Source organism: Ensifer sp. R1-3, from assembly GCF_056739175.1.
In genome coordinates this window covers 1,312,655-1,536,225 of record NZ_CP096516.1, presented here as the reverse complement: position 1 = coordinate 1,536,225, position 223,571 = coordinate 1,312,655, and the positions used below count along the sequence as shown (strand labels likewise).

The 223,571-nt window shown below is 63.5% G+C and carries 215 protein-coding genes and 5 pseudogenes (1 of these 220 cut by a window edge); 128 read left to right on the top strand and 92 right to left on the bottom strand.

The window, feature by feature from the left end; translation table 11 throughout:
• The 3 genes from M1D43_RS24415 to M1D43_RS24405 all read right to left on the bottom strand — a co-directional run.
• On the bottom strand, positions 1–285 hold the 5' portion of the coding sequence (locus M1D43_RS24415; protein ID WP_003529449.1) for a cupredoxin domain-containing protein. Its footprint begins 33 nt before the window's first position; the window shows 285 of its 318 coding nt (coding positions 1–285); its start codon is at positions 283–285; its stop codon lies off the left edge, out of view.
• An 8-nt stretch (positions 286–293) separates the two neighbouring features.
• On the bottom strand, positions 294–818 hold the full coding sequence (locus M1D43_RS24410) for a DUF4142 domain-containing protein (protein WP_014527733.1): 525 nt from the start codon (positions 816–818) through the stop codon (positions 294–296).
• Positions 819–896: 78 nt separating this feature from the next.
• Positions 897–1,580, bottom strand: a complete 684-nt coding sequence (locus M1D43_RS24405; protein WP_014527734.1) for an RNA polymerase sigma factor — start codon at positions 1,578–1,580, stop codon at positions 897–899.
• Between the two features lie 419 nt (positions 1,581–1,999).
• On the opposite strand from M1D43_RS24405, the gene M1D43_RS24400 reads away from it, so the two are divergent.
• Positions 2,000–2,284, top strand: coding sequence for an acylphosphatase (locus M1D43_RS24400; RefSeq protein WP_014527735.1), 285 nt, complete (start codon positions 2,000–2,002; stop codon positions 2,282–2,284).
• Positions 2,285–2,485: 201 nt separating this feature from the next.
• Here M1D43_RS24400 and pcaF read toward each other — a convergent pair whose 3' ends face one another.
• The 3 genes from pcaF to M1D43_RS24385 are packed head-to-tail and all read right to left on the bottom strand — an operon-like array spanning position 2,486 to position 5,347.
• Positions 2,486–3,688 carry a 3-oxoadipyl-CoA thiolase gene (gene pcaF, locus M1D43_RS24395; RefSeq protein ID WP_026031331.1) on the bottom strand — a complete coding sequence of 401 codons (1,203 nt, stop codon included), beginning with the start codon at positions 3,686–3,688 and terminating at the stop codon, positions 2,486–2,488.
• Entirely contained in the window at positions 3,688–4,473 is a 786-nt protein-coding gene (locus tag M1D43_RS24390; RefSeq protein WP_014527737.1) for a CoA-transferase subunit beta, read from the bottom strand. The genes pcaF and M1D43_RS24390 overlap by 1 nt, the downstream gene beginning before the upstream one ends.
• 13 nt (positions 4,474–4,486) lie before the next feature.
• Positions 4,487–5,347 carry a CoA transferase subunit A gene (locus M1D43_RS24385; RefSeq protein ID WP_013850296.1) on the bottom strand — a complete coding sequence of 287 codons (861 nt, stop codon included), beginning with the start codon at positions 5,345–5,347 and terminating at the stop codon, positions 4,487–4,489.
• Positions 5,348–5,477: 130 nt separating this feature from the next.
• Between M1D43_RS24385 and M1D43_RS24380 the strand changes: the two genes are divergently transcribed.
• Positions 5,478–6,233 (top strand): IclR family transcriptional regulator, encoded by a 756-nt coding sequence (locus M1D43_RS24380; RefSeq protein WP_014527738.1) that lies wholly within the window; start codon positions 5,478–5,480, stop codon positions 6,231–6,233.
• Positions 6,234–6,355: 122 nt separating this feature from the next.
• Here M1D43_RS24380 and ggt read toward each other — a convergent pair whose 3' ends face one another.
• Both ggt and M1D43_RS24370 read right to left on the bottom strand, forming a co-directional pair.
• Positions 6,356–8,101 (bottom strand): gamma-glutamyltransferase, encoded by a 1,746-nt coding sequence (ggt, locus tag M1D43_RS24375; protein WP_127603253.1) that lies wholly within the window; start codon positions 8,099–8,101, stop codon positions 6,356–6,358.
• A 209-nt stretch (positions 8,102–8,310) separates the two neighbouring features.
• Positions 8,311–8,991, bottom strand: a complete 681-nt coding sequence (locus M1D43_RS24370; protein ID WP_153314072.1) for a sulfite oxidase-like oxidoreductase — start codon at positions 8,989–8,991, stop codon at positions 8,311–8,313.
• Between the two features lie 154 nt (positions 8,992–9,145).
• On the opposite strand from M1D43_RS24370, the gene pobA reads away from it, so the two are divergent.
• The 3 genes from pobA to M1D43_RS24355 all read left to right on the top strand — a co-directional run bounded on the left by pobA (position 9,146) and on the right by M1D43_RS24355 (position 13,364).
• Positions 9,146–10,318, top strand: coding sequence for a 4-hydroxybenzoate 3-monooxygenase (gene pobA, locus M1D43_RS24365; RefSeq protein WP_010976283.1), 1,173 nt, complete (start codon positions 9,146–9,148; stop codon positions 10,316–10,318).
• 91 nt (positions 10,319–10,409) lie between these two features.
• Positions 10,410–11,330, top strand: a complete 921-nt coding sequence (locus M1D43_RS24360; protein WP_014527741.1) for a LysR family transcriptional regulator — start codon at positions 10,410–10,412, stop codon at positions 11,328–11,330.
• Positions 11,331–11,474: 144 nt separating this feature from the next.
• Positions 11,475–13,364, top strand: coding sequence for a bifunctional sugar phosphate isomerase/epimerase/4-hydroxyphenylpyruvate dioxygenase family protein (locus M1D43_RS24355; RefSeq protein ID WP_088202634.1), 1,890 nt, complete (start codon positions 11,475–11,477; stop codon positions 13,362–13,364).
• Between the two features lie 73 nt (positions 13,365–13,437).
• Here the strand turns inward: M1D43_RS24355 and pcaQ are convergent, their stop codons facing one another.
• Positions 13,438–14,379 carry a pca operon transcription factor PcaQ gene (gene pcaQ / locus M1D43_RS24350; RefSeq protein WP_003529482.1) on the bottom strand — a complete coding sequence of 314 codons (942 nt, stop codon included), beginning with the start codon at positions 14,377–14,379 and terminating at the stop codon, positions 13,438–13,440.
• A gap of 94 nt (positions 14,380–14,473) precedes the next feature.
• Here pcaQ and pcaD point away from each other — a divergent pair, with 94 nt between their 5' ends.
• From pcaD to M1D43_RS24325, 5 genes are all read left to right on the top strand, one after another.
• Positions 14,474–15,280 carry a 3-oxoadipate enol-lactonase gene (gene pcaD, locus M1D43_RS24345; RefSeq protein WP_003529484.1) on the top strand — a complete coding sequence of 269 codons (807 nt, stop codon included), beginning with the start codon at positions 14,474–14,476 and terminating at the stop codon, positions 15,278–15,280.
• Positions 15,277–15,684 carry a 4-carboxymuconolactone decarboxylase gene (gene pcaC, locus M1D43_RS24340; protein ID WP_010976278.1) on the top strand — a complete coding sequence of 136 codons (408 nt, stop codon included), beginning with the start codon at positions 15,277–15,279 and terminating at the stop codon, positions 15,682–15,684. Before pcaD ends, pcaC begins: the two co-directional genes overlap by 4 nt.
• Positions 15,685–15,700: 16 nt before the next feature.
• Positions 15,701–16,462, top strand: coding sequence for a protocatechuate 3,4-dioxygenase subunit beta (gene pcaH / locus M1D43_RS24335; protein ID WP_003529486.1), 762 nt, complete (start codon positions 15,701–15,703; stop codon positions 16,460–16,462).
• Positions 16,463–16,472: 10 nt separating this feature from the next.
• Positions 16,473–17,087, top strand: coding sequence for a protocatechuate 3,4-dioxygenase subunit alpha (gene pcaG, locus M1D43_RS24330; protein ID WP_003529487.1), 615 nt, complete (start codon positions 16,473–16,475; stop codon positions 17,085–17,087).
• Between the two features lie 82 nt (positions 17,088–17,169).
• Positions 17,170–18,225, top strand: a complete 1,056-nt coding sequence (locus M1D43_RS24325; protein ID WP_010976276.1) for a 3-carboxy-cis,cis-muconate cycloisomerase — start codon at positions 17,170–17,172, stop codon at positions 18,223–18,225.
• Positions 18,226–18,238: 13 nt separating this feature from the next.
• Here the strand turns inward: M1D43_RS24325 and M1D43_RS24320 are convergent, their stop codons facing one another.
• Positions 18,239–20,866: a malto-oligosyltrehalose synthase gene (locus M1D43_RS24320; protein ID WP_014527743.1), complete on the bottom strand. Its 2,628-nt coding sequence runs from the start codon at positions 20,864–20,866 to the stop codon at positions 18,239–18,241.
• A gap of 180 nt (positions 20,867–21,046) precedes the next feature.
• Between M1D43_RS24320 and msuE the strand changes: the two genes are divergently transcribed.
• From msuE to M1D43_RS24270, 10 genes are all read left to right on the top strand, one after another.
• Positions 21,047–21,604 carry an FMN reductase gene (msuE, locus tag M1D43_RS24315; RefSeq protein ID WP_003529492.1) on the top strand — a complete coding sequence of 186 codons (558 nt, stop codon included), beginning with the start codon at positions 21,047–21,049 and terminating at the stop codon, positions 21,602–21,604.
• 88 nt (positions 21,605–21,692) lie between these two features.
• The gene (locus M1D43_RS24310; protein WP_003529494.1) at positions 21,693–23,042 is read left to right on the top strand and encodes an LLM class flavin-dependent oxidoreductase; all 1,350 of its coding nucleotides are present in this window, start codon (positions 21,693–21,695) and stop codon (positions 23,040–23,042) included.
• Positions 23,043–23,057: 15 nt separating this feature from the next.
• Positions 23,058–23,903, top strand: a complete 846-nt coding sequence (locus M1D43_RS24305) for an ABC transporter permease (RefSeq protein WP_010976274.1) — start codon at positions 23,058–23,060, stop codon at positions 23,901–23,903.
• 96 nt (positions 23,904–23,999) lie between these two features.
• Positions 24,000–24,992: an ABC transporter substrate-binding protein gene (locus tag M1D43_RS24300; RefSeq protein WP_014527744.1), complete on the top strand. Its 993-nt coding sequence runs from the start codon at positions 24,000–24,002 to the stop codon at positions 24,990–24,992.
• Between the two features lie 10 nt (positions 24,993–25,002).
• Positions 25,003–25,773, top strand: a complete 771-nt coding sequence (locus M1D43_RS24295) for an ABC transporter ATP-binding protein (RefSeq protein WP_014527745.1) — start codon at positions 25,003–25,005, stop codon at positions 25,771–25,773.
• Between the two features lie 179 nt (positions 25,774–25,952).
• Positions 25,953–27,125, top strand: coding sequence for an ABC transporter substrate-binding protein (locus M1D43_RS24290; RefSeq protein WP_014527746.1), 1,173 nt, complete (start codon positions 25,953–25,955; stop codon positions 27,123–27,125).
• Positions 27,126–27,226: 101 nt separating this feature from the next.
• On the top strand, positions 27,227–28,090 hold the full coding sequence (locus tag M1D43_RS24285; protein WP_014527747.1) for a branched-chain amino acid ABC transporter permease: 864 nt from the start codon (positions 27,227–27,229) through the stop codon (positions 28,088–28,090).
• 6 nt (positions 28,091–28,096) lie between these two features.
• Entirely contained in the window at positions 28,097–29,098 is a 1,002-nt protein-coding gene (locus tag M1D43_RS24280; RefSeq protein ID WP_014527748.1) for a branched-chain amino acid ABC transporter permease, read from the top strand.
• Positions 29,095–29,859, top strand: a complete 765-nt coding sequence (locus M1D43_RS24275) for an ABC transporter ATP-binding protein (protein ID WP_014527749.1) — start codon at positions 29,095–29,097, stop codon at positions 29,857–29,859. The genes M1D43_RS24280 and M1D43_RS24275 overlap by 4 nt, the downstream gene beginning before the upstream one ends.
• Positions 29,840–30,556 carry an ABC transporter ATP-binding protein gene (locus M1D43_RS24270; RefSeq protein ID WP_014527750.1) on the top strand — a complete coding sequence of 239 codons (717 nt, stop codon included), beginning with the start codon at positions 29,840–29,842 and terminating at the stop codon, positions 30,554–30,556. Before M1D43_RS24275 ends, M1D43_RS24270 begins: the two co-directional genes overlap by 20 nt.
• A 144-nt stretch (positions 30,557–30,700) precedes the next feature.
• Here the strand turns inward: M1D43_RS24270 and cyaK are convergent, their stop codons facing one another.
• Positions 30,701–32,650 (bottom strand): adenylate cyclase CyaK, encoded by a 1,950-nt coding sequence (cyaK, locus tag M1D43_RS24265; protein ID WP_014527751.1) that lies wholly within the window; start codon positions 32,648–32,650, stop codon positions 30,701–30,703.
• The gene (locus tag M1D43_RS24260) at positions 32,650–36,258 is read right to left on the bottom strand and encodes a FecR domain-containing protein (protein ID WP_014527752.1); all 3,609 of its coding nucleotides are present in this window, start codon (positions 36,256–36,258) and stop codon (positions 32,650–32,652) included. Before M1D43_RS24260 ends, cyaK begins: the two co-directional genes overlap by 1 nt.
• A 130-nt stretch (positions 36,259–36,388) precedes the next feature.
• Here M1D43_RS24260 and M1D43_RS24255 point away from each other — a divergent pair, with 130 nt between their 5' ends.
• Complete coding sequence (locus M1D43_RS24255; protein ID WP_003536889.1) at positions 36,389–36,934, top strand: Pycsar system effector family protein; 546 nt, start codon at positions 36,389–36,391, stop codon at positions 36,932–36,934.
• Positions 36,935–36,998: 64 nt separating this feature from the next.
• Here the strand turns inward: M1D43_RS24255 and M1D43_RS24250 are convergent, their stop codons facing one another.
• On the bottom strand, positions 36,999–37,685 hold the full coding sequence (locus M1D43_RS24250; RefSeq protein WP_013850321.1) for a GntR family transcriptional regulator: 687 nt from the start codon (positions 37,683–37,685) through the stop codon (positions 36,999–37,001).
• A 197-nt stretch (positions 37,686–37,882) separates the two neighbouring features.
• Between M1D43_RS24250 and M1D43_RS24245 the strand changes: the two genes are divergently transcribed.
• The 6 genes from M1D43_RS24245 to M1D43_RS24220 all read left to right on the top strand — a co-directional run bounded on the left by M1D43_RS24245 (position 37,883) and on the right by M1D43_RS24220 (position 44,900).
• Positions 37,883–38,929 (top strand): 4-hydroxythreonine-4-phosphate dehydrogenase PdxA, encoded by a 1,047-nt coding sequence (locus M1D43_RS24245; RefSeq protein ID WP_010976261.1) that lies wholly within the window; start codon positions 37,883–37,885, stop codon positions 38,927–38,929.
• A 75-nt stretch (positions 38,930–39,004) separates the two neighbouring features.
• Positions 39,005–39,991: a tripartite tricarboxylate transporter substrate binding protein gene (locus tag M1D43_RS24240; RefSeq protein ID WP_003536886.1), complete on the top strand. Its 987-nt coding sequence runs from the start codon at positions 39,005–39,007 to the stop codon at positions 39,989–39,991.
• Between the two features lie 18 nt (positions 39,992–40,009).
• Positions 40,010–40,597 carry a tripartite tricarboxylate transporter TctB family protein gene (locus M1D43_RS24235; protein WP_003536885.1) on the top strand — a complete coding sequence of 196 codons (588 nt, stop codon included), beginning with the start codon at positions 40,010–40,012 and terminating at the stop codon, positions 40,595–40,597.
• A 34-nt stretch (positions 40,598–40,631) separates the two neighbouring features.
• The gene (locus M1D43_RS24230; RefSeq protein ID WP_003536884.1) at positions 40,632–42,170 is read left to right on the top strand and encodes a tripartite tricarboxylate transporter permease; all 1,539 of its coding nucleotides are present in this window, start codon (positions 40,632–40,634) and stop codon (positions 42,168–42,170) included.
• Positions 42,171–42,223: 53 nt separating this feature from the next.
• Positions 42,224–43,165 (top strand): sugar phosphate isomerase/epimerase family protein, encoded by a 942-nt coding sequence (locus tag M1D43_RS24225; protein ID WP_014527753.1) that lies wholly within the window; start codon positions 42,224–42,226, stop codon positions 43,163–43,165.
• 16 nt (positions 43,166–43,181) lie between these two features.
• Positions 43,182–44,900, top strand: coding sequence for a dihydroxyacetone kinase family protein (locus tag M1D43_RS24220; protein WP_003536882.1), 1,719 nt, complete (start codon positions 43,182–43,184; stop codon positions 44,898–44,900).
• Positions 44,901–45,050: 150 nt separating this feature from the next.
• Here M1D43_RS24220 and M1D43_RS24215 read toward each other — a convergent pair whose 3' ends face one another.
• The 7 genes from M1D43_RS24215 to phnG are packed head-to-tail and all read right to left on the bottom strand — an operon-like array spanning position 45,051 to position 50,246.
• Complete coding sequence (locus M1D43_RS24215; RefSeq protein WP_014527754.1) at positions 45,051–45,665, bottom strand: DapH/DapD/GlmU-related protein; 615 nt, start codon at positions 45,663–45,665, stop codon at positions 45,051–45,053.
• Positions 45,662–46,369: a phosphonate C-P lyase system protein PhnL gene (gene phnL, locus M1D43_RS24210; protein ID WP_003530635.1), complete on the bottom strand. Its 708-nt coding sequence runs from the start codon at positions 46,367–46,369 to the stop codon at positions 45,662–45,664. The genes M1D43_RS24215 and phnL overlap by 4 nt, the downstream gene beginning before the upstream one ends.
• A 33-nt stretch (positions 46,370–46,402) precedes the next feature.
• Positions 46,403–47,179, bottom strand: coding sequence for a phosphonate C-P lyase system protein PhnK (phnK, locus tag M1D43_RS24205; protein WP_010976255.1), 777 nt, complete (start codon positions 47,177–47,179; stop codon positions 46,403–46,405).
• Positions 47,176–48,069 carry an alpha-D-ribose 1-methylphosphonate 5-phosphate C-P-lyase PhnJ gene (locus tag M1D43_RS24200; RefSeq protein WP_003530631.1) on the bottom strand — a complete coding sequence of 298 codons (894 nt, stop codon included), beginning with the start codon at positions 48,067–48,069 and terminating at the stop codon, positions 47,176–47,178. Before M1D43_RS24200 ends, phnK begins: the two co-directional genes overlap by 4 nt.
• Complete coding sequence (locus M1D43_RS24195) at positions 48,066–49,172, bottom strand: carbon-phosphorus lyase complex subunit (protein ID WP_003530629.1); 1,107 nt, start codon at positions 49,170–49,172, stop codon at positions 48,066–48,068. The genes M1D43_RS24200 and M1D43_RS24195 overlap by 4 nt, the downstream gene beginning before the upstream one ends.
• 4 nt (positions 49,173–49,176) lie before the next feature.
• Entirely contained in the window at positions 49,177–49,779 is a 603-nt protein-coding gene (phnH, locus tag M1D43_RS24190; RefSeq protein WP_014527755.1) for a phosphonate C-P lyase system protein PhnH, read from the bottom strand.
• The gene (gene phnG, locus M1D43_RS24185; RefSeq protein WP_003530625.1) at positions 49,779–50,246 is read right to left on the bottom strand and encodes a phosphonate C-P lyase system protein PhnG; all 468 of its coding nucleotides are present in this window, start codon (positions 50,244–50,246) and stop codon (positions 49,779–49,781) included. The genes phnH and phnG overlap by 1 nt, the downstream gene beginning before the upstream one ends.
• Before the next feature lie 125 nt (positions 50,247–50,371).
• Between phnG and phnF the strand changes: the two genes are divergently transcribed.
• Entirely contained in the window at positions 50,372–51,106 is a 735-nt protein-coding gene (gene phnF / locus M1D43_RS24180) for a phosphonate metabolism transcriptional regulator PhnF (protein WP_003530623.1), read from the top strand.
• Between the two features lie 11 nt (positions 51,107–51,117).
• On the opposite strand, the gene scpA is transcribed toward phnF, so the two are convergent.
• From scpA to M1D43_RS24165, 3 genes are all read right to left on the bottom strand, one after another.
• Positions 51,118–53,256 carry a methylmalonyl-CoA mutase gene (gene scpA, locus M1D43_RS24175; protein WP_014527756.1) on the bottom strand — a complete coding sequence of 713 codons (2,139 nt, stop codon included), beginning with the start codon at positions 53,254–53,256 and terminating at the stop codon, positions 51,118–51,120.
• 225 nt (positions 53,257–53,481) lie between these two features.
• Positions 53,482–55,494, bottom strand: coding sequence for an acetyl-CoA carboxylase biotin carboxylase subunit (locus tag M1D43_RS24170; RefSeq protein WP_014527757.1), 2,013 nt, complete (start codon positions 55,492–55,494; stop codon positions 53,482–53,484).
• Between the two features lie 12 nt (positions 55,495–55,506).
• Complete coding sequence (locus tag M1D43_RS24165; protein ID WP_014527758.1) at positions 55,507–57,039, bottom strand: acyl-CoA carboxylase subunit beta; 1,533 nt, start codon at positions 57,037–57,039, stop codon at positions 55,507–55,509.
• A gap of 153 nt (positions 57,040–57,192) precedes the next feature.
• Here M1D43_RS24165 and M1D43_RS24160 point away from each other — a divergent pair, with 153 nt between their 5' ends.
• The 4 genes from M1D43_RS24160 to mmsB all read left to right on the top strand — a co-directional run bounded on the left by M1D43_RS24160 (position 57,193) and on the right by mmsB (position 61,896).
• Positions 57,193–58,611 carry a helix-turn-helix domain-containing protein gene (locus M1D43_RS24160; RefSeq protein WP_014527759.1) on the top strand — a complete coding sequence of 473 codons (1,419 nt, stop codon included), beginning with the start codon at positions 57,193–57,195 and terminating at the stop codon, positions 58,609–58,611.
• Positions 58,612–58,727: 116 nt separating this feature from the next.
• Positions 58,728–59,870, top strand: coding sequence for an isobutyryl-CoA dehydrogenase (locus M1D43_RS24155; RefSeq protein WP_010976247.1), 1,143 nt, complete (start codon positions 58,728–58,730; stop codon positions 59,868–59,870).
• A gap of 12 nt (positions 59,871–59,882) precedes the next feature.
• Positions 59,883–60,953, top strand: coding sequence for an enoyl-CoA hydratase/isomerase family protein (locus tag M1D43_RS24150; protein ID WP_014527760.1), 1,071 nt, complete (start codon positions 59,883–59,885; stop codon positions 60,951–60,953).
• A gap of 46 nt (positions 60,954–60,999) precedes the next feature.
• A complete protein-coding gene (gene mmsB, locus M1D43_RS24145) occupies positions 61,000–61,896 on the top strand; it encodes a 3-hydroxyisobutyrate dehydrogenase (RefSeq protein WP_010976245.1) in 897 nt (298 codons plus the stop codon).
• 30 nt (positions 61,897–61,926) lie between these two features.
• Here mmsB and M1D43_RS24140 read toward each other — a convergent pair whose 3' ends face one another.
• Both M1D43_RS24140 and M1D43_RS24135 read right to left on the bottom strand, forming a co-directional pair.
• Complete coding sequence (locus tag M1D43_RS24140) at positions 61,927–62,676, bottom strand: SDR family oxidoreductase (protein ID WP_014527761.1); 750 nt, start codon at positions 62,674–62,676, stop codon at positions 61,927–61,929.
• A gap of 19 nt (positions 62,677–62,695) precedes the next feature.
• Entirely contained in the window at positions 62,696–64,171 is a 1,476-nt protein-coding gene (locus tag M1D43_RS24135) for a mannitol dehydrogenase family protein (RefSeq protein ID WP_014527762.1), read from the bottom strand.
• Between the two features lie 479 nt (positions 64,172–64,650).
• Between M1D43_RS24135 and M1D43_RS24130 the strand changes: the two genes are divergently transcribed.
• Complete coding sequence (locus M1D43_RS24130) at positions 64,651–65,715, top strand: glycosyltransferase family 2 protein (RefSeq protein ID WP_010976242.1); 1,065 nt, start codon at positions 64,651–64,653, stop codon at positions 65,713–65,715.
• 152 nt (positions 65,716–65,867) lie between these two features.
• Complete coding sequence (locus M1D43_RS24125; protein ID WP_010976241.1) at positions 65,868–66,542, top strand: HAD family hydrolase; 675 nt, start codon at positions 65,868–65,870, stop codon at positions 66,540–66,542.
• 19 nt (positions 66,543–66,561) lie between these two features.
• On the opposite strand, the gene M1D43_RS24120 is transcribed toward M1D43_RS24125, so the two are convergent.
• Positions 66,562–66,747, bottom strand: coding sequence for a DUF2735 domain-containing protein (locus M1D43_RS24120; RefSeq protein ID WP_010976240.1), 186 nt, complete (start codon positions 66,745–66,747; stop codon positions 66,562–66,564).
• Between the two features lie 563 nt (positions 66,748–67,310).
• Here M1D43_RS24120 and M1D43_RS24115 point away from each other — a divergent pair.
• The 5 genes and pseudogenes from M1D43_RS24115 (at position 67,311) to M1D43_RS24095 (ending at position 69,536) form a co-directional block, all read left to right on the top strand.
• A complete protein-coding gene (locus M1D43_RS24115) occupies positions 67,311–68,345 on the top strand; it encodes a glutamine synthetase beta-grasp domain-containing protein (protein ID WP_003530581.1) in 1,035 nt (344 codons plus the stop codon).
• Between the two features lie 53 nt (positions 68,346–68,398).
• On the top strand, positions 68,399–68,833 hold the full coding sequence (locus M1D43_RS24110) for an autotransporter domain-containing protein (protein ID WP_017269304.1): 435 nt from the start codon (positions 68,399–68,401) through the stop codon (positions 68,831–68,833).
• A pseudogene (locus tag M1D43_RS24105) lies at positions 68,806–68,934 on the top strand (DUF6065 family protein); the annotation flags it as partial. The gene M1D43_RS24110 and the pseudogene M1D43_RS24105, both read left to right, overlap by 28 nt.
• Positions 68,935–68,962: 28 nt before the next feature.
• A pseudogene (locus M1D43_RS24100) lies at positions 68,963–69,246 on the top strand (DUF6065 family protein).
• Entirely contained in the window at positions 69,192–69,536 is a 345-nt protein-coding gene (locus tag M1D43_RS24095; protein WP_267899160.1) for a DUF6065 family protein, read from the top strand. The pseudogene M1D43_RS24100 and the gene M1D43_RS24095 overlap by 55 nt, the downstream one beginning before the upstream one ends.
• Before the next feature lie 82 nt (positions 69,537–69,618).
• Here M1D43_RS24095 and M1D43_RS24090 read toward each other — a convergent pair whose 3' ends face one another.
• The 5 genes from M1D43_RS24090 to M1D43_RS24070 form a co-directional block, all read right to left on the bottom strand.
• Positions 69,619–69,783, bottom strand: a complete 165-nt coding sequence (locus tag M1D43_RS24090) for a hypothetical protein (RefSeq protein WP_003530575.1) — start codon at positions 69,781–69,783, stop codon at positions 69,619–69,621.
• A 144-nt stretch (positions 69,784–69,927) separates the two neighbouring features.
• Positions 69,928–71,445, bottom strand: a complete 1,518-nt coding sequence (locus M1D43_RS24085; RefSeq protein ID WP_003530573.1) for a tripartite tricarboxylate transporter permease — start codon at positions 71,443–71,445, stop codon at positions 69,928–69,930.
• A gap of 119 nt (positions 71,446–71,564) precedes the next feature.
• Positions 71,565–72,056 carry a tripartite tricarboxylate transporter TctB family protein gene (locus M1D43_RS24080; protein ID WP_003530571.1) on the bottom strand — a complete coding sequence of 164 codons (492 nt, stop codon included), beginning with the start codon at positions 72,054–72,056 and terminating at the stop codon, positions 71,565–71,567.
• Complete coding sequence (locus M1D43_RS24075; RefSeq protein WP_003530569.1) at positions 72,053–72,997, bottom strand: Bug family tripartite tricarboxylate transporter substrate binding protein; 945 nt, start codon at positions 72,995–72,997, stop codon at positions 72,053–72,055. The genes M1D43_RS24080 and M1D43_RS24075 overlap by 4 nt, the downstream gene beginning before the upstream one ends.
• A 234-nt stretch (positions 72,998–73,231) precedes the next feature.
• On the bottom strand, positions 73,232–74,299 hold the full coding sequence (locus tag M1D43_RS24070) for an ABC transporter substrate-binding protein (protein WP_122103583.1): 1,068 nt from the start codon (positions 74,297–74,299) through the stop codon (positions 73,232–73,234).
• A gap of 77 nt (positions 74,300–74,376) precedes the next feature.
• On the opposite strand from M1D43_RS24070, the gene M1D43_RS24065 reads away from it, so the two are divergent.
• Both M1D43_RS24065 and M1D43_RS24060 read left to right on the top strand, forming a co-directional pair.
• Entirely contained in the window at positions 74,377–75,054 is a 678-nt protein-coding gene (locus M1D43_RS24065; RefSeq protein WP_003530564.1) for a response regulator, read from the top strand.
• Positions 75,051–76,448: a sensor histidine kinase gene (locus tag M1D43_RS24060; RefSeq protein ID WP_010976235.1), complete on the top strand. Its 1,398-nt coding sequence runs from the start codon at positions 75,051–75,053 to the stop codon at positions 76,446–76,448. Before M1D43_RS24065 ends, M1D43_RS24060 begins: the two co-directional genes overlap by 4 nt.
• An 87-nt stretch (positions 76,449–76,535) precedes the next feature.
• Here the strand turns inward: M1D43_RS24060 and M1D43_RS24055 are convergent, their stop codons facing one another.
• The 4 genes from M1D43_RS24055 to M1D43_RS24040 form a co-directional block, all read right to left on the bottom strand.
• Positions 76,536–77,612, bottom strand: coding sequence for an ISAs1-like element ISRm21 family transposase (locus tag M1D43_RS24055; protein WP_498814513.1), 1,077 nt, complete (start codon positions 77,610–77,612; stop codon positions 76,536–76,538).
• Between the two features lie 324 nt (positions 77,613–77,936).
• Positions 77,937–78,887: a substrate-binding domain-containing protein gene (locus M1D43_RS24050; protein ID WP_010976234.1), complete on the bottom strand. Its 951-nt coding sequence runs from the start codon at positions 78,885–78,887 to the stop codon at positions 77,937–77,939.
• A 65-nt stretch (positions 78,888–78,952) separates the two neighbouring features.
• The gene (locus M1D43_RS24045) at positions 78,953–79,963 is read right to left on the bottom strand and encodes an ABC transporter permease (RefSeq protein ID WP_003530558.1); all 1,011 of its coding nucleotides are present in this window, start codon (positions 79,961–79,963) and stop codon (positions 78,953–78,955) included.
• Positions 79,964–80,040: 77 nt separating this feature from the next.
• Positions 80,041–81,567, bottom strand: coding sequence for a sugar ABC transporter ATP-binding protein (locus M1D43_RS24040; RefSeq protein WP_010976233.1), 1,527 nt, complete (start codon positions 81,565–81,567; stop codon positions 80,041–80,043).
• A gap of 266 nt (positions 81,568–81,833) precedes the next feature.
• Between M1D43_RS24040 and M1D43_RS24035 the strand changes: the two genes are divergently transcribed.
• Entirely contained in the window at positions 81,834–82,859 is a 1,026-nt protein-coding gene (locus M1D43_RS24035) for a LacI family DNA-binding transcriptional regulator (RefSeq protein ID WP_010976232.1), read from the top strand.
• Positions 82,860–82,947: 88 nt separating this feature from the next.
• On the opposite strand, the gene M1D43_RS24030 is transcribed toward M1D43_RS24035, so the two are convergent.
• Positions 82,948–83,847, bottom strand: a complete 900-nt coding sequence (locus M1D43_RS24030; RefSeq protein WP_122103581.1) for a DMT family transporter — start codon at positions 83,845–83,847, stop codon at positions 82,948–82,950.
• A 169-nt stretch (positions 83,848–84,016) separates the two neighbouring features.
• On the opposite strand from M1D43_RS24030, the gene M1D43_RS24025 reads away from it, so the two are divergent.
• Positions 84,017–84,907 carry a LysR family transcriptional regulator gene (locus tag M1D43_RS24025; protein ID WP_013850347.1) on the top strand — a complete coding sequence of 297 codons (891 nt, stop codon included), beginning with the start codon at positions 84,017–84,019 and terminating at the stop codon, positions 84,905–84,907.
• A 387-nt stretch (positions 84,908–85,294) separates the two neighbouring features.
• On the opposite strand, the gene M1D43_RS24020 is transcribed toward M1D43_RS24025, so the two are convergent.
• The 5 genes from M1D43_RS24020 to M1D43_RS24000 all read right to left on the bottom strand — a co-directional run bounded on the left by M1D43_RS24020 (position 85,295) and on the right by M1D43_RS24000 (position 91,216).
• Complete coding sequence (locus M1D43_RS24020; protein WP_003530546.1) at positions 85,295–86,320, bottom strand: ABC transporter permease; 1,026 nt, start codon at positions 86,318–86,320, stop codon at positions 85,295–85,297.
• A 96-nt stretch (positions 86,321–86,416) separates the two neighbouring features.
• Entirely contained in the window at positions 86,417–87,958 is a 1,542-nt protein-coding gene (locus M1D43_RS24015; RefSeq protein ID WP_498814296.1) for a sugar ABC transporter ATP-binding protein, read from the bottom strand.
• Between the two features lie 186 nt (positions 87,959–88,144).
• Positions 88,145–89,074, bottom strand: a complete 930-nt coding sequence (locus M1D43_RS24010) for a sugar ABC transporter substrate-binding protein (protein WP_014527767.1) — start codon at positions 89,072–89,074, stop codon at positions 88,145–88,147.
• A gap of 239 nt (positions 89,075–89,313) precedes the next feature.
• Positions 89,314–90,126: a TIM barrel protein gene (locus tag M1D43_RS24005; protein WP_014527768.1), complete on the bottom strand. Its 813-nt coding sequence runs from the start codon at positions 90,124–90,126 to the stop codon at positions 89,314–89,316.
• A 202-nt stretch (positions 90,127–90,328) separates the two neighbouring features.
• On the bottom strand, positions 90,329–91,216 hold the full coding sequence (locus tag M1D43_RS24000; protein WP_003530537.1) for an NAD(P)-dependent oxidoreductase: 888 nt from the start codon (positions 91,214–91,216) through the stop codon (positions 90,329–90,331).
• A 180-nt stretch (positions 91,217–91,396) separates the two neighbouring features.
• Between M1D43_RS24000 and M1D43_RS23995 the strand changes: the two genes are divergently transcribed.
• Positions 91,397–91,522 (top strand): hypothetical protein, encoded by a 126-nt coding sequence (locus tag M1D43_RS23995; RefSeq protein WP_017264137.1) that lies wholly within the window; start codon positions 91,397–91,399, stop codon positions 91,520–91,522.
• A 190-nt stretch (positions 91,523–91,712) separates the two neighbouring features.
• Here M1D43_RS23995 and M1D43_RS23990 read toward each other — a convergent pair whose 3' ends face one another.
• Positions 91,713–92,270, bottom strand: a complete 558-nt coding sequence (locus M1D43_RS23990) for a DNA-3-methyladenine glycosylase (RefSeq protein WP_014527769.1) — start codon at positions 92,268–92,270, stop codon at positions 91,713–91,715.
• Positions 92,271–92,481: 211 nt separating this feature from the next.
• Here M1D43_RS23990 and M1D43_RS23985 point away from each other — a divergent pair, with 211 nt between their 5' ends.
• Positions 92,482–93,033: a methylated-DNA--[protein]-cysteine S-methyltransferase gene (locus M1D43_RS23985; protein WP_003530530.1), complete on the top strand. Its 552-nt coding sequence runs from the start codon at positions 92,482–92,484 to the stop codon at positions 93,031–93,033.
• A 1-nt stretch (position 93,034) separates the two neighbouring features.
• On the top strand, positions 93,035–94,300 hold the full coding sequence (locus M1D43_RS23980) for an adenylate/guanylate cyclase domain-containing protein (RefSeq protein ID WP_003530528.1): 1,266 nt from the start codon (positions 93,035–93,037) through the stop codon (positions 94,298–94,300).
• Between the two features lie 51 nt (positions 94,301–94,351).
• On the opposite strand, the gene M1D43_RS23975 is transcribed toward M1D43_RS23980, so the two are convergent.
• The 3 genes from M1D43_RS23975 to glgA form a co-directional block, all read right to left on the bottom strand.
• Positions 94,352–95,128, bottom strand: coding sequence for an ABC transporter substrate-binding protein (locus tag M1D43_RS23975; RefSeq protein WP_003530526.1), 777 nt, complete (start codon positions 95,126–95,128; stop codon positions 94,352–94,354).
• A gap of 133 nt (positions 95,129–95,261) precedes the next feature.
• Entirely contained in the window at positions 95,262–96,173 is a 912-nt protein-coding gene (locus tag M1D43_RS23970; protein ID WP_003530524.1) for a DMT family transporter, read from the bottom strand.
• A gap of 314 nt (positions 96,174–96,487) precedes the next feature.
• A complete protein-coding gene (glgA, locus tag M1D43_RS23965; protein ID WP_014527771.1) occupies positions 96,488–97,948 on the bottom strand; it encodes a glycogen synthase GlgA in 1,461 nt (486 codons plus the stop codon).
• Positions 97,949–98,272: 324 nt separating this feature from the next.
• Here glgA and M1D43_RS23960 point away from each other — a divergent pair, with 324 nt between their 5' ends.
• Positions 98,273–98,734: a YbhB/YbcL family Raf kinase inhibitor-like protein gene (locus M1D43_RS23960; RefSeq protein ID WP_003530520.1), complete on the top strand. Its 462-nt coding sequence runs from the start codon at positions 98,273–98,275 to the stop codon at positions 98,732–98,734.
• A 51-nt stretch (positions 98,735–98,785) separates the two neighbouring features.
• On the opposite strand, the gene M1D43_RS23955 is transcribed toward M1D43_RS23960, so the two are convergent.
• The gene (locus M1D43_RS23955) at positions 98,786–100,381 is read right to left on the bottom strand and encodes a winged helix-turn-helix domain-containing tetratricopeptide repeat protein (RefSeq protein WP_013850352.1); all 1,596 of its coding nucleotides are present in this window, start codon (positions 100,379–100,381) and stop codon (positions 98,786–98,788) included.
• A 251-nt stretch (positions 100,382–100,632) separates the two neighbouring features.
• Between M1D43_RS23955 and M1D43_RS23950 the strand changes: the two genes are divergently transcribed.
• The 7 genes and pseudogenes from M1D43_RS23950 to M1D43_RS23920 all read left to right on the top strand — a co-directional run bounded on the left by M1D43_RS23950 (position 100,633) and on the right by M1D43_RS23920 (position 107,643).
• Positions 100,633–101,385, top strand: coding sequence for an SDR family oxidoreductase (locus tag M1D43_RS23950; RefSeq protein WP_013850353.1), 753 nt, complete (start codon positions 100,633–100,635; stop codon positions 101,383–101,385).
• Positions 101,386–101,461: 76 nt separating this feature from the next.
• Positions 101,462–101,875 carry a cupin domain-containing protein gene (locus M1D43_RS23945; RefSeq protein ID WP_003530515.1) on the top strand — a complete coding sequence of 138 codons (414 nt, stop codon included), beginning with the start codon at positions 101,462–101,464 and terminating at the stop codon, positions 101,873–101,875.
• Between the two features lie 86 nt (positions 101,876–101,961).
• Positions 101,962–103,059: an HlyD family secretion protein gene (locus M1D43_RS23940; RefSeq protein WP_013850354.1), complete on the top strand. Its 1,098-nt coding sequence runs from the start codon at positions 101,962–101,964 to the stop codon at positions 103,057–103,059.
• A complete protein-coding gene (locus M1D43_RS23935; RefSeq protein WP_014527772.1) occupies positions 103,056–104,708 on the top strand; it encodes a DHA2 family efflux MFS transporter permease subunit in 1,653 nt (550 codons plus the stop codon). Before M1D43_RS23940 ends, M1D43_RS23935 begins: the two co-directional genes overlap by 4 nt.
• Before the next feature lie 150 nt (positions 104,709–104,858).
• Positions 104,859–106,553 (top strand): M20 family metallopeptidase, encoded by a 1,695-nt coding sequence (locus M1D43_RS23930; RefSeq protein ID WP_010976219.1) that lies wholly within the window; start codon positions 104,859–104,861, stop codon positions 106,551–106,553.
• Positions 106,554–106,655: 102 nt separating this feature from the next.
• Complete coding sequence (locus M1D43_RS23925; RefSeq protein ID WP_014527774.1) at positions 106,656–107,141, top strand: DUF2384 domain-containing protein; 486 nt, start codon at positions 106,656–106,658, stop codon at positions 107,139–107,141.
• Positions 107,138–107,643: pseudogene (locus tag M1D43_RS23920) on the top strand (RES family NAD+ phosphorylase). The gene M1D43_RS23925 and the pseudogene M1D43_RS23920 overlap by 4 nt, the downstream one beginning before the upstream one ends.
• Positions 107,644–107,723: 80 nt before the next feature.
• Here M1D43_RS23920 and M1D43_RS23915 read toward each other — a convergent pair.
• A complete protein-coding gene (locus M1D43_RS23915) occupies positions 107,724–107,933 on the bottom strand; it encodes a GMC oxidoreductase (RefSeq protein ID WP_017263920.1) in 210 nt (69 codons plus the stop codon).
• Between the two features lie 113 nt (positions 107,934–108,046).
• Between M1D43_RS23915 and M1D43_RS23910 the strand changes: the two genes are divergently transcribed.
• From M1D43_RS23910 to M1D43_RS23895, 4 genes are all read left to right on the top strand, one after another.
• Complete coding sequence (locus M1D43_RS23910; protein WP_015242789.1) at positions 108,047–108,346, top strand: SDR family oxidoreductase; 300 nt, start codon at positions 108,047–108,049, stop codon at positions 108,344–108,346.
• Between the two features lie 130 nt (positions 108,347–108,476).
• Positions 108,477–109,283 (top strand): glucose 1-dehydrogenase, encoded by an 807-nt coding sequence (locus tag M1D43_RS23905; protein WP_014527775.1) that lies wholly within the window; start codon positions 108,477–108,479, stop codon positions 109,281–109,283.
• A 187-nt stretch (positions 109,284–109,470) separates the two neighbouring features.
• On the top strand, positions 109,471–109,815 hold the full coding sequence (locus M1D43_RS23900) for a PepSY-associated TM helix domain-containing protein (RefSeq protein ID WP_015242790.1): 345 nt from the start codon (positions 109,471–109,473) through the stop codon (positions 109,813–109,815).
• A 59-nt stretch (positions 109,816–109,874) separates the two neighbouring features.
• Positions 109,875–110,192, top strand: a complete 318-nt coding sequence (locus M1D43_RS23895) for a PepSY domain-containing protein (RefSeq protein ID WP_017267686.1) — start codon at positions 109,875–109,877, stop codon at positions 110,190–110,192.
• On the opposite strand, the gene xth is transcribed toward M1D43_RS23895, so the two are convergent.
• The 6 genes from xth to M1D43_RS23865 form a co-directional block, all read right to left on the bottom strand.
• Positions 110,189–110,962, bottom strand: coding sequence for an exodeoxyribonuclease III (gene xth, locus M1D43_RS23890; RefSeq protein ID WP_014527776.1), 774 nt, complete (start codon positions 110,960–110,962; stop codon positions 110,189–110,191). The genes M1D43_RS23895 and xth overlap by 4 nt on opposite strands.
• 7 nt (positions 110,963–110,969) lie before the next feature.
• A complete protein-coding gene (locus M1D43_RS23885; RefSeq protein WP_014527777.1) occupies positions 110,970–111,611 on the bottom strand; it encodes an alpha/beta hydrolase family protein in 642 nt (213 codons plus the stop codon).
• Between the two features lies 1 nt (position 111,612).
• Positions 111,613–112,698: a tetratricopeptide repeat protein gene (locus M1D43_RS23880; protein ID WP_014527778.1), complete on the bottom strand. Its 1,086-nt coding sequence runs from the start codon at positions 112,696–112,698 to the stop codon at positions 111,613–111,615.
• Positions 112,698–113,582, bottom strand: a complete 885-nt coding sequence (gene ku, locus M1D43_RS23875) for a non-homologous end joining protein Ku (protein ID WP_003526412.1) — start codon at positions 113,580–113,582, stop codon at positions 112,698–112,700. Before ku ends, M1D43_RS23880 begins: the two co-directional genes overlap by 1 nt.
• A gap of 92 nt (positions 113,583–113,674) precedes the next feature.
• Positions 113,675–116,131 (bottom strand): DNA ligase D, encoded by a 2,457-nt coding sequence (gene ligD / locus M1D43_RS23870; RefSeq protein WP_014527779.1) that lies wholly within the window; start codon positions 116,129–116,131, stop codon positions 113,675–113,677.
• Between the two features lie 37 nt (positions 116,132–116,168).
• Positions 116,169–117,005: a bifunctional allantoicase/(S)-ureidoglycine aminohydrolase gene (locus M1D43_RS23865; RefSeq protein WP_127603866.1), complete on the bottom strand. Its 837-nt coding sequence runs from the start codon at positions 117,003–117,005 to the stop codon at positions 116,169–116,171.
• 134 nt (positions 117,006–117,139) lie between these two features.
• On the opposite strand from M1D43_RS23865, the gene M1D43_RS23860 reads away from it, so the two are divergent.
• Complete coding sequence (locus M1D43_RS23860; RefSeq protein ID WP_010976207.1) at positions 117,140–118,039, top strand: LysR family transcriptional regulator; 900 nt, start codon at positions 117,140–117,142, stop codon at positions 118,037–118,039.
• Between the two features lie 126 nt (positions 118,040–118,165).
• Here the strand turns inward: M1D43_RS23860 and M1D43_RS23855 are convergent, their stop codons facing one another.
• On the bottom strand, positions 118,166–118,987 hold the full coding sequence (locus M1D43_RS23855; protein ID WP_013850362.1) for an IclR family transcriptional regulator: 822 nt from the start codon (positions 118,985–118,987) through the stop codon (positions 118,166–118,168).
• A gap of 169 nt (positions 118,988–119,156) precedes the next feature.
• Here M1D43_RS23855 and gcl point away from each other — a divergent pair, with 169 nt between their 5' ends.
• From gcl to M1D43_RS23820, 7 genes are all read left to right on the top strand, one after another.
• Complete coding sequence (gene gcl, locus M1D43_RS23850) at positions 119,157–120,941, top strand: glyoxylate carboligase (RefSeq protein ID WP_014527781.1); 1,785 nt, start codon at positions 119,157–119,159, stop codon at positions 120,939–120,941.
• 54 nt (positions 120,942–120,995) lie between these two features.
• Positions 120,996–121,811, top strand: coding sequence for a hydroxypyruvate isomerase (hyi, locus tag M1D43_RS23845; protein WP_014527782.1), 816 nt, complete (start codon positions 120,996–120,998; stop codon positions 121,809–121,811).
• 5 nt (positions 121,812–121,816) lie between these two features.
• Positions 121,817–122,701, top strand: a complete 885-nt coding sequence (locus tag M1D43_RS23840; protein ID WP_010976203.1) for a 2-hydroxy-3-oxopropionate reductase — start codon at positions 121,817–121,819, stop codon at positions 122,699–122,701.
• Between the two features lie 114 nt (positions 122,702–122,815).
• Entirely contained in the window at positions 122,816–124,084 is a 1,269-nt protein-coding gene (locus M1D43_RS23835; protein WP_014527783.1) for a glycerate kinase type-2 family protein, read from the top strand.
• A gap of 47 nt (positions 124,085–124,131) precedes the next feature.
• Positions 124,132–124,623: an ureidoglycolate lyase gene (locus tag M1D43_RS23830; protein WP_010976201.1), complete on the top strand. Its 492-nt coding sequence runs from the start codon at positions 124,132–124,134 to the stop codon at positions 124,621–124,623.
• A 98-nt stretch (positions 124,624–124,721) separates the two neighbouring features.
• Positions 124,722–125,642, top strand: coding sequence for a DUF930 domain-containing protein (locus M1D43_RS23825; protein WP_014527784.1), 921 nt, complete (start codon positions 124,722–124,724; stop codon positions 125,640–125,642).
• A gap of 25 nt (positions 125,643–125,667) precedes the next feature.
• Positions 125,668–126,243: a DUF1349 domain-containing protein gene (locus M1D43_RS23820; protein ID WP_010976199.1), complete on the top strand. Its 576-nt coding sequence runs from the start codon at positions 125,668–125,670 to the stop codon at positions 126,241–126,243.
• Positions 126,244–126,275: 32 nt separating this feature from the next.
• Here M1D43_RS23820 and M1D43_RS23815 read toward each other — a convergent pair whose 3' ends face one another.
• On the bottom strand, positions 126,276–127,295 hold the full coding sequence (locus M1D43_RS23815) for a LacI family DNA-binding transcriptional regulator (protein WP_010976198.1): 1,020 nt from the start codon (positions 127,293–127,295) through the stop codon (positions 126,276–126,278).
• A gap of 211 nt (positions 127,296–127,506) precedes the next feature.
• On the opposite strand from M1D43_RS23815, the gene M1D43_RS23810 reads away from it, so the two are divergent.
• The 3 genes from M1D43_RS23810 to M1D43_RS23800 are packed head-to-tail and all read left to right on the top strand — an operon-like array spanning position 127,507 to position 131,371.
• Positions 127,507–129,087: a sugar ABC transporter ATP-binding protein gene (locus M1D43_RS23810; protein WP_014527785.1), complete on the top strand. Its 1,581-nt coding sequence runs from the start codon at positions 127,507–127,509 to the stop codon at positions 129,085–129,087.
• Positions 129,084–130,406, top strand: coding sequence for an ABC transporter permease (locus M1D43_RS23805; RefSeq protein WP_014527786.1), 1,323 nt, complete (start codon positions 129,084–129,086; stop codon positions 130,404–130,406). The genes M1D43_RS23810 and M1D43_RS23805 overlap by 4 nt, the downstream gene beginning before the upstream one ends.
• A complete protein-coding gene (locus M1D43_RS23800; protein WP_010976195.1) occupies positions 130,403–131,371 on the top strand; it encodes a substrate-binding domain-containing protein in 969 nt (322 codons plus the stop codon). The genes M1D43_RS23805 and M1D43_RS23800 overlap by 4 nt, the downstream gene beginning before the upstream one ends.
• A 116-nt stretch (positions 131,372–131,487) precedes the next feature.
• Here M1D43_RS23800 and otnK read toward each other — a convergent pair whose 3' ends face one another.
• Genes otnK through ltnD form a run of 3 tightly spaced genes read right to left on the bottom strand, consistent with a single transcriptional unit; the run spans position 131,488 to position 134,462 of the window.
• Positions 131,488–132,765: a 3-oxo-tetronate kinase gene (otnK, locus tag M1D43_RS23795; protein WP_014527787.1), complete on the bottom strand. Its 1,278-nt coding sequence runs from the start codon at positions 132,763–132,765 to the stop codon at positions 131,488–131,490.
• A gap of 3 nt (positions 132,766–132,768) precedes the next feature.
• On the bottom strand, positions 132,769–133,545 hold the full coding sequence (otnI, locus tag M1D43_RS23790; RefSeq protein WP_010976193.1) for a 2-oxo-tetronate isomerase: 777 nt from the start codon (positions 133,543–133,545) through the stop codon (positions 132,769–132,771).
• Between the two features lie 11 nt (positions 133,546–133,556).
• Positions 133,557–134,462, bottom strand: coding sequence for an L-threonate dehydrogenase (gene ltnD / locus M1D43_RS23785; protein WP_014527788.1), 906 nt, complete (start codon positions 134,460–134,462; stop codon positions 133,557–133,559).
• 143 nt (positions 134,463–134,605) lie between these two features.
• Between ltnD and M1D43_RS23780 the strand changes: the two genes are divergently transcribed.
• The 10 genes from M1D43_RS23780 (at position 134,606) to M1D43_RS23735 (ending at position 145,409) form a co-directional block, all read left to right on the top strand.
• Positions 134,606–135,610, top strand: coding sequence for a LacI family DNA-binding transcriptional regulator (locus M1D43_RS23780; protein ID WP_010976191.1), 1,005 nt, complete (start codon positions 134,606–134,608; stop codon positions 135,608–135,610).
• 16 nt (positions 135,611–135,626) lie between these two features.
• Positions 135,627–136,304 carry a 3-oxo-tetronate 4-phosphate decarboxylase gene (gene otnC / locus M1D43_RS23775; RefSeq protein WP_014527789.1) on the top strand — a complete coding sequence of 226 codons (678 nt, stop codon included), beginning with the start codon at positions 135,627–135,629 and terminating at the stop codon, positions 136,302–136,304.
• 435 nt (positions 136,305–136,739) lie between these two features.
• A complete protein-coding gene (locus M1D43_RS23770) occupies positions 136,740–137,936 on the top strand; it encodes an IS256-like element ISRm5 family transposase (protein ID WP_015242539.1) in 1,197 nt (398 codons plus the stop codon).
• Between the two features lie 272 nt (positions 137,937–138,208).
• Entirely contained in the window at positions 138,209–138,973 is a 765-nt protein-coding gene (locus M1D43_RS23765; RefSeq protein WP_014527790.1) for a FadR/GntR family transcriptional regulator, read from the top strand.
• Between the two features lie 44 nt (positions 138,974–139,017).
• Positions 139,018–140,001 (top strand): D-erythronate dehydrogenase, encoded by a 984-nt coding sequence (gene denD / locus M1D43_RS23760; RefSeq protein ID WP_498814289.1) that lies wholly within the window; start codon positions 139,018–139,020, stop codon positions 139,999–140,001.
• 1 nt (position 140,002) lies between these two features.
• On the top strand, positions 140,003–140,779 hold the full coding sequence (locus M1D43_RS23755; RefSeq protein ID WP_010976186.1) for an SDR family oxidoreductase: 777 nt from the start codon (positions 140,003–140,005) through the stop codon (positions 140,777–140,779).
• An 84-nt stretch (positions 140,780–140,863) separates the two neighbouring features.
• Complete coding sequence (locus tag M1D43_RS23750; RefSeq protein WP_010976185.1) at positions 140,864–141,931, top strand: ABC transporter ATP-binding protein; 1,068 nt, start codon at positions 140,864–140,866, stop codon at positions 141,929–141,931.
• A 134-nt stretch (positions 141,932–142,065) separates the two neighbouring features.
• A complete protein-coding gene (locus M1D43_RS23745; RefSeq protein WP_010976184.1) occupies positions 142,066–143,370 on the top strand; it encodes an ABC transporter substrate-binding protein in 1,305 nt (434 codons plus the stop codon).
• Positions 143,371–143,562: 192 nt separating this feature from the next.
• Positions 143,563–144,495, top strand: a complete 933-nt coding sequence (locus M1D43_RS23740) for a carbohydrate ABC transporter permease (RefSeq protein WP_010976183.1) — start codon at positions 143,563–143,565, stop codon at positions 144,493–144,495.
• Positions 144,496–144,509: 14 nt separating this feature from the next.
• Complete coding sequence (locus M1D43_RS23735; RefSeq protein ID WP_003526374.1) at positions 144,510–145,409, top strand: carbohydrate ABC transporter permease; 900 nt, start codon at positions 144,510–144,512, stop codon at positions 145,407–145,409.
• A 7-nt stretch (positions 145,410–145,416) separates the two neighbouring features.
• Here the strand turns inward: M1D43_RS23735 and M1D43_RS23730 are convergent, their stop codons facing one another.
• From M1D43_RS23730 to M1D43_RS23710, 5 genes are all read right to left on the bottom strand, one after another.
• Complete coding sequence (locus M1D43_RS23730) at positions 145,417–146,073, bottom strand: DUF6064 family protein (RefSeq protein ID WP_014527792.1); 657 nt, start codon at positions 146,071–146,073, stop codon at positions 145,417–145,419.
• Between the two features lie 38 nt (positions 146,074–146,111).
• The gene (locus M1D43_RS23725) at positions 146,112–147,026 is read right to left on the bottom strand and encodes an aldo/keto reductase (protein WP_014527793.1); all 915 of its coding nucleotides are present in this window, start codon (positions 147,024–147,026) and stop codon (positions 146,112–146,114) included.
• A 225-nt stretch (positions 147,027–147,251) separates the two neighbouring features.
• Entirely contained in the window at positions 147,252–147,728 is a 477-nt protein-coding gene (locus M1D43_RS23720) for a VOC family protein (protein ID WP_014527794.1), read from the bottom strand.
• Between the two features lie 192 nt (positions 147,729–147,920).
• Entirely contained in the window at positions 147,921–148,097 is a 177-nt protein-coding gene (locus tag M1D43_RS23715) for a hypothetical protein (RefSeq protein WP_015008144.1), read from the bottom strand.
• A gap of 342 nt (positions 148,098–148,439) precedes the next feature.
• Positions 148,440–148,562 (bottom strand): hypothetical protein, encoded by a 123-nt coding sequence (locus M1D43_RS23710; RefSeq protein WP_013850378.1) that lies wholly within the window; start codon positions 148,560–148,562, stop codon positions 148,440–148,442.
• A 355-nt stretch (positions 148,563–148,917) separates the two neighbouring features.
• Here M1D43_RS23710 and asnB point away from each other — a divergent pair, with 355 nt between their 5' ends.
• The 4 genes from asnB to nadE are packed head-to-tail and all read left to right on the top strand — an operon-like array spanning position 148,918 to position 153,724.
• Entirely contained in the window at positions 148,918–150,855 is a 1,938-nt protein-coding gene (gene asnB / locus M1D43_RS23705; RefSeq protein ID WP_013850379.1) for an asparagine synthase (glutamine-hydrolyzing), read from the top strand.
• A gap of 26 nt (positions 150,856–150,881) precedes the next feature.
• Positions 150,882–151,148, top strand: a complete 267-nt coding sequence (locus M1D43_RS23700) for an acyl carrier protein (protein ID WP_014527796.1) — start codon at positions 150,882–150,884, stop codon at positions 151,146–151,148.
• A gap of 27 nt (positions 151,149–151,175) precedes the next feature.
• A complete protein-coding gene (locus M1D43_RS23695) occupies positions 151,176–152,723 on the top strand; it encodes a class I adenylate-forming enzyme family protein (protein ID WP_014527797.1) in 1,548 nt (515 codons plus the stop codon).
• A complete protein-coding gene (nadE, locus tag M1D43_RS23690; RefSeq protein ID WP_010976175.1) occupies positions 152,720–153,724 on the top strand; it encodes an NAD(+) synthase in 1,005 nt (334 codons plus the stop codon). The genes M1D43_RS23695 and nadE overlap by 4 nt, the downstream gene beginning before the upstream one ends.
• 50 nt (positions 153,725–153,774) lie before the next feature.
• Here nadE and M1D43_RS23685 read toward each other — a convergent pair whose 3' ends face one another.
• Positions 153,775–154,170 (bottom strand): hypothetical protein, encoded by a 396-nt coding sequence (locus M1D43_RS23685; protein ID WP_162145506.1) that lies wholly within the window; start codon positions 154,168–154,170, stop codon positions 153,775–153,777.
• A gap of 74 nt (positions 154,171–154,244) precedes the next feature.
• Between M1D43_RS23685 and M1D43_RS23680 the strand changes: the two genes are divergently transcribed.
• The 6 genes from M1D43_RS23680 (at position 154,245) to M1D43_RS23655 (ending at position 159,031) form a co-directional block, all read left to right on the top strand.
• Positions 154,245–155,288 (top strand): aldo/keto reductase, encoded by a 1,044-nt coding sequence (locus tag M1D43_RS23680; RefSeq protein ID WP_014527799.1) that lies wholly within the window; start codon positions 154,245–154,247, stop codon positions 155,286–155,288.
• Between the two features lie 439 nt (positions 155,289–155,727).
• Positions 155,728–155,979: a YjiS-like domain-containing protein gene (locus M1D43_RS23675; protein ID WP_013850383.1), complete on the top strand. Its 252-nt coding sequence runs from the start codon at positions 155,728–155,730 to the stop codon at positions 155,977–155,979.
• 296 nt (positions 155,980–156,275) lie between these two features.
• Positions 156,276–157,025, top strand: a complete 750-nt coding sequence (minC, locus tag M1D43_RS23670; RefSeq protein WP_014527800.1) for a septum site-determining protein MinC — start codon at positions 156,276–156,278, stop codon at positions 157,023–157,025.
• 97 nt (positions 157,026–157,122) lie between these two features.
• Positions 157,123–157,938, top strand: coding sequence for a septum site-determining protein MinD (gene minD / locus M1D43_RS23665; RefSeq protein WP_010976171.1), 816 nt, complete (start codon positions 157,123–157,125; stop codon positions 157,936–157,938).
• Positions 157,935–158,198, top strand: a complete 264-nt coding sequence (gene minE / locus M1D43_RS23660; protein WP_003526351.1) for a cell division topological specificity factor MinE — start codon at positions 157,935–157,937, stop codon at positions 158,196–158,198. The genes minD and minE overlap by 4 nt, the downstream gene beginning before the upstream one ends.
• 392 nt (positions 158,199–158,590) lie before the next feature.
• A complete protein-coding gene (locus M1D43_RS23655) occupies positions 158,591–159,031 on the top strand; it encodes a hypothetical protein (protein WP_014527801.1) in 441 nt (146 codons plus the stop codon).
• Here the strand turns inward: M1D43_RS23655 and M1D43_RS23650 are convergent.
• Both M1D43_RS23650 and M1D43_RS23645 read right to left on the bottom strand, forming a co-directional pair.
• Complete coding sequence (locus M1D43_RS23650) at positions 159,021–159,680, bottom strand: LuxR C-terminal-related transcriptional regulator (RefSeq protein ID WP_010976169.1); 660 nt, start codon at positions 159,678–159,680, stop codon at positions 159,021–159,023. The two genes, M1D43_RS23655 and M1D43_RS23650, sit on opposite strands and share 11 nt — an antisense overlap.
• A complete protein-coding gene (locus M1D43_RS23645; RefSeq protein ID WP_014527802.1) occupies positions 159,677–161,089 on the bottom strand; it encodes a sensor histidine kinase in 1,413 nt (470 codons plus the stop codon). Before M1D43_RS23645 ends, M1D43_RS23650 begins: the two co-directional genes overlap by 4 nt.
• Positions 161,090–161,364: 275 nt before the next feature.
• Here M1D43_RS23645 and M1D43_RS23640 point away from each other — a divergent pair, with 275 nt between their 5' ends.
• The 3 genes from M1D43_RS23640 to M1D43_RS23630 all read left to right on the top strand — a co-directional run bounded on the left by M1D43_RS23640 (position 161,365) and on the right by M1D43_RS23630 (position 163,877).
• The gene (locus M1D43_RS23640) at positions 161,365–162,099 is read left to right on the top strand and encodes a hypothetical protein (protein WP_014527803.1); all 735 of its coding nucleotides are present in this window, start codon (positions 161,365–161,367) and stop codon (positions 162,097–162,099) included.
• Between the two features lie 21 nt (positions 162,100–162,120).
• On the top strand, positions 162,121–162,936 hold the full coding sequence (locus M1D43_RS23635; RefSeq protein ID WP_010976166.1) for an EAL domain-containing protein: 816 nt from the start codon (positions 162,121–162,123) through the stop codon (positions 162,934–162,936).
• Between the two features lie 209 nt (positions 162,937–163,145).
• A complete protein-coding gene (locus tag M1D43_RS23630; RefSeq protein WP_122103570.1) occupies positions 163,146–163,877 on the top strand; it encodes a L,D-transpeptidase in 732 nt (243 codons plus the stop codon).
• A 253-nt stretch (positions 163,878–164,130) separates the two neighbouring features.
• Here the strand turns inward: M1D43_RS23630 and M1D43_RS23625 are convergent, their stop codons facing one another.
• Positions 164,131–165,252, bottom strand: a complete 1,122-nt coding sequence (locus M1D43_RS23625) for a GNAT family protein (protein ID WP_014527804.1) — start codon at positions 165,250–165,252, stop codon at positions 164,131–164,133.
• Positions 165,249–166,076: a N5-glutamine methyltransferase family protein gene (locus tag M1D43_RS23620; protein ID WP_013850388.1), complete on the bottom strand. Its 828-nt coding sequence runs from the start codon at positions 166,074–166,076 to the stop codon at positions 165,249–165,251. Before M1D43_RS23620 ends, M1D43_RS23625 begins: the two co-directional genes overlap by 4 nt.
• Before the next feature lie 123 nt (positions 166,077–166,199).
• On the opposite strand from M1D43_RS23620, the gene M1D43_RS23615 reads away from it, so the two are divergent.
• Both M1D43_RS23615 and M1D43_RS23610 read left to right on the top strand, forming a co-directional pair.
• Positions 166,200–167,510, top strand: a complete 1,311-nt coding sequence (locus M1D43_RS23615) for a lipopolysaccharide biosynthesis protein (RefSeq protein ID WP_122103569.1) — start codon at positions 166,200–166,202, stop codon at positions 167,508–167,510.
• Positions 167,507–168,655, top strand: a complete 1,149-nt coding sequence (locus M1D43_RS23610) for a hypothetical protein (protein WP_014527806.1) — start codon at positions 167,507–167,509, stop codon at positions 168,653–168,655. Before M1D43_RS23615 ends, M1D43_RS23610 begins: the two co-directional genes overlap by 4 nt.
• 16 nt (positions 168,656–168,671) lie before the next feature.
• Here M1D43_RS23610 and M1D43_RS23605 read toward each other — a convergent pair.
• Both M1D43_RS23605 and M1D43_RS23600 read right to left on the bottom strand, forming a co-directional pair.
• Positions 168,672–169,100 (bottom strand): annotated as a pseudogene (locus M1D43_RS23605) (type II toxin-antitoxin system VapC family toxin).
• Positions 169,097–169,345, bottom strand: coding sequence for a FitA-like ribbon-helix-helix domain-containing protein (locus M1D43_RS23600; protein ID WP_020479387.1), 249 nt, complete (start codon positions 169,343–169,345; stop codon positions 169,097–169,099). Before M1D43_RS23600 ends, M1D43_RS23605 begins: the two are co-directional and overlap by 4 nt.
• A gap of 175 nt (positions 169,346–169,520) precedes the next feature.
• Here M1D43_RS23600 and M1D43_RS23595 point away from each other — a divergent pair, with 175 nt between their 5' ends.
• Entirely contained in the window at positions 169,521–170,435 is a 915-nt protein-coding gene (locus M1D43_RS23595; protein WP_014527807.1) for a dihydrodipicolinate synthase family protein, read from the top strand.
• A 40-nt stretch (positions 170,436–170,475) separates the two neighbouring features.
• Here M1D43_RS23595 and M1D43_RS23590 read toward each other — a convergent pair whose 3' ends face one another.
• Positions 170,476–171,132: a LysE family translocator gene (locus tag M1D43_RS23590; RefSeq protein ID WP_014527808.1), complete on the bottom strand. Its 657-nt coding sequence runs from the start codon at positions 171,130–171,132 to the stop codon at positions 170,476–170,478.
• A 202-nt stretch (positions 171,133–171,334) separates the two neighbouring features.
• Between M1D43_RS23590 and M1D43_RS23585 the strand changes: the two genes are divergently transcribed.
• The 8 genes from M1D43_RS23585 (at position 171,335) to M1D43_RS23550 (ending at position 181,413) form a co-directional block, all read left to right on the top strand.
• Positions 171,335–172,951 carry a GumC family protein gene (locus M1D43_RS23585; protein ID WP_033052978.1) on the top strand — a complete coding sequence of 539 codons (1,617 nt, stop codon included), beginning with the start codon at positions 171,335–171,337 and terminating at the stop codon, positions 172,949–172,951.
• A 12-nt stretch (positions 172,952–172,963) separates the two neighbouring features.
• Entirely contained in the window at positions 172,964–174,295 is a 1,332-nt protein-coding gene (locus M1D43_RS23580) for an O-antigen ligase family protein (protein WP_498814284.1), read from the top strand.
• Complete coding sequence (locus M1D43_RS23575) at positions 174,288–175,043, top strand: polysaccharide deacetylase family protein (protein ID WP_014527811.1); 756 nt, start codon at positions 174,288–174,290, stop codon at positions 175,041–175,043. Before M1D43_RS23580 ends, M1D43_RS23575 begins: the two co-directional genes overlap by 8 nt.
• 10 nt (positions 175,044–175,053) lie before the next feature.
• On the top strand, positions 175,054–176,283 hold the full coding sequence (locus M1D43_RS23570; protein WP_014527812.1) for a glycosyltransferase family 4 protein: 1,230 nt from the start codon (positions 175,054–175,056) through the stop codon (positions 176,281–176,283).
• A 346-nt stretch (positions 176,284–176,629) separates the two neighbouring features.
• Complete coding sequence (locus M1D43_RS23565) at positions 176,630–177,799, top strand: glycosyltransferase family 4 protein (protein WP_027990513.1); 1,170 nt, start codon at positions 176,630–176,632, stop codon at positions 177,797–177,799.
• On the top strand, positions 177,796–178,158 hold the full coding sequence (locus M1D43_RS23560) for a hypothetical protein (RefSeq protein WP_014527814.1): 363 nt from the start codon (positions 177,796–177,798) through the stop codon (positions 178,156–178,158). Before M1D43_RS23565 ends, M1D43_RS23560 begins: the two co-directional genes overlap by 4 nt.
• 55 nt (positions 178,159–178,213) lie before the next feature.
• A complete protein-coding gene (locus tag M1D43_RS23555) occupies positions 178,214–179,257 on the top strand; it encodes a glycosyltransferase family 2 protein (RefSeq protein WP_014527815.1) in 1,044 nt (347 codons plus the stop codon).
• Positions 179,254–181,413 carry a hypothetical protein gene (locus M1D43_RS23550; RefSeq protein ID WP_014527816.1) on the top strand — a complete coding sequence of 720 codons (2,160 nt, stop codon included), beginning with the start codon at positions 179,254–179,256 and terminating at the stop codon, positions 181,411–181,413. The genes M1D43_RS23555 and M1D43_RS23550 overlap by 4 nt, the downstream gene beginning before the upstream one ends.
• A 23-nt stretch (positions 181,414–181,436) precedes the next feature.
• Here the strand turns inward: M1D43_RS23550 and M1D43_RS23545 are convergent, their stop codons facing one another.
• The 3 genes and pseudogenes from M1D43_RS23545 to M1D43_RS23535 all read right to left on the bottom strand — a co-directional run bounded on the left by M1D43_RS23545 (position 181,437) and on the right by M1D43_RS23535 (position 187,574).
• On the bottom strand, positions 181,437–184,649 hold the full coding sequence (locus M1D43_RS23545) for an efflux RND transporter permease subunit (RefSeq protein WP_014527817.1): 3,213 nt from the start codon (positions 184,647–184,649) through the stop codon (positions 181,437–181,439).
• Between the two features lie 4 nt (positions 184,650–184,653).
• Positions 184,654–185,775, bottom strand: a complete 1,122-nt coding sequence (locus tag M1D43_RS23540; RefSeq protein WP_017273174.1) for an efflux RND transporter periplasmic adaptor subunit — start codon at positions 185,773–185,775, stop codon at positions 184,654–184,656.
• A 258-nt stretch (positions 185,776–186,033) separates the two neighbouring features.
• Positions 186,034–187,574, bottom strand: a pseudogene (locus M1D43_RS23535) (M10 family metallopeptidase C-terminal domain-containing protein).
• Between the two features lie 192 nt (positions 187,575–187,766).
• Between M1D43_RS23535 and M1D43_RS23530 the strand changes: the two are divergent.
• Complete coding sequence (locus M1D43_RS23530; protein WP_013850401.1) at positions 187,767–187,928, top strand: hypothetical protein; 162 nt, start codon at positions 187,767–187,769, stop codon at positions 187,926–187,928.
• A gap of 34 nt (positions 187,929–187,962) precedes the next feature.
• Here M1D43_RS23530 and ocd read toward each other — a convergent pair whose 3' ends face one another.
• On the bottom strand, positions 187,963–189,030 hold the full coding sequence (gene ocd, locus M1D43_RS23525; RefSeq protein WP_014527819.1) for an ornithine cyclodeaminase: 1,068 nt from the start codon (positions 189,028–189,030) through the stop codon (positions 187,963–187,965).
• Positions 189,031–189,156: 126 nt separating this feature from the next.
• Here ocd and M1D43_RS23520 point away from each other — a divergent pair, with 126 nt between their 5' ends.
• From M1D43_RS23520 to M1D43_RS23510, 3 genes are all read left to right on the top strand, one after another.
• Positions 189,157–189,618 carry an Lrp/AsnC family transcriptional regulator gene (locus M1D43_RS23520; RefSeq protein ID WP_010976141.1) on the top strand — a complete coding sequence of 154 codons (462 nt, stop codon included), beginning with the start codon at positions 189,157–189,159 and terminating at the stop codon, positions 189,616–189,618.
• A gap of 76 nt (positions 189,619–189,694) precedes the next feature.
• A complete protein-coding gene (locus tag M1D43_RS23515; protein ID WP_013850403.1) occupies positions 189,695–190,315 on the top strand; it encodes a DUF922 domain-containing Zn-dependent protease in 621 nt (206 codons plus the stop codon).
• Between the two features lie 242 nt (positions 190,316–190,557).
• Positions 190,558–191,088, top strand: a complete 531-nt coding sequence (locus M1D43_RS23510; protein ID WP_010976139.1) for a DUF992 domain-containing protein — start codon at positions 190,558–190,560, stop codon at positions 191,086–191,088.
• On the opposite strand, the gene M1D43_RS23505 is transcribed toward M1D43_RS23510, so the two are convergent.
• The 5 genes from M1D43_RS23505 to cyoA form a co-directional block, all read right to left on the bottom strand.
• Entirely contained in the window at positions 191,072–191,863 is a 792-nt protein-coding gene (locus tag M1D43_RS23505; protein WP_014527820.1) for an SURF1 family protein, read from the bottom strand. The two genes, M1D43_RS23510 and M1D43_RS23505, sit on opposite strands and share 17 nt — an antisense overlap.
• Positions 191,864–191,998: 135 nt before the next feature.
• A complete protein-coding gene (gene cyoD, locus M1D43_RS23500; protein ID WP_014527821.1) occupies positions 191,999–192,400 on the bottom strand; it encodes a cytochrome o ubiquinol oxidase subunit IV in 402 nt (133 codons plus the stop codon).
• Positions 192,397–193,029: a cytochrome o ubiquinol oxidase subunit III gene (gene cyoC, locus M1D43_RS23495; protein ID WP_014527822.1), complete on the bottom strand. Its 633-nt coding sequence runs from the start codon at positions 193,027–193,029 to the stop codon at positions 192,397–192,399. The genes cyoD and cyoC overlap by 4 nt, the downstream gene beginning before the upstream one ends.
• A complete protein-coding gene (gene cyoB / locus M1D43_RS23490; protein WP_014527823.1) occupies positions 193,026–195,035 on the bottom strand; it encodes a cytochrome o ubiquinol oxidase subunit I in 2,010 nt (669 codons plus the stop codon). Before cyoB ends, cyoC begins: the two co-directional genes overlap by 4 nt.
• A 37-nt stretch (positions 195,036–195,072) precedes the next feature.
• On the bottom strand, positions 195,073–196,233 hold the full coding sequence (cyoA, locus tag M1D43_RS23485; protein ID WP_010976134.1) for a ubiquinol oxidase subunit II: 1,161 nt from the start codon (positions 196,231–196,233) through the stop codon (positions 195,073–195,075).
• A 299-nt stretch (positions 196,234–196,532) separates the two neighbouring features.
• On the opposite strand from cyoA, the gene M1D43_RS23480 reads away from it, so the two are divergent.
• The 3 genes from M1D43_RS23480 to M1D43_RS23470 all read left to right on the top strand — a co-directional run bounded on the left by M1D43_RS23480 (position 196,533) and on the right by M1D43_RS23470 (position 198,646).
• Positions 196,533–197,873, top strand: coding sequence for an MFS transporter (locus M1D43_RS23480; protein ID WP_498814281.1), 1,341 nt, complete (start codon positions 196,533–196,535; stop codon positions 197,871–197,873).
• A gap of 212 nt (positions 197,874–198,085) precedes the next feature.
• Positions 198,086–198,274 carry a DUF3008 family protein gene (locus tag M1D43_RS23475; RefSeq protein ID WP_013850407.1) on the top strand — a complete coding sequence of 63 codons (189 nt, stop codon included), beginning with the start codon at positions 198,086–198,088 and terminating at the stop codon, positions 198,272–198,274.
• A 213-nt stretch (positions 198,275–198,487) separates the two neighbouring features.
• Entirely contained in the window at positions 198,488–198,646 is a 159-nt protein-coding gene (locus tag M1D43_RS23470) for a hypothetical protein (protein ID WP_015456716.1), read from the top strand.
• A gap of 38 nt (positions 198,647–198,684) precedes the next feature.
• Here M1D43_RS23470 and M1D43_RS23465 read toward each other — a convergent pair whose 3' ends face one another.
• Entirely contained in the window at positions 198,685–199,206 is a 522-nt protein-coding gene (locus M1D43_RS23465; protein WP_010976130.1) for a sigma-70 family RNA polymerase sigma factor, read from the bottom strand.
• A gap of 240 nt (positions 199,207–199,446) precedes the next feature.
• Between M1D43_RS23465 and M1D43_RS23460 the strand changes: the two genes are divergently transcribed.
• From M1D43_RS23460 to M1D43_RS23445, 4 genes are all read left to right on the top strand, one after another.
• Entirely contained in the window at positions 199,447–199,728 is a 282-nt protein-coding gene (locus M1D43_RS23460) for a DUF1236 domain-containing protein (RefSeq protein ID WP_010976128.1), read from the top strand.
• Between the two features lie 131 nt (positions 199,729–199,859).
• The gene (locus M1D43_RS23455) at positions 199,860–200,123 is read left to right on the top strand and encodes a hypothetical protein (RefSeq protein WP_498814279.1); all 264 of its coding nucleotides are present in this window, start codon (positions 199,860–199,862) and stop codon (positions 200,121–200,123) included.
• Between the two features lie 296 nt (positions 200,124–200,419).
• Entirely contained in the window at positions 200,420–200,896 is a 477-nt protein-coding gene (locus M1D43_RS23450) for a CBS domain-containing protein (RefSeq protein ID WP_013850411.1), read from the top strand.
• Complete coding sequence (locus M1D43_RS23445) at positions 200,890–201,150, top strand: DUF982 domain-containing protein (protein ID WP_010976125.1); 261 nt, start codon at positions 200,890–200,892, stop codon at positions 201,148–201,150. Before M1D43_RS23450 ends, M1D43_RS23445 begins: the two co-directional genes overlap by 7 nt.
• Before the next feature lie 43 nt (positions 201,151–201,193).
• Here the strand turns inward: M1D43_RS23445 and M1D43_RS23440 are convergent, their stop codons facing one another.
• Positions 201,194–201,496, bottom strand: coding sequence for a DUF6074 family protein (locus M1D43_RS23440; protein WP_013850412.1), 303 nt, complete (start codon positions 201,494–201,496; stop codon positions 201,194–201,196).
• 776 nt (positions 201,497–202,272) lie between these two features.
• Between M1D43_RS23440 and ltrA the strand changes: the two genes are divergently transcribed.
• Complete coding sequence (gene ltrA, locus M1D43_RS23435) at positions 202,273–203,634, top strand: group II intron reverse transcriptase/maturase (protein ID WP_122103568.1); 1,362 nt, start codon at positions 202,273–202,275, stop codon at positions 203,632–203,634.
• Positions 203,635–203,933: 299 nt separating this feature from the next.
• On the opposite strand, the gene M1D43_RS23430 is transcribed toward ltrA, so the two are convergent.
• The 8 genes from M1D43_RS23430 to M1D43_RS23395 all read right to left on the bottom strand — a co-directional run bounded on the left by M1D43_RS23430 (position 203,934) and on the right by M1D43_RS23395 (position 207,161).
• Positions 203,934–204,137, bottom strand: coding sequence for a type II toxin-antitoxin system PemK/MazF family toxin (locus M1D43_RS23430; RefSeq protein ID WP_017267414.1), 204 nt, complete (start codon positions 204,135–204,137; stop codon positions 203,934–203,936).
• A complete protein-coding gene (locus M1D43_RS23425; protein ID WP_153320140.1) occupies positions 204,134–204,298 on the bottom strand; it encodes an antitoxin MazE-like protein in 165 nt (54 codons plus the stop codon). Before M1D43_RS23425 ends, M1D43_RS23430 begins: the two co-directional genes overlap by 4 nt.
• Positions 204,299–204,455: 157 nt before the next feature.
• Entirely contained in the window at positions 204,456–205,238 is a 783-nt protein-coding gene (locus tag M1D43_RS23420) for an SDR family oxidoreductase (protein WP_010976119.1), read from the bottom strand.
• Positions 205,235–205,606, bottom strand: coding sequence for a hypothetical protein (locus tag M1D43_RS23415; RefSeq protein ID WP_164777829.1), 372 nt, complete (start codon positions 205,604–205,606; stop codon positions 205,235–205,237). The genes M1D43_RS23420 and M1D43_RS23415 overlap by 4 nt, the downstream gene beginning before the upstream one ends.
• 103 nt (positions 205,607–205,709) lie before the next feature.
• Entirely contained in the window at positions 205,710–206,132 is a 423-nt protein-coding gene (locus tag M1D43_RS23410; RefSeq protein ID WP_026029654.1) for a low affinity iron permease family protein, read from the bottom strand.
• A gap of 160 nt (positions 206,133–206,292) precedes the next feature.
• Complete coding sequence (locus M1D43_RS23405) at positions 206,293–206,541, bottom strand: DUF982 domain-containing protein (RefSeq protein ID WP_010976116.1); 249 nt, start codon at positions 206,539–206,541, stop codon at positions 206,293–206,295.
• Complete coding sequence (locus M1D43_RS23400) at positions 206,519–206,800, bottom strand: DUF982 domain-containing protein (protein ID WP_010976115.1); 282 nt, start codon at positions 206,798–206,800, stop codon at positions 206,519–206,521. Before M1D43_RS23400 ends, M1D43_RS23405 begins: the two co-directional genes overlap by 23 nt.
• Before the next feature lie 109 nt (positions 206,801–206,909).
• A complete protein-coding gene (locus M1D43_RS23395; protein ID WP_013850417.1) occupies positions 206,910–207,161 on the bottom strand; it encodes a DUF982 domain-containing protein in 252 nt (83 codons plus the stop codon).
• Positions 207,162–207,515: 354 nt separating this feature from the next.
• On the opposite strand from M1D43_RS23395, the gene M1D43_RS23390 reads away from it, so the two are divergent.
• From M1D43_RS23390 to M1D43_RS23375, 4 genes are all read left to right on the top strand, one after another.
• Positions 207,516–208,613, top strand: a complete 1,098-nt coding sequence (locus tag M1D43_RS23390; protein WP_014527829.1) for a DUF475 domain-containing protein — start codon at positions 207,516–207,518, stop codon at positions 208,611–208,613.
• 207 nt (positions 208,614–208,820) lie between these two features.
• On the top strand, positions 208,821–209,165 hold the full coding sequence (locus M1D43_RS23385; RefSeq protein WP_017264966.1) for a hypothetical protein: 345 nt from the start codon (positions 208,821–208,823) through the stop codon (positions 209,163–209,165).
• Between the two features lie 257 nt (positions 209,166–209,422).
• A complete protein-coding gene (locus M1D43_RS23380) occupies positions 209,423–211,171 on the top strand; it encodes a type I secretion system permease/ATPase (RefSeq protein ID WP_014527831.1) in 1,749 nt (582 codons plus the stop codon).
• Positions 211,168–212,487 (top strand): HlyD family type I secretion periplasmic adaptor subunit, encoded by a 1,320-nt coding sequence (locus M1D43_RS23375; protein WP_014527832.1) that lies wholly within the window; start codon positions 211,168–211,170, stop codon positions 212,485–212,487. Before M1D43_RS23380 ends, M1D43_RS23375 begins: the two co-directional genes overlap by 4 nt.
• 100 nt (positions 212,488–212,587) lie before the next feature.
• On the opposite strand, the gene M1D43_RS23370 is transcribed toward M1D43_RS23375, so the two are convergent.
• Complete coding sequence (locus M1D43_RS23370) at positions 212,588–213,361, bottom strand: GntR family transcriptional regulator (RefSeq protein ID WP_010976109.1); 774 nt, start codon at positions 213,359–213,361, stop codon at positions 212,588–212,590.
• A 212-nt stretch (positions 213,362–213,573) separates the two neighbouring features.
• Between M1D43_RS23370 and M1D43_RS23365 the strand changes: the two genes are divergently transcribed.
• The 9 genes from M1D43_RS23365 to M1D43_RS23325 all read left to right on the top strand — a co-directional run bounded on the left by M1D43_RS23365 (position 213,574) and on the right by M1D43_RS23325 (position 222,716).
• A complete protein-coding gene (locus tag M1D43_RS23365; protein ID WP_127603451.1) occupies positions 213,574–214,959 on the top strand; it encodes a 6-phospho-beta-glucosidase in 1,386 nt (461 codons plus the stop codon).
• Entirely contained in the window at positions 214,950–215,885 is a 936-nt protein-coding gene (locus M1D43_RS23360) for a carbohydrate kinase family protein (RefSeq protein WP_014527834.1), read from the top strand. Before M1D43_RS23365 ends, M1D43_RS23360 begins: the two co-directional genes overlap by 10 nt.
• Before the next feature lie 35 nt (positions 215,886–215,920).
• Entirely contained in the window at positions 215,921–217,183 is a 1,263-nt protein-coding gene (locus M1D43_RS23355) for an ABC transporter substrate-binding protein (protein WP_014527835.1), read from the top strand.
• 89 nt (positions 217,184–217,272) lie between these two features.
• Positions 217,273–218,385: an ABC transporter ATP-binding protein gene (locus tag M1D43_RS23350; protein ID WP_088196489.1), complete on the top strand. Its 1,113-nt coding sequence runs from the start codon at positions 217,273–217,275 to the stop codon at positions 218,383–218,385.
• Positions 218,382–219,275, top strand: coding sequence for a carbohydrate ABC transporter permease (locus tag M1D43_RS23345; RefSeq protein ID WP_014527837.1), 894 nt, complete (start codon positions 218,382–218,384; stop codon positions 219,273–219,275). Before M1D43_RS23350 ends, M1D43_RS23345 begins: the two co-directional genes overlap by 4 nt.
• An 11-nt stretch (positions 219,276–219,286) precedes the next feature.
• Positions 219,287–220,162, top strand: a complete 876-nt coding sequence (locus M1D43_RS23340) for a carbohydrate ABC transporter permease (RefSeq protein ID WP_014527838.1) — start codon at positions 219,287–219,289, stop codon at positions 220,160–220,162.
• A gap of 144 nt (positions 220,163–220,306) precedes the next feature.
• Positions 220,307–220,744, top strand: a complete 438-nt coding sequence (locus tag M1D43_RS23335) for a hypothetical protein (protein ID WP_003526251.1) — start codon at positions 220,307–220,309, stop codon at positions 220,742–220,744.
• Positions 220,745–221,045: 301 nt separating this feature from the next.
• Positions 221,046–222,323 carry a DUF763 domain-containing protein gene (locus M1D43_RS23330; protein ID WP_014527839.1) on the top strand — a complete coding sequence of 426 codons (1,278 nt, stop codon included), beginning with the start codon at positions 221,046–221,048 and terminating at the stop codon, positions 222,321–222,323.
• Positions 222,324–222,446: 123 nt separating this feature from the next.
• On the top strand, positions 222,447–222,716 hold the full coding sequence (locus M1D43_RS23325) for a hypothetical protein (protein ID WP_013850427.1): 270 nt from the start codon (positions 222,447–222,449) through the stop codon (positions 222,714–222,716).
• A gap of 378 nt (positions 222,717–223,094) precedes the next feature.
• On the opposite strand, the gene M1D43_RS23320 is transcribed toward M1D43_RS23325, so the two are convergent.
• The gene (locus M1D43_RS23320) at positions 223,095–223,430 is read right to left on the bottom strand and encodes a hypothetical protein (RefSeq protein WP_014527841.1); all 336 of its coding nucleotides are present in this window, start codon (positions 223,428–223,430) and stop codon (positions 223,095–223,097) included.
• Positions 223,431–223,571 lie beyond the last annotated feature (141 nt).

Genomic DNA, 223,571 nt, shown 5'->3' with positions numbered 1-223,571 from the left:
CGGGTGGTAGCGGCAGATATAATCGAAGCTGCCCGCTTCCTGAAGCACCAGCCGGCCGGATTTGTTCGCCGGCAGAAGCACGTCCGCGCCGCCTTCGACGGTCGCCGTGTGGACGAGCGCATCCCTGTTGATCCACTCGACCTCGTCGCCCACCTTCGCCTCGATCTCCGCGGGCAGGTAGACGAGGCGATCGATCGCCACCTGGATGGTTTCCGCCTGCGAAGGAGCGGCGGCGGCCGCCGCTCCCACCGACAATAAGACAATTGCCGCTCGCGTTATGAACATCGCCGCGCTCACTTCAATTCGGCCGCGACGTGCTCGGCATGCTGCTGATGTCCCTGGAACAGCTTCAGTCCGGTCTCGAGCAGCGATTTGAGTTCGGCATTCTGAGCCGACGGGATCAGCAGCGTTTCCAGCGCGCCGTTGACCTCCTTGTGGTAGGCGACCTCGTGTTCGATATAGGCCTTGTCGAATTCCCCGCCCTTGAGCTTCGCCAGCTCCTGGCGTTTCGCCTCGGCCGCTTGCGAGAGGGATTTGCTCGTGTCGTTGTCTTCGGGCGTGACGTTGAGCTTCTTGACGAGATCGAGGGCTTGCTTGTTCACCGACTCGTGGTCGCGCAGCATGCTTTCGGCGAATTCGACGACGGTCTTGTTCTTCGACGTCGCGATTGCCTGTTTGGCGGCTTCGACGTCGAGCACGCCGGCAGTGTAGGCGATGTGGGCGATTTGCGGGTCGGTCGGCTTGTCGTTGCCGAGTGCCCCGCCGGTGCTGAAGAGGAGGGCGATTGCGGCCGCTGCGCTCGTCAGTTTGATAGTCATGGGATGTTCCTTTCCTCGAAGATCAAAGCCTGGTTTGAACGACATGCTTTGGATGCTTCGCGGCTGGAAACGTTCCCGCTATTTTCCGTCCGGTTCCGGGGGCCGAGGCGAGATGCGGGCAAGAACCGCCTCGGTCAGACGCTCGCAACGCTTTCCCGCGAAAGGAAAGGCATCGAGCAGAACCGGGCCGATCTGCCGCTCCAGCTGCTCTTTCAGGATGCGGCGCGCCCGGTGCAGCCTTGTGCGTGCCGTTTCCGGTTTGAGGCCAAGCAGGGCGGCCGCCTCTTCGTTGTCGAGCCCTTCGATGACGCGCAGCACGAATACGGTGCGGTAGGTGTCCGGGAGATCGTCCGTCAGCCTTTCGACGAGGTCGAGGATTTGTCGCTGTGCCATCGTCTTTTCCGGATCGCTGATGCCTGAATTGAGGGGAAAGGCGATGATCTCCGCCTCTTGCGACTGCCGCATGTACTTGGCCAGTCTCATCTGTCGCCGTCTTTTCCGCAGGCGGCCGAGCGCCTCGTTGATGACGATGCGGGCGAGCCAGGTCGTGATCGCCGCATCGCCGCGAAAATCCTCAAAGCGCGTGAAGGCCCGGACATATGCCTCCTGCAGCACGTCTTCCGCATCGCTGTCGTTGCGCAGGATGCTGCGGGCGATCCGGTAGAGCTTGCGGTTGTGCGCCTGCATGATCGCGCGGAAACGGGCGAGGTCCTGCGCAGGTGGCGGCGCATTCAGGCAAAGGTCGGTTTCAGCGGTAGGCATGGTCGGGCTCCTTCTCGGATATTGGATGCCCTAGCTCCGGAAATGTTCCCAGCTATGTGCCGGCCAAGTTTCGGATCTTACCGCGGTGTTGTCTTGTAAGGATAACGGAATTCGGGATCGCCGCCGGCTCAATGCCTCGGCTGAAAGAGAAAACCCGGCGCGGGAGGAGGTGCGCCGGGCTTTCGATCCTGACCGGCAACTGGGAGGAGGAGGGTTGCCGATCCCGCGATGGAACTGGGAGGAGGAGTGTTCCATCGACAGTTATATAATAATGCTGCAGTGCAGCATCTTCAAGACCGAAAATGAAATTTTTTCCGGCTGATAAAGAAATGCCCGAGGTCGGGCATCGGCAGCGTCAGGAAGACGCTTGCCTTAGCCGCCATATGCGCCAGATTCGAAAGGGAAAGGAGGGCAACGTCATGACGAAGGACCGCAGGGCCGCTCTGGTCAGGATTACCGGACGGGTACAGGGCGTGTGCTTTCGCGACTGGACACGCGAGGAGGCCGAAAGGCTCGGCCTTGACGGCTGGGTTCGCAACGAGAACGACGGCTCGGTGACCGCCCTCATCGCCGGGCCGGACGGGGCCGTCAGCAGAATGCTTGACCATTTCTGGAAAGGACCGCCCGGCGCTTCCGTCGCCGATGTCGCGAGCGAGGAGGCTTCTTCCGTCGAAGCGCTGGCGGGATTTCGCATTACACGGTAGCGGATGATCTCGGGCACTGCAGAACTCCTCCCCAACCCCTCCCACAAGGGCGAGGGGCTCGGTGCCCGCGGCAATGGCCTGCCAGTTTCGACGTTTCGCCTCGGGAGACCTCGACGCAGAGCCGGAAACGGTGCCGCACGTAAGCCCCTCCCCGTTGTGGCCGTTGTGGCGAGGGGTTGGGGAGGGGAAAGCATCGCCGCCTTACACCCGCTCCAGCGCCACCGCGATGCCCTGGCCGACGCCGATGCACATGGTGGAGAGCGAGGTGCGGCCACCCGTTTCGGCAAGCTCCAGCGCTGCCGTTCCGGTGATGCGCGCACCCGACATGCCGAGCGGATGGCCGAGCGCGATGGCGCCGCCGTTCCGGTTGACGCGGGGATCGTCGTCGGCGATTCCCAGCGCGCGCAGGACCGCAAGCCCCTGGCTGGCAAAAGCCTCGTTGAGCTCGATGACGTCGAACCGATCTTGCGTCGCGCCGATCCGCGTCATGAGCCTCTGCGAGGCGGGCACCGGTCCCATGCCCATGATGCGCGGCGGCACGCCGGCCGAAGCGCCCCCGAGGATGCGGGCCATGGGTCGCAGCCCATGCTTTCTGGCAACCTCCTCGGAGGCGATGATGAGCGCCGCAGCGCCGTCGTTGACGCCCGAAGCGTTGCCGGCGGTGACGGTGCCGCCCTCCCGGAAGGGTGTCTTGAGCCCGGCGAGCGCCTCGATCGTCGTGGCGCGCGGATGCTCGTCGCGGTCGATGACGACCGGGCCACCCTTCCTTTGGGCGATGGTGACGGCGACGATCTCGCTCGCAAGGCGGCCGTTCGCCTGGGCGGCCGCGGCCTTTGCCTGGCTGCGCAGGGCGAAGGCGTCCTGGTCCTCGCGCGAGACCTTGTAGTCTTCGGCGACGTTCTCGCCGGTCTCCGGCATCGAGTCGACGCCATATTGCGCCTTCATCAGCGGATTGACGAAGCGCCAGCCGATCGTCGTGTCGTAAATTTCGGCGTTGCGCGAAAAGGCGCTCTCGGCCTTCGGCAGCACGAAAGGCGCCCGCGACATGGATTCGACGCCGCCGGCTATCATCAGCTCGGCCTCGCCGCATTTGATCGCCCGCGCGGCCGCAATCACCGCGTCCATTCCGGATCCGCAGAGCCGGTTGATCGTCGTGCCGGGAACGGCGACGGGCAGCCCCGCAAGCAGCAGCGACATGCGTGCGACGTTGCGGTTGTCCTCGCCCGCCTGGTTGGCGCAGCCGAAGATCACGTCATCGACCGCTTCCCAGTCGACCGACCTGTTGCGGTCTATCAGCGCCTTCAGCGGTATGGCGCCGAGGTCGTCGGCGCGCACCGAAGCGAGCGAGCCGCCGAAGCGGCCGATCGGGGTGCGGATATAGTCGCAGATATAGGCTTCGCGCATCATGCTGCCTCCTTTCCCGCGGCCTTATGGGCTTTTTTGGTGCGGGCGTTGATGTCGCGCAGAACGACCAGCTCGGTCTCGGTCGGTGCCGGTGTTTCGATGACGGTCTCCGCGAATTTGATCGGCCAGCCGCAATTTCCGGCGATCTGATCCCGAGCGACGCCGGGGTGCGTGGAAACGACGGTCAGTTCCTTCGTCTCCGGATCCGGCTCCAGAATGCAGAGATCCGTGATGACCCGGGTCGGGCCGCTGGTCGTCAGTCCGAGCCGCTCCCGATGATTGCCGCCTTCGCCGTGTCCCATGGAGGTGACGAAGGGCAGCCTCTGCACGAAGCCGCGCTTCGTCAGCGCCATGGTGATGAAGATGCGGCCGCAATTGGAGGCGATTTCCGGCGCACCGCCGCCTCCCGGCAGGCGCACCTTGGGATGGTCATAGGGGCCAACGACGGTCGTATTGAGATTGGCGAAACGATCGATCTGCGCGCCGCCGAGGAAGCCCGTGGTTATCCGGCCTCCCTGGAGCCAGTAGCGGAACATTTCCGGCACCGAGACGGTGAAGAGCGCGGTATCGCAGAGCTCTCCGTCGCCGATCGAGAGCGGCAGCACGTCGGGCTTGGTGCCGACGGTTCCGCTCTCATAGATCAGCGTGATATCCGGCGCATTCGTCAGCCGCGCCACATTGCAGGCTGCTGACGGCGCGCCGATGCCGACGAAGCAGACGTCGTCGTTGGAAAGCGCGCGCGCCGCGGCGACCGTCATCATCTCGGTGGGGGTGAAATGAGTCATTTTCGTCTTCCCCTCAAGCAACCTTGGCCGCGGTCTTCGCGGCGTGGCGGGCGAAGTCCTCGGGTTTTGCGGCAAGGACGTTCTCCCTGATCCATGCGGTGAACGTCTCCCGGTCGCGGGCAATCTCGTCCCAACGGATGTAGAAGGCGTTGGAGCGGGGATAGTAACCATGCGCATAGGACGGGAAGGCGCCCCCCGGCACATGCGCGACGGCAGTCACCGCCCAGCCCGGCAGCACCACCGAATTGGGCGAGGGCGGTGAGAGTTCGTCGACGATCTCCTCGACCGTCACGATCGAGCGCCTGGCGGCGAGCACCGCTTCCTTCTGCACGCCGACGATCCCCTCGATCAGGACGTTGCCGTTGCGGTCGGCACGCTGGGCATGGATGATCGTCACGTCCGGGCGGATTGCAGGCACCGCGGCGAGCACCTCGCCGGTGAAGGGACAGGTCACGCTTCTGATATTGAGGTTCACCTTAGGCAGGTCGGCGCCGATATAGCCGCGGAAGGCCGCAAAAGGCAGGTTCGCGGCACCCGCCTCATAGGCATTGGCCATGGCGGCATGCGAATGCTCCTCGATCTCGAGCGGTCGCGGCCATTGGTTCTCGACCGCATCGCGAAAGCGGTGCAGCGAGCCGACGCCGGGATTGCCACCCCAGGAGAACTTCATGCCCCGTGCCGCACCGACTCCGATCAGCTGGTCGTAGAGGATGTCGGGCGTCATGCGCACGAGGAACAGGTCCTTCCGGCCCTGGCGAATCACCTCGTGCCCCGCGGCGTAGGGGATCAGGTGCGTGAAGCCTTCCATCGCAACCGTATCGCCGTCTCTGACATTCTCCTCTACCGCCTCGGCGAGAGACATTATCCGCGCCATCGTTTTCCTCCGGTGATGTTCGAGCCGAATAAGCGCCTGTTCTTCGCAAGCGTCAATTTACTTCGTGCGGTATTTGACATTTGTTCGTATAACGCACAAAAACGATGGCCAGAGACCGGCAGGAGGCACAATGCGTGAAACGGATTTCGTCAGCGGTTTTGCACGCGGTTTGAAGGTGATCGAAGCCTTCGGCGAGGCGCAGCCGCGGCTTTCGATTGCCGATGCCGCGAAGATCACCGGGCTCGACCGGGCGACCGTCAGGCGATCTCTGCTGACGCTTTCGCAGCTTGGTTACGCCGATTACGACGGCAAGTTCTTCACGCTCTCACCGAAGACCCTGAGGCTCGGCCATGCCTATCTTTCGGCGACGCCGCTGCCGACTATCGTCCAGCCTTACCTGGACCAGCTCGCGGAAAAGGCCGGGCAGAGCGCCTCCGCCTCGGTGCTCGACGGCACCGAGATCGTCTATGTGGCACGCGCGTCGCAGCGGCGGGTGATGTCGATCAACCTGACGCCCGGCTCGCGTCTTCCCGCCTACTGCGCCTCGATGGGGCGGGTGTTGCTTGCCGCACTGCCCGAGGCCGAGGCACGCGACATTCTCGGACGTTCCGAATTGAAGGCGAACACACCGCTGACGCGAACCGATCCGGAAGAGCTTTTGACGGAATTGCGGCGGGTTCGCGACGAGGGCTATGCGATCATCGACCAGGAACTGGAGCTCGGCCTCTGCTCGATCGCGGTACCGGTCGCCAATGATCGCGGGCAGGTGCTCGCGGCCCTGAACATCGGCGCATCTGCCGCCCACGTGCCGGCCCGCGAGATGGCCGAGCGCTTTCTGCCGCTGCTCAGGGAAACACAAGCCGCGTTGCGGCTTGTGTTTCGCTAGATCACGATGATTCTGGCTCGAGTCGGCCTAGAATCATGAACGTGATGGATTCAATGGGTTAGCGCCGGATGCGGGCGGAAAACCGCACGCACTTTTCCTCATCCCGCTCTAGCCATCGCCCGTCAATATCCGCGCGCAGCACCTGCGCCGATGCGGCTGTCGACGGCGCCGTTGTAGCGGGCGCCGCCGCCAGCCTCGATCTCGGCGACGTTCTCGCCGCCGACGAGGATGCCCGCTGCCTGGCCCCAGATCATCCAGTTCTCGTCGACCTGAACGTCATGGCCCATGGCGGAAAGCAGTTTGCGCGTATCGGGCGAAAGAGCATAGGGCTCCATGAAGACCTTGTCCGGAAGCCACTGATGGTGGACTCGCGGCGCGTCGACGGCCTCCTGAATGTTCATGCCGTGGTCGATCACGTTGATGATCGCTTCCAGCGTGATGGTGATGATGCGGGCGCCGCCGGGGCTGCCGATCACCATGAACGGCTTGCCGTCCCTGGAGATGATCGTCGGGCTCATCGATGAAAGCGGCGTCTTGCCGGGCTCGATCGCATTCGCCTCGCCCTGCACGAGTCCATAGAGATTGGGGGTTCCCGGCTTGGCGGTGAAATCGTCCATCTCGTTGTTGAGGAGAATACCCGTGCCGGGCGCGACGACGCCCGCGCCGAAGGAGCCGTTCAGCGTGTAGGTCACCGCGACCGCATTCCCCTCGTCGTCGATGATGGAATAATGGGTCGTCTCCTTGCTTTCGGTAAAGCCCGCCGGCATCAGCTCCTGGGAAACGCCGGCCTTGAAGGGGTCGATCTTGGCGCGGATTTCTTTCGCGTAGCTCTTGTCGACGAGCTTTGCGACCGGGTTCTCGACGAAGGCCGGATCGCCGAGCGCGGTGTTGCGATCCACATAGGCGTGGCGCATCGCCTCGATCATCGCATGCACCGTCTCGGCAGAGCCATAACCGAGATAGGAGAGCGGATAGCCTTCGAGGATGTTGAGGATCTCGCAGATGATCAATCCGCCTGACGATGGCGGCGGCGAGGAGACGATGTCATAGCCGCGGTAGTTGCACTTGACCGGCTCGTGCTCGCGGACCTGATAGCGTTCGAAATCCTCCTTGGCGAGAATGCCGCCCTTATCCGCGCTCGCCTTGACGATCGCGTCGGCGATCGCACCCTTGTAGAAGGCGTCCGTGCCTTTTTCGGCGATGCTCGAAAGCGAAGCGGCAAGATCGGTCTGGACCAGCCGTTCACCGGCTGCAAAAGGCTTGCCGTCCGGCTTCAGGAAGATCGCGGCGGCAGCCGGATCCCTGGCGAGCCGCTCGGTCTCGCCGTCGAAAGACTCGATATCGCCCTGTTGGAGCACGAAGCCTTCTCGCGCGAGCTCGATCGCCGGATCGATCAGTTCCTTCAGCGGCTTGGTGCCGTAACGGCTGCGCGCGAACTCGAAACCCATGACCGGTCCGGGCACGCCGACGGCGAGATAGCCTTCGGTGCTCAATCCCTCGACGAGATCGCCCTTGTCGTCGAGATACATGGTCTTGGTGGCGGCGAGAGGCGCGCGCTCGCGAAAATCGAGGAAGGTCGTCTTGCCGTCCTTGAAGCGGATGGTCATGAAGCCGCCGCCGCCGATGTTGCCGGCGGTAGGGTAGACGACGGCGAGGGCATAGCCGACCGCAACCGCCGCATCGATCGCATTGCCGCCCTTCTTCAGGACCTCGACGCCGATGTCGGATGCAAGATGCTGGGCGGTCACGACCATGCCGTGCTCTGCCTTGACCGGCTCCGGCGAGGCCGCCAGGCCCTGCCGCGGTGCGAACGTACTAAGCGCGACGATCAGGGTAATGGATAGGGATTTCAGGCAGGGACTGCGCATGCTTTCCTCCCGGACAGGAATGTTGGCTTCAAGTTCGGCGCGGGGCGTTACCGTCCCCTCAACCGGGGACTGTAGCATCAAAAATTACGAGTTACAGTCGAAGACGGAGCGTTAGAGCATTTCCGCTTTTCTCCGAATCGCGGAAACTCTCTTCTTTCCGAAATTCCGGGCGGAAAACCGCACACACTTTTCCTCATCCCGCTCCAGCGTCAATCGCCGGAATAGCGCTCCTCCAGCCACGGGTCGCCGCGCATGTGGTAGCCGTTCCGCTCCCAGAAGCCTGCCGAATCGGCCGCGCGGAAATCGATGCGCTGCAGCCATTTGGCGCTTTTCCAGAAATAGAGATGCGGGACCACCAGGCGCATCGGCCCACCATGGGCCCGCGTGATCGGCGCGCCTTCCCAGGCAGTCGCGAGGATCGCGTCCTCGGCGGCAAAATCGGCGAGCGGCAGGTTGGTGGTGTAGCCGTCAAAGCTCGTCAGCATGACATAGGCGGCCTCGGGCTTCGGCATGACGCGATCGAGGAGGTCGCGCGTGGATACACCACGCCAATTGTTGTCGTAGCGCGACCAGGTCGTCACGCAGTGGATGTCCGACAGGCTGTCGCTCTGAGGCAGCGCCTGGAAGGCGTTCCAGTCGAGCGAGAGCGGGTTCTCGACGAGGCCGGTGACGTCGAGCCGCCACGTCTCGTGGGTCAGGTGCGGCTGCTGCCCGAGATCGAGAACCGGCCAGTCCCTGACGAGATGCTGACCGGGCGGCAGGCGGTCCGTCTCAGGACGGGCAATGCGGCCGGTGAGAAACTTGCCGTCGGCCGCCCAGCGGCGCTTCGTGGAAGTCAGCTTGGTTTCCGGCGCCTGTGTTTCGTCGGCCACGACTGCTCTCTCCTGCATGTTTTCTTTGATCGTATCGCGATTGACGGAAAAAAGCATGCAGCAGATCAAAGCGCTACAGCCGAGCCGCCAGCGATGTACGATATCTGTAAGAATTCGCGTGCCGATTCCGGCGGGACAGCTGCAATTTCCTGGGGGAAGTGGGAGGACAATCATGCGCACTCAGGTCGTCATCATCGGCTCCGGGCCTTCGGGGCTCCTGCTCGGGCAATTGCTGACGGAAGCGGGGATCGCCAATGTTATCCTCGATCGCGCGACCAAAGCTCACATTCTCGGCCGTGTGCGCGCCGGCGTTCTGGAGCAAGGCACGGTGCGGCTGATGGAGGAGGCGGGCTGCGGCGCCCGCATGCATGCCGAGGGCCTGCCGCATGACGGCTTCTCGCTCGCCTTCGACGGGCGCGACCATCGCATCGACCTCTTTGGCCTGACCGGCGGAAGGCGGGTGATGATCTACGGGCAGACGGAACTCACCCGCGACCTGATGGACCATCGCGAACGGGTCGGGGCGCTCTCGATTTACGAAGCGGCGAACGTGATGCCGCGGGATTTCGACGGGCGGACGCCGCATGTCGCCTATGAGAAGGACGGGATCGCGCAGCGCATCGACTGCGACTTCATTGCCGGCTGCGACGGCTTTCACGGTGTCAGCCGACGTTCCCTGCCGGAAAAGGCCATCCGCAATTTCGAGAAGATCTACCCCTTCGGCTGGCTCGGCATCCTTGCCGACGTGCCGCCGGTCGACCACGAACTGGTCTATGCCAACCACCCGCGCGGCTTCGCGCTCTGCTCGATGCGCTCGCACACGCGCAGCCGCTATTACATCCAGTGTCCGCTCGAGGAGAAGATCGAGGACTGGGACGATCAGCGCTTCTGGGACGAATTGCGCCGCCGCCTGCCCGCCCATCACGCCGAGCGCGTGGTCACGGGGCCCTCCTTCGAGAAGTCCATCGCGCCGCTCCGCTCCTTCGTCGCCGAGCCGATGCGGTTCAATCGGCTGTTCCTGGCGGGTGACGCCGCCCATATCGTTCCGCCGACCGGCGCCAAGGGCCTGAACCTCGCGGCGAGCGACGTGCACTATCTGTTCGAGGGATTGCTCGAACACTATCAGGACCGCTCGAATGCCGGCATCGACGCCTATTCGGCCCGCGCGCTCGCCCGTGTCTGGAAGGCGGTGCGCTTCTCGTGGTGGATGACGACAATGCTGCACCGCTTTCCGGAGACCAGCGACTTCGACCAGAGAATCCAGGAGGCGGAACTCGACTATCTCACCCATTCGCGCGCGGCGGCGACCGCGCTCGCGGAGAATTACGTGGGGTTGCCGTTTTGAGGCCGCGCGCAAACCTTCCTGGACGCTACTTGCGCGGGGATACCGGCTCTGCTCGACTGTCGCCGGTGAGGCAGCTGCCAGGGAGGGTGCGATGGGGCTTACGCTACGCCAGATCGAAGTGATCCGGGCGGTGATGATCGCCGGCACCATCGCCGGCGCGGCGCGTCTGATGAATGTCGCCCAGCCGGGCGTCAGCCGGACTATGAAGCATATCGAAAGCGCGCTGGGGATAAAGCTCTTCGTCAAGAGGGCCGGCCGTTACGTGCCGACCGACGAAGCGCGCGACATTTTCGCCCAGCTCCAGGAAGTTCATCGCAAGGTCGACGACCTGCAATCCTCCATCGGCCAACTGGAGCGCGGACGAGGTGTGGAACTCGCGCTCGGCTCGGTGCCGAGCATTGCGAATGCGATGATGCCGCAAGCCATCGCCGGGCTCATGCGGCGTTATCCGGACATCCGCATCAATTTCGATATTCTGAGGATAGAGGAGGCGATCGATTACCTGTTGCTCGGCAAGGGAGAGCTGGTCGCGATGAGCTATCATCTCACCCATCCTTCGATCACTTTCGAGCCCCTGTCCAAAGGGCACCTCGTCTGCATCGCCGCCAGGGAGCATCCGATTGCCGGGCGGTCCAGGATTTCCGCCCGCGAGATCGCCGAGCATCCGCTCATCGGTATCGACCCGCGCGATCCCTACGGGGCGATAATGGCGGGCATATTCGAGAGGGAGAAGCTCGAATATCGTACCCCGATCAGGGCGCGTTTCGGCACGACGGTTTGTGCGCTGGTCAAGCGGAATCTGGGCATCGCGGTCATCGACGCCTTCACCGTGGGCGGTATGGCCGACCAGGGACTGGCCGTCATTCCGATCAGCGAGGACACGGAGTTCCAGACCTATGTCGCCTATCGCGCCGACGCCGCGCTGTCCAGCTATGCCGAGCGGTTGGTGACGACGCTGCGCCGCGTCATGGACGACTCGACCGGCCGTTCGCGTGGCGGCCGAGATGCATAACAAAACGGTATGGAGGACGGAAAAAACGGTATTTGCGGTATAGGTAAGAAGTGACCATTATCGAGCCTTCGACGCTACGCCTTTTCCGGAAGCAAGCCGGCCCTAACACCCGGCAAAGGACGAGGCCAGCGAGAGGAGATCGGCATGAAGACCTCGATCGCGACCGTTTCGATCAGCGGCACTCTTTCGGAGAAGCTCGCCGCCGTCGCTGCGTCAGGCTGCGATGGCGTGGAGATATTCGAGAACGATTTCCTGACCTTCGACGGTTCGCCGGCGGAGGTCGGCCGCATGGTCCGCGATCACGGGCTGGAGGTGACGCTTTTTCAGCCGTTCCGCGATTTCGAAGGTCTGCCGGAACCGCACCGGTCGCGTGCTTTCGACCGGGCGGAGCGCAAGTTCGACGTGATGCAGGAGCTTGGAACGGAACTGATGCTCGTCTGTTCCAGCGTTTCCCCGCTCGCATTGGGCGGCATCGACCGCGCTGCCGACGATCTGCGGGAGCTGGGCGAGAGGGCGGCCAGGCGCGGCTTGCGCGTCGGCTACGAGGCGCTTGCCTGGGGCCGACATGTCAACGATCATCGGGATGCTTGGGAAATCGTGCGGCGGGCGGACCACCCGAATATCGGGCTGATCCTCGACAGTTTCCACACCCTGTCGCGCAATATCGACCTGCGGTCGATCCGCTCCATTCCGGGGGACCGCATCTTCATCGTTCAGCTCGCGGACGCGCCGCGGATCGAGATGGATCTGCTTTATCTCAGCCGCCATTTCCGCAACATGCCCGGCGAAGGCGATCTTCCCGTCGTCGATTTCATGCAGGCTGTCGCCGCGACCGGCTATGACGGCGCCCTGTCGCTCGAAATCTTCAACGACCAGTTCCGGGGCGGATCACCCAGGGCGATCGCCGAGGACGGGCATCGTTCGCTGGTCTATCTGATGGATCGGGTCAGGCGGCGCGAGCCGGTGGCGAAGGGCGCGCTGGCGATGCCCGACCGGGTGGAGGTGCTGGGCGTCGAATTCGTGGAATTCACCGCCGATCGGGCGGAGGCGGAGACGCTCGGCTCGCTTCTGGGAACCATGGGTTTTCACGCCGTCGCCTCTCATCGCGAGAAATCGGTGACGCTATGGCGCCAGGGTCGCGATCATGGAGGCGTAAACATTGTCATCAACACCGAGCAGCAGGGCTTCGCTCATTCGAGCTACCTGGTGCACGGGGCATCGGCCTATGCGGTCGGCCTGAAAGTACCCGATGCCTCCGCCGCCATCGAACGCTCTCGCGCGCTCGGCGCCGAAATATTTCTGCCCGAGGCGAACGAAGGCGAGGGGGCGATGGCCGCAATCCGCGGCATTGGCGGCGGGTTGATCTATTTCCTGGACGAGGCCGACGACGTCTGGTCGCGCGAGTTCGTCTGGTCGGGGGCGACGCCCCAAGGCGCATCGCCGCTCCTCGCCATCGACCATGTGGCGCAATCCATGCAGGCGGAGGAGCTCCCGAGCTGGCTGCTCTTCTACACGTCTATCCTCGATGCCGACAAATTGGCAGAGGTCGATATCGTCGATCCCGCCGGTCTGATCCGCAGCCAGGTCGTTGAGAATGCGAGCGGGACGCTTCGGCTGACGTTGAACGGAGCGGACAACCACCGCACGCTGGCAGGCCACTTCATCGCAGAGAGCTTTGGCTCGGGTGTCCAGCATGTGGCCTTCCGCACCGACGATATCTTTGCAGCCGCCGACCATATGCTCCGCAGCGGCTTTCGCCCATTGGCAATCTCGCGCAACTATTACGACGACATCGAGGTGCGGTTCGGGCTCGAACCTGACTTCGTCGACCGGCTCAGGGATGAGAGCATCCTCTATGACCGCGATGAGGATGGCGAGTATTTCCAGATCTACGGCCCGACCTATGGAGAAGGCTTCTTCTTCGAAATTGTCGAGCGGCGCGCCGGTTATCGCGGCTACGGCGCAGCCAACGCGCCCTTCCGCATCGCCGCCCAGAAACGCTCGCTTAGGCCCGCCGGGATGCCGGCCCTTTAGGTTCTTCCCGCGAGTCGTCTCCCCTTGTGGGGGAGATGCCCGGCAGGCCAGAGGGGGTTCGATAACCCCAGTGCTAGGCCGTCCTCTTTGCTTCCGCAGCCATCGCCGTCCCCGCCGCTTCACGCAGCGTCTGCATCAGGATCGAGAGCGGCAGCGACGGGATCGCGTCGGTGCGCATGGTAAGCCCGACGGGTCCCCTCGTCTCGCTCGTGTCGACCGGCAGCGCCGCCAATACGCCATCCGCGATATCCGTGGCGACGACGCCCGCCGATATGATCCAGATGGCGTCGCTGGAGCGTACGAAGGCCCGGCCGAAGGAGTCGGAAACGGTCTCGATCTGGTTCGGCAGGCCGGCAATGCCGTTGGCGATCAGGAAATGCTCGACGAAGGGGCGGATGATCGAGGCGCGGGTAGGCATCAGCACCGGATAGTCGCTCAGATGCGCGAATAAAGACTGCCTGCCGGAGATGAGCGGATGCCCGGCCCGCACCGCGAAGACCACCTGTTCCGAGTAGAGATGCTCGAACGAAAATCCGGTCATCTTGTCCGGAGCGGCGAGCCTGCCGACGACGAGGTCGAGATCGCCGATGCGCAATTGTTCGAGAAGCACTGCGTTTTCACCGGTGACGATCTTGATGCGTGCGCCGGTCTTCTCTTTCAGGAAGAGCGCGATGGCGCGCGGCATGATGCGGGTCGAAACGGTCGGAAGCGCACCGACGCGGATCGGCGGGCCTTCGCCGGACCGCTCCTGCGAGACGGAATCGAGGCCTTGGCGCAGCGCCGTCAGCGCGGCGCCAGCATGGCGCAGAAAGACCTCGCCGTAGCGCGTGATCTTGATGCCACGCCCCTCGCGCTCGAAAACCGCGACGCCCAGAACCTCTTCGAGTTCCCGGATCGTCTTGGTGACCGCCGGTTGCGTGACATGCAGGAGTTCGGCCGCCTTCACCACGCTCTTCTGGCGTGCGACCTCGACAAATGTCTGCAGATGGCGAAACTTAACGCGAGCGTCGATCACGGATCGTATAACCTCCTGGTTAAGGGAAAGCCACGAAATATCATTTTACCTAACCGGATGAAACATCCAATTCTGACGACGGAGGAGAACTGCCGTGCAATTCACCCGCATCAACGACGTCACGATTCACTATCGCGTGGTTGGCGCGGTCACGGAAAAGCCCGCGCTCGTCTTCATCAACTCGCTCGGCACGGATTTCCGTATCTGGCGCGATGTCGTCCTCCGGCTGGCCGGCGATTTTGCCATCGTGCTCTATGACAAGCGTGGCCATGGGCTGTCCGATATCGGCCAGGTTCCCTATTCCATCGAGGACCATGCGACCGATCTCGCCGGACTCCTCGATCGCCTCGCCGTGAAACAGGCGATTGTTTGCGGACTTTCGGTGGGCGGTCTCATCGCGCAATCGCTCTACGGCCGCCGCCCCGACCTCGTGCGCGCGCTCGTGCTTTCCGGCACCGCCCACAAGATCGGCACCGTCGAGTTCTGGGACGCCCGCATCACGGCGATCGAGGCGCACGGCATCGAGGCGGTCGCCGATGGCGTGCTCGAACGCTGGTTCACCCCGGCCTTTCGGCGGCCCGAAAACCTCGCCTTCACCGGCTACCGCAACATGCTGGTCCGCCAGCCGGTGCCGGGCTACGTCGGCACCTGCGCCGCCATCCGCGACGCCGATTTCACGGAAGCCGCAGGCAGGATCGCGGTTCCGGTGCTCTGCGTCGTCGGCGACCAGGACGGTTCGACGCCGCCCGATCTGGTCCGCTCGACGGCCGATCTCATACCGGGCGCGCGCTTCGAAGTGATCCGCGGGGCGGGACATATACCCTGCGTCGAGCAGCCGGAAGCCTTGTCGTCGGTGCTGAGACGCTTCTTCCGATCCGTGTTGTCTGGAGGCAAACCATGAGCGATGCCCTCGCGCCTTCCGGGCGCTACCGACAGGGAATGGCGACGCGCCGCGCCGTTCTAGGCGACAATCACGTCGACCGGGCGGAGGCGGCGTCGACCGATTTCGACCGTCCTTTCCAGGAGCTGATCACCGAGGCGGCATGGGGGCATGTCTGGTCGCGTGCCGGCTGGACGAAGCGGGAGCGGTCGATCGTCACCATCGCCCTGCTTGCCGCCCTCGGACAGGACGAGGAGGTGGCCATGCATGTCCGCGCCACGGCCAATACCGGGGCGACGCGCGAGGATATTTGCGAGGCACTGCTGCATGTCGCCATCTATGCAGGCGTTCCGGCGGCCAATCACGCGATCAAGATCGTCAAGCAGGTGTTCGCGGAAATGGATGCCGGCACGGTTGCTCGATAGGCGAGGGAGAAGGACGATGCCCGACAATCAAAATGGCAGACGGAACGGCAAGCCCGAAACGGGCGCCTTTTTTGCCCGCGACCGCGCCTGGCACCCGCCGGCCTTCGCGCCCGGCTACAAGACCTCCGTGCTGCGTTCGCCGCAGAAGGCGCTGCTGTCGCTCGACGGCACGATATCGGAGATCACCGGACCGGTCTTCGGCCATTCGATGTTGGGCGAGCTCGACAACGACCTGATCCATAACTTCGCCAGTCCCGGTGAAAGTGCGATCGGCGAACGCATCATCGTCCATGGCCGCGTCCTCGACGAACGCGGCCATCCGGTTCATGGCGTGCTCGTCGAGTTCTGGCAGGCGAATGCCGGCGGACGCTACCGTCACAAGAAGGAAAGCTATCTCGCGCCGCTGGACCCGAATTTCGGCGGTTGCGGCAGAACGATCACCGACGAGGAAGGCCGTTACTGGTTCCGTACGGTCAGGCCCGGCGCCTATCCATGGCCGAACGGGGTCAACGACTGGCGGCCCGCCCATATCCATTTCTCGGTCTTCGGCCACGGTTTCGCCCAGCGCCTGATCACGCAGATGTATTTCGAAGGCGATCCGATGATCTGGAAATGTCCGATCGTCGGCACGGTCCCTGACCGCCGGGCGATCGAGCAGCTGATCGCGGCTCTCGACTGGGGCAACACCGTGCCGATGGATGCGCGCGCCTACAGGTTCGACATCGTGCTGCGTGGCCGCCGCTCGACCTTCTTCGAAAACCGGCCGGAAGGGAATTGAGGACGCACCGATGGTTCAGGATCTCAGCACCCTCAAGGAAACCGCGTCGCAGACGGCCGGACCCTATGTCCATATCGGCTTGACGCCGAATTTCTGCGGCATCGGCGGCGTATATGAGGGCGACCTCGGCGCTTCGATGGTCAACGACAAGACGCTCGGTCAGCGCATCACCGTGACCGGTCGCGTCATCGACGGCGCCGGAATGCCCCTCAGGGACGCACTTCTCGAAATCTGGCAGGCGGACGCAGCCGGGCTCTACAATTCCCCGTCGGAGCTGCGCGGTACGGCGGACCCGAACTTTACCGGCTGGGGACGCTCGCCGACGAGCGACGAGGGCGGCGTCTTCACTTTCGAGACGGTGAAGCCGGGCCGCGTTCCATTCCGCGACGGCCGGCTGATGGCCCCGCATATCAGCATCTGGATCGTCGCGCGCGGCATCAATATCGGCCTCCACACGCGCATGTATTTCCCAGACGAGGCGGCGGCGAACGCCGAAGATCCGCTGCTTGCCCGCATCGAGCACCGCCACCGGGCCGAGACGCTTGTCGCGGCGGGTCAGGCGCCTAATTATGTCTTCGACATTCATCTCCAGGGCGAGAAGGAAACGGTCTTCCTGGATATTTGATCGTTCGGCAGCCCGCCCCCGCGTTGCCGCATGCGTGTGAGGCTCCCTTCGAACCGAAGGGAGCGAGAGCTGGAGATGCGGCATGACCTATTCGGCCTTCGATCACCCCTATCTTTCCGGCCTTCTCGGAGACGAGGCGGTGGCGGCGGAATTCTCCGTCGTCGCCGATGTTCGCGCCATGCTGGCCTTCGAGGCGGCGCTTGCGCGTGCCGAGGCGCGCCACGGCGTCATCCCCGAAGCGGCCGCCAATCGCATTGCCGAGGCATGCCGTGGCTTCTCTCCGGACGTCGGCGCCATGCGCCGGGCAACTGCCATCGACGGTGTCGTCGTTCCCGAGCTCGTGCGGCAATTGCGCCGGGCGGTCGGCGAAGAGGCGGCGGAACATGTCCATTTCGGAGCCACCAGCCAGGACGTGGTCGATACCAGCCTCATGCTGAGGCTGAAGGCGATCGCGGAACTTTTCTCCGGCCGGGTCGGCGACGTCGTGACGGCGCTCGAAGCTTGCGGGCGGCACTGGGGCGAGCGTGCGCTGACCGCCCATACGCGAATGCAGCCGGCGATCGCGATTACGGTGGCCGACCGCCTGCGGAGCTGGATCGAGCCGCTGCTCGACCATCAGGACAGGCTGGATACCACGGGCACGGACATTTTCGCGGTGCAGTTCGGAGGAGCCGCCGGCACGCTCGAAAAGCTCAAGGGCAAGGCCGACATCGTCCGTGCGACGCTGGCGGAGGAACTCGCGCTGGTCGACTGCCCGCAATGGCACAGCCAGCGCCTGCCGATCGCCGATTTCGCCCACCTCCTGTCGCTCGTCACCGGCAGCCTCGGCAAGTTCGGTCAGGACGTGGCGCTGATGGCGCAGGCGGGAGACGAGATCGTGCTTGCCGGCGGCGGCGGCTCCTCGGCCATGCCGCACAAGCAGAACCCGGTCGCCGCGGAGGTGCTGGTGACACTCGCCCGCTTCAACGCGACGCAGGTTTCCGCCATCCACCAGTCGCTGGTGCACGAGCAGGAGCGCTCGGGCTCCGCCTGGACGCTCGAATGGCTGATCCTGCCGCAGATGGTCGGCGCGACGGCGGCCGCATTGAGGCTCGCCGCCGAGCTCGCCGGCAATGTCCGGCGGCTAGGGCGGGTGTGAGGTTGATCCGTGCTCACGCCTCGACCAGCAAGGCGACGGGGAAGTCCCGTAGAACGTCCGCCACGGCAAGAAGAGGCCGAGGCTCGGTGACGCCGCCGGTCAGGAGATTGCACATGGGCTTGAATTGGCAGTCCTCGGGCCAGGCGAGGAAGGTGTTTCGCCACAGTTCCGGACGGATGGACAGGCGACCGTCTGGCGTCTGGCCGAAGACAAGCCGCGGGACGACTGTGAGCGCAAAGCCATCCCTGCTGCGACGCATGAAAGCGGCTGCGTGGCGGGCACCCGGACCTTCGACGCGCACTGCGCGGTATTCGCCTCCCGCAAGACAATCCGCGCCGCGCCCCCGGCGATAGTTCAGGCCTATTGAGATCAGCCTCTGCTTGCAGTCCTCGAAATCGCCGATCGTCGGCGCTTGCGGTAGCTGGGAAAGCGAGCCGCGCGGTGAAAAGCCGCGGCGGTTGTCGGGATCGACGAGGGAAAGGTCTATGCGTTCGCTGCCCTGATAGATATCGGGAATGCCGGGCGCGGTGAGCTTCACCAGCGTTTGCGAGAGGCTGTTGATCAGGCCGGCATGGATGAACGGTCCGGCCGTTTTCTCGAAATCGCCGAGGAAAGACCGGTTATGCCAATCCAGGAGATCGCCGAGAAAGGCCTTGATCGCTGCTTCATAGCGCTCGTTCGGATCGTCCCAGCTCGTCCTGAGCTTTGCCTCCCGCAGCGCCTTCACGGCGAAATCGACCATGCGCTCGTGCAGGGAAATCAGGTCGCCTTCGTCACCAAGGGGCGCGACCGGCCAGACGCCGAGCAGGCTCTGATAGAGAAATTGCTCGACCGGAGCGTCCGGTTCCTCGCCGGCCGGGAGTCGGCCCATGCTTTCCGCATTCATCCCGTGCCAGCGGTCCACCGCTGCAGCCCAGACGTCCGGTGCCTCGCTGACGACGTGGAGCCGGGCGCGCGCATCCTCCCCCCGCTTGGTGTCGTGCGTGGAGGTAGCCGAAAGGCCGTGCGGCATCTGGCTTGCGCGATCCTGCATCATCGCATGAAAGCGGCCGACGCCGCCGGGCGTCCAGAAGGGGGAGGCACCCACCTCGTTCGCCGCGAGATAATCGCCTCTCCGATAGAAGAAGGTGTCCTCGACCGCCTTGGCCATGACTGCGCCGCTCAACTGCTGAAACCGCGTGCGGAATTCGGACCGCAGCTTGCCGTCCGCCGAGTCGACCGGCGCCCTGAGTGCGGAAACGATCGCTGCGATCTCGGCGCCGGCGCCGGGCGCGCGCGCCGCTGCCTTCGCTGCCATCCCGTCGAGGATGCGGCTGTCGCGCGCTCCGGCCTCCTGGTCGCCGACATAGGTCCGATAGACGGGCAGTGCCGCCACCAGCTGGCGAATGGCCTCACCGGTCCGCACGTTCTGATCCGGAGTCCCATCGCCTGTGAAGCGAGCGGCCAGTCCGGTCAGCCGCCGGACTTCCGTATTGAAATTGCGGCCGAGGACCTGAAGCTTGCATCCCGTGACCGCCTCTTCGGCCGCGGATCGCCTTTCCTCGCTTGAAAGCCACGAAGACGGAGTGTCGTCGGAAAGAAGATCCGCGAGGGCCGATATGAACTCGTAGCCGGTGGCCCCCTCGACCGGCCAGTCGGACGGCAGCGTTTCGTTCTCGCCGAGTATTTTTTCGACGATGATATAGGTGCCGTCGCCGGCCTCCCGGCGGAGCCGATCGAGATAGCCCTTAGGATCTGCCAGGCCGTCGATGTGGTCGATCCTGAGCCCATCGATCAGGCCTTCCCGGACGAGGGCGAGCGCGAGCCGGTGGGTATGCGTGAAGACCGCTTCATCTTCGACGCGCATGCCGATGAGGCCGGCGACCTCGAAAAACCGTCGGTAGCTGAGCTTGTCCCGGGCCGTCTGCCAGCTCATCAGCCGCCAGGATTGCATTCGATGCAGCCGGTCGAACTGCAGTGTGTCCGCGGAGAACCGGTCGAGACATTGGTCGAGCTCGGCCGCGATCGACGGCGTCGCGACGACAGAGGCGATTTCCGCGTGGAACTGTGCGGCGGTTTTCCGTTCGGCCGTGCCGGCGACAGCCGCGATCCTTTCGAGCGCGGCATTGCCGTTGCGCGGGATCGCCGCATAGCTGGCGGGATTGAGCGGATAGAGAGCCTCGTAATATCGAAGCGCCAGGCAGCGGTGCTCGTGGTCGTATGCAAGGCGCAGATTGCCGGCTGCGACCTCTTCCTCAAACGACTTTCCGAGGAAGGGGAGCGTGAGCGGCTCCCGCGAGTCGATGTCGAAATAGTCGGCAAATTCGCTAAGGCGGCCCCATTCGATCACGCTGTGCCACCAGTCATTCTCGAGATGCGCGGCCATGTGGTTCGGGACGATGTCCAGAACGAGACCGAGTCCTTCGGCCCTCAGCGCATGAGCGAGCCGCACAAATCCATCGTAGCCGCCCAGGGCCGGGTCGATCTCGTTATAGTCGACGATGTCGTAGCCATGGGCCGACCCACGGACCGCGGTGAAAAGGGGCGAGGCGTAGAGGTGAGATATGCCGAGCCCGACGAGGTGCGGGATCAACTCCACGGCTTTTGCGAAGTCCATCCCGTTGCGGAACTGGAGACGGTAGGTTGCGTCGGGCAGATGCATGGCGGTCTTGCACTTGTCTGGCGGTAACACCGCGGCCGGTGCTTTGTTCCCCGAGGGACGCCCCCAAAGCAAAGTCTTCTTGTTCGCGTATCGGGAATAGAATGGCGTTCCTTTAGTCTACTAAGATTATAGAATTTGATGAATACCACCGAAGCATGGATCTCACGGGGAGCTAAAGCGATGCCGCAGACACGAGTGGTGGGTATTTCAGGCAATATCACGCGTCCGTCCAGGACACGCGCATTCGTGGACCATATCGTCCACCGGCTGGCGGTCGATGCCGGCGCGTCGGCGCAGACCTTCGATATCGAGGATTTCGGGGCGTCCCTGCTCCCTGCGAGAAGGCTCGACGAACTCGCGCCGGAGGCGCGCTATGTCGTCGGCCAGATCCTTGCAGCCGACATCCTGGTGGTCGCGTCGCCGACCTTCAAGGGAAGCTATACCGGCCTCTTCAAGCACGTCTTCGATCTGCTCGATCCCTCCTCGCTCCGCGGCAAGCCCGTCATCCTCGCCGCGACCGGGGGCGGGGAACGCCACTCGCTGATGGTGGAGCATCAGCTGCGGCCACTGTTCGGCTTCTTCGAGGCGTTGGCGATGCCGACCGCGATCTACGCCTCCGACAAGGACTTTGCCGACGGCGCTCTCGCCTCGGAGGCGATCCATGCCCGCGTCGGCAGGGCGGTCGGCGAGGCAACGCAGGCGCTCGCGCGCGCCGCCAGGGCAAGCTTGGCGGCCTAGCCGCAAATTCAACCACACCAACCCGGTTTGCGTCGGCAATCGAAGCGAAGTGACGCCGGCCGGTGAAGCAAATCCAACGGAGGCAGCAATGACCAGACAGATCAAGCTTGGAGCCTTTCTCCCCGGCGGCGGCCAGCATATTGCCGCCTGGAGGCATCCGGACGCTCCGGCAGACGGTGCCACGAACTTCGAATTCCACAGAAGGCTCGCCGAGACCGCGGAGCGCGGTCTGTTCGACGCCTATTTTCTCGCCGACAACCTCTCCGTCGGGCTCGGCGGCCGCGAAGGCGGCAATGCGAAGATCGCCGGTTTCGAGCCTGTCACCCTCTTTGCAGCACTCGCGCCGCTGACGACCCATCTGGGCTTCATCGCCACGGCGTCGACGACCTATGAGGAACCCTACACGCTCGCCCGCAAGTTCGCCTCGCTCGACCTACTTTCAAACGGGCGGGCAGGCTGGAACGTGGTCACCTCCGCCGGCGACGAGACGGCACGCAACTTCAACAGAGAAACCCAGCCGAGCCACGCCGACCGCTACGAGCGCGCGCACGAGCACGTCGAAACCGTCAAGGCTCTGTGGGACAGCTGGGAAGATGATGCCTTCATCCGTGACAAGGCGACCGGCCGCTTCTTCGACGCCGGCCGGGTTCACGACATCGACCACAAGGGCAAGCATTTCAGCGTCAAAGGACCGCTGAACGCGCCGCGTCCCGTACAGGGGCACCCGGTCGTGGTGCAGGCGGGGCAATCCGAGGACGGACGCAGGCTTGCGGCGGTCAGCGCCGAGGTGATCTTCACCGCCCATCAGAACCTCGCTTCGGCGCAGGAATTCTACCGTGACATCAAGGCACGGGTGAAGCGCGCCGGCCGCAACCCCGAACATGTTCTGATCATGCCGGGGGTGGCCCCCTTCGTCGGCCGGACCGAAGAGGAGGCGCGCTCCAAGTATGAAGAGCTGAATGCGCTGATCGTGCCGGAGGACGGCGTGGCGCTGTTGAATGGCCTGACCGGCGGCACGCTCGACCTGACGGGATATCCGCTCGATGGGCCCTTGCCCGTCAGCAATGAGACAGAGGGGATGAAAAGCCGGCAGGCGCTGATCCGGAAGATCGCGGATGAGCATGGCTTCACCATCCGCCAGCTCTATCAGTGGATCGCGACCGCACGCGGTCACTACACCGTCGTCGGCAGCGCCGAGCAGGTCGCCGATCAGCTCGAGGAGTGGTTCCTGAGCGAAGCCGCCGACGGTTTCAACATCCTGCCGCCATGGCTTCCGGGCGCGCTCGACGATTTCGTCGATCTGGTCATCCCAATACTGCAGAGACGCGGCCTGTTCCGCACCGCCTATGAGGGGCGGACGCTGCGGGAAAATCTCGGTCTTCCCCGTCCGGCGAACCCGTGGACTTTGGCGCGCGCCACCGTCCAGGCGGCCGAGTAGGAGGGAGACACGAAAATGAGCTTGCAGGAACTCGACAGGTCGATCATCCACGAAGGCGGCAGCGTCAGCGCAAAAGCGGACGAGTATCTCCGCCGGTCAGGCGCCGCCGCCGGCAGCTGGCTGTCGCGCTACGGACTGCTCATCGCCTTTCTTGCGCTCTGGCAGGCGGCCAGCACCGCCGGCTGGATCAACCCGGCCGTGTTTCCGTCCGTCGGTGCCATCCTTTCCGCCCTTTGGACGGGAATTTCCGGTGGGGCATTGCTCGACGATATCGCGATCAGTCTTCAGCGTTCCGGCACCGCCTTCGTAGGCGCGGTGGTTCTGGCTATACCGCTCGGCCTCTTGATGGGGCAGGTGCGTGCGATCGAGAACGCACTCGATCCCGTCCTCCAGCTTTTCCGCCAGACGTCGGCGCTCGCTCTCTATCCGGTTTTCATCCTGCTACTCGGACTCGGCGAGGCCTCGAAAGTCTTCGTCATCTTCTGGGCGACGCTCTTTCCGCTGCTCCTGAGCACCATCAGCGGGGTCAAGGAAGTGGATTCGAAGCTGATCGAGATGGCGCGGGTCTATGGCGCGTCGCGTCTCACTGTGTTCCGTCGCGTGGTTCTCCCGGGCGCCGTTCCTTCGATTTTCGTCGGCCTGCGCTTGAGTGCAACGACTGCCCTGCTGCTGCTCATCGCATCCGAGATGATCGGCGCCAACAAGGGCATCGGCTTCCAGGTCATGAACGCCCAGTACAATTTCCAGATTCCCCTGATGTTCGCGGCGATCTTCATTCTGGCCGGGCTCGGGCTCGTCTCCAACTACGCGCTGGTCTTTGCGCAGCGCCGCCTCTGCCGCTGGAGCGACGCCTCGAACTAGAGCAATTCCAGGAAAAGTGTGCAGCGGCTTTCCATCCGGAGTTGCGGCAAAACGGCCTCAACATTCGAAACTTCCAGATCACGGAAAAGGTGACACATGACGATTTCCATTCGCGCCCTCGCATTCGGCAGCCTGTTCTCGATCGGTCTTTCCAGCCTTGCGGCAGCAGAAGCTCCGGAACCGGTGACGCTGCGGTTCCTTGCGAGCCAGGGCAGCCTATCGCCGCACGAACTCGCCTATGAGCTCGGCTATTTCGACGACCTCGGCATCAAGCTCGAGAATGTCGGTTATGCGGGAGGCGGGCCCGCATCGCTGTTCGCGCTTGCCTCCGGCAGCGTCGACATCGGCTCGGCGGCGACCGCAGCCGTCATCAACTCGATCGCCGGCGGAAACGATTTCGTCGCGGCCTTTCCGACCAACGGAATCAACGAGCAGGTCAAGAGCATCTTCTACGTGCTCGACGACAGCCCGATCAGGACCATCGAGGATATCGCAGGTAAGACGATCGCGGTGAATACGCTCGGGGCGCATCTCGACTATGCGGTACGCGAGGCGCTGCACGGCAAGGGCTTGCCCGAAAACGCAGCGAACCTCGTCGTCGTGCCCGGGCCGCAGCTCGAACAGACGCTCCGGTCGAACCAGGTCGACATCGCCGCCGTGGGATACTGGCAGGCGACCTTCAACGGCCAGATCGTCGATCACGGCGGGGTGCGCGCGGTCTTCGACGACACGGATGTGCTCGGCGAAATTGCAGGCGGTTTTGCGGTTCTCAGGCGGGATTTCGTGGAGAAGAATCCGGTGGCCGCCAGAAACTTCGTAGAACAGTCCGCGCGCGCCGCCGACTGGTCACGCGAGCATCCGGAAGAAGCGCGGGCCGTGCTGGCCCGTATTCTGACCGAGCGCGGCGAAAACGGCGATCTCGCCAGGCATTGGACGGGGTTCGGCCTGCGGAAGGGCGCGCAAGCGACCGAGCGCGATCTGGATTTCTGGATCGGCGTTCTCGAGCGCGAGGGCAGCCTGCCGCAGGGCAAATACAAGGCTTCCGATCTTCTGTTCCGGCCAAACGCGACGTCCGCCGCGGCGAATTGAGGTGGTGAAAATGGCTGAAGTCAGAAGCCTGAGCAGAGGGGAGGTGGCGCTGCGCGATCTCTCGAAATCCTTCCAGATCAACGGACGGCCGCTCAGCGTCCTAAGGAACCTCAATCTGGACATCCGGTCCGGGGAATGCCTTGCAATCGTGGGCGCAAGCGGATCGGGCAAGACGACATTGCTGCGGGTTCTTGCGGGTCTCGAGACGGCCGATGCGGGCCGGGTATTGATCGACGGCCGGCCGGTTGCCGGTGTGGGCAGAGAGCGCGCGGTCATCTTCCAGGAGCCGCGGCTGCTTCCATGGCTGACGGTCCTCGGCAATGTGGCCTTCGGCCTGAAGGTCCGAGGCGAGGATTCCGGACGCGCCGAGCAGCGTGCACGTCACTACATCTCGCTTGTCGGCCTTGCCGATTTCCAGGATGCCTATCCGAAACAGCTATCGGGTGGAATGGCGCAGCGCGTCGGGCTTGCGCGAGCGCTGACGGTAAAGCCCGAGATCCTGCTGCTCGACGAGCCGATGGGCGCTCTCGATGCGATGACGAAACTGACGATGCAGCAGGAGCTCGAGCGCATCTGGCGGGAGGAGAACGTGACGATGGTTCTGGTCACGCACGACCTCGAGGAGGCCATCTATCTGGCGGATCGTGTCCTGATACTGCCGAAGCAAAAGGACGGAGCGCCGAGAGCGATCGACATCGACTTGCCCCGGCCGCGCGATCGCAGCGGCGCACGCTTCGTGCGCTACAGGCAGGAGCTGCTTCGGGAATTCGGACTCTACTAGGGCCCGCGCGCTTCCTCCATAATCCCCGCACAAAACAATAACCGGGGGATTATGGATTTCCGCCCATATTTCATTTTTGCATCACCGTTTGACATGGCAGACTGCCCGCTGTCGATTGCGATTGATGTAAAAGAAAGCGATGCCGGCCGGGAGTAGCGGACGTCGCGGGGGGAGGAAATATGAGAAGGATCATTCTGGCCGCGCTCGCGGCTCTGGCAACGAGCGTCGCGGCGCAGGCGGATACGATCAAGGTCGGAGTCGTCGGGCCGTTTTCCGGTCCCTTTGCGCTGCAGGGCAAGAACTTCAAGGCGGGCATCGACGCCTATATGGCGGTGAACGGCGCCAAGGTCGGCGACGACGACATCGAGATCATCTACCGCGACGTGCCGCAGGCGGACCCGGCCCAGTCCAAAGCGCTGGCGCAGGAGCTGGTGGTAAAGGAAGGCGTGCAATATCTCGCCGGCTTCTATTTCACGCCCGACGCGATGGCCGTCACGCCGCTGCTAGAGCAGGCGAACGTGCCGCTGGTGATCATGAATGCCGCCACGTCGGCGATCGTCACCAAGAGCCCGCTCGTGGTGCGCACCTCCTTCACGCTTTGGCAGACATCCACGCCGATCGCCAAGGTGGCGAAGGACGCTGGCGTCTCGAAGATCATCTCCGTGGTCAGCGATTACGGCCCGGGTGTCGATGCGGAGAAGGCATTCAAGGCCGGCTTCGAGGCGGCGGGCGGCGAGATCGTCGAGGCGATCCGCATGCCGCTCTCGACCAACGATTTCTCGCCGATCATGCAGCGCATTAAGGATTCCGGTGCCGAGGGTGTCTTCGCCTTCCTGCCGTCCGGCCCGACGACGCTCGGCTTCGTCAAGGCGTTCAACGAGAACGGCCTGAAGGACGGCGGCATCAAGTTCTTCGCGCCGGGCGACCTCACCCAGGAATCCGACCTGCCGGCGCTGGGCGACGCCGCGCTCGGCCTGCAGACGACCTTTCACTATGCCGTTTCGCATGACTCACCGGAAAACAAGGCATTCGTCGAGGCGGTCGGCAAGGCGATCGGCAATCCGGCCGAGCTTTCCTTCCCCGCGGTCGGGGCCTATGACGGCATGCATGTCATCTACAAGATGATCGAGGCGACAGGCGGCGAGCAGGATGCCCAGAAGGCGGTCGACGCCGTGAAGGGGCTCTCCTGGACAAGCCCCCGCGGACCGGTCTCGATCGACCCCGAATCGCGCCATATCACCCAGAACATCTATCTGCGCGAAGTCGCCAAGGCCGATGACGGCACCTATTACAACAAGGAGATCCAGACCTTCGAGAAACAGGGCGATCCGGGTTTAGCCGCGGTGAAATGATCGGCGGCCCGCTGTATGCGACGGCTGCATCGTTGATTTGGCGGAAGCCTTCCGGAATGAGGATCGAGGGTGAAGCCTTGCCACAGCGTTAGGATGCGCTCATGCAAACCATCTTCAGCATAGCCGTCGATGCGCTCGCCTATGGCATGGTGCTGTTCGTGATCTCGATCGGCCTTTCGGTCACGCTCGGCCTCATGCGCGTCGTCAATCTTGCCCACGGCGCCTTTGCGATGATCGGCGGCTATATCGCATCCTATGCGGCGCGTGATCTCGGGCTCGGCTACGGCGCCGCGGTGCTGATCGCGGTCTTCGGCACGATCGTCATCGCCATCCCGATCGAGCGCCTACTCTACCGCCGCATCTACGGTCAGCCGGAGCTGACTCAGGTGCTGATGACGATCGGCATCACCTTCTGCATCATCGGCATTGCCAACTACGTCTTCGGCCCGACTCTCAAGACGATCCCGCTGCCGCCGAGCCTTGAGGGCTCCGCCGATCTCGGCTTCCGTTCGATCGCCGTGCACCGGATCTTCGCGATCGTCTGCGGCCTCGCCGTTGCCGGAGCCCTCTGGTTTGCCATCGAGAAGACGGCCTTCGGGGTAAAACTCAGGGCCGCCGTCGACAATGCGGCGATGGCGGCAGCACTCGGAGTGCGCACGGAGGTCGTCTATGCCGTGAGTTTCGCCGTTGCCGTGGGCCTTGCCGCGTTCGGCGGCGTCGTCGGCGCGGAACTGCTGCCGGTCGAGCCCTATTATGCGCTCAGATACATGGTCACCTTCCTGGTGGTCGTTTCCGTCGGCGGTGCGGGGTCGATCCCGGGTGCGCTTGCCGCCTGTCTCCTGCTTGGCGGCATCGATACCACCGGACGCTATCTGGTGCCGGAGTTCGGAGAGTTCTTCTTCTATCTCGCCGTCATCGCCATTGTCTGCGTCTTTCCGCGCGGCCTTGCCGGGAGGATGAAGTAGGTGACCATGGCAACGATGAACGAAGCAGCCACGGCACTTTCTGCGGGCAGGCGGGGGCTCGGCCGCGATCTTGCGGGCCTCGCGGTGATCCTCGTGCTGGCCGGGATCGGCTATCTCTTCTTTCCGAACAATCTGGCGCTGCTCACCCGCATCACCGCGATCGCGCTGCTGGTACTCTCGCTCGATCTCGTCACCGGCTATTGCGGCGTCGCGACCCTCGGCCATGCCGCGCTGTTCGGCAGCGGCGCCTATGCCGCCGGTATCGCGGCCGTGCATTTCGGCATCACCGATCCGCTCCTCATGCTCGCCGCCGGCATTCTCGGCGGTGCGCTGGCGGGGCTCGCCTGCGGAGTCGTGATCCTTCGGGCGCACGGTCTCCCGCAGCTGGTGCTCTCGATCGCCCTCATCCATCTGTTCCATGAATTCGCCAACAAGGCCTCGCCCTGGACGGGGGGAAGCGACGGATTGGCCGGCATCGCGCCCGATCCGCTCATCGGCCTTTTCGCCTTCGACCTCTGGGGCCGCACGGCCTATGTCTTCGGCGTCGTGCTGCTCGCAATCGTCTTCGTGCTCCTGCGCCTCGTCGTGCGCTCGCCCTTCGGCATGCTTTGCCGCGGCATCAGGGAGGACCCGATCCGCATTCGGGCGATGGGCGCGTCGCCGACGATCGCCCTCCTCAAGATGTATGTGATTTCCGGCGCGGTCGCCGGCGTTGGCGGGGCGCTCAACGCCGTCTCGACGCAGGTCGTCGGTCTCGACAGTCTCTCCTTCACGCTCTCGGCCGAAAGCCTGGTCATGCTTGTTCTCGGCGGTACCGGCTCGCTCTTCGGGGCGCTTACCGGCACGATCGTCTTCATGTTCTTCGAAGACCTCGTCTCGGCGGCCAACCCGTTCCATTGGCTGACCATGGTCGGGGCCCTGTTGATCGCGGTCGTGCTCTTTGCGCCGAAAGGGCTTTACGGCACGGCCGCAGAGATCATCGCGCAGCGACGTGGGGTGGGCCGATGAGCGCCATATTCGAAGTCAGAAATCTCAAGCGTTCCTTCGGCGGTCTCGCCGTCACCAACGATGTCAGCCTTTCCATGGCACCGGGCGACCGCGTCGCGTTGATCGGCCCGAACGGTGCCGGCAAGACGACCTTCGTCAATCTCGTCACCGGCAATCTGAAGCCGGACGCCGGAGAGGTACGGATCGGCGGCGAAACCGTCACCAACGTCGACGCGATCGGCCGCGTCCGCCGCGGACTCGTGCGTTCGTTCCAGGTGACGCGCCTTTTCCAGGACATGACGCCCGCCGAGCACGTGGCGCTCGCGATCCTGCAGCGCGACGGCCGGGCGGGGCGCATGTTCGGCAATTTCCTGGCGATGCCCGGGGTGATGGCGGAGGCCGGTAGCCTGCTCGGCAAGCTTGGCCTGCGCGATCTCGCGCACCGGCCGGTGCGCGAGATCGCCTACGGCCAGCAGCGGCTGCTGGAGATCGCGGTGGCCCTGGCGCTCAAACCGAGGGTGCTGCTGCTCGACGAGCCGGCAGCCGGCGTGCCGCAGAGCGACTCGGGCCGCATCGAGCAGGCGCTCGCCGATCTTCCCGATGACCTCGCCGTGCTGATGATCGAGCACGACATGGATCTCGTCTTCCGCTTCGCCAAGCGCGTGATCGTGCTTGCTGTCGGCACGGTCATCTTCGACGGCTCTCCAGCCGACGTCACCAAAGATCCGCGTGTGCGCGAAGCCTATCTCGGGAGCTATGCCGATGCCGGCAGCGCCGCTTGAGGTCGACAATCTCTCCGCCGGCTATGGGCCGACGCGGGTGCTGGAAGGGATTTCCTTTTCGGTGCCTGCCGGCGCGCGGCTTGCGGTTCTCGGGCGTAACGGCATGGGCAAGACGACGCTGCTCGCTACGCTCGCCGGCCAGACGCGGCGCTATGACGGGCGCATCCGCATCGGCGATGCCGACGTGACCGCGCTGCCGAGCGTATCACGCGCGCTGAAAGGCCTCGGTTTCGTGCCGCAGGCGCGCTGCGTCTTCCCGTCGCTGACGGTCGAGGAAAATCTCTTCGTCGGCCTCAAGGGCCGGCCGAAGACGGCGCTGAGCGAGGCCTATGAGATGTTTCCGCGCCTCTACGAGCGGCGCCGAAACCTCGGCTCGCAGCTTTCCGGCGGCGAGCAGCAGATGTTGTCTACCGCCCGCTCGATCCTCGGCCGGCCCTCGGTCCTGCTTCTCGACGAGCCGCTCGAAGGTCTGGCGCCGGTCATCTGCGAAGAGCTGATGAAGGCTTTCGCCGAGCTCGCGAAGGCCGGCGACATGACCATCCTGCTCGTTGAACAGCGCATCCAGAGCGCACTCGATTTCGCCGACCGGGTGATCATCCTCGAGCGCGGCAGGCTCGCCTGGAGCGGAACGCCGGAGGCGCTGGCGAAGGAGCACGCTACGGTCGAGCGGCTGCTGGGGGTTGGCGGGCTGCATTGAGCGCCGAGCCCGTGATTTGCCCCCTCATCCGCCTTCCACGCGGCTAGCTCCTGCCCCGATCTAAGGAAGAGGCGTTGCGGCATATTCCCTTCTCCTTGCGCGCGGGGAGAAGGTGCGGCAGGCGGATGAGGCGCGCGCCTTCCGCTATTTCAGCAGCCGTTCCCGCTCACGCTCGTAATAGCGCGCGAGCGGCGGCAGCGCCGCCTTGAGTTCATCGAACAAGCCGTCATCGGCAGCGATCTCGCCGCTGTATTTCCGGGCGAGGTAGGCGCGGTGGCGTTCGAGCGCCGGTTCCGAAGCGCCGTCGGCCAGGGTGAAGACGGGGGAGACCGCGCTGCGTCCCTTGACCGTGATGCGGTCGAGCTCGGCAACCGCAAATTTCCGGGCGGCAAGTGTTGCCGTACGCTCGCCGAGGAGCAGCGGCACGCCGTAGTCCTTGGAGGCACCTTCAAGGCGGGAGGCGAGATTGACCGCGTCGCCCAGTGCCGAATAATCGAAGCGGCGGGCCGAGCCCATATTGCCGACGACGCATTCGCCCGTGTTGATGCCGATGCCGATCCTCAGCGTCTTCGGCGGACGTCCCGCCGCTTTCGCCTCGGCTTCCAGCTCCGCGTTGAGATCGCCGAGGGCGGTGAGCATGTCGCGCGCCGCCTGAACGGCATGGACGGCATGGTCCGGATCGTCGAGCGGCGCGTTCCAGAAGGCCATCAGGCAGTCGCCGATATATTTGTCGATCGTGCCGCGCCGGTTGAGCACCGCCTCCGAAAGAGGGGTCAGGAGCCGGTTGATGAGCGTCGTCAGTCCCTCCGGATCGTCCTTCATGTCCTCCGATATGGTGGTAAAGCCGCGAACGTCGCAGAAGAGTACCGTGAGCGTCCGTCTTTCGCCGCCGAGCTTCAATTGCGAGGGGTCTCTCGCCAGCCGCTCGACGAGCGCTGGCGAGAGATATTGCGAGAAGGCACGGGTGATCGCGCGGCGGCGGCGCCTTTCTTCCGCATAGTCGAGGCCGGCCTGCCCGACTGCCACGCCGAGAAAAGCAAGTGCCGGTGCGAGCGGCGAGACGAACACATGGCCGAGGCGCATCAGGCCGTAGCTTGCAAGAAAGATCAGAATAAGGGCGAGGGCGCCGTAACCGAGCGTCTTCCAGCTTGTCGACCCGAGGACGGCAAGGGCTGCGGCAAGGCTGGCGAGGACGATGGCGGCGATGGCGACCGCCGCTCCCGTCCGCTTGACGAACAGCCGGTGCACGAGATTGTCGTAGATGGTAGCGTGGATCTCGGCGCCGGCGACGAGACCGCGGGAAAAGACCGTGTCGGAGGTGGCGAAGGCATCGATGCCACCGCCCGAGATGGTCGGGGCGTTCTGCAGGCTCAGGCCCACGATGACAACCCGGTCGCGGAACGTTTCTTCCGGAAGGAAACTTTCGGGGTCGAGCGCCTGATAATAGGAAACGGTCGGGTAGGTGCGCGCCGGGCCGAAGGTCTGCATCAGGGCTCGTCTCGGCGGATGGGCAGGCTCCGCACCGGCGACGGTTGCGAGCGTCACGGCCAAGCCGTCCGGATAGGAGGGAATCTGCCTGAGCGTGCCGTCGCCGCTGAGGTCGACCGAGGCGATGCCCACCTTGGCGCCCCGCTCCAGAAAGACGGGAAGAGGCTCGGTCCGGACGAACTGCTCTGCCTGCGGTGTCCGGATCAGCGTCTCGTCGCCGGCAAGCACCACATCGGACCCGAGGACTTCGGCAAGCGCCTGATCGTTCTCCGGCGCGGCGGCCGGTTCGGCGAAGATCACGTCGAGTGCGATCGCCCTGGCGCCGGCGGCTCTCAGCGCCTGGATCAGCCGGGCGTGCAGGGCGCGCGGCCAGGGCCACTGGCTGCCGATCTCGGCCATAGACGGTTCGTCGATCGCGACGATAACGGGGCCGTCTTCCGGAAGGCTTGGCCGGCCGAGGATCGAGAGATAGTCGTAGGCGCGCAGGTCGACGAGCGACCAGGAACCGGTCAGCGAGACAAGCGAGACGAGGGCGGCCACCAAGGCCGCCAGGACGGCAAGCTTTGCCCGCCGGGAGGAAAGGCGAAGCTGGCGAGAGGTCTTCATCAGAACCGCACTTTGACGGTGCCCTTGACCGTGGGACCCCAGCCGGGCAGCCCGTCCCGGATGTCGAATTCCTCATCGAGCAGATTGAAGCCGGCGAGTTCCACCTCGAACCGCTTGTCGAAGGGCTCCCATTGCAGGGCGGCGTCGAGCGTCCAGAAGTCGTCGAGTGTCGTGGTGCCGTCGGTACGCTCGCCGACATAGTTCGCGGCAACGGTCGTTTTGACATTGGCTGTGTTGACGAAGGTGAGTGCCACCTGGCCTGAATATTCGGGCAGAAAGGGTAGATCGCCGCCGGCGCCGGCCGAGAGATCCTCGCTTTCGATCCGGGCCACCGTCGCCGACAGGCCGAATCCATGACCGAGCGCCATGTTAGCGGTCACTGCCACGCGGTCGAGACGGCCCTTGTCGAAGTGGAAATCCGTCAGTGGGAGGAAGGGGCTGGTAACTGGGGTGGCAATCGAACCGTCGCGGATTTCCTGGTGCTGGTAGTCGACAGCGGTGAAGAGCCAGTCGCTCCATTCGGCATCCCAGCGCAAGGCCAGAGTGTCGGCATAGCCTTCCGTGCCGATCAGGAACTGGTTGGGCTGCAGCCCGACGATGCCGACCGGCGCAAGCGTAGCAGAGCCGAAATTATAGCCTTCGCGCTGGAGAGCCGCGCGCAGCCAATGGCCTTCAGCCGGTGCCCAGGCGATCCCGAGCTTCGGTTCGAGCCGGATATCGTTGTCGTTTACATCCTCGATATAGCGGGCGAAGAGAGCGCCTTCGACTTTAAGGTCGGGGGTGATTTCGTACAGGCCGTCGATATAGGCTTTAGCCACGGCGTACGTGTCAGAATCGAAGATAGGCGATGGTTGCACAGGCGGCGGCGGAACGGAGGTGAACGCCACCCTGTTATCCGACCGCATTTTCCCTCCCTCCAGGCCGTAGCGCCACGTTAGATCTCCATCGCCATACATGTGGCTCATGGCGGCAATATAGGTTCGCTCCTTTGCCTCTATCTCGAGGTTTCCTGTGCCGGTAGCATCCCGAACAGCAAGACTATCGACGGTGCGAAGTTCTTTGAAGAAGAGCGCGGCGTTTACGACGTTGCGGTATCCGAATGTATGGCTCCATGCGAGCCCGGAAATGATGCCGGAAGACTCGTCCCCTATCTCTAGGTCAGGCGGAACAGGCAGAAATTGCTGGGTCTCCTCGACATCGGAATAGTTCGCGAAGGCTACAATGCGGTCATCGGGCGTCGGACTGGCCGTAACGTAGCCGTTGCCTCCGATTATCCGCAGGTCACGTTCGAGGCGCGCGCCTCCGGATTCAACCGCATCCCGCGGCTCCTCCCACTGAAATGTCCCGTAGACGCTGATCGGGAACGGCGAAACGGTAAATCCGCGAACCGCAGCTTCCCCGACCCATCCGGTATGATCCTCATTGGCGATGAACCCGCCGCCGAGCTCCGTCTCGAAGAAAGGCGAACGCAGCAGGTTGACCGTCCGCTCGCGGCTGGCGAGCATGTGAGGCTCGATCAGAAGCCCCTGGATGAGAGCGGAGAAGCTTGCGGTATTGACGGTGTTCGTGACGGCGTTGGCGGCGAAATCGTAGGCGTTGAAGAAGGGATTGACGCTGCCGCGGACCGCCTGGTCGACATAGCTGGCACCGGTGAAGGGATCGAAGACGGCGTCGCCGTAATATTGGCCCCAGGCATCCAATCCCTGCAGGCGGAAGGCGTCGTTGAGCGTCGATCCTTGTTCCTGGTTGGCGCCGAGTGCCGCCGTGTCGCCGCCCTTGGCGCGGGTGCGGCGCAGCGCTTCCTGAGCGTTGCGAATGGCCGCGTCGGCGTCGTAGGCGTCGATCGCGATCGCGGTTCTGACCGTCGCCACGACGGGATCGTTCGGGTCGAGCCTGTCGGCATTGTCGAGCGCCTGAGCTGCCGGAATGCGGTCGCCCTTCTCGTAATGCGCGGCCGCGAGCAGGAGCTGTGCGTTCGAGTAGGCCGGATTGGCCGTCGAGCCGGCGAGCAGGTCTTCGACCGCCTTGTCGGCCTCGCCGTTCTGCATGTGATAGCGGCCGCGTGCCACCAGCGCCACGTCGAAGGAGGGATCGACGGAAAGCGCGGTGTCGATCTCGCGCTTAGCCTCGGCCATCCGCATCTCGTCCATGTATTGTATTGCGAGGTTTGCGTGGGAGACGGGATCGAGCGGATCGAGCGCAATCGCCTGCTTGAAGGCAGCCTCGGCGGCACGGTTGTCGCCGCGCGCGCCCTGGACCAGTCCGAGGGAATTCCAGATGGAGGAGGAGCCCGGAGCGGTTTTCAGCGCCCTTTCGAGATCCGCAAGGGCGCCCTCGAGATCGTTGTCGATGTGATAGCGGTAGTGGGCGCGCGCCTCGAGCGCAGTCGGGTCGTCCGGATCGATCGATAGCGCCCGCTCGACGCCGTCGCGAAGCTCGTCGCGGTCATCCAGCAGGAGGGCGAGCTGCGCGCGTGCCGCGGGCAGGGTCGGGTCGTCGGGATATTGCTGCTCGGCCTTCTTGATCACCGCGATCGCTGCGGGGATGTCTTCCCGGAAGCCGGCAGTCCAGGCCCGGGCCATGCCCGCATAGCGGCCGCTTGCGTTGCGCGGCGGCTCCTCCACGCGGGCAGGATCGGCGAGCCCGCGCGCAAAATAGCCGCCATAGGCCGCGATCGTGCGGCGGCTCGGGTCGAGGCCGCGTTCGGCCCTGGCGAACAGACGCGCCGCCTCTTCGTAGCGGTTCGAAGAACCGGCGATCAATGCCTTGACGAGGTCGGCACGTGCCGCCTGGGAGCGGGTCAGGCCCCGGCTCGCGGCTTCCGCGAGCGCGGCCTGAGCCTTGTCGCGGCCATTCAGGGAAAGATAAATCTCGGCAAGCGTCAGCCATTCCTCGGCCGGGCGGGATGCTGCCGGCGAGGCCTCGATGCGCGCACGCTCGCGGCGCATCTCGGGAACGCTGAAGGGCGTGGCCGGCATCCAGACGAAGGCATTGCGGAGCGACAGATGAAAGAGCATCTGCTCGCGGTCCTTCGGCGTAACGATCACGATCTTCGCCGGCGCGCTGCCGATCGCGGCAACGGCGCCTTCGCCCTGCTTCACCGTCACGCTGCCATAGGCATTGCTGAGTTCGACGACCCCTTCGAGGACCACGAGCGAGGTCTTTCCGTCGGTGCCTACCGTCAGCGTCCAATCGGTGCCGCGGATGGCGGCGGCTGCAGCCGGCGTATCGATGACCAGGCCCTCGCCGCCACGCTCGGCGCGGGCCCAGATCGTACCCGATTCCAGCCCGAGATTCGTGTCGCCCGCCCCGATCTGCTTGACGCGCAGCGCGGTGTTGCGCCCCAGCCTTATCTGCGTGTGATCTCTGAAGAGGACGGCCAGCGCGCCCGTTGCGTTGGTGCGCAGCACGTCGCCGGGAAGCAGGTCCTGGGAGAGGTCGACGACCCGCCAGTTGGAAACGTCGACGAAGCGCACCTCCTCGCCGGATTTGCGGGCAATGACGGAGCCGGCCGCGGGTGACGGGCGCGGAACCGGCTCGGCAAGCGCCCACAAGGGCGCAAAAAGCGTCACCGCGGCAAGCAATGCCCCCGTTCTTCTTCCCCGCATTCCCGAAATACCCCTCGCTATAGTGAATCCAGTGGATTTATAGGGAGGAAAAGTCAAGAGCCCAGTTTTGGGCGTATCTCTTTACTGGTGGAGTGTAATAAAGAGGAGACGAAATAGAGGGGAGTGGCGGATGGAATCAGGGGGAAATCTGTACAGGCTCGATCCTCCAAGTGAAGGAGCCGGGCCGGATGCGGCGCTGGGGGCCTATTACGACCACATCAGGAAGATCAACGACGTCTTTGCCGATCAGATAAAGACGTCCGATCAGAAGGCGGCTTATATCTTCACTTTCATGTTCGCCTTTCTGGTCACTTCGCAAGAAGGGCGGAGCGTCTTTGCCTGGCAGCGCTATGCGGAGGGCAGCACCGTCACGATGGTATTCTCGGCTATGCTGGCGCTTGCATCGATCTTCTCGATCGTTTCGGCGATTCTCGTGGTCCTGCCCAGGAAGAGCGCAACCTCGACGACGCTGTTCTGGGGCGCCTGGTCCCGTCATCGGGAAGGTTTCATGCGGGCAGCGGGGGCCGGCGATCAGGACTTTCTCTTCCGTCAATACGCCGAGAACGCAGACGCGCTCGCGGCGATCGCCTGCGGCAAATACCGCTGCGTCAGCTTCGCCTTCCACGGGCTGCTCGTAACGGTGCTTTCCTATATCTGTCTGCTGGCGGTGAAGTGATCGGCGCGGAGGGTGATACCCCCCTCTGGCCTGTCAGAGGGGGTTATTTTGCCTCGCGTCCGCCCTAAACCGCGTCGCGCACCCGCTCCCAGGCCCTCGTCAGATGAAGCCCCAGCACTTCCGATAGCCTGGCTTTGTCGCGCGCTTCCAGAGCGGCGATCATTTCCTGATGTTCGGCGACCGCTGCGGCCCATTTCTCCGGGCCTTCATGGCCGATGAAGCGGATGCGCTTCAGCCGCGTCTGCAGCATGGCATGCATGTCGGCCAGGGCAGCATTGCCCGAAAGCCGGGCGATGGCGGAGTGGATGTCCTGGTTGAGCTTGTAATATTGCATCCGGTCGCCCGCCTCGTAGCGGCGCACCATTTCGTCGTGTAGCGCCCGCACTTCGGCGATCTCCGCATCCGTCGCGGCCTCGCAGGCAAGCCTGCCTGCGAGCTCCTCCAGGGTCTGCAGCACGGTGAGCATGTCCCGGACGTCCTTGGCGCTGAAGCGCTTGACGACGGCGCCGCGGCTCGGGACGAGCTCCACCAGGCCTTCGCTCGCAAGATACTTGATCGCCTCGCGCAGCGGCGTGCGCGATACGCCGAGCTGCTCGCCCAATTGCCCCTCGTGCAGACGGGTTCCTGGCGGAAGGTCGCCCTCGATGATCATGTCGCGCAGATGGCTGACCAGCGTGTCGTGCAGTGCGGTGCGCCGGATGGGTCCCGGGCCGCCTATGGGCCGCTGCTCCAGTGATTTGATTTCGTTCATTTTTCTCGTCTGAGCTTCGGACCGCCGCGCGGCCCTTCCCCTTGAGTATGCGCGATTGAATCAGCGCCGTTCATTCAAGCATGGAGACTGCCCCTGACGTCGTCAACAGAAAATGCTGCATACAGAATACAAAAGACTTGATGCAGAATTTTGAATGACGTATGAGACATCGAAGCATGAAGCGGAGGACATCTCGAATGACGACATCAGGAGCGGACGGAACGAAGGAGCGGCGCCCTGTGATTGCGCTGGCCATGGGCGACCCCGCGGGAATCAGCCCGGAACTGACGGCGCGGCTGCTGGCCCTTTCCGACATCCGCGACGCGGCGCACATCATCGCCATCGGCGATCGCCGCATCCTCGACGAGGGCGCCCGGGTGGCCGGCGTCACGCTGGATCTGGAAGCCGCTTCGCTCGATGCGCTCGACAACGCCGGCACCGCCCGCCACGTCTTCGTGGATCTCGCCCATCTCGATCCGGCCGATGTGGTGCGCGGCGAGGCGACGCTGGCCGGCGGCACCTTCGCCACACGCAATTTCCGCACCGCGCTCGAACTCGCCCATGCGGGCAAGGCCGATGCCGTCTGCTTCACGCCCTTCAACAAGAAGGCGATGCGCTTTGCCTATCCCGGCTATGACGACGAGATCCGCTTCGTCGCCGACGTGCTGTCCTTCACCGGAAAGGTTCGTGAATTCAATGTTCTCGAAAAGGTGTGGAACGCGCGGGTGACGTCGCATATCCCGCTCAAGGACGTGGCATCCCACCTGTCGGTGGAGGCGATCCTTGCCGAACTCAAACTGACGCAGGCCTGCCTCAAGGATGCCGGCTACGAGGAGGCGAAGATCGCGGTTGCGGGACTCAATCCGCATGCCGGCGACGGCGGCAGCTTCGGCATGGAAGAGATCGACATCATCGAGCCTGCGGTCGAGAAGGCCAGGGCGCTCGGCTTTAATGTCGAGGGGCCGTTCCCTGCCGATACGGTCTTCCTCCGGGCACTGAAGGAAGGCTTCAACGCGGTGATGACCATGTATCACGACCAGGGTCAGATCGCCATGAAGATCATCGGCTTCGACAAGGGTGTGACGATGATGGGCGGACTGCCGTTCCCGCTCTGCACGCCCGCCCACGGCACCGCCTACGACATCGCCGGCAAGGGTATCGCCGATATAGGCGCAACACGCGAGGCGATCCTGCTTGCAGCCCGCATGGCGAAGAAAAAGAGGGCGCTTTCGGCGGCTGCCTGAATTCGCGCGCTTTCGATGAATACCGGCGTGAGGGGAGGTCTCGCGCCGCAATCCAACTCAACGGGAGGACCACGCATGAAAAAATCCGTCTCCATCGCAGTAATCGCGGCCGCCGCTTTCGGCCTGGCCGCGCCGGCATCGGCCTTCGAGCCGAACCGCCCGGTCGAATTCGTCGTCACCGCCGGCCCCGGCGGCGGCACCGATATCTTCGCGCGCACCATCCAGGCGATCATCGGCAAGTACGAGCTGATGAAGGCACCGGTCGTCGTCACCAACAAGGGCAGCGCCGGCGGCGCGGAAGGCTTTGTCTACACGGCTGGCTACAAGGGCGATCCCTACAAGCTCGCCTTCGGCACCAACAATGCCTACCTGCTGCCGGTCCGCGCCAAGGTGCCCTATACGTCCGAGGACCTGACGCCGGTCGCCTCGCTCGCATCCGACGAGTTCGTGCTTTGGGTCAATGGCAAGGCGGACTACGCGACGGCTGCCGATTTCGTCGCCAAGGCGAAGGAAGGCGGCCTGAAGATCGGCGGCAGCCAGTCCAAGGACGCCGACCAGATCCTGACCTCGATGATCAACGACGCAACCGGCGCCAAGATCAACTACATCCCCTTCAAGAGCGGCGGCGAGGCGGCCGTTCAGCTTGCCGGCGAGCACCTCGACGCCAATGTCAACAATCCGAGCGAGAACCTCGGTCAATGGCAGGCCGGCATGATCAAGCCACTCTGCGTCTTCAAGAGCGCGAAGTTCACGAGCGACGCCAAGGTCGCCGGCGACAAGGCCTGGAGCGATATCCCCACCTGCAAGGAAGCCGGCATTCCGATCGAAAACTACTCGATGCCGCGCACCGTCTGGCTGCCGGCCGGCGTCGAACCTGAGGTCGTCCAGTTCTATGCGGATGTCCTGCGCAAGGTTTCCGAGACGCCGGAATGGGCGAAATATCTCGCCGACAGCTCGCAGTCTCCCGGCTATGTGACCGGCGACGAACTCAAAGCCGTCATCGAAAAGGATGGCGCGACGGTCGGCGAAGTGCTGAAGCGCGAAGGCTGGCTCGCCAACTAAGTACCGGTCGATGGGCGCTTGGGACCCAGGGAAGAGGATGCGGGCAGAACCGCATCCATCCTCGGCCTCTCGAACGCCCATTCTCTGCTCGGAAAGGTCACGATCATGAGTGAGAAAAGTGCGAATGGGGTCAGCCGCTTTGCGGTGGAACTCGGCGTCGCCGCGCTGACCGGTGCCTTCGGCATCGCTGTCTGCTACGGCTCCCTCGACATCGGTGCGGGCTGGACAGATATGGGTCCGGATGCAGGCTATTTCCCCTTCTATATCGGCCTGCTCATCGTTCTCGGCAGCCTCGCCAATATCGGGCACGCATTTTTCAAGCATCGCGGTACGGGCGAGGTCTTCCTCGACGGCGCCCGCGCCAGAGTGGTCGCCTCTTTCCTGCTACCGGTTGCGGCCTTCGCCGCCGTTTCCGCCTGGCTGGGGCTCTATGTCGGAACGGCGCTCTACATCGCCGCGACGATGCTCTTCCAGGGGCGCTACAAATGGTGGATCGCGATCCCCGCAGGACTCGGGGTCTCGATCTTCTTTTTCATCGTTTTCGAAATCGGCTTCCAGGTTCCGCTGCTGAAGGGACCGGTCGAGGCCTGGTTCGGAATCTACTGACCCGCAAGGGTGCAGTGCTTGCGGGAGGAATGACATGGAAAATATCGGTCTTCTGATCGATGGCTTCGGCCACATCCTCAGCTGGAACCACATCCTGCTGATGATCGTCGGCGTGACGCTCGGCATCCTCGTCGGCGTGCTGCCGGGCCTCGGTGCGCCGAACGGTGTGTCGCTGCTCCTGCCGCTGACCTTCTCCATGGACCCGATCTCGGCGATCATCCTCCTGTCCTGCATGTATTGGGGCGCGCTTTTCGGCGGCTCGACCACGTCGATCCTCTTCAACATTCCGGGCGAGCCCTCCTCGGTCGCCACGACATTCGACGGCTATCCCATGGCGAGAGCCGGCCATGCGAGCCGGGCGCTCACGCTCGCCTTCGTTTCGGCCGGCCTCGGCGCGCTTGCCGGCGTCGTCATGATCACGCTGCTTTCGGGCTGGGTGGCGAACTTTGCACTCAAATTCTCCTCGCCCGAATATTTCGCCGTCTACTTCCTCGCCTTTGCGAGCTTCATCTCGATGGGCGCGCAGTCGCCCTTCAAGACGCTCGTCTCGATGATGCTCGGCTTTGCGCTCGCCTCGATCGGCATGGATACGATATCCGGCAATCTGAGGCTCACCTTCGACATTCCCGAACTGATCAAGGGCGTGAGCTTCCTGATTGCCGTCATGGGACTCTTCGGCATCGGCGAACTCCTGCTGACGACGGAAGAGGGGCTGCGCTTCGAAGGCATCAAGGCTCGGGTGCGTCTCTCCGAGATCGGCAGGACGCTGATCGAGATCCCGCGCTACTGGCTGACGATCGCCCGCTCGACGATCATCGGCATCTGGATGGGGATCACGCCGGCCGGCCCGACCGCCGCCTCCTTCATGAGCTATGGCGTCGCCCGGCGCTCGGCGCGCGACAAGTCGATGTTCGGCAAGGGCGATCCGCGCGGCATCGTCGCGCCGGAGACGGCCGACCATTCCGCCGGCACATCGGCCCTGCTGCCGATGCTGGCGCTCGGCGTCCCGGGTTCCGCCACCGCCGCGGTGATGATGGGCGGGTTGATGATCTGGGGCCTGACGCCCGGCCCGATGCTCTTCACCGATCGCCCGGACTTCGTCTGGGGTCTGATCGCCTCCATGTATCTCGGCAATGTCGTCGCCGTCTTCCTCGTGATCGCGACGGTGCCGCTTTACGCCTCGATCCTGCGCGTGCCGTTCTCGATCATCGGACCGATCATCGTCGCGGTGATCTTCTCGGGGGCCTACCAGGTCGCGAACTCCGTCTCGGACATCTTCATGGTGATCGGCTTCGGTCTCCTCGGCTATGTGTTCAAGAAGCTCGACTACCCGCTGGCGCCGCTGGTTCTCGCCATGGTGCTCGGCGACAAGGCGGAAGACGCCTTCCGCCAGTCGATGCTGATGTCGGGCGGCAGCCTCGACATCTTCTGGTCGAACGGCCTTGTCTCCGCCCTGATGGCCGTCGCCCTTGCGCTGCTTCTGTCGCCGCTCTTCTTCTGGCTGATCGGCACATTGCGCAAGCGCAAGAACGAGGTTGCCGCTTCGAGCGGCGACGGCAACGCGGCGGCCTGACCGGCTGCCTCGTCCGGTACCCCTAGTTCCAATTCAATCCCGAGGAGTCCGCCATGGCGCCGCGCAAATGGAACCGTGACAACTGGCCGATTGCGGCCGCGATGATCCAGTACCCCAACCTTCTGCCGGACGGCCGATCGGTGCAGGACCAGCCGGTCGAGGAGTGGGCGGCGACGCTCGCCGACGTGGTCGATGCCGGCTTCACGGAACTGGACCCGACTGACAGCTGGATACGGCTGGCGGATCTTTCGGCGGAAAGGCTCGATGAATTCGTGGGTCTGACCCGGTCTCTCGGCCTCACGATACCGGCGATCTCCACCTCGCGGCGCAGCCTCATAGACCCGGAACATGGCGAGGAATACCTCGCCTATGGACACCGGGTCATCGAGGCGGCCGCCGCCGTAGGCGCCGGTTCCGTGTCCTTCGGCTTCTTCGGCCCGCTGACGGAGGCGCAGAAGAAAGTGCTCTGGTTCTGGACGGTCGACGGCGTGAAGAACCCCGACGACGCGGGAACCTGGCAGTTGGCGGTTTCGCGTGTTCGCGAACTCGGCCGCCATGCCGAAGAACTCGGCATCGAAGTTTCGCTGGAGATGTACGAGGACACCTATCTGGGCACGGCTGACAGTTCCGTGCGCTTCGTTACGGAGGTCGGCCTCGCCAATGTCGGCATCAATGCCGATCTCGGCAATCTCATCCGCCTGCACCGGCCCGTGGAACATTGGCAGGAAATGATGGCGAAGGTTGCGCCTTTTGCCAAATACTGGCACGTCAAGAACTACAACCGCACGGAAGATCCGGCATCGGGCGTCATCGTCACCCATCCGGCCCCGCTCGAATTCGGCCTGATCAACTATCGGGCGGCAATTCGCATGGCGCTGGCGCATGGCTTCGACAGTCCCTTCCTCTGCGAGCATTACGGCGGTGACGGCCTTTCCGTCAGCGCCGCCAATCGCGACTATCTGAGGCGTATCCTGCCTCGACAAGAAGGACATTGAAGGGGACATTGAAGCGATGACCACGATCTTTGACGCTCCGGAAGATTTCGCCACGACCGCACTCGCCGGTTTCGCAGCGATCTATCAGCGCAACGTCCGCCTGGTGAAGGGCGGCGTCGTGCGCTCGACCAAGGTGCCGAAGGGCAAGGTCGCCGTCGTGGTCGGCGGCGGCTCGGGACATTACCCGGCCTTTGCCGGTTATGTCGGGCCGGGGCTCGCCGACGCGGCGGTCGCCGGCGATGTCTTTGCCTCGCCCTCGACTGCCGCGGTAGCCCGCGTCTGCCGCCATGCCGACCAGGGCGGCGGAGTGCTTCTCGGCTTCGGCAATTACGCCGGCGACGTCCTGAATTTCGGGGTTGCTGCCGAACGGCTTCGCTCCGAAGGCATCGACGTGCGCATCCTGCCGGTGACCGACGACGTGGCGAGTGCGCCCGCGGAAACGTCTGCCAAGCGCCGCGGGATTGCCGGCGACCTCGTCGTCTTCAAGATTGCCGGCGCGGCAGCCGAAGCCGGCAAGTCGCTCGACGAGGTCGAACGGCTCGCGCGTCATGCCAATGATCGGACGGTATCCTTCGGCGTCGCCTTCGGCGGCTGCACGCTTCCGGGTGCTGCCGGCCCGCTCTTCACCGTGCCGAAGGGCCAGATGGCGCTCGGGCTCGGCATTCACGGCGAACCGGGCGTCAGCGAGGAGACGATCGCGACGGCGAGCGATCTCGCAAAGCTCCTTACCGGCAAGCTTCTTGCCGAGCGCCCCGAGGGCTCCAGGAAGGTGGCCGCCGTGCTGAACGGCCTCGGCTCGACCAAATATGAAGAACTCTTCGTGCTCTGGACGGCGGTCGCCAGACAGCTCAATGACGCGGGTCTTGAAATCGTCGACCCCGAATGCGGCGAATTCGTCACCAGCCTCGACATGCAGGGCTGCTCGCTCACCCTTCTCTGGCTGGACGAAGAGCTGGAGGCGCTCTGGCGCGCGCCCACGGATGCGCCGGTGCTGCGCAAGGGCGTGATCATTGCCGCCGAACCGGCGACCGACGAGATCGTAGACGCCGACGGACCGCAGTCTTTCGGCCCTGCATCGGACGCCTCGAAGGAAAGCGGCAAATGCATCGCCCGGCTGATCGGCAATATTGCCGAGGCGCTCAAGGAGGCGGAAGAGGAGCTCGGCCGCATCGACGCCTTTGCCGGCGACGGCGATCACGGCCAGGGCATGCGCCGCGGTTCTGCCGCCGCATTCGACGCAGCACAGACCGCGGTCGTGGCGGGGGCAGGGGCTGCAAGCGTACTTGCTGCCGCGGGCGACGCCTGGGCGGACCGCGCCGGCGGCACCTCGGGCGCCATCTGGGGCCTGGCTCTGCGCTCCTGGAGCAATGCCCTCAGCGATGAGGATAAGGTGAGCGACGCGGCGATCGTGAAGGGCTCCCGCCTCGCACTCGACGGCGTCACGCGCCTCGGCCGCGCGCGCGTGGGCGACAAGACGCTGGTCGACGCGCTGGTGCCTTTCGTGGAGACGCTGGAAAGGGAATCCGCCGCCGGCAGGCCGCTTGTCGAAGCCTGGGATGCGGCGGCCAAGGCCGCACAAGAGGCCGCCGATGCGACCTCCGCGCTGACCCCGAAACTCGGCCGGGCGCGGCCGCTGGCCGAAAAGAGCATCGGCCACCCGGATGCGGGTGCGGTCTCGCTGGCGCTGGTGGCACGGGTCGCGGGTGCGTTTTTGAGGGAAGCTGCGGCGGGTTGATACGCTTGCGGCGGCGGATTTGCCCCTCACCCTAGCCCTCTCCCCGCCTGCGGGGAGAGGGGACTTAAGGGTCTGCGGCTTGTCCCTTCTCCCCGTCGAAACGGGGAGAAGGTCGCGGCAGCGGGATGAGGGGTATCATATGCGCGGCGCCTAACTATACCGCACAAGAAACTCCTCCGCCGTCAGTTCCCGGAAATCGTCCAGCGCGTGGCGCAGCTTGGCGTGATCCCAATCCCACCAGGCGAGCCGGTCCATGGCTTCGCCGATCCTGGCCGTGAAGCGGTCGCGGATGAGTTTCGCAGGGACCCCGCCGACGATCGTGTAGGGCGCGACGTCCTTGGAGACGACGGCGCCGGCGCCGATCACGGCTCCGTTGCCGACGCTCACGCCGGGCAGGACCGTAGCGCCGTGGCCGATCCAGACGTCGTGGCCGATCGTCACCCGGTTCTGCCGCCGCCAGGCGAAGAGATCGTGGTCGGGCTCCGCATCGTCCCAGTACATAGGTGCGCGATAGGTGAAATGATGCAGCGTCGCCCGCCAAGTCGGGTGGTTGGTGGCATTGATGCGCACGGCCGCGGCGATGTTGACGAATTTGCCGACCGTCGCGCACCAGATCGAACCGTCCTGCATGATGTAGGAATAGTCGCCGAACTCGACCTCGTCGAGGCGCGAGCGTTCCTGGACTTCGGTGTAGCGGCCGAGGGTCGAGTTCACGACGCTCGCAGTCGGATGGATGGTGGGTTCGAGGCCGAGTTTCTGGCTCATGCGGCGTATTTCCTCGGCGAGAATTCCGAGACGTCGATGATGCGATCGGCGACCGCCTCGCGCACCTCCTCGTCATGGAAAATGCCGATCAGCGCCGTGCCGGCCGCCTTCTTCCCGGCGATCATTTCCACCACCACGGCGCGGTTCTTCGCGTCGAGCGACGCCGTCGGTTCGTCGAGGAGCAGGATCTTGTGGTCGGTGATGAAACCGCGGGCGATGTTGACCCGCTGCTGCTCGCCGCCGGAGAAGGTGGCCGGCGGCAGAGCCCAGAGTTCCCTCGGCAGGTTGAGCCTCGAAAGCAGCTCGGCCGCGCGCTCCCGCGCTTCCGTCGCCGCCACACCGCGTGCCTGCAAGGGCTCGGCGACGATGTCGAGGGCGGAGACGCGCGGCACGACACGCAGAAACTGGCTGACATAGCCGAGCGTCGTGCGGCGCACCTCGAGCACGGTGCGCGGCTCGGCCGTCGCGAGGTTCACCAGGCGGCCGTCATGTTCCACCAGGATCTGGCCTTCGTCGACGCCGTAATTTCCGTAGAGCATCTTGAGGATCGAGCTCTTGCCGACGCCGGAGGGGCCGCCGAGCACGACGCATTCGCCGGCCTTCACCGAGAAGGAGACATTCGCGACCACCGGCAGGCGCACGCCGTCGCGAAGGTGCATGGTGAAGCTTTTCGCGACTTCCGAGACAACGAGGGGAGTTGGCATGGTCTTTACTTTCCGTTGCGCATTGTCAATGCGTCACACCTGAAGAATCGAGGAAACGAGGAGCTGCGTGTAGGGCTCGCGCGGATCGTCGAGCACCCGGTCGGTCAGACCCTGCTCGATGACGGCGCCGTCCTTCATCACCATCATCCGATGCGAAAGGAGGCGTGCCACGGCGAGGTCGTGGGTGACGATGACCGCCGCAAGGCCGAGGTCGTGGACGAGCCCGCGAACGAGATCGAGCAGGCGTGCCTGCACCGAGACGTCGAGGCCGCCGGTCGGCTCGTCCATGAAGACGAGGCGGGGCGAGGTGACCAGATTGCGGGCGATCTGCAGGCGCTGGCGCATGCCGCCGGAGAAGGCGCGCGGCTGATCGTCGATCCGGTCCTCTTCGATTTCCACGCGCCTCAGCCAGTCGCCTGCCGCCGCGCGTATATTGCCGTAGTGCCGGTCCCCGACCGCCATCAAACGCTCGCCGACATTGGCGCCGGCCGAAACCGTCATCCTCAGCCCGTCCGCCGGGTTCTGGTGAACGAAGCCCCAATCGGTGCGCATCAGAAAGCGCCGCTCGGCCTCGCTCATGCGCGCGAGGTCCCGGTATTGGCCGTCGCGCATGTGATATTCGACGATGCCGGATGTCGGCATCAGCCGGGTCGAGAGGCAGGAGAGCAGCGTGGTCTTGCCCGATCCGGATTCCCCGACGATGGCGAGCACCTCGCCCGGATAGAGCTCGAAGGAGACGTTGCGGCAGCCGATGCGGCTTCCATAGAATTTCGAAACGTCACTGACTTTCAGAAGCGGCACGGCGCTCATTCTGCAGCCTCCTGGCTTTCTTTCGCGGCGGGGGCGAGCATGGCGCCGGCATGGCCGTGCGCCCGGCGATCCTCGCAATGATCGGTGTCGGAGCAGACGAACATGCGCCCGCCCTTGTCGTCGAGCACCACCTCGTCGAGATAGACGTTCTCGGCGCCGCAAAGGGCGCAGGGCTTGTCGAATTTCTGGACCTCGAAGGGGTGATCCTCGAAATCGAGGCTGACGACCTCGGTATAGGGCGGCACCGCATAGATGCGCTTCTCCCGGCCGGCGCCGAAGAGCTGGAGGGCCTCCGACATATGCATCTTCGGATTGTCGAATTTCGGCGTCGGCGAGGGGTCCATCACGTAACGGCCCTCGACCTTTACCGGATAGGCGTAGGTCGTGGCGATATGGCCGTTGCGGGCGATGTCCTCGTAGAGCTTCACATGCATGAGCCCGTATTCTTCCAGCGCATGCATCTTGCGCGTCTCGGTTTCGCGCGGCTCGAGGAAGCGCAGGGGTTCCGGAATGGGCACCTGGTAGACGAGCGTCTGCCCCTCTCGCAGTTGCTCCTCGGGAATGCGGTGGCGCGTCTGGATGATCGTCGCCTCCGTCGTCCTCGTGGTGACGGCGACGTCGGCGACCTTCTGGAAGAAGGCGCGGATCGAAACGGCGTTCGTCGTGTCGTCGGCGCCCTGGTCGATCACCTTGAGCACGTCGTCGGGCCCGAGGATGGAGGCGGTCACCTGCACGCCGCCGGTACCCCAGCCATAGGGCATGGGCATTTCGCGCGAGGCGAAGGGCACCTGATAGCCGGGAATGGCGATCGCCTTCAGGATCGCGCGGCGGATCATCCGCTTCGTCTGCTCGTCCAGATAGGCGAAGTTGTAAGTTGCGAGGTCGTTCATTCGGCGGCCTCCTTCATGCCGTCCTTGCCGCCGGCCTGGGCGGCGTCGTGTTCCCGGCGCATGCGCCTGACCAGGTCGAGCTCGGCCTGGAAGTCGACGTAATGCGGCAGCTTCAGGTGCTCGACGAAGCCGGTCGCCTGGACGTTGTCGGCATGCGAGATGACGAATTCCTGATCCTGGGCGGGAGCGACGATGTCCTCGTCGAATTCGTCGGTCCGGAGCGCCCGGTCGACCAGCGACATCGACATCGCCTTGCGCTCGCTCTGGCCGAAGACGAGCCCGTAGCCGCGGGTGAATTGCGGCGGCTGCCTGGACGAGCCCTTGAACTGGTTGACCATCTGGCATTCGGTAACGCGGATGACCCCAAGCGAAACGGCAAAGCCCAGCTCCGGCAGCTCCAGTTCGACCTCGACCTCGCCGATCCTGACCTCGCCGACGAAGGGGTGCGTGCGGCCATAGCCGCGCTGCGTGGAGTAGGCGAGCGCCAGCAGGAATCCTTCGTCGCCACGGGCAAGCGCCTGCAGGCGGAGATCGCGCGCCATCGGAAATTCCATCGGCTCGCGCGTGAGGTCGCCCGCCACGTGGCCTTCCGGCATCTTGCCGTCGCCCTCGATCAGGCCTTCGCCGTCGAGAATGTCGGAGACGCGCATGACATGTTCGCCCGGCTCCTTGAGCACCGGCTCATCGACCGGTTCTTCGCCGATCAGCGACGGGTCGAGAAGGCGGTGCGTATAGTCGAAGGTGGGGCCGAGAAGCTGGCCGCCGGGCAGATCCTTGTAGGTCGCCGAGACGCGCCGCTCGACCTTCATTTTCGCGGTGTCGACCGGTTCGCAATAGCCGAAGCGCGGCAGGGTGGTGCGGTAGGCGCGCAGGATGAAGATCGCCTCGATCATGTCTCCGCGCGCCTGGCGCACGGCAAGCGCCGCAAGCGCACGGTCGTAAAGCGAGGCCTCGGCCATCACGCGGTCGACCGCGAGCCCGAGCTGCTCGACGACCTGATCTATGGTGATCGCGGGCAGCGCCCGGTCGCCGCGCCGGCGGTCGGCCAGCAGCCGGTGAGCATTGGCAATGGCGGCTTCTCCGCCCTTGACGGCTACATACATGCGCTTACTCCCGCTCGAGTTTGGTGGTGCGCGGCAGGCAGAGCACTGCCTCGCGCGCCGTCAGGACGAGATCGATGCCGCGCGGAAAGATCGCCCGGTTGGCGGCCCAGAGGTCGAGGAACACGTCGGGCAGACCCTTCGGTGCGATGACGATCCCGTTCTTGATTCCCGGTCCCCGACCGATGAGCGGCTGCCCGCCTTCGAGCGCTTCCACCTCGACGACGAGCGTGGTGGAACGGTCGGGATATTCCTGGGTGCCGAGGGCGAACTGGTCGAAGCCCGGCACGGCCGCGCCCTTCTCGAAGAAGGCAAAGCGGGCCTCGTCCTTCGTGTCGGTGACGCCGGCGCCGGTGTGAAACGCGATCCACTTCGGCGCCGAGGATTTGGAGAGCGCCGGCGATAGCCAGACCGGCGTGTCATGGTCGCAGAGCGTGAGCGCGACAGCTCCGCTTGCCTCTCCGAGTGGCGCCGGCGGGGCTGCAGCAGTGGACAGCCGGCCGATGATGCCCGGGCGGGCGAAGCAGTCCATCAGGCTGCGGAACACGGACTGCGCCTCGAAGACGGGATCGGCGAAGGCGCCGCTATAGATTTGCGATTGGGCGGTCATCAATCCTCTCCGCGGACCATGGTGAAGAAGTCGACGCGGGTCGCGGCCGTTTCCTCGGCCTTGCGACGGTCTTCCGCATCGAGACGAGCGGCCACCTGCTCGTGCAGCGCCTCGACGCTTGCGCGATGCGCAGCGCTCTGAAAAAGCGCGTCGAAGATCGCGGCAAGGCGGGCGCGTGCCTTGTCGGTGCCGAGCAGCTGCCCATGGCCGACCTCGCCGGTCGAAAGCCGCACGGTGGCGCGTGAAACGGTGGCCTCGCCGAGATTGAAAGGATCGCCGCCGCCGCCGATCTTGCCGCGCACCATGACGAGCCCGGTTTCCGGACCGCGCACCGGCGCGACCTCCGGCTTGTCGTCGATCGCGTCCCAGGCCAAGGAAAGTTCGCCGAGCGTCGCGCGCGCCAGCAGCCGCATGCCTTCCCGGCGCTGAGCGACGCCTGCATCGTCACTTGTCTTCGCTGCGTCCATCATCTCACTCCAAAATGTCTATTGATCTAGACAACTATACATCTTATACCTTTCCATAACCTTCGCAAATGACAGGCTTGTGACATTTGCTAAGAAACTGGCGGCGAAGAAGCGGGGCGAAGAAGATGGTGGCGAAGGTCGTCGAACGGCAGATGGGCGTGGCGCTATGGCGGCAGATTGCCGACAGGATACGGCTCGCGATCAGCAATGGCGACTATGACGCCACCGGCATGGTGCCGCCGGAGACGGCCCTTGCGGCGGAATTCGGCGTCAATCGCCACACCGTCCGCAGCGCGCTGGCCGCACTCGCGGAAGAAGGTCTGGTGCGCGCGGTGCAGGGGCGCGGCACGATGATCGAGCGCAAGGATCGCGTGAGCTATCCGATCTCGCGGCGCACTCGCTTCTCGCAGGGTCTCGGCCGCCAGGTGAGAGAAATCGGAACCGAGCTCCTGGGGCACGCCCAAGTGCCGGCAAGCGGCGAAATCGCCACTGCGCTTGGCGTTCCCCCAGGCACCCCTCTCATCGAGCTCAGCACCGTCAGCAGCGGCGACGGGCGGCCGCTTTCGACGGCGGTCAGCTACTACCCCGCCGAGCGCTTTGCGAGGATGGCGGAGGAATATGCGCAGCTCGGCTCGGTCACCAAGGCCTTTGCCGCGCATGGGCTCGACGACTACGTCCGGGTCTCGACGGAGATCGTCGCGCGGCACGCGGAGGCAGAGGAACTCTCGCTTCTGAAACTATCGCCGGGGGCGATCGTCATGGAGACGCAATCGGTCAACGCCGATCTAGAAGGCCGCCCGGTCGAATATTCGCGAACGCGCTTTGCAGCCGACCGGATGAAGCTCCGGATCGAGACTTGAACTCGGCCGGTTTACACGTTTCGCCGCTTGCCTTCGATCAGGTCCAGCACGGCGCGCGCCGCGTCGAGCACCTGGGTGCCGGGTCCGAAGACGGCGGCGACGCCGTTCTCCATCAGATAATCATAGTCCTGCCGGGGGATGACACCGCCGCAGACGACGATGATGTCCTCGCCGCCGCGCTTCTTCAGTGCCTCGGCAAGTTGCGGCATCAGCGTCCTGTGCCCGGCGGCAAGCGATGAAACGCCGATAACGGTGACCTCTTCGGCGAGCGCCAGATCGGCAGCTTCCTCCGGCGTCTGGAACAAGGGGCCCGCGACGACATCGAAGCCGATATCGCCGAAGGCGGATGCGATCACCTTGGCGCCGCGGTCGTGCCCGTCCTGGCCGAGCTTGGCTACCATGATCTTCGGCTTGTGGCCGAGGCGCTTCGTCGCTTCGCCGAGCCGCCCGGCGAGAACGCCGAGTTCCGGATCGCCTTCATAGGCCTTGCCGTAGATATCGGTGACGACTTCCGGAATGGCGGTGTAATCGCCGAAAGCCTCGCGCATGGCGTCGGTGATTTCACCGACAGTGGCGCGCGCCCGGGCAGCCTCGACCGCGGCGGCGAGCAGATTGCCCTTGCCGCTGCGCGCCACATCGGCCAGCGCGTCCAGCGCTTGCTTCATCTTCTGCGAGTCCCGGCGCCGCCTGGTCTCCTCGATGCGCTTGACCTGTGCCGTCCGAACCGCGGCGTTGTCGATCTGGAGAATGTCGATCGGTTGCTCGTTCTCGAGCCGGTATTTGTTGACGCCGACGATGACCTCCTCGGCGCGGTCGACGGCCGCCTGGCGCCGGGTCGCGGCCTCCTCGATCAGCCGCTTCGGCAGGCCGGCATTGACTGCCTTCGTCATGCCGCCCAGCGCCTCCACTTCCTCGATCAGGCCCCAGGCCTTTTCGGCAAGCTCGTTCGTCAGGCTTTCGACGTAATAGGAGCCGGCAAGCGGATCGACGACCTTCGTCACGCCGGTCTCGTGCTGCAGGATCAATTGCGTGTTGCGGGCGATGCGGGCGGAGAAATCCGTCGGAAGCGCCATCGCCTCGTCGAAGGAATTGGTGTGCAGCGATTGCGTGCCGCCGAGCACTGCCGACATCGCCTCGAAGGCGGTGCGGACGATGTTGTTGTAGGGGTCCTGTTCCTGGAGCGAGACGCCCGACGTCTGGCAATGGGTCCGCAGCATCAGCGAGGACGCCTTCTCGGGCTTGAACTCCTGCATGATCCGCGTCCAGAGGAGCCGCGCGGCGCGCAGCTTCGCCGCCTCCATGAAGAAGTTCATGCCGATCGCGAAGAAGAAGGAGAGCCGGCCGGCGAAATCGTCGACGTTGAGCCCCTTGGCGAGTGCTGCACGCACATATTCGCGCCCGTCGGCGAGGGTGAAGGCGAGTTCCTGCACGAGCGTCGCGCCGGCCTCCTGCATGTGATAGCCGGAGATCGAGATCGAATTGAACTTCGGCATCTCCTTCGCCGTATATTCGATGATATCGGCGACGATCCGCATCGAGGGTTCCGGCGGATAGATGTAGGTGTTGCGGACCATGAACTCCTTGAGGATGTCGTTCTGAATGGTCCCGGAGAGCTTGTCGCGGCTGACGCCCTGTTCCTCGCCGGCAACGATGAAGGAGGCGAGGATCGGGATCACCGCGCCGTTCATGGTCATCGAGACGGAAATCCTGTCGAGCGGGATGCCGTCGAAGAGGATCTTCATGTCCTCCACCGAGTCGATCGCGACCCCGGCCTTGCCGACATCCCCTTGGACGCGCGGGTGGTCGCTGTCATAGCCGCGGTGCGTGGCGAGATCGAAGGCGACCGAAACGCCCTGCTGGCCGGCGGCGAGGTTCCTGCGATAGAAGGCGTTGGACGCCTCGGCCGTCGAGAAGCCGGCATATTGCCTGACAGTCCAGGGCCGCCCGGCATACATGGTGGCGCGCGGGCCGCGCACGAACGGTTCGAAGCCGGGGAGCGAGTTCAGATGGCCGATGCCGGACATGTCGTCGCTCGTATAGAGCGGCTTGACGTCGATGCCCTCGGGCGTGTGCCAGACGAGGCTTTCGGGGGAGCCCCTGAGTTCCTTCTCGGCGAGGTCTTCCCAGTCCTTGATGGTCTTTTCGGTCATTGGTTCCACTCCAAGCTTCCGTGCGATGGTGGGCCGCTCATCCTGCTGCCGGTTCCGGGCGCCAGCCCCTCATCCCCCTGCCGGGACCTTCTCCCCGCAAGCGGGGAGAAGGGGTCTGCCGCGCTGACGAAGTCCCCTCTCCCCGCATGCGGGGAGAGGGTTAGTCCTCGGGTTAAGCCCGAGGAGAGGGGCAAGTCGGAAAGGCGACGCGCCCAGTTCCTCCCATCACTCGAACTCCATGATCAACTCGTCCACCGCCAGGCTCGCGCCGGCTTCGATCGCCACGCGCTTCACGATCGCACGCTTTTCCGCCCGCAGAATATTCTCCATCTTCATCGCCTCGACGACGGCGATCGCCTGTCCGGCCTCGACCGTTTCGCCGGCCTTGACCGTGATCGATGTCACCACCCCGGGCATCGGGCAGAGCAGCATCTTCGAGGTGTCCGGCGGCAGCTTCTTCGGCATCAGCCGGGCGAGTTCGGCAATGCGCGGGCTTCTGACCCGTGCAACGACGTCGATCCCGCGCCAGCGCAGCCTTATGCCCGGGCCGGCGAGCTCGACCTTCACGCTCATGGGCTGATTGTCGATGTTGAAGGCGGCGCGGGTGCGGCCGGGCGCCCAGTCGGTTGCGACGGAAACGGATGTCCCGTCGGCAAAGCGGACATAGGTGCCGTCGGCGGAAACCTCGCATGTGACCTGAATTTCGTGACCATCGAGACTCGTCACCCATTCATGGCCGACGACCCGGCGGTGGTTGCCGATGGTGCCCGAAATGCGGCTGGCGCGCTCCTGGAGCGTCTGGTTGACCGTCGCCGCGACGGCGGCGAGCTTGCGTGCGGATGCATCGTCCAGCGCCACCCCGTGGAAACCGCCGGCAAATTCCTCGGCGATATAAGCGGTGGTCAGCCGCCCCTCATGGAAACGCTCCTGCTGCATCACGGCTGCGAGGAAGGGCAGGTTGTGACCGATGCCCTCGACCTCGAATGCGTCGAGCGCGTCCGCCATCGCCCGGACCGCCGTCAGCCGGTCCGGTCCCCAGGTGCAGAGCTTGGCGATCATCGGATCGTAATACATCGAGATCTCGCCGCCTTCGAAGACGCCTGTGTCGTTGCGGATGACGGTGCCGTCCGCCTGCGTGCCTTCCTCGGGCGGGCGATAGCGCGTCAGCCGGCCGATCGACGGGAGGAAATTGCGGTAGGGGTCTTCCGCATAGAGCCTGCTTTCGATCGCCCAGCCGTCGAGCTTCACGTCTTTCTGGGCGAAAGCCAATTTCGCGCCGGCCGCGACGCGGATCATCTGCTCGACCAGATCGAGGCCGGTGACGAGTTCCGTCACGGGATGCTCGACCTGAAGCCGGGTGTTCATCTCGAGAAAGTAGAAGTTGCGGCCGGCGTCCACGATGAATTCGACGGTGCCGGCCGAGTGATAGCCGACGGCCTTTGCCAGGGCGACCGCCTGCTCGCCCATGGCGCGGCGCGTCTTCTCGTCGAGAAAGGGCGAGGGCGCCTCCTCGATGACCTTCTGGTTCCGCCGCTGGATCGAGCATTCGCGCTCGCCGAGATAGAGGATATTGCCATGCTTGTCGCCGAGCACCTGAATCTCGATGTGGCGGGGCTCGGTCACGAATTTCTCGATGAAGATGCGATCGTCGCCGAAGGAGCTCTTCGCCTCGTTCCTGGACGACTGGAAACCCTCGCGTGCCTCCCGCTCGTTCCAGGCGATCCGCATGCCCTTGCCGCCGCCGCCGGCGGAAGCCTTGATCATCACCGGAAAGCCGATCTCAGCGGCGATGCGCGCGGCCTCGTCCGCATCCTCGATCAGCCCCATATGGCCGGGAACGGTGAAAACGCCCGCTTCGGCGGCGAGCTTCTTGGAGGTGATCTTGTCCCCCATCGCCTCGATCGCCCGGACCGGCGGGCCGATGAAGGTCACGCCATCCTTCTCGAGAGCCTCGGCGAAGGCGGCGTTTTCGGAGAGGAAGCCGTAGCCGGGGTGAACGGCATCGGCCCCGGTCCTGCGGATCGCCGCGAGGATATTCTCGATGACGATGTAGGATTGGCTGGATGGGGATGGGCCGATATGGACGGCCTCGTCCGCCATGCGCACATGCATGGCGTCGCGGTCGGCATCCGAATAGACGGCGACGGTCGGAATGCCGAGAGCCTTCGCGGTGCGGATGACGCGGCACGCGATTTCACCACGATTGGCGATGAGGATCTTTTTGAACATGTGTCCCATCGGGTTCTCCCGTCAAAGCGGGATGGTGTCGTGCTTGCGCCAGCGGGTCTCGACCTGCTTGTTGCGCAAGGAGGCGAACGCGCGGGCGATGCGACGGCGGGAGGAGTGCGGCATGATCACCTCGTCTATGAAGCCTCGCTCGGCGGCGACGAAGGGATTGGCGAAGCGCTCTTCGTATTCTTTCGTCCGGGCCGCGATCTTCGCGGGATCGCCGAGTTCGGAACGGTAGAGAATCTCGGTCGCGCCCTTGGCGCCCATCACGGCGATCTCAGCCGTCGGCCAGGCGTAGTTCACGTCGGCTCCGATGTGTTTGGACGCCATGACGTCATAGGCGCCGCCATAGGCCTTGCGCGTGATCAGCGTCACCATGGGGACCGTCGCCTGGCTATAGGCGAAGAGCAGCTTGGCGCCGTGCTTGATGACGCCGCCATATTCCTGGGCGGTGCCGGGCAGGAAGCCGGGCACGTCGACCAGCGTCAGGATCGGCATAGAAAAGGCGTCGCAGAAGCGGACGAAACGCGCGGCCTTGCGCGAGGAGTCGATGTCGAGGCAGCCGGCGAGAACGATCGGCTGGTTGGCGACGACGCCGACCGTCTGGCCCTCGATGCGGATGAAGCCGGTGATGATGTTGCGGGCGAAGCTTGCCTGCAGTTCGAAGAAATCGGCCTCGTCGGCGATGGCGAGGATCAATTCCTTCATGTCGTATGGCTTGGCGGCACTGTCCGGGATCAGGCTGTCGAGGCGCATCTCTAGGCGTCCCGGATCGTCATGGAAGGGCCGGACCGGCGGCTTCTCGCGGTTGTTGAGCGGCAGGAAATCGAAGAGCAGGCGCACATGCTCGAGGGCCTCGATGTCGTTTTCGTAGGCGCCGTCGGCGACGGAGGATTTCGTCGTGTGCGTGCGGGCGCCGCCGAGCTCTTCCGCGGTGACGATCTCATTGGTGACCGTCTTCACGACGTCGGGACCGGTCACGAACATGTAGGAACTGTCGCGCACCATGAAGATAAAGTCGGTCATCGCCGGCGAATAGACGGCGCCGCCGGCGCAGGGGCCCATGATCACCGAGATCTGCGGAATGACGCCCGAAACCTCGGCATTGCGGCGGAAGACCTCGGCATAGCCGGCGAGCGAGGCGACACCCTCCTGGATGCGGGCGCCGCCGGAATCGTTGAGGCCGATCACCGGCGCACCGTTGCGCGCGGCCATGTCCATGATCTTGCAGATCTTCTGGGCATGCGTCTCGGAAAGCGAGCCGCCGAGGACCGTGAAGTCCTGGCTGAAGACATAGACCTGGCGGCCGTTGATCGTGCCCCAGCCGGTGACGACGCCGTCGCCGGGGATCTTCTGGCCAGCCATGCCGAAATCGACGCTGCGATGCGTCACATACATGTCGTATTCTTCGAAGGAGCCCTCGTCCAGAAGCACGTCGATGCGCTCGCGCGCCGTCAGCTTGCCCTTGCCGTGCTGCGCAGCGATGCGGCGTTCGCCGCCCCCCGCCCGCGCCTCGGCCCGTCGGGCTTCCACCTGTTCAAGTACCGCGCGCATCGCTCTCCTCCCGTTTTTTGCTGATTGTGCAGAGGCTTGCCGACCTTCGCAATAGCGCCGAAGGGCGGATGGAAAAACGGCCGATCATGTGCAAAGGTGAAACATACAATATTGCGAAGCGCAAATTGCAAAATTGCGAAACGGGCTGCGAGCATGGCGATCGGCAAGCTTTATATCGGCCGCAAGGTCAGGGATCTGAGGGATGGCAAGCGGCTGACGCAGGGGCAGTTCGCCGAGCGCATCGGCATCTCCACGAGCTATCTCAACCAGATCGAGAACAATCAGCGTCCCGTATCGGCGGCGGTGCTGCTGGCACTCGCGGAGAAGTTCCAGATCGACATCGCCGAGCTTTCTTCCGGCGAAAGCGACCGGCTTCTCTCGGCGCTGTCGGAGGCGCTGAGCGATCCCTTGTTCGAGACCTATTCGCCGAGCCTGCAGGAGCTGAAGCTCGTCGCCCAGAATGCGCCGGGGCTCGCCCATGCGCTGATCTCCTGCCACCAGGCCTATCGGCGCAACAGCGAGCAGCTCGCCAGCATCGACGACACGATCGGCCGCGGCGCTTCCTTCGTCGAGACGACGCCCTATGAAGAGGTGCGCGACTTCTTCCACTTCGTCGACAACTACATCCACGAGATCGATACGCTTGCCGAGACGCTCGCGGGTGAGCTCGGTCTCGGCGATGGCGACAACCACGCGGCCCTCGCCACCTATCTGGAAGCGCGCCACGGGATACGTGTCGTGCGCGGGGCAGCGGGCGACGAGGCGATCCGCCGTTTCGATCCCCGCGCCCGCCTACTCACGCTCAATCCTTACGCGCCGGCGGCGACGCGCGACTTCCAGCTCGCATTGCAGATCGCCCAGATGCACGCCCGCGAGGAGATCGACCGTGTCGCGGGAAGCGCCGGCTTCCGCACCGAGGAAGCCTATGAAATCTGTCGAATCGGCCTCCAGAACTATTTCGCCGGCGCGCTGATCCTGCCCTATCAGCCGTTCCTGAAAGCCGCGCGCGATCTGCGCCACGACGTGGAGCTTCTTGCAGCCCGTTTCGGTGCCTCGCTGGAGCAGGTCTGTCATCGGCTTTCGACGCTGCAGCGGCCTGGGCAGAAAGGCATTCCGATCTTCTTCGCGCGGATCGACCGGGCCGGCAACATCACCAAGCGCCACAGCGCCGCCAAGCTGCAATTCGCCCGTTTCGGTGCGGCCTGTCCGCTCTGGAACGTGCACCAGGCCTTCGAGACGCCCGGCCGGATCATCCGCCAGCTTGCGGAGACGCCGGATGGCGTGCGCTATCTCTGTCTTGCGACCCAGATCACCAAAGGCGGCGGCGGCTACCGCGCCGCCCATCCCCGTTACGCCTTGGCGCTCGGCTGTGAAATCTCCTACGCCGACGCCTTCGTCTATGCGGACGACATGGACCTCGGCAACCGCGCCGCCTACGATCCGATCGGAATTTCCTGCCGCATCTGCGAGCGCACCAGATGCGCGAGCCGTGCGGTGCCGCCGCTCAAGCGTAAGCTGATCGTCGATCATGACATGCGCGGCGCTCTGCCGTATCGTCTGAGTGAGAGCTGAACTCCCGCTCTGTTCGTTTTTGAACAGATACTGTGAGAATTTACGCCTGTGCCTGTACGGCATTTATTGTAACTAGGCCATACACCATCACTATGCGGGTCAGGGAGGACATGCATATGGATTTTCGCCTGTCGGAGGAGCAGGAGGCCATCCGCACGATGGCGCTCGATTTTGCGCGGGACGAGATCGCGCCCCACGCCGTCGACTGGGACCAGCAGAAGCATTTTCCGGTGGAGACTTTGCGCGCGGCGGCTGCGCTCGGAATGGCGGGGATCTATATCCGCGACGACGTCGGCGGAACGGGACTTACCCGCCTCGACGCGGCAATGATCATCGAGGCGCTCGCGACCGGCTGCCCCGCGATCGCCTCCTTCGTTTCGATCCACAACATGTGCGCGGGCATGATCGACCGCTACGGCACGGATGAGCAGCGCCGGCGCCTGCTTCCGCCGCTTCTCACGATGGACGTTCTGGCGAGCTATTGTCTGACGGAGCCCGGCTCCGGCTCGGACGCGGCCGCGCTCAAGACAAGGGCGGTGCGCGAGGGTGACGCCTATCTGCTTACCGGCCAGAAACAGTTCATTTCCGGTGCCGGCGAGTCCGGCCTTTATATCGTCATGGCTCGCACGGGCGAGGAGGGGCCGAAGGGGATCTCCGCATTTGTCGTCGAGAAGGACGCTCCGGGGCTCACCTTCGGCGCCAATGAGAAGAAGATGGGCTGGCATGCCCAGCCCACGCGGGCGGTGATGCTCGACAATGTTCGCGTTTCCGTCGAGAACCGCCTGGGGGCCGAGGGCGAGGGCTTCAGGATCGCCATGGCCGGCCTCGATGGCGGAAGGCTCAGTATCGCCGCCGCCTCGCTCGGCGGCGCGCAATCCGCTTTCGACAAAGCGCTCGCCTATGTCCAGGAACGCCGGGCCTTCGGGAAGGCGATCGGCGAATTCCAGGCGCTGCAGTTCCGCCTCGCCGACATGGCGACGGATCTGGAAATCGCCCGGACCTTCCTCTGGCGGGCGGCCTGCGCCCTCGATGCGGCGGACCCGGAGGCGACGAAGCTCTGCGCCATGGCCAAACGTTTTGTCACAGATCGCTGCTTTTCTGTCGCCAATGACGCACTGCAATTGCATGGCGGCTACGGCTATCTCGCCGACTACGGCGTCGAGAAGATTGTCCGCGACCTGAGGGTGCACCAGATACTCGAAGGTACCAACGAGATCATGCGGCTGATCGTGTCGCGTGCGATCATGGGACGGAAATAGGAAGGATTTTCGATGGAGATGCAGACCACGCTTCCGGAGGTCATTGTCGAGCGCCAGGGCGCGATCGGCAGGCTGCGGCTCAACCGTCCGCGCGCACTGAATAGCCTCAATCGCACGATGATCCGCGCGATCGCTGCGGCGCTGACCGAATTCGAGCGCGACCCGGAGATTGCCGCAGTGCTTGTCACGGGCGAGGGCGAACGGGGCCTCTGCGCCGGCGGCGACATCCGGATGATATACGAAAGCGGCCGCGAGCGGCCTGGGGAAGGTGCGCAGTTCTGGCGCGAGGAGTTCATCGTCAACAGCCGAATTTCAGCCTACTCCAAGCCCTATATCGCGATCATGGACGGGATCGTGATGGGCGGCGGCGTCGGCGTTTCCTCCCATGGCAGCCATCGGGTCGTGACCGAGAGGACGCGCTTTGCCATGCCGGAAACGGGGATCGGCTATTTCACCGATGTCGGCGCGACCTGGCTCCTGCCGCGCGCGCCCGGCGAGTTCGGTACCTATCTCGGGCTGACGGGCCGCGATATCGGTGCGGCGGCGGTCATCCATGCGCGGCTCGCCGACAGTTTCGTTCCCTCCGAGATGATTGGCGAGCTCCTCGGCGCGCTCTCCTCGCTTTCCGGTTCGGCCACCGCCGATGACGTTTCGGCGGCGATCCGCGCCGTTTCGAGCGAGCCCCCGGCATCGGCCCTGCTGGACCACCTGTTCGTCATCGACCGTTGCTTCGCCTTCAATGCCGTGGAGGAGATCTTCGCGGCGCTGGAGAAGGACGAGTCGGATTTCGCGCGCGAGACGCTCGAACTCCTGAAGACCCGATCGGCGATCAGCCTCAAGCTGACGCTGTCGCTCTTAAGGGCAGGGCGCTCCAGCGCAACGCTCAACGAATGCCTCGAGCGGGAATATGCCGCGACCCTCGGCATGCTTTCCAATCCGGATTTCTACGAGGGCGTCAGGGCCGCGGTGATCGACAAGGACCGGAATCCGAAATGGTCGGTCGGGCTTTCGGAAGTTACCCCCGAGCTGCTCGCCCGTTTCGGGAGGAATGACGGCGCGCCGCTCTTCGCCGGGAAGGAATAAGGCGCGGGCAGTTGGCGACAGGATTCAGTTGAGGAGGAGAGGCACGATGACGAAGATCGCCTTTATCGGGCTTGGCAACATGGGCGGACCGATGGCCGCCAATCTGGTGAAGGCGGGCCACGCGGTAACCGGCTTCGACCTGTCGGAAGCCTCGCGCAATGCCGCCGCCAAGACGGGCGTCTCGGTCGCCGGCTCGATCGCCCAGGCCGTGCGTGAGATGGAATGCGTCATCACCATGCTGCCGGCGAGCGCGCATGTCCTTTACGTGTGGGACGAACTGCTCGGCTTCGTCGATCCCGGCACGCTTCTGATCGACAGTTCTACGATTGATGTCGAAAGCGCGCGCAAGGTGCACGGCTTTGCCGAAAAGGCCGGCTGCCCTTCGCTCGACGCGCCGGTTTCCGGCGGCACGGCGGGCGCGGCGGCCGCTACGCTGACCTTCATGGTCGGAGGGAGCGAGGGCGCCTTCTCGCGCGGCAAGCACCTGCTCGAAGCCATGGGCAAGAAGATCGTCCATTGCGGCGACGCCGGCGCCGGCCAGGCGGCGAAGATCTGCAACAACATGATTCTCGGCGTTTCCATGGCGGCGGTCTGCGAGGCCTTCGTGCTCGCCGAACGGCTCGGCCTCTCGCATCAGGCGCTCTTCGACGTGGCCTCTACCTCGTCGGGCCAGTGCTGGTCGCTGACGACCTATTGCCCGGTGCCCGGCCCGGTTCCGACCTCGCCTGCCAATGGCGGCTACAAACCGGGGTTCGCCGCGAGCCTCATGCTGAAAGACCTGAAACTCTCGCAGCAGGCCGCCAGCGCCAGCGGCGCGGCGACGCCGATGGGTGCACAGGCGACGCAGCTTTACAGCCTCTTCGAGAAGCTCGGCCACGGGGCAGAGGATTTCTCGGCGCTGATCCACCTGCTCAGGGGGAACGAGGAGGCGAAAGAGGGGTAGGGCTCCCCCGGTTGCCGGCACGCACCGTGCTCACATCTGCACGGTCATCCCGCCGTCAACGGTGAGCGTGATTCCGTTGACGAAGCTCGCGGCCGGCGAGGCTAGGAAGACGGCGGCGGGGGCGATCTCCTCCGGCCGCCCCCAGCGCTTCAGCGGAATGCGGATGTCGACGAAGGCTTTGAGCGCCGGATCGGCTGCGAGATGCGCATTGGTCTCGGTTGCAAACCAGCCGGGCGCGATCGCGTTGACGGTGAGATTGTCGGCGCCGAGTTCGACCGCGAGCGAGCGCGTCAATGCGGCGAGCCCGCCCTTCGCCGCCGTATAGGCGGGATCGCCGGCCCGCGCCGCAAAGGCGGCGATCGAGGTCACGAAGATCAGCCGCCCGGCCGCGGAACGCCTGAGATAGGGAAGGGCGGTCTTTGCCACGGCGTAGGCCGCGGTCAGGTCGGTGTTCAACAGAGCCGCAAATTCGTGCGGTTCCATCGCTTCCGTCCCGCGGCGGTCGCGTTCGCCGACCGCGTGGATGAGAATGTCGAGCCCGCCCGTCTTTTCGACTGCGGCGGCGATAATCGCCGGGGCGTCGCGGGTTATGTCGCCGGCCGCAATCCCGATCTCGATGCCGTCGCCTTGGAGCCGCTTGCGTGCCTCTTCAAGACCTTGGCCGCTGCGGCCGTTGATCACCGTCCAGGCGCCGGCCCCGGCAAGCGCCTTCGCCATCTCCAGGCCGAGGCCGCGTCCGCCGCCGGTAACCAGAGCTGTCTTGCCGCTGAGATCGAACATGGCCTTCCTTCGCTTGCCCTTACCGCCGAAAGCTTCGCAGCGTTGCCGCCGCCCCGATCCGCAGGAGTCCATCCAGCGCCTTGATCAGCGCGGCGCGAAATGGGGCGCTCGCCGGAAGATCCGTGCCGAAGACGTCCGTCATCGTCAGAAAGGCATCGACGATGCGATCCGGCTCGTCAATTCCCTGCACAAGCGCGGCGATCCGGGCAGCATGCGGATCGCGCACGTCGATGGGACGGCCCGCCTCGTCCAGGCCGCGCGCATAGCGCATCCAGGCGGCAACCCCGAGCGCCAGCCGGTCATAGCCGGCCCCTGCCTGCAAGCGGTCGCGGATCGAGCCGAGGAGGCGCTGCGGCAGCTTCTGCGAACCGTCCATGGCGATCTGCCAGGTGCGGTGGCGAAGCGCCGGATTGCGAAAGCGCTGAAGGAGTTCGGCCCGATAGGCCGGAAGGTCGAAGCCGGGCAGTTGCGGAAGGGTGGGGCTCACCTCGTGGCGCATCAACCCTTCGACCAACGCTTCCATGCCCGGAAGTGCCATGGCGTCCGCCACGGTCTCGGCACCGGCGAGATAGCCGAGGTAGGCGAGGGTGGAATGGCTTCCGTTCAGAAGCCGGAGCTTCATGAACTCGAAGGCGGAGACGTCTTGGACGAAGAGCGCTCCCGCCTTTTCCCAGGCCGGGCGGCCGAGCGGGAAATCCTCCTCGATCACCCATTGCCGGAAGGGTTCGGTCATGATCGGCCAAGCATCTTCGACCCCCATTGCCGAGGCGACCGCGCTCCGGTCGCTGTCGGTGGTGGCCGGAACGATGCGATCCACCATGGTCGAAGGCGACGCGACGTTGCGGACGACGGCGGCGAGGGCGGGTTCGCGCGCTTCCGCGAACTGCGTGACGATACGCTTCAGGACATGGCCATTCCCCGGAAGATTATCGCAGGAGAGCAGCGTGAAGGGTGCGATACCGGCGCTGACGCGGCGCGAAATCGCCTCGACGATGAAGCCGATCGCAGATCGCGGCCGCGCGGGGTTTGCGAGGTCGTGGACGATGTCCGGGTGGCCTTCGTCGAGCGTGCCGGTTGCCGGGTTATGGCAATAGCCCTTCTCGGTGATCGTCAGCGACACGATCCGTGTGCCGGGATCCGCCATGCGGCGAAGGACGGCTTCCGGGTCGTCCGGCGCGCAAAGGAGCTCGACGACACTGCCGACCACGCTGAGGTCGGAGCCTTCGCCGTCCTGGACGGCGAGGGTGTAGAGCCCGTCCTGCGGATGAAGCGCGTCGCGCGTCTCCGGGCTGCGCAGCGAGACGCCGCAGATGCCCCAGGACGGATCCTCGGAGAGCAGCCCATCGGTGTAGACGGCCTGGTGCGCGCGATGAAAGGCACCGATGCCGAGGTGGACGATGCCGACGGTGACTGTCCCGAGGTCGTAATGGGGCCTTTTGACGGTGCGCGGCAGGCGGTCGATCGTCTTTCTCGAAAGCCGCATCAGAAGGCCCATCCTTTTCCGGGACCTGCTTGTCCTGTGCCTGCTTGTCCTGTGCCTGCGACCGGCATCGCGTTCGCGGGCTGCAATGTTGCGCCTCGCGCCGTGAATCGCGTGGCAATCACCGTCACGTATTTGGGGTGTCTGGCATCCACGCGGCTTCCTCCCTGCGTCATTTTGGCTGTAAAGCTGGTATATCAGCCGCCGGAGGCGCGTCAACCGAGGTCACTTTGCTGCCTATCAGGGCATAAACTCGATCATCGGCACGGTAAGGCTGCAGAACGGCGTGCCGCCGCTGCGGCGGTCACTCAAATGCCACAAAACTGGGGAGGCTCACGCATGATCGAGCACGATCTTCGCCGCCCGCCCCGGCGCAACTGCGCCGTTGTCTTCACCGCAGCCCGAGAGGCTGTGCTTTCGGGACGGGCATCACCCTCAAGGACCTGCATGAGAAGGTTCGCCGCGACCAAAGCCGAAAAGCGAGGTTCACTGCGATGCATTCCATCCGAGACCATCTTCCTGTCTCCATCATCATTGCGAATTACAATTATGCGCGGTTCCTGAGCCGCGCGATCGACAGTGCCCTCGACCAGGACTACGCGAAGGTCGAAGTCATCGTCGTAGACGATGCGTCGACCGACGGGTCGGCGGAGGTGATCGCGTCCTACGGCGGGCGGATCAAGGCCCGCCTGCGGGAGGAAAATGGCGGTCACGCAGCTGCTTTCAACACCGGCTTTGCGGCAAGTCGTGGGGCGATCGTTCTCTTCCTCGACGCCGACGACTATCTTTACCCGGCGGCCGTTTCCGAATTGCTTGCTCAATGGAGCGACGACACGGCCCAGATGCAGTTCCGGCTGCACCTCGTGGACGAGGACCTGCGCGTCAAGGACATCTTCCCGCCTCCGGAGGTCCCGTTCGACTCCGGTGACGTAACGCCGCAACTGGCGCGCCGCGCACGATACCAGACGACGGTCACCAGCGGACTGGCCTTTGCACGCTCGGCTCTCGATGTCATCATGCCGGTTCCGGAAGCCGAGTTCCGGCAGGGTGCCGACGGCTACCTTGTCACGCTCGCCCCGCTCTACGGAAAGGTGACGTCGCTCGAAGCCTGCCTCGGCGCCTACCGGATGCACGGCAGCAATCATTCCGTCTTCGCCGAAAAACTCGGGCAGAGGGCGCGCTGGAGGGTGGAGCACGATTTTCACCGGCTGCATGCCCTCAACGAACAGGCGGCCGATGTCGGTCTATCGGTTTCGCCCAAAGCGAACCTGCGCGATCCGGTGCATCTGGAGGAGCGTCTTGCATCCCTCTGCGTGGACGGCGGGCGCCATCCGGTGGCTGCGGATTCGAGGCTCGGCCTCGCCGCTCACGGTGCCGTCGCCAGCATGCAGATGAACGTCTCGCTGCGCCGTCGTGCCATGCTGGCAGCCTGGTTCGTCTCCGTCGGGCTGCTACCGCGGCGCATGGCGCAGGCGGTCCTTTCATGGAAGCTCGTCGCTTCCTCGCGGCCGGCTTTCCTCACCCGGATTTCGAGAACCATCCGCCATGCGATGGGATAGTTGCACTTGCACGCAGACGCGATCAAGGTTCACAAAGGAAAAGTAGGCAGGCTGTCTGTTCGGCTGCGAAACCTGACCCATATTTCGGCAGGTGACGGCGCCATGGCCCGCGTCCGATCGGACGCGCGAAGGCCGTTACCGGGAGAAAGAGCATGCGCATCGAACCCGTCTTCCTGTTCGATCTGGACGGCACACTCGTCGACAGCGTCTACCAGCACGTGCTTGCCTGGAAGGAAGCCCTCGACGCAGAAGGGATCGACCTTTCGGTCTGGCGCATCCATCGCAAGATCGGCATGAGCGGCGGCCTCTTCACCGACCAGCTCCTGCGCGAAACGAACATGGAAATCAGCGGTGACAGGGTTGCGCGATTGCGTCAGCGCCACGCCGAGGCCTACAGGCGGCAGGCGGACAGTATAAGACCGTTGCCCGGCGCGCGCGAGCTTCTAACCTGGCTCACCGATGCGAAGATCTCCTATGCGATCGCCACGAGCGGGCGGATGGAGACCGCCGCCGTCAATCTCGCCGCTCTCGGCGTCGATCCGGCCGTAGTGCCGGTCGTGACACGAGACGTCGTCAAATATGCCAAGCCCGATCCGGATCTCTTTCTCGCCGCCGCCGAACAGCTGGGCGCTCCGATCGAGACGGCAGTGGTGGTCGGCGACAGTATCTGGGACATGCTGGCGGCGGTGCGCTGCCGTGCCTTGGCCATCGGCTTGCTGAGCGGAGGCTACGGACATGAGGAACTGCGGCAAGCCGGTGCCTACCGCATTTTCGACGACCCGGCCGACATGCTGCACCACATCGACGAGGTCGGCGGGCGACGGTGAGCGGGAATAACCGCCCCGCTCAGTGCTTTGTTTCGTCGCTCAGGGCTTCTTCGTGATACCAGCAGCCATCGACGGCGGCGCACACGTCCGACGGTGCGAGATCCAGTTTGCGCTGGGCTTCGGAACGCCGCTCCTCGGCCTTCCGCGACACAGCGGCCGGAAACTTCAGGATCGTCGCAGACTTGCCGTAAAGACTTGTGGCCATGCTCTGGTCTCCCGTGAGTTCTGGGAGAAACATAGTGCAACCAGGCGGGATTTGCACATGATTTACGCGAATTGCCGAAATTTCGTTCAATTCCGTGCCGGAATTGCGAGCATTCTCCGACGCATTTACTGATGCAACGGCCGCGAGTGCGATTTTTTAGGCAGCGGCGCCTGCTCAATAATTTTTGGGCAGGAATTTTCAGGCCGCGGACGCCGAAAAGGATGCGCAGGAGAGGCGCCTCCAGCCACCTTTCCGGAAGCGAGGAGACCGCGGTATCGATTTGAATTGCTGCATGTTTTTCTACCCAGGCCGGCCCCGAACCGCGGAGAAATGCCGGGCTTTGCGCAGCAATGCCGACGATTCTTTCCGGCTGCGTCCGCGGGGTGCGTCCCCGCCGATTCGCGTCGCCGCGGTGCCTTAAGCCGAAAAAAGAGTCTCTCCAGCCGCCCAACTGGCACGCTTGATGCTTCAGGGTAATCGATCCCTGGCGGTTGGGCGTGTGTAGCGCTGAACCCGGCAGGATTTGCTCAAACCATGCAGCACCACGTTAGAGAGATTCGCTAATGACCAAGTATAAGCTCGAGTACATCTGGCTCGATGGCTACACGCCCGTCCCAAATCTCCGCGGGAAGACGCAGATCAAGGAATTCGACGCGTTTCCGACGCTCGAGCAGCTTCCGCTCTGGGGCTTCGACGGCAGCTCGACGCAGCAGGCCGAAGGGCGCAGCTCCGATTGCGTCCTGAAGCCGGTTGCCGTCTATCCCGATCCGGTCCGCACGAATGGCGCATTGGTCATGTGCGAGGTCATGATGCCGGACGGCAAGACGCCGCATCCGTCGAATACCCGTGCAACGGTTCTCGACGATGAAAGCGCCTGGTTCGGCTTCGAGCAGGAATACTTCTTCTACAAGAACGGCCGCCCGCTGGGCTTCCCGGAGCAGGGCTATCCGGCGCCGCAGGGCCCGTACTACACCGGCGTGGGCTACAAGAATGTCGGCGACATCGCGCGCCAGATCGTCGAAGAGCATCTCGACATCTGCCTGGCCGCGGGCATCAACCACGAAGGCATCAACGCCGAAGTGGCCAAGGGCCAATGGGAATTCCAGGTCTTCGGCAAGGGTTCCAAGAAGGCTGCCGATGAAGTCTGGCTGGCGCGCTACCTTCTGCTGCGCCTAACGGAGAAATACGGCATCGACGTCGAGTTCCACTGCAAGCCGCTCGGCGACACGGACTGGAACGGCTCCGGCATGCACGCCAACTTCTCGACTGCCTATCTGCGCGAAGTCGGCGGCAAGGACTATTTCGAAGCGCTGATGGCAGCCTTCGAGAAGAACCTGCACGACCACATCAACGTCTATGGCCCGGACAACCACTTGCGCCTGACCGGCAAGCACGAGACGGCGCCGTGGGACAAGTTCAGCTACGGCGTGGCCGACCGCGGCGCCTCCATTCGCGTTCCGCACAGCTTCGTCAACAACGGCTATCGCGGCTATCTCGAAGATCGCCGCCCGAACTCCCAGGGCGACCCCTACCAGATCGCTTCGGTCATCCTGAAGACGATCTCGAGCGTGCCGACGGCGGTTGCCAAGGTCGCTTGATTTCTTGCCGGACGTCCGCGTGACCTTAAAGCGCGCGGGACCGTAAAATCTTCGTGGCGCCGGCCAGTTTGCCGGCGCCATTTTTATTTGCGAATTCCCATTCCTTCTCGGGAGAGCTATGGGGACTTCAAGCCGGTCAGGACCTGATCGGCGCCCTGCACGACGACGGAAGCCAGGATCGTGTTGGGCTGTACGATGCCTATACCGGCACTTCGGGCTCGAACGGAGGCAATACTCTCGGGAGACTGCAGTTCGAGGTGGGCTCGATCGACCTCCATGCGAGTTCGATCGGCGCCTATTGGACCCATATCGGCGAGGACGGCTGGTATGTGGACAGTATAGGAATGTACTCATGGCTCGATGGGGGTTTGAGCTCCGACCGGGGCATCGGGGCCGACACATCCGGGAACTCTGTCGCCTTTTCCGTCGAGGCGGGTTACCCGTTCAGGTTCGACAATGGATGGGTGCTCGGACCGGGGCCTATGTGATCGACGGACATGAGATGACCATCCGCCCCGCTCCCCTGGAGCGGGAGTGGATGAACGGGACAAACCAGCGCTTTGCCTATCGCTGCCCGCCCTTTAATATCGCGAATGCGCATGGGTGGGAAATTCTGAATGCGGCCGGTTTTCCGCGGTGTGGGACGGGGCGAACGGGAGAATGCCGTTCGCAACCGACCGGATCCGGGCACGCATGCGCCGGCCGTCAGCCACTTCGGAAGCGGTACGCTGACCTTTCACATGCCCTGCCTGTTCAAGACGGACAGCGGAACCGACCTATTCGTGACGGGACCGTTGAACAGGCCGAAGGACGGCATCGCAGCGCTGACGGTATCATCGAGACGGATTGGTCGCCCTACACATTCACCATGAACTGGCGGTTCACCCGGGCAGGGCACTAGGCGCCCCTTTCGAAGCGGGCGAGCCGATCTGTCACATCTTTCCTGTTTCGCGCGGCGGGCTCGAGGCCGTCACGCCGGAAATGCGCAAACTGTCGGAAAATCCGGAGCTCGAAGGCGAGTATAAAGCGTGGTCGGGCAGCCGGAACAGCTTCAATAGGGGGCTGAACGATCCGAACTCCGATGCGGTACGGGAAAAGTGGCAGAAGTCGTATTTCCGCGGAGTGTGCCCGGCCGGGCGTAACGGGCCGGAGGATCATCGCAGCCGGTTGAAGCTGAAGCCGTTCGGCTGACGGTCGCAGTTCCCAAGCGGAGGGGGCGTCGCCTTATGGCGACGCGATCCTGTTCCGGCTTGGGGCTTGGACGCCCGGCAGGTCAGCCCCGGCGGTTGTCCGGGAAGGCTGCCGGATCGATGCCGAGGGTGCGGAGATCCTGTGCTTTGGGACGGCGATGGCCTTCAACGGCGGCGGCAGCAGCGGTTGCGGCGCCGAGCACGGCGAAGGCGCGGCCGATGAAGCCCATGCGGTTCTTGCTGGTCATCTCTTGCTCGCTTTCGTTTTCTATTCGATGAGCAAAAGATGGGCCCGGCAGGGTTGTTTTGCAATGCACAGAACCTCAGCCCAGCCATGCAGCGAAAGCAGGCCCGAACGGCGGTAACCGACCTGCCAAATCGTGAGAAGCCGCTCAGTCTTCGCTGGCGGCGAGTTGTGCGAGCACTTCGCCGCGGCCGCGGGCCCTCAGGATCAGCGGCACGACCAGCGCGAGCGCGGCGATCACCAGGAGCACGGCCGCGATCGGCGACGTGAAGAGCACGGTGATGTCGCCCTGGCTGATCGAGAGTGCCCTGCGGAGCTGCTGCTCGGCGAGCGGCCCGAGGATCAGCCCGACGACCACCGGCGCGATCGGATAGCCGAAGACGCGCATGACGTAGCCCAGAAGGCCGAAGGCCAGCAGCATGCCGAGCTCGAAGACCGACGGATTGGCGCCGATGGTGCCGAGCGTCGCGAAGAGCAGGATGCCCGCGTAGAGCCAAGGCTTCGGGATCGTCAATAGCTTCACCCAGAGCCCGATCAGGGGCAGGTTGAGGACGAGCAGCATGAAATTGGCGATGAGGAGGCTGGCGATCAGACCCCAGACCAGCTGGGGATTGGTGGCGAAAAGCAGCGGTCCCGGCTGCAGCCCGTATTGCTGGAAACCGGCGAGCATGATCGCAGCCGTCGCCGTGGTCGGCAGGCCGAGCGTCAGGAGCGGCACCAACGTCCCCGCAGCGGATGCGTTGTTGGCGGCTTCCGGGCCAGCCACGCCTTCGATGGCGCCGTTGCCGAATTCCTCCGGATGTTTGGTCAGTCGCTTCTCCGCTGCATAGGAGAGGAAAGTGCCGATCTCGGCGCCCCCGGCCGGCATGGCGCCGATGGGAAAGCCGATGAAGGTGCCGCGCAGCCACGGCTTCCAGGAGCGCGCCCAATCCGTGGCGCTCATCCAGACCGAGCCCCTGACCGCTTCCACCTTGTCCGGGCCGCGGTCGCCTTGCGCGGCGATGAACAGCGTCTCGCCGATCGCGAACATGGCGACGGCGAGAGTCGTCACCTCGATGCCGTCGAGGAGGTCGGGCACGCCGAAGGAGAGGCGCGCCTGGCCGGTCAGCTGGTCGATGCCGATACAGGCAAGGGTCAGGCCGATGAAGAGCGAGGTGAGCCCCCGAAGCGTCGAGTCGCCGAAAGCGGAGGAGACGGTGACGAAGGCGAGCACCATCAGCGCGAAATATTCGCGCGGGCCGAAGACGAGCGCCAGCTTGACGATGTAGGGCGCAATAAAGGCCAATCCGAGCGTGGCGATGAGGCCGGCGACGAAGGAGCCGATGGCTGCCGTGGCAAGCGCCGGACCGCCGCGGCCGGCGCGCGCCATCTTGTTGCCCTCGAGCGCGGTGACGATCGAGGCGCTTTCGCCGGGGGTGTTGAGCAGGATCGACGTGGTCGAACCCCCATACATGCCGCCATAATAGATGCCGGCGAACATGATGAGCGACCCGGCCGGATCGAGCTGATAGGTGACCGGCAGGAGCAGTGCGACGGTCAATGCGGGGCCGATGCCGGGCAGCACGCCCACGGCGGTGCCGAGCGTTACGCCGATGAGTGCGTAGAGAAGGTTCATCGGCTGGGCAGCGACCAGCAGCCCCTGCAACAGGAAATCGAAAGTACCCATGTCGTCGGCCTCTTTAGATCACGGCGCTAGGATCGACCTAAAATCATGAACGTGATCGATCTGATAGGTTAAGAGCGGGACGCGGGCGGCAGACCGCACGCACTTTTTCTCATTCCGCTCTAGAAGAACAGGCGTTCAAGCGGCCCTGCGGGCAGCGACAATTGCAGGAGCTTGGCGAAGATAGCCCAGACGATGAAACTGAACACGATGCCGATCGGCACGGTCAGCCATAATTTGCGTTTGCCGAAGCCGCGGGCCGTGAGGGCGAAGAGAATACCGGTCGCGATCGAGAAGCCGAGCGTGTTCAAGAGCAGCATCTGCGCCGCAAGCCCGGCGACGATCCAGACAACCGGACCCGCGCGCTGGTGCTCACGTTCGGGAAAGTCGCCCCGCCAGGCTTCGACCGCCGTCCAGACCGCAAGCGCGATGAGACAGCAGGCGATCGCATAGGGCACTGTCATTGGCCCGACTTGCGAGTAGCCGGCAAGGCCGCTCAGGCGCGACACGTCCCAGAAGATCACACCGGCGATTGCTGCCAGAACGGCGGCGATGACCAGCGCCGCCCGGTCGGGGCGGCGCGTGTCGGCGGAAGGGTTGTTGCCCTTGTTCATTTGACCAGTCCGATGTCCTTCAGGACGGTTTCCGTGGCGGAAATGTCCTTGGCGAGCTGCTCGTCGAAGGCGGCGCCGGCGAGATAGGTGTCCTGCCAGCCTTTGGTCTTCAGCACTTCCTGCCAGCCTGCGGATTTGGCAAGCTTCTCGATGTCGGCGGAGACTGCGGCCTTCTGTTCTTCCGTGAGGCCCGGGGCAGCGGCGACCATGCGCCAGTTTTCGACGACAACGTCGACGCCGGATTCCTTCAGCGTCGGCGCGTCGATACCCTCGAGGCGCTCGGCGCTGGAGACGGCGAGCAGGCGGAGCGTTCCGGCCTTCACCTGGGACTCGAATTCACCGTAACCGGAAATGCCGGCGGTTACCTGGTTGCCGAGGATCGCGGCAAGCGCCTCGCCGCCGCCGGAATAGGCGATGTAGTTGATCTTGGTCGGATCGACACCGGCGGCCTTGGCGATCAGGCCGACCGCGATGTGGTCGGTGCCGCCGGCCGAGCCGCCTGCCCAGGAAACCGCGCCCGGATCCTTCTTCAGCGCCTCGACGAGGTCTTTCATCGTCTGGATCTCGGAGGCGGCGGGAACGACGATCGCCTCGTATTCGCCCGTAAGCCGCGCGATCGGCGTCACGTCCTTGAGGGTAACCGGCGAGTTGTTGGTGAGTATGGCGCCGACCATCACGTAACCGCCGACGAGGAGCGCGTTCGGGTTGCCCTTCTGCTGGCTGGCGAACTGGGCAAGGCCGATCGTGCCGCCGGCGCCCGGAACGTTCTGGACCTGCACGTTGCCGGAAATGCCCTCCTGCTGCATGACGGTCTGCAGCGAGCGGGCGGTCTGGTCCCAGCCGCCGCCGGGATTGGCCGGCGCGATGATCGTGTAGTCGGCGGCATAGGCCGGCAGAGCAATTGCGCCGGCGAGAATGGATGCGAGGAAGAAGTGTTTCAAGGTCGGTCCTCCGTGAGGCGCGCTTCGTCACGCGCACGTTGATTATCGTTCGCGAAGGGGAGAAGCGGCTGGTCGACATCGACGGCGACCTTAGACCGGACTGGTGAATCCTCCCGATACGCTGCCGGCGGTCCGCCTCCACGGTTCGCCGGCGACCTTAAGCAACATAGAAAGCTGACATTAACCTGACATCAAGTCCGCTTCGCGTAAATGACTTGTTTGCCTGCCTATTGTTCACTGCAGGCGCAGCATCTCGTTCCAGCGGGCAATCAGCCTCGCCCGCTTGACCTGGTCAAGATAGACCATCAGTCCGGGACTGACCGGTACGGGTTTCAACTGACCTCCGAGCATTTCCCTCATGGTGTTCGCGGTGTTCTCGCCGACGACTTCGGGACTGACCGCCGGGATCTGCAACTCGCGTGCCATGATCGTCTGGCCCTCCTTCGACATGAAGAATTCGAGATAGCGGCGGCCGAGTTCCGGGGCGGCTGCCGCCTGCGGCACCAGCCCGATGCGCGACATGACCACCGTATAGTCCTTCGGGAGTATGATGCCGACATCCGGATGCCGCGATGCCCAGTCGGCCGCATAGGAACCGAGGATGTTGTACCCGAGCACGAAGCGCCCGTCCGAAATCCTCTCCAGGATTGCCTGACTGGTCGAATAAAGCTTCACTCCGGCCGCCCCCATCGTGCGGATCACCGTCCAGATGTCGCCAAATTGCTCCTGGTCGCGCGACATGAAGAGGAAGCCGACTCCGGAGCGTTCGATATCGTAGGTGCCGATGCGGCCGAAGACGGCGTTTCCCTTCCGTTTGAGATAGTCGACGAATTCGGCCCGCGTGGCCGGCGGCCGCTCGTTCCTGAAGCTCGGCTTGTGGTAGACGAAGACGGCCGGCTCGAAGGTGAGCGCGTAAGCCGTGTTGCGCCAGTTCGCCCAGGCCGGCCAGAGTCCGCTCATCGGCAGGTCGCTGCGTTGCGCATAACCGTCATTGCTGAGCTTGACCTGCAGGTCCATGGCGGAGGAAAAGGCGAAATCGGCGGTCTTCTCGCCGGCATCGGTCTCCTTGACGATCCTGTCGTAGATCTCGCCGGTCAGCATGTCCTCGTAGCGGACCGCGACATCCGGATTGGCCTTCTGGAAGCCGTCGATCATCGGTCTCGCCAAGGGTTCGTCGAGCGAGGAATAGACGGTCAGGACCGGTGCGGCGCCGTCACCGGAGAGCGCCGGGAAGAACGTGGGCGCGGCCTCGGCGAGCGCGCCCGACAGGAACAAAAAACCGAAAGAAATCAAGAACCGCATGAATTCACAATGCCTGAGAGCGCTGCCGTTCACAAGCAAGCTCGCGACCGATAGAGTGATCCCGGGGAGAGGCGATATTGCGTATCTTGCTGGTTGAGGACAATCGGGCCCTGGCGGAGGGTCTTTCGACGCTTCTGCGGGGCAGCGGCTATGCCGTCGACGTCGTGAGCGACGGGGCGTCTGCGCATGCGGTTGCCGCGGCCGAAAGCTTCGATCTGGTGATCCTCGATTTGAATCTGCCGGAGATGGATGGACTGGACGTGCTGCGTGCCATGCGGGCACGCCAAAACCGCGCGGCGGTTCTCATCCTGACGGCGCGCGGCACGCCCGAGGAGAGGGTCAAGGGACTCGACCTCGGCGCCGACGATTATTTGATCAAGCCTTTCGATATCGGCGAGTTCGAGGCGCGGGTGCGGGTCCTGTTGCGCCGGCAGGCGGGGTTGCGAGCCTCCGTCGTCAGCTATGGCAATGTCTCGCTCGACCTCACCTCGCGGAGTTTCTCCTCGGCAGGCATGCCGATCGAAATTCCGGCGCGCGAACTCGGTCTTCTCGAGCTTTTGTTCATGCGCGCCGGAAAGGTCGTCGCCAAGGACGCGATCGTGCAATCGCTGACGGGCCTGGACGACGATCTGAGTCCCAATGCGATCGAGCAATATGTGAGCCGGCTGCGCAAGCGGCTGGCGCCCTTCGGGTTGACCGTCCGCACCGCCCGCGGCATCGGGTATTATCTCGACAAGACGGCCGGTCCCGAATGAAGGCCGTCCCCGGAATGAGAAAGGTCGTCTATTCGCTGCGGCGCAGGCTGCTCGGCTGGCTCCTGATCTCGACAGCGGTGATCGGCGTCGTCGCACTGGCGGATACCTACCGGGAAGCCATCAAGACGGCGAATGCCGTCTCGGACCGCGTGCTTGCCGGATCGGCGTTGGCGATCGCCGAGCGCGTGGTCGTGGCCGAAGACGGCTCGTTGCAGGTCGATATCCCCTATGTCGCGCTCGAGATGCTGACATCCGCGGCGCAGGACCGGGTGTTTTATCGGGTGGACGGCCCGCCCGGCGAGTTCATCACCGGTTATCAGACCCTGCCTTCGCTCTCCGAAAGCACCGGTCAATGGACGAGCTTCGCAGATGCCGTCTTTCGCGGCGAACCTATCCGCGTCGCAGCACTCAGACGCTCCGCCTCGACCGGGGTCAATTCCGTTCCCTTCGTCGTCACCGTCGCCGAGACGACGATCGCCCGGCGCCAGCTCGCGCAGACCATCATCATCCGCTCGGCCCTGCGCCTTGGGCTGATGATCGCCGGCGCGGCGATGATCGTCTGGGTCGCCGTCACCTTTTCCTTGAGGCCGCTCTATCGGCTTGGCGATGCGATCGCGGAGCGCAGTCCGGACGATCTGCATCCGATCCGCGAGCAGGTGCCGAACGAAGTCCAGGGGCTCGTCGATACCGTGAACTCTTTCATGGTCCGCCTGCAATCGGCCCTCGATGCGCTGCGGCACTTCACCGGCAATGCCAGCCATCAGCTCAGGACTCCGCTCGCGATCATCCGCACGCAGCTTGCGCTTGCGCAGCGGGCGACGACGATCGAAGAAACCCGGGCGGCGGCGATGAAGGCGGACGAAGCCGTCGCCAATGCCGAGCGCATTCTCGCTCAACTGCTGCTGATGGCGAAGATCGATGCCGCGGGCAGAGACGAGGCACGGGGATTGGAGCGGGTCGAGCTCGGCGGGCTTGCCCGCGCCGTGACGGCGGACCACGTGCCGGCGGCGGGCGAAGCCGGCATCGACCTCGGCTTTGCCGGCGAGGGCGAGCACTGGATCCGCGCCGAGCCTCTGCTTGTCGGCGAACTCCTGAAGAACCTCATCGGCAATGCGTTGCTTTATGCCGGCCGCGGGGCGGAGGTGACCGTGCGCGTCGAGAGCCGAGACCACTCGGTCCTGCTGGAAGTGGAGGATAACGGCCCGGGCATTCCGCCGGAGCTGCGCGAGGCGGCGCTCAAGCGTTTCCGGCGCGGCGGCGAGGAAGCCCCCGGTACCGGACTCGGCCTGCCGATCGTCGAGGAAATCGCCGCGCTTTACGGCGGGACCATGCGGCTGGAGGAGGGTGACGGCGGTCGCGGGTTAAAGGTGGTGGCGTCGTTTCCGGCGGGGTGAGCGGTGGCGCGGCATATCGGGTCGGCGGCGGGAGTGCCCACGGGCACTCCCTCTGCCCTGCCGGGCATCTCCCCGCAAGGGGCAGGGCTATCGCATATGAGCGATAAGAGAAGTGAGGAATTCGTCATCCCAGCCCGCCTTTTTAATTTTCCGGCGGATGGAGGCCTTGTCGGGGTGCGATCGCAAGAGGTTGAGAGCGATCTTGCGCAAGAACGCAATGTTCTGCGGGCCGTTGTCCTTGCGGTTTCTGGCGGCGTCCTCGCGGAAGTGGACATCCAGAACCCAATGCAGGTTGTTTTCGATTTGCCAATGGGTTCTTACAACCTCGATCAGCGCGCTCGGCGACATGGTGGTGGAGAGCAGGAAGTAGCGGACATGGCTGGTCAAATGGCCGTTGGTATGACGGCTTGTGGTCTCGACGCAGCCGATGGCCTGCAGGCCCGGAAAGTTGATATCGCCGGCAGCCACAACGCTGGCGCGGCGTGTCTCGATGCGGTCATGGGCAGTCTCGGCTGCAATCTGGATGCTCTCGACGTGGTCGGCGTCCTCGATGCGGGCGAGCGCCTGGGCCAAGAGGCCGGGCTGGTTGGCCTTCAGTGCCAGAGCATAATCGCCGCCGGCGGCGAGGATGGCGCGGGCGGTGTCGGGCCGGCAATGCAGGGCATCGGCGGTGACGATAGAGCCCTCCAGTGCCAGCAGCGCGAGCGCGTCGAGAGCCCCTTGCACCTCATTGCGGCCCGGCGCGAGCTTTTGGCCAATGACCAGACCGGGACCGGCAGCCCAGACATTGACGAGGTGGAGTGGGGTGGCCTTGGCGGCGCGCCGGTAGGCACCGCGCACCGCCTTGCCATCGATCGCTACCACCCCTTCGAGACCCTGCGCAAAGCTCGCCGTGAGACGGCGAGAGGCCGCGTCAAAGGCATCCGGATCGAGATGGCGGAAGACTGTGGAGAAGGTGTCATGGCTGGGAATGCCATAGGGCAGCGGCACGATTGTCTTCAGCCATTTTTTCTTGGCGACACCGAAATCGGCCATATCGGTACAGCTTTCCGCACCGCAGACAATCGCCGCAACGGCAATGAACAGGATCGACGTCAACGGATGGCGCGCATTGCGACCGCGCGGATCTGGCAAATCTTCAAAGCAAGCGGCAAATCTACTCATCGAGACCTCCAAGGCAGCGGAGGACTTCATGAATCGATTTGCCGCAACAAAACAACCACTTATTCGCTATATGCGATTCCCCTGCCGCAAGGGGGGAGATCGGCCAGAAGCAAAGCGGTGCCTCGAGTTAAGCCAGCACGCGCCGAAACGAAGGTACATCGAGGGAGCGGGAGTTCGCCCCTTGTCAATCTCCCCCCTTGCGGGGCCCTTGCGCGGGAGATGCCCGGCAGGGCAGAGGGGGTAGCCCGTTGTATAAAGGCCATCAAACGGCCCGCCCGAGGAAAGCCTCAGGCAGGCCGTATCTTCACTAGCTCCGGCGTCCGATCAGAACGGCGAGTCGGGGAAATAGAAGTCCTTGGCGTTTTCCTTGGTCACCAGCGTCGCATCGATCGTGTAGGTGCCGCGAACCGGGACCTGGCCGTAGAAGTTGGCAACGGTCATTTCAAGTGCGGTGCCGACCATTGCCGGCGGATAGAGCACGTCGACCGGGATCATCTTGTCGCCGTCCATGACCTTTTTGATCATGTCCTTCGAACCGGCTCCGGCGACCACATACTGGATGTCGGTGCGCTTGGCCTGGTCGATCGCCTGCAGCACGCCGACGGCCATGTCGTCATCCTGGCACCAAACGACGTCGATCTGCGGATACTTGGTCAGGTAGTCTTGCATAACCTTAAAGGCGTCATCGCGATTCCAGTTGCCGTATTGGCGGTCCAGGATTTCGACCTTGGAGCCGGCGATGCCCTTGTCGAAGCCGTCCTGACGCTGCTGGTCGATCGGGATCGGCAGGCCGCGAATGACGACCACCTTGGCTTCCGGAGTTGTGGCCTTGATGTATTCGCCGGCGACCTGGCCGAGTGCCGGGTTGTTACCGGCGACATAGAGGTCCCGCACGCTGTTGTCGTTGGTCGAGGGCGCGCGGTCCACCAAGGCAACGAAGGTGCCCTTGCCCTTGACTTCCTTGATGGCGTTGACCAGCGGATCGGGGTCGGTCGGCAGGATCACGAGGGCGTCGATCCCCTGCGTTTCGAGGTCCTGCACGGCGTTGGCCTGGCTCGCCGGGTCCGGCGAGGTCTTGACGATGACGTTGAGGCCCGGATGCTGTTCCATGAGCAGCTTGGCAACGCGCTCGGCATGGAACACGACACCGGCGGTCCAGCCATGGTCGGCCGCCGGGATTGACACGCCGATCGTGACGTTCTTGTCTTGTGCATGGGCTGCACTCGTCAGTGCCATCATCGCGACGGCGGCAAAGCCCATTAATCCCTTTCGCATGCGTCTTCCTCCCAATAATTCTAGGTCGTGGTTGATGTGGCCGGATCGCCCTAGATCCGGCCTGGTCACGATTTGCGTACCAGCGAGCGCTGGACAAGCATCGCGATGATGATGATCGCACCTTGCATCGCGCCGATCAGGTATTCGCTGATGAAGTTCGACAAGAGCATGATGTTTCCGACCAATTCGAGAATGAAGGCACCGCAGATCGTGCCCCAGACGCGGCCCGCGCCGCCCTTGAGCGCCGTTCCGCCGACGACTACGGCGGTGATGGCCTGCAGTTCCCAGAGGATGCCGGTCGTGGCCGAGGTGGAGCCGAGGCGCGGCACGTAGAGCAGCACGGCGACGGCGACGCAGAGTCCCTGGATGACGAAGGCGATGGTGCGCACGCGGTTGACGGCGATGCCGGAATAACGGGCCACGTCGCTGTTGGAGCCGACCGCGACCACGTGCCGGCCGTAACGCGTGCGATAAAGGATGAAGGCGGCGACGGCGGTGACCGCGAGGATAATCGCGATCGGCACCGGCATGCCGAGAATGCTGCCGAAATAGGCCGGGCGATAGAGCTCCTGTAATTCCGGCTCGCGCAGGGTGATGGCGCCGCCTTGCGACAGCCAGGTGGTAAGGCCGCGATAGATGCCCATCGTGCCGAGCGTCGCGATGAAGGGCTCGATTCTGCCGACCGTGGTGATCAGCCCGTTGGCGAGCCCGCAGACGCTACCGGCGACGACCGCAAAAAGGACCGCGGCCGTGAGCATCAGTGCCGGATCGGCGATCACGCCGGAATTCATGAACAGGATCATCAGGCTTGCGACGAAGGCGACCATCGAGCCGACGGAAAGGTCGAGGTCGCCTGCGGAAATGACGAAGGTGGCGCCCACCGCGATGATGGCGATGAAGGCGCTGCGGGTGGCGACGTTGGCGAGGTTGTTGAGACTGATGAAGTTGGGGTTGACCATGGCACCGACGATCAACAGCAGTGCAAGCGCGGCAAACGGCGCCACGGCCCTGAGATCGACGTCCCGCCAGGTCCGGCGGTGTGTTGTGCTTTGGATGCTTTCCTCGTTCACGCTCATGTCCAGATCAACCTCCCGCCCCGGAGCCCGGGGGAATTCCTTTTCCTGTGCCTGCCTTCGCCGCGCGTCCAAGCCGGTCAGGCCGCAGCCATTTTCTTCAGCCCGGCTGCGTAGCGCATGATCTCCTGCTCGGAGATCTCGTCTCCTTCGAGCATGCCGACGATGCGTCCCTCGCGCATCACCGCGACCCTGGTGCAAAGCCCGATGACCTCAGGCATTTCGGAAGAGACGACGATGATCGAGCGGCCGTCGCGCGCGAGCGCCGAGATGAAATGATAGATCTGCTGCTTGGTGCCGACGTCGATGCCGCGTGTCGGCTCGTCGATGATGATGATGTCCGGTTCCGTTTCCATCACCTTGGCGAGCAGCAGCTTCTGCTGGTTGCCGCCGGACATGCGCCTGGCGACGACGTTGCCGTCGCGCACGCGGATGTCGAAGCGGCGGCGGGCTCTTTTGAGCGCAGCCGCCTCGCTCGCCGGGCTGAGATAGCCGATGCGGGCATGCCGGCCGAGCGACTGCAAGGTCAGGTTCGCGGTCATGCCGGAATTGAGCAGCAGGCCCTTCGCCTTGCGGTCCTTGGTCATGTAGGCAAGACCGCGCCGGTTGGCCGCGTGCACGTCGCCGGAGGGCACGGTCTCTCCACGGATCGTCACCTCGCCCGACAGGCGGGGCCTGAGGCCGGCGACCGCCTCCATGAGTTCGGTGCGGCCGGAGCCGATCATACCCGAAAAGCCGAGGATTTCGCCTTTGCGCACCTCGAAGCGGGCGTCCTGGACATAGTCGGTCGAGACGGCGTCGACACGCAGCACGACCTCTTCGTCGACGTTCGGCTCTTTCTTGGCGGGAAAGAGGCTCGACATTTCGCGGCCGACCATGAGCTGCGCGATCGACTCGCCGTCGAGCATCGAAGTCGCGGCAGTCTTCACCCACTGCCCGTCGCGCAGTACCGTCACGCGGTCGGTCAGTTCGATGACTTCGTCGAGCTTGTGCGACACGAAGACGAAGCTCGTGCCCCGGTCGCGCAGCTTGCGGACCTGCCGGAAAAGGAAGTTGGTCTCCTCGCGGGATAGAACGGCCGTGGGCTCGTCCATGAAGACGATCCGCGCGTCGCGGCTGATGGCCTTGGCGATCTCGACCATCTGCTTTTCGGCAATGGAAAGACTGCCGATCAGCGCGTTCGCGTCCACATGACAGCCAAGCAGATCGAGAACCCGGCGCGTCTCCGCGCGCATATACTTGCGGTCGAGCACGCCGAAACGCGTCACCTCGCGACCGAGAAACAGGCTTTCGGCAACAGTCAGGTGTTCGGCAAGATTGAATTCCTGGTGGATGATGACGATGCCCAGCGCTTCGGCCGCACCGTTAGCAGGAAGCGTTACCGGCTGGCCGTCGAGCAGGACCTCGCCCGAGGACGGCTGCTCGAAACCTGAGAGAATCTTGACGAGCGTCGACTTGCCGGCGCCGTTCTCGCCCATCAGGGCGTGGATTTCGCCGGCGCGAAGCTCGAAATTGACACTGAAGAGCACCTGCACGCCGCTGAACGACTTGCTGATCCGCCGTGCCTCCAGCACGACGCGCGCGGCGTCGACCGTCTCCGGATTCATCGATTTCCCCCTTGCGGCTCCCGACCGCCAACGGACGTCATGTAAACCTTTACACTCTCGATGTAAAGGTTTACATAAAGACATACACAGGAATTTGCCCGGTCGCCTTTGACGTTGCCCGCGGTGTGTGTAGTGTCCCGCCGTGTACAGCGCCGCGCGTTCTTATCGGACACGCAAAGGCCGCAGCAGATTGAATTGGCTGCTTGTTTTATCCTTGAATCGGGATCTGGGGAAACATGCAGTAGGGAGACGCAAGGCAGAGCGCAGTGTCGGATTCCACGCCCGCAACCATCGAAGACGTCGCTAGGATCGCTGAAGTTTCGATCGCGACGGTATCGCGGGCAATCCACAACCCGGAGAAGGTTGCGAAATCCACGCGGCTGAAGGTCAACCAGGCGATCGCGATCACCGGTTACACCACCAATGCCATGGCACGCAGCCTGCGCCTCGGCCGCTCGAACATGATCCTGGTCGTCGCTCCTGATATCGGCGATCCGAACTTTTCTAGTATTCTGGTCGGCCTCGAAAACGAGGCACGGTCGCACGGCTACGGCGTGCTGATCGGCCATACCCAGAACGACGCCCAGCGCGCGGTCGAATATCTGAAGTTTCTTAACTCCAACCAGGCGGCGGGTCTGATCCTCTTTACCGGCATCCTGCCCTTCGGCCACGAGACGATAGCGGCGCGGCTGCCGCCGAGCGTCGGCATCTTCGAGCCCGTCTTCAACGGCGGCATACCCTATGTGGGTGTCGACGATGTCGAGGGCGCCCGCAAGGTGGTCGATCTCCTCATCGCCGAAGGCCATCGCAAGATCGCTTTCATCGGCGATTCGCGAACCCGTCTTGCCTATAAGCGGCGCCGCTCCGGCTATGATGCGGGCCTCGATGCGGCGGGGGTGCCGGCGGAACTTAGGCTGGTCCAGGAGGGCGATGGCACGCTCGAGAGCGGCAGGGCTGCCGTCGAGCGGCTCTTCGTTCGCGACACGCTGCCGACGGCATTCATGTGCGTCAACGATCAGACGGCACTCGGAGTGATGATCGGGCTGAAGGCACGCGGCTATGACATACCGCGCGATTTCTCGGTGACAGGCTTCGACGACGTGCCTCAGGCGACATTCATGACGCCGGCCCTGACCACGATCCGTCAGCCGCGCACCCTGATCGGCAAACACGCCATGGCGCTTCTGCTGGAGCTTCTCTCCGACCGGCGCCCCGCCGAAACGGAAATCTTCCTGAGGCCCGATCTGGTGGTGCGCAATTCCGTTTCGGCGCCGTCTCCTCGGTGGGCTTAGAGGCCTGCACCGTTCACTGAAACAATGAACCGTTCCCGAAGGTCTATCTTACCTTCTGGAGGTGCAGGCTCAGGATCTCCGGACGGTCTCAGCTGCGCGACGTCATCCAGACGCCCACCAGCGTCACCGTCAGGCCTATGAAGGTGGCCGCAGTCAACGGTTCGGAAAACAGAGCCCAAGCCCAGAGCATGGTAACAGGCGGACTGAGGTAGATCGCTGCGCTAACCTGAGCCACCGGGAAGAGGCGCAGGCTCGTGTAATAGATCGAATAGGCGGCAAAGGTTGCGATCAGCACCAGCCACACCATTCCCACGGCGAAAGCGCGCGTAAGGGGCGGGGCGAGATCGCCTTGCATCATGGCGCACAGCCCGAACAGCACCGAACCGGTCAGGGTGTGGATGCAAAGGCTCTGGTGCACGGGCATGTTCTGGGTTCGCCGCCGCTTGTGTAGAACCGAGGCAAGGGCAAAAACCAGCATCGAACCGACTGTCAACCCATATGCCCACAAGGGGGCGGCCGCACCGAAACTGAGGCTGTCGAACGAGACGATCAGCACGCCGAAAACCGCAATCGCCGTCCCAAACCATTGTCGCGCGCTCAGGCGTTCACCTAAAACGGGTTGCGACAGGGCGGCAATCGCCAACGGTAAGAGGTCGGAGATGAGGGCGACCAGCCCCGTCGGCACCCGCTGCTCGATGGCAAGTGCAAAGCCACCAAGGTACAAAAATACGGACATCACACCGAACAGCATCTGCTCCGCAATCCCACGCATCCGCAACAGCGGACCGATGGTCAGTGCGAAAGGCAGCAGGATCACTCCCGATAGAAGAGTGCGCCAGAACAGAACCAGCATGACACCTGCCTCTTCGCTGGCATAGCGAATGCCGACGAAACCGGAGCTCCAGCCGACGACCAGGAGCGTTGCCATCATCGGCCAAAGGAGACGGTGATGTCTTGGAGCGGATAGCGAGATGGGCTGGTGGGTCATCGCGTTCTCAGGTCATGTGGTTTGCCACTCAGCCATAGGCAACGGAGGTTCCGTTTGCACATGACAAATTTCGATCACCGCATGACAGTTTGGCCGCAACGCTAATGCGTTCTTGCCAAATGGCAGCTTAAGCCGCATCGTCTTCGCAATTTTCATGACTGGGACCGCAATGAAAGAGTTCAACGGCCGACGTTTGGAAATCGATGCGCTGCGCGCCTTGTGGGCGATCCGGCGTCACGGCGGGATAACCCGCGCGGCCGAGGCCCTGGGCCTGTCGCAGTCTGCCGTCAGCCACAAGATCAAACGGCTCGAGACGAGCCTCGATTGTGACCTGCTCGGCCGGAGCCCGGGCGGAGCGATGTTTACCGCAGCCGGAGAGGATTTGCTGGATTATGCCGGGAAAATCCTCGGCTTGCATGACGAAGCGCTTCTGAGCTTATCGAAAGCGTCACTTGAAGGACGCATCGCGCTCGGTTTGACCGAAGACACGGCGTGCAGCGACCTCGCGCGGATATTGGGGAGATTTCGCCGACTGCATCCGAATGTCGCCGTCCGCACCAAAGTCCGCATGAGTCTAGTCCTGCGAGCGATGCTGGAGCGGGGGGAGCTAGACGCCGCGATCCTGCAGGTTTTCGCTCATGAAGTCCGGCCGACCGACGTCGTTCTGTTCCGGGAGGAGCTCCATTGGGTCAAGCACCCGCAGCTGTCACTGCCGCAGCAGGGCCCGATTCCCTTCCTGTCCTTCGACGACGAATGTTTCTATCGAAGATGGGCGCTCGACATCGGACAGGACGGCGGAGTGGTTCTTGAAACCGTATTCGAATGTGCAAGCGCTGCTGGTATCGTTGCCGCGGTCACTTCGGCCATGGGTGTAGCACTTCTGAGCGGGCGTCATCTGCGCCCCGAAATGCAGATCGTCACCGAACGCTTGCCCACGCCGCCTGCTTTGGCATATGTCGCCCGCCGCGCCCGAAAGGTGAGAAATTCCGCGCTAGATACGCTGGTCGCTGAAATCGAAAACGAAATCAGTCGCTACGGAGGGCTGGTTCTCGCGAGCTAAGTCTCACTTTGAAAATAAGCGCTCCGGACGGAAGACAGTCAGGCACCTTACCGTAAGTGGTTTATCGCACGCGGTACCGGAAGAGGGAGGCCGCTTCGCGGGTATGGACGCTTAGCATCGCGCTCCAGAGCTGGAACATGAACCCGGGCCGGCTGTGCTTCGCAAGCTGGCGCTGCGACGACATGGTAATTCTCCGATAGTTTTGCATGCTGCCATATAGTCTATCGGCGACCTACGAGCCAGCCCAGAGTCGAAGGGGCTGCGTTGCAAGACGAGCATATGTCATTCACGAGAATATCACGGCTCAAAGCGTTGGCGAGGAAAGAAAAAAGCCGGGATGAATTCCTTCATCACCGGCCGATAATTTTGCTTGGAGGAGCAGTATGTTTACGTCTTTTTCCGGCCTTTCTGGCGATAGACGTCGACAACGACAGCAGCGACGATGATGATGCCCTTGACGATCTCCTGGTAGTAGGCGTCGACCCGGAGGAAGGTGAAGCCTGACGTCATCACGCCAAGGATCACCGTGCCGATCACCGTACCGGTGACACGGCCGACGCCGCCTGTGAGCGACGTGCCGCCGATGACGGTCGCGGCGATCGCGTCGAGTTCGTACATGACGCCCATGCCGGCCTGCGCCGTCTGGGCGCGGGCGGCGGTGACCACGCCTGCGAGGCCCGCAAGCATGCCGGCGATCGCATAGACCTTCACCAGATGGGCTTCGACATTGATGCCGGAGACGCGCGCGGCCTGGACATTGGCGCCGATCGCGTAGGTGAATTTGCCGTAGCGGGTGTAGCGCAGCGCGATGTGGAATATCAGCGCCACGACGAGGAAGACGATCACCGGCCAGATGCCCGTGCCGATGAAGTTGAATTGCTCGGTGAGACCCGAGACCGGCTGACCCTTCGTGTACCACTTGGAGACACCGCGGGCCGACACCATCATGCCGAGCGTGGCGATGAAGGGCGGGATCTTGGTCCTGGCGATGAGCTGGCCGTTGATGAAGCCGGCGAGCAGACCGATCCCGACACCAAGGCCGATCGGTACGATGGCCGGAAGGTCGGTCAGTGACGGATAGAGCGCCCGCGGCCAGGTGGAGGCCTGCGCGACGCTCGCCGAGATCATCGCGGTCATGCCGACGACCGAGCCTGACGAGAGGTCGATGCCGCCCGTGATGATGACCTGCGTGACGCCGACGGCGATGATGCCGATCACCGACACCTGCAGGATCATGATCGTCAGGCGCTGCGAATTCATCAGAAAGCTCTGGCCGACGAAGAGCCAGCCGAGAACCTCGTAGACGAGCGCGATACCGATCAGCACCAGAAAGATGTTGAGCTCGGGCGGCATGCGCCGTCTCGAGCGGGCGAGGGACGAGCCCGTGCCCTGTGCTGCGACATTGGTATTCATCTTCTTTCCTCCCTGCGGTCGGCAGTTCGCCTTGATCGGTTCCAAAGGTCAGAGCGGAATGCGGGCGGAAAACCTTACACTTTTCCTCATCCCGCCCTATCGCGCCGCAAGCTCCATGACCTTGATTTGGGTGGCTTCCGCCCTGTCGAGAATGCCGGTGACCCGGCCCTCGTGCATCACCATGATCCGGTCGCTCATCCCGAGCACTTCCGGCATTTCCGACGAGATCATGATGACCGCGACACCGTTGCGGGCAAGTTCGGTCACCAGGCGGTGGATTTCGGCCTTGGCGCCAACATCGATGCCGCGCGTCGGCTCGTCGAGGATCAGGATGCGCGGATTGGTGAGCAGCCAGCGGCCGATCAGCACCTTCTGCTGGTTGCCGCCCGAGAGATTCTCGACGCGCTCCTGCAGGTTCGGCGTCTTGACCCGAAGCTTGCGGCTCATCTCCTCGCAGGCGGCAGTGACTTCCCTCTCGCTGACGAAGCCGCGCTTGACGAATTTGTCCTGCAGCACGGCGATCTGCATGTTTTCGAGAATGTCGAGGATGAGCAGACAGCCGGTGTCCTTGCGATCCTCGGTGAGAAACGCCATCCGGTGACGGATCGCCTTGTTGGCGCTGTCGATCACGACCTCTTTCCCGTCGATCGCGATCGTGCCCGAGCTCGCCGGCGTGACCCCGAAGAGCGTCTCGGCGACGTTGGAGCGGCCGGATCCGACGAGGCCGGCAACGCCGAGGATCTCGCCGGCGCGCACATCGAAGGAGACGTCGCGGAAGACGCCGTTGAGCGTCAGGTTCTTCACCGACAGCACCACGTCGCCGATCGGCACCTCCTCCTTCGGGAACATCTGGGTGATTTCACGTCCGACCATCATGCGGATGATGTCGTCGCGGGTGACCTCGTTCGAGAGGTGGGTGCCGATATATTTGCCGTCGCGGAACACCGAGAACTCGTCGGCGATCTCGAACAGCTCGTTCATCTTGTGGGTGATGTAGACGATGCCGATACCCTGCGAGCGCAGGTCACGGATGATCTCGAATAAATGCGCGACCTCGCGCTCGGTGAGCGCCGAGGTGGGCTCGTCCATGATCAGCACGTCGGACTCGTAGGAGACCGCCTTGGCGATCTCGACCATCTGGCGGTTGGCGACCGAGAGGTGACGGACCTCGATCTCCGGATCGAGATCGATCTTGAGCCGCTCGAAGAGCTTTGCCGTCATGCGGCGCATTTCGCCATGATCGACGAAACCGAAACGGTTCTTGGGTTCCCGGCGGATCCAGATGTTCTCGGCGACGGTCATGAAAGGCATCAGGTTCAGTTCCTGATGGATCATGGCGATGCCGTTCTCGAGTGCGTCGAGTGGCGACTTCAGCCGGATGCCGGCGCCCCTGAGTTTCACCTCGCCCTGGTCGGGATAATAGATCCCGGCGAGGATCTTCATCAAGGTCGACTTGCCGGCTCCGTTCTCGCCCATGAGCGCATGCACGGTGCCGCGCTTCAGCTTGAACTCCACGTCGTCGAGCGCAACGACACCCGGAAACTGCTTGCGAACGCCCTCGGCAGTCAGAAGGTATTCGGATTTCGGAACGGCGCCGCTGGCGCGCACGGCTGCCATTGTCGTGGGACTGAGTGTCATTCTGGTAGCCTCCCATGTTCCGGTTCAACCGGAATGTCCACGCGGCGTGCGGAACATGCCTCCCCTTTCGGCCTTGCAGGCTCGGCCGATAAGATGCGCGGCCCTCAAAGGGAGCGCGGGATGACCGCGCCCCATGACTCTTTGTAAGCGGGGGTGCGGCTTTGCCGCGCCCCATGCAGCGAACGATCAGTTCTTCGTCTGATATTGCGCCAGGTTATCCTTCGTGACGAGCTCGAAGGGAATGTAGACCTTCTTTTCAACCGGCTCGCCCTTGGCGAGCTTAAGGGCGGCATCGACTGAGCCCTTGCCCTGGCCGGCGGCATTCTGGAACACCGTCACATCGAGATCGCCGGCCGCCATGGCGGCGAGCGCATCCTGTGTCGCGTCGATGCCGCCGATGACGACGGAGTCCATCGAGCGCCCGGCCGCTTTCAGCGCCTGGATTGCGCCGATCGCCATTTCGTCGTTGTTGGAGATGACGGCGTCGAATTCGAGGCCGGCGGAAAGCCAGTTCGTCATGAGATCCGAGCCCTGGGTGCGCGACCAGTTCGCGGTCTGCTCCTCGACGATCTCGATGCCCTTGCATTCCTCGGTCGCGATCACGTCGTGGATGTCCTTGGTGCGCATGCGGGCAGCCTGGTTGGAGAGCTCGCCCATCATGACCACGGCCTTGCCCTTGCCGCCCAGCATCTTACAGATTTCCTTGGTCTGCAGCGTGCCGGATTCCTGTTCGTTCGACGCCACGAAGGCCTGCTTGTCCGGAAGCGTATCGACGTTCACCGGCTCGCGGTTGACATAGACCAGCGGAATGCCGGCATCCGCAGCGATCTTCGACATGGCGGCAGTCGCATCGGTGTCGACCGGGTTGACGATGATGGCATCGACCCCCGCGGCGATGAAGTTCTGGATCTGACTCTGCTGTTTCGCGACGTCGTTCTGCGCGTCTTCGACCTGCAGCTCGACGCCGTCGAGCGTCTTTGCATATTCCTGCATCCCGCTGCGCAGCACCGTCAGGAAGTTGTCGTCAAAGAGCGCCATCGACACGCCGATAGTCTCCGCATGCGCGGCCGTCGACATCAAGACGGCCATCGCAGTGCCCAGGAAAAATTTCTTCATTGTTCTTCTCCTCCACTTGGTGCCGGCCACACCTTCTTCAGCCGGGAACGCGATCTTCTTCCCGAAATCGCGTCCAGTCTTCGACCGGAAGCGGCACTCCCGCTGCACCTCCAATCAAAACGGAACAAACAAACCAGAGTTTTGATATTACGGAATATGTATTCCATTTTATCTGGGCGCCGTCAAGAGCGCGTGGGCGCGCCGGTTTGGATTCCCGCTCTTTCCACTGCTGGTGGCGGTCAGCTCCGTAACCGGAGGTAGTCCATGCTCTCGCGCAGGGCGTCTGCCGGGTCGGCAAGTTCGTGCACGGAAGGGGCAAAGGGCTCGAATGAGAAGGGCCCAGCATAGCCTTGATCCTGCAGCCGGCGAGTCTGGCCTTGATTGTCCAGCCTGTCGGCGGCGTCGACGAGAACGCGATGCGGATCGCGCATGTCCGAGACGGCCAGGTTTGCGTCGATGACGCCGGAGATGTGCACGAGGCCGGTGAGATCCGGAAAAAACTGGTCTTCGCCAGCAAGGTGATGGTGGAACGTGTCGTGCACCAGGCGGAAGCTCCGTTCACCGGAAACTGCCCGGATCGCTTCGGCGGCCTCCGCCTTCGAGCGCAGCGAGCAGGCTTCGAAGCCGAGCGGCTCGACGAGGCCGGTGATGCCGGCCGCGTCGAGCATCGGCTTCAGCGCGCCGAGCGCCTGCCGAAGATTGCTTTGTCGGACGCCGTCCTCTTTGCCGCTGCCGTCATTGACGGGCACCAGCACCAGCGCCTTCGCGCCGCAATCGCGTGCATAGGAGATGAGCTCGCGCGCTTCGTCTGCCCGTTGCTCGTTCCATTCGTTGAAGCGCTGCAAGGCGTTGATCGAGACGATCGTCAGCCCGTGCTTCTCCGCAAGGGCTTTCACCTCCTCCGGAGGCGTCCCGTCGGCAATGGCGTTGCCGGCGAGGTCGTTGCGGATTTCGACCATGGAGATGCCGAGCGATTTCGCAAGCGAGAAGAACGCGTCGACCGGGAGGGCGGGCGCGGCCATATGGTTGAGGGCGAAGGGGAGGGCGGTCATGTCGGATGTCTCCTCGGGGAATGGTGCTGAGATGCGGCGACACCGGAACGTTTGTTCCATTTTCGGCCGCAGTCACATTCACCATTCCGCGGGACTCAGTCAAAGCCGCAGACCAGTGGCAATGTTGCATCCCTGCAAGATTGCATTTCACCGCTGACGGAATTCTGTCAGACCGCCCGGCAAAAGGCGCTCGCCGTTGCGTTCACTCGAGACCGTTCGCCTCGGCGATGAAATCCGACAGCATAGGCACGTAATCCTCGCCGCGGCCCGCGCCGACCGCCTGTGCAAATGAGTTCCGGACGGCTGCCCCGACGGGATTGGCGACGCCGGCGGCAATGGCGTAGCCGGCAAGATAGCTCATGTCCTTGAAGCCGTTGCGGATCGCGAATTTGTGGGCATTCGGGTCGCGTTCCAAGACCCAGCGGAAGAAGGTCTGATAGAAAGGGCAATCCATCCGGCCGCCGCGAATGACGCTGTCGAAGACCTCGGGCGTCAGTCCGGCCTTGCGTCCGAGCATCAGCGCTTCGGAATAGAGCGCCGCGTAGCCCATCGATAGGAAGTTGTTGAGCAGTTTCATCGTGTGACCGGAGCCGGTCGGCCCCGTGTGGATGATCCGACCGGCGAAACATTCGAGTACCGGCCACACGCGCTGCACGTCTGACTCCGAGCCGCCGACCATGACATCGAGCGTGCCCGCGGCGGCATCGGCCGGCGTACGGCTGAGCGGCGCATCGATGAGCGTAAGGCCGCTTCCCGCGAGATCGGCTGCAAGCTTCGTCGTGACGGAGGGATCGGATGTGGAACAGTCGACGATGGTGACCGGCCTGCCCGCACTCGCGATGCCATCCGGGCCGCCGATGACCGAAAGGACTTCCGGCGAGCCGGTAACGCAGAGGACGATGACGTCGCATTGCTCCGCCATCTCACGCGGCGTCTTGGCTTCGCGTGCGCCCTCGGCCACGAGCATCTCCACCGGCGCCCGGTTGCGATGCGCCATCACCTGGAGCGGCCAACCCTTTTTCAGGATATTTGCCGCCATGCCCTGGCCCATCAATCCGAGCCCGATGAAGCCTATGTTCGATTTCGTCATCTAATTGCCTCCTCTGATGCATGTTATGGTCATTGAACGACTGGTATCCACGATCCTAGAGAATTCGAGCGGGATGCGGGCGAAAACCTGCGAGCGCTTTTTCGAGAATTCGTCTATGTCGACTGCGTCCGCTCCTATCCGGTTCGGAAGGTCTCTCGGAATGGGCCAAGGAAAATTGCGATGAGTGCAGTTATAATCGCAAGAATGGAGAAAAGCGTGGCTGGAAACCAGATTCGCCGCATGACCTGCGAAAACAACCAGGCCCATCGTGATGTCATCAACTCATCCACTTACGATCAGCTCTGATCGAAGCATCGATGCATTTGTCCTTTAATTCTACCCGATCGAAGGACAACGACATGCAGAAGATCAAAGTGCTACAGCGATATTTGCGCGTCCGATCAGACGCGCGGGGTGTAGCTTAAGGACAGAAGCGGGTCTCCGTGTCAACTTGAACGGAACCGAAGAGCGGCTTCACCCGACCGGCGAAGCTGCATCAGAACTTGCGGCTCACAAAGGATGAGCCGGCCAGCCCGAACCGCCAGGGCTGTTCTACCGCCTTGGTTATGCCGACGCGGATGCCGGCGGCGAGCGGCGGTTTCGTGGAGGGCAGGGTGAGGCGGAACGGATCCTCTCCGAGAGGCAATCCGTCCAGCTCCCGGCTGATCGCCAGCGCCTGTCCGACACGTCCCGGTCCGGAACACAATAGCCTCTCTTCACGGACGCCACGTCTCGCCCGCATCGTGTCTATGCCCCATCGCGGTTCGATCGCGCGGATCAGTACGGCGCTGCCTGGCAGGCAGACGAAATTCAGGCACCAGTGCAGGCCGTAGGAGAGATAGACGTAGGCATGCGCCGGCGGACCGAACATGGCGCGATTGCGCGCCGTGGTGCCGGCGAAACTATGCGACGCCGCGTCGTCAGGCAGGTAGGCCTCCGTCTCGACTATCGTGCCGCCGACACCGGAAACGGTGAAATCGGCGCCGATCAGATCAGCCGCCACCTGGACGGCGCTACGCGCGAAGAAATCGACATCTGAGGTCAAGCGATGCACCGGTCAGTTCGAGTTATCCGCATCCTCGCAAGAGATCCGGCGAGCGCCAAGGCATGAATGACGAAAATGAGATCGTCTTTTTTAGGTCTCCCCTAGGGAAAACGGGTTGAATTGAAGGCCCGGGCGCACGATTCTCCATGAAGGAATTCGAAGCGCTACAGCAACTCGGCGTGCCTCAGTCGCGCATGCGGTGCTGGAGGAGAGCGAACTCATGAACCATTACCATATTTTCGAAACCGCACGCGGTTTCTGCGGCATCGCCTGGAGCGATGCCGGCATCACGCGCTTCCAGCTGCCGACGCGAAGCGCCGAATCCACCGAGCGACTGCTTCTGCGGCGTTTGCCGGACGGAGCGCCGCACGAGCCGCCGCCGCGGGTTGCCGAAGCGGTCGCGGCGGTGAAGGACTATTTCGAGGGAAGGGAGACGGATTTTTCCCGCTTCGATCTCGATCTGCAGGGACAGGGCGCCTTTTTCGAGAAGATCTATCAGGCCGCGCGAAAGATCCCGTGGGGCAGCACGACGACCTACGGCGCCCTTGCGAAGGAGCTCGGCGCAGGCCCGGAGGCGGCCCGGGATGTCGGCCAAGCGATGGCGAAGAATCCCGTGGCACTGATCATCCCGTGCCATCGGGTTCTCGCAGCCGGCGGCAAGATCGGCGGTTTCTCGGCGCCGGGCGGTTCTTCCACGAAGCTCGGAATGCTCGAAATGGAAGGCGTCAAGGTCGCTCCGCCGGAGCCCGCGCAGCAATCCCTGGGGTTTTGAAATGGCCACCACGAATCCGAGCGAGGCGAACGTCGCAGTTCAGTCTCCGACACAGCCACAGCCGCCTTTGCCCGGCGAAAGCGAGGGGACATGGCCGGCGCGGCGGCGCCGGATCATCGACTGGCTCGTCATCGAGACGCGCGGCGAACGCTTTATCGACAACATCTTCGTGGAGATGTGCGACAAGCTGGTGGAGGCCGGCGTGCCCGTCGCCCGCGCCACCCTGCATTTCAGAATTCACCACCCGCAGTGGATCGGTGCACGGATTCTATGGCGAAAGGGTCTGGCGGAGGCGGAGCTTGATACCTATGCCTACGGCGTCGAGGACACCACGCAATATCTGAGCAGCCCCTTGCGCGATTTCAACGAGGGGGCGGAGGAAGTGCGCAGACGCCTTGACGACCCGACATCGGCGGGTCCGGATTACCCGCTCTATGATGAACTGCGCGCGGAGGGACTGACCGAGTACATCATCTGGCCCCTGCTCCATACGCTCGGCAAGCGGCACGCGGTCACCTTTGCGAGCGACAGGCCGGGCGGATTCAGCTCCGATGATCTCGCCTTCCTGAAGGATATTCTGCCGGCCCTGGCGCTTGTCAGTGAAATCCGGCTGAAGAACCGCTTCGCCCGCACGCTTCTCGAGACCTATGTCGGGCCGCATGCGAGCGAGCAGATCCTGGCCGGAGCGACCACACGCGGCAGCGGCGTGACGGTAGGCGCGGCGATCCTCATCTGCGATCTGCGCGACTTCACGAAGCTGTCCGACCTATGGCCCAGGGACGACGTCATCGAACTCCTCAACGGCTATTTCGACGCCATGTCGGAACCGATCGAGCGGCACGGCGGGGAGATCCTGAAATTCATGGGCGACGGGCTGCTGGCGATCTTTCCGCTCAGCAATCCCTGTGCCTGCAGTCAGCTTCTCGGAGCCATCGGCGAGGCGCAGGCCGCTCTTGCCGTTCTCAATGAGGAGAACCTGCGCAAGGGCCACGATCCGCTCGGCTACGGCATCGGCGTCCATGTCGGCGATGTGATGTATGGCAATATCGGTTCGCGCCGGCGTCTGGACTTCACGGTGATCGGACCGGCGGTCAACATCGCCTCGCGTCTCGAAACCCTTACGAAGGAGCTGAAGCGTCCGGTTCTGCTCTCAAGAGCCTTCGTCGAAAAGGCAGGCTGTGCAGGGCAGATGGAAAATCTGGGTTCCTATGCCTTGCGGGGGCTTGATGAGCCGGTCGACGTCTTTGCCTTCTCGGGAAAAAAATAGATTTTGCCTCTCATCCGGCCTGCCGGCAGGCCGGATGAGAGGCATGCGCCGTCACTTCATCGTATAGACGTCAATGGTGAAATACTTGTCGTTGATCTTCTTGTAGGTCCCGTCGGCGCGGATCTCATCAAGCGCCTTGTTCAGCTTCTCGCGCATTTCGTTGTCCTCCTGCCGGACAGCAATACCGACGCCGTCGCCGACGAATTTTTTGTCGGTGATCGGCTCGCCGACGAGCTCGCAGCAACCCTTGCCGTCGTCATTCTTGGTAACCCAATCGAGCAGCGGCAGCATGTCGCCGACCTGCAGGTCGAGCCTACCGTTGACCATGTCGAGATTGGCTTCGTCCTGGGTGGGATAGAGCTTGATCTCGGCATCCGGGTAGACGGCGGCGATATAGTCGGCCTGGGTCGTGCCGGATTGGGCGCCGATCACCTTGCCCTGGAGCGCCTCGTTGCTGAAGGCGCTGATGCCGGCACCCTTCGGTGCCGCATGCGTCATCGCGGCCAGGTAATAGGGATTGGTGAAAGCCACCTGCTTCTTGCGCTCCTCGGTAATGAACATCGAGGCGATAATCATGTCGTACTTCTTGGCAAGCAGGCCCGGAATGATGCCGTCCCAATCCTGGGCGACGACTTCGCACTCGACCTTCATGCGCTCGCAGAGCGCGAGACCGATTTCCACGTCGAAACCGCCGATCTTGCCGCTGGAATCGACGAAGTTGAAGGGCGGATAGGCACCCTCGGTTCCGATCTTCAGCTTCTCCGCAGCAACGGCGGAAGAAGACAGTGCAGTGCCGGCGAGTGCCAGCGCCAGAATGAGCTTTCGCATGTTCTTTCCCCTCGGTTGCGCCTTTGTTCGGCGCTTCCAGGGAACTGTAGGGGCAGACGTTACATAAGCGAAATCGATAGGCGCGATAATCGATATTCTTAGCGTTGATGAAGTGTGGAAGTCGTGCCCGGGATTAGCCCTTTAGCCGCCCCTGCCTTTTCAGTTGCTGTTCGCGGAAGAAGATGAAGAGACCGGAGGCGACGATGAGGGCGGCGCCGATCACCATCGACAGCCGCGGCGTATCGCCGAAGATCAGCCAGCCGAAGAAGATTGCCCAGAAGAGTAGCGTATACTGCAACGGGGCCACCGTCGCGGCATCGGCGAGCTTCAGCGCCCGGTTGACGAGGACATGGGCGATCATTGCTACGGCGCCGAGCAGGCAGATGAGCGCCGTGTCGAGTGGTTTGAGGGGTGTCCAGTCGAAGGGTGCCCAGACGAGGCCGGCGACCGCGGCGCCGACAATCTGCCAGAAGGCGAGCGTCGTATCCGGAGTGCCGCGCAGCGAACGCCCGGAAATCATCATGAAGGCGAAGGTCATGCTGCCGAGAATCGAGATGACGGCCGGCAGCGTGAAGGCCTGTGACGACGGCTCGAGCGCGACGACGACGCCGACGAAGCCGATGCCGATCGCCGTCCAGCGCCGCCAGCCGACAGGTTCCTTCAGCACCAGCGGCGAAACGGCCGCGACATAGATCGGCGCCGCCAGCCAATAGGTCATGACGTCAGCCAGCGGCAGGTAGACGACGGCGAAATAGAACGCGACCACCTCCGCGGTCGAGGCGACGACGCGGGCAAGCTGAAGGCCGGGCCGCTCGAGAGTGAAGAGTTTTTTCGGGCCGCTTACCCACAGGAAGGGCGCGAGCAGAAGGGCAGCGGCGATGCTGCGGATAAGCACCACCTGGCCGACCGAGTAGGTGGCGACGAGCCACTTCCCCATGACGTCGTTCACTGAGAACATCAACATGCCGAGGAGCATAACGACCACGCCGGCGCGGGCGGCGCCGTTTTCACGGGAAAGGTTGCCGGGGACGCTGTCGACGGCCATGGATGCGAATTCCTTCAGAGCGGGTCCGCGGTCCCGCGGAACGTTTCCGGTCGCGAGGCACGGATTTCAGAGAATCCGGCGCGGCAACCTGCGCAGCCATTCGCATATTCGGGCGGCGCAATCCATGCCGCACTGCTTATCAATTCATCACCTTTGCGAATGATAGCAATTTGCGAAATTGCGGAATTCCGGGAAAGGCGAGGGACGGCGCCGGCGCATGCTGGAGCATTTCCGCTTTCCCCTGAATGCCCAGCCCTTTTGCTTTCGAAATTCCGGACGGAAAACCGCTGCGCACTTTTCCTGGAGTTTCCAGGTCAAGCGCTGCCGACCAGGCGCATGTCGGGATTGAGGAGTTCGCTGTAAAGGTCCGCATAGCGGGCCGCACTGCGATGCCACGAGCAGTCGGTTTTCATGCCCTGGCGGCGAAGTCCCTCCCAGACGCGTCGCAGCCGGTAGAGCCGGAAGGTGCGGCGCAGTGCATGGCGTAGTCCGTCCTCGTCGATGGGCGCAAACTGTATGCCCGTCGCGACATGGGCATGGAGCGCGGCATCGTTGGCATCGATGATGGTCTCCGACAGGCCGCCCGTGCGGGCGACGACCGGTACGCAGCCGTAGCGCAGCGCGTAAAGCTGCGTGAGGCCGCAGGGCTCGAACCGGGACGGAACGAGCATTGCATCCGCGCCGGCATGAATCCTGTGGGCGAGGTGCTCGTCATAACCGATGCTTACACTGATGTTTTGCGGGAAATGTCGCATGAGATCCATGAATGCGGCTTCCAGCTTCTCCTCGCCTTGCCCATGGATGATCAGGGTGCCGCCATTCTTGACAATCTCGCCGGCGGTCGCAGCGAGAAGGTCCATGCCCTTCTGCCATGTCAACCGGTTGACGCTGGCGAAGATCGGTCCGCAGGTGTCCGGCAGGCCGAAATGCCGGAGCAGCACCTGCCGGTTGGGCAGGCGGCGCAGCGGCACGCGCGCCGAATAGTGATGCTCGATGCAGGGATCTGAGGATGGATCCCATACTTCCAGGTCTATGCCGTTGACGATGCCCACGACATCCGCATGCCGTTCGTTCATCACGCCTTCCAGCCCCATGCCGAAGGCCGGGGACATGATTTCCCGCGCATAGGTGGGGCTGACGACCGTGATCGCATCGGCTGCCTGCAGGCCGCCCTTGAGGAACCCGATATCGCCGTAATATTCGACGCCGTCGATCGAATATGCTTCCGCCGGGAGGCCGAGCTCGGGGAAGTAGTGGGCCGGGAATTGCCCCTGGAACGCAAGGTTGTGCACGGTTAGGACGCGAGGAATGGTGTCGTCGCCGGCGTACTTCAGATAGAGGAGGCTCATCGCCGCGTGCCAGTCATGTGCGTGAATGATGTGCGGCCGCCAGTTGGGAACGAGCCCGCGCGCGATTTGCGATGCGACCAGCGAGAAGGCGGCGAAGCGTTTCCAGTTGTCCGCATAATCCCGGCCATGCCTGTCTACGTAGAGGGCCCCTTGCCTGTCATAGAAGGCCGGCGCATCGAGCACGAAGAGATCCAGCCCGTGAGCCCGCGCCGCGATGAGAGTGGCGCGTTCGCCGAACAGGCTTTCAAACTCGGCGACCGGGGTCGCGTCGCTGAGCGCGCGCATGACGCCGGGGTAACCCGGAACGAAGCTGCGCGTGTGGATGCCGTGGGCCCTGAGTGCCTTGGGGAGCGATCCCGCTACATCTGCCAGGCCCCCGGTCTTGACGAGCGGAAAAATTTCGGCCGTGACAGACAGTATCTGCATCGTTCATGTTCCGGGAAACGTGTTGAATGCGACCGGCCCACTCGCCGCCGATGTGCCCTCCATCAACACAATCATGAGCAACAAAGTTCCCGCCATCCGATGAAATTTTATCTGCCTATCGCGCGCTGTTCGTGCGGCTGGGATTCGCGGCGCCTGCCGCCTTCGGGAACACAAGTCGCGGCTCTTGGTTCTCCTATTCGCGCGAGGACGCGCCGATGGGGCAATGCCCCCGCGCTCTCGCTTTCGTAGCAGCCGCGCCTGTGCGTCCCGTGGGACATTCAAAGATCGCTGCGGCATTTGCTCGTACATGGAAGGAGGCAACTGATGACCTTCAGTCTGATCAGTCCCGTATTCGCCGATGGCCAGCCGATACCGCAGAAATATACCCGCTTCGGCGAGAACCTGTTCCCGCCGCTGAAATGGACGGGGACGCCCGAGGCAACGCAGAGCTTCGCGTTGATCGTCGAGGATCCCGATGCGGTGAGCGGTTTGTTCCGCCACTGCTCGATCATCAACATTCCCGGCAGCTGGACCGAGCTTCCGCAAGCGGTCGATACCGGACCCGAACGTGGGATCAAGTTCATCAGAAACGATTTCGGAAACGCCCGTTACGACGGGCCGCAGCCGCCTTCCGGAACAGGCGTGCACCGTTACCGGTTCAGGCTTGCCGCCCTCGACGCGGCCAACCTTTCGATCCCCGACGACGTGGGCGCGGCAGAAGCCTGGGAGAGGGCCTGCAAGCATCTCATCGGCGAGGCGGAGATCGTCGGCACATACGAAGGGTAGATGTAAGCATTTCCAGAAACGGTGTGTCTAGCGGCTTTCCCCCGCATCCGATCACTCGGGCAATCCGGCCAGCCGCAGTCCGTCCGCAAATCGGGCGAGGTCTTCCGGGCGATGAATCGGCAGCCAGTCCCGAAGGGTGGACACGCGCAATGACGGGTCGAGCGCCCGCAGGCGCTGCATCGTCTTTCGCGCTTCCTCCGTCCGCCCGGCAAGCGCGTGGCTCGCCGCCACCAGGGCGACCGCGACGAGCAGGCTGGGCAGGTTTCCCAGCGCCTTTTCCGCCCAGACCAGGGCGGAGTCGAAGCGACCGGCGAAGAAATGCGCGAGTGCCGTTCCGGCCTGCATCCGGAACATTTCCTGGTCCAGGGGGCTCAGACGTGCGGCGTGCTCGATATGCTCGATCGCACTCTCCGGTTCACCGCGGAAAACGCGCAGGAAGCCGCCGAGGAACCAGGCGGGGGCGAAGTTGGGGTTGAGCAGCCGTGCCCGGTCGATGAGCGCAATGCCGCCGTCCAGGTCGCCGACGAGATGTCCGAGCGCGTGACCGCTTCTTGTCAGCGCTACCGCATCGTCCCGGCCAAGTTCCACTGCCCGCCGCGCCAGGCGCGCGCCCTCGGCTATCTCCTCGGCCCGATCGACCATCCAGCCATTCAACTTGCGCCAGAAGTAACACCAGGCGGCCCCGGCATAGGCAGACGCAAATTCCTGATCGAGCTCGATCGCCCGATAGAACAAGGGCAGTGCCGCCTCGATTGCTTCATGGGTTCCGCTGTGCAGTTTTGCCATTCCACGCAGATAATAGTCGTGGGCGTCGAGGCTTTCCGTCGGCTTGCGCTTGGCGCGCTCCATTTCCGCCCGCTCGACCTGAGGTGCGATAGCGCCGACGACGCTTTCCGCCATCCGGTCCTGCAGCTCGAAAATGTCGTCCAGGGTGCCCTCGAAGCGCTCCGCCCAGAGATGCGTCCCCGTCGTCGCGTCGATGAGCTGCCCGGTTATGCGCACCCTGTTTCCGGATTTGCGCACGCTGCCTTCCAGCACATAGCGCACGCCAAGCTCCCTACCGACGTCCTTCACCTCCACCGCCCGGCCTTTATACCTAAAACTCGAATTGCGGGCGATGACGAACAGCCAGCGGATGCGCGAGAGGGCCGTGATGATGTCCTCCACGATGCCGTCTGCGAAATATTCCTGCTCCGGATCACCGCTGAGATTCTGAAAAGGCAGGACGGTGATGGAGGGTTTGTCCGGAAGGACGAGCGCGGAGGCTGTTTCTCCCGATCCGCCGGAGGCCTGTAACGCGGCGCCTGGCCCGACGGGCTGTCGGACTTCTCCGATCCCGCCGATCCTGATGTCGCCGACGAAGCGGAAGCCCTTGCGGGCGACCGTCCGGATCAGGCGCTGCTCCCCGCCGGTGTCGCCGATGGCTTTGCGAACCGCATTGATGTGGCTGGTGATCGTCGATTCCGAGACGATGCGGCCGCCCCACACCGCCTGGAGCAACTCGTCCTTGCTGACGACACGGTCGCGGGTGCCGACCAGATGCAGCAGGAGGTCGAAGACCTGCGGTCCGACGGACACGACCTGTCCGCGCCGGGTGAGTTCCCGGCGCTCCTGGTCGAGCACGTAGTCTCCAAACATGAATCGCACTTCGGCATCCCCTGGCCGGCCGCGCTCGCTATCCGGGCAACTGGCGAATAATATCTGATAGCACGGCATCGCGTAACTGGCTGCACCGCCGGCAGCAAGGCATGCCGGTCGAACAACCGCTCCTTTGGACGGAATTCCAAGCTTCCTTGAAGGGCAATTCAAGCCCGCCACAGGGACTTCCCTGACGCGCGCAGGCACTCTCCGTTCAGACCGACGGCAATGGTTGCAGTCGAGAGAAGCGGAGACAAGCGATGAAGATCGTCGTTATCGGAGGCACCGGCCTCATCGGATCGAAACTTGTGCAGAACCTTCGCGAGCGCGGCCACGATGTGCTCGCAGCCGCCCCCAATACGGGCGTGAACACCATCACCCGCGAGGGCCTCGCGGGGGCGCTGGACGGCGCGGATGTCGTCGTCGACGTGGCGAACGCGCCGGTGTGGGAGGACAAGGCCGTTCTCGATTTCTTCGAGACGTCGGGCCGCAACCTGCTGGCTGCTGAAGCCGCCGCCGGCGTCCGCCACCACGTGGCCCTGTCGATCGTCGGCAGCGAACGTCTTCCCGGCAACGGGTATTTCCGTGCGAAGGTCGCGCAGGAAAACCTCATCAAGGCATCCGGCATTCCCTACACCATCCTGCGTGCCACGCAATTCTTCGAGTTCGTCGGCGGCATTGCCCAGGCGGCGGCCGTCGGCGACGAGATCCGCCTGTCGCCGGCGCTGATCCAGCCGATCGCCTCCGACGACGTGGCGGCGGCGCTCGCCGAGGTCGCGGTCGCACCGCCGGTCAACGGCACGCTCGAGGTCGCCGGTCCCGAGGCGATACCGCTCGATGAACTGGTCAGGCGCTTCCTGCGGTCGACTGAGGACCCGCGCAAGGTCCTGCCCGATGTCCACGCGCGCTACTTCGGCGCCGTGCTTGACGATCAATCGCTGACCCCCGGCAAGAACCCGCGCCTCGGCGCGATCCGCTTCGAGGACTGGCTCGGCCGGCAAGCCGCGGGCTGAGGCTCCCGCGAACAATCGAAAAGGCGACCCGGCACCGGGCCGCGCCACACCAAAGCACTCTCAAAGGAGAACTGAAATGTTCACGCGATTCCTCTCGGCCGTTGCTCTTGCAGCACTCTCGTTCACTGCAGCCTCGGCCGGCGACCGGCCTGCCGGCAAGGTGACCGTCGTATTCGACCACGCCCTTCCGAACGTGCCCGGCAAAAGCATGAGGGGCGTCCTTGTCGAATACGGACCCGGCGGCGGTTCGCCCGCCCACACGCATCCGAAGTCTGCCTTCATCTATGCGACGGTGCTCGAAGGCGCGATCCGCAGCAGCGTCAACGGCTCCCCGGAAAAGGTCTATCAGGTCGGCGAAAACTTCTACGAAGATCCAGGCTCGCAACATGAAGTAAGTGCGAACGCCAGCGACACGGAACCTGCACGGCTGCTGGCGGTGTTCGTTCTGGACACTGACGAAACGGAACTGACCACGCCGGTCGGGGAGTGACGGCTAGACGCTCATCAGCGCGGCAGCCCTGGCGCAGATCCCTGCGGCAGGGCTGCGGCAATCGACGCCCAACAGGAATTGAGAAGATGGAATCGCTGGAGGAGAAGGTCGCCATCATCACCGGCGCAAGGTCCGGGAACGGTGTCGCCGTGGCGCGACCCAACAGGAAAAAGATGATCGGCCTGGCGCTGTGCCTGGGGGCGGTCGTCGTCGTCGTTGCCGGGTGGACCTGGGCCCGCGAGAGCGGTGCGGCGTCGACCGACAACGCCTATGTCCGCGGGGATGTTACCTCGCTTGCCCCAAAGGTCGCAGGCTACGTCACGGCTATCGAAGTCGAGGACAACCAAGCGGTACGGGCGGGCGACGTGCTCTTCCGGATCGACGATCGGGACTACCGCGCAAAGCTTGCGCAAGCGGTGGCCAATGTCGAAGCGGCAGAGGCACGGCTGACCAACGTCGATGCGGAGATGGCGCTTCAGCATGCCCTGATCCGCCAGGCCGAAGCGCAGCGACGTTCGGTCGTGGCCGAGTTGAACCTGGCGGCCAAGGCCTCTGACCGCCGCCGCGAGCTTATCCGCAGCAACACGATCAGCCAGGCCCATGTCGACGAAAGCGACGCGGCGAAATCGAGGGCCGAGGCGAACGTGTTGGCGGCTTCCGCAACGGTGGAGGCGCAGCAGCAGCGCATCGCCGTGCTTGCCGCGCAGCGCGAAGCCGCCGTCGCTGCGGTGGCACAGGCGGAGGCCGCGCGCGACCTCGCCGGGATTGATCTGGAGAGCACCGTGGTGCGCGCCCCCGTCGGCGGCGTCATCGGCAACCGGCAGGTGCGCGTCGGCCGGCTCGTTGCGCCGGGCGCTTCCCTGCTCGATATCGTTCCGCTCGACAATGTATGGATCGTCGCGAATTTCAAGGAAACCCAGCTCGAACATATCCGGCCCGGTCAGCGCGCCAGCATCACCATCGATGGTTACCCGAGGGGAGCGCTTGAAGGCGTGGTGGACAGTTTTTCACCCGGCAGCGGCTCTGCCTTCAGCCTGCTGCCCGCAGACAACGCCACGGGCAACTTCGTCCGCGTCGTCCAGCGCGTTCCGGTGAAGATCCGGTTCGCCGGCAATCCGCTGTCGGGCCGCCTCCTGCCGGGCCTGTCAGCGCGTGTCGAGATCGATCTGGAGAGCGGTTCATGACTATCCCCACCGTCACGCCGGGCCGCGACATATCCATGGCAGGGGGCCTTCTCGTCGCCGGCATAGTGCTTGCGACGCTGACCGAGGCGATCGCCAGCACCGTGCTCTCGCTCGGGCGCGGCGATATCATCGGCGACACATATGCGACGCCCGACGAGTTCGCCTGGTTGGATGTCGGCTACACCGCTTTCAAGCTTATCGGGTTCATGGCCGCCTCCTGGCTGATGAGCCGCTTCGATCCGCGCAGCCTGATCGTCGGCTCGACCCTGACCATGGGCATGGCATGCGGCATTGCCGCCATAACGGCCCGGCTGGACCTCCTCGTCGCTCTTCGAATGATTCAGGGCTTTTGCGGCGGCACCCTGCTCGTCGGCGGCCAGGCGATCATCTTTCTCGCCTTTCCGCGGTCCCGTCAGCCGATCCTCCAGGCCCTGTTCGCGATGGGGTCCGTCGTCGCTCCCGCGACGATTGCCCCGGCGCTTCAGGGCTGGTTGCTCGATAGCCAGTCCTGGACATGGATCTTCTTCAGCATCGTTCCGCTGGCGCTGGTGGCTGCCGGGCTTCTGCTGATCGCGGATGCCCCGATGCCCGCACGAGCCGCGCGGCGGCCGTTTGACTGGATCGGCTTCTCCCTGATTTCCATTGCGCTTTTCTGCTTCACCTACGTCTTCAGCCAGGGCAGCCGGTGGGACTGGTTCGAGGAGCCGCGAATCCTGTGGCTGGCAGTGATCGGTACAGCCACGCTTCTGGCCTTTCTCGGTCAGCAGGTGCTCGCCAAAGGACAGGGCCTGTTCGACTTCACCCTGTTCGAAACGGAGGATTTCTGCTTCGCCTTCATCGTCAGTTTCGTCGCCGGCGCCGCATTGTTCGGGAGCGCGTTCCTGATCCCGTCCTTTGCCGTGTCCGTCCTTGCCTTCACGCCGACAGACGCCGGGCAGCTCCTGCTGCCGAGCGGGGCACTTTTCATCGGCGCGCTCCTCATCGCCGCCTTTCTCATGCAGCTCCGCCGTGTTCCTCCGGTCGCCACCGTGCCCTTCGGCATCCTGATGATCATGGCGGCGATGTGGATGCTGTCCGGGTCGACCAGCGAAAGCGGTGCGGGCGACATGATGGCAGCGATCCTTTTGCGCGGCGCCGGCCTTGGCTTCCTGTTCCTGTCGATCACCCTGATCGCCTTCAGCAATCTCAACAGCCGAAATCTCGCCTCCGGTATCGGTCTCTTCAATACCGGCCGCCAGCTCGGCGGTCTCATAGGGGTCAGCGCACTCCAGACCCTGATCGAGCACAACGTCTCCCACAATCTCGCGGTCCTCGGCGCCAACGTCACCGCAGGAGCTCCCGCCGTCGCCGATCGGCTGACGACCACCGCTGCCCTGCTAACGGCAAAAGGGATGGACGCGGCTGCCGCGAGCCGCGGGGCGGCCAGTCTTCTCGGCCGGGCCGTGGCAGGTCAGTCCACCGTGATCGCCTTCGACACCGCATTCAACGCGATCGGCCTCCTCTTCGTCATCGCCGCCCCCGTGCTGGTCGGCATCAAGATCGGCCTCTCGCGATATGCAAAAGCGCGTGCTGAAAAAGGCCGCGCCGGCGTGGCGGCCAAGCCGTCGGGTGACCACACCCTTCCGATCAAGCGCGTCCCCGCATCATAAACGTCTCGCTTTTCGAGACACCGTCAGTTACCCGTATCGTCGAGATCAGCTCGTTCAGTTCCGACGCAATCATGGCCCACACACCGTTGGTGAAGACGAACGCGTGGGTTCCTTCGAAAGCACCTGTCGAACTGAAGACGGAGAATTGCGATGACGAATGCACAAGAAGAGACTGTCTCTCGCGCTGGAAGCCGGATCGACAGCGAGCGCGTCCGGCAATTCGCTCTGCGCATGACGTCCTGGCCCAGTGAAACCGGCACGCCGGGCGAAGCATCCTTCGCGGATCGCCTCCATGGGCTTCTCGGCGAACTCCCCTATTTTCGGGAGCATCCGCAGGACCTGGGCCTCCTTGCAAGTCACGGCGAACCGCTGACCCGCAATGTCGTTGCGCTCGTTCGCGGCACGGGCAAGCGAACACTGGTCATGGCCGGCCACTTCGACACCGTGTCGACCGACAACTATCACGAGCTCAAGGCGCTGGCATGCGACAGCCTGGCGCTCAAGGATGCACTCATCGAAAGCCTGTCGGCGCGAACCGGCCGATCCGAACAGGAAGAGCGGGCCCTGCAGGACCTGGCGAGTGGCGACTTCCTCCCTGGCCGCGGCCTGCTCGACATGAAGAGCGGACTCGCCGTGGCCATAGCCTGTCTCGAACAATTCGCGGCCGACACGGACCGACAGGGCAATCTCATGCTGGTCGCCACCCCCGACGAGGAACGGGAAAGCCGGGGAATGCGATCGCTCCGGGACGCGTTGCCCGGCTTGGTCAGGGATTTCGACATCGAAATAGCCGGGGGCATCAACCTCGACGTGACCTCGGATCAGGGCGACGGCAGCGAAGGGCGGGCCGTTTACGCCGGCACGATCGGCAAGCTCCTACCCTTTGCCCTGGTGATCGGCTGCAGCTCTCATGCGAGCTACCCCTTCGAAGGGGTGAGCGCACAGGCCATGGCGGCCGGGATCCTGGCACGCCTGGAAGGGAATGCTTCCCTGGCGGATCGCGACGACAACGACATCTCGCCGCCGCCGATCTGCCTCGAGGCGAAGGATCTGCGCGACGGTTACGAAGTGACGACGCCGGAGCGCTTCTGGATAGCTTTCAACTGGCTCTACCATTCGATGACGGCGGACGCACTCTTTGAGCGCTTCCGAGAGGAGGTGCTGACCGGCGCGAACGAGGCCATCGAGACGTTTGCGGCACAGTCGGCGGAATACGGCAAGCTCGTCGGCAGAAGTGCGGGCGGCCTACCAGCCAAGCCGCGCCTTCTGTCGTTCCAGGAATTGCGGGCGGCGGCTGCACGCGTTTTCGGGCACGGCTTCGACGCATTCTATGCCGAGAAGGAAAGGGAATTCGCCCAGAGCGACAACCCGCTCGTCGCTACGCGGCAACTTACTGAGTGGCTCGTCGGTATCGCGCGCCTTTCCGGCCCCGCCATCGTCATCGGCTTCTCGGGATTGCATTATCCGCCCAGCCATCTGCGCCTGGCGGAAGGAAACGACCGCTCCCTTCATCAGGCGATCGAGAAGGCGCGTGCCGGTCTTGGCAACGATCCCGCGCGAAGCCTCATCTGGAAGCCGCATTTTTACGGAATCTCCGACATGAGTTTCCTCGGGCTTGCCGCCAGCGGCAGCCAGGTCGTTTCGGACAACACCCCGATCTCACGTCTGGTCGATCGGCCATCCGAAAACGCGCTGCGTTTTCCGACCGTCAATCTCGGACCTTGGGGACGGGAGTTCCACCAGAAGTTCGAGCGCGTCCATGAACCCTACGCGTTCAGGGTCCTCCCGGAGCTCGTTTCCGAAATCGCCAGGACCTTCCTCGGCGACGACAGACACAGGGACTGAGGCTCGCAGATAGGCAAAAAAGCCGCCTGTCCTCCGAAACCCTTGAAACCGGTCGCGACAGGTGTGCATATTTTGAGCGACAGATGACGTAGGAGAAAAATTATGGCTCTCGCGGCAAAAGCACCGACACCAGCGGCAGGCGGTGGTGAGCTGCAAAAAATCGAGACCTTACTCGGCGGTTCGCGTGTTCTGGCGCATCACCTGACCAATGCGCTCGACGCGCACGAGCTTCTCTTGCGTGGTCTGCCGGCATCGGCACTGGATCACCTTGTCGGGAATCTCGTCTTCATCGGCAAGACCGAGTCGCTCGAAAAGGCAGTAGGTATGAGTTTGCGCACGTGGCAGCGGCGCAAGGAGACACCCAACAAGCCGCTTAGCCAGGAGCAGAGTGGTCGCGCGTGGAAGTTTGCGGAAATACTCGCAAAGGCGACGGATATTTTTGGATCGCAGGCGGAAGCCGAACAATGGCTGGAGCGTCCGGCGGTCGGACTAGACCAACGCCGCCCGATTGATCTTCTCGGGACGCCGCCCGGCGTCGAGCTGGTCGAGGATCATCTCGACCGCCTCGAATACGGCATCTATGCATGACCCTTCTGCCGGTTGCGCTCGGCGGGACCGAGTTGGTGGCTTGGCGGCTCGACCAAGCCGTCCACGCACCGACATGGGATAGCGGAGAAGGCGCCTACCGAGTGGGCGGCCGCTGGAACAGTAAGGGGGTCGTGCGGTCTACTGCTCACTCGACCCTGCGACGGCGATCCTTGAGGTCGCGGTTCATAAGGGTTTTCGGGCGCTGGACATGGTGGCGCATACAATGACGGCCGCAGCCATCGCGGACGCCGGCGATGTCTATGTCGTCGATCCGAAAAGCGTGCCTAATCCCAACTGGGCACGGCCGGGCATTCCCGGCGCGGGACAGCAAGCCTATGGGGATGATCTGCTTCGACGCCATCGGTTCGTCGCAATCCCGAGCGCGGTCTCGCCGCATAGCTGGAACCTGGTCTTTCTCGGGGGCGCCGCGCCGGCCGCCTATGCCCTCAAATTCCAAGAGTCATTTGCGCTGGACACGCGATTGCATCCACCGGGAACATGAACGCCCTCATTGGCCGACCCTGTCGTAATGCTCGAGACGCTCCTGAAAACGGCTCAGAGGCGTGACGAGGCGCTGCGTTCTTACGCCGTTCCCAGAATGAAACCGGCGCAGCGGTTGCCCAGCATCGTGGCGGGAGCATTGGTGTTGCCGGCATTGATGTCGGGGACGGCCGACATGTCGGCCACGCGCAAGCCCTCTATCACCCGCACGCGCATGCGCGCATCGAGCGCCGCCATCGGGTCGCCGTCGGCACCCATGCGGGCCTGGTGGGACGAGGTGATCGAAACCAATCTTACGGCGCAGTTCTGCTGACCCAGGCAGTGGGCCGCGGCATGATCGCCCGCGGGAAGGGCGGGAAGGTGATCTTCACCGCCTCGCTCCTGACCTTCCAGGGAACATCACCGTGCCGGACTACGCGGCCTCGAAGGGCGGGGTCGGCCAGCTCGCCAAGGCTTTCGCCACGAATGGGCAGCCCGGAACATTCAGGTCAATGCCATTGTCCCCGGGCTACATCGCCACCGACAATACCGAGGCCTCGCGCAACGATCCGAGCCGCGCCGAATCCATTCTCGCGCGCATCCCGCGGGCCGCTGGGGCCGGCCCCGAGGACTTTGCCGGCCCGGCGGTCTTTCTGGCCTCGGCGGCATCCGATTACGTCTCGGGCACGATCCTCACCGTGGACGGCGGCTGGATGGGACGCTGATCCCACCTCGACCGCCGGTCAGGAACTGTACCACAGCCCTGTTTTCTCTTATGTTCCGGGTGGGTGGCGAAGCCAAAGCTCCGCCATGCCCGCCGTGCCGAGTGGCACGCCCGTCCAAGGAGCCCGAGACATGATGGATGGCGCCTCAAACCCCGCGCCGCGGACAAGCGGTCTTCCCGCGCTTTTCGATCTGAGCGGCCGGGTCGCCCTGATTACCGGATCGAGCGGCGGGCTCGGCCTCACCATGGCGCACGCTCTTTGCGAGGCGGGGGCGTCAGTTATCCTCAACGGTCGCGACGAGGCGCGCCTTGCCGGTGCGCGTGCGGAACTCGAAGAGCACGGCTTCACCGTTGGAACCTCGGCCTTCGACGTCACCAAGTCGGCCGAGATCGGCCGAGCGGTGGCCGATATTCTCACCGAGCGAGGCCGTATCGACATTCTGGTCAACAATGCGGGAATACAGCACCGCACGCCGCTTCACGAATTCCCGGAAGACGCCTTCAGGCGCGTCATCGAAACCAATTTGACGAGTGCTTTCCTTGTCGGCCAGGCGGTCGTTCAGGGGATGATCGAACGCCGCGAGGGGACGATAATCAATATCTGTTCGGTCCAGAGCGAACTCGCACGTCCCTCGATTGCGCCCTACGCCGCGTCTAAAGGCGGGCTCAAAATGCTGACCAAAGGCATGGCGCTCGACTGGGGCCGATACGGCATCCGCGTCAACGGGCTTGCGCCAGGCTACTTCAAGACGGAACTGAACAGTGCGCTGGTTTCGGACGAGAAGTTCTCGACATGGCTCGAGCAGAGAACGCCGCTTGGCCGCTGGGGCGATACCGGCGAGCTGGCAGGGGCCGCCGTGTTCCTGGCATCGGCCGCATCGAGCTTCGTCACCGGTCACATACTCTATGTCGACGGTGGCATCACCAGCTGCCTTTGAGGCGAACATTTCCTGCAGCTGAATCCAGCGAAGGCTGTTGCGGCGAGAGCTTCCGCTAGTGGTTGATCGCCTGGTTTGTGGTAAAATAGCAACGTCTTGCCAAGAAAGTGCGAATGCAGATTTGGGGAGTCCCGCACGCCTTGACTAGTCGTTCGGACGCTAAGGCGAGCAATTTCAGTCATTAAACATGACACCGCGGGCCAAGAACTTCCGGCGGCAATGGGGCAAGGCGTGGCGGCTGCGGATTTATGGCGGGCCGCACAAGTCCAGCTTCGATCTCCACCGCGCAGGCGGGCTTTGGGTTTGGGCCATGCTGTTCGTGCTGGCCTGGTCTTCGGTCTCTTTCAATCTAAAAGAAGTCTATAATCCGGTGACGAAGGCGCCCCTGCCGACGCAGGCGGCCACTCGCTTCCGGGAACATGTTCCCAGGCTCGCCGAGCCGCGCTACGAGCCGCTGATCGATCGCAAGGAGGCGCTCGCCGTGGCGCGGCGACTTGTCGCCGAGCACGCAAGGCACGCGGATCTGCCGTAGAAAGGGAAGACTGGGCGGGGTACGACCCTCGGCGCGGTTTACACCTACATCGTGACATCGTGACATCGAGTTGTGACGCGGGTGAGTTCCGTGAAGGCGGGAATACGCGTCTCGCTTTCCATGGCGACAGCGGCGCATTTCTCGGAATCTACCTGCCCACCGGGCAAGCGGCCGGCGATACCGTCACGACTTGGCTGACTGCCCTGCACATGGCAGCCGTGTGGGGTCTTCCGTTCAAGGTCTCCATGACCTTGATGGGCGCGCTGGTCGCCATGCTATCCGCCACCGGCGTCATCATCTGGTGGAAGAAACGCAAGGCACGCCGGTGGAGGAAGCTGGCCGTCCGGTCGCCTGCCAGCGAAACGTGCAGGAACTAATCCCGCATCGACACCCATACCGGCGCATGGTCGCTCGACCCTTCAAGCGCACGGATCTCCCGGTCGATGCCGGCGCCGGTCAGGCGGCGCCGGAGCTTGCGGCTCAGGAGAATGTGGTCGAGGCGAAGGCCGGCGTCGCGCTGCCAGCGGTTGCGGCGGTAGTCCCAGAAAGTGAAGAGCTGCTCTTTCGGGTGGATCTTGCGCAGTGCGTCGAGCCAGCCCTGATCGACAAGGCTCCGGAAGGCTGCGCGGCTTTCCGGCTGGACGAGGGCGTTGTCGTCGTAGGAGCGGGTCGGATAGATGTCGCGCGGTTCCGGAACGATGTTGTAGTCGCCGGCGAGCACCACCGGCACACCCGTCTCGAGCAGCGCGGCGGCATGCTGGTTGAAGCGCAGGTGCCAGGCGAGCTTGTAGTCGAATTTCGGCCCGGGCTGCGGATTGCCGTTGGGCGCATAGAGCGACGCAATCAGGATGCCGTTCACCGCAGCTTCGATGTAGCGGCTCTGCGTATCCGAGGAATCGCCGGGCAACCCGGTTCGCGTGAGCACCGGCTCACGATCGCGGGCGAGAATGGCAACGCCGTTCCAGGCGGCCTGGCCCCGCCAGACGGCACCGTAACCCGCCGCCTCGATCGCGGCTCTCGGAAACTGTCCGTCAGTCGCCTTGAGCTCCTGCAGGCAGACCACGTCCGGCTCGGCCGTACCGAGCCAGGTCAAGAGGATGTCGAGCCGCTTGTTCACGCCGTTGATGTTGAAGGTCGCGATCTTCATGAGGAGCTCAAGGCGCGAGGCGATCCGCCCATCGCGCAACCGCCTCGGCCAGCGTCTTCAGGTGATCTGCGGTCGAGAAGCCCGAGACTGTCTTGCGCGGCTTGAGGTCGTGGTCGCCGTCCTCCAGCCAGAGAAGTTCGATCCTGTCGGACAAGGCGTATCGCGAAACCTCGTCGCGGGTGCCGAATTCGTCGCGGGTCCCCTGACAGATCAGTGCAGGCGTCTTGAGATCGGTAAGATGTCGGGTGCGCAACTGGTCCGGTTTTCCGGGGGGATGGAAGGGATAGCCGAGGCAAAGGAGCCCGGCGATCTTGCCCTCGACATGAAGGTCGTCGGCGACCATGCTGGCGACGCGACCGCCCATGGACTTGCCGCCGATCACGAGGGTGCCTTGGGCGCCGAGCTCGGCAATGGCCGCCCGATACTCCGGATTGAGCGTTTCCGCGCGGGGCGGGGGCTTGCGCCCGTCGGCAGTGCGCCGGGCTGCCATATAGCCGAACTCGAAGCGGGCGACGCGAAAACCCACCCCTGCAAGCGCCATGGCGGCCGCCGTCATCGAAGTCGAATCCATCGGCGCGCCGGCTCCATGCGCGAGGAGAATGGTGACGGGCGCATCGCCCGGCCCGTCGAACAGGAATTTTCCGCTCATGTCAGCCAGCCGTTCTGGAGAGGAGATGAAGGTTCACGAACTGCACGCCGCGCTCGGCGGCGCGTGCCCATTCGGAATGCTGATCGAGCGCGAGGTAACGCATCCACCAGCGGCGGGCTTCGGCGAGATTGCCGGCATCGAACTCCAGCTTCGCCAGGTTGAAGATGGCATCGGCGTAATCGCCATCGATTTCGATCGCTCTCCTCAGATGCCGCCTGGCCGTGTCCGTGCGCCCACGTTCGCCCATCAGCCCGGCAAGATTGAACCAGGCTTCGACGAAGCAAGGATCGAGCTTTATGGCGCGGGCATAGTCATGCGCCGCTTCGGCCTCCCGCCCGGCGGCTCTGAGGCAGTTGGCCCGGTTGAACGCTGCAACCTCGTCGGTGCGGTCGATGGCGAGATAGCGCTGGTAGAACGCGGCCGCCTGGTCGTATTCCCCCGCCTCTTCGGCCGCTTCGGCCTGAGCGAAGAGATCTTCGAGCGCCTCCTCGTCGGGAGAGCCGACGTCGAGCAGCAATTGACCGTCGAGCTCGCTCAAGCCCTCGGCGCGTCGCGCATAGATCGTATCCTTGCCTTCGTGGTGCAGCGAGAGCGCGGTGAGGGAGGCGACGTTTCCGGAGCGGTGGACCGAGCGCGCGATCGCGCCCCAGCCGGCGCCGCTGGCCATCAGTCCCGCATATTTTCTGGCGAGGATCAGATCGCGGAAAGAATAGGGCTCGCCGTCATGCTCGAAAGCGTCGAACAACGACAGAAGATCGAGGTGGCGAGGGGAGAGCCCGGACTGGTCGACGAGCGATTGCCGCGTAAGCGCCGATGTTTCCGGGGCGCTCGCCAGTCCGAGCAGGCGGAGGAAGCCGTTTTCGCTGAGCACGCGCCGACGCTGCCCGCTTTCGCTGTCGAAGCGAGCCTCGATCTCTGCTTCGGACGCCTTTGCGAGCAGCCCGCGCCCGAAGACCACGAACTTCGTCTGCCTGTTGACACCGCGCCTGAGGTGCCCGCCCTGGCGCTCGACCTCGCGAGCCGCCAGCCGCCGCGGAAAGGCGGCGAGCGCGCCCACGATACCGAATGTCCGACCGGCAAGCGCCATCAGGCTTTCTTCTTGGCCGCGGGTTTAGCAGTTACGCGTTTCGCCGCCGCGGCTTTGGCAGCGGGCTCCTTTGCTGCGGGCTCCGCCTTGGGCTTGCTCCGAGCGGGCGGCTTGGCCTGGGAAAGGCTCGCCTTCAGGGCATCCATGAGATTGACGACGTTGCCGCGTTCGGGCGCCTGCGCAATGATCGGCTTGTGACCCTTGAGCTTCTCGCGGATCATCTGCATCAGCGCGACCTCGTAGCGGTCCTCGTACTGCTTCGGATCGAAGGTGGTCGTCTTCTGCTCGATGAGCGCTTCGGCAAGCTGCAGCATCTCGGGATCCGGTTTGCCGACCGGAATGTTGCCGAAATAATCCGCCGTGCCGCGCACCTCGTTGGGATTGCGCAAGGTGCAGACGAACATTCCGGTCTCGCGCGGACCGATGGTCACCACCCGTTCGCGGCTGGACAGCACGAGACGGGCGATCGCGAGTTTCCCGCTTCGGCGCAGAGCTTCACGCAGGACGACGAAGGTTTCCTCGGCCATGGCCCCGTCGGGCGCCAGGTAATAAGGGGCGTCCTGATAGATGACGTCAACGGAACCGGCGTCGACGAAAGCCTCGATGTTCATCGTGTGATTGGATTCGATCCGGACGCTTTCCAGATCCGAATCCTCGATGATGATGTATTTCTTGTCTTCGTATTCGTAGCCCTTCACGAGGTCCGAACGCTCGACGAGGCCGAGCTCCGGATCGACGGGCTTCATGTTGATCCGGTTATGGGTGTCCTTGTGAAGCTGATTGAAGGAAATGCGCTCGCTTGCGCTGGTGGCGGGGTAAAGCCTCACCGGACAGCTCACGAGACTCAGTCTGATATAGCCCTTCCAACTTGCCCTGGGTGCCATGGTTTTCTCCCTACGCGGCACTACGATCACATCTGCCAGAGCGGGATGAGGAAAGTGCATGCGGTTTCCGCCTGCATCCCGCGCCTCAACGACTACAGTATAGGCAGATCCCTCGCGGAGTCGTCGATATCGGCCCAGGGATCGCCGGACGTGGCCAGAAGGCCCGGCAGCGAAGAATAGTTCAAATCCGCCGGAGCGTCGATAGTCTCCAGATCCGCCCAGCTGAGCGGGGTGGAGGCTGGCAGATTGGTGCGGGCGCGCAGCGAATAGGGGGCCGCCCAGGTATGGCTGCGGGCGTTGCGATGGAAGTCGATGAAAATGCGCCTTATGCGGTTGTCCTTGCCCATGGTGGTGGTGAAGGTGGCGGGAGCGGTGGCCGCGAGACGGGTCGCGAGCGCGCTCGTCGCCTGATGGAATTTCTTCCAGTCGAGCTTCGGCACGACCGGTACGACGACGTGCACTCCCCTGCCGCCAGATGTCTTTACGAAGGGTACCAGCGCGAGCGCCTCGAGTTCGGCCTTGATGTGGATCGCGGCCTCGACCACCTCGCGCCAGGCGATGCCCTCGCCGGGATCGAGATCGAAGACGACGCGATCCGGCTTGCCGAGCAGCTTGCGCGTCGTCCCCCAATTGTGGAATTCGACGACGCCGAACTGCGCCAGCGCCAGGTATCCTCTCGCGTCCTCGACCGACAGGTAGGTTTTCGCCTCGCCTTCCGAGTTGGTTGCCTGGAACGTCGCGACCGAAGGCGGCATGCCGGTAAAAGGGTGGCGCTGGAAGAAGCAATCCTGCGTCCGGCCGGTCGGGCAGCGTACCAGCGAAACGGGACGGCCGAGAATATGCGGCAGCATGAAGTCGCCGATCATCGCGTAATAGACGGCAAGGTCGAGCTTGGTCGGGCCGGATTTGCCGAAGAGCCGCCGGGTCGGGTTGGTAATCGTTATGCCGGCGAGGTCCGCGTCCGAGATCAGGCGCTTTCTCGACATGGAAACCGGCGTCGACAGCTCGACGTCGCGGAGCCCCTTGAAGACGGCGTGACGCAGGACGTTATCGGTCGTCCGGTTGCCGTAGTGGATATGCGCCCGGAGCAAGGGCCGCACCCAGATGATCTCCCTCGGCGCTCCCTCGAGCTTTGCGGCGCCGGCGCGCAAGGGTTCGAGCCTTGCGAGCAACTCCTTGAGCATCTGCGCGTCGAAGCCGGTTCCAACCTTGCCGCGATATTCCAGCTCGCCGTCGGCCCACTCTCCGAGTGCAAGCGACGCAATGCCCTCGGCCGCCTCCGAAACGGTGTAGCCGACGATCACGAAATCCTCCGCCTTCAAAGCCTTCGTCTTGGTCCAGGTCTTCGACCGGCCGCTTCGGTAGGGTGCCGAGATGCGTTTGGAGACGATCCCTTCCAGGCCCATCTCGGAGGCCCGGTCGTAAAGCGCGCGCCCTTCACCCAGCACATGATCGCTGAACTGGATCGCCGAGCGGCTTGAGACCTGCCCTGCAAGCAATTGCTTCAACAGTGCCTTGCGCTTTTCGAGCGGGACGTCGAAAAGGTTCCAGCCGTTGAGATGCAGGAGGTCGAAGGCGTAGAAGACGAGGCTGTTGCCGGCGCCGGTGGAAAGCGCATCCTGCAGCAGCGCGAAGCGGCTGACCCCCGTCTCGTCCAGCACGACGATCTCGCCGTCGATGATCACATCGCGGCACGGCAGCCGCCGGAAAGCCTCCGGCAGGTCTCCGTAGCGCTTCGTCCAGTCGAGCCCGCCGCGGGTGACGAGGCGCACCTTTCCGTCCGCCACGTGGGCCATGGTGCGATAGCCGTCGAACTTGATCTCGTGCAGCCAGCGCTCGGGCTTTTTCGAGTCCTTTTCGGCTTCCGGGGGGAGAATCGTCTGTGTTGCGAGTTGAGGTTCGATGCGTTCGGGTTGTGCGGCCTTGACCGCACCGGCAAGCGCGCCGGGATTGAGCTTGACCGGCTTTGGCGGGGCCTTCGGCTTCTCCACCAGTTCCTCGATCCGCCGGCCGGATTTGACGCTTTCCGGCCGGGCGGCAAGGATATCGATCGATGTGTCGGCGGCCGAATCGCGCTCCTTGAAAAGGAGCCAGTTGCGCTGGTCCTCCTCTCCCGGGCGACGCTTCAGACGGGCCAGCATCCATCCGCCGTTGAGTTTCTCCCCTGCCAGGCGGAACTTGAAGGCGCCCTTGCGCAGGTCGTCGTCGACATCGCCCATCGGCGCCCAGACGCCCTTGTCCCAGACGATCATCGGACCGCCGCCATATTCGCCTTCGGGGATCACGCCCTCGAAGTCGATATAGTCGAGGGGATGGTCCTCCGTCTCCACCGCCAGCCGCTTGTCGGCCGGATTGAGCGACGGACCTTTCGGCACCGCCCAGCTTTTCAGCACGCCGTCGACCTCAAGCCGCAAATCGTAGTGGTCGGCGGTCGCATGGTGTTTGTGCACGACGAAGCGATTGCCGCCGGCGGTCAGATTTCCGACCGGCTCCGGCGTCTTCGAAAAATCCCGCTTCTTGCGGTAGGCCTCCAGCTTAGGCGTCGCCATGCGCCCAAGCTATGGCGGATCACGGCAGGCTGCAATATCAGGCGAGTCTGCCCGGATTGCCGAGCGTCATATGGCGGTTCACGTCCTTGTAGAGCAGGTAGCGGAATTTGCCCGGTCCGCCGGCATAGCAGGCCTGCGGGCAGAAGGCCCTGAGCCACATATAGTCTCCGGCTTCCACCTCCACCCAGTCGTTGTTGAGTCGGTAAACGGCCTTGCCTTCGAGCACATAGAGTCCGTGTTCCATCACATGGGTTTCCATGAACGGGATGACGCCGCCGGGCTCGAAGGTCACGATCGTGACATGCATGTCGTGGCGCATGTCGGAAGGATCGACGAAGCGGGTGGTGGCCCAGCGCCCATCCGTTTCCGGCATGGGCGAGGGGGGGATGTCGCGTTCGTTGGTAACGATCGGTTCGGGAATGGGAACCCCGTCGACCTTCTCATAAGCCTTGCGGATCCAGTGGAATCGCGTCGGCGCACCGGATTCGTTTCTGAGGCTCCATTCGGTGCCGGGCGGGATGAAGGCATAGCCGCCGGACTGCATCAGATGCGTCTCATCGCCGAGCGTCAGATGGAACTCGCCGTCCACCACGAACAGCACGGCTTCGGCGCGGGGATCCGTCTCCGGCCGGTTGCTGCCGCCGGAAGGGCCGACCTCCATGATATATTGCGAGAAGGTCTCGGCGAAGCCGGAAAGCGGGCGCGACAGTACCCAGAGCCGTGTATTCGTCCAGAAGGGCAGGTAGCTCGTCACGATGTCGCGCATGACGCCCTTTGGAATGATCGCATAGGCCTCGGTGAAGATGGCGCGGTCGGAAAGCAGGTTGGTCTGAGGAGGATGGCCGCCTACCGGAAAATAGTAGTTCTTCTGCATGTGTGTCCCATCGAGATGCGTGGCGGAGACGGTGCCTCCGCCTCTCTGCAACGACTTTACCGGCTTGCTCCGCGATACGTCCAATATATTGTTCAACTCGATCCAGAGTAACAATGTATCGATAGGGCTATGCCATGGAGCTACGTCACCTGCGCTATTTCGTTGCGGTTGCCGATGCCGCAAGTTTTACGGCAGCCGCCAGGGGCCTCAACATCTCCCAGCCGCCGTTGAGCCAGCAGATCAGGGATCTGGAAGCGGAAGTCGGCACGCGGCTGTTCGAGCGTTCCAGCCGCAATGTCGAGCTGACCGAGGCGGGCGCCAACTTTCTCGAACATGCCCGGATGATTCTCGGTCAGGTCGAGCACGCGGTTCAGCAGGCGCGCGCCATCGGTTCCGGGCAGGTAGGAACGCTGAACATAGCGACGACCGGCTCGGTGCTGCTGGGGCCGTTGTCCAACCTGATCGCGCGGTTCCGGGGTGCATGGCCCGGCGTGTTCGTCCGTATCCATGAAATGGACCCCGAGGCGCAGGAGGCGGCCTTGCTTTCCCATCGCACCGACCTCAGTTTCGTGCGCCGGCCTCGAAACAATCCGGACCTCGTTGCGCATGTCGCCTGGCACGAGAAGGTGGGCGTGGCCCTGCCCGAACACCATCGCATGGCGGGTTCAGAGACGATCGAGCTCGGTGATCTGCGAAAGGAAAACTTCGTCTTTCTGAGGCTCGCGGACTCCCGCTTTGCCCGCTACCTGCATGATTGCTGCGTGGCGGCGGGGTTCGTACCTGATATCACGAACGAGGTGGTGGAATCCTATTCCCTCACCAGCCTCGTTGCCGCGGGGCTCGGCGTGGCACTCGTCCCGGAATGCATCAGCACTCTTTCGCGGCCGGGCGTCGTCTACCGGCCGCTCGCCGAGCCGGCGCCGGAAGCCGACGTGTACGTCATCAGCCGGCCGAACCCCGGACCCGTCATCGCTGCCTTTCTGGAGGCAGCGCAAGGCTCGCCGGATAACGGGATCGATGCCGAGGTGGGATAGGTGAAGGTCCGCGAGTCCCCTTCGCCCCGCTTGCGGGGAGAAGGTCGCCGGCAAGCCGGATGAGGGCGCGCCGCGGATACGGACTTCGAAGCACAGCACACAAGAGTAGCTGGATGCGAAGCGCCTTCAGCCTTCTTCCGGCCTGTGCCCGCCGATCGCGCGCGTCAACTCGTCCGCCATGCGGCGCACGGCGGGGCCGAGGACGCCGAGTCTCTCGTCGTCGATGCGGACGGTGGGGCCGGAGATGGAGATGCCGCCGATCGCCTCACCGTACTCGTTGAAGAGCGGGGCGGCGATGCAGCGCATGCCGAGCGTGTGCTCTTCGTCATCGACCGACCAGCCGCGAAAGCGGATCTCCTGAACGTTGCGGATCAGGTCCGGCAGCGTGGCGAGCGTCCGCCCGGTAAAGCACGCGAGCGTTCTGCCGCTCAGGGTCTTGGCGATCTCCGTATCGGACCAGGTCGAAAGAATGGCCTTGCCGATGCCGGAAGCGTGGATCGGCCCCCGCCGCCCGGGACGGAAGAAGGCGCGCATCGGCGCGTGGCTTTCGACCTGGGAGATGAAAACCACGTCGCCGTCTTCCTCTATGCCGATATTCGCCGTCTCGCCGCTTTCGTCCATGAGCCGCTTCAGGAACGGACGGCTGATCGTGCCGAGCTTGCGAAAGCGCAGGAAGGCGTTGCCGATCTCGAACGCCTTGACGCCGACGGTCCACGTGCCGGCCTCCGCGTCGTTCGCCACCATCCCGTGCTGGGCGAGCGACGTCAGCAGCCGGTGCACGGTCGAAGGCGCCATGCCTGACCGCTCCGAAAGTGCGGTCAAGGTCGAGCCGTCGCCTTCGGCGATGATCGCCAGCAGGGACAGGCTCCTGTCCAGCACCTGAACGGAAGCCGGCGCGGCGTTCTCTCCCGCCTTGCGCCCCCTCTTCCCCTTGCCGTTCGCCTCCATGCCAGTCTCCAAATCAGTTGCCGCCTGAGATCATGCTCTACAGCCATTGCATCCGATTTTCTCCTATTTGTTGAAAATCTTTATTTCCATACAATGGGAATGATTTCCATAAATGCGTTGAAATGGACGCGGAATGGATTTACCTTCCATTCAAACAGGAGGAGTTCCCATGGCCAAGATGCGCGCAGTCGATGCAGCGGTTTATGTTCTGGAAAAAGAAGGGATCGATTGCGCCTTCGGCGTACCCGGCGCGGCGATCAATCCATTCTACTCGGCCCTGAGGGCGCGCGGATCGATCCGTCACATACTCGCTCGCCACGTCGAAGGCGCTTCGCACATGGCGGAGGGCTACACCCGCGCCAGGCACGGCAATATCGGTGTCTGCATAGGAACCTCCGGGCCGGCCGGCACGGACATGATCACCGGCCTCTATTCGGCATCCGCGGACTCGATCCCGATCCTCTGCATCACCGGGCAGGCGCCGCGTGCGCGTCTCGACAAGGAGGACTTCCAGGCGGTCGACATTGCGAAGATCGCGGCGCCGGTCACCAAATGGGCGGCCACCGTCATGGAGCCGGCGCTGGTCCCCTTCGTCTTCCAGAAGGCCTTCCACCTGATGCGCTCGGGTCGGCCCGGGCCGGTCCTCATCGACCTGCCGGTCGACGTCCAGCTTGCCGAGATCGAATTCGATCCGGAAACCTATGAGCCCCTTTCCGCCTACAAGCCTGCCGCCACCCGTGCGCAGGCCGAAAAGGCGCTCGCCATGCTCAACGAGGCAGAAAGGCCGCTGATCGTCGCCGGCGGCGGCATCATCAATGCGGACGCCTCCGATCTCCTTACCGAATTCGCCGAGATCACCGGCGTTCCGGTCGTTCCGACGCTGATGGGCTGGGGCGTCATCCCGGACGACCACCCGCTGATGGCGGGCATGTGCGGCCTGCAGACCTCGCATCGTTACGGCAATGCGACGCTGCTCGCCTCCGATTTCGTCTTCGGCATCGGCAATCGCTGGGCAAACCGCCACACCGGCAACATCCCGACCTATACGGAAGGCCGCAAGTTCATCCATGTCGATATCGAGCCGACGCAGATCGGCCGGGTCTTCGCACCCGATTTCGGCATCGTCTCCGACGCGGGTGCCGCGCTCAAGCTCTTCCTCGACGTCGCGACCGAATGGAAGACGGCCGGCAAGCTGCGCGACTGGTCGGCCTGGGCCGAGGAGTGCCGCGAGCGCAAGCGGTCGATGCTGCGCAAGACCCATTTCGATCAGACCCCGCTGAAACCCCAGCGCGTCTACGAGGAGATGAACAAGATTTTCGGCCGCGACACCTGCTACGTCTCGACCATCGGCTTGAGCCAGATTGCCGGCGCGCAATTCCTACACGTCTACAAGCCGCGCAACTGGATCAATTGCGGCCAGGCCGGTCCGCTCGGCTGGACCCTGCCGGCAGCACTCGGCGTGCGGGCCGCCGATCCGAACCGGCAGATCGTTGCTCTTTCCGGCGATTACGATTTCCAGTTCCTGATCGAGGAACTCGCGGTCGGCGCCCAGCACAAGCTGCCTTACCTGCATGTCGTCGTGAACAATTCCTATCTCGGGCTTATCCGTCAGGCCCAACGCGGCTTCAACATGGATTTCGAGGTCAGTCTGGCCTTTGAAAACATCAATGCCGACGGCGACGCGGAGAAGGGTTACGGGGTCGACCACGTGGCGGTTGCCGAGGGGCTCGGCTGCAAGGCGATCCGTGTCAGGAGCCCGAATGAATTCGCCGACGCCTTCGACCGGGCGCAGGCGCTGATGGAAGAGCACCAGGTGCCCGTCGTCATCGAGTTCATCCTGGAGCGCGTCACCAACATCGCCATGGGCGCGGACATCAACGCGGTCGTCGAGTTCGAGGAACTCGCCGAGCGCGGCGAGGATGCCCCGACCGCGATTGCCGCCCTTCTCGATTGAAGAACGTCCTACGCGGTTCCGCCCGCATCCCGCTTACCACAGAGGAGTGATCGCATGCCGAGATTTGCTGCGAACCTGACGATGCTGTTCAACGAGGCGCCGTTTCTCGACCGTTTCGCACTGGCCGCCAGGGCGGGTTTCGAAGGCGTTGAATATCTCTTTCCCTACGACTTCGATAAGACGGCGCTGCGCGGCGAACTCGACCGCCACGGCCTGACGCAAGTGCTGCACAACCTGCCGGCCGGCGACTGGGCCGGCGGCGAACGGGGCATCGCGATCCTGCCGGATCGGATCGACGAATTCCGCAAGGGGGTCGCAACGGCCATCGACTATGCGACTGCGCTCGGCTGCCGCCAGGTCAATTGCCTCGTGGGGATTGCCCCGGACGGTGTACCCGACAGCGTGCTGCGCACGACCCTCGTCGCCAATCTGAAGCTTGCGGCGGCCGAACTCGGCAAGTGCGGCATCCGCCTTCTGATCGAACCGATCAACCGCTTCGATATCCCCGGCTTTTATCTCAACACGGTCGGGCAGGCGTCGTCGATCATCGAGGAGGTCGGGAGCGATAACCTCTTCATCCAGTACGACCTCTACCACCAGCAGCGCACCGAGGGCGAACTCGTCGGCACCTACAGGCGCTACCGCGAAAAGATCGCGCACATACAGCTTGCCGACAATCCCGGACGCAACGAGCCGGGGACCGGCGAGATCAACTACCCCTTCGTCTTCGACGCATTGGAAGCCGGCGGCTACGACGGCTGGATCGGGTGCGAATACAAGCCGCTGACGACAACGGCGGAAGGACTTGGGTGGCTCGGCACCGAGCGCCAGCGCAAACAATCCGCAGACATCATCCAAATCAGGAGCTAAGCACGATGGCATCTATCGGTTTCATTGGACTGGGTATCATGGGCACGCCGATGGCGCGCCACCTTCAGGATGCCGGCCACGAGATCATCACGTCGAAATTCGTCATCCCGCCGCGCCAGGAGCTCGTCGAGAACGGGCTGGAAATCGTCGAAACGCCTAAGGCGCTCGCGGAGACGGTCGACACGATCATCCTCATGCTACCGGATACGCCGGAAGTGAAGGACGTCCTGTTCGGTGAGAATGGCGTCTACTACGGCCTAGGCGAGGGCAAGCTCGTCATCGACATGAGCTCCATCTCGCCGATCGAGACGAAGGAGTTCGCCAAGAAGGTCCGTGAAACCGGTGCCGAATATATCGACGCGCCGGTTTCCGGAGGCGAGGTCGGCGCCAAGAACGCCTCTCTCAGCATCATGGCCGGCGGCAAGCCGAGCTCCTTCGAACGCGCCCTGCCGCTCTTCAAGCTGATGGGAAAGAACATCACGCTCGTCGGCGATTGCGGCGACGGCCAGGTCACCAAGGTCGCAAACCAGATCATCGTGGCGCTGACCATCGAGGCAGTCTCCGAGGCGCTGGTCTTCGCGTCCAAGGCAGGAGCCGATCCGGCCCGCGTCCGTGAGGCACTGATGGGCGGCTTTGCATCGTCGCGCATCCTCGAAGTCCATGGCGATCGGATGATCAAGCGTACCTTCGAGCCGGGCTTCCGCATCTCGCTGCACCAGAAAGACCTGAATCTCGCGCTGCAGGGAGCGAAAAGCCTCGGCATCTCGCTGCCGAACACGGCGGCCACCCAGGAACTCTTCAACAATTGCGCCGCCAATGGCGACAGCGGGCTCGACCATTCCGGGCTCGTGCGGGCGCTCGAGCGGATGGCGAACCACGAGGTCGCATAAGTCGCGATCGAGGACGCGCATGATCGGCCGGCGGCCTCATCCGCCGTGGAGATCATGCATCCGGGCGGCGGAAGGAGGAGCCGCCGCCCGCGCATTTCTCAAACGGGAGGAACAATGGCCGCCATCGCCAACCCGCGTCAATTCCTGGAGAGCCTGTTCGCCTCTGCCGTGTCCGCCGCTGATCCGGAACGAGTCATCGCCGCAAATCTGCCGGAGCGGCCGAAGGGGCGCACGGTCGTCATCGGAGCCGGCAAGGGCGCTGCTCAGATGGCCCGGGCGCTCGAATCCGTCTGGGAGGGGCCGCTCAGCGGCGTGGTCGTCACGCGCTACGGCTTCGGTGCGCATTGCAAGAATATCGAGGTGCTCGAAGCCTCCCATCCCTTGCCGGACGAGGGCGGGCTGAAGGCGTCGAAGCGGCTCCTCGCGGCGGTCAGCGGCCTGACCGGGGACGACCTGGTCGTGGCGCTGATCTGCGGCGGTGGTTCGGCGCTCCTGCCCGCACCGCCACCGGCGCTTTCGCTCGAGGATGAAATTGCCGTCAATCGGGCGCTTCTCGCGTCAGGCGCGCCGATCAGCGCGATGAACGCGGTACGCAAGCACGTTTCCTTGATCAAGGGCGGCCGCCTGGCCGCTGCGGCCCATCCGGCCAGGGTCGTCTCCCTCGTCGTCTCCGATATTCCCGGCGACGACGCGGCGCTGGTCGCATCCGGCCCGACGATCGCCGACGCAGCCAGCCGCGAGGACGCCCTGAAGATCGTCGCGCGCTATCGTCTCGCTTTGCCGGAAAAGGTCATGCGCTGGCTGGCAAGCGCTGCTGCGGATGCGCCGAGACCTTCCGATCCGCGTTTTGCCCGCAACGAGGTGCAGCTGATCGCTTCGGCAGGCGTCTCGCTGGAGGCCGCGGCGTCCAGGGCCCGGGCCGCGGGTATCGAGGCCGTCATTCTTTCCGATGCGATCGAAGGGGAGGCGCGCGACGTGGGGCTTGTTCATGCGGCGATTGCGCGCGAGACGGCGCTGCGCGGCCGGCCCTTTCCGAAGCCCGCCCTCCTGCTCTCGGGCGGCGAAACGACGGTGACGGTCCGGGGCGAAGGACGCGGCGGGCGCAACAGCGAGTTCCTGCTGTCGCTGGCGCTCGGCATAGACGGCATCGGCGGGATCTCGGCGCTCGCTGCGGACACCGACGGCATCGACGGATCCGAGGACAATGCCGGCGCCTTCGCCGATCATACGACGATCGCCCGCCTGCTGGCGCGGCGCCTGGATGCCGCTGCGCTGCTTCACAAAAACGACAGCTGGGCGGCCTTCGATGCGCTTGGAGACCTTTTCAAGCCGGGCCCGACCGGCACGAACGTCAATGATTTCAGGGCGGTGCTGATCCAGTGATCGGTGCCGGCGCCCAAAGACAATTGGTCCACCAGGGAGGAAAGACCATGATACCTCTACCGATCCGCCCGCTTTCGCACAGCGAGTTCGCACCCTTCGGCGATGTCATCGAGCCTGACGACGCGAAGAGCTTTCCGATCAACGCCGGCAAATGCATCCGCTATCACGACCTTGCGAGGGTGGAGACGAGCGGCCCGGAAGCCCGAACGCTGGTCAGCCTCTTGAAGGGCGAACCCTATGACATCCCATTGACGCTGAAGATGGTGGAACGGCATCCGCTCGGAAGCCAGGCCTTCATCCCGCTGACGGGAAATCCCTTCCTCGTGGTCGTGGCGCCCGACGAAGGCGGGGAGCCCGGCGAGCCGATCGCCTTCGAGACCGGGCCGGGCCAGGGGGTCAACATCGCGCAAAATGTCTGGCACGGAATTCTGACGCCGCTTCGTTCGACCTCCGAATTCGTCGTCATTGACCGCGGCGGCAGCGGATGTAATCTCGAGGAGCATTTCTTCGAAAAGCCTTATCAGGTCGAATACGCTTGACCGACGCGCGTCCCGCACTTGTTGCGGGGCGCTCGAACTCTTAGGTTCGGTGCTTCCGAGTCCGTGACCTTTGAGCAATGCAGCACTTCGCCAGGAAAATGTGGGGAGAAACCGGTTGGGGCATGCCGACCTCGCTCGCCCTGCACCTGGCGCTCGCCTTTCTGCTGCTGGTTCGGCTGCCGGATTTGTCTGCGCCGGCAAAGGAACAAAGCGTCAGCGTCGAGCTCGTTCCGCAGCCGAAGAGTGCGGAAAAGCCCGAGCAAAAGCCGAACGCGGCCAAGAGCGAGCAGGCGCGCCCTCAGCCTGAGGCGTTCGAGTCGGCGGCAGCGCCGGCCGAAAAGGAAAAGCCTCCTCAGCCCGAGTTGCCTCCGGCCGCGCCGAAGAAGACCGAAACGCCGAGCGAGACGCCGGAGGCCTCGCGGCCCGCCCCGGCAAAGACGGAGAATACCGCCAGCGAAAAGCCGGCGGAAAGCAGGACAGCGCTTGCGGAATTGCGCGTCGATGCCCGGAGCGCAGCGAACGAGGCGGCCGACGCTGCAGCCGCGCCGCCGGCTGCAGCTGTTCCCCAGGAGAAACCGGTTCTGGAGGAAGCAAGGGCGGAGCCGACGCAGCCACCCGAGGCGAAGGCCGAGCGCGAGGCGAGCCAGCTCGTCCAGGCGAAGGAACTCTATTCTGAAAACGCCCTGTCGGACCCGCGCGTGAAACAGGCGATCGGCAGGCTGCCGCCGAAAAAGCGGATCGTACAGCTCTGCAGCATCGAGGCGCTCGAGCAGGTGCGGCGCGAAATGCCCGGTGCATTTCCGGACATGCTCGTTCCCTTCGGCCCTTCCGGGGGCTTCATCTCGGAAACGGGACTGAACGCCGATGGCGGCGCCTTCCGCAGCCGGTCGACATGGTACGCCATCGACTTCAAATGCGAAGTGAGCCCCGAGACGACATCGGTCACTTCCTTCAGCTTCGCGATCGGCAAGGCGATCCCGAAGAGCGAGTGGGGTGCGCGACAACTGCCGAGCAATTAAACAGTGGGATGGATGGAGGGACTGAATGGCAAGCGCGTATCGCTGGTTGAACGAGCCGGCAAGCTGGGAGGGCGACGAACGCGATCTGTCGCTCAAGACCGACGGCAATACGGACTTCTGGCGCGAAACCTTCTACGGCTTCGTGCGCGATAGCGGACATGCCTATCTTCGTCCGGTTTCTGGCGATTTCACCGCCTCGGCGACGATCGTCGGTCAGTATGAGCAGCTTTACGATCAGGCCGGTCTGATGCTGCGGGTCGACGAGCAGAACTGGATCAAATGCGGTATCGAATATACCGACGGGCTGATGCATTTCAGCGTGGTCGTGACGCGGGGAGTATCGGACTGGTCGGTCATCCCGTTGCACGCAAAGGCGCCTTCGGACCCGCTGGAGGTGCGGCTGACGCGGCATGGGGATGCGGTGCGGGTGCAATTCCGCTTTGGCGAGGAACGCTGGCAGATGGCGCGGCTCTGTCCCTTTTCCGCCGCCGATGCCGAGGTCGGTGTCACTGCCTGCTCTCCGGAGCGCGCAGGCTTTGCGGCAAGGTTCCGCGACTTGAGTCTCGGCCCGCCGATCGCTCGCGCCTTGCACGACGACTGAAGTCCCGACACCGGGGCTTCTGGGAAACTAGGTCAGGCGATCGCGCGCGGCGCCAGGCTGCCGACCGGCCGGCAGGAGTCGCGGATTACCAGTCTTCCCTGGAGGACGAGCCTTCGCGGCGCTTCCGGGCTGGCGCCGGAAAGGCGGTCGAGCACGAGCTGTGCGGCCTGTTCGCCGATCGCCTGGACCGGCTGGGCGATCGTCGTCAGATGCGGCTGGAAGACGTCCGCCCAGGGAAAATCGTCGAAGCTTGCGACCGAAACGTCGTCCGGGCAGTGAAGGCCGATATCCCGGATCGCCTTCATCACCCCGATGACCATCAGATTGTTGGCAGAGAAAATCGCCGTTGGACGCTCGGGACTCGTCAGCAGCTGGAGCGCGGCGGTATAGGCGTCCTTCTCCCGAAAATTGCCGATCCGGATCAGGTCCTCCTCGCAGGGGAGCCCCGCCGCCTCCAACGCTGCCCGATAGCCGGCAAGACGCTCCCGTCCAGTGGACGTGTCGAGGGAGCCGGAAATATAGCCGATGCGCCGATGGCCGAGGCCGAGCATATAGATGGTTGCGTCCTGAACCGCGCGGCGATTGTCGAGCACGACCGCATCGGTGTCGATGCCGTCGCAAAGCCGGTCGATCAGCACGGTCGGAAGATTGGCGCTCGCGATCATGCGTTTCAGCGTCTCGTCGTCTCCGGCGGGCGCGATGATCAGGCCGTCCACGCTCCGGTCGATCAACAGGGCGATCTGCTCGTCCTGCAGGGCGACGTCCTCGTCGTTGCAGCAGAGCATCACGGCGTAGCCGGCCCGATGCAGCACGTCCTGGATGACGGCCACGACATCGGTGAAGAACGGATTGGTGATATCGGCAACCATCAGGCCTACGGTGCGGGTCGTGCCGAGCTTGAGGCTGCGGGCGATGGCGTTGCGCTTGTAGCCTATGAGGCCGATCGCCTGCTCGATGCGGTTGCGCAATTCCGGACTGACCGGGGCCGAACCGTTGATCACGGCCGAGACCGTCGCCACGGAGACATGCGCCGCCTTGGCGACGTCGAGCATGGTCGGTGCACCGGACTTTCTTGAATTTCGTCGCTGCTGCATCTCGCCCGAAACGTTTTGATGATTTGCTCGCTAAACTGTATTTGAATCGCTGAAATTACGCAATGCAGGCCGGAGCGCCCCGCTTGACAGTGTCGAAACGTTTAGAATAGGCTGCGGGAAATAGGCGAATAGAGCGTCAGATGTCGGCGGTAGGGAGGCTGCCAATATCATGCGCGATGCTATCCCCCGTGATTCGGTCACCACTGAATCCGACCGGCCAATTCTGGCGGCCGAAGCGATCTCGAAGTCGTTCGGCGGCGTCGCGGCGCTCAAGGATGTGCGCTTCGAACTGCGCGCGGGCGAAATCCACGCGCTCATGGGCGAGAACGGCGCCGGCAAGTCGACGCTGATGAAGGTCCTGTCCGGTGTCTACACGGACTACGAGGGCGCCGTCCGTGTAGATGGAGAAACCGTCCGCTTCTCCAATGTGCGCGATGCCGAGGCTGCCGGGATCGCCATCATCCATCAGGAACTCAACCTCGTCCCCGAACTCGGTGTCGCCGACAACATCTTCCTCGGCCGCGAACGGGTGATCGCCGGTCTTTTCGTGGATCGCAAGGCGAGCCTGGAGGCCGCACGAGGGCTGTTGAACCGCCTCGGAATCGAACTCGACCCGGAGGCGCGTGTGGGGCAATTGCGGGTCGGCGAACAACAGCTCGTCGAGATCGCGAAGGCCCTGTCCGTGGAAGCGCGCATTCTGATCATGGACGAGCCGACCTCGGCCCTTTCGCCGGGCGAGTGTCGGCGCCTCTTCAAGATCATGCGGCAACTTGCAGCCGACGGCGTCGGCATCATCTATATTTCGCACCGGATCGACGAGGTCATGCAGCTCAGCGACCGGGTCACCGTCTTCCGCGATGGCCGCCATGTGTGGGCCCGGCCGATGGCCGGACTGGACGAGAATACGATCATCGCCGCAATGGTGGGCCGCAACCTCCTCGACGCGCACCGGCGCGACCGGGGCAAAGGCGGCGGCGAGCCCGTCCTTTCGGTCAGGGACCTGTCGCTTGCCGTATCCGGACGCCATGGCTGGCGCGACGTGCTGAAGGGGGTGAGCTTCGACGTTCGCGCCGGCGAAATCCTCGGCATCGGCGGCTTGCTCGGCGCGGGGCGCACGGAAATCCTGGAGACGATCTTTGCATCGAATGAAGGCCTTCGCGGCGGCGAAATCCGGCTGGACGGCATCGCCGTCAATATCCGTTCGCCACGCGATGCTCGCCGCCTCGGTTTTGCTCTGGTGACGGAGGACCGCAAGGCGAAGGGGCTGCATCTTCATGAATCGATCAGAGACAATGTGGCCCTGCCGCTTGTTGGAAGGCTCGCACGATTCGGCCTGCGCTCCTTCGAAGGCGAGCGTGCGCTTGCGAAAGGGGCGGTCGATGCGCTCGGCGTTCGCTGCGCCGGGGCCGGTCAGGCGGCCGGAACCCTCTCCGGCGGCAACCAGCAGAAGGTCGTCATCGGCAAGTGGCTGGCGACCGGTCCGCGTGTCCTTCTTCTCGATGAGCCGACGCGCGGCATCGACGTCGGTGCGAAGCGCGAGATCTATGATCTCATCTTCAAGCTCGCCGGCGACGGGCTGGCGATCGTGGTGGTCAGTTCCGAATTGCCGGAGCTTCTGCTCCTCGCTGACCGCATTCTGGTGATGGCCGAGGGGCGGCAGACCGGACTCATCTCCCGGGAGGAGGCGAGCGAGGAGCGCATCATGCAGCTCGCCGCACCGAGGAGCGCGCGCGGAAGGGCGGTTGCATGAATTTCCTGAAGGCTCTCTCGCGCACGAAACTCTATTGGGGGCTGATCGCCATTTTCCTGATCGGAGTCCTGTCCTCACCGCTGACGTCATCGGGCAGGAACATCTTTCTCTCCTCCGGCAATCTCCTCGACGTGTTGCGGCAGGTATCGACCACCGGGCTGATCGCCACCGGCATGACGGCCGTCATTCTGACCGGCGGCATAGACCTTTCTGTCGGCTCGCTGATGGCGATCTGCACCGTCGTCTGCGCGATGCTCTTGACCGTTCCGGGGGACACGGCCGCCCTCTATCTGGGGCTGCCGGCCGTCGGACTTGCCGTCCTGGTCGTCGGTGCGGCGGCCGTACGCTTCGTCTTCCTGAATATCGAGAAATCCCGTGCGGGCGTGACGCATATCCGCGACATCCAGCTTGACCGGACACGCGGTACCGTTCTGCCTGCCGCAGCCGGCATCGTTCTCTGTGCCCTGGTTCTGAGCTTCCTCTTGCCTCAGATGCAGACGAAATTCGGCGTGCTCGGCGTTCTGCTCGTTGCGCCGGCGGTCGGCCTCATGTTCGGCGCAGTCAACGGCGTGATCATCGTGGTCGGACGGTTGCAGCCATTCATCGTCACGCTTGCCATGATGGTCACGGCGCTCGGCATCGCCCGGCTCACCGCCGGGCAGAACAACGCCGTTCTGCCGGTCTATACCGGCAGCAATGCCACCGCCGACTTCGATATGCTGCGGCAGCTAGTCTTCGGCATCGTGCCGATGCCCGGCATATTCTTCATCGTCGCGATTCTTCTCTACGGCGCGGTGCTGCGCTTCACGCCTTTCGGCCGCTATGTCTACGCCATCGGCGGAAACGAGGAGGCGGCGCGCCTTTCCGGCATCAATGCGGGCCGGGTGAAGATCGTCACCTATGCGGTATCGGGTCTCCTCGCGGGCATCGCCGCGGTGCTCTATGTGGCGCAGTACCGCCAGGGCAAGCCGGACGCCGGCGCGGGCCTCGAACTGGATGCGATCGCGGCAGTGGTCATCGGCGGGACGAGCCTGATGGGAGGACGCGGGAGCCTTGCCGGGACGTTCTGCGGCGTCCTGATCTTCGGCCTGCTCTCCAACATCCTGCAGCTCCACAACATCAATTCCAATCTTCAGCTGGTGCTGAAGGGCGTGATCATCATCGGCACCGTGCTCGTTCAGGAGCGCAATGCCTACGATCTTCTCGCGCAGTTGCGGCTGCCGGGCGCAAGCCGGCGCCCGGCTCAAGGAGACACGTCCGTGGAGGAGCGGACGTCGAGAGAGACGTTGTCCATAACAATGGGAGGAAAGAAGAAATGAAACGCCGTGACATCCTGAAACTGACGGCGGTCGCCGCCGTGCTCGCCGCGACGACCGCGCTCATGCCGGCGGACGACGCCCTGGCCCAGGACAAGAAGTTTCGCATCGGCTTCAGCCAGGCGACGACGATCGAGCCGTGGCGCGCGCAGTTCAACAAGGACATCATTGCCGAGGCGGCAAAGCATCCGGATGTCGAGCTGATCATAACCGACGGTGAGGACAGGACGGAAAAGCAGGTGGCCGACGTCGAGAACCTCATTCGCCAGGAGGTGGACGCATTGCTCGTATCGCCGAAAGAGTCCGCAGGGCTCACCGGCGTGGTGCAGCAGGCGATCGATGCCAAGATCCCGGTCTTCGTTCTCGACCGCAATGTCGAGACCGACCAGTACACCCAGTTCGTCGGCGGCGACAACAAACTGATCGGCCGCGCGGCCGGCGAGTATGCGGTCGAGCTTCTCGGCGGCAAGGGCAAGGCTGAAGGCAATATCGTCGAGATATGGGGCGGCATGGGTACCCAGCCGGCGCATGACCGCCACGACGGCTTTCACGAGTTCACCGACAAGGAGCCCGGCATCAAGAACCTGCTCGATCAGCAATCCGGCGACTGGAAGCAGGACCAGGCCTACAACATCATGGCGACGGCGCTGCGCAACAACGAGAAGATCGACCTCGTATACGGCCACAACGATCCGATGGCCTATGGCGCCTATCTGGCGGCGAAGGACGCAGGCCGTGAGAAGGAAATGAAGTTCATCGGCATCGATGCGCTCCCGAACGAAGGCGTGACCTGGGTCAACAACGGCGAACTGACCGCGACCTTCCTCTATGCGACGCCGGGAGCGGAGGGTCTGCGCCAGGCGGTGAAGTTCCTGAAGGGGGAAAAGGTCGAAAAGACCGTCACGCTCGACACGATGAAGGTGACCAAGGAAAACGCCGCGCAGATCCTGAAGGACAACGGCCTTTAAGAGCCCTAGCGCGGACGCGCTGCGGCAAACGCAAAGTCTGCATGCTCTCCTCGGTCCGATTTGAGGAAGCGTGCAGCGGGCGGGCGGCGGATACGAGGGACCGCCCGCCTTACCTCTCATCGCATCATCGACAGCGCCGTGGCGAAGAAATCCTCGCCGCCGAAATTGCCCGATTTCAGCGTCAGCAACATGTCGTTTCCGCCAGTGCCGATCGTCCTCAGCAGAGGGACGCCGGGGGCGATCTCCGGACCGATCAGGAAAGCCGGGATGCCGAGCCTGTCGACGGTTGCGCCGGAGGTCTCTCCGCCGGCGACGACGAGGCGTCTCACGCCGCGCTCGACCAGTTCGCCCGCGATCGCGGCGGTTGCCGTCTCGACCGCGTGCCCGGATGCCTCTCGCCCGTATCGCGCCTGCAAACGCGAAACGACCTCAGGTGCGGCGCTCGCGGCGATGGCCACCGGGCCCTCGCCAATCCGTTCCCCGGCCCAGGCAATCGCTGCGGAAATCTCGTCCGATCCGGCGAGGAGCTTTTCCGTGTCGAGCCGCAGCACCGGCATATGCAGTTCCGCCGCATCGAGCTGCTTCAGCGTTGCCGCCGAACAACTGCCTGCGACCACCGCGGCAAGACCGCCGACGGGGCGGATGGCTTCGTTTTCCCCGTCGCTTGCCGAAGCCCGGCCGGAGCGTAGAAGCGCGCGGGCGAGGCCGAGGCCGAGGCCCGACGCGCCGGTCGAAACGGGCATTTCGAGCGCTGCCTTTCCGAGCGTTTCGAGATCGCGTTCGAAGACCGCATCCGCGATCGCCGCGGCGGCACCTTCGGCGCGTAACCGATCGAGCCGCGCCCTTACCGCATCGGCTCCGTCCGTCACGGTCGGCAGGTCGATGAGGCCGACCTTGCCGCGCGATTGGCGGGTGAGCACCCTTGCCAGGTTGGCATCCCGCATCGGGTTGAGGGGATGGTCTTTCAACGGGCTTTCGTCGAGCGGCTGGCCGTTGACGAAAAGATGGCCGAGATAGACGGTGCGTCCCGTTTCCGGAAAGGCCGGCGTGACGAGGGCGATGTGGCCGCCCGAGACGCTCAGAAGCGCTTCGGTCACCGGCCCGATATTACCGAGATCCGTCGAATCGAAGGTAGAGCAGATCTTGTAGAGCACATGGCCGGCGCCGCGGCCACGCAGCCAGCTTTCGGCCGCGAGGGCGGCGGCCACGGCGTCCTTCGCTGCGACCGAGCGGATCTTCAGGGAAACGACCACTGCATCGACGTCGGGAAGGGCGAGCGACGGATCGGGAATGCCGACCGTCTGCACGGTGCGAAGCCCGTTCTTCGTCAGCGTGTTGGCGAGATCGGAGGCGCCCGTGTAGTCGTCGGCGATCGATCCGAGGAGGATTGTCATGGGTCAGCTCCGTCGAAAGGGTTTGAACCAGCCGAGGCCGTCGAGCGTCTGGCCGCGCGGGTTGTATTCGCAGCCGACGAAGCCGCCATAGCCGAGCCGGTCGATTTCTTCAAAGAGGTAGTGATAGTTCAACTCCTCGCCATCCGGCTCGTGCCGCGAGGGCACGCTGGCGATCTGGATATGGCCGGTGACCGGCATAAGGTGGCGGAGTGCCATTGCGACGTCGCCGTGCAGGATCTGCCGGTGATAGATGTCGAATTGCAGCTTGAGGTTGGGGAGCGCGAGCTCGGCGATGAGCCGCTCGGCGGTCCCGAAATCGTTGAGGAAATATCCCGGCATGTTGCGGCCGTTGATCGGTTCGATGAGGAGATCGATGCCCTCGTCGGCCAGGCGCTCGGCGGTACAGGCGACCGAGCGGCGGTAGCAGGATGCGGCCTCGCGGTCGCGCGGATCAGCAAGACCTGCCATCAGGTGCAGGCGCTTGGCGCCGGTCGCGGCCGCGTAGTCGAGCGCCTTGTCGACATCCGATTTCAACGCATCGAAGCGGCCGGGCAGGGCGGCGATGCCGCGTTCGCCGGCTGCCCAATCGCCCGGCGGCAGGTTGAACAGTGCCTGCTCGAGACTGTTGCGGGCAAGCCGTTCGGCGATCGCTTCCGGCGGCACCTCGTAGGGAAAAAGATACTCGACGGCTGCGAACCCGGCGTCGGCGGCCGCGTCGAAGCGGTCGAGGAACGGCAACTCGGTGAACATCATCGTCAGATTGGCGGCAAAAACGGGCATGCGCGTCTTCCTTATGGATTATTCGTGCCGGGCAGCGTGGCCCCGGAGAGCTGGGCGTAGAGCCGCGCGAGGGAGGAGTCGTCGTCGCGCCCCATGCCTGCGCCCGAGGCTGCAAGATACATCTGCAGTGCGGCCGCCACGAGCGGCACCGGATAGCGCTCCGCGCGCGCCATATCCTGGACGATGCCGAGGTCCTTCACGAAAATCTCGATGGCGCTCAGCGGGGCGTAATCTCCCGCGAGCACATGCGGGATGCGGTTTTCGAACATCCAGGAATTGCCGGCCGAAGCGGTGATCACCTCGTATACTTTGTCGAGGTCCAGCCCCTGTTTGGCCGCGAAGGCGATCGCTTCGCAGGCGGCCGCAATGTGCACGCCGGCGAGAAGCTGGTTGATCATCTTGAAGGCGGCGCCGGTCCCGGCGGTCCCGCCGAGTTCGTAGACCTTGGCGGCCATGGCGTCGAGGGCCGGTCGGGCGGCTGCGAAGGCCTGCGGCGAACCGGAAGCCATGATCGTCAGTTCGCCCTTAGCCGCCTTTGCGGCGCCGCCTGAGATCGGCGCGTCGAGATAGTGAAGCCCGAGTGCTTCGAGCCGCTGCGCCAGGTCGCGCGCGATCGCCGGATCCATGGTCGCAGACGATATGAAGGCGGCACCGGGCTTCATGGCGCCTGCGACGCCATTTGGACCGAACAGAACGGCTTCGGTCTGCGCGCCGCTCACGACGACCGAAACGATGATGTCGGCGCCCGTCACGGCCTCGCCTGGCGTTCCCGCTCCGCGACCGCCCTCGGCGACGAAACGCTCCACTGCGGGCGGGGCAACGTCGTAGCCCAAGACGTCGAGGCCCGCGCTTTTCATCGAGCACGCCATACCGAAGCCCATCGAGCCGAGCCCGAGCACTGCGATCTTCGATGCCATTTCGTCTCCTCCAGTTGCCAGGGCACCCGTTCTAGTGAGCTTTGGCAGCGCTGCCAACCAAAATTGGTAGCGCTGCCAAAAATTTCCGCCTATGAAGGCGATCAGACCCCTGAACGGCCACGTCAAACTGGAACAGGCGCGAAGTGACGACGGACTTCAAGCAGCAGACGACCGTAACGCTTGCAGAGGTGGCGGAAGCCGCGGGTGTGGGCGAGAGCACCGTTTCCCGCGTGCTGCGCAATCACGGCTCGTTCTCCGGCAAGGCCCGGGAGCGCGTGTTGGATGCGGTCGAGCGGCTTGGCTACGTCCCGAACCGGATCGCCGGCACCCTGGCCTCGGCCGGGTCCCGCCTCGTCGCCTTCGTCATCCCGTCGCTCACCAACATCGTGTTCCCGGACGTGCTGCGGGGTGCAGGCGCCGTTCTGGAGGAAAATCGCTATCAGGCCGTCTTTTCCGTGACGGACTATGAGCCGGAGCGCGAGGAGGCCCTTGTCGCCGCCATGCTCGCCTGGCGGCCCACGGCGGTGATGCTTGCCGGCTTCGAGCATACGGAGGGCACGCTCAAGATGCTGCGGGCGAGCGGCTGTCGTGTCGTCGAACTGCTCGACATCGACGGGACCGCCATAGACCTGGCGGTCGGCTTTTCCAATCGCGAGGCGGGTCGCGCAAGCGCCGAATTCCTGTTGAAGCGAGGTTATCGCCGGATCGGCTATGTCGGCCACGATCTCGGCCGAGACACGCGCGCCGGCAAACGCTTCGAGGGCTTTCGTGAAGCGCTGAACCTGGCCGGCGTCCCCCTCGTGGATCGGGAAATCCGGGCGGGCGCTTCTTCGGTCGGGAGCGGGCGGGCGGGACTCGAGCAGCTTCTTCGAAGGGCTCCGGGGCTCGATGCGGTCTATTTCTCGAACGACGACATGGCGCTCGGCGGATATTTTCATTGTCTTGCACGCACCATTCCCGTTCCCACCAGGCTCGCCCTTTTCGGCCACAACGGCCTCGATATCGGCCAGGCCACGCCGCAACCTCTGACGACCATTCGTACGCCTCGCGTCGCGACGGGAAAGCTGGCGGCTGAGTTGGTCATCAACGATCACCCGTCCCACGTCGCCGATCTTGGATTTGAACTTATCGAAGGCGCTACAGCCTGAACGGAAAGGACCACCAATGTCAGAAACGCGTCTTCGCGAAGAAATCTGCCGCTACGGCCGGTCCCTCTTCGAGCGGGGCCTGACACCCGGCTCTTCCGGAAACATATCGATGAGACTCGAAGACGGCGGCTGGCTGGTGACGCCCACCAACGCCTCGCTCGGCTTCCTCGACCCCGCGCGCATTTCGCGGCTCGATGCCGGCGGCCGGCTCGTCTCGGGCGACAAGCCGACGAAGGAGATTCCCCTTCATTCCGCCCTCTACGAAACGCGCGGCAGCGCCCGTGCGATCGTGCATCTCCATTCGACCCACGCGGTCGCGCTGACGATGTTGCCGGAGATCGATCCGCGGGCGGCCCTTCCGCCGATGACGCCCTATTACCTCATGCGGGCCGGGGAGACGGCGCTCGTGCCCTATTACCGCCCCGGAGACCCGGCCGTCGCCGATGCGATCCGCGGGCTTGCGGGCAGATATTCCTCCGTGCTGCTCTCCAATCACGGTCCGGTCGTTGCCGGCGACAGTCTGGAGGCAGCGGTCTTTGCGACGGAGGAACTGGAGGAGACAGCCAAGCTCTACCTGCTGCTGCGCAACCTCAATCCCCGCTACCTTAGCCCGCAGCAAGTCGTCGATCTTGTCGAAACGTTCAATCTCGACCTGCCGTCGCTCGGCGACCATGAAGGGCATGATCACGGATAGAGTTAGAGTGCCTCTATTTTGCCCCTCACCCTAGCCCTCTCCCCGCGCGCGGGGAGAGGGGACGTGCCCCTGGAAAGCGCCGGCGATATTGGTTGCAATGACGAACCCGCGAGTCCCTTCTCCCCGTCAAAAACGCTACGGCATGCACATATCTCTTGCGCGCCGGTGCGGCGGGTACTGCTCATGAAAGGGATCCCTCGGGAACCCAACCGCCTCAACCCCGCTCGGTCGGGATTGCCCCTCAACCGGCTGCCGCCACCTTCTCCCCGCAGGCGGGGAGAAGGGATATGCCGCGCCCGCTCGCTCCCTCGGGCGGGCGGTGAATGCGGGGTTCAGTTGGGTAGTGTGCTGAAGGTTCTGCAAATTCACTGAGAGAGGCGGTCATGGCAGGCTGGTGATGTTGACGTCACCTGATTCCCTGGAAGGAACGCCACCATGACCAAGACTGAAGGTAAGACAGCCAGCGCCGCCGTCAAAGACATTTTGCTTTCGAACCCCGATGGGCTGCGCGAGGTGATCCGCACGGTGATGCAGGAGGTGCTGGAAGCGGAGATGGACGAGGCGCTGGGAGCTGCGAAAGGCGAGCGCACGCCGGAGCGGCTCGGCTACCGTTCGGGCCACTATGGCCGCACGCTGATCACGCGGGTGGGCAAGCTCGAGCTGCGGGTGCCGCAGGATCGCTCGGGGCACTTCTCCACCGAATTGTTCGAACGCTATCAGCGCTCCGAGCGGGCGCTGGTGGCAACCTTGGCGGAGATGTATGTGCAAGGGGTGTCGACGCGGAAGGTCAAGGCGATCACCGAGGAGCTGTGCGGCCATGCCTTCTCGGCGTCATCGATCTCGGCGATCAACAAGCGGCTGGACGAGAGCCTGAAGGCCTTTGCCGAGCGCCCGCTTGAAGAGCCGTTTGCCTACCTGATCCTCGATGCCCGTTATGAGAAGGTGCGCGAGGCCGGTGTGGTGATGAGCCAGGCGGTGTTGATCGCTGTCGGCATCGACTGGGACGGACGGCGGCAGATCCTGTCGGTCGAGATGGCCGGCCGTGAAAGCCGTTCCGCCTGGAAGGACTTCCTCGTCAGGCTGAAAGGGCGCGGTTTGAAGGGCGTCGAACTGGTGGTCTCCGACGACCATGCCGGTCTCGTCGCGGCAATTGGCGAGGTGATCCCGGAAGCTGCCTGGCAGCGCTGTTACGTGCATTTCCTCAGGAACGCCCTCGATCACCTGCCGCGCAAACATGGCGACGATTGCCTGCAGGAGCTTCGATGGCTCTATGATCGCCGCGACCTTGATGAGGCGAAGGCCGATCTCGCCGCGTGGCTGGGAAAATGGTCGGTCCGCTATCCGCGCCTGACCTCCTGGGTTGAGGAAACCATCGAGCAGACGCTGACCTTCTTTCGTCTGCCGCGCCAGCATCACAAGCACCTCAAGAGCACCAACATGCTGGAACGCCTCAACGAGGAAATCCGCCGCAGAACCTACGTCGTGCGCATCTTTCCCAATACCGAGAGCTGCCTACGCCTCGTCCGCGCGCTCGCCGTCGAAACCCACGAAAACTGGATGGAGGCCAATCGCTACATCAACATGGACGACCTGCGAGAGCACAAGAAACTCGCACTCCGTCAAGCCGCATGACCAGCACGCATGACCGCCCAATTTTGCAGAACTTGACGCACACAACCTTCAGTTGGCGCCGCTTGTCCCTTCTCCCCGCCTGCGGGGAGAAGGTGCCGGCAGGCGGATGAGGGGCGGCCGAGCGTCTCCCAACCCACCGCGGCGCACAACAAGCGCCGTGCATTTTTGGTGCGCTGCCGCAACGAACCTCTCTTGACCGCGCCCTCCTATAGGCACTCTATTTGTCATACTGATCTGCTGGACCAACCAGTGGATCAGTTGGAGGCGCCGCGGTGAACGGAAGTCCAATCCTCACGCATATGCCTAAAGTCGGGAAGAGCCTCGAGCGCCGTACCGCGCGCGACCTCATTGCCGACAAGCTTATGGTGCTGGTTGCGACCAACATGCTGAGGCCGGGCGATGTGCTGCCGGGCGAGCGCGAGCTTGCGAGCGTGCTCCATGTGAGCCGCGAGACGGTGCGCGGGGCAATCCAGACGCTGGCGGCGCGCGGTGTGGTCGAGGTGTCGCAAGGAAGCCGAACGCGCGTCGGGAATGTCGATCTGAGCCATGTCACAGTGACGATCGCTTCCCCGAACGCGATCGACAGCTACGATCTCGAGGACGTTCACGCCGCAAGGCTTCACATCGAGCTGAAGGTGGTCGGCGACGCGGCCGAAAACATCGATGAAGAGGCGCTGCGCAAGCTTGACAGCCTTCTCGACGCGCAGAAGATCTGCGGCGACGACGCGATGCGCTTTCTGATCTGCGACCGCGAGTTCCATGTGGCGATCTACCGGGCCTGCGGCAATCCGCTGCTCTCCGATTTCGTCACAGACCTTTACACCTATATGATGGACTACCGGCGCAGCGCCATGTCACGGCCGGGAGCAATCGAAGCGAGCTACAAGGATCACAGCGACATCGTTGCCGCCTTGAGGCGGCATGACCGGGCGGCCGTCGTCGCCGCCTTTCACCATCATCTGATCCGGATCTATGAAACGACGAAGGCTCTGCTGGCGGACGAGGAGGCAAACGGAAGGAACAGAAAGTCGAGCTGAGCCAGGACTGACCGGGTGGCTGAACAGGAGGAGGTTCGCCGAAAATGCATGTAATGGTCATAGGTGCCGCCGGCATGATCGGCCGGAAGCTGGTCGAAAGGCTGGCCGCGGAGCCCGGTTCTCTAGGACGCGAGATCGCCAGCCTGACATTGGCGGACGTGGTGGAGCCGCCCCTGCCGCCGGCGTTTTCGTCGCTTGCGACGACGCTTGCGATCGACCTGTCCACCGAGGGCAGCGCAGAGCGCCTGATCTCGTCGCGGCCGGACGTGATCATCCATCTCGCGGCGATCGTCTCGGGAGAGGCGGAGGCCGATTTCGACAAAGGCTACCTCGTCAATCTCGACGGCACACGCGCGCTCTTCGAGGCGATCCGCCGCGAGGGACAACGTGAGCGCTACCTCCCGCGCGTCCTCTTCGCCTCCTCTATCGCCGTCTTTGGCCAGCCGTTTCCGGAAAAGATCGGCGACGAGTTCTTCACCACGCCGCTGACCAGCTACGGGACGCAAAAGGCTATCTGCGAACTGCTGCTCGCCGATTATACCCGCCGCGGCTTCTTCGACGGTATCGGCATTCGGCTGCCGACCATCTGCATCCGGCCCGGAAAGCCGAACAAGGCCGCATCCGGCTTCTTTTCCAACATCCTGCGCGAGCCGCTCGTCGGCCAGGAAGCTATCCTGCCGGTGGACGAGAAAGTCCGGCATTGGTTCGCGAGCCCGCGCTCGGCCGTGGTCTTCTTCATCCATGCGGCGCGAATGGACACGGGTGTCATCGGGCCGCGGCGCAACCTCACCATGCCGGGGCTCTCGGCGCTGGTCGGCGAGGAGATCGAGGCGCTCGCCCGCATTGCCGGCCAGAAGGCCGTAAGCCTCATCCGACGCGAGCCGGATCCGGTGATCCAGACGATCGTCTCCGGCTGGGCGACCGACTTCGATGCCCGCCGTGCGCGGGAACTCGGCTTCACGGCCGAGAGCAACTTCGACGAGATCATCCGGATCCATATCGAAGACGAACTCGGAGGAAGGGTCTGAGATGGCGCAAGGGAAGGGATCGGGCGAGGGCAGGATCGCGCTGGTCACGGGCGGCGGGACCGGTGTCGGCCGCGGCATCGCCCAGGCCTTGAGTGCGGAAGGCTACAGCGTCGTCATTACCGGCCGCCGTCCGGATGTACTCGACGCTGCGGCCGGCGAAATCGGCGGGCGGACCGGCAATATCGTCCGCGCGGTCGTCTGCGATGTCGGCGATCCGGATCAGGTCGCGGCTCTCTTCGCCGCCGTCCGGGCGGAATTCGCCCGGCTGGACCTCCTCGTCAACAATGCCGGCTCGAACGTGCCGCCCGTGCCCCTCGAAGAGGTGACCTTCGAACAGTGGAACGGTATCGTCGCGGCGAACCTGACGGGCGCCTTTCTGTGCACGCAACATGCCTTCCGGATGATGAAGGCGCAGACGCCGCGAGGGGGCCGGATCATCAACAACGGCTCGATTTCCGCGCAGACGCCGCGGCCCAATTCGGCGCCCTATACCGCGACCAAGCACGCCATTACCGGCCTCACGAAATCGACGGCGCTCGATGGCCGGATGCACGACATCGCCTGTGGCCAGATCGACATCGGCAATGCCGCGACCGACATGACCGCGAGGATGAGCACCGGCGTGCTGCAGGCCAATGGCGAGGTTGCGGCGGAGCCGACGATACCGATCGAGCACATCGCCGAGGCGGTCGTCTACATGGCGAGCCTGCCGCTCTCGGCCAATGTTCTCACGATGACCGTGATGGCGACCAGGATGCCGCTGGTCGGCCGCGGATAAAAAGAGGTTTTCAGCCTGGCGCGGTCGCGCAAACGATGATTTGGGCGGACGCAAGGATAAAGATCAGTTCTGGGAGGAACGCAAATGGCAGGCGTGGATTTTGTCGATGTCCGGAAGTCCTTCGGTGCTTTCCCTGTCATCAAGGGCGTGAACATCGAGATCGAGGATGGCGAGTTCGTCATTCTCGTCGGCCCTTCCGGTTGCGGCAAATCCACCTTGCTTCGGATGCTGGCGGGCCTCGAAAACATCACCGCGGGCGAAATCCGCATCGGCAACCAGGTGGTCAACCGCTTGCCGCCGAAGGACCGCGACATCGCCATGGTGTTCCAGAATTATGCGCTCTATCCGCATATGACGGTCGCCGACAACATGGCCTTCTCGCTGATGCTGGCAGCGAGACCGAAATCCGAAATCGACAAACGCGTCGGTGTGGCGGCCGAAATTCTTGGCCTTTCGAAGCTGCTGGACCGCTATCCGCGTCAGCTTTCCGGCGGTCAGCGCCAGCGCGTCGCCATGGGGCGGGCGATCGTGCGCGACCCGCAGGTGTTTCTCTTCGACGAACCACTTTCCAATCTCGATGCCAAGCTGCGCGTCGCCATGCGCGCCGAGATCAAGGAACTGCACCAGCGGCTGAAGACCACGACCGTCTACGTGACGCATGACCAGATCGAGGCGATGACCATGGCCGACAAGATCGTCGTCATGCATGACGGCATCGTCGAGCAGATCGGCGCACCGCTCGAGCTCTACGACAACCCCGCCAATCTCTTCGTGGCCGGTTTCATAGGCTCGCCTGCGATGAACATGCTCAAGGGCCGCCTCGATCCGGCCGATCCGAGTGTCTTCCTCACGGCCGACGGAACGGCTCTGCCCGTGGCGCGGCCGGCGGCAGCCGCCCAGGGGCGCGATCTCGTCTACGGACTGAGGCCCGAATACATGGCTCTCGATCCGAACGGGCTGCCGGCCGAAATCGCGGTGATCGAGCCGACCGGCTACGAGACGCAGTTGATCGCAAGGCTCGGCGGCCACGATGTGACCTGTGTTTTCCGCGAGAGGGTGAATGCCAAGCCCGGCGAAACGATCCATCTCGCAATCGATGCCGCGCATGTGCACTTGTTCGACGCCGGAACCGGACGGCGGCTGGTCGCCTGACGTCGCTGACGAAGGGAGGAGCCTTCGTGGGCCAATAAAGATGCCAGGCAGTGGCCGGCATCGCTCAAGCCGCATTCGCCAAGCGGGACGGTGAATGCGGAGAAAGACGCTCCCGCTTTTTGAGGAGGAGTAGCATGCCGATAAAGAGACGTGATTTTCTCGCAACCTCCGCCGCACTCGCCGGCGTTGCGGGTCTGGGCATCCGCCCGTCCTTCGCGCAGGCCGAGCCGAGCTACAAGCCGGAGGAGGGGGCAAGCCTCAGGCTTCTCAGATGGACGCCCTTCGTCAAGGGCGATGAAGACGCCTGGATCGCCAATACCAAGAAGTTCACGGAGGCGACGGGCGTCGAAGTCCGCATCGACAAGGAAAGCTGGGAGGACATCCGGCCGAAGGCGGCGGTTGCCGCCAATGTCGGCTCCGGCCCTGATATGGTGATGTGCTGGTTCGACGACGCACATCAATATCCGGACAAGCTCGTCGACCTGACGGAGCTCGCCGACTATCTCGGCAACAAATATGGTGGATGGTACGACGGCCTGAAGGGCTATGCGAGCCGCGACGGGCAGTTCATCGCCATGCCGCTGGCCGCGATCGGCAACGCCGTCTGCTACCGCGAGAGCCACATGAAGGCGGCCGGCTTCAGTGAATTCCCGAAGGACACGGCCGGCTTTCTCGAACTCTGCAAGGCTCTCAAAGCCAAGGGAACCCCGGCCGGTTTCCCCCATGGAAAAGCGGTCGGCGACGGCAACAACTACGCCCATTGGCTTCTGTGGAGCCATGGCGGCAAGATGGTCGACGAGAGCGGCAAGGTCACGATCAACAGCCCGGAAACGCTCGCTGCGGTCAATTACGCGAAGTCGCTATACGAGACGTTCATCCCGGGTACCGAAAGCTGGCTCGACATCAACAACAACCGCGCCTTCCTTGCGGGGCAGGTATCGCTGACGGCAAACGGCGTGTCGCTCTACTATGCGGCCAAGAAGGACGCGGCCCTTGCGGAGCTTGCAGCCGACATCCGCACGACCAACTTCCCGGTCGGTCCGGTCGGCCAGAGCGTCGAACTCCACCAGACGAGCTCGATCCTGCTGTTCAAGCACAGCAAGTATCCCGAAGCCGCCAAGGCCTATCTCAAGTTCATGATGGAAGCCGACCAGATGAACGCCTGGATCGAGGGGTCGAGCGCCTATTGCTGCCAGCCGCTGAAGGCCTTTGCCGACAACCCGGTGTGGACTTCGGACCCGATCCACGCACCCTATGCGCGCGCCTCGGAGACGCTGCGGCCGAACGGCTATGCCGGACCGCTCGGCTATGCCTCGGCAGGCGTCATGGCCGACTACGTCCTGGTCGACATGTTCGCCAGTGCCGTCACCGGCCAGGCGACGCCGGAAGACGCTGTCATCGAGGCCGAGCGGCGGGCGAACCGCTATTATCGGGTCTGATCCAGCCGCTGCCTACAGCGCCGCGCGTCTTATCAGACGCGCAAAGGTCGCTGTAGCACTTTGATCTGCTGCATGTTTTTGTCCTTTAATCGGATAGGATTAAAGGAAACATGCAGTAGGGCCGCCTCAAAGCCGGCAGCAAACGCTGCCGGCAAATGCCTCGAGACCCGTTCCTCCAGCCGGAGAAGCCCGATGTCCTCCATAACGCCGTCCGGAAAGCCATCCACCACGGCTTCGCTGATGCAGAACAACAATGTGCTCGGCTTCCTGTTCATGCTGCCGGCAGCCGTCTTTCTGATCTGCTTTCTGACCTATCCGCTCGGGCTGGGCGTCTGGCTCGGCTTCACCGACACCCGCATCGGCCGCGACGGCGTCTTCATCGGGATCGAGAATTACGAGTTTCTGGCCCGGGATTCGGTCTTCTGGCTGTCGGTCTACAACACGCTGCTCTACACCTTCGTGGCGTCGATCCTGAAATTCGTGCTCGGGCTGTGGCTGGCGCTGCTGCTGAACGAAAACCTGCCTTTCAAATCCTTCTTCCGCGCGATCGTGCTCCTGCCCTGGGTCGTGCCGACGGTGCTTTCGGCGCTCGCCTTCTGGTGGATCTACGATTCGCAGTTTTCCATCATCTCCTGGTCGCTGATGCAGCTCGGCATCATCGACGGGCCGATCAACTTCCTGGGCGACCCGAACAACGCGCGCGCTTCCGTCATTGCCGCCAATGTCTGGCGCGGCATTCCCTTCGTGGCGATCTCGCTTCTCGCCGGCCTGCAGACGATCCCGGCTTCGCTGCAGGAGGCAGCCTCGCTCGATGGCGCCACCAGCTGGCAGCGTTTCCGCTATGTCACCCTGCCGATGCTGACCCCGATCATCGCGGTCGTCATGACCTTCTCGGTGCTCTTCACCTTCACCGATTTCCAGCTGATCTACGTGCTGACCAAGGGCGGGCCGGTCAACGCAACCCATCTGATGGCGACGCTCTCGTTCCAGCGCGGCATTCCGGGCGGGCAGCTCGGGGAGGGGGCGGCGATCGCCGTCGCCATGATCCCCTTCCTGCTCGCCGCCATCATGTTCAGCTTCTTCGGCCTGCAACGCCGCAAATGGCAGCAGGGCGGCCAGGATTGAGCGGGAGGACAAAAATGAACACGACCACACGAACCGACGACGAGGTCCTCACCGACACGGCCGAGGGCATGAGCTATCTGAACCGCCTGCCGCGGCGGATCGTGGTGCTTTACCTGCCGATGGCGGTCTTCGTCTTCGTATTGCTCTTCCCGTTCTACTGGATGGCGATCACGGCGGTGAAGCCGAATGCGCAGTTGACCGACTACAACAATTATAGCCCCTTCTGGGTGGTCCGTCCGACGCTCGACCACATCAAATATCTGCTCTTCGAGACCTCCTATCCGGGCTGGCTCTGGAACACGATGCTGGTGGCCGTAGGCTCGACCATCCTGTCGCTTGCCGCATCGGTTTTCGCGGCCTATGCGATCGAGCGGGTGCGCTTCACCGGCGCGCGGCCCGTCGGGCTGCTGATCTTCCTCGCCTATTTGGTGCCGCCGTCGATCCTGTTCATCCCGCTCGCCTTCATCGTCTTCAAGTTCGGCATCTACGATTCCAAGCTGGCGCTGATCTTCACCTATCCGACGTTCCTCATACCGTTCTGCACCTGGCTCCTGATGGGCTATTTCCGCTCGATCCCCTTCGAACTCGAAGAAAGCGCGCTGGTGGACGGAGCCACGCGCTGGCAGATTCTGGTGAAGATCATCCTGCCGCTCGCGGTGCCGGGCCTGATATCGGCCGGCATCTTCGCCTTCACGCTCTCGTGGAACGAGTTCATCTACGCGCTGACATTCATCCAGTCCTCGGAGAACAAGACCGTACCGGTCGGCGTGCTGACGGAACTGGTGCGCGGCGACGTCTTCGAATGGGGCGCGCTGATGGCGGGCGCACTGTTCGGTTCGCTGCCCGTGGTCATTCTCTACTCCTTCTTCGTCGATTATTACGTGTCGTCGATGACGGGAGCGGTGAAGGAGTGAGTTTCCCTCATCGTCTGACGAGGAGGAGGGCAAATGTCACGAGGATCACCGCGAATGGCGCCCAGGCGCCCGCATCCTCCAGGGCCAGCAGGGTGAGGGCGCTGAAGGCGCACCAGAGGACCGGAATGGGCAGAAGCAGCCAGAGCTTCTGCGGCATGAGCGCCACGAGGGCGCCGAGCGTCACGGCAACGGTCGGATCCGGCATTGCACCGAAGGACTCGGCCGAGGCGGGCGCGCGGCCGGCAAGCAGCGGGCCGAAAGGATAGCCGAGCGAGCCGAAGACCATCAGGCCGATGCCGCCACGCCGGCGCAGGCTGTTCGCGGGCAATGCGCCGCGTTGCGTCCACCGGATCGCGACAAGCAGCAAACCGGCCTGCAGCATGAAGGCCGCCGTCGCATAGGACATCGCCCAATTAATGGTGGAGTAACGCAGCCACAGAAATTGCCACGCGCAGAAGAGCCAGGCCAGGGCCAGCGTCGCCATGGCCGCGGCGCGGGCGCGCCGTCCGTCCGTTGCGGTGGCGAAAAGGATGGCAAGCGCGCCCGCGACGAAGACCAGCTGAAGCGGCCAGAGTCCCTGATTGTAGCGTTCGACGAGGCGAAAATAGACGCGCGGCGAAAACATGAGGAAATCCGCGAGCCTGTAGGTCGCCCAGTCCGACATCACGTCAAATCCGTATCACGCCGCGACAGGGTCATGCTTCAGAGCGCCTCCACATAGGCGGCCATGCGGCGGCGCAGCTTCTCGTCGGGCAGGATGCCTCTTGCGGCCTCCAGATTCTCCCGTACATGGTCGACGCGCGTCGTCGCCGGGATTGCGCAGGTGACCGCCGGATGCGAAATGATGAACTTCAGGAGAAACTGCGCCCAGCTGCGAGCGCCGGTCTCCGCAATCCAGTCCGGCAACGGTTCGTCTTCAATCTGCCGGATCAGATCGCCCTGCCGGAACGGCCGGTTGACGATCACGGCAATGCCCTTCTCCTGCGCCAGCGGCAAGATGCGCTCCTCCACCTCGCGGTCGAGGATATTGTAGGTGACCTGGACGAAATCGATCGGCTGGCTCACCATGATCTGCTCGATCTCCCGGTGCCTGCGCCCCTCCGAGGTGGTGGTGCCGACATAGCGCAGCCGGCCTGCCGCCTTCATGTCGAAGAGCGCGGGCAGGTGCTCCTCCCAGGAGACGAGATTGTGAACCTGCATGAGATCGAATTTTTTGACGCCCCAGTAGTCCTTCGATGCTTCGATCTGGGCCGCGCCTTCGCCGGGGTCCGATATCCAGACCTTTTCCGCCGAGAAGAGCTGCTTCGGATATCCGAGCTTGCCGAGGCCGTAGCCGATGGTCGGCTGGGACGATCCGTACATCGGCGAGGAATCGATCATGCGACCGCCGCCTTCGAAGAAGGCAGCGATCACGGCGGCACATTCGTCCATCAGTACAGGGTCGTCTCCGACGTTGAACGTGATCCAGGTGCCGAGGCCGATGAGCGGCAGCGGTTCTTCGCTCTTCGGTATGACCCGCTTCGTGAGGTCGGCAGCCTGGCCCCACGCCCGCGGCACAAGCGGCAGCGACATACCCATGCCTAGCCCCTGAACGACTGCGCGCCGCGTGAAAGTCATCGCTCGCTCCCTTCGGCCCGAAGCTCTCCAGATCACGATGCTTTTGGGTCAGGTCGACCTGAAAGCATGAACATGATCGATTCCAAGAAGTTGAGACGCGGGATGCGGGCGGAAAACCGCACACACTTTTCCTCATCCCGCGCTAGCCTGTGGCTCACGGGGCGGGATAATAACCCCTGCGGCGCTACTCTGCAGCCACGAACTCGTGAGCGCGGTGCTGTAAAGCTAACTGCGGTGAGCCCGCTCGAGTGCGGCGATATCGAACTTTACCATGGCAAGCATGGCTTCCGTCACGCGCTTCGCTCTTTCGCGGTTCGCATCCGAGATCATCTCGCCGAGGACGCGGGGAACGATCTGCCAGGACAGGCCCCAGCGGTCCTTCAGCCAGCCGCAGTGCTCCGCTTGGCCGCCATTGTCGAGGAAGGCGTGCCAGATGCGGTCGAGCTCTTCCTGGCTGGAGCAGGCGACCTGGATCGAGTAAGCGTGGTTGAAAGGATCGAGAGGACCGGCTTCGAGTGCGGTGAAGTTCTGGTCGCCGAGCCTGAATTCGATCACCGTGACGCTGCCCGGCGGGCCGCTGGGCGTTTCGGCGGGCACGGTGGTGCTGCCCGATATGGCGGAATTCGGGATCGTCGATACGTAGAAGTCGACCGCCTCACGCGCGTTTTCCGGGAACCAGAGATGGGAGATAATCTTGGGCATGGAAGAAATCTCCTTCGATAAGGGGACATTCTGTACGGCCCAAGGACGTTCGGGATTCGCGGTTCCCGACAGACACCATCAGAATATCTTCCACGCCTCCAGGTAGAGCGGATGCGGGCAGCTTTGGGCCCGCATCCGCTCTACCTTTTTGCACCTACGCAATAATCGTCGTAATTCGAGGGATGAAGCGGACTAGCTCCTATGCGCGTTCCGCGGGGTCGCGGAGGGCTCCAGTTCATTGATACCGTCGATGCGCTGATCGTTCGCAGGAACGGCCTCGATCTCGAGATTGTGCTTTGCATGGCGCATGTGCTGCCATTCCCTCTCGAGGCGCAGGAATACGTCCGTCGGCATGAATTTTCTCTGCATTCGACCCTCCACGCGGCTGCGTCGAAGAACACGCAAGGAACTGCTTTGTTCCCGCGCCATTTTGCAAATCGTGAAAATATAGCGTCGAACTGGCCGGCACCGACCCGATAGGTGAACCCGCGCTGCTGCTGATCGGTTATGCGGCGGGGTCCACCTATCGCCCCCTCGAAACTGGTGAGGCCGCCTCCTCAATCGTATTCGGCGGTCGGCCTCAAGGCATACGCCTCAACCCGGATTTCACTCCTGGCGCGCGCTCGCGTCAAGGTTTAGCGCTTACTCAATTCGAGTTAGGAAAGATGTATCGGGGCGTTTCCCTGCCGGGCAAGCCGAATGCGATACGGCTTAGATGGTCTGCAGGGTCCAAGACGCCGCGCCGGCAATCAGCCCGAGGGCGAGCGCAATGGCGATCGCATATCTCATCATCTTCATCCGACGTGTCCGCTCGCCGGTCCAATCGTAGCTCATCATGTGCTCCGAGATGTGCAGCTCAAACGTTAAGATTGGACGCTTTTTCTTAACAAAATGGAAACTACGCGGTTCCACACCTCGAGTCCTGCAGTGTGAAAGAACCTGTCGGCGCGCGGTCCCGTTATCGATCTGTTAAGACTGCACGATTTGTCCGCCGATCCAATTTTAGTAAAATAAGTGTAAAAACGTATCAAAGTAAATACGAATATTAAGCGGCGCAAGGATGCGGCGATTATTATTGAGGCCAAGAAAGACAATTTACCATTATTGAAAAAAGCTCCGCTGATTAACTATTCTCGCCGGTATTCAGGCTATATTTAGGGTGTCATTGCGGGCGTGAGAGCGAATAGGCATGTGCGGATTCGGCGGGTACCTTGGTTCAATACGGGACGGTAAGCCCCTTCTCGAAAGGATGACGGCCGCGATCGGCCACCGCGGCCCGGACGAGCGTGGGATCTTCACCGCGCCGGGTGCGGGCCTCGGTCATGTTCGGCTGTCGATTGTGGGGCTCGGGGACGGCCAGCAGCCGATGTCCGACCCGAGCGGCGAGCTGACGATCGCCTTCAATGGCGAAATCTTCAACTATGTGGAGTTGCGCGACGAACTGCGCGCCAGAGGCCGCCGGTTCCGCACCTCCAGCGATACGGAGGTAATCCTCCATCTTTACGAAGAGATGGGCGAGGACTGTCTCTCTCTCCTCAACGGCGATTTCGCCTTCGCGATCTGGGACGCACGCCGGCGCCGGATGATGCTCGCGCGCGACCGCATGGGTGTGCGCCCACTCTTCCACACTTTGAAAGGCGGCACGCTCTATTTCGCATCCGAGGTCAAGGCGCTCCTCGAAGTTCCGGGGGTCTCCGCAGAGATCGACCCGATCGCGCTCGACCAGATATTCACCCTATGGGCGCCGATCGCGCCGCGTACGCCCTTCCGTGACATCCACGAGCTCGAGCCCGGGCATCTGATGATCGCCGATCAGAACGGCACCACGACAAGGCCCTATTGGCAGCTCGACTATCCGGACCGGGACGAGCGCCCAGCCTATGCGGAGGAAAGCCGCGCTGCGGAGGAATTGCGCGCGCTCCTGACGGACGCGACGCGGATCCGCATGCGGGCCGATGTGCCCGTCGGCGCCTATCTTTCCGGAGGCCTCGATTCGTCCATCATCTCGGCGCTGGCGGCCGGGATGACGTCCCAAGGCTTGCGCACCTTCTCCGTCACCTTCGATAGCGCGGAGCATGACGAAAGCGCATTCCAGGAGGAGATGGCAGCGGCGCTCGGAACCGAACACCGCGCGGTCGCATGCCGCGCCGGCGACATCGCCAGGGACTTTCCCGATGTCATCCGCTTTACCGAGAAGCCGATCATCCGCACTGCGCCCGCGCCGCTCTACAAATTGTCCGGCCTGGTGCGCGAGGCGGGTCTGAAAGTGGTGCTGACGGGCGAGGGCGCCGACGAGGTATTCGCCGGTTACGATATCTTCAAGGAAGCGCGCGTCCGCCGTTTCTGCGGCCGGCAACCCGGCTCGCGGATCAGGCCGCATCTGTTCCGCAAGCTTTACCCCTATCTGCCAGGCCTGCAGCAGCAGTCGGCCGAGTATCTCGCCGCCTTTTTCGGCGCCGGCGACGTGGCCCTCGACGACCCGCTCTTTTCGCATCGGCCACGCCTCAAGGGCACGGCGGCAACCAAGATGTTCTTCTCCTCGGACCTGCGCGCCGAACTCACGGGCTATGACGCGGCGGAAGAATTGGTCAGCCGGCTCCCCGCCGCCTTCGGCCGCTGGCATCCGCTGCATCAGGCCCAATATCTCGAAAGCCGCTTCCTGCTGCCCGGATATATTCTCTCGAGCCAGGGCGACCGCATGGCGATGGCGCATGGGATCGAGGGCCGTTTCCCGTTCCTCGACCACCGCCTCGTTGAATTCGCCGCAAAGCTGCCGCCGGAAATGAAACTCAGAGGGCTCGTCGAGAAGCACATCCTGCGCGAGGCGACGAAAGACCTGCTGCCGCCGGCGATCGGCCGGCGGACGAAGCAGCCCTATCGCGCTCCGGACAGCCACTCCTTCAGCGGCGCGGGCGAACTCGATTATGTGCGCTCCGCCATGAGCGAGGACGCGGTCGCCGCCGGCGGGCTCTTCAACGCCAAAGCGGTAACGAAACTCTACGAGAAATGCCAGTCGCGCCCCGCCTCGGGCTTTCGCGACAACGCGGCCTTCGTCGGCGTCCTGTCGACGCAACTCTGGCTGCAGACATTCACCGGCACCAGCCTTCGCAAGGCTGAGGCCGCGTAAAACCCTTGGAAAAAAAGGATAGTGGAATGACCCAAGCGATTAAGGACAAGGTCAAGGCATTCGTCATCGAGAACTTTCTCTTCGGCGACAGCGCATACGAACTCGCGGACGACGCTTCGCTGATCGAGAACGACATCATCGATTCGACCGGCGTTCTGGAACTGGTGGCCTTCATCGAAGACGGTTTCGGGATCGTGATGGCCGATGCCGACATCGTCCCGCAAAATCTCGACTCGCTCGCGCGGATTTCGGCTTTCATCGAAGCGAAAGCCGCCGTGCCGGTCTCGGCGTAAGCGGCGAAGGGCGGGGGCATCACCATCATGCGGTTCGAGCAATTCCTCATCAGGAACGCCGCGGCCAACGGGGCAAAGACGGCGCTGGTCACCGATCGCCGGCGGCTCGGCTATGCCGAACTCGACGATCTTTCGACCCGCCTCGCCGCCGCTCTTGCCGAAAACGGCGTGAAGCGGAACGATCGGGTTCTGGTCTTCATGGACAATTGCTGGGAGGCGGCCGCCGCGATCTTCGCGATCCTGAAGGCCGGAGCGACCTTCAGCCCGATCAATGCTTCGACCAAGGCGGACAAGCTTGCCTATATCGTCGCCGATTGCGAGGCGGCGGCTATCCTGACACAGGCCAAGCTGATGCCGGTCGTTGCCGAGGCGCTGGCGCTTGCTCCCGGCCATGCGCCATTCGTCGCCTCGACCGCCGCGCCGGGCGGCCGCATCCCGGACGGTGCCGCTTCCTTCGAGGAATGCCTGACGGCTGCACCCGCCCCCGTCCGCCACGGCGGCATCGACGTCGACCTCGGCATGCTGATCTATACCTCCGGCTCGACCGGCCGTCCCAAGGGCGTGATGATGACGCATCGCAATATCGATGCGGCCTCGGAGTCGATCGCCACCTATCTCCGCAACACGCCTGACGACATCATCCTGAACGTGCTGCCGCTCGCCTTCGACTACGGGCTCTATCAGCTGCTGATGGCGATCCGGCTCGGCGCGACGCTCGTGCTCGAAAAGTCATTCGCCTTCCCGCAGGCGATCTTCGACCGCATCAGGACCGAAAGGGTTACCGGCTTCCCGCTGGTGCCGACCATGGCGGCGATGATCCTGCAGATGCGTGATCTCGAACCCGGCTTCCTGCCGAGCCTTCGTTATCTCTCCAACACCGCGGCAGCACTGCCGCCGGCGCATATCGCCCGCCTGAGGGAGCTTTTCCCGGGCGCCCGGCTCTATTCCATGTACGGGCTGACGGAATGCAAGCGCTGCACCTATCTGCCGCCGGAAGAGCTCGACCGGCGCCCGGGTTCCGTCGGGATCGCGATACCGAATACCGAAGCCTTCGTGGTCGATGACGAGGGAAACCGGGTACCGCCCGGTGTACCCGGCGAACTGGTCATTCGCGGCCCGCATGTGATGCAGGGCTACTGGCGCAACGACGCCGCGACCGAGCGCATGCTCCGCCCCGGCCCCAACCCCTGGGAAAAGGTGCTTCACACCGGTGACCTGTTCCGTACCGACGAGGAGGGTTTCCTCTATTTCGTCGGCCGCAAGGACGACATCATCAAGACGCGCGGCGAAAAGGTGGCGCCCAAGGAGGTCGAGACCGTGCTGCACGCGCATCCGGGAATTGCCGAGGCCGTGGTCATCGGTGTTCCCGATCCGGTGCTTGGGGCCGCGATCGGCGCTCTCGTCGTGTTGTCGGATCCGACGCTGACCGAGAAGGACATCATCCGTCATTGCAGCCGCCATCTCGAGGATTTCATGGTGCCGAAGATCGTCGAGTTCCGCACCGAATTGCCGAAGACGGATACAGGAAAAGTCAGCCGCCGCCTTGCGGCCGAAACATTGGAGCCCGCAGAATGAATATCCGACCGGACCAGAACAGGCTCGTCTTCTCGGCCGACACGCTGAAAATCGACGAAGCTGCGGAGGCCGACCGAATCGTCGCCGGATTGCGGGCCCAGTTGCGCAGCCTGCGCAAACGCGGCCTCGTACTCGGCCTTTCCGGCGGCATCGATTCGAGCGTCTCGGTCGCACTGGCCGTGCGCGCCGTCGGTGCGAAGAACGTCTTCTGCCTCTTCATGCCGGAGAACGATTCCGACCCGGAAAGCCTGCGCCTCGGCCGGCTGGTCGCCGAGACGTTCGGTGTCGAGGCGGTGGTCGAGGACATCGGACCGACGCTCGATGCCATGGGCTGCTATCAGCGGCGCGATGCCTTCATTCGCGAACTCGTCCCCGATTACGGCCCGGGCTGGGCGTCGAAGATCGTCATCGCCAATGCGCTCGAAGGCGACGGCTACAACATTTCCTCGCTCGTGGTGCAGGACCCCGAAGGCAAACAGACGAAGCTGCGCATGCCGCCTTCCGTCTATCTCGGCATCGTCGCCGCGACGAATATGAAGCAGCGCACCCGCAAGCAGATCGAATATTACCATGCCGACCGGCTGAACTTCGCCGTGCTCGGCACGCCGAACAGGCTGGAATACGACCAGGGCTTCTTCGTCAAGAATGGCGATGGCGCCGCAGACGTCAAACCGATCGCCCACCTTTACAAGTCGCAGGTCTATGCGCTCGCCGGACATCTCGGCATTCCCGAGGAAATCCGGCGGCGGCCGCCGACCACCGACACCTATTCGCTCGAGCAGACGCAGGAGGAGTTCTATTTCTCCCTGCCTTATGACCGCATGGACCTCTGCCTCTTCGGCCTCAACAACGGACTCAGTGCCGACGAGGTCGGACGCGCGGCGAATCTAGGCGTGGCTCAGGTCAAGCGCGTCTGGGCCGACATTGCCGCCAAGCGCAAGGCGACGCGCTACCTGCATCTCGGGCCGCAGCTGGTGCAGCCGGTCGAGGAGATCGAGTAAGGATCCGATCGCACGCCCCGTCTCTAAACGGGGCGTGCGATCGGCCGGCTTTATTGAGAGGGCGCAGGTGTCGTCGGTGCCGGTGCCGGTTCTGTGGGCGCGGGCTCCGTCGTCGCCGGGGGAGTTGTTTCAGTCGCCGGGGGCGTTTCAGCCGTCCCTGGCATGAAGAATATGACCGCGAGAATGATAATCGCGAGCACGATAATGCCAATGATAACGTTGCGGTTCATGGTGTTTTCTCCGCTGCTGACGATCATCTTCGATTGACTGCACGACGGCGAGTAGAGAAGCGGCCGCCATGCGTTCAACCGGAGATGCGCCGTTAGCGTAACATGAGTCTCGCCAAGCAATAACATACCAGCTGAATTGACTGTCTTTTCTGCCGGTTCGATGCGCTGCCGAGGCCGGATTGCCGCACCGGCCGATTTTTCATCGGCGAAAAACACCCTGCAGAATCGGAACTTCCGGGCGCCGTTTGGGCGGTGACATAGTGCGCGAGCATCGTTCCACAAAGGGAAGAATGATCATGCTTGCCAGCGACGTATCAGCGATCGGGCACAGACCATTGGGTCGCTCCGGCCTCTCCGCCGGATCGATCGGCCTCGGCTGTTGGGCGATCGGAGGCTTCTTCACCCTCGACGGGAAGGCGGACGGCTGGGGAGAGGTCGATGACGAACAGTCGATCCGAGCAATCCATGTCGGGCTCGACATGGGTGCATCGCTGATCGACACCGCCGACGCTTATGGAACCGGTCATAGCGAGGAGGTCATTGGCCGAGCCCTCAAGGGGCGAAGAGGCGAGGCAATCGTCGCAACCAAGTTCGGATATACCTACGACCGTGCCAAACGTGCCCTGATCGGCACGGATGTCAGCCCTTCCTATATCGAGCAGGCCTGCACGGCGTCGCTCCAGCGTTTGGGCACCGGCCATATCGATCTCTATCAGATACATGTCGGCGAACTGTCGCACGATCAGGCGGATGCTGCCGGCGAGACACTTGAAAAGCTCGCTGAGACAGGTGCCATCCGTTTCTGGGGCTGGAGCACGGACAACGCCGCCGGCGCGAAGCGGATGGTGAAGTTTCCGCATTTCGTCGCGGTTCAGCAGGAGCTCAACGTCTTCACGAACGGGCCCGATATGCTGGCGATGTGCGAGAGCACCGATCTTGCGAGCCTGAATCGGTCGCCATTGGCGATGGGATTTCTGACCGGCAAGTTCAATCCTGACACGCGCCTGCCTGACGACGACGTCCGCGCGGCCGGTCACAGCTGGGTGCGGTTCTTCGAGGACGGACGGCCGCGTGCCGACTATCTCCGGCGCCTTGAAGAGCTCAGGGAGCTTCTCCAGACGGGCGGCAGAACCTTGGCTCAAGGCGCGCTGGGTTGGCTTCTCGCCCGTTCGCCCAGCACCTTCCCCATACCCGGTTTCAAGTCGGAGGCGCAGGTCCGGGAGAATCTCGCGGCGATGCAGCTGGGGCCATTGCCGGCCGCAATAATGGCTGAGATCGATGCGCTTCTCCGCAGCGGACCGACCGGCGTGGATCGACCCGCCGGCGGGCGGTGATCGGCGGGCCGCTCACGGCCGCTCGATCGATTTGAGCCTTCGCGGCGGAGATCGGCCTTCCAATCGGAAAGTGTTGCTTTCCTGCAACGGAAATCGCTCGGTGGCTGCAATTCGAAATTGAGTACTTGCCGATCGGCCGGTCTCGTGCAAGGATCACCTCATCCGCAATTCAAATCAGAGGAGGCGTAAGATGGATTCCAATCTCGTGTTTGTGCGCCTCTGCGGCGGAACGGCTATCACGCCTTCGATGCGTAGCGCATCTGGTTTCAGCCGCTACTGATCCAAGGCTCTCAAGCCCGCAATTCCGCCATTTGGCGATCCCCTTTTTACCTGACGTGACCGGATGACGGGGCGATTGTTCGCATTTTTGCGTTCCGCATCCGCACGTCTCTGATCCTCGAAAGGACCTGGCTGCGTCACTGCGCCGGGACGGACAGTCATGCGTGAACCACAAGCTATAGTTGTCGAACCCCTCGCGGCGACGGTCGATGAACTTTACCGGAAATTCGGCGTCTGGAAGACCGCACGCGCGCTGATGTCGGCCGCCTGGAGGCGCCGTCAGGCGCAAAACCAGATCACCCATCTGTCGAATCGGATGCGCCGAGACATCGGCCTTCCGGAGGCGGAGGAGGAAGTCCCCATCTGGGACATAGGCGCCTTCATTCAGGCTAAGGCAGGGCGCCCGGATTGACCTGCAGTGGTCGGCCTGCTGCAAAAGGAGAGAGGAACCGAAACTTCCTCTCCCCTTTTTGATGCCCCTCTTCCCCCCAGCCGTCAGCCCTGTGCAAGCTCCCATCGTCACCATGCTGCCTAGAACTGGTCGCCGGTTCCGTCGGGTCTCTTTGCGGACAGATGGTCTCGCACGTCACGGAAATCTCCACGTCATGCGGAGGCGAAACGGACCGAAGATCAGGCAAAGAAGGAGGCCCGGTTAACCATTTGTTAACCATGGCTCGCCTACATCTTGGCAACCAATAATTAACGAAGATGACCAAAGTGCTAACAGACGCTCGCTCGATCCGCATCAAGGGCCGCTCCTTCCTGGCGCTGGTGCTTTCCCCGGAACTGCCGCTCGACTGGTGGCTTGGCCGGCTCGATGACCTCGCTTCGCGTTCGGCGGGCTTCTTCCTGGGGCGCCCGGTGGTGCTCGACGTGGCGGATCTCGAGATCGACCGGAAACAGTTGAAGAGCCTGCTCGACGAGCTCGGCCAGCGCAATGTCAGGGTGATGGGGATCGAAGGCGGACGTCCCTCGCTCTTCGAACCGGGAATGCCGCCTGCCATGAAGGGCGGCCGGCCGGCGCCCGATTTCGAGGTGCCTGAGGCCGATCCTGCCGATCCGCCGAAGGCCGGCAAGGGAAAGGCCGCTGCGCCGATTACGCCGGAGGAGGTTCAGCCGGTGCGGGCGACGGCATCGATCATCGTCCGGGAACCGGTTCGGTCCGGACAGTCGGTCATCTTCCCGGAAGGCGACGTGACGGTGGTCGGCTCTGTCGCATCCGGCGCGGAGATCGTCGCAGGAGGTTCGGTCCATATCTACGGGACGCTCCGAGGGCGGGCGCTGGCGGGCTCGGTCGGAAACGCGTCTGCGCGCATTTTCTGCCGCCGGCTCGAAGCGGAATTGCTGGCAATCGACGGCGTCTACAAGACGGCCGAGGACATGGCGCCCAATCTGCGCGGCCAGTCGGTCCAGCTCTGGCTGGAAGGTGATTCGATCATGGCGGAAAGACTTAACTGAGCCGGTTGCCGGCGGGATTTATCGGATTAGAGCGGGGATGCGGGCGGAAAACCGCTCACAGTTTTCCTCATCCCGCTCTGACAACAGGAGCGGGAAGATGGCGAAAGTAGTTGTAGTTACATCTGGAAAGGGCGGCGTCGGCAAGACGACGTCAACCGCCGCACTGGGTGCGGCGCTGGCGCAGCGCAACGAGAAAACGGTCGTCGTCGATTTCGACGTCGGGCTGCGCAATCTCGACCTCGTCATGGGCGCCGAGCGCCGGGTCGTCTACGACCTCGTCAACGTGATCCAGGGCGACGCGAAGCTGCCGCAGGCGCTGATCCGCGACAAACGCCTCGATACCCTGTTCCTGCTGCCGGCATCGCAGACCCGCGACAAGGACAGCCTGACCCCCGAGGGCGTCGAGCGGGTGATGGAAGAACTCAGGAAACACTTCGACTGGATCATTTGCGACAGCCCGGCCGGGATAGAGCGCGGCGCGACGCTCGCGATGCGCCACGCCGACCTCGCCGTCATCGTCACCAATCCGGAAGTCTCCTCCGTTCGCGACTCCGACCGCATCATCGGCCTGCTCGATGCCAAGACCGAAAGGGCAGAGCGCGGAGAGCGGGTCGAGAAGCACCTGCTGCTGACACGCTACGATGCCGTCCGTGCCGAGCGTGGCGACATGCTCAAGGTCGATGACGTCCTCGAGATACTCTCCATCCCGCTCATCGGCATCGTTCCCGAGAGCATGGACGTTCTCAAGGCTTCCAATCTCGGTGCCCCGGTGACGCTCGCCGACAGCAGCAGCGCTCCGGCGCGTGCCTATCTGGATGCTGCGCGCCGCCTCGCGGGAGAAACGGTACCGATGACCATTCCCGGCGAGAAGCGTGGCTTCCTGGGCAAGATATTCGGACGGAGGGCAGCATGAGCATTTTCCGTTTCTTCAGCAAGCAGACCTCGGCGCCGACGGCGCGCGAGCGCCTGCAGGTGCTGCTGGCGCATGAGCGCGCGTCGGTCGGCCAGTCGGATCTCGTGGCGGTGCTTCGGGAAGAAATTCTCGCCGTTATCGCCAAGCATGTCCAGGTCGACCGCGACAAGGTCAACGTCACGATGGAACGCGGCGAGCACGTCACCACGCTCGAAGTCGACATCGAGATCCCGATGAAGGCGGGCGTGAGGGCGGCCTGAGCCGGCCCGCGTCGCCGGATCGCAGCATCACCGAGCCCCGGCAGGTTGCGCAATGGCAACCGGATGGATAACCTTTTTCTGCAGCCTCTCATTCGAGAGGCTGCAGAGCCGCTTTCGCCTGGCCGCCTTGCCCCATCGTCGGACTTTGGTCCGAATCGCATCGGACGATCGTCCGACCCGTGAAAGCGAAACGTCTGAACCACCTCGATTGCAGTTGACGCACTGACCAGACCGTGAACAAAGATGGCGCAACAGCTGGCGAAAGCGAATGTTGGGCTTTCCCGGTGGACTGTTGTCGCGTCGGCGGCGATGCCGACGATCGGTGAAAGCGTCAATGCATTCGCGAGACCGCGATCAGGCGCAGGCCGGTAAAACTCTTCAGGAGGAGCGTGATGGTCACGCGTCGAAACTTTCTCGCAGCACTGTGCTGGGTTTCGGTCGGCCTTCCCGTCGCCGTATCGCCTTACAAAATCGCGCTGTCGGGCTCAGGCATCGAACTGGAACCGCAGTCCGCTCTCGCCAAGGGAGGCGGTAGCGGCGGCGGACGTGGCGGCGGAGGAGGCGGCGGCGGACGAGGCGGCGGAAACGGGAATGGCAGGGGCGGCGGCTCGAACGGCAAAGGCGGCGGCAATTCGAATTCCGGCCGGGCAAGCGGAAGAGCAGCGACGTCCGTGGAAGGCGGCGGCTCCATCCTGCGCGTACGTCACCGGGACGGCATCAGCGAGGTGATCGAAGGCGCCCGCTACATCATGAAGGATTCGCGCGGGCGCACGATCGTCAACCGGCGCGCAACCTCGGCCGACCGGAGACGGCTTCTGTCCTTCATTGACTGACCGGACGCCAGTCGAGCGCGTCGCGCAGCACCATGGCCGCCTCCGTCCGGTTGGCGACGTCGAGCTTCGCCATGATCTGCGTCATGTGATGTTTCACCGTTTTCTCGTGCAGATCGAGCTTTCGGGCAATCTGCTTGTTGCTCATTCCCGAGGCGACGAGGTGCAGGACCTCCTGTTCGCGCCGCGTCAGCTCGGCAACGAGGTTGGACTTGGCCGGTGCAGAATTGGCCAGCTGCCCCGTCAGCAGCTTGGCGGAAAGGGTGGGGGCGACATAGCTCTCGCCTGAGGCGACGGTGCGAATGACTTCCGCCAGCGCCCTCGCGCCGATGCCCTTGAGAATGTAACCCTTCGCGCCCTCCTTCAGGGCTGCCGCGACGTCGTCATTCGCCTCGGAAACGGTCAGCATGACGATCTTCTGCGAGGGCGCGACGCTCAGGATCGCCGGAACTGCGTTCAGCCCGCCGCCCGGCATGGAGATGTCGAGCAGCATGACGTCAGGGTTGAGGCTTTGCGCAATCGCGACCGCTTCGTCCCGCGACCCGCCTTCCGCGACGATCTCGAACCCGTCGATCTCCGACAGGCTCCGGGTCACACCCTCCCTGAACAGAGGGTGGTCATCGACCACGGCTACTCGAATTCCCGTCATCATGCCTGCTCCATTTCCTCGAGGCCGAGCGACATCCGGACGATGGTGCCGGGCGCGTTGGGGTTGATCTCGAATGTTCCGCCGAGGCTCTCGACGCGGCCTTTAAGACCCGCGAGGCCGAGGCTCGTCGGCCGTACTTCGCTTGGGTCGAAGCCCGGACCGCCATCGGCAACCTCGACGGTAATCTTGTCACCGTTCGTGTTCTGCGTCACGCGCTGAGCGATGCCGCCGCCGTGACGAAAGGCGTTGTTAAGTGCTTCCTGCACGAAACGGTATATGCATATCTTCGCCGATGCGGAAAGGCGCTCGGGCGGGTCGCTCATCGACAAGTCCACGGTCGTTCCCGTTCGTTGTTCATGGGCGCGAACGCAACGCTCCAGAATCTCCCTCAGGCTGGCAGTCTCTATCTGCGGCAGCACCAGCCCGTTGCACAGCGTCCTGATCTCGTTCATCGCCTCGTCGAGGCTGCCCTTGATGGCGGCGATCTCACGCTCGCGCAGTTCGGCGGGCGTCGAGGGGCTGACAAGTTTGTTGCTGTCCAGCCGAAGCGAAGCATAAGCCACGAGCTGCGCCGGTCCGTCATGGAGGTCGGCGCCGATCCGCCGCAACAGGGTTTCGTTCAGCGCGGTCGCACGCTGGGATGCCTGGCGCAGGCGCGCACGCAGTGCCTCGTTCTGCGCAAGCAGCGCCGAAAGCTCATCGACGCGCTGCCCAAGCGCATGGCGCTGTTTCTCGATCGTTCTGCTGCCGCGCAAGACGATGGCCGAAAGCGCGATGAAGAAGGCGAGCGTGAAGCCGGCAACGGCGATCCACGTGTGAAGCCGCGCCCGATTGAGGCTCTGCTCGAATTCATCGGCAATCTCGTGGAATTCCGAGACGGCGACCACCTCACCGGACCAGGGTTGGAGAAGGGGATTGTAGATCTCCAGGAGAGGACTGTTCGAAAGGCGCTCCGTCTCGCCGTCGGCCTCGTCGAGAGGCATGAAGCGAGCGACCATGCCGCCGTCGAATGCTGCCGTCAGCTCCGGACCCAGCTCGTACTTCTGACCAACCATGGCCTTTTCGCTCGAATAGAGAACGGTCCCGTCCGCCCGCCAAAGTCGGAACGACGCGAGCCGATCGCCCAAAGCGCCCTGCCCAAGCGTTTCGTCGAGCGCCCGTGCCACCGAGTCGTCGAGCACCTGCGTCGTTTGCATGTCGGGCAGGAGCGGCGCAATCACGCTGTCGACATAGAGCGCCGTGGTTGCCGCGGAGTTGCGCGTCACGGCTTCCTCTATGAGGCTCGTCACGAAGGCACCGACGACAAGCATCGCCGCAGCGGCTACCGAGCCACCGATAATCAGGAACTGCTTTGCCAGCGGCTGAGAGTTCCACCGTCTGATGAGGTCGTCGACGTGCACGAGAAATCTCACGATGGCCCGCTCAATTCGTCGCCGGCACTGCTGCGTTCTTTGCAACCGACAAATTAGCATCTCCGGCCGGCCGGTCAACGCGCGCCATCCCTTACCCCTTGGTCATAGCGCATCTTGGGACTTTTGACGACCGTGCCCACGGACCTAAGTCCTATCAACCGGCGCATTGGTCCGGCGACGGTGGAACCCGCGCCAGTTGCACGCTATCGCTTTATCAATTGAAGCAGAAAATCGGCCGGAGCAACAACGGCCGCGACATTCGATAGGAGGCCCCCATGCCTGTTTCCAAATTCGTCGGACGAGGTCTTATTGCGCTTGCGCTTGCAGGTGCGCCCCTGGCGGGCATTGCGCCCGGCATATCGGACATCGCCTTCGCCAAGGGCGGCAATGGCAACGGTGGGGGCAACGGTGGGGGCAGCGGCGGCGGCAGCGGCGGCGGCAATGGCGGCGGCCACGGCAAGAGCGGAAACCACGGCAATAGCGGAAGCCATGCGAAGGCTCGATCCGATTCGGGCAGATCGGGCGGCGAACGTGCGGGCACGCCTCGTTTCCTCCAGGACCTGTTCAAGCACGGCAGGAAGTCCGAACGTGCGGCCACCGGCAAGTCCGGCAAGGTAGTCAAGGCCAGGGCCACGAAAACGGCTGTCCCGACGCCGAAGCCTAAAAATTCGCAGGCCGAAGCGGCAAAGCTGAGCTCGCTCGGCCGGAACTATCACGCCTATCTGAACTCGAACGACCCGCGGATGGCGGCAATCTCCGCCTATGCGATCGCCTATGCCGAGTTCGAGGCCGAATTCGGCTCGGACGTCATCCCGACCGATCCCGCTCTCAGCGATGAAGCGCTGCGCGAGGCGATTGCAAGCTTCACGAATGGCGGCGAAGTGACGGACGCAACACTGGAAGACGTCAAGGAAACGCTCGGCGTCGGAACCCCCGTCGGGAAGATAGACGATATTCGTGAGCACCTTCTCGATACGACGCCTGATGAGGACATCGCGCTCGAAAACTGACCGAACGAGGCGCGTCGCCGGATGGAACATCTGAGAAGATTCGACCGTGTCGCCGGCGCCGTGACCCAAGCGATGCGGGAGGGGCGGATAGGCTTTTCCCTGCAGCAGGTCAATGCGGTCGACGATACGGGCGAGGTGCTCTATTCGGAGTGCCTCGGCAGACTCGTAGAACGTGACGGAGCGGTCAGGACGAGCGAGGAATTCACTGCTTTTCTCGAAGCGTCGGGACGTGTTGCGTCATTCGATCGATACATGGTCGGTCTCGCATTCGAGTGGCTCGACTGCAATCCGTCGGGCGTGTTGGGTTGCGATATCTCGGCCGGCAATATTTTCGACGAGAACACCTGGTCGGAACTTTACGACCTGCTTTCGCGAAATCGGGAAATGGCCTCGCGCCTTGTTCTCGAAATAACGGAGTGCCTGCCGCTGGCCACTCTGCCGACGGCGGCGGAGTTCATCGAAGGCGCACGCGCACTGGGCTACAGAATCGCCTTGGACAGTTTCGGAACGGGTCACTCGACGCCGGAATCGCTGTTGTCCGTTCCCGTCGACATCGTGAAACTGGACGCATTCTTCATCGGCCGCGGCCAGGGTGTGGGCAAGGGCAAGGGGTTCCTCCATCATTTGGTAGGGCTCGCTTCATGCGTCGCGCCGACGGTGATCATCGAGGGCATCGAGACCTACGGACAGCTCGAAGCCGTCAAAAAGGCCGGCGCAACGCATGTGCAGGGCTTCCTTCTGTCCGAGCCGACGCTGTACCCCGTCTATTGTGGCCAGCCGGCGCCGCTGCCGGCAGCCAAACCGAGATCTGCGGGATCGCGGCAGCTGCATTCCTAGATCACGATGCTCTTAGGTCGAGTCGACCTCTTCTCCTCAGCCCGCTCCAGTTGGACAGGCCACCGACTTCGTCACGTCTAAATCTCCGACGACCCCTCCGCGCGGGGTTGCAGATATCGAATATGTGATTGGCCGTGAGTTTGGCAATCCACGCGAGTCGGCTACACGTCTACACGCGATCCCCGTTTCCCTCTTCGTACTCGCTTGAGATGTTTAGCAAAATCCAATTACAAAGACGCACGCTTCTTCTGGGAGCGATCTCCGCAACAGCAGCCGTCGCGGGGTGCTCGACCTCTGCGCCGCAGGCGGAGCGCGCTCCCGTGCCGCGTCTGGTGAGCCGCCCGATCGGGCTGGCGAGCGATGCCGAACTGGAAGCCAGATATGCTGCCGTCGAAGATGGCGGACATTTTATTCCGGTAGTCCCCTATAGGGAGATGGATCCGAAATACTTTCGCCAGCGGGTGCCGGACCCTACCGGCGAACCGGCGGGGACGGTGGTCGTAGACACGCCGGGGCGGTTCCTTTACCTCATCGAGCCTGGCGGAACGGCGATGCGCTACGGCGTCGGCATTGGGCGCGAGGGCTTCGCCTGGCAGGGCGAAGGGATCATACACTGGCGCCAGCCCTGGCCTCGGTGGAAGCCTCCGGCCGATATGATCGCCCGCCGGCCGGAACTCGAAAAATACTCCGTCGCGAATGGAGGCATGGCCCCCGGCATCGACAATCCCTTGGGTGCCCGCGCGCTGTACATCTTCCAGAACGGGCAGGACACGCTGTACCGTCTGCACGGCACGCCGGAATGGAAGTCGATCGGCAAGGCAGTCTCGTCGGGGTGCGTTCGGCTGGTGAACCAGGACGTCATCGATCTCTACAAGCGTGTACCCTACCACGCCCCGATCGTCGTCTATCAAAAGCCGCTTGCCGAGCAGCTTCAAGTCTAGAGACTGTTGATATTCGGATAGCCGCCGCGGTTTGCTTGATTTCCTCATTCCTGTGACAAGCACAGGAGGAGAGATTGCAGTCCTCCGATACGTTTCCTCGGGCGGTGCTGTCGGCAAGATGACTTACATACGCGCAACGCCAGAATCGATCACGTCGATGACTGTCGAGCCGGCCTAAAATCATCGTGATCTAGTGCATTTCGAACGACGCATTCCCGGGCGGAAGACCGCTATGCACATTTCTGGAAGCGCTCTAGATCCGGTTGAAAGTCCCGCCGATCAGCCGGCTCCAGTGTTCCCCCGCCAGCCCGTTGATGAAACCCTGTGCATGACGGAAGGCGTCGACGAGTTCCTCCTCGCGGGAATGGACGACGGTCGAGGCGGCATGGACGAAGCCGATACGGCGGCCCATCATGGCCTCAAGCAGCGCCGGCTGGGTTCGACCGCGAACCGCAGCGGCGCCGCGCGCGGCCGCGTGCTCTATCAGGCAGTTGAGGATCGAACCGGCCTGTCCCGGCAGGGCGAGGACCTGGAGAACCCTGGCAGTTCCGCCGGGCTGCAGGTGGTAGAAAAACGCTCCGACGGGAGCACCACTTCGCGTCCTCACGGCCGCAAGCACCGGCGCGCCGAATTCCGGCTTCTTCTCCGCGTCTTCGAGGATATGGTCCAGCTGGCCCTCGGCCCAGGCCGGCTGCACGGCAAACTGCCGGGTCAAGGGTGCGAAGAGCTCGGCAAAGCCATGCCGGTCGATGTCGGCGACCTGCAGCGGGCCCTGTGTGGTGGCGGCGTCGGGCACGCCCGACCAGCGCAACTCGCCGCGTCGCAACTTGCCGCGATGACGGCGGTCGAACGCATGAGCCAGCGGGCCGAGTGCGCGAGCGGGGCCGAACCGGCTCGCGACGAGATCGAGGCCGAAGGATGCGGGCCGGATGACGCGTATCCAGTCGAGGCTGTATTGCGGAAGCACGACGCCACGCAGCTTCGTCCACATCTGCGTCGAAACTTCGCTCGCCGTTTCGCTGAAGGAAAGGTCCTGCGGTCCTGCAAGGAACGCTTTCAGCAGCCGCGCGCCGGCCATCGGATCGCTTTCGTGGCCTTCGACCATCAGCGAGCCGCAGATCGCGGCGCGCAATGGCCTGCCGCGATACGTCATGGCCAGAGTGTTCGCTCCGACGAAACCGGAAATCCGGCCGTCATCGTTGCTGTACACGAGCGGGCGGATTTCCGGGTCGTTGCCTGGGGCATCGATATAGAGTTGCCGAAGATATTCGATGAACGCAGGCGGCGGCTCCTCCGCGCTGTTGCGGAAAACCTTCTGGAAGAGCCGCGCGACAGCCGGGATATCCTCGACTGCGAGCGAACGGATGTCGCTCATCTGCTTGCCCCGTCAGCCGCGGCGGTTGCCGCTGCACCTCCCAGCCTGCGCGCGAGTGCGACCCGCGGCTTTCCGGCCGAGTCCTCCGCGAATGTCACTGCCTCATAGGCCTTCGTTCGGGCGAGAAGCGCCGTGGCTTGGCGATCCTGTCCCTCTCCGAACTCGAAGAGGAGCCAGCCGCCCGGCTTGAGGAAGGCGACGGCCTCGCGGATCAGCCGCTGATGGATGGATATGCCGTAGGGGCCGCCATCGAACGCCTCCCGCGGCTCGCTCGCGAGAAGATGCGCGCTGTCGCCTTCGAGGCGGGATGTCGAGATATAGGGCGGGTTGCAGACGATCATGTCGACGGCGCCCTCGAGGTCTTCTCCGGCGAGGGCGGCGAACAGGTCGCCCTGCCGGATGACGACGCGGTCGCCAAGCGAAAGGCGATCGACGTTGCGCCGCGCAAGCGCGACCGTGCTGTCGGTGAGGTCGGCACCCCAGACACGCGCAAGCGGTACCTCCTCGGCGATCCCCAGAGCGAGATTTCCGGATCCGCAGCACATGTCGATCACGGTCGCCGGTCCGGCGCGCTCGGTCAGGATCGCTGCGGCGTTCCGCCCAAGGAGTTCCGTCTCCTCCCTCGGCACGAGCACGTCCGGTGCGAGTTCGAGGTCGACGCCCATGAATCGTACGAGCCGCGGCGAGCGACCCTCGGTCCGGCCGTCAAGATGATTGTCGCCCTGCAGCACGAAGGCTCCTTCGGTTATCGGATTGGATGTCGTCCGGCGCACACTAGCGCGTGCAGGTAAACGGAAGCTGAAATGGAGGGCGTCCGATAACACATGGCGTCACAAAGCTTATGTTAACCGGCCAATCACTTATCCTCGCTAGTGTGCGCCTCAATCGGCGAGGGTGCAGGTCGCAGCCCGGTGCCGACCCTTAGTCGGATTGTCAAGGCAGAACGGATGGCCCCGGAAGGTGTGACGGAACAGCGCGGCGACAGACCATTCCTGCCGATGGTCGTGTCCTATCTCGCCTCCGGCGGCAGTCTGGTTCTCGGTTCGGCGGCGCAACTCCTTACCTTTGCCATCCTTGCACGCTGGCTCGGCGTCCACGAGTTCAGCGTTTTCGTCGCAATTACTGCAGTCGCCAACATAGCCGTCCATCTCTGTGGGCTCGGGGCGATGGAATGCCTGGTGCGCCGGGCCGCGCGCGACCGCGCGATCTATCCGCAGATGCTCGGACACAATGTCATCCTGACGGCGGCGAGCGGGGCAGCTCTGGTCCTGTTGGGAGCGGTGGTCCTGCCGTTCTTCTTCACCCTTTCGCCGGACCCCGTGACGAATGTCGCCGTGATCACGCTGATGCTCGTCACCAATATCCTGCTGGTCCGGGTCATCGTGCTCACCGAGCAGATCTATATCGCTCATACGGATTTTGCCTCCGCGAACAAGGTCGTCGTCGGTTTTGCGGCCGCGAGGGCGGTTGCGGCGGCACTTGCCTGCATCGCCTTCGGCGTCACCAGCGTCGCATACTGGGCGGTGTGGCAGTTTCTGTGCCATGTCCTCGTGGCGCTCTTGTGTATGCGGGCAATCCGGGGACTTGGTACGCCGCGCTACCGCATCGTGCGGGAGGAAATCCCGCAAGGCCTTTACTTCAGCATACCATTCATCCTGCGCGCGCTCCGCCAGAATGCCGACCTGCTTGTCCTGAGCCTCGTCACCACCGCCGAGGTCGTCGCGAGCTACAGTGTCGCCCGCCGCATGCTGGAGAGCAGCTATCTTTCAGTGGAAGCGCTAAACCGGCTTATCTACCCGGGTTCGGCGAGGGCAACGGCGGCGGGACTTCACCAGGCGCTGCAGCGCGTACGCCGGGTGCTCGCTGCCGCCACGGTCATCAGCCTCGCTGCGGCCGTCACGGTCTTCGTTCTGGCGCCGGTCCTGCCGTACCTTTTCGGCAAGGACTATCTCTCGTTGGTCGGCTTCGTCAGAATCCTATGCTGGGTCGTGGTGCCGCTCGCGATGTGGTCGGTCGCGGTCGAGGCACTTGGTGCCTCCGGCGCACACGCCGCCCGCGCGACCGTCATGGGGCTCGGCAGCATCGCCGGCGCCGGCCTTGCCGTATGGGCAAGCTGGTACGCCCCGCCGATGGGAACTTTCCTGTCCTTCTACGCAATCGAAATCGCGATGGTGGTCGCCTCTTGGAGCGTGCTCCTGCACTTCGTGCGGCGCGACCGCCGCCAGGCTGCGCTCACCTTTGGAGCGGGCGCCATATGACGATGGAGGCGGATGAAATTCGCGTATCCGAGAGTGTGCCGGTCGGTGCAGGGCACCGCCGCGGTACGCGCGCCATGGCGCCCGGCGACATTCCGGCGGTCGGACGGCTGTTCAACAGGATTTTCCGAAGGCAGGACCACGCGCCCGAGAATGACCTTGGACGTTATCTCGAGACCGTCTTCTTCGGCAGCCCCCACTATTCTCCCGAACTCGGCAGCGTCGTGCACGAAAACGGTGCGACCGGCATAGACAGCGCAATACTCGCGGTACCGATGGCGTTCATGGTCAATGGCCGCCCGACCATGGCCCGTCTTCTCTGTGCCTTCATGGCGGATGGTAAAGCAGGAGCCGTTGGAGCGGCGCGTCTTGCGCGCACCATGCGGGCGTCTCGCCAGGACATGTGCTTCTCCGACAATGCGTCGCCGGTCAGCGCCGACCATTGGGTTGCGGGAGGTGGCATCGTCCTGCCGATCCAGAGCCTCGAATGGCAGCGTTCGTTTCTGCCCTTGACCGCCGCGGCTTTCCTTGCGGCCAGTCACTTCCCGATAGCGCGCTCGCGCGTTGTCGTCGGCGTTCTCAGGCTGGTTGACCGTGCACTGCGCCGGTTGCGGCCCTCCATGCGGCCGAAGGCGGAGGGCGAATGCAGGATCGAGGCAGCGGGCGTCGAGGGGTTCCTCCAATGCGCGAGCCTGATGCTGGAACGCTTTGCGATCCGCCCGACCTGGTCGCGAGCCGAATTCGATTGGCTCGTGTGCGTCGCTTCGATGAACCGGAGCCTCGGGACGCTCCAATGCAGGAAAGTCGTTCTCGCGGACGGCCGCACGATCGGCGCCTTTCTTTTTTTCGGCAAGCAGGGTGCCGTGGCTACCGTGCTCAATCTCGTCTGCGAAGAGGGGCGCGAACGTGACGTTGCCGCGGCGATGTTCCTGCAGCTCGATGCGGAAGGCTATGCCGTGGCGGTCGGCATGGCACAGCCGTTCCTGATGAACGCGATATCGCGCCAGCGATGGCTGTCATTCCGGCACCGCGGCTACTTCTGCATGGTGACCCGCCATGCGGACCTCAAGGAAGCGGCAGAGCGCAACGACATCTATATCGGCGGCCTCGCCTCCGAGACCTGGAGCCGGCTGCTGACGGATTTTTAGCCGGGGCTTACAAATTTCACGGCCGATGATCCCAGGGATTGATGATAGTTACACCGGTGTCAGCGAAATCCGCGACATTGCGGGTTGCCACGGAGGCACCGCGAGACCAGGCGATCGCGGCAATCTGCGCGTCGAACTGGCTGATCGGGCGACCGAGTTTACGCCGCCGGGCGGCTATGGAACCGAAAGCGTCCGCCGCCTCGCTGTCGAACGGTAGAATACGCCCGGCAAGATCCTCACGAAAGATCGGGACAATCGCTGCCTCGAGCTCTTGCCGTCGGCGTCCGTCGGGCATGAGCCGCAAGCCGTAGAGAAGTTCAGCTTCCCGTTACCGTCGTGGTAAATACAGCCGCGGTTTGTTGCTCGGCAAGCCAGGTCTCTACCGCGACGGAGGGCGCCGGGGCCAGCAGCTCCGACAGAACACATTGGTGTCGAGAATGATCACCCGGAGAAATCCGGTAGGTCGCGGATGGCATCGCGGGCGGGTAGCTCAAGCTCAACGCCTCCGAGCGGCACGATGCGGGAGCGGATTGCTGCCGCGAGGTTGGCCCGTCCGCTTTTGCCGGTCGATAGCGCGGCGCGAAGGATGTCCCGCGCTTCGTCCTCCATTGAATGCCCATGCGCGGCGGCACGAACGCGCAGACGCTTCTCAAGCCCGTCAACGAGGTTGCGGATCGTAATGCTCGCCATGCGGCTTCCTTTCTTCATTGATGGCAATTTAATCATTGACTGCAGCCGCGGCAGGACACGCCTACGAGTGATCTGGAGCCGGTTGCCGACGGATTTTTGGTTGCATGTCTTGTTGTCGATCATTCGCGACTGTATGAGCGAGGCCTGTTTCTGACGCAGTCGATGGGAAATACCGATGGCACCTGCGGTTCTGTTTGAAGGCCTGTCAGCGTTCCCGCCCACACCCGCCGATGTGGACGGCAAGATCTCCGAGGAGGCGCTGTCGCGACTGCTCGAGCGTATCCGCCTGGCACGCGCGGACTCGATTGGATTGCTCGGCAGCACCGGCGCTTACGCATTTCTCTCGCGAGGTGAACGGCGACGCGCAGTGGAGATCGCTGTCGAATGCGTGGGAGGCAGAGTTCCCCTCATCGTCGGCGTCGGCGCACTCAGGACCGATGAGGCTCAGGCACTCGCGCGCGACGCCGAGGAGGCTGGGGCCGATGGCCTACTGTTGGCTCCCGTATCCTACACCCCTCTGACCGAGGAGGAAGTTTACCAGCACTTCGTGGCCGTAGCGAGTGCATCCGGCCTGCCGCTCTGCATCTACAACAATCCGGGCACGACCAAGTTCGTCTTCAGCGAGGAACTGATCGTACGGCTCTCGCAAGTGCCGAATATTGCCGCGGTGAAGATGCCGTTGCCCGCCGACGGCGATTTCGAGGGTGAGATCGCTCGACTGCGTGCGAAGACGTCTGCAGCTTTTGCTATCGGCTACAGCGGCGATTGGGGCGCAGCAGATGCGCTCCTGTCGGGTGCCGATGCGTGGTTCAGCGTCGTCGGCGGTCTCTTGCCTGCACCCGCATCGAAACTCGCCCGGGCGGCGAAAGCGGGCGATCGCGCGGAAGCGCATCGGATCGACATGGCATTCCAACCGCTATGGGCCCTGTTTAAGGAGTTCGGCAGTTTCCGCGTGATGTACGCTATCGGGAGCATCCTGGGGCTCTTTCAGGCCTTGCCACCGCGGCCGATTTTGCCGCTCGGACCTGGTGACAGCGTACGGGTAAAACAAGCTGTTCAGGAACTGATCGACATTCAAGAGTGCTCTTGAGGAAATACGCTTTACCTGGAAGTGCTCCAGCCGGTACTGATCATCGGTGAAGGGCGGGCGCGACTGGAGAAAGCAGCAGCCGTATGCCAAGCGCGACCATGATGCTGCCTGCAATGCGCTGCTGCCACGCCACAAAGGCACTGCTGTGCGACAACCAATTGCTGAATGTGCCTGAGGTGAGGGCCACCGCACCAAGGACCAGCAGCCCGGTAGCTTTCATCGTCACTCCGAGGATGAAGAATTGCAGGGCCGGCGATCCGGCGGACGGCTCCACAAACTGCGGAAGGATCGCGAGCATAAAGGAAAGCGACGTCGGATTCGTCAGATTGCAGATCATGCCCTGCCTGAAAGGGCCGAGAAGCGATGGCGACGTGGCGCGGCCTGCCGCTTCGCGCAGGAAGGTCTTACTGCCGGCCGTCAAGAAACGCACCCCGACATAGATCAGATAGGCTGCTCCGATAAATTGCATGGCCTTGTAGAGGAGCGGCGAGGAAGCCACGACCGTGGCGAGGCCCATGGCAAGCAAGGGTATCTGGACAATGCCCGCTGCGACGCATCCGATAGCGGTTGCAAGCGCAGCCTGGCGGCCCTGGTCGATGCCGCGGCTGATGACGAGCATCATGTCCGGGCCGACCCCGGATAATTGATAGGCAAGCACGGCGCCCAGAAACGCGGCATAGGTGGTCAGGTCGGGCATTCTTCAGAAACTGTGAAAACAGGTCGAAGTTCCCAGCGGAAACGAATACAGGACCCGTAGAGGAGCTTCGGCCTGCCCAAAAGGTTACCGCCCGAACATCTCCGCTTAACCGAATATTCACCCTGCAGGCCCTAAATCTGCACGGGGAATTGCTTATGCGGCAATAAGCACCTTGGTGGCTCCAAGGGGATGGGGAAAGCGGATGTATCGGCGCAGCGAGCCCGAGGGACTGGGATTACGCCTTGAAAGGCGACATCAGCGCCTTCGCTCGGGCGGAGGGTCGTTGCTCGACCTCGGGCCCGCGGTAACGGAAGAGCCCGCTGCTAACGAGGAGGCTCCCGCCGAGGCGGAGGATGGCACCTCCGCCCCCGTGGTGGATATTCCCGTCCCCGCCCATCAGGCGCGCGCTCTCGAGAAGCAGCCTTCCCCCGTCGCGGATTTCTTCCCGCAACTCCACCTCCTGGGCAGCATCGGGGTCAATGACCTCATCGGGTGGCTGCGCAACGGCGCCCGCTGGATCGTGCTCGCGCTCGTCCTTTCGGTTGCCGCCGCCTTCGCCTATGCGGTGACGGCTACGCCGCGATACACGGTCTATACCGACCTCGTCGTGGACCCTTCCAATCTCAACGTCGTCAGCGACGACGTCTTTACGACCAATCCGCAGCGCGACGCGCAATTGCTGGAAGTCGAAAGCAAGCTCCGGATACTGACCTCGCGCAACGTCCTCCAACGCGTCATCGGCGAGATGCGGCTTGCGGACGACCCCGAATTCGTCAGGCCGACATTGCTCGACTGGCTGAAGGCGCTCATCGCCCCGCGGGACGCCGAGGCGGACAAGGAATTGGCGGCGATGCGCGCCTTGTCCGAGAGGGTCGAGGCGCGCCGGGAGGAACGCTCCTTCGTCGTGATCCTGAAGGTGTGGAGCGAGGAACCGGCCAAGGCAATCGCCCTCTCGGACGCGATCGTCGAGGCTTTCGAGGCGGAACTCTTCCAGTCGGCCGCCGAGAGCGCCGGCCGGGTAGCGCAAAACCTGAATGAACGACTCGATGAGCTGCGGCGCAACGTCACCGAAGCGGAGAAGAGGGTCGAGGATTTCCGGCGCGACAACGGTCTGCAATCCACCAATGGCGAGCTCGTCAGCAACCAGCTTTCGAGCGAGCTCAACACACAGGTCCTCGACGGTCAGCAGCGCTTCATCCAGGCGGAAACGCGTTACAGGCAGATGAGCGCGGCTGTTGCCGAGGGCCAGACCGCCAGCGCCTCGGTGTTCGAGTCGGCGAACATGACCAATCTGCGCCAGCAGTATAACGCCTTGCAGCAGCAGATCGGCTCCATGCAGCTTACCTATGGCGAGCGACATCCGCGGCTCGTTGCCGCGCGCTCGGAGCGCACGACGCTGGAAGCCGCGATGAAGGATGAAGCCCGCCGCATTCTGGAGCGCGCGAAGGCCGACTTCGACCGGGAGCAAAAGGCGCTCGATGCACTCCGCGGCAAGGCGGATGACGAAAAGTCGAACGTCTTCACCGATAACCAGGCCCAGGTGCAGCTTCGTGACCTCGAACGCGACGCGCGCAGCAAGGCGGCGATCTACGAAACCCATCTGGCACGCGCGCAGCAGATCACCGAACGCCAGCAGATCGACACCACGAACATTCGCGTCATCTCGCGTGCCCTGCCGCCCAATGCGCGAAGCTGGCCCCCGCGTACCTTGATCCTGCTGATCGGCGGCGGCCTTCTGGGTCTCGCAATCGGCATTGCCGCGGCACTTGCCCTCGGCCTCTGGAAATTTCTTCGCGGCAAGACCCACGTGGCCGCCTGAGGAGCCCGGGAGATGGATCGCGCGGGCTACGGAGAGGTCGAGCCGACGAATGCGGTGAAGGCGCGTGTCGGCACCGTGCTCTTCATGGCGATCTTCCTGTTCTTCTGGATCTCCATCAATCCCTTCGTGGATCTGACAGGCGAGGCGGTGCTGGACCCTTCCGCCGGCAATTCCAACCGGCTGAACCAGATCATCTCGCTCCTGCTTTTCACCGGCATGCTCGGCTACGGCCTGGTGCACCCTTTGCGCGAAACGATCCTGCAGCCGCGCGCCGTGCTGGCGATCCTCTTTTCCTGGTTCATCTTCGTTTCGCTGGTTTCGGCGCATCCGATGCTCGGCATCAAGGGTGCGATCCTCGCGTTCATGGTCACCGTCAATGCCAGCGTCTACCTGTTGTTGCCCGCCTCGGAACGCCACTTCGCCAAGATGCTCGGCATCGGCATCCTCATCATGCTCGCCGTCGCCTATTACGGCATCGTCTTCGAGCCGCAGCTCGCGATCCATCAGGCGTCAGAACTGCGCGAGCCGATGAATGCCGGCCTGTGGCGCGGCCACTTTCCCCACAAGAACAGCGCCGCGGCCGCCATGGTGATCGCAGCCTTCATCGGCCTTTACGTCATGAACACCTGGTCGAGATTTGCCGGGATCGTCATCGTCGCGCTGTCTTTCGTCTTCCTCGTCAACACCGGGGGCAAGACGTCGACCGCGATGCTGCCGGCCATTCTGCTGCTCGCGCTCATATTCGAGAAGGTGCGCTTTCTTCGTATCCCGATTGCCGTCGGTGGCGTCGGTCTTTTCAATCTCTTCGCGGTGGGCTCCGCCGTCTTCGCCCCGCTCGGCGATTTCATCAGCGGGCTCGGCATCGATGCGACCTTTACCAATCGCGCCGATATCTGGCGCTTCGCCTTCGGCGCGCTCGCCGAACAGCCTCTCACAGGCTATGGCTTCAAGGCCTTCTGGCAGACGGAAGAACTGGTCTATAGCGGCGGCTCGGTCGAGACCTGGGCCGTCGCTGCCGCCAACGGTCACAATTCCTATCTCGACATTGCCCTGATGACGGGCTTCCCGGGCCTTGCCCTGACCCTGATCTGGATCCTTTTCCTGCCGCTTAGAAAGATCGCCCGCATTGCTCCGGAGCGCGAGCATTCGCATCTGACGAGGCTGTTCGTACGCATATGGCTCTACACGATCTTCAACGCCGGCCTCGAAAGTCTCTTCTTCGAGGGGGGGAGCCTTCTGTGGTTCACATTCATGGTCGCACTCTATGGACTGTCGTTGCAGTCGAGCGCGGAACTGGCGGCTGCTCCCGCGCGCGCTCGCCAGGGGAGGGTAGCGCATGCTTGAGAAGCTGAGTGGGTTCGGTCCGCTTGTCGACAGGCTGGCGAACCGGGCGATCTGGAAGCTGGCTGGAGCCCGGCGCGAGTTGGAGACGAAGGTTCCGCTCGTCTCCTTCACCTTCGACGATGTCCCCGACAGCGCGCTTGGCGCGGGCGCAGCCATCCTCGAGAAGTATGGAGTCCGCGGCACCTTCTATATAGCGGGCGGGCTTGCCGGGCAGGTGGAGCCGGATCGAAGCCTGATCACGCCCGAAGGGTGCAGCGAGTTGCTCGCGCGCGGACACGAAATCGGCTGTCACACCTTCGCCCACCGAAGATTGCGCGAAATTGCCGGGCTCGGCGCCGATCTCGACCGCAATGCCGAGTACCTGAAGGGCGTCGGCGTCTCGCCGGCGGCATCGAATTTTGCATTCCCCTACAACGCTGCCTGGCCGTCGGCACGGGCCGAGCTCCGCCGCCGCTACCGAACCTGCCGGGCAGGGGGCGAGGATATCAACCGCGGTACCGTCGACCCGATGATGCTCAAAGGCGTCGAGATCCGCCAGCCGGAGGATGGGGCGCGCGCGCTGACGCGCTGGATAGACGATGTCGCCGAGCGTCCCGGCTGGCTGATCTTCGTCACTCACGATATCGCCGCGCAGCCCACAAACTACGGCTGCACCCCCGACACCTTCGATCATCTGGTCCGCTACGCCGTCGAAAAGGGATGCTGCATCCTTCCGGTCGACAGCGCCGCTGACCGGATCGGTTGGTAAGGAGGCTCTGGTGACCGGGAAGCGCCTTCTTGCGATCAACAACTATTTCTACCGCCGCGGCGGAGCGGAGGCCGTGTTCTTCGACCATATGAGCATGTTCGGCGAGATCGGCTGGGACATCGTTCCCTTCGCCATGCACCACGAACTCAACGAATCCTCGCCCTGGTCGGATTATTTCGTTTCGGAGATAGAATACGGCCGCCGCACCGGTCTCCTGCGCAAGGCCGTCCAGGCGGCGAGCGTCATCTATTCGCTCGAGGCGCAGCGCAATCTCGGCAGGCTCATCGACCGCGCCCGCCCTTCGGTCGCCCATGCGCACAATGTCTATCATCACCTGTCGCCGGCGATCTTCTCGACCCTGAAAGCCGCCGGCATTCCGGTGGTGATGACGGTCCACGACCTGAAGCTCGCCTGCCCCTCCTACAAGATGCTGCGGGACGGCCGGGTATGCGAGGACTGCCGCGGCGGCAGGGTCTACAATGTCCTGCGCCATCGCTGCGTCAAGGGTTCGGCCCCTCTGAGCGCGGTGGTGCTCGCCGAAACGGTGCTGCACCGCTTGCTCGGGCTCTACCGCGACAAGGTGGACCGGCTGGTCGTGCCAAGCCGATTCTATCTGGAAAAGCTCGCCGAATGGGGCTGGCCCCGCGAGAAGATGGTTCACATCCCCAATTTCGTCGATGTCACGGCTCTTTCCGGTGATTGGCAGGAGGGCGATTATCTCGCCTTTGCCGGCCGCTTGGCGCCGGAAAAGGGCCTCGGGACCCTGATCAGGGCGGCGGCTTTGTCGAACCAGCGGCTGGTCATCGCCGGCACCGGTCCGGAGGAGCAGACCCTTCGCAGCCTCGCGGCCGAGCTCAAGGCGGACGTGACCTTCGCCGGCTATCTCTCGGGCGAGAAGCTGCACAGGCTGATCGGCGAGTCCCGCGCGCTCGTGCTCCCGTCGGAATGGTACGAAAACGCCCCCATCAGCGTGCTTGAAACCTACGCGCTCCAGCGCCCGGTGATCGGCGCGGCGATCGGCGGGATTCCGGAAATGGTCAAGGAAGGCGAGACCGGTCTGCTTGCGGCTCCAGGAGATGCCGGGGACCTCGCCAGGGCCCTGCGCGAAATGGCCGCCCTTTCGCCCGCGGAACGCGCCCGCATGGGGGCGGCCGCCCGGTCCTGGGTCGCGAGCGAATTCTCCGCCGCCGCCTACCGCGAGAGGACGCTCGATCTTTATGGGGCGATCGGCGCGGCCTGAGGCTTCTCATCCGATCCTCATCCCTGTGCCCTTCACCGGAATCCAGCCAGCCCAAGTCCTTGGGCTGAAAGAACTCTTCCCCCGCCACAGACGCGGCGCTGCTGGATCCCTGTGACAAGCACAGGGATGACGGAGGCATGCATCCGTCCAGGCCATTTCGCAATCGCCACCCATCGCCGTCTGATTTTCGGTCAGACCTCTACGAATCTAATGACCTTCTTACCGGGATGGTAAGTGTTCTGCTCGTAAAAGATGCGAATTGGGTTATCGCTGGGGCGCAACAACCATGAGCAGAGCATCGGGAGTTTCCCGAGATCGACCTTCGGCAGGGCCGGATGCCCCGGCAATGCCGGGCGGCGCAACCGCGAGCATGCCTGCAAGCGTCTATCGTGAACTGCCGATCGAGCGCCGCCGCGTGATGATGCTCGGGCTTCGTGGCATTCCGAACGTTCAGGGCGGCGTCGAAAAGCACGTGGAGATGCTCGCAGGCAGGTTGATCGCGCATGGTTGGGATGTCGAGGTGGTCGGACGCCGGCGCTATCTTGCGGTTCCTGCGCCGCATTCCTGGAATGGAATTCGCGTCACTCCCCTGTGGTCTCCACGTATGATGGCGCTCGAGGCCATCGTCCATACCTTCCTCGGTGTATGCTATGCGGCGCTGCGGCGCCCGGATATCCTGCACATCCATGCCGTCGGCCCGGCGCTCCTGGTACCGCTCGCCCGGCTGATGCGCCTGAACGTCGTCGTGACCCACCACGGCTACGACTACGACCGACAGAAATGGGGGGCTTTCGCCAGAAGGATGTTGCGAGCGGGTGAACGCATGGGCATGCGGCTCGCGCAAGGCCGCATCGCAATCTCCAGGGATATCGCCGACACGATGGGCGAACGCTATCGCGTACCGGTGTCTTTGGTGCCGAATGGCGTCACCGTTTCGCGCTCCAGCAGCGAAACCGGCATTCTCGGCGAATTCCGTCTGACGCGACGGCGCTATATCCTGCTTGCGGCGCGGCTTGTTCCGGAGAAGCGGCAGATCGATCTCATCCAGGCATATGCAAAACTTGGAAATAGCGGATTCGATCTCGTGCTTGCGGGCGGTGCGGAATTCGCGGGCGTCTACGAAGAGGAGGTACGGGCGCTGGCCAGCCGCGTGCCGGGCGTCGTCCTGACGGGGTTCCAGACCGGCGATCGCCTGGCGGAACTCTTCGGCAATGCGGCGCTCTTCGTGCTGCCGTCGAGCCACGAAGGCATGCCGATCGCGCTTCTGGAGGCGATGGCCCATGGCCTCCCGGTTCTGGCAAGCGACATCGTTGCCAACCGGCAGCTCGGCCTGCCCGCCGGCGATTATTTTCCGCTGGGGAACGTCGACGCGCTTTCCTCTGCCATCGCCGAAAAGATCGCCAATCCCCCCGACGAACAAGAGGTGCTCGCGCAGACCGAGCGCGTCGAAGCCGTCTATAGCTGGTCGAGCGTGGCACTGAAGACGCTAGACGTTTACCGGGCCGTGACGAAATGAATGTCAGGCGCATCGCATCCGTTCTTGCGTGGCTCCTTCTTGGCGTCATTGCCTATTCGACCCTCTCTCCGCTCGATCTGCGCCCGCACATGGGCAGCTCGGTGCAGATTGAACGTTTCGGGGCATTCGGGCTGACGGGTCTCATGTTCGCGATCGCCTATCCCCGGCACGTGCTCGCCGTTCTGGCGGCTATGCTCGCGGCGGCAATCGGGCTGGAACTCACGCAGATGCTCGCCGCCGACCGCCATGCCCGGTTGATAGACCTTGCGGTCAAAATGGCGGGGGCCGGCTGCGGTGTCGGCGCCGGTTGGCTGCTTGTCAGCCTTTTGCCCGGTTCCAGCCGAAAATCGCGGGCATGAACCGAAGCGCATACTACCGCGGATAGATTTTCGCTGCACGATTTTGGGGGCTCTCTTGACCATATCCATCATCATCAAGACATTGAATGAAGAGAAGCGGATTGCCGCAACCGTCGAGAGCGCGCTTGCGGCGCTTCAGGACACGGGCGGCGAGGTCATCATCGCCGACAGCGGCTCCTGCGACCGCACGGTCGAGATCGCCTCGCAATATCCCGTCATCATCGCACAGATCGCCCCGCCCGCGCGACCGAGCTGCGGCATCGGCCCGCAGCTCGGCTTCCAGCATTCCCGTCATGATTACGTCTGTCTCATCGACGGCGACATGCTGCTCGACGCTGCCTTCCTCAAAGACGCCGTCCGCTTCCTGGCCGACCATCCGACTATGGCGGGCGTTACCGGACATGTGGAGGAGATGTACATCTCGAATCTCGAATTCGCGCGCCGCGTCAGCCGCAATGCGCCCGAGAACCGGACGGGTCCGATCGACCGCATGAACGGCGGCGGGCTCTACAGGCGTAGTGCCATCGAGGACGTCGGTTACCTCTCGGACCGCAACCTGCACGGCTACGAGGAATTCGACCTCGGCATTCGCCTCAGAAGTGCCGGCTGGAGGCTTTACCGGCTCGACCGCCGTTTCGTCCAGCACTTCGGCCACACGGTCAATTCCTACCGGCTGCTCGTTCGCCGCTGGAAGACCAAATATCTCTACGGGATCGGCGAGCTACTGCGCGCTTCTCTCGGCAAGCCCTATTTCTTTCAGCTTCTGCAGGAACTGCCGGAGCTGAAACTCTGGGGTCTCGTCTATCTCTGGTGGCTCGCCTGTCTCGGCCTGATCCTGCTGCTGCCTGATACACTCCTGGCCCTCGCCGCCGTCTGCGCGAGTTTCGCGGTCGCCGTTCTTGCCGTCAGCTTCCGAAAAGGCGGCCTCAGCATGGGTCTCTATACGGTCGTCGCCTGGTTCTTCCATGCGGCGGCCCTTCCTGTAGGCTTCCTGCGAAGCCGGCGGCTGCCTGCCGAGCCGATCGAAAGCACGATCCTCGGAAAGCCCTCTCTCGGGGAATCCTCTCTCGGTGAACCGGCCCTCGGAAAGACGGCATGAGGAGGCGATCGCTCGCGGCGGCGCTGCTTTGCACCTGGCTTGCCCCGGCCACAAGTGCCTCCGAATGGGTGCCGGTTCGCGAGGTCTCGCTCGAAGTCCGCTCCGGCAGTCCGCTCGATTTCTCGTCCTTGCTGCCGAACGCTTCGATCGACGCGGATAGCCGCCTCGTCGCAGGTCCGGATGGCCGGCTGGCCTTTGCCAGGGCGCCGGAACAGCCGGTCAGAATGCTATGCGCGTCGCTCGCCTGGAGCCCGGCTTCGGGCGGTTTTCCGGACCATGACGGCGCCGAGCGCTATGCCCGCCAGCTTGCGATGCACGGATACAACATCGCCCGGCTGCATTTTGTCGATGCCAGCCTGATGTTCGGCAGGCAGAAGGATTTCGATTTCGATCCGGAGACGCTGGATCGCATCCATTACCTGCTGGCGGCGCTGAAGCGCAACGGCATCTACTGGATCATCGACGGGCTCTCGTCCCCGCGCGGCTCCTATGGCGGCCATGACGACCGATGGGACGCCAACGGCGATCTCAAGCTCCGGCTGCATCTCGACGAAGATGCCGTTGCGCACTGGAGCAAGCTGCAGGAGAAGTTTCTCGCGAGCGTCAATCCCTATACGGGGACGGCGACCATCCGTGACGACGCGCTCGCGCTGGTGATCCTTGCCAATGAAAACGGCATCGAATTCGACAGCGTCGTGCATGAGCGGCCCGAAAGGCCCGCCTATGACGAGGCGTTGGCGAAACCCTTTAACCGCTGGCTTTCGGCCCGCTACGGATCGACGGAAACGCTCGCGCGTGCCTGGGGAGATCTCGGCGCCGACGAGCGGGTCGAAACGGCAACGGTGAGGCTTCCCGCCAACCGCTACGCCGACGGTCCGCGCATGCGCGATCTTCAGGCCTTCTTCGTCGAGACCGAGCGCGCTTCTGCCGCACGCATGAGCGAGGTCCTGCGCGGTCTCGGTTATCGCGGCCTGATCAGCACCTACAATAATTGGCCGACGGTGCAGGCCGCACTCAGCCGGCGCGATCTCGGCGCCGTGACGATGAACACCTATCACGATTGGGTCGGCGGCTATTCGCCGGGCAGCGCCCTGACGCAGGTGAGTTCGCTTGCCGACGGCGCCAACTACATGCGCATGATCGCCGCGGCGCGGTGGCTCGGAAAGCCGTTTATCGTCAGCGAATACGACCATCTCTTCTGGAACCGCTATCGCTACGAGGCAGGGCTGACAATGCCGGCCTACGCTGCACTCCAGGGCTGGGACGTGCTTTGCCGCCACGGCCACGGGCCGATTGCGCTCGCCTATGGCGAACCCTTTCCGCACAAGAAGGCGATGCTACCCTATGCGATTGCGCTCGATCCCGTGGCGCGCGCCGGCGAGACGCTCGGCGCACTCGTCTTTCGCCGCGGCGACGTGGCGACCTCCGCCATTACGATCCCCTTCGCCGTTCGTGGCGAGGAGGATCTCGGCGAGGACATGCAGGCCCGTGAGCCGGAGCGATTGACCGATCTGGCGCTGGTCGGGCGCATTGGCTTGCTTCCGGCAGACCGGTTTGATGGAGAAACCGGTATCACGCAACCACGCGACCGGGACGCCGGAACGATCCTTGCCGCACTCCGCGACGAACACATGCTCGCGGCCGAAAACCGCACCGATATCGCAAGCGGATTTTACGAGAGCGATACGGGACAGGTCCTCCTCGACCGCCGGGCAGGGCAGCTCCGCGTTTCGACGCCCGCTACGGAAGCTGCTGCCTTCTCCTCTCTGCGTGAGCCGATCGATCTCGGTCTCATGCGCATCGGACAGGCGGAGGGGAACAGCCTCGTGGCGCTTTCGGCCATCGACCCGGAAGGCAAACTTTCTGAAAGCCGGCGCCTGCTCCTGATCCTTGCAACCGATGCGCAGAACACCGGCATGATCTTTCGCGACAGCGAAGAGAAGGTGATCGAGGATTTCGGCGCGCTGCCGGTGAGAATTCGGAAGGGCTATGTCGATCTCGAACTGTCGCGAACCGCTGCCAGATGGAGCGTGTCGCCGGTCGGCCTCGACGGCACCGTTTATCCGCCGGTAGACAGCGGCAGCGGGCGCGTTGCTTTCCGTCTCTCGAACGACACGCCCTACGGGCCGACCACCTATTTCCTCTTGGAGATGTAGGTTCAGTCGGGGACGTTCCGATCTTATCCGACGGTTTGCGCCTGCTGGCCGGTGGCGGGCTTGACACTTTCAGCGCTCTCCGTTGCAGCATGCGGCGCCTCGCCGGCCGCATGCGAGGACAGGCCGGCGAGCTTGTGGCCTCGCTCGCGCAGCCACTGGAACACGACATAGAGCGCCGGAATGATGAAGATCCCGAGGAGCGAAGCGGCGAGCATGCCGCCGGCAACGCCCGTGCCGACCGCGCGGCGGCTGAGCATGCCGGCGCCATCGGCCGTGACGAGCGGGATCAGCCCGACGATGAAGGCGAAGCTGGTCATCATCACCGCGCGGAAACGGGTGCGCGCGCCCTCGACCGCGGCATCGACGATGGTCGCGCCTTTCTCCCGTTGGAATTTTGCGAATTCGACGATCAGGATCGCGTTCTTTGAGGCGAGCGCGATCAAGACGACGAGGCCGATCTGGGCATAGATGTCGAAGGAGAGACCGGCAACCAGCACCGCCACGAGAGCACCAGCCACCCCGACGGACACCGAAAGCAGAACCGGTATGGGGATCGTCCAGCTTTCGTAAAGCGCCACGAGGAAGAGATAGGCGAAGAGCAGGGCCAACGCCAGGATCACCGTCGTCTGGCCGGCGGCCTCGAGCTCCTGCAGCGCCGTTCCCGTCCACTCGAAGCTGTAGCCCGGCGGCAGAGTCGCGGCGGAGACCTGTTCCATAGCGGCCAGCGCCTGACCCGAGGAGATGCCGGGCGCCGGCTGCCCGTTGAGTGTGATCGAGCGGTAGTTGTTGTAGCGCACGATCGACTGCGGCCCGACGATGTAGTCCACGCGCCCGACCGAGGCCACGGGGACCATATCGCCCGCGGCGTTGCGTACATGCAACCGGGAGATGTCGTCGACCGCATCGCGATCCGCTTCGGCCGCCTGCATCGTGACTTTCCAGCTTCGGCCGAAAAGATTGAAGTCGTTGACGTAATAGGATCCGAGCGTGCCCTGCAGCGTTGCGAAAAGATCGCTTACAGAGACCCCGAGCGCTTGCAGCCGATCGCGGTCGAGATTGAGGTAGAGCTGCGGCGAGCTCGCCGAATAGGTGCTGAAGGTGGGTCCGAGCTGTGGGTTCTGATTGGCCGCGACCATCAGCCCGCCCGCTGTCGCGGCAAGCTCTGCCGGCGACCGGCCCTGCAGGTCGAGCAACTGATATTCGAAGCCCGACCCCGTCCCGAGACCGATGATGGGCGGCAGGTTGAAGGCGAAGACCTGGGCATTGCGAATTGCCGCGCCCTTGGCCATCACGGTGCCGATCGCGGCATTGACCGAGGCGGACTCGTCCTGGCGTTCGGCGAAGGGCTTCATCGTGACGATCGCGAAGGCACTGCTCGATTTGGCGATGCCGTCGAGGAAACTGTAGCCGGTGACGGTGGTGACGTTCGCCACGCCCTCGATGCCGCCGAGCATGGTTTCGACCTCGCGCACCACGGCGTCCGTCCGGTTGAAGGAGGCACCTTCCGGAAGGCGGATCTCCGCAAAGAATGCGCCCTGATCCTCGCTCGGCAGGAAGCCCGTGGGGACGATCCGGAACAGCCAGCCGCTGGCGCCGATGGCGACCGCCAGGAGGATCACGCCGATGATGGCTCTGCGCGCAATGCTTCCGGCGACATGGGCATAGCCATTGCGGGTGCGGTCGATGCCGCGCGAGATCCAGCCCAGGATGCCGCGTTTCGGGCCGTGATGCGGTTTCAGGAGGATTGCGCAAAGCGCCGGGCTGAGGGTCAGCGCGTTGATCGCGGAAATGACCATCGATACCGAGACGGCGACGGCGAATTGCTGGAAGAGCTGCCCGCTGAGGCCCGGAATGAAGGCAACCGGTACGAAGACCGAAAGCAGGACGAGCGTGATGGCGACGATTGCCCCGGTGATTTCGCCCATCGCCAGACGCGCGGCCTGCGCCGCGCTCATGCCGGGATTTTCCTCCATCACCCGCTCGACATTTTCCACGACGACGATCGCGTCGTCGACGACGATGCCGATCGCGAGCACCAGCGCCAGAAGCGAGACCGTGTTCAGCGAAAAGCCCATCGCCAGGATCACGGCAAAGGTGCCGACGAGCGCCACCGGAACGGCGATGAGCGGGATCAGCGCGGCGCGCCAATTGCCTAGAAAGAGGAAGACGACGATGATGACGAGAGCAAAGGCCTCGAACAACGTATGCTCGACATTCTCCACGCTCGCCTGCACGAAATCGGACGTGTCGTAGGAGACCGTATAGGTGAGCCCCTCCGGGAACGCCGCGGCGAGGCGGTCCATCGCCTGTTGCACGCCCTCGGTGGCGGCGAGCGCATTGGCGCCCGGCGCCTGATAGGTCCCGATCATCGCGACCGGCTTGCCGTTGATGCGGGCGGTGGAGTCGGCGCTCACCGAACCCAGCTCGACGCGCGCGACGTCGCGAATGCGGACGAACGAGCCGTCCGGCTCGGCCCGGAGCACGACGTCTTCGAACTGGGCGGGGTCGGTCAGCCGCCCCTGCGTCTGGATGTTCAACTGGAACAGCGGGTCGTCCGTCATCGGCTGGGCGCCGATGCGGCCGATCGCGGCCTGGACGTTCTGCGTCTTCAATGCGTTGATCACGTCCGTCGGCGTCAGTCCCAGATTGGTCAGCCGGTCGATGTCGAGGACGACCCGCATCGAATAGTCCTGAGCGCCGAACAGCGTTGCATCGCCGACGCCGGGCACGCGCTTGATCGTGTCGAGCACGTTGATCGTCGCGTAGTTCGAGAGGAACAGATTGTCGAATTCGTCATTCTCGCCGTGAATGGCGATCACCTGCATCAGCGAGGAGGATCTCTTCTGGACGCTGACGCCGCTCTGCTTGACTTCGGCCGGCAGCACCGGCTCGGCGAGCGCGACGCGGTTCTGTACGTTGACGGTGGCAATGTCCGGATCGGTGCCGACGGCGAAGGTGACGGTCAGAGAGTAGGTCCCGTCGGCGCCGCTCGTCGATTTCATGTAGAGCATGTTGTCGACGCCGACGACCTTGCTCTCGAGCGGCTGGGCGACCGTTGCCTCGACCACGTCCGCGCCTGCGCCGGGATAGCTCGCCGTGACGCTGACCTGCGGCGGGACGATGTCGGGAAACTGCGCGATCGGCAGTCTCGTCAGGGCGATCAGCCCCGCGAGAGTCAGCACGATGGAAATGACCGCGGCAAAGCGCGGGCGATCGATGAAGATTTCGGAGATCATCGGCTCAGCCACCCGTCGTCGTTGCGGCTACAGCGTCGACCACGATCCCCGGCCGCACCTTGCCCACGCCCTCCGTTATGACGTTCTCGCCCTCCTTCAGCCCCTTGGCGACGACGGCTTGGCCGCGGCTGGAGCGGCTGACGTCGACGCGGCGAAGCTCGACCTTGGAATCGGCGTCGACCACCATGACGAAGGCGCCCTGCTGGTCGCGCTGGACCGCCTGCTGTGGTACGGCGAGCACGTCCTGCGGATCGGACTGCTCGAGAACGACCCTGACGAGCGTGCCGTCGAGAAGGGTCCCGCCGGGATTGGGAAACTCGGCGCGAACCGTGACGGTGTCGGTCCCTTGCGAGACCGTGCTCGCGACGAAGTCTATCGTGCCTTTCTCCGGGTAGTCGGTGCCGTTCGGAAGCGTGATGCTGACATTGGCGCCGCTCGACATCTCACCCTTTTCGACGCGCTCGCGGTAGGAGAAATAAAGAGAGGTCGCGACGGGAAACTCGACATAGATCGGGTCGAGGCGCGTCAGCGTCACCAGCGATCCACTGTCCGGCGCGACGAGGGCGCCGACATCGACCGTGGTCAGGCCGACGACGCCATCGAACGGCGCGAGGATCTTCGTGTAGGAAAGATTGAGTTCGGCATTCTGCTTGCTGCCCTTGAGGCGCAGGATATCGGCCTCGGCCTTTTTCACCTGTGCGTTCGCAGTGTCGAGCGTCGCCTGCGCAACCGTATTGGTGGCGATCAACCGCTGGGCACGGTCACGTTCGAGAACGGCGAGGTCCCGTTGAGCCTCCGCTGCCGCGATCGAACCGTCGATTTCCTGCAGGGCGGCGCGATAGGCACCGTCCTCCACCTGATAAAGCACCGTTCCCGCCGAGACCTTCTGCCCATCCTCGAAATTGACCTTCTCGAGGAAGCCGGACACACGGGCGCGGATGTCGACCTTCTGAACAGCAACGACCTTGCCCGTCAGATCCACGCTTTCGCGCAGGTCCATGATCGCGGCCGGCGCCACGGTGACGGCTGGAGGGGGCTGCTGTGCATAAGCGTTTCCCGCGACGATGCCGATGGTCGTGAGCAGCCCGCATGAAAGAGCCGCAGCCAGAACTCTCGAAACGCGCATGCAATGCTCCCCTGAACGGCTTGTGTGGGACCCGCATTGACCGAGTGGGATCTCAGCACTTTCCTCGATTCAAGTCACGCCGCAATTCAAGCGGCGCAACTTCAAATTGCTCCTGTTTTTCATGCTAGCCGCACGGTGGCGAATTGGAAAGGAGATTGTGTCCGCAAATCAGTCATGTAGGACGCTTCCGCAGTTCTTCGGAGCCGGTTGCAGGCGCGCTCACGATTTGAGGTCGATCCGACCTCAAATCGGCGCGGTCTACAGGACGAAGTAGCCCTTCTGCAGCGTGACGGCGTCATCCAGATGTATGGCGAGGTCCGCTTTCCTGTCGCCGTTCACGTCGCCGTAGATGTAGGTGTCGGAGACATCCCGGACGTAACGCAACTCGCCCTTCTTGCCGCCGAAGCCGGCAGTACCGGCGAAGAGAAACGCCTGATCGCCGGCGATCGACGTGTTGGCATCAATCGCGGAAAGATCGATCCGGTCGGATTTCGGCGTAAAATCAAAGATAGTGTCGCGTCCGGATGCTGCGGCGGTCGAATCCGAGAGCGCCTTGAACACGAAGCTGTCGGTTCCACTGCCCCCGTTCAAACGGTCCGCCCCCGCGCCCGCGTAAATCAGGTCGTTGCCGGTCTCACCGAAGATCTGGTCGTTGCCCTTTCCGCCGTAGAGCCTGTCGGAACCGGAGCCGCCGTAGAGCACGTCATTGCCCGTATCGCCGTTCAGCGTGTCGTTGCCAGCATAACCCCACAGCACATTGGTGGCTTGATTGCCGGTGATCGCGTCGCCGGCCGAGCCGCCCTTGACGTTTTCGATCAGAGAGCGCGTGTCGCCACGGTAGAGCAGCGCATTGAAGACGTTTCCGGCGGCAAAGCCGCCGTTCGGGCCGCCGTCGAGCCAGGCGAGTTGGTCGATGCTGAAGGTCGAAGCCTTGCCGGGCCTGAGATCGACCTTGAGAGCGGTCGTATAGGCCGTCAGATCGTAGGTGTCCTTGCCGCCGCCGTCCCATATGGTTGCGAAGATGCGGTTGGCGCCCGGCGAGATTCCGACGGCTCCATTGACGAAAGTGGCGCCGCTGCCGGGCGTCCACTTGTAGACCGTGTTGCCGCTATTGGTCGTGAAGTCGGCACCGTACATCTCCTGCAGCGCGGCAATGTCGCCCATCATGAAGGTCTGCGGTGCACCGAACTGCTCGTAGGAATAACTCCCGCCGGTGTCGGCACCGACATATGCCCTATAGGACAGGACGGAATATTCGATGGAATCGTACTGAGCCGGTGTGGCACCGTAGACGTCCGACTCGTGGCCGTGCTTCAGCCCGAGCGCATGACCGAGTTCGTGCAGGTGCGTGTGCCATGCATAGTTCCCGGCGACCGGTTTGCGATAGTCGTTTCCGCCGTGCCGGCATAGGCTGTGCCGAACCAAATGTCTCCTGCTGCCGCATGAAGCGCAGGAAGGTAGGCATAGGAGGTCTCCGCCAGCGCCGTCTGCGCAAAGCGGATTGTCGCGGTGCCGGCACTTCCCGGCGCGAAGCTGGCATTGGTGAAGCCCTCGACGGAAAAGCCGTCATTGGCCGCCGGGCCGAAGGATTGCTCCATGGCGAACAGGGCCGCATTTTTCTGTGTCGCCGATACCGAGGTAAAGCCGAAGTACTTTTCAAATCCGTAGGCGTAGCTTTTGGCCAAAGTCGGAAACGAATAGGTAATCGTTCCGGCCCAGGCAACTCCCGTCAGCAGCGAATCGACAACGCTGTTTCCAGTTGCTTTGGCGAACTTAAGGGGCCTACCGGTACCGCTCATTCAGGATTCCCGCTATTGTTGTGTCGACTGATTAGCAATTATCGCCGACACTGGCTACTGTTAATGTAACCAGATCGATAGGATTGGAGCGGTCAGTGACATTTCGCAAAGCGGTGCAGTTGCTTGCCCTGGGATTTTTGGCAATGTCTTCGCCTGCCGCGCAAGGCGCGATGAAGCCCAAGCGGAGCGGAAATGCAAAAGCCACCCGACTATGAGCGGGCCGTGAGATCGGAATTCGAGGCAGTACGGGCGGAAAATACCGTGCAAGCCTACGAACGCTTCATCCGCCGTCATCCCGGCCATCCCCTCGTTGGAGATGCCCGTAAGGCGATATCGCGTCTGCAGGGGCGGTGAGGCGGGCCGGACGGAAAACCCTTCCTGGAAGCGCTCAGATCGTTTCTTCGTTCTCTTTTGCCCTGAGCAACATGCCGAACAGGTCGCGCGGATCGTCGGGATCGGCGATCATGTCGAGATTCTGGTAGAAATCTGTGCCGGGAAGGCGGGCTCGCACGTAGCGGAGCGCCGAGAAATCCTCGATGGCGAAGCCGACGCTGTCGAAGAGGGTGATTTGGCGGGCATCGCGGCGGCCCTGCGCCTCGCCGGTGACGACCTTCCAGAGTTCGGTGACCGGAAAGTCCGGCGCCATCTGCTGGATCTCACCCTCGATGCGGGTCTGTGGCGGGTATTCGACGAAGACGTCCGAGCGCTTCAGGATATCGCGATGCAATTCCGTTTTGCCGGGGCAATCGCCGCCGATTGCGTTGATGTGGACCCCGGCGCCGACCATGTTGTCGGTGAGGATCGTGGCGAACTGCTTGTCGGCCGTACAGGTGGTAACGATCTCGGCGCCTTCGATCGCTTCCTGGGCGGACCTGCAAGACAGGATCTTGAGGCCGGAACCGTCGAGGTTGCGGGCGGCCTTCTCCGTTGCCCGAAGGTCGATATCGTAGAGCCGGATGGTGTCGATGCCGCAGACGGCCTTCATCGCCAGCGCCTGGAACTCGGCCTGGGCGCCGTTGCCGATCATCGCCATCGTGCGCGCACCCTTCGGTGCCAGGTGCCGTGCGGCCATCGCCGAGGTTGCGGCGGTTCTGAGCGCCGTCAGTATCGTCATCTCGGTAAGCAGCGCGGGATAGCCTGTCGAAACCTCGGCGAGCAGCCCGAAGGCGGTCACCGTCTGCAGCCCCTCGGCGGTGTTCTTCGGGTGGCCGTTGACATATTTGAAGCTGTAGACCATGCCGTCGGAGGTCGGCATCAGTTCGATGACGCCGTCGCGCGAATGGCTGGCAACGCGCGGGGTCTTGTCGAAGCTCTCCCAGCGGCGGAAATCCGCCTCGATGGTGTCCGTGAGCTCTGCCAGAACCGTCTCGATGCCCAGGTGATGAACGAGGCGCATCATGTTGTCGACGCTGACGAAGGGCACCATGGCCTTGGCTGAAGGGAGCGGGGAGAACATGGAGGTTCCTCTTGGCGGCTTGCTATATTCCAGGACAGGGTAGCGATTGAGCGCGCTGGTCGAAAGCGCAAAGATGTGCTATTTTCGGCACCGAACTGAGCAATTTTTCCAGTCGGATTGTGCAATATGAGCAGAACAGGAGTTGGCGATTCAGCAGTTGCAAAATACACCCCGGATGATCTGGACCGCCGGATCATTGCGCATCTGCGCGCTGATGGGCGGGCATCGCTTTCCAAACTTTCCGACGCGCTGGGCGTGGCGCGCGGCACTGTGCAAAATCGCCTGGACCGCCTGCTCGAGACCGGGACGCTTCTCGGGTTCACGGTGCGCGTCAGGGAAGACTACGACGTCAACACGGTTCATGCGGTGATGATGATCGAGGTTGTGGGGAAGTCCACGACGCAGGTGGTTCGCAAACTGCGCGGCATGCCCGAGATCTTTACGCTGCACACCACCAACGGCAACTGGGATCTGGTCGCCAACATACGGGCGGCCAATCTCTCCGAATTCGACCGGATCCTGCGCGAGGTGCGGATGATCGACGGCGTCGCCAACAGCGAGACCAGCCTCCTGTTGAGCAGCGTCTGACCGGCAGCAGCCGCGTAGGGGCAGATCGGGACGATTGAAAGCCGTGCCCATCCCCGTTAGGTTGCGCCCGCATTCAATGAAGGTTTTCGTGGGGGTTGGCTTGGCGGGCCGTCGAACTTGTTTTCTGTTGGCCTGTGTTCTCATGACGCCGGCGGCTGCCCGGGCGGAATGGCAGGCGGTCGAAAAGATCAAGACCTACGCGATCACCGGGCAGTCCGGACCGGAGCTCTACGCTTCCATCGGCGAACGAGGACCGCAGGTGGGCGGCCTCGGGCGCGCGATCGCCCATACGAGCTTCAAACTCACCTGGAGGCGGAAATACGAGGAGCGAGACGGGGCCTGCGTGCTTGCGTCGGCGCTGCCGAAGCTCACCATCACGTATACGCTGCCGGAGCTTGCCGGAAAGCTGCCGGCCGGGATCGAGACGCACTGGCAGACCTTCATCGCCGGCGTGAAAAAGCATGAACTGGTCCATGGCGACTTCATCAAGGAGATGGTGAGCGCCATCGAGGCCGCCACCGTGGGCCTCACCGTTGCCGACGATCCCCAATGCCGCAAGATCAAATCCGAAATGACGAAGCGGCTCGGCGAAATCTCCCGCGCGCAAAGACAGAAGAGCCGCGACTTCGACAAGGCCGAGCTCAGCGACGGCGGCAATGTTCACCAGCTCATCCTCAATCTCGTGAACGGGGGCTGATGCGCGTGGCAGATCCGTTCGAGGCGGCGCGCTTGAGGCTTTGGCCGAAAGGCAACACTTCTGCGCAAAAGCAAGATGTTGTCGAGCCTGCCTCCGAATTGTCTCAATGCAACGAAAACGTGAGCCCGCCTGAGTGGCAGGCATAGCGGCACGAAATCTTTCCGTGCAGCTGACATTACTGAATTTGTTTCGGACGATCGGCCGGGGTTTCTGCCGATGATGAGCCGAAAAGGAGAAGATGCATGAAGAAGACTCTCGCCATGGCGTTTTCCGCGGTCACGATCGCGTTTGCCGCCGCGGGCGCCAATGCGGCCGATCTGACCTATCAGGAGCCGGCGCCGCCGCCGGCGATGCAGGACGCGCGCGGCGGTGTGAAGATCGGCTATCTGGAATGCGACATCGGCGGCGGCGCCGGCTACGTGCTCGGTTCGTCCAAAGAGGTCGAGTGCGCCTTCCGGTCGCTGGGCGGCGATGTGATCGAGGATCGCTACACGGGTGAAATTCGCAAACTCGGGATCGACGTGGGTTTCACGATGCGCAGCCGGTTGATCTGGGCCGTGTTCGCGCCGACGGCAGGCTACCACCATGGTTCTCTGAGCGGTATCTATAAGGGCGCGAGCGCCGAGGCGACGCTCGGTGCGGGTGTGGGCGCCAATGTCCTCGTCGGCGGCACCTCCGGCTCGATCCACCTCCAGACGGTCAGCGTCACCGGCCAGCTCGGTCTCAACGTCGCGGCCGCGGGCACGTCGATGACCCTCAACTCCGCGAATTGATGTCTTCGCCGGCGCGGCCGTTACGCCGCGCCGGGACCGATCTCCTCGCCGACCTCCACAAAATCACCAGCATACCCACCGTCATGGCCGCGAGACCGTACCAGGTGACGGCATAAGCGAGGTGATTGTTGGGAAAGACGACGCGCGTCAGTCCGCCGACGGGGAGCCCGCCGCGATTCGGGCTGGCATCCGCGTCGACGAAGTAGGGCGCGACCTCGGAGAGGCCACGCGCCGCAGCGATCGCACCCACGTCGCGCGAATACCAACGGTTTTCCCCGGGCCTGTTCGACTGCAGGAGCGAGCCGTCAGGCTCGTCCATGCGCATGAGGCCGGTGACCTTCGCTTCGCCCTCGATCTGGCCTTCCCGCCGCGTCGATGCCTCACGCCTCTCCGTCGGTACGAAGCCGCGGTTCACGAGCACCGTCGTCCCATCGGCAGCTGCAAGGGGCGTCACAACCCAATAGCCGGCGCCGCGTTCGGTTGCGGCATAGACCAGCGTTTCCTTATCGTTGAGGAAGCGGCCCTGGAGAGCGACGTGCCGGTATTCGTCTCGCGCGGCGTTGACGTTCGGCCAGTCGTTGCGGGGCGGCACAGGCATGGGTGCCGCGTGGACGCGCTCCTCGACCCGGGCGATCAGGTCGAGCTTCCAGGAGAGGCGCTTGAGCTGCCACGTGCCGAGCGCAGCAAAAGCCGCGATGAGCAGGAGGCCGAGGATGCTGAGGATCGCAAGCGAGAGCCGGGAGTGCGGGCTGGAGGTGAGTTCGGTGTCGCTCATGACGTTCCTGCTTCGAAGCGGAACCAATATGATCGAGGCTTGCGCCCCCTCATCCGGCTGCCGCCACCTTCTCCCTGCATGCGGGGAGAGGGTTAGTCCTCGGGTTAAACCCGAGGAGAGGGGCGAAGTCCCGATTCACGGCATGTTCTTCATCATTTCCGGGCTCATCGGCATCATGTTCGTGTTCAGATGATGCATGACCCAGAGCGAGCCGGAAAGCGCGATGGCGACGAGAAGGATCGTGAAGATCAGCGCCATCATCGTCCAACCGCCCTCGGAACGCGTGTTCATGTGCAGGAAGAAGATCATGTGGACGACGATCTGGAGGGCGCCGAGGGCCATGATGATCGCGGCGGTGAGGACGGCGCTGTCGAGAACGTCGGCCATCACCAGCCAGAAGGGGATCGCGGTCAGGATGACGGAGAGGACGAAGCCGGTCATGTAGCTCTTCAGCGTTCCGTGTCCCGCGTCGTGACCATGGCTGTGGCCATGATGGGCCTCGAAAGCGTCCTCGTGCGAAGGTGCGTGCGTACTCATCCCAGAACTCCCATCAGATAGACGAAGGAAAAAACGCCGATCCAGACGACGTCGAGGAAGTGCCAGAACATCGAAAGGCACATGAGGCGGCGCTTGTTTTCCGGGATCAGTCCGCGCTTTGCGACTTGCGCCATGAGCACGAACATCCAGACGATGCCGGCGGTCACGTGCAGGCCGTGCGTGCCGACGAGCGTGAAGAAAGACGACAGGAAGGCGCTACGCTGCGGTCCGGCGCCCTCATGGAGCAGATGCGCGAACTCGTAGAGCTCGAGCCCGACGAAGGCGATGCCGAAGAGCGCGGTGACGGCCATCCAGGCGAGCGTCGTTTTTTTATCGTAACGTTCCATCGCCAGCATGGCGAAGCCGTAGGTGATCGAGGAGAAAAGCAGCATCGACGTGTTCACCGCGACGAGCGGCAGGTCGAAGAGATCGGCGGGCGAGGGGCCGGCGGCATAGTTGCGGCCGAGAACCGCATGGGTGGCGAAGAGAACCGCGAAGATCAGGCAGTCGCTCATCAGATAGAGCCAGAAGCCGAGCATCGTGCTCCCTTCGGGGTGATGCTCCTCCGTCAGGTAGAAGGCCGGCGCCTGTCCCTCATCGAGCGCGCGTTCGGTATGGAACTCGGTCATGCTTGCACCTCGGCGGCAAGCGCTTCGGTCCGCTTGCCCTCTGTGTCGGCGACGACGTTTGCGGGAATGTGGAAGTCGCGGTCATAATTGAAGGTGTGGCCGATGGCGATCGCCGCCATGGCGACGAAGGAGAGGATCACCAGCCACCACATGTACCAGACCATGGCGAAGGCGAAGACGACGCTGATCGCTCCGAGGATGACGCCTGTGCCGGTGTTCTTCGGCATGTGGATCGGCTTAAAGCCTACAAGCGGCCGGCTGTGGCCGCGCTTTTTCATATCCCACCAGGAGTCCTGATCGTGGACGAGCGGGGTGAAGGCGAAGTTGTAATCCGGTGGCGGCGAGGCGGTCGACCATTCGAGCGTGCGCCCGTCCCAGGGGTCGCCGGTCGTGTCGCGCAGCTCTTCGCGCCTCACGAAGCTGACGACGAGCTGGATCAGCATCGACAGGATGCCGAGCGCGATCAGGAAGGCGCCGAAGGCCGCGATGACGAACCAGATCTGCAGCGAGGGATCCTCGAACTGGCTGACGCGGCGCGTGACCCCCATGAGCCCGAGCACGTAGAGCGGCATGAAGGCGAAGTAGAAGCCGGTCAGCCAGAACCAGAAGGACATCTTGCCCCAGAACGGATCGAGCCTGAATCCGAAGGCCTTCGGGAACCAGTAGACGACGCCTGCCATCAGCCCGAAGACGACGCCGCCGATGATGACATTGTGGAAGTGGGCGATGAGGAACAGCGAATTGTGCAGGACGAAATCGGCCGGCGGAACGGCAAGCAGGACGCCGGTCATGCCGCCGAGGACGAAGGTCACCATGAAACCGATGGTCCACAGCATAGGCACCTCGTAGCGGATGCGGCCGCGATACATGGTGAAGAGCCAGTTGAACATCTTCGCTCCGGTCGGGATCGAGATGATCATCGTCGTGATGCCGAAGAAGGCGTTGACGCTCGCACCCGAGCCCATGGTGAAGAAGTGGTGCAGCCAGACGATGTAGGAGAGGATGGTGATGACGACCGTGGCATAGACCATCGAGGCATAGCCGAAGAGCCGCTTGCCGCAGAAGGTCGCGACGACTTCCGAGAAAATGCCGAAGGCCGGCAGGATGAGGATGTAGACCTCCGGATGGCCCCAGATCCAGATGAGGTTGACATACATCATCGGATTGCCGCCGAGGTCGTTGGTGAAGAAGTTCGTGCCGGCATAACGGTCGAGCGTAAGCAGCGCCAGCGTCGCGGTCAGCACCGGGAAGGTGGCGACGATCAGCACATTGGTGCAGAGCGACGTCCAGGTGAAGACCGGCATCTTCATCATCGTCATGCCGGGGGCGCGCATCTTCACGATGGTGGCGATGAGGTTTATCCCCGACAGCGTCGTTCCGATGCCGGCGATCTGCAGGCCCCAGATGTAATAGTCGACCCCGACGCCGGGGCTGTAGTCCGCGCCCGACAGCGGCGGATAGGCAAGCCATCCGGTCCGCGCGAACTCGCCGACGAAGAGCGACAGCATGATGATGATCGCGCCGGCCGTCGTCATCCAGAAGCTGAAATTGTTGAGGAAGGGGAAGGAGACGTCGCGCGCACCGATCTGCAGCGGCACGACGAAGTTCATCAGCCCCGTCACGAAGGGCATCGCCATGAAGAAGATCATGATGACGCCGTGTGCCGTGAAGACCTGGTCGTAGTGATGCGGCGGCAGGTAACCTTCCGAGCCGCCGAAGGCCATCGCCTGCTGCAGCCGCATCATGATCGCGTCGGAGAATCCGCGCAGCAGCATCACCAGCGCGAGAATGATGTACATGATGCCGATCTTCTTGTGGTCGACGCTCGTCAGCCAGTCGCGCCAGAGCGTCCCCCAGAAGCGGTAATAAGTGATGAGGCCGATCAGCGCGATGCCGCCGAGCGCGACGGCGAGAAAGGTCACGACGAGGATCGGCTCGTGATAAGGGATCGCGTCGAGGGTAAGCCGGCCGAAGATGAGCTTCAGAAAATCTGGATCGGAGAACATGGGAAACCTGTTCAATCGTTAGCGCAACGCGCCGTGTTCAATGGTTGAGCTGCGGCGGTGCCGGATCGCTCTGATGGTTCATGCCCGGCATCGAGTGTCCCTCGTGTCCTCCCATGGGCATATCGTGCTGCATCGGCTCCTCGGCGCCAGTGCCCTGCGGCTCCTGCTGGCTGCGCGCGGGTGTGCCCGTCGCCGGGTGCGTTGCGGCCGGTGCTCCTTCCGCCAGGGAATGCCTGTTGTCGTATTCCAGCTTTTCCCGGTTCTCGGCGCTCTCCTTGCCGGCGCCCCCCATCATGTCGATGTGCATCATCTCCTCCATGCACATCTTGCCGGGTGTGACGCATAGATTGAGGATTGCCCGATACAAGCCGTCCTCGACCGCGGCGTAATAGCGGACCGGCTCCCTTTCGCTCGGCTTTTCGAGCTTCAGATAGGCGTCGCGGTTGAGCGCGGTTCCCTGCGCCTTCACCCGCGCGACCCAATCGTCGAAGCCCTGCCGGTCGAGCCCGTGGAACTTGAAGCGCATGTGGGAAAAGCCGTCGCCGCTGTAATTGGCCGAGAAGCCTTCATATTCGCCCGGCTTGTTGATCACCGCGTGGAGCTTTGTTTCCATGCCCGGCATCGCATAGATCTGGCCGGCAAGGGCCGGAATATAGAAGGAGTTCATCACCGAGGAGGCGGTGATCTTGAAATGGATCGGAACGTCGACGGGCGCTGCGAGCTCGTTGACGGCCGCGACCCCGAGGTCGGGATAGAAGAACAGCCATTTCCAGTCGAGCGCCACGACCTCGACGGTGAGCGGTCTGGCATCCGCGGGGATCGCCCTTTCCGCATCCAGCCGGTCGAGCGGTCGATAGGGGTCGAGCTTGTGCGTGCTGATCCAGGTAATCGCCCCGAGCGCGATGATGATCGCAAGCGGTGCCGACCAGATCACCACCTCGAGCGCCGTCGAGTGGTGCCACTCCGGATCGTAGGTGGCGCTCGTGTTGGACCTCCGATACCGCCAAGCGAAGAAAAGCGTCAGGAAAACGACCGGGACGATGATCAGCAGCATGAGGATCGTCGATATGACGATCAGATCGCGTTGCTGCGCAGCGATATCGCCGGATGGCGACATCACCACCATGTCGCATCCCGCCATCACGAGGAAAAGCGGCAAAACGGCGAGGCGGCGGGAAAACTTCAACAGTTCTGGCACGGCTCGGAGCTCTATTTTGTTTCGACGGCCCTGCGACTAAAGTAGAGTGGATGGGAAAGGTATGAGGTCGATGGTCGCACTGCAGCAATCCGCCGCAGTCGTTTTGCGACGCAGCATCTTCCGCCGCTTGCAGATAGTGAGGACGTGAAACGCATTATTTCGCGTTTCTCCCCTTGATATGAACGGTTGATTGGTCAAGATCCCTCCAAGGGAGCCTTGCGCTCTCATCTTGAGAGTACGAGCGGGTGCGGCGGAACACCGCATGTTCTTAGCCCCCGTGCGAGCGCGGGAGGCGTTTGATGAGCAGTGCAATGCAACAGTCCCTGGGACCGTCGTCCTCTTCGATGGAGCGCGACGCGCGGCGCATTCACGACGACACGCCCGTATCCGCCGGCAATATCGCCATCGGCGTCGTCATCGGCCGGGCAGCGGAATTCTTCGACTTCTTCGTCTATGGCATAGCCTCGGTGGTCGTCTTTCCGCAGCTCTTCTTTCCTTTCGCCCCCGATCGGCTGACGGCGACGCTCTACTCCTTCGCCATTTTTTCGCTCGCCTTCGTTGCAAGACCGGTCGGTTCGCTGGTCTTCATGGCCATCGACCGGACTTACGGCCGAGGCGTCAAGCTGACGATCGCGCTTTTCCTTCTCGGAGGCTCGACGGCCTCGATTGCCTTCCTGCCGGGCTATGCGACGCTCGGCGCCTGGTCCATCGTGCTCCTTGCCGTCTTTCGTCTCGGTCAGGGTTTTGCGCTTGGCGGCGCCTGGGACGGGCTCGCCTCGCTTCTCGCTCTGAACGCGCCGCAGCACCATCGCGGCTGGTACGCGATGATTCCGCAGCTGGGCGCGCCCCTCGGCTTCATGCTCGCCAGCGCCCTCTTCGCCTATTTTCTCGTTTCGATTTCGGAAGCGGACTTTCTCGCCTGGGGTTGGCGCTACCCGTTCTTCGTAGCCTTTGCGATCAACGTCGTCGCGCTGTTCACGCGCCTGCGGCTCGTCATGACCAAGGAATTCGGAACGCTGCTCGACCTGCACGAACTTCAGGCGGCCCCGGTCACGGAAGTGCTCAGGGCAAATGGAGGCAACGTTCTCGTCGGCGCCTTCGTCCCGCTTGCAAGCTTCGCTCTCTTCCATCTGGTGACTGTGTTTCCGCTCAGCTGGGTGGAAATCTACACGGATCATGGCGCAAGTTCGTTCCTGATGGTGCAGTTCCTCGGCGCGGTCTGCGGCATCCTCGCCATCATCGCTTCCGGGCTGATTGCCGATCGTATCGGCCGGCGCAATCACCTCGGAATTTGCGCGGTCCTGATCGCGATCTTCAGCTTCGTCGCCCCGATGCTGCTCCAGGCTGGCGCCACTGGTCGCGATGTCTTCGTGATCGTCGGTTTCACGATCCTCGGCCTCTCCTTCGGCCAGGCCGCCGGAGCCGTTGCGTCGCGCTTCGGCAAGGCCTACCGCTATACGGGGGCGGCGCTCACCTCGGACCTGTCGTGGCTTATCGGCGCAGGCTTTGCGCCCCTGGTGGCACTAGGGCTGACCAGCCGCTTCGGGCTCGCCTACGCGGGCTACTATCTTCTCTCCGGCGCCCTTTGCACGATCCTCGCGCTGGTCTTCAGCAAGAAACTGGAGATCGACAACGAATAGAGCGAAGGAAATCGGGACGGAAGCGCCTTCGTTCCCGTCCCGCCATGTGCCCCCGAGCTTCCGTCATTGTTTCCGCCGACCAGAACCGTAAAGCTCGCTCGAACGGCGGAACATAATCGAGTCTCGCCGGTTCCGGCAGCGACGCGCGGTGCGGGAGCGAACTGGTTCCGTGCATTGCGGTGAGTGCCATGCACCGAAAGGAGAAAGGAGCCATGCCTGCAAAGTCGAAGGCGCAGCAGAAGGCCGCCGGCGCGGCCCTTGCCGCCAAACGAGGCGAGAAGAAGAAGAGCGAACTCAAGGGCGCCTCTAAGGGCATGGAAGAGTCCATGACCGAGAAGGAACTCGAGGAAATGGCCTCGACCAAGCGCAAGGGAAAGAAGGAACACGTCTCGGACAAGTAACCGCGCATGCTGAAAGCGCGGTGCGCTTGCGGAACGCGTCGGTAAACGGTATTCGGGCCGAGGTATAAAGTTTCCGGTTTACCCTCACGGTCGGAAGAATGTTTCAGCTCACCATGGCTGTAGCCCTTTCACGCCCGCCGTTTTGATCATTTACAGCGCTAAGCGGGAACAATATTCTGTAGCAGGATCCGGGTCGTGATTAAGGACGGGCGAATGGACGATAGCAGGGCTTCCGCGGATGCGGACGCGGAAAAGGCCGTTGACGAGCGGATTGCGTCGCTCGTCCAGAAGATGCGCAAGGAAGCGGTCCCGGAGCGACTTCTCGAACTGGCGCGGGAGTTGCAAAAGGCCCTTGACGATCGGAAGCGCTAACCGGAAGCCGGTTTGCCAGCACAGAGCCGCTCGTCCGCTCAGTTCAGCGGATTTCCGTGCATTTGCGCCGTCAGTTCGTCGCGTGCCCGGCTGAGCCGGCTCTTGATCGTACCGATCGCGCAGTCGCATATGTCAGCGGCTTCCTTATAGCTCATTCCGAACCCGGCAACGAGCACGAGGACTTCGCGGTGCTCCGGTGAAAGAGCCCCAAGCGCGCTGCGTAGCTCGCCGTTGAGGACGGACCACTCCTGCGACGGCGCGGTTGGAATCGGCAATTCGGCGCAATTGGTGCTCCCCGGGCTTTCCCGCGTGCGAATCTTGTACTGCGTGCGAAACGCATTGCGCATGATCGTGAACAGCCAGGACTTGAGACTCGTGCCGGGCTCGAACTGCTCGATGCTTCTCAGCGCCCGGAGCAATGTCTCCTGCACGAGGTCGTCGGCCTCGAACGACGCTGACGTGAACGTACGCGCGAAAGCCCGCAGAGCGGGAATCAGATCGACGACTTGCTCCTCAAGCAACGGTGATTGTCGCGATGCGTGACCGCCGATAGCAGGCATGTCGAATATTGCCCTTCTGCCTATGATGATTTCTCCAGGTGACGTTAGGAAATGCCTTTCCGGCCCTTTGGTTCCTGAGGCTCTGGGGATATTTCCGGGCGCGCATCAATCCGGCACCTGATCGTACGGCCATTCACGCGGAGATATGCCGGCAACTCCGCCGCCCGCCCACGGGAACCAAAAGCGACATCACCAGTTTGAGTGGTCTAGGGACATCCAGTTGAGTGGAAGGAGAACGCCATGAAGAGAATTGCCTCTATGACTGCTGCCCTGCTTTTGATCGGCTCATCGGCCGTCGCGCAGACGACGGTCGTCCTGCCGGGCGAAGTAAGAACCTATGTAATGGAGCAGAACACGCCTTCTATCGCCTACGAAGGTGAGATCGTGGTCGGGCAACCGATTCCCGAAACGGTGGAGATTCACACGATTCCGGACCAGCCCGATTTTGCCTATGCCATCGTCAACGATAAGCGCGTTGTCGTAAATCCGAAGACGCACACGGTCGTGGAAGTCTTGCAGTAGCTTTGCGCGTCTGACGGAGACGCGGCGCTGTAGGTGCGCAGCATGCATGCGCAAGTCTGCTTCGTGCGGCTCCTATCCCCTGAATCACGAGCGTGGCGGTTGGCGCCGCCACGCAAGCCTCTGGGGGCACCATGGAAAATCAAAGAATCGAGTTTCGGCTGGTGGCGCAAAGAGAAATCCTTGTTGCCGTTCTATCCGCGCTTTACCGCCACAAGGACGTCTGGGCGGAGATCAACCGTGCCCTGGAAGATGTCCCGATCGTTCAGGACCATGAGGAAGATCCCGGCGTCGTACCCTCGGAAGCCTTTGCTAGGCAGAACGCGATGACGACGGAAATCGCTTCCATCCTGCAGGATGCGAGGGCCCGGACGGATCTGGATCCTGAGCCGCTCTGAGACGGCCGCCCGGGCGATTAGACCGGAACCCCTTCTACCTTCGTGCGTTAACCAAAAGGCTGCGTTTTCAGCCCCCGCATGTCCACGCAAGAGAAGGGAGCGTATCGTGCGCGTTCGACTGAAACAGAAGCGTCCGAAATTTGCCCGGCCGCCTGAAAATCCAAATCCGAAGAAATCTGGGCGGAATACCTGGCAACCTCAGGTTATTGTCCCTTACCGGGTCGACCTCACTCTCAAGAAGTCGACGGCAGATGAAGTGGCAGTTCCGGCCTCGATCAATGGGAGGAGTCTCATCGATGGCCGGCTATGAGGACAAGATGATCCGTGTTCGGGATGTAATGTCTCGACAGGTTTTCACCGTTTCGCCCACCGATACGGCGCAATCCGTCGCCCGGCTAATGGCTGAGACCGGGGTTGGCGCGGTGCCTGTGGAAACGCCGGGTGTCGGAACGATCCTCGGGATCGTCACGGATCGGGACATAGTCACCTCCGTGGTCGCACAAGGGCTGTCCAGTTCGACGGCCGTGTTCGAGTTCATGACGGTCGCCGCCGAATCCTGCGAGGAGGACGACAGCCTCCTGCTTGCCGCCCAGAAGATGCACGACCTGCGAATCCGACGTCTCGTCGTCGTCAACGGGAAGCGACACGCGGCCGGCATCGTGGCTCTTGGGGACATCAGCCGGGCCAATCCGGAACTAGGCGGTCTCGTTCTCGAGGGGATCAACCGGCCTGCCCCCGTCGATACCCAGCTTGAAGGAATGTCGACATGCTGACGCAGGATCGTCTCTGGAGCGAAGCGGTGATTCTGGAGGCAGGTGAAAACCGTGTCCTCCGGGTACAAAGCACCCGTGACGCTTTTCTTTGCCTCAAAAATCACTGGCCGATTGCCGACGGAGAAGCAAAGCGCGATGCCTTCGCGGCCTGCGAGCGGGTGATCGACGGGGATGACGAGCCCGATGTCGCACGCACCGCCTTCATTAAGGCTGCCGAGGAAGCGCAGTTCAGCGTACACAGCTGGACCGGGTGATCGATCAGGTCCGCGTTACAAAGACTGCTGAATGATCAAAGGATCATGGGCGGCTATCGGAGCGGTTCCGGGCCGCCGGCTCCTGATAGCGCCCGGCGATAGCGATCTGGACTTCCGCCTGGAACTCGAGGACCTCGTTTCGGATCTCGTCCTCCCGTAGACCCAGTGCGGAAAGCTGCTCGGCGAGCTTCCGGCATTCGCTTTTCCAGTAGCGGACTGCAGCGGCCCCATGTATCCGGTCGAGTTCACGCGCGCAGCGGTCGACATCGCTGGCGCGTGCCGCCAGAGGAAACGCGACGACTTCGCCGCCCCGGACCATGGTTCGTTCACCAAACTCAACTGCCATCGAATCACCTTACGTTCATCACCAGCCACCTCTATCGGCTAGATGGTTAACGATTCATTCGCCGCGATCGCTTGCCCCTCTTCGGCGGTATTGTCCGGGAAAAATCCGGGCGGGACGACTTTATCCGGTGCTAGAGCGGGATGAGGAAAAGTGTGTGCCGTTTTCCGCCCGCATCCCGCGTCTCAACTTCTTGGAATCGATCACGATGTTTTTAGGTCGAACCGACCTAAAAACATCGTGATCTAAGGGAACAAACGCATCGCTGCACGGTTTGACAGTCGGATCGCGTGGAACAAGTTCCCTCTCCGCAAAGCCCCTACGGATCCACGCGCTCCTCAATAATAACGAACAAAATAGTGGGCCCCGCCACCCCGGGCGGGGCCTTTTCCTGTGGTGCGCCCGGCATGGGCGCATTCCTGCGGGTGGAAGTCCCGCCACGAGCTGGTCACAGCGAGTGAAGTGAAGCGCAACTGCGTGAGGGTGACCGAGCGTGGGGAGGAAGCGTGGAGCGTAAACCGCGTGCCGATGAACAAGAACCGGATATGAGGCGGTGCCGACCAGGGCGAGCGGGCCATGAACCGCGAAGCTCTCGTGACCAAGGGGCGGCGGCGTAGATCCGGCGGTGGTGCGGTGAAGGAATGCGTTCTTACCCGGGGAGATCTCGCCTTGCGCCTGAAAGGGCGACGGTGTCGAGCCGGAGCGAGAAGTCAGCAGAGGTCGTAGTAGCCGTATCCGCGGCGAAGGACCGAACGAAGAGGAGGGCTTGAGGCATAGCGATGCAGGAAGCCAGGCATCAGATGCCCGCGAGAGCGGGGCGGTCCGGGGGGAGACAGGGTGAAGCCCTGTCTGAACCGGGCAGCGATGAAGCGACCTGCCCGCGCTGTGACGCGCAGAGCACAGGGCCGGGGCTGCTGGAAGCGGCCCTGGCGCGCGAGAACCTGCAAAGAGCCTGGAAACGGGTGAAGGCCAACAAGGGCGCGGCTGGTGCGGACGGTCTGTCCATCGAGGCGACCGCGGCTCATCTGCGCACGTCGTGGCCTGGCATCCGCGAACGGGTTCTGGCGGGAACGTACCGGCCGATGCCGGTGCGACGGGTGACGATCCCGAAACCGGATGGCGGCGAGCGCGAGCTCGGCATCCCGACGGTGACGGATCGCTTGATCCAGCAGGCGCTGCTGCAAGTGCTGCAGCCGCTCCTTGATCCCACTTTCAGCGAGCACAGCCACGGCTTCCGTCCGGGCCGTAGTGCGCATGACGCTGTCCTCGAGGCGCAGTCATACGTGCAGTCGGGCCGGCGGATTGTCGTGGACGTCGACCTGGAGAAGTTCTTCGACCGGGTCAACCACGACATCCTGATCGACCGCCTCAGCAAACGGATATCGGACAAGCGGGTTATCCGCCGGATCCGGGCCTATCTGAACAGCGGCATCATGGACCATGGCGTGGTCCAGGAGCGGGTGATGGGCACGCCGCAAGGCGGGCCGCTGTCGCCGCTTCTGGCCAATGTGCTGCTCGATGAGGTGGATAAGGAACTGGAACGCCGGGGCCATTGCTTCGTGCGCTATGCGGACGACTGCAACGTTTACGTTGGCAGCCGCAAGGCGGGCGAACGGGTCATGGCGCTTCTGCGGCGGCTTTACGGACGGCTGCACCTGACGATCAACGAGGGCAAGAGCGCGGTTACCAGTGTGTTTGGCCGCAAGTTCCTCGGCTTCAGCTTCTGGCGGGGCCGGGATGGCGCGGTCAAGCGCAGGGTGGCCGACAAGCCGCTCAAGGCGTTCAAGCGCCGCGTCCGGCAACTGACCCGCCGTTCGGGCGGGCGCAGCATGGCGGAAGTGGCCGAGCGCCTGCGCGTCTATGTTCTGGGTTGGAAAGCCTACTTCCGGCTGGCACAAACTCCAAGGCTCTTCAAGGAGCTGGAGGAATGGATGCGTCACCGGGTGCGCGCGATCCAGCTCAAGCACTGGAAGCGTGGCAAGACCACCTACAAGGCCCTGCTTGCCAAGGGCGCCAAGCCCGAAGTGGCACGGCAGATCGCGGTCAACAGCCGCAGATGGTGGCGCAACAGCGGCATGTTGCTCAATTCGGTCCTAACCCTCAGGTGGATGGATGCCCTCCGTATCCCCCGCCTCGCCTGACCTCAACTCTTCGAACCGCCCGGTGCGGACCCGCATGCCGGGTGGTGTGGCAGGGGCGCGGTCACAACGGCCGCCCCCTATGCCGATCGGATTTGCTTGTTGAATTCCCGCTTTGTCACGATCGCGAACCCCATGGCTCTTTCGCAAGAAATGCTCTGACAGCGCACTCCCGAAGGAAACGCATATCAGGCAAGACCAAATAAGCGGCGAGCGAGCGACGGAAAGCATCGTTTCGTCGTCTAGCCGGCCGAAAGGCGGGCCGAGTTTTTCTCGTTTCACCGACATGGCCTTGTCGATCATTATCTGTGACGGTTACCAAGCCCACTCTCCGGCGTCGGTCGTACCGTTGGCCACAACAGAGGGGCATCGAGCAACGCTTCCGACACCAGCAGCACAGTCACCGTGCCGGTGTCCTCGAACAAATCAGCCTGGATGATCGGGGCAGGCCGGGGCTTCCCGAAGTCCACCGGCAGGGCGATGGTAACGAGATCGCCACGCTTCATGCATCATCGGACAGAGCGGCGTCAATGAAGGCATCCAGGTCGCGGGCGGCAGCATCAGCCGCGGCGACCGCCTCCGCCTGGCGCCGGCACTCGTCGGCAAAACCTGGGCGGCGGTTATCCGGAATCCATATTTGCACGGGGCGCAACCCGGCCGCCCGCAGCGCGTCTCGGCGCTTTTTTACTCGTTAAGTGACAGGCGTCGGCACGACGGAACTCCGATCGATGTAACGTATAGGAGCGCGGCAGACAGAGAGCTGTCTTTGTCCAACCCAAAAGTAAAACGCTCAAATCATCGCAGGAACTTGACGCCGGGAGGGGTTATCGAAGCAGGCCTTGGCCGCCGTCGATCCAAACGGGACTTCCGGTCACGTGGCGCGCGCGCTCGGAGACGAGGAAACGGATGAGCTCCGCCACGTCTTCGCTCCGCCCCGGTTGCCCGTCGGTAATAGGCACCTGCCCCTTTGGCCATTCGACGGGAATTGCCGTTTCCTCTTCGTGGCGCAGCTTGGTGTTGTCGCTGATGTTCGTCTCGATCGCACCGGGGCAAACGGCGTTGACCCGAATGTGGTGCTTACCGAGCTCCAGCGCCAATTGCTGAACGATCGCAACCTGTGCCGCCTTCGTAGCCGTGTAGGCCGTGGCGCCCGGTGTCGTGAAGGTCCGGGTGCCATTGATCGACGAAACGACCACGATGGCGCCGCCCCCTCGCTGTTTCAGGTAGGGAACCGTCAGATGCAAGGTCAGAAAGGTGCCGCGCAGGTTGACGGCGATCGTCTCGTCCCATTCGAAAGGTTTCAGGTCGTCGATAGGCGCCCAGACGCCGTTGATGCCGGCATTCGCGACGACGATATCTAAATGGCCGAACTTAAGCACGAGATCCCTGACTGCATTGCGCATCTGCAACTCGTCGGAGACATCCGCCTCCAGTGCAATGGCCTGTCCGCCGGCACCTACGATCTCGTCGGCAACTTCCTCCACCTCCGTGCGGGTGCGCCCTAGTGCTCCGACTGTCACGCCGTCTGCCGCAAGCGCAAGCGCGGTGGCTCGACCGATGCCGGACCCCGCACCGGTGATCAAGGCAACGGGCGACGGCTGGTTCATGGCTGACCGTTCTTCGCGCCGTCGGTCGGGATAGTGGAAACCGTAACGGATACCGGATCGCTGGCGGGGAATGTGTCCTCGAGGCCCTCGTCGAGCTGCCTTTCCATTTCATCCGTGTCCTTCGCGCCGCGTGCGCTGCGGTGGATTTTCGAGGTTTCCTGGGAGTCCTCGATCGTGCTGCAATCGGCGCTCGCGAGCTCACGCATGACGGCTTGCGCCTTTTCAATGGCGTTGAGCCGGTTGAGGTTTGCGGCCGCGTCGCCGCGCATCGAGACCGAGACGATCTCACCGCCTTCGCCGACGAACTCAACCGTGAAGCCGGCTTTTCCGCCCTGTTCGGGGATAACCTGTGTACCAACAAGATGCATAGGGCACCTCCTCGCTCGCTGCGGCGCTTCCATGCCGCATTGGGTTCTGCGGTTGCCCGCCATTCGTCAGGCAAACGGATGCGGCGTGTTTTGGTTCCGACGCCTAGCTCCGGGTCGGCGGCCGCCGGCTGATAACGCTTGAGACCTTTTCCCGAAGCGTGTGATCGTCTTTATCGTGAGCGTGCTGCTGGAGGATCTCGGCCAGGCGTTTCAGCTCTTTCTCGTCCAGCCTTTCGATGCCTACATAACTGTTCTCAGCCGCGCTGGTGAGAATGAGCTCGTCGAGCTTCGCCTGAAGCGCCCGGCCGTCCCGGTTCTGCGTGTTCTGAAGGACGAAGACCATCAGGAAGGTGACGATCGTCGTGCCGGTATTCACGACGAGTTGCCAAGTCTGGGAAAAACCGAAGATCGGGCCTGTGAGGCCCCACACGGCTATCGATACAAGGGCGAGGACAAAGACGGCGGGGCGCCCGGAATATTCCGCCACCGTACTTGCAAACCTGCTGAAACCATTGGCCTTTGGCATCGGGTATCCCACGTTGTTGATCCGCTGATCAACACGCAAGCAGGCGAAGAGTTCCCATTCGACGCCAAGCTCCGTCGGCCGCGCAACGCTCCGTAGGCAGGTTGAATCGGTGCGCATGCGTGCGGGAAACGCATGCGGTTCTCCTCCCGCTCAATACGGGTCAGCTTACGATATTGACCTGCGCCTCTTTCGCGGCAGCGACGAAGGCCACCCGCGCGACATAAGCCGGGGATTCGCGTTCGAGCACCGCCATGCAGATGTCGATTGCCGCCTGGTAAGCCTGGCCGTGGCTCACCGGCCAGCGCTTCGTCAGCAACTCGACCGCCTGACGGGTGTTCGACACCATGTGGATCTGCGGATCATCGGGCATCCGCACGGGGACGCATTCATTCCAGGGGCCGGGGTCCATGACCTTCCTCCTGCATAGGCACGACCGTCAGAAAGGCCTCCCGCAAAGCGGCGATGAAGGCAGCCCGCGCGTCTTCCGGCCTCTTTCTGCGCTTGAGCGCCGCATTGCAGGCGCGTATGGCGCAGCCGTAATAGGCGCCGTCCCGCACCGGCCATTCGCTTTGCAGGCAGTGCATCGCGTCGAGCGGGCCGACAACCGTGCGGCACCTGCCGTCGAGCATGTTGATATTGACGGGCTTGCTCCATGGGATCTCGTACATCGTTCTTCCTCGCCCAATCCGAAGCCGCCAGCACGGCGCCTCCCGCGTCCCACTCCGAAACTCGATCGACCGCGTCTTTCGACGCGTTTGAACCTAAAATTGTCTTGGTCTAATGGCTGCGGATCGAAATATGTGCCTCTTCTGCTGCCTTTATAAAGGCCCTGCGGGCTCTTTCGGTCTTTACCTTGCCATCCAGAGCCTGAAGGCATACGCGCTTGGCTGCGGCCAGCGCCGGTCCATCCCGGCGCGGCCACCGCTGCAGCAGGCATTCTACGGCCTCGCGCGTGCTTTTCACGTCGCGATATTTGCCCTCGGTTCCCAGTTCCAATTCGACACTCTTATCCCACCAGAAACAATGCATGACGCCTAGCCTCGCGGGTTGTTGCCGGTTGGAAATGAAACTTGGGAGAAGGGCTTTTGGTTCCGCCGCAAGCAGGCGGCTGCCTCTTGACGCAAGGCGCGGCATCGCTAAGTAAGAGGCGTCCCGCTCTTGGACATCGGAATGCGGGATGAACATTGGTGCCGGGCCCCTCTGGCGAGAGTTTACGGCGCTCTCGTGATGTCGGTACCGCCAGCAAGTCACGCCGGCGGATATAGCTATCATGAAAACTGATCTCATGCCTCACGCATGTGCCCATACGGCTGTGCGTTTTTTTGTCTCCGGAAATCTCCCTTTCGCCAACGCTTCCACAGCGCGTGGAGGGGAGGTTCGCACATGACCGGATCCAGCGCACAGACAACCGCCCTCGGTTATTTCAAATGGGCGTTCATCGTTACGGCTGCCGGGCTTCTGCTTGGCGGATGGCTCGGCTGGCAGTCGACCGGCACCATCGGCGGAATGATGACGGTGTTCTTCATCTGCACCGTGCTTGCCGTTCTGGAAATCTCGTTGTCCTTTGACAACGCCATCGTCAATGCCAACAAGCTCAAGGACATGACTCCAGTCTGGCAGCAACGCTTCCTGACCTGGGGCATCCTCATCGCCGTTTTCGGCATGCGCATCGTCTTTCCGCTGCTGATCGTGGTCATCGCCGCGGGTATCGGTCCGATCGATGCCGTGATCCTCGCTGCGTCCCGGCCCGAGGAATATTCCCGGATCATGCACGAGGCGCATCTGCCGATCGCCGCATTCGGCGGTACGTTCCTGATGATGGTCGGTCTCACCTACTTCTTCGATCATGAGAAGGACGTGCACTGGATCGCATGGCTGGAGAGTCGGATGGCACGCTTTGCGACCATCAAGGGCGTCGAAATTGCCTTCGTGCTTGCGCTCATACTCGGCTTTTCGAGGCTGCTCGAAGCGGAAGAAGCCGTGGTCTTCGTTCATGCCTGCGTTTACGGCCTCCTCACCTTCCTGGCGGTCGAGGTGGTCGGCGGTCTGCTCGACGCCTCGCAGCAGACGATGAGCGCTGCGGCGAAGGGGGGCTTCGGGGCTTTCCTTTATCTGGAAGTGCTCGACGCCAGCTTCTCCTTCGACGGGGTCATCGGCGCTTTCGCTCTGACCCAGAACCTTTTCATCATCGCCATCGGGCTCGGCATCGGGGCGATGTATGTCCGCTCAATGACGATCATGCTGGTCGAGAAGGGCACGCTCAGTGAATACCGTTACCTGGAGCATGGTGCCTTCTACGCAATCCTGATCCTTTCCGTGGTCATGTACTTCCAGACGCTGATCCACATTCCCGAAGTCATTACCGGCCTCGGCGGGGCGGGCCTCATAGGTCTTTCGCTCTGGTCTTCGATCCGGCACAACAGGCGGGAAATGGAGCTGGTCGAGGACGACACGCGCGGGCGCAGACGCGTCGAGGTCTGAGCCAAACCCGGGTCCCTGGATCCATCCGGCCGAAAGGCCTCATCAGGACAAAGAACGACCCGGCGGAAATTCCGCCCGGGTCGTTCTTTTTCGTACGCCGCATTTTCTCCTGTCTTGCCGGAAAAGTGCCAAAGTCTTGGGCAATTGGGGCCGGCCCTGCCGGCCGCGTGCCCCTGCGCCGTCGGGCTGAAGAAATTATGCGGAGGAATGCTTGTGAACGCCAGTCCGAACGATCTTGCCCTGATTGCGGTAATGCGCCGGTATTTTTCGCTGAAGGAGGAGTCGAGCGCCTTGAAGGGGCGGCTTGAGGCCGCCCGCAGGAGCGCCGGCGACGACATAGACCGCTTCTATGATCCGCGCACGAATGCGACGCACGCGGACGACATCCTGGCATGGCATCGGCTCCGGCGGGAAATGGAGGAACTGATGAGCCTTGCCGCGACATGGGGAAGGGGCGGCAACATCGAGGGAAGCCCTCTGGCAGCGGCGGACGTGCCTGCGACTCCGACCGAGTCCGCCCCTCTGGCCGAGGCCGCTGCTTCGATGGAGTGATGGCGCCGACTGCCGGCGGCAAAGCGCGGGATTCGCAGTGCCCGGTAGTCAATTAAGCAAGTTTGGCGTACATCATTGTATTTCGGGGAACAACTCTTCCTTGCGAGCTTTTGACGTATGAGCCGACACGATCCAGACAGCGAGACAAAAAGCGTCGATGCGGATGACCGGTCTCCGGTGTTCGACGGCGGAGCAAGAGAGAAGGGGCCACATGCACCTGAAACCCTATAGCGAGACATCAGCCGGTGCCTGAGTTCATGGCTACATCCAAGGGCAGGAATGCCGATCCAGCCGCCGCGCTTCGCGATTGCCGGGCGGCCTTTATCGGCGTCGGCGTCGCCAGCGCGCTCGTCAATCTTCTCTATCTCACCGGTTCGTTCTTCATGCTCGAAGTCTACGATCGGATCCTGCCGAGCCGCAGCATTCCGTCGTTGATTGCGCTTTCTCTTCTCGCGCTGTTGCTTTATGCCTTTCAGGGAGCCTTCGAGCTCATCCGCGGGCGGATGCTGGTGCGCATCGCCGGCGCCCTCGATGAGAGCCTGAACGGACGCATTTACCGTGCCATCGTGAAGGCCCCGTTGAAGCTCAGAATGCAAGGAGACGGCCTCCAGGCGCTGCGCGACTTCGATCAGGTCCGGTCGTTCTTGTCGGGTGTCGGTCCGGCGGCGCTCTTCGACCTGCCCTGGCTACCTTTCTACATCGCGATTTGTTTTCTCTTTCACCCGGTCATCGGATTGATCGCGATCATCGGCGGGTTGATCCTGACGTTGCTCACCTATCTCACCAACCGCGGCACGCAGGCGCCTGCCAAGAAAGCGTCCGAAGCCGGAGGGCTGCGCAACGTCTTCGCTCAGGCCTCCCAGCGCAATGCCGAAGTAGTGCATGCCATGGGCATGTCCGCGCGGCTCACCGCGCTGTGGGAGCGCCGCAATACGGAGTTCCGCGACGAGAACCGGCGTACGTCCGACATCGGCAACGGCTACGGCGCGTTATCGAAGGTCTTCCGCATGGCGCTGCAATCCGGCGTTTTGGCGGCCGGCGCCGTTCTGGTGATCCGGGGCGAGGCTTCGCCCGGCATCATCATCGCCGGCTCGATCCTGACGGCCCGGGCTCTTGCACCCGTGGAACTTGCGATCGGCAACTGGCGCGGTCTTGTCGCCGCGCGTCAGAGCTGGCAGCGTCTCAAGGAATTGCTCAAAGCCCTGCCGGAAGCCGATGCGCCGCTCCAGCTTCCGGACCCGCACGAACGCCTTACGGTCGAGGGGCTGGCAAGCGGTCCGCCAGCGGCGCAGCGCCTCGTCGTGTCTGATGTGAACTTCACCGTTCGTGCAGGCGGCGCCGTCGGCGTGATCGGCCCGAGTGCCTCGGGAAAATCGTCTTTGGCGCGCGCCATCCTCGGCATCTGGCCCGCCTATCGCGGTTCCGTTCGGCTCGACGGCGCGGCGCTCGATCAGTGGGACAGCGACGCGCTCGGCAAACATGTCGGATACCTGCCGCAGGACGTGGAACTGTTCGCCGGCACGATCGCGCAGAACATCTGCCGCTTTGCCGAAGATGCGACATCGGAGGCGATCGTCGCCGCCGCCAAGGCGGCGCGTGTCAACGATCTGATCCTGCGCCTGCCGAACGGCTATGACACCGAAATCGGCGATGGCGGCATGACGCTGTCGGCCGGCCAGCGTCAACGGGTGGCTCTGGCGCGGGCCCTTTACGGCGACCCCTTCCTCGTCGTTCTCGACGAGCCGAATTCCAATCTCGATGCGGAGGGCGAGCAGGCGCTCAGCGAAGCGATCATGAGCGTGCGCAGCCGCGGCGGCATCGTCATCGTCGTCGCCCATCGGCCCAGTGCGCTTGCAAGCGTCGATCTCGTGCTGATGATGAACGAGGGCCGCATGCAGGCCTTCGGGCCGAAGGAGCAAGTTCTCGGCCAGGTGCTTCGCCCGCAACAGGTGGAGCGACAGAATGCCCTGAAAGTCGTTGCAGAGGGGCAGGAGGCGAAGCAATGAAAGGATGGCTCCAGCAGCATAAGCCGACTGCACGCCGGTCGCTCTCCCGCCATTTGATCGGCGTCTCGGTCCTTGCGCTTGCTCTCGTTGCCGGCGTCGGCGGCTGGGCCGCAACGACGGAGCTGTCGAGCGCCATCGTTGCCGGCGGTGTCGTGATCGTCGACGACAACGTCAAGAAAGTCCAGCATCTGACCGGCGGCATCGTCGGCGAACTCCTGGTCAAGGAGGGCGATCGCGTCGAGGCGGGCCAGGTGCTGATCCGCCTGGACGGTACGACTGTGCGCGCCAATCTGGCGATCATCGAAAGCACGCTGGCGCAGTTCTACGCCCGACGCGCCCGGCTGCAGGCCGAGCGGATCGGCGCCGCATCCTTCGAGATCGAAGAGGATCTTGCCGAGTTCATCCCCGGCACGGCGGCGGCGAAGCTCATAGAGGGCGAACAGCGGCTCTTTGCGAGCCGCCGGTCGGCGCTCTCGGGCATGAAGGGACAGCTCGATTCGAGAAAGGCGCAGCTCGCCGATGAGGTCGAGGGGCTCACGGTACAGTTGAACGCGATCGAGGAGGCGCTCAAGCTGATTGCGGAGGAACTGACCGGGGTCGATTCGCTGTTTGGCCAGGGGCTGGTGCCGATGCAGCGGGTCACGACGCTGAAACGCCAGCGGGCGGAACTGGAGGGTGGACGCGGCAGGCACATCGCCGCCCGGGCTCAGGCCCGCGGCAAGTCGAGCGAGATCGACCTGCAGATCCTGCAGCTGGACGAGGACCGGCGCAGCGAGATATCGAAGGAACTGACGGACGTCGAGGCGAAGATCGCCGAATATGAGGAGCGTCGCACCGCCGCGACCGACCAGCTGCGCCGCCTCGACATTACCGCACCGCTTTCCGGGCGCATTTACCAACTGGCGATCCATACGGTCAACGGCGTCATCAATCCGGGCGAAACGCTGATGCTTGTCGTGCCCGAGGCCGAGGACCTGACGGTCGAGGCGAAGGTAGCGACCCATGACATCGACCAGATCCGTGTCGGCCAGTCGGTCGAAATCCGCTTCAGCGCCTTCAACCAGCGCACCACGCCGGAGGTCGAAGCCGAAGTCGTGACCGTGGCTCCTGATCTCGTCACCGACGAGCGCACCGGCGCCAGCTACTACCCGCTGCGCATCCGGCCGAAAGCGGAGAGCCTCGCCAAGCTGAAGGGCCTTTCGCTCTATCCCGGCATGCCGGCCGAGGTGTTCATCAAGATCGCTGACCGGACGGTAATCTCCTATCTGACCAAACCCCTTACCGACCAGATGCGGCATGCCTTCCGGGAAGACTGAGGCTGGCGGGAGGGCGGTATTAGACGTTTCCCGGAACTCCCTAACGCTTTGAACTACGCACTTCCGGAGGAAAAACCGCTACACACGTTTCTGAAGTGCTCTAGAAGCGCCGGTGCGACTGCCTCAGCGAAAGCGGATAGCGGGTCGGATGATAGGCTGCCGCGCTGATATTCACGGTACGGTTGTGATTGTCATAGGCGATCTGATCGAGCGTCAGGACGGCCGCCGGCCGCTCGAGTTGGAGCAGGGACGCCTCGAGGTCGGATGCTAGCCTCGCGCTCAAGGTCGATTGTCCGCGCGTGGGTACGATGCCGTAGCGGTTCTCGAATTCGCCGTAAAGCGACCTGTTCTCGACCGTCCAGTCGATGTCGAGAATGCCGGGCGCGAGCGAGGCGGAGAACCAATCCCGCTGCACGACCACCGGTAGATCGTCGAGAAGGCGCAGCCTCTCCAAAAAGACCACTTCGGCGCCGGTCGGCAGCGAAAGCGGTCTTGCGACCTCCGTATCGGCCCGGACAATCTCCGCCTTGAGGAGCCGCATGCCGGGCTTGCGATTGTTTGCATGGGCCGTCTGGGTAAAGCTGCGAACGACTTCCAGTTCGTAAAACGGGGCGGGCGCGGTCACGTAGATGCCCTTTCCGGGCCGCGTCTGCAGGTAGCCGAGATTTTCGAGTTCCTTGATCGCCTGGCGCACGGTGATGCGGCTGACGCCGTAGGCGGCCACCAGTTCCCGCTCGGAAGGGAGCTTATCGTTCACTGCCAGCTCGCGCCGCTCGATCATGCCTCTCAGAAGGTTTCGCAGCTGTGCGTAAAGCGCATCCGGATGGTTGCGATCGATCGGGCTTTCGTCCGGTAGGTTTGCTTGTCGTGCCATGCTCTCTTGTTTCAGCCGCCGGTTTCCGGATGTTCGTTTGCATTGCACCCTGCCCGACCGAAGACAAGGGCCAAGCCGCTTTCGGATCGCCGGCAGGCGCCGCTGGCTACGCCGGCGATCGGCAGTGGAAACCGGGAAAACGGCTCGGTCTCGAATTGACATAACTGGTTATATCCAGTAGCGATACCACGATCGGAACGGCGGAGTAAAGAATGAAACTGACCTTGATCGGCGGCGGCGGAGTCCGCACACCCCTTTTTGTCGGTTCGGCGCTCAGGCGCGCGGAGAGAAGCGGCCTGACCGAGATCTGCCTGCAGGACATCAACGAGCGCAAACTCGAGCTTTTCGGCTGTATAAGCCAGGAACTGGCGCGGCGCATGCAGTCCCCGGTCCGGATCACCATGGCGGCGGACGCCGAACGCGCGCTCGACGGCGCGCGCTATGTCGTCACGACGGTTCGCCCCGGCAACGAGGATGGGCGTATCAAGGACGAGCGCATTGCGCTTGCTCATGGGGTGCTTGGTCAGGAAACCACCGGTCCGGGCGGCTTTGCGATGGCGCTTCGCAGCATTCCGGTCATCCTGAAATATGCCGAGATCCTGAAGAAGGTCAGTCCCGATGCGTGGCTGTTCAACTTCACCAATCCGGCGGGACTCGTGACTCAGGCCCTGCAGAACGAAGGCTATCATCGCACCGTCGGCATCTGTGATGGGGCGAACGGTGCGCAGGAGGCGCTGGCGCACTGGCACAAGGTGCAGCAAAACGACGTGCGCTGCGAGGTCTATGGGCTCAATCATCTGTCCTTTACAAGGCGCGCGACGATTGACGGCAAGGAAGTCCTTCAGCCTCTGCTCGATGACGACGGCTTTCTTCGCTCCACCTCGCAGCGCATGTTCGATGCGAGCCTCATCAGAAGCCAGCGCAACTGGATCAACGAATATCTCTACTATTACTATTATGCGGAGAAGGCGGTCGAAGCGCTCAAGGCCGATGCGCGCACGCGCGGCGAGGAGGTCAAGGACCTGAACGCAGCGCTGATCACCCGGCTTAGCGTGATGGATTTGAATGCCGACGCGGAGGCGGCGCTCGCCGCCTATTACGCCTACGAGCGGCGTCGCAACGCCACCTATATGCATTATGCGCTGACGGACGCCCCCAGCATGGAAGAGGCCGACCGGCTGGTCGAAGGCCTTGCCGCCGCGCAGACGGGAGAGGAGGGCGAGGGCTATGCCGGCGTCGCGCTCAATCTGGTCGATGCGCTTGAGACCGGCAAACCCTGCTACACCGGTCTCAACGTCCGCAACGAAGGCGCCATCGAAGGCTTGCGGGACGACGATGTCGTCGAGGTGAGCTGCGTGGTCGATGGGGAAGGTATCCGGCCGCTGAAGATTGGTGCGATGCCGGAAGCGCAGTCGCAGATCGTCCACAATGTGAAGCGCTACGAACGGCTGGCCGTGCGGGCCATCAGGGAACGCAGCCGCGATCTTGCGGTCCAGGCGCTCATGGCTCACCCTCTTGTGCTTTCCTATTCGCGCGCCGTGCCACTGGTCGATGAATATCTGGCGGCACACGCGGAATTCGCAGGGGAATGGTCGTGAACGGCCCCGGCCCCGGTTCGCGCCATGACGTGATGGTGGTCGGAGAATACTACTTCGACCTGATCTTCCGTGGCCTCCCGGAGGTGCCGAAGATCAGCGCCGATCTCTGGGCGGAGGAATTCGAGTGGGTGCCGGGTGCGGCCTATTCGACGGCGCTGGCATTCGCGCGGCTTGGAACGAGTGCCGGCTGGTGGTGCCAGTTCGGCAACGATATCTTCAGTCGCATGATCCTCGAGGAAGCCCGCCGCGAGAATATCGACGATCGCCTCTTCATCCATCTCGACAGGCCGCTGCGCCGCGTGAGTGCAGCCTTTTCTTTCGTGCATGACCGCGGCTTCATCAGCTATGCCGAAGAGCCGGATCCCTTGCCGACGCCGGAGGATCTGGCGCGGATCAGGCCGCGCATACTGCTTCTGCAGGGGTTCTCGCTCGACGCTGAAAGACGGCGGCTGATCGAGGCCGCGCGCGAACTCGGGATCACCGTATGTTCCGACTGCCAGCATGTCGACTATCGTCTCTCGACGCCCGGAATGGAGGAGATGCTGGGACTGATCGACGTCTTTCTGCCGAACGCATCGGAAGCGAAGGCGCTGACGGGCGAGGAGGAAGTGGAGCGTGCGCTATCGTCGATCGCCCGCTTCTGCCCGACCGTCGTGGTTAAGTGCGGAGCGGATGGAGCAATTGCTTTCTCCAAGGGCCGGACGACCCGTGTGCCGGCGCTTGCCGTCGAGGTCTTCGATACCACGGGCGCAGGCGACTGTTTCAACGCCGGCTTCGTTCACGGGCTTCTGACCGAGCCCGACATCGGCGGCGCGATCGAGCTCGGCGTGATCTGCGGCTCGCTGGCGGTGACGGGATATGGCGGCCGCAACCTGCCTTTCAAAGTGGATCTGACGAAATATCGGCGGCGGGAGGCCGCGATATAGCTTGCGTTCACAAGAGAACAAATGAGGGAACGAACATGAAGCATATGTTGAAAACACTCGCAGGCATGACCGTTTTTGCCGTCGCATCGGCCTTTCCGGCAAAGGCGGACACCGTGTCGATGTTCTGTTCGGCGACCGACTACGAACTGTGCGAGAAGGCCGTCCAGAAATGGACGAAAGACACCGGGCACGAGGTGAAGCTCAACCGGATGCCGCAGAACCTCGACGACGCCATTCCGATCTATCAGCAATTGTTCGCGGCCCAGTCGTCCGACATGGACGTCCTCTATATCGACGTCATCTGGCTCGGCATGTTCAAGGATCATCTCCTCGATCTGACCTCTCTCGTACCCGAGAACGAGGTGACGGCGCATTTCGCCTCTGCCGCGGATGCGGCGCGCCTCGACGGCAAGCTCCTGTCGATGCCCTTCTACATCGATACGGGCCTCATGTTCTATCGCAAGGACCTTCTGGAGAAATACGGCAAGCAGCCGCCGAAGACCTGGGACGAGCTGACGGCGACAGCCAAGGAGATCCAGGACGCGGAGCGCAAGGCCGGCAGCCCGGACATCTGGGGCTATTCCTGGCAGGGCAGGAGCTATGAAGGCCTGACCTGCGATGCTCTGGAGTGGATCGCTTCCGCTGGCGGCGGCACCATTCTTTCCGGCGACGGTGAGGTGACGATCAACAATCCGCAGACGGAGGCGGCGCTCACCCGTGCCCGCGGCTGGATCGGTACGATCTCGCCCGAGGGGGTCTTGAACTATGACGAGGAAAACTCACGCGCCCTCTTCGAGAGCGGTAATGCCGTATTCCACCGCAACTGGCCCTATGTCTGGGGAACGTCGCAGGCGGAGGGTGGCAAGCTCGTTGGTAAGGTCGGAGTGAGCGCGCTTCCCGTCGGCGCGGAAGGGCAGAAGTCGAGCGGCGCGCTCGGCACGGCCTATCTCGGCGTCTCAAAATATTCCAAGAAGCCGGAGCTTGCAGCGGAGCTGCTGCGCTATATGGTCGGCGCGGAAGACCAGAAGATGCGTGCGATCGAAGGCGGCTACAATCCGACCGTCGAGGCGCTCTACGAGGACGCCGATGTGCTGGCGAAGATCCCGTTCCTCGGCATGGCGAAGACCGCCTTCGAGGAATCGGTCGCACGTCCGTCGGCTGCGACAGGCAAGAACTATAACCGTGTTTCCCGCACCTTCTACCGGGCCGTTCACGACATCATCTCCGGCAAGGACGATGTCGCCAAGGAGCTCGCCGACCTCGAGCGCCGCCTCGAGCGAGACGTGAAGGCGAAATGACGAGAGCTGCGCCCTCGGCCGGGCCGGGGGCGCCTCATCGAACCGGCTGCGTTGGACGCGCTGCCGCGAAAGGCCTGGAAGGGAATGGAATGGCTTCGGTCTCCCTGAAGAATGTCAGCAAGACCTTCGGCACCTATGACGTGATCCGCTCCATCGATCTCGAGATCGAGGACGGGGAGTTCGTCGTCTTCGTCGGCCCATCCGGTTGCGGAAAGTCGACGCTTCTGCGACTGATCGCCGGCCTCGTGCCGGTTTCCGGTGGCGACGTGTTTATCGGCGGCGACCAGGTGACGGACGTGCCGGCGTCCAAACGTGGACTTGCCTTCGTCTTCCAGTCATACGCGCTCTACCCGCATATGAATGTGGCGCGAAACATCGGCTTTGCGTTGGAAACGGCGCGGCTCGGCAAGGATGAAATCCGTCGCCGTGTCGCCAGGGTCGCGGACATGCTGAAGATAGGTCACCTGCTCGAGCGTCGGCCGCGCCAGCTTTCCGGCGGTCAGCGGCAACGCGTGGCGATCGGCCGTGCGCTGGTCGGCCAACCGGAAGTCTTCCTCTTCGACGAGCCGCTTTCCAATCTCGACGCGGACCTGCGCATGGAAATGCGCTTCGAGATCGCCAAGCTGCACGCCGACGTCAAGACGACGATGATCTATGTCACCCACGACCAGACGGAAGCGATGACGCTCGCCGACCGGATCGTCATTCTCAACCACGGGCAGATCGAGCAGGTGGGGCGGCCGCGCGAGCTTTACGACCGGCCGGAAAATCGCTTCGTTGCCGGCTTCCTCGGCAGCCCTAGAATGAATTTCGCCCCGCTCGAAGCGACCGGCCCCGCCGCCGCGGTTCTGAGGGGAGCCGGCGGCTTCGCCTACGCCGCAGAGTACGTCCCGGCCGAAGGAAGGCCTGCGGAAATCGGCTTGCGGCCGGAGGCTTTGAAGCTTGTCGGTGCCGAAACGAAAGGTGCGATCCGCGGAACCTTCGAGCGCATGGAGGACCTCGGCTATGAATATGTCTGCTATGTGCGGCTCACCGAGACGCTGGTCTGGACGGTTCGTTCGACGGGAAGTCCGCCGCAAATAGCCCCCGGGGAACCCGTCGGCCTGAGCTGGCAACCGGAAAGTCTCTACCTCTTCGGAGAGGGTGGCCGGCGCATCGATCACGGCGCGAGCGTTCCATTGGTCCTCGGAGCCTCGTCGTGAACGCCGCCCGCCGGATGGAGCGGCAGCAACGCCGCACCGCATGGATATTCCTGCTCCCGTTGCTGCTGACGCTGGTGGCCGTGGCGATATGGCCGCTTGCCCGCAGCATTTTCTTCTCCTTCACCGACGCTTATCTCGACGCCCCTTCGGACTACGGATTCGTGGGTATCGAGAACTTCGTGGAAGTCGCCGAAGATCCGGTGTTCTGGGGCGCGGTCAGGAACACGCTCGTCTTTACGCTCGTATCCGTCGCGTTGGAGACGCTTCTCGGACTTGCGATCGCCTTGCTCCTGCACCGCGCTTTTCTCGGCCGCGGCATCGTGCGGGCGGCGATCCTCATTCCCTGGGCGATGCCGATGGTCGTCTCGGCCCGGATCTGGGAATGGATGCTCAACGATCAGTTCGGCCTGATCAACAAGCTCCTGGTCGCGTTGGGACTCGTCGAAAAGGGCGTCGCATGGACAGCCGATCCTTCGCTGATCCTCGGGACGGTGATCTTCATCGATGTCTGGGTGACGACGCCGTTCATGGTGCTCCTCATTCTCGCCGGCCTGCAACTGATCCCCGAGGAAATCTACGAGGCAGCCGACGTTTCCGGCGTGCCGCAGTGGAAACGCTTCTGGTCCATAACCTTGCCGCTCGCGACGCCGGCGATCGGTGTCGCGATACTCTTCCGCACGCTCGACGCGCTCCGCATGTTCGATCTGAGCTACGTGCTTGCGGCCAACAACGAAAACACGATGACGATGTCGATCTATGCGCGCGACCAGATCATCAGCTTTCAGGACCTCGGCCTTGGAGCCGCTGCTTCCACCTGGGTGTTCATGATCATCGGACTGATCGCTATCGTCATCGTCGGGCTTTTGCGCCTCGATCGGGCGACAGGCTGAGGGGGCTATCGATGACGGTGAGCGCAGTCACCACGAGGCGCTATTCGAACGCGACTTACCGGACCTTGCGCCGCGTAAAGACGGCCGGACTCTATGCCGGCGTGGCGGCCGTCCTCGTCTACATGCTGTTTCCCTATTATTGGGCGATCGTCTCCTCGACCAAGACGGGGCAGGCGCTTTACCAGTTCACTCTGCTGCCGGCGCTCGATTTCAGCAACTACAGGCAATTGTTCGACAATGCGGTATTCATGGGCGCGCTCGTCAATTCCGGCGTGGTCGCGCTTGTCAGTACGGCGGTCTCCCTCGTCATCGGCATTCTTGCGGCTTACGCGCTCGGCCGCCTGCATTTCCCGCCGGGCCGCATCGTTCTGATCGCCGTTCTCATGATCTCGGTCTTTCCGCAAGTGGTGGTGCTTTCGGGAATGTTCGAGGTGATCGGATGGCTCGGGCTCTACAATCGGCCGTCGGCGCTGATCGTCTCCTATCTCATTCTCACTTTGCCCTTCACGACATGGATCCTGACGAGCTTCATCCGTGACCTGCCGAACGAATTGGAGGAGGCGGCGCTCATCGACGGCTGTTCGCGCCTGCGCATCCTCACCCACGTGCTGCTGCCGCTGATGGGGCCTGCGATTGCCAGCACCGGTCTGCTGTCGTTCATCCTTGCATGGAACGAATTCCTCTTTGCGCTCACCTTCATCCTGACCGACGAGAACCGGACGGTTCCGGTAGCGATCGGCCTTCTGACAGGCAGCAGCCGCTATGAATATCCGTTTGGCCAGATCATGGCCGCGTCCGTCACGGTGACGCTGCCGCTGCTCGTTCTCGTCCTGATCTTCCAGCGCAAGATCGTCGCGGGGTTGACGTCCGGCGCCGTCAAGGGGTGACGACCGCCGCCGCGGGCAACGTCATGCGCCAAATTTGGCATGATCTATTTTCGTGATTGGACTTCCCGACCGGTTGGAGTCACGCTGATCAGGCCTACGAGGTGGAAATTGGGGGGCCAACTATCGTTAGAGTAGGAGGTCGCAATGAAGCACCAAGCAATCGAGCAGTTACAGGGCGTCGCCGAGGTCAAGCAGGACCTGCCGCGACGGACGTTATCGCGCAAGGAGCGCCTTGAGCGTTGGGCGGAGCTCCTGGAACGGGATCCTCACAGACGCCTTTCGACGCTGCACGAGACAGAGTATCAGCCAGCGAGAGTCCGCGCGGCCATGCGCGGTGACGGTTCGCCGATCTCCGTCGCCTTCGAGGATCCGGTCCTCCGGACCGCCGGGATGGAGAACGACAGCTACGGTGAAGCCAGGCGGTTCTTCGAGCTGAGCGACGAGCAATTACATAAGGTCATCTGCTATTGCCATTTCGGCGCGACGGTCAGCGCATCGACGGCCGCCCGCCACATCCGCGCAATGCTTGTAGAGAAACAGCCAGGCCTGTTTGCTCGGTTGCGCCAGATGTTCGTCGGCTAGGCAGGCGACGGCATATCGGAGGGTCGTGATCGAAGGCGGCCGCCGGAGGAGGCGGGCTGCAGTGCGAAGGCTCATCGCGCTCGCACTGTGGTGCTCCCATCGCCTCCGGCTGGCGGATTGCCGTCGATGCGCGGCGTCGTCGTCTTAGGATCGCAACTCGATCTCAAGGCTTTCGTCGCGTGCAACGCGCCCTCATGTCTGCGATTTTCGCTTCGTGCTCCAAATTCCACTATGTTAAGTGGATCGACGCGGCGCCGGATGGCGACGCGCCGTGTCGGCCGGGATGACGAACGGAAACACTATGGCTCAAAGAGCAGGCAACGCGGATCTCCCGCTGCATGGCGGCCGCGTACCGCGATGGCTCGGCGACCGTATGACGCGCCTCGGCGCGCTGGTCACCGAAGCGGTCGTTCATCACTACGGACGCGACGAGTTTTTAAGGCGGCTTGCGCATCCGTTCTGGTTCCAGTCCTTCGGTGCCGTCATGGGCATGGACTGGCATTCCTCCGGTATCACCACGAGCGTCATCGGTGCATTGAAACGCGGTCTGACCCCGCTTGCCGGCGAGCTGGGCATTCATGTCTGCGGCGGCCGCGGCCAGCACTCCCGCAAGACGCCGGGCGAACTCATATCGATTGGCGATCGCGTAGGTTTCGATGGCGGCGCATTGGCAGAAGCGAGCCGCCTCGTCGCCAAGGTCGATAGTGCCGCCGTTCAGGACGGCTTCGATCTCTACCTGCACGGTTTCATCGTCACGGACGATGCCAGGTGGGTGGTCGTCCAGCAGGGCATGAACGGCGACCGCCGGCAGGCGAGGCGCTATCACTGGCTCTCGGAGGGCCTGACAAGCTTCGTCGACGCGCCGCATAGCGCGATCGAAGGCAGAGAACAGGGCGAGATCGTCAATCTTGCCGACCGCCGCGCCGCCGCCTCGCGGACTGCGCAGCTCGATCTCCTCCAGTCCCTCGGGCCCGACGGGCTCCTGCGCGAGGTCGCCCGGATCGAGTCCCGTGGGGCTCCTGTGGCCGCGCCGGCACAGCCGATGCTGCCGCATCTCTTCATGCCCGCCCATCACGACGTGCGCGAAAGCGACGTCAATCTCCGGCGCCTTCACGGCAACTTCGCCGCCGCCGCCGACCGTGGTCCGGAGGATTTCAAGGACCTGCTGCTGGTGCCAGGCGTCGGCGCGCGGACGGTCAAGGCGCTGGCGATGGTCGCGGAGGTGGTCCACGGGACGCCGTGCAGGTTCTCGGACCCCGCCCGCTTTTCGCTCGCCCATGGCGGCAAGGACCGCCATCCGTTCCCGGTGCCGTTGAAAGTCTATGACGAGACGATCAGGATCATGAAATCAGCGGTCAGCAAGGGCCGCCTCGGGCGCGAGGAAGAGCTTGCGGCGCTGAAGCGGCTCGACGAGCAGTCGCGCCGGCTGGAGCGCTACGTCACGGGCCCCGACCTCAAGGAGATCGTCGCGGGCGAATTCAGGGACTCCGCGCGTTTCGGCGGGCGCAGCATATTCGGCTTGGAACCGCACGACGACGAGGCAACCGCGGCGGAGCCAAGCAACCGCACGCGGCGCTGAGGCGGAACAATAAGCAGCGCGATCGATTTACACAGCTAGGGCGCGATGAGGGCACACCGCGTTCCCTGCCGCTGAAGATGGCGCTTCGAGGCGCCGCCGGCATGCCAGTTCATGGAGTTTCCGATGACCGCTGCGATGACTACGATCGACCACGACACAATCCGCAATTGGATAGAAGCCCGCAAAGGACAGCCGGCGCGCGTGAAGGGCGCGACCGAAGACGGTGGTGGTCTCCTTCGCGTTGATTTCGGCAAACCGGAAGACACGCTGGAGAAAATTTCCTGGGACGAGTTCTTCAAGATCTTCGATGAGGAGAACCTGGCTTTCCTCCATCAGGACATGACTGACGACGGGCAACCCAGCCGCTTCTGTAAATTCATTCACCGGCACTGAACCGAAGAAGGAACTGGGAGAAGGAAGCGGAAGAGCACTTGAGGCCGGAAACGCCTTTACGGCGGAAAGGATCTCGCGATGCTTACGATCAAAAAACCGGAGCCCGCGACGGAGCGCGAAGGGCGCCCTGTCCCTCCCGCAAACGCCCCCAAGCCGGCATCTGCAAAGATCAGGAGGCCTGCGACGGACGATTGCGAACGCCTCGATGACCCGAATTCGCTTTTCTGGCGCGGCGTGTGGATGACCGTGTTTTAGATCGAGCAAACTAGAGCGGGATGAGGAAAAGTGTGTGCGGTTTTCCGCCCGCATCCCGCTCTAACCTATTGGAATCGATCACGTTCATGTTTTTAGGTCGACCTGACCTAAAAACATCGTGATCTAGGCGGCGCTGCCGCCAAGCGTCCGCTCGATCTCTTCGAGACGCGCCGTCAGGCGCTTGATCGCGTCGCGCTTTTCGGCAACCACGTCTCTCGCTGTTTCGAGCCTGTCGGCTCCGGGCACGGTGCCCACGGCCGTGTGGGTCTCGGTTGCGATGGCGTCGATTTCGGCTTGAAGCCGGGCGATTCGCTCGCGCAGTTCGTCGAGTTGGTTTCCGACCCCTGGCGCGCTCTTCCGATCTCGCTCCCATGCGTCGATCGGCTCGTCGACGCTTGGGGGATCGAGCGGGCGCGCATCAGCCCCCGGGCGCGGTTCTCCATGCTTGTTCGTGCTCATGACTGACCTCCCGTAAGCGTCATCAACTCTGAAGCGACGTCTATGTTCCGCCGGCGGCCCTTACCCGTCGCAGCAATCGGCGGGCTTCATGGAACTTCCCGCGACGGCCGCCGTTTTCCTCTCGCCACCTGGGAGGGTTCC

Bases quoted from the DNA above. Each gene is read 5' to 3' on its own strand.
- M1D43_RS24410 (WP_014527733.1), bottom strand. From the start codon at position 818: ATGACTATCAAACTGACGAGCGCAGCGGCCGCAATCGCCCTCCTCTTC.
- M1D43_RS24405 (WP_014527734.1), bottom strand. From the start codon at position 1,580: ATGCCTACCGCTGAAACCGACCTTTGCCTGAATGCGCCGCCACCTGCG.
- M1D43_RS24400 (WP_014527735.1), top strand. From the start codon at position 2,000: ATGACGAAGGACCGCAGGGCCGCTCTGGTCAGGATTACCGGACGGGTA.
- pcaF (WP_026031331.1), bottom strand. From the start codon at position 3,688: ATGCGCGAAGCCTATATCTGCGACTATATCCGCACCCCGATCGGCCGC.
- M1D43_RS24390 (WP_014527737.1), bottom strand. From the start codon at position 4,473: ATGACTCATTTCACCCCCACCGAGATGATGACGGTCGCCGCGGCGCGC.
- M1D43_RS24385 (WP_013850296.1), bottom strand. From the start codon at position 5,347: ATGGCGCGGATAATGTCTCTCGCCGAGGCGGTAGAGGAGAATGTCAGA.
- M1D43_RS24380 (WP_014527738.1), top strand. From the start codon at position 5,478: ATGCGTGAAACGGATTTCGTCAGCGGTTTTGCACGCGGTTTGAAGGTG.
- ggt (WP_127603253.1), bottom strand. From the start codon at position 8,101: ATGCGCAGTCCCTGCCTGAAATCCCTATCCATTACCCTGATCGTCGCG.
- M1D43_RS24370 (WP_153314072.1), bottom strand. From the start codon at position 8,991: ATGCAGGAGAGAGCAGTCGTGGCCGACGAAACACAGGCGCCGGAAACC.
- pobA (WP_010976283.1), top strand. From the start codon at position 9,146: ATGCGCACTCAGGTCGTCATCATCGGCTCCGGGCCTTCGGGGCTCCTG.
- M1D43_RS24360 (WP_014527741.1), top strand. From the start codon at position 10,410: ATGGGGCTTACGCTACGCCAGATCGAAGTGATCCGGGCGGTGATGATC.
- M1D43_RS24355 (WP_088202634.1), top strand. From the start codon at position 11,475: ATGAAGACCTCGATCGCGACCGTTTCGATCAGCGGCACTCTTTCGGAG.
- pcaC (WP_010976278.1), top strand. From the start codon at position 15,277: ATGAGCGATGCCCTCGCGCCTTCCGGGCGCTACCGACAGGGAATGGCG.
- pcaH (WP_003529486.1), top strand. From the start codon at position 15,701: ATGCCCGACAATCAAAATGGCAGACGGAACGGCAAGCCCGAAACGGGC.
- pcaG (WP_003529487.1), top strand. From the start codon at position 16,473: ATGGTTCAGGATCTCAGCACCCTCAAGGAAACCGCGTCGCAGACGGCC.
- M1D43_RS24325 (WP_010976276.1), top strand. From the start codon at position 17,170: ATGACCTATTCGGCCTTCGATCACCCCTATCTTTCCGGCCTTCTCGGA.
- M1D43_RS24320 (WP_014527743.1), bottom strand. From the start codon at position 20,866: ATGCATCTGCCCGACGCAACCTACCGTCTCCAGTTCCGCAACGGGATG.
- msuE (WP_003529492.1), top strand. From the start codon at position 21,047: ATGCCGCAGACACGAGTGGTGGGTATTTCAGGCAATATCACGCGTCCG.
- M1D43_RS24310 (WP_003529494.1), top strand. From the start codon at position 21,693: ATGACCAGACAGATCAAGCTTGGAGCCTTTCTCCCCGGCGGCGGCCAG.
- M1D43_RS24305 (WP_010976274.1), top strand. From the start codon at position 23,058: ATGAGCTTGCAGGAACTCGACAGGTCGATCATCCACGAAGGCGGCAGC.
- M1D43_RS24300 (WP_014527744.1), top strand. From the start codon at position 24,000: ATGACGATTTCCATTCGCGCCCTCGCATTCGGCAGCCTGTTCTCGATC.
- M1D43_RS24295 (WP_014527745.1), top strand. From the start codon at position 25,003: ATGGCTGAAGTCAGAAGCCTGAGCAGAGGGGAGGTGGCGCTGCGCGAT.
- M1D43_RS24290 (WP_014527746.1), top strand. From the start codon at position 25,953: ATGAGAAGGATCATTCTGGCCGCGCTCGCGGCTCTGGCAACGAGCGTC.
- M1D43_RS24285 (WP_014527747.1), top strand. From the start codon at position 27,227: ATGCAAACCATCTTCAGCATAGCCGTCGATGCGCTCGCCTATGGCATG.
- M1D43_RS24280 (WP_014527748.1), top strand. From the start codon at position 28,097: ATGGCAACGATGAACGAAGCAGCCACGGCACTTTCTGCGGGCAGGCGG.
- M1D43_RS24275 (WP_014527749.1), top strand. From the start codon at position 29,095: ATGAGCGCCATATTCGAAGTCAGAAATCTCAAGCGTTCCTTCGGCGGT.
- M1D43_RS24270 (WP_014527750.1), top strand. From the start codon at position 29,840: ATGCCGGCAGCGCCGCTTGAGGTCGACAATCTCTCCGCCGGCTATGGG.
- cyaK (WP_014527751.1), bottom strand. From the start codon at position 32,650: ATGAAGACCTCTCGCCAGCTTCGCCTTTCCTCCCGGCGGGCAAAGCTT.
- M1D43_RS24260 (WP_014527752.1), bottom strand. From the start codon at position 36,258: ATGCGGGGAAGAAGAACGGGGGCATTGCTTGCCGCGGTGACGCTTTTT.
- M1D43_RS24255 (WP_003536889.1), top strand. From the start codon at position 36,389: ATGGAATCAGGGGGAAATCTGTACAGGCTCGATCCTCCAAGTGAAGGA.
- M1D43_RS24250 (WP_013850321.1), bottom strand. From the start codon at position 37,685: ATGAACGAAATCAAATCACTGGAGCAGCGGCCCATAGGCGGCCCGGGA.
- M1D43_RS24245 (WP_010976261.1), top strand. From the start codon at position 37,883: ATGACGACATCAGGAGCGGACGGAACGAAGGAGCGGCGCCCTGTGATT.
- M1D43_RS24240 (WP_003536886.1), top strand. From the start codon at position 39,005: ATGAAAAAATCCGTCTCCATCGCAGTAATCGCGGCCGCCGCTTTCGGC.
- M1D43_RS24230 (WP_003536884.1), top strand. From the start codon at position 40,632: ATGGAAAATATCGGTCTTCTGATCGATGGCTTCGGCCACATCCTCAGC.
- M1D43_RS24225 (WP_014527753.1), top strand. From the start codon at position 42,224: ATGGCGCCGCGCAAATGGAACCGTGACAACTGGCCGATTGCGGCCGCG.
- M1D43_RS24220 (WP_003536882.1), top strand. From the start codon at position 43,182: ATGACCACGATCTTTGACGCTCCGGAAGATTTCGCCACGACCGCACTC.
- M1D43_RS24215 (WP_014527754.1), bottom strand. From the start codon at position 45,665: ATGAGCCAGAAACTCGGCCTCGAACCCACCATCCATCCGACTGCGAGC.
- phnL (WP_003530635.1), bottom strand. From the start codon at position 46,369: ATGCCAACTCCCCTCGTTGTCTCGGAAGTCGCGAAAAGCTTCACCATG.
- phnK (WP_010976255.1), bottom strand. From the start codon at position 47,179: ATGAGCGCCGTGCCGCTTCTGAAAGTCAGTGACGTTTCGAAATTCTAT.
- M1D43_RS24200 (WP_003530631.1), bottom strand. From the start codon at position 48,069: ATGAACGACCTCGCAACTTACAACTTCGCCTATCTGGACGAGCAGACG.
- M1D43_RS24195 (WP_003530629.1), bottom strand. From the start codon at position 49,172: ATGTATGTAGCCGTCAAGGGCGGAGAAGCCGCCATTGCCAATGCTCAC.
- phnH (WP_014527755.1), bottom strand. From the start codon at position 49,779: ATGACCGCCCAATCGCAAATCTATAGCGGCGCCTTCGCCGATCCCGTC.
- phnG (WP_003530625.1), bottom strand. From the start codon at position 50,246: ATGGACGCAGCGAAGACAAGTGACGATGCAGGCGTCGCTCAGCGCCGG.
- phnF (WP_003530623.1), top strand. From the start codon at position 50,372: ATGGTGGCGAAGGTCGTCGAACGGCAGATGGGCGTGGCGCTATGGCGG.
- scpA (WP_014527756.1), bottom strand. From the start codon at position 53,256: ATGACCGAAAAGACCATCAAGGACTGGGAAGACCTCGCCGAGAAGGAA.
- M1D43_RS24170 (WP_014527757.1), bottom strand. From the start codon at position 55,494: ATGGGACACATGTTCAAAAAGATCCTCATCGCCAATCGTGGTGAAATC.
- M1D43_RS24165 (WP_014527758.1), bottom strand. From the start codon at position 57,039: ATGCGCGCGGTACTTGAACAGGTGGAAGCCCGACGGGCCGAGGCGCGG.
- M1D43_RS24160 (WP_014527759.1), top strand. From the start codon at position 57,193: ATGGCGATCGGCAAGCTTTATATCGGCCGCAAGGTCAGGGATCTGAGG.
- M1D43_RS24155 (WP_010976247.1), top strand. From the start codon at position 58,728: ATGGATTTTCGCCTGTCGGAGGAGCAGGAGGCCATCCGCACGATGGCG.
- M1D43_RS24150 (WP_014527760.1), top strand. From the start codon at position 59,883: ATGGAGATGCAGACCACGCTTCCGGAGGTCATTGTCGAGCGCCAGGGC.
- mmsB (WP_010976245.1), top strand. From the start codon at position 61,000: ATGACGAAGATCGCCTTTATCGGGCTTGGCAACATGGGCGGACCGATG.
- M1D43_RS24140 (WP_014527761.1), bottom strand. From the start codon at position 62,676: ATGTTCGATCTCAGCGGCAAGACAGCTCTGGTTACCGGCGGCGGACGC.
- M1D43_RS24135 (WP_014527762.1), bottom strand. From the start codon at position 64,171: ATGGGCCTTCTGATGCGGCTTTCGAGAAAGACGATCGACCGCCTGCCG.
- M1D43_RS24130 (WP_010976242.1), top strand. From the start codon at position 64,651: ATGCATTCCATCCGAGACCATCTTCCTGTCTCCATCATCATTGCGAAT.
- M1D43_RS24125 (WP_010976241.1), top strand. From the start codon at position 65,868: ATGCGCATCGAACCCGTCTTCCTGTTCGATCTGGACGGCACACTCGTC.
- M1D43_RS24120 (WP_010976240.1), bottom strand. From the start codon at position 66,747: ATGGCCACAAGTCTTTACGGCAAGTCTGCGACGATCCTGAAGTTTCCG.
- M1D43_RS24115 (WP_003530581.1), top strand. From the start codon at position 67,311: ATGACCAAGTATAAGCTCGAGTACATCTGGCTCGATGGCTACACGCCC.
- M1D43_RS24090 (WP_003530575.1), bottom strand. From the start codon at position 69,783: ATGACCAGCAAGAACCGCATGGGCTTCATCGGCCGCGCCTTCGCCGTG.
- M1D43_RS24085 (WP_003530573.1), bottom strand. From the start codon at position 71,445: ATGGGTACTTTCGATTTCCTGTTGCAGGGGCTGCTGGTCGCTGCCCAG.
- M1D43_RS24080 (WP_003530571.1), bottom strand. From the start codon at position 72,056: ATGAACAAGGGCAACAACCCTTCCGCCGACACGCGCCGCCCCGACCGG.
- M1D43_RS24070 (WP_122103583.1), bottom strand. From the start codon at position 74,299: ATGCGGTTCTTGATTTCTTTCGGTTTTTTGTTCCTGTCGGGCGCGCTC.
- M1D43_RS24060 (WP_010976235.1), top strand. From the start codon at position 75,051: ATGAAGGCCGTCCCCGGAATGAGAAAGGTCGTCTATTCGCTGCGGCGC.
- M1D43_RS24055 (WP_498814513.1), bottom strand. From the start codon at position 77,612: ATGAGTAGATTTGCCGCTTGCTTTGAAGATTTGCCAGATCCGCGCGGT.
- M1D43_RS24050 (WP_010976234.1), bottom strand. From the start codon at position 78,887: ATGCGAAAGGGATTAATGGGCTTTGCCGCCGTCGCGATGATGGCACTG.
- M1D43_RS24045 (WP_003530558.1), bottom strand. From the start codon at position 79,963: ATGAGCGTGAACGAGGAAAGCATCCAAAGCACAACACACCGCCGGACC.
- M1D43_RS24040 (WP_010976233.1), bottom strand. From the start codon at position 81,567: ATGAATCCGGAGACGGTCGACGCCGCGCGCGTCGTGCTGGAGGCACGG.
- M1D43_RS24030 (WP_122103581.1), bottom strand. From the start codon at position 83,847: ATGACCCACCAGCCCATCTCGCTATCCGCTCCAAGACATCACCGTCTC.
- M1D43_RS24025 (WP_013850347.1), top strand. From the start codon at position 84,017: ATGAAAGAGTTCAACGGCCGACGTTTGGAAATCGATGCGCTGCGCGCC.
- M1D43_RS24020 (WP_003530546.1), bottom strand. From the start codon at position 86,320: ATGAATACCAATGTCGCAGCACAGGGCACGGGCTCGTCCCTCGCCCGC.
- M1D43_RS24015 (WP_498814296.1), bottom strand. From the start codon at position 87,958: ATGACACTCAGTCCCACGACAATGGCAGCCGTGCGCGCCAGCGGCGCC.
- M1D43_RS24010 (WP_014527767.1), bottom strand. From the start codon at position 89,074: ATGAAGAAATTTTTCCTGGGCACTGCGATGGCCGTCTTGATGTCGACG.
- M1D43_RS24005 (WP_014527768.1), bottom strand. From the start codon at position 90,126: ATGACCGCCCTCCCCTTCGCCCTCAACCATATGGCCGCGCCCGCCCTC.
- M1D43_RS24000 (WP_003530537.1), bottom strand. From the start codon at position 91,216: ATGACGAAATCGAACATAGGCTTCATCGGGCTCGGATTGATGGGCCAG.
- M1D43_RS23995 (WP_017264137.1), top strand. From the start codon at position 91,397: ATGAGTGCAGTTATAATCGCAAGAATGGAGAAAAGCGTGGCTGGAAAC.
- M1D43_RS23985 (WP_003530530.1), top strand. From the start codon at position 92,482: ATGAACCATTACCATATTTTCGAAACCGCACGCGGTTTCTGCGGCATC.
- M1D43_RS23980 (WP_003530528.1), top strand. From the start codon at position 93,035: ATGGCCACCACGAATCCGAGCGAGGCGAACGTCGCAGTTCAGTCTCCG.
- M1D43_RS23975 (WP_003530526.1), bottom strand. From the start codon at position 95,128: ATGCGAAAGCTCATTCTGGCGCTGGCACTCGCCGGCACTGCACTGTCT.
- M1D43_RS23970 (WP_003530524.1), bottom strand. From the start codon at position 96,173: ATGGCCGTCGACAGCGTCCCCGGCAACCTTTCCCGTGAAAACGGCGCC.
- glgA (WP_014527771.1), bottom strand. From the start codon at position 97,948: ATGCAGATACTGTCTGTCACGGCCGAAATTTTTCCGCTCGTCAAGACC.
- M1D43_RS23960 (WP_003530520.1), top strand. From the start codon at position 98,273: ATGACCTTCAGTCTGATCAGTCCCGTATTCGCCGATGGCCAGCCGATA.
- M1D43_RS23950 (WP_013850353.1), top strand. From the start codon at position 100,633: ATGAAGATCGTCGTTATCGGAGGCACCGGCCTCATCGGATCGAAACTT.
- M1D43_RS23945 (WP_003530515.1), top strand. From the start codon at position 101,462: ATGTTCACGCGATTCCTCTCGGCCGTTGCTCTTGCAGCACTCTCGTTC.
- M1D43_RS23940 (WP_013850354.1), top strand. From the start codon at position 101,962: ATGGAATCGCTGGAGGAGAAGGTCGCCATCATCACCGGCGCAAGGTCC.
- M1D43_RS23935 (WP_014527772.1), top strand. From the start codon at position 103,056: ATGACTATCCCCACCGTCACGCCGGGCCGCGACATATCCATGGCAGGG.
- M1D43_RS23930 (WP_010976219.1), top strand. From the start codon at position 104,859: ATGACGAATGCACAAGAAGAGACTGTCTCTCGCGCTGGAAGCCGGATC.
- M1D43_RS23925 (WP_014527774.1), top strand. From the start codon at position 106,656: ATGGCTCTCGCGGCAAAAGCACCGACACCAGCGGCAGGCGGTGGTGAG.
- M1D43_RS23905 (WP_014527775.1), top strand. From the start codon at position 108,477: ATGATGGATGGCGCCTCAAACCCCGCGCCGCGGACAAGCGGTCTTCCC.
- M1D43_RS23900 (WP_015242790.1), top strand. From the start codon at position 109,471: ATGACACCGCGGGCCAAGAACTTCCGGCGGCAATGGGGCAAGGCGTGG.
- xth (WP_014527776.1), bottom strand. From the start codon at position 110,962: ATGAAGATCGCGACCTTCAACATCAACGGCGTGAACAAGCGGCTCGAC.
- M1D43_RS23885 (WP_014527777.1), bottom strand. From the start codon at position 111,611: ATGAGCGGAAAATTCCTGTTCGACGGGCCGGGCGATGCGCCCGTCACC.
- M1D43_RS23880 (WP_014527778.1), bottom strand. From the start codon at position 112,698: ATGGCGCTTGCCGGTCGGACATTCGGTATCGTGGGCGCGCTCGCCGCC.
- ku (WP_003526412.1), bottom strand. From the start codon at position 113,582: ATGGCACCCAGGGCAAGTTGGAAGGGCTATATCAGACTGAGTCTCGTG.
- ligD (WP_014527779.1), bottom strand. From the start codon at position 116,131: ATGGCGACGCCTAAGCTGGAGGCCTACCGCAAGAAGCGGGATTTTTCG.
- M1D43_RS23865 (WP_127603866.1), bottom strand. From the start codon at position 117,005: ATGCAGAAGAACTACTATTTTCCGGTAGGCGGCCATCCTCCTCAGACC.
- M1D43_RS23860 (WP_010976207.1), top strand. From the start codon at position 117,140: ATGGAGCTACGTCACCTGCGCTATTTCGTTGCGGTTGCCGATGCCGCA.
- M1D43_RS23855 (WP_013850362.1), bottom strand. From the start codon at position 118,987: ATGGAGGCGAACGGCAAGGGGAAGAGGGGGCGCAAGGCGGGAGAGAAC.
- gcl (WP_014527781.1), top strand. From the start codon at position 119,157: ATGGCCAAGATGCGCGCAGTCGATGCAGCGGTTTATGTTCTGGAAAAA.
- hyi (WP_014527782.1), top strand. From the start codon at position 120,996: ATGCCGAGATTTGCTGCGAACCTGACGATGCTGTTCAACGAGGCGCCG.
- M1D43_RS23840 (WP_010976203.1), top strand. From the start codon at position 121,817: ATGGCATCTATCGGTTTCATTGGACTGGGTATCATGGGCACGCCGATG.
- M1D43_RS23835 (WP_014527783.1), top strand. From the start codon at position 122,816: ATGGCCGCCATCGCCAACCCGCGTCAATTCCTGGAGAGCCTGTTCGCC.
- M1D43_RS23830 (WP_010976201.1), top strand. From the start codon at position 124,132: ATGATACCTCTACCGATCCGCCCGCTTTCGCACAGCGAGTTCGCACCC.
- M1D43_RS23825 (WP_014527784.1), top strand. From the start codon at position 124,722: ATGTGGGGAGAAACCGGTTGGGGCATGCCGACCTCGCTCGCCCTGCAC.
- M1D43_RS23820 (WP_010976199.1), top strand. From the start codon at position 125,668: ATGGCAAGCGCGTATCGCTGGTTGAACGAGCCGGCAAGCTGGGAGGGC.
- M1D43_RS23815 (WP_010976198.1), bottom strand. From the start codon at position 127,295: ATGCTCGACGTCGCCAAGGCGGCGCATGTCTCCGTGGCGACGGTCTCG.
- M1D43_RS23810 (WP_014527785.1), top strand. From the start codon at position 127,507: ATGCGCGATGCTATCCCCCGTGATTCGGTCACCACTGAATCCGACCGG.
- M1D43_RS23805 (WP_014527786.1), top strand. From the start codon at position 129,084: ATGAATTTCCTGAAGGCTCTCTCGCGCACGAAACTCTATTGGGGGCTG.
- M1D43_RS23800 (WP_010976195.1), top strand. From the start codon at position 130,403: ATGAAACGCCGTGACATCCTGAAACTGACGGCGGTCGCCGCCGTGCTC.
- otnK (WP_014527787.1), bottom strand. From the start codon at position 132,765: ATGACAATCCTCCTCGGATCGATCGCCGACGACTACACGGGCGCCTCC.
- otnI (WP_010976193.1), bottom strand. From the start codon at position 133,545: ATGCCCGTTTTTGCCGCCAATCTGACGATGATGTTCACCGAGTTGCCG.
- ltnD (WP_014527788.1), bottom strand. From the start codon at position 134,462: ATGGCATCGAAGATCGCAGTGCTCGGGCTCGGCTCGATGGGCTTCGGT.
- otnC (WP_014527789.1), top strand. From the start codon at position 135,627: ATGTCAGAAACGCGTCTTCGCGAAGAAATCTGCCGCTACGGCCGGTCC.
- M1D43_RS23770 (WP_015242539.1), top strand. From the start codon at position 136,740: ATGACCAAGACTGAAGGTAAGACAGCCAGCGCCGCCGTCAAAGACATT.
- denD (WP_498814289.1), top strand. From the start codon at position 139,018: ATGCATGTAATGGTCATAGGTGCCGCCGGCATGATCGGCCGGAAGCTG.
- M1D43_RS23755 (WP_010976186.1), top strand. From the start codon at position 140,003: ATGGCGCAAGGGAAGGGATCGGGCGAGGGCAGGATCGCGCTGGTCACG.
- M1D43_RS23750 (WP_010976185.1), top strand. From the start codon at position 140,864: ATGGCAGGCGTGGATTTTGTCGATGTCCGGAAGTCCTTCGGTGCTTTC.
- M1D43_RS23745 (WP_010976184.1), top strand. From the start codon at position 142,066: ATGCCGATAAAGAGACGTGATTTTCTCGCAACCTCCGCCGCACTCGCC.
- M1D43_RS23740 (WP_010976183.1), top strand. From the start codon at position 143,563: ATGTCCTCCATAACGCCGTCCGGAAAGCCATCCACCACGGCTTCGCTG.
- M1D43_RS23735 (WP_003526374.1), top strand. From the start codon at position 144,510: ATGAACACGACCACACGAACCGACGACGAGGTCCTCACCGACACGGCC.
- M1D43_RS23730 (WP_014527792.1), bottom strand. From the start codon at position 146,073: ATGTCGGACTGGGCGACCTACAGGCTCGCGGATTTCCTCATGTTTTCG.
- M1D43_RS23725 (WP_014527793.1), bottom strand. From the start codon at position 147,026: ATGACTTTCACGCGGCGCGCAGTCGTTCAGGGGCTAGGCATGGGTATG.
- M1D43_RS23720 (WP_014527794.1), bottom strand. From the start codon at position 147,728: ATGCCCAAGATTATCTCCCATCTCTGGTTCCCGGAAAACGCGCGTGAG.
- M1D43_RS23715 (WP_015008144.1), bottom strand. From the start codon at position 148,097: ATGCAGAGAAAATTCATGCCGACGGACGTATTCCTGCGCCTCGAGAGG.
- M1D43_RS23710 (WP_013850378.1), bottom strand. From the start codon at position 148,562: ATGAGCTACGATTGGACCGGCGAGCGGACACGTCGGATGAAGATGATG.
- asnB (WP_013850379.1), top strand. From the start codon at position 148,918: ATGTGCGGATTCGGCGGGTACCTTGGTTCAATACGGGACGGTAAGCCC.
- M1D43_RS23700 (WP_014527796.1), top strand. From the start codon at position 150,882: ATGACCCAAGCGATTAAGGACAAGGTCAAGGCATTCGTCATCGAGAAC.
- M1D43_RS23695 (WP_014527797.1), top strand. From the start codon at position 151,176: ATGCGGTTCGAGCAATTCCTCATCAGGAACGCCGCGGCCAACGGGGCA.
- nadE (WP_010976175.1), top strand. From the start codon at position 152,720: ATGAATATCCGACCGGACCAGAACAGGCTCGTCTTCTCGGCCGACACG.
- M1D43_RS23680 (WP_014527799.1), top strand. From the start codon at position 154,245: ATGATCATGCTTGCCAGCGACGTATCAGCGATCGGGCACAGACCATTG.
- M1D43_RS23675 (WP_013850383.1), top strand. From the start codon at position 155,728: ATGCGTGAACCACAAGCTATAGTTGTCGAACCCCTCGCGGCGACGGTC.
- minC (WP_014527800.1), top strand. From the start codon at position 156,276: ATGACCAAAGTGCTAACAGACGCTCGCTCGATCCGCATCAAGGGCCGC.
- minD (WP_010976171.1), top strand. From the start codon at position 157,123: ATGGCGAAAGTAGTTGTAGTTACATCTGGAAAGGGCGGCGTCGGCAAG.
- minE (WP_003526351.1), top strand. From the start codon at position 157,935: ATGAGCATTTTCCGTTTCTTCAGCAAGCAGACCTCGGCGCCGACGGCG.
- M1D43_RS23655 (WP_014527801.1), top strand. From the start codon at position 158,591: ATGGTCACGCGTCGAAACTTTCTCGCAGCACTGTGCTGGGTTTCGGTC.
- M1D43_RS23650 (WP_010976169.1), bottom strand. From the start codon at position 159,680: ATGATGACGGGAATTCGAGTAGCCGTGGTCGATGACCACCCTCTGTTC.
- M1D43_RS23640 (WP_014527803.1), top strand. From the start codon at position 161,365: ATGCCTGTTTCCAAATTCGTCGGACGAGGTCTTATTGCGCTTGCGCTT.
- M1D43_RS23635 (WP_010976166.1), top strand. From the start codon at position 162,121: ATGGAACATCTGAGAAGATTCGACCGTGTCGCCGGCGCCGTGACCCAA.
- M1D43_RS23630 (WP_122103570.1), top strand. From the start codon at position 163,146: ATGTTTAGCAAAATCCAATTACAAAGACGCACGCTTCTTCTGGGAGCG.
- M1D43_RS23625 (WP_014527804.1), bottom strand. From the start codon at position 165,252: ATGAGCGACATCCGTTCGCTCGCAGTCGAGGATATCCCGGCTGTCGCG.
- M1D43_RS23615 (WP_122103569.1), top strand. From the start codon at position 166,200: ATGGCCCCGGAAGGTGTGACGGAACAGCGCGGCGACAGACCATTCCTG.
- M1D43_RS23610 (WP_014527806.1), top strand. From the start codon at position 167,507: ATGACGATGGAGGCGGATGAAATTCGCGTATCCGAGAGTGTGCCGGTC.
- M1D43_RS23600 (WP_020479387.1), bottom strand. From the start codon at position 169,345: ATGGCGAGCATTACGATCCGCAACCTCGTTGACGGGCTTGAGAAGCGT.
- M1D43_RS23595 (WP_014527807.1), top strand. From the start codon at position 169,521: ATGGCACCTGCGGTTCTGTTTGAAGGCCTGTCAGCGTTCCCGCCCACA.
- M1D43_RS23590 (WP_014527808.1), bottom strand. From the start codon at position 171,132: ATGCCCGACCTGACCACCTATGCCGCGTTTCTGGGCGCCGTGCTTGCC.
- M1D43_RS23585 (WP_033052978.1), top strand. From the start codon at position 171,335: ATGTATCGGCGCAGCGAGCCCGAGGGACTGGGATTACGCCTTGAAAGG.
- M1D43_RS23580 (WP_498814284.1), top strand. From the start codon at position 172,964: ATGGATCGCGCGGGCTACGGAGAGGTCGAGCCGACGAATGCGGTGAAG.
- M1D43_RS23575 (WP_014527811.1), top strand. From the start codon at position 174,288: ATGCTTGAGAAGCTGAGTGGGTTCGGTCCGCTTGTCGACAGGCTGGCG.
- M1D43_RS23565 (WP_027990513.1), top strand. From the start codon at position 176,630: ATGCCGGGCGGCGCAACCGCGAGCATGCCTGCAAGCGTCTATCGTGAA.
- M1D43_RS23560 (WP_014527814.1), top strand. From the start codon at position 177,796: ATGAATGTCAGGCGCATCGCATCCGTTCTTGCGTGGCTCCTTCTTGGC.
- M1D43_RS23550 (WP_014527816.1), top strand. From the start codon at position 179,254: ATGAGGAGGCGATCGCTCGCGGCGGCGCTGCTTTGCACCTGGCTTGCC.
- M1D43_RS23545 (WP_014527817.1), bottom strand. From the start codon at position 184,649: ATGATCTCCGAAATCTTCATCGATCGCCCGCGCTTTGCCGCGGTCATT.
- M1D43_RS23540 (WP_017273174.1), bottom strand. From the start codon at position 185,775: ATGCGCGTTTCGAGAGTTCTGGCTGCGGCTCTTTCATGCGGGCTGCTC.
- M1D43_RS23530 (WP_013850401.1), top strand. From the start codon at position 187,767: ATGCAAAAGCCACCCGACTATGAGCGGGCCGTGAGATCGGAATTCGAG.
- ocd (WP_014527819.1), bottom strand. From the start codon at position 189,030: ATGTTCTCCCCGCTCCCTTCAGCCAAGGCCATGGTGCCCTTCGTCAGC.
- M1D43_RS23520 (WP_010976141.1), top strand. From the start codon at position 189,157: ATGAGCAGAACAGGAGTTGGCGATTCAGCAGTTGCAAAATACACCCCG.
- M1D43_RS23515 (WP_013850403.1), top strand. From the start codon at position 189,695: ATGAAGGTTTTCGTGGGGGTTGGCTTGGCGGGCCGTCGAACTTGTTTT.
- M1D43_RS23510 (WP_010976139.1), top strand. From the start codon at position 190,558: ATGAAGAAGACTCTCGCCATGGCGTTTTCCGCGGTCACGATCGCGTTT.
- M1D43_RS23505 (WP_014527820.1), bottom strand. From the start codon at position 191,863: ATGAGCGACACCGAACTCACCTCCAGCCCGCACTCCCGGCTCTCGCTT.
- cyoD (WP_014527821.1), bottom strand. From the start codon at position 192,400: ATGAGTACGCACGCACCTTCGCACGAGGACGCTTTCGAGGCCCATCAT.
- cyoC (WP_014527822.1), bottom strand. From the start codon at position 193,029: ATGACCGAGTTCCATACCGAACGCGCGCTCGATGAGGGACAGGCGCCG.
- cyoB (WP_014527823.1), bottom strand. From the start codon at position 195,035: ATGTTCTCCGATCCAGATTTTCTGAAGCTCATCTTCGGCCGGCTTACC.
- M1D43_RS23480 (WP_498814281.1), top strand. From the start codon at position 196,533: ATGAGCAGTGCAATGCAACAGTCCCTGGGACCGTCGTCCTCTTCGATG.
- M1D43_RS23475 (WP_013850407.1), top strand. From the start codon at position 198,086: ATGCCTGCAAAGTCGAAGGCGCAGCAGAAGGCCGCCGGCGCGGCCCTT.
- M1D43_RS23470 (WP_015456716.1), top strand. From the start codon at position 198,488: ATGGACGATAGCAGGGCTTCCGCGGATGCGGACGCGGAAAAGGCCGTT.
- M1D43_RS23465 (WP_010976130.1), bottom strand. From the start codon at position 199,206: ATGCCTGCTATCGGCGGTCACGCATCGCGACAATCACCGTTGCTTGAG.
- M1D43_RS23460 (WP_010976128.1), top strand. From the start codon at position 199,447: ATGAAGAGAATTGCCTCTATGACTGCTGCCCTGCTTTTGATCGGCTCA.
- M1D43_RS23455 (WP_498814279.1), top strand. From the start codon at position 199,860: ATGGAAAATCAAAGAATCGAGTTTCGGCTGGTGGCGCAAAGAGAAATC.
- M1D43_RS23450 (WP_013850411.1), top strand. From the start codon at position 200,420: ATGGCCGGCTATGAGGACAAGATGATCCGTGTTCGGGATGTAATGTCT.
- M1D43_RS23445 (WP_010976125.1), top strand. From the start codon at position 200,890: ATGCTGACGCAGGATCGTCTCTGGAGCGAAGCGGTGATTCTGGAGGCA.
- M1D43_RS23440 (WP_013850412.1), bottom strand. From the start codon at position 201,496: ATGGCAGTTGAGTTTGGTGAACGAACCATGGTCCGGGGCGGCGAAGTC.
- ltrA (WP_122103568.1), top strand. From the start codon at position 202,273: ATGCAGGAAGCCAGGCATCAGATGCCCGCGAGAGCGGGGCGGTCCGGG.
- M1D43_RS23430 (WP_017267414.1), bottom strand. From the start codon at position 204,137: ATGAAGCGTGGCGATCTCGTTACCATCGCCCTGCCGGTGGACTTCGGG.
- M1D43_RS23420 (WP_010976119.1), bottom strand. From the start codon at position 205,238: ATGAACCAGCCGTCGCCCGTTGCCTTGATCACCGGTGCGGGGTCCGGC.
- M1D43_RS23415 (WP_164777829.1), bottom strand. From the start codon at position 205,606: ATGCATCTTGTTGGTACACAGGTTATCCCCGAACAGGGCGGAAAAGCC.
- M1D43_RS23410 (WP_026029654.1), bottom strand. From the start codon at position 206,132: ATGCCAAAGGCCAATGGTTTCAGCAGGTTTGCAAGTACGGTGGCGGAA.
- M1D43_RS23405 (WP_010976116.1), bottom strand. From the start codon at position 206,541: ATGGACCCCGGCCCCTGGAATGAATGCGTCCCCGTGCGGATGCCCGAT.
- M1D43_RS23400 (WP_010976115.1), bottom strand. From the start codon at position 206,800: ATGTACGAGATCCCATGGAGCAAGCCCGTCAATATCAACATGCTCGAC.
- M1D43_RS23395 (WP_013850417.1), bottom strand. From the start codon at position 207,161: ATGCATTGTTTCTGGTGGGATAAGAGTGTCGAATTGGAACTGGGAACC.
- M1D43_RS23390 (WP_014527829.1), top strand. From the start codon at position 207,516: ATGACCGGATCCAGCGCACAGACAACCGCCCTCGGTTATTTCAAATGG.
- M1D43_RS23385 (WP_017264966.1), top strand. From the start codon at position 208,821: ATGCTTGTGAACGCCAGTCCGAACGATCTTGCCCTGATTGCGGTAATG.
- M1D43_RS23380 (WP_014527831.1), top strand. From the start codon at position 209,423: ATGGCTACATCCAAGGGCAGGAATGCCGATCCAGCCGCCGCGCTTCGC.
- M1D43_RS23375 (WP_014527832.1), top strand. From the start codon at position 211,168: ATGAAAGGATGGCTCCAGCAGCATAAGCCGACTGCACGCCGGTCGCTC.
- M1D43_RS23370 (WP_010976109.1), bottom strand. From the start codon at position 213,361: ATGGCACGACAAGCAAACCTACCGGACGAAAGCCCGATCGATCGCAAC.
- M1D43_RS23365 (WP_127603451.1), top strand. From the start codon at position 213,574: ATGAAACTGACCTTGATCGGCGGCGGCGGAGTCCGCACACCCCTTTTT.
- M1D43_RS23360 (WP_014527834.1), top strand. From the start codon at position 214,950: ATGGTCGTGAACGGCCCCGGCCCCGGTTCGCGCCATGACGTGATGGTG.
- M1D43_RS23355 (WP_014527835.1), top strand. From the start codon at position 215,921: ATGAAGCATATGTTGAAAACACTCGCAGGCATGACCGTTTTTGCCGTC.
- M1D43_RS23350 (WP_088196489.1), top strand. From the start codon at position 217,273: ATGGCTTCGGTCTCCCTGAAGAATGTCAGCAAGACCTTCGGCACCTAT.
- M1D43_RS23340 (WP_014527838.1), top strand. From the start codon at position 219,287: ATGACGGTGAGCGCAGTCACCACGAGGCGCTATTCGAACGCGACTTAC.
- M1D43_RS23335 (WP_003526251.1), top strand. From the start codon at position 220,307: ATGAAGCACCAAGCAATCGAGCAGTTACAGGGCGTCGCCGAGGTCAAG.
- M1D43_RS23330 (WP_014527839.1), top strand. From the start codon at position 221,046: ATGGCTCAAAGAGCAGGCAACGCGGATCTCCCGCTGCATGGCGGCCGC.
- M1D43_RS23325 (WP_013850427.1), top strand. From the start codon at position 222,447: ATGACCGCTGCGATGACTACGATCGACCACGACACAATCCGCAATTGG.
- M1D43_RS23320 (WP_014527841.1), bottom strand. From the start codon at position 223,430: ATGAGCACGAACAAGCATGGAGAACCGCGCCCGGGGGCTGATGCGCGC.